Genomic DNA, 228,371 nt, shown 5'->3' with positions numbered 1-228,371 from the left:
GAGCGCATCCGCCCGCAGATCGAGGTGCAGCCGATCCCGGAGCCGGAAGGGCGGATCGCGCTGCAATACCGGGATGCGCAGGTACAGCGCTATGCCTATGCGCATCAGTCCGACTTCATCCGCCTGCGCGTGCTCGACGAGCAGGGCGGCATCTATGCCGATATGGACACGCTGTTCCTCGCCCCGCCGCCGCCGGAACTGTTCGACCATTCGTGCGTCATGGGGCACGAGCGGGTGGACCGCGCCGCCGCCTCCGCCCCGGAGGGGTCTTTGTGCAACGCGCTGATCATGGCCGAGCCCGGCGCGCCCTTCATCCGCCACTGGATCGCGCGCATGCCGGGCGCCTTTGACGGAAGCTGGAGCAACCACTCCACCTTCCTGCCCTATCGGCTGGCCCGCGAATTTCCTCACCTCATCCATGTCGAGCCGGAATCCCGCTTCTTCGCCCTCGACTGGAGCCGCGACGGCCTCGCCGGCCTGTTCGAGGAGAACCGCACCCTGCCGCCCGGCGCCACCAGCCTGCATCTGTGGGCGCATCTGTGGTGGGAGGTGGAGCGGCGCGACATGTCCGGCTTTCATCACCGGCGGCTGACGCCGGATTATGTCGCGCATGCGAATACGACCTATGCCCGGCTGGCCCGCCCGTATCTGCCACCCGGCCTCGCCTCTTCGGCGGTCAGTTACCGGCTGCGCCGGCTTTTTCGGGCGAGCAGCGCGTGAGCGATTCACCCCCTCCCCGCAGCCGGGCCGTGCTGCTGACGCATATTCTGCCCTCGCCCGATGGCGTCGGGCTGATGCGCCGGGGCTGGCGCTGGGCCTGCGAACTGGCGGCGGCGCATGATCTGGACATCGTGCTGGTGACGCAGGGCGCCGAGGTGCCGGTGCCACGCACGCCGCTGCCCGGCGCGCTGCACGTGGTGCGCAGCACCGGCCCGGCGCTGAAGCGCCGCCGCCTGACCGACTGGTTCGAGCCGGACGCGGCCGCCGCCGCGGCGTTGCAGGCGCTTCCCGGCCCGGTGCCGGCGCGGCTGGTGGTCTTCCGCTTCTATCTGCACGATGCCGCCGCGCATCTGCCGCCGGCCTGGCGGGCGGTGGCGGAGATGGACTGCGACGACTGGGAATCGGCCACGCGGCTCAGCCTCGCCGGGCTGGCGCTGCGCCGCGGGCGCTGGCGCCGGGCGGCGGCGGGGCTGGCGCAGGCGTGGCGCTATGCCCGCCTGGAGCGGCGTTTGCTGCCGGCCTACCGCGTGGTTCACCTCGCCGCCTTCGAAGACGCCGCCCGCCTTGCCCGGCTGCCGGGCATGGGCGAGGTGCGCGCCACGCCGAACCGCCTCGTCGCCGGCCCGCGCGCCGCCCCCGCCCCGCCCCCGCCGGAGGGGCGCACGCTGCTTTTCGTTGGCGCGCTGTTCTATCCCCCCAATGAGGACGCGGTACTCTGGTTCGCCCGTGGCGTGCTGCCGCGCCTGCGCCGGCTCGTGCCGGAGGTGCAGGTCGTCGTCGCCGGCCGGGCAAGGGGGTCGCTGCGCCGTTTCATGGCCCGGAAGGGCCTGATCTATGCCCACGAGCCCGCTGATCTGGAGCCGCTCTATGCCGAGGCGACGGCGGTGATCGCCCCGCTGCGCGGCGGCGGCGGCACCAAGCTTAAAGTGCTGGAAGCCTGGCACTATGCCCGGCCCGTGGTCGCCACCTCGCACGCCCTGCGCGGGTTGCGGGCCGAGACCGGGCGGCATGCGCTGGTGGCCGACGATGCCGCGCTGTTCGCCCGCCACTGCGCCACGCTGCTGACCGACCCCGCGCGCGCCGCCCTCATGGCGCGCGAGGGCGAACGCCTGCTGCGCGAGGACTACAGCCTCGGCCCGTCCGCCGACGCGCCCGCGCCGCCCCACCCGCTCGGATGAGGCAGGACCGCGCCATGCACGAGACCGCCCCGCCCGCGGGCCGCCCGCCATTGCTGATCCTCTCGGTCGCGTCAGGCTATGGCGGCGCCGAGCGCACCATCGAGACGCTGCTGCCCGGCCTGCTCGCCGGGCGGCGCGTCACCGTCTTCGCCGGCAACCGGCTGCATCTGGAACGGCTGCGGCAGATCGCCCATCCCCGGCTGGAGATCGAGGAGGTGGATGCCGCGCGGCACGATGCCGTCGACGTCGCCGCGCGGCGGCTGGTCCGGCGGGTGCTGACGCTGCAGCCCTCCTCCATCCTGACCAACACGCTCGATTCCCTACGTATCCTGGTGCGGGCGATGCGCCGCCTCCCCGGGCTGGACGCCATGGCCTGCGTCGCCGCGCATGACTTCCTGTGGTTCGACCATGCGCGCCTGCTGCCGCTGGTGCCCCGGGCGACGCTGCTGGTGCCCGACCGCTCGGTGCTGGAACAGCCGGACTATCTCGCCGCCCATGTCTGGCCGCACGGGCCGATGCGGGCGCTGGTGATGCCCAATCCGGTCGACATTCCCCCCACCCCGGCCGCTCCCCTGCCCGCGGATGCCCCCTTCCTGCATCTCGCGACCGTCAATGCCTTCAAGGGCCATGCGGCGCTGATCGAGGCCGCCGCCCTGCTCGCATCCCGCTCCCCCGGCCTGCGCATCGCTTCCGTCGGCCACCGCCCGATCCCCGAACTCTATGAACAACTGCAGCAGCAGATGGCAGGCACCGTCGCCGCCGGCACGCTGAGCCTGCATGACCATGTGGCCGATCCCACCGGCCTGCTGCGGCAGGCGCGGGCGGTGCTCGTCACCTCGATTTCCGACAAGGGCGGGCCGGAAAGCTTCGGCCGTTCCCTCATCGAGGCCTGGGCGCAGGGGCGTCCGGTCATCGCCTTCGCCTGCGGCGCGCCGGCGCAGCTCATCCGTCACGAGGTCGACGGCCTGCTCGTCGACGAGGGCGATGTCGAGGGGCTCGCGGGGGCGATGGAGCGGCTGCACCGCGACCCCGCCTTCGCCGATCGGCTCGGCCGCAACGGGCGCGAGAGGGCGGAACGGGACTTCGCCACAACTGAGGTGCTGGCGCAACTGACGGCGGTGCTGGACGGCGGCTGGTGCCGCCGCCCGCATGCCCTGCCGCCCGGCGCGGGGCGGCAGGGCCCGGCGGTCCTGTTCGATGTGTCGCTGACGCTGGAAAAGGGCTGGCAGCCGCCGGTGGGCCTGTCGCGGGTGGAACAGCACACCGCCGATCTCCTCGCGGCGCAGCCCGTGCCGGTGCATCTGGTCCGGCGCAGCGCCGAGGCGGGCGGCTATCGCCGGCTCACCGGGCAGGAGCTGGAGTTTCTGGCCAATCATGCCGATGGCATGGGCCGGCTCGCCAACGGCGAACTGGCGAATGTCGACCTGCCGCCGCCGCGCGCCCCGGCGCCCGCGAGCAGGATCGCGCGCGCGCTCCGCGCCTTCCGGCTCGCCGAGCCCCGCCTGCGCCGCCTGCTGCCGCGCGGGCTGGTCCGCCGGGCAGAGCGCCGGGTGGCGGCGAGGCGGCACCGGCAGTCGCTCGGCGCCCGGCCCTTCGCGCCGCGCCCGGGCGACGCGCTGCTGAGCGTCTCGAACCCGTGGGACTATCTGGCGCCGCCGGTTTTCCACGCCCTGCGCGCCGCCGGCGTGCGCCTCGTGCTCGCCGTGCATGACGTGATGGTGTGGGAAACGCCGCAATGGACCGCCGGCCGCGACCCGCGCCGCTATGGCGCCGACATGCTCGGCGTGCTCGCCGCGGCGGACCGGCTGGTCGCGGTCTCGCGGCACACGGCGCAGCAGGTGCAGCGGGCGCTGGCCGAACACGGCCATGGCGTGCCCCTGCCGCCCGTCGCCGCGCCGGCGGGCCTCGCCACCGCCCCCGCCCGGCCCGGCGGCCCGCCCCCGGGCCTGACGCCCGGCCGCCCCTTCGTGCTCTATTGCTCGACCATCGAGATACGCAAGAACCACATATTGCTGCTCAATCTCTGGGAGCGGCTGCGGCAGGAACTGCCGGCCGAGCGCCTGCCGGTGCTGGTGCTGGCCGGGCGCTGGGGCTGGGGTGTCGACGCGGTGCGGCTGGCGGTGGAGCGCAACTGGCGCCTCGCCCCGCATGTGAACGTCGCGCCCGCCCTGCGCGACGAACAATTGCACTGGCTGTACCGCCATGCCCGCTTCTCGGTGTTCCCTTCCTTCAATGAGGGTTTCGGCCTGCCGGTGGCGGAGAGCCTCGCGGCGGGAACGCCGGTGGTGCTGTCCGACCACCCCGCTCTGGTCGAGGCCTCCGCCGGGCTGATGCCGGCGCTCGATCCCGGCGACCTGCCGGCCTGGCACGCCGAAATCCGCCGCCTGTGCCTTGACAACGCCTATCTCGCCGCCTTGCGCGCGAGGACTCTGGACTACCGGCCCGCCGCGGCGGACGCTCTGCCGCGGGCGCTGCTCGACGCCACCGGGGTGCTGCGATGACCGCCACGCCGCCGCCCGCTCCCCCGCCCGACCGGAACGATGCCGAGATGGCGGCCCGCGCGCTGCGCGCCGCCCTGCGCCATTTCGAGGACCGGCTGCAGTCGCAGGAGGCGCAGGTCGCCCGGACGCAACGCCAGCTCCAGAAGCTGGCGCGGCGCGAGCCGGCCGCGGCCACCGCCCTCCCCGGCGGCACGGCGGCGCCCGGGCGGCTGCCACCCGGGCGGCGGACGCTGCTCGTCCTCGCCCGCCGGCTCCGCCGCCTGCTGCCGCGCGTCTGGCGCGGCGCGCTGGTCGAGCGGCTGGCGCAGCCGGCCGGCGGGCCGGATTATCGGAACCGCCTGCGCGCGCTCAGCGCCTCCGGCCGGCTGGCGGGCGTGCGCCGCGTGGGTCTGATCGCCCCGGCGCGGCTGAAGGGCGTAGCGCAGGCGGTGGCGGATCTTCTCGACGGCATGTCGCTGCACGGCAGCGTGCACAGCCGCATGCCGGCAAGCTTCACCGACGATCTCTACCTTGTGCTCAGCCCCGGCGCCTTCCCGCACCTGCCCCCCGCCGAACGGCGCATTCTCTGGCTGGTCGAGGCCGGCGAGCCGGGGGCGGAAGCGGCGGATTGGCAACGTCTCTTCGCCTCGCTCGCCGTGTTCGAGGCGCGGGCGCCGCGCATCGCCACGCTGCTCGCCGGCGGGCTGGTGCAGCATCAGATCTTCCACGTGCCGCTGCCGTCCGCCACGGCGTCCTCCCCCGCGCCCGCTGACCGTTCGCCCTTCGGCCTGCCGCACATGCTGGCCCGCGCGCTGCATGGCTGCGGCGTGCTGGACGATGCCGGCTTCGAGGCCGCGACGGCGGAGACCGATCTCGACGCGCCGGCATTTGTTCTGTGTCTGCCTGAGGCGCCGGAACGTTTCGCCCATGCCGGCGAGAGCCGGCAGCATGGCGCCCGGCTGTTTCCCGGCCTGCGCCATATCGACGGCTGGAAAGGCACCGCTCTGAGCTACCGCTATCTCGCGCGCCGCGCTTTGCAGGCCGGGCGCCCGCATCTGGTCGTCTGGGAGGACGATGCGCGGCTTCCCGCCGATTTCGCCGACCGCCTTCCCGCGCTGCTGGCGTTTCTGCAGGAGCACGCCGGCGCGTGGGATCTGTTCTCGGGGCTGATCAGCGACCTGTCTGCGCAGGCACATATCACCGCCCTGCGGCCCTATGGCGAGGATCTGCTCATCGAGCTGGACACGGTCATCGGCATGGTCTTCGGCATTTATGGGCCGGAGGCGCTGCAGGCGCTGGCGGCCTACCGGGTGGAGGGGGAGGACGTGATGCGGGACACGATCGACCGCCATCTCGAACGGCTCGGCCTGCGCTGCTGGACCCTGTTCCCGCCGCTGGTCGGCCATGCCGACCACCTGTCCTCCACCCTGTGGGATGTGCCGGGGCAACGCTTTCTGGGCAATGACCGGTTCAATCCGATGATCGACCGCAGCCAGTTGCGCCTGCTGGCCAAGATCGCGGACCGGCTGGCGGCGGGCAACGACGACGGGCCGCCCGCCTGAGAGTTCCGCGCTGGAGATTGATCGACAACCGGTCGGAAGCTGGGAGTCAGGCGATACCCACCGCCCGCAGCGTCGGCTCCTCGTCCTCCACCTCGTCCAGCGGGGCGATGGAGACCTGCATGCCGGTCATGACCGCATTGCCGAACATCGTGGCGAAGGCGGCATCCGCCGCGTCGCGCCCCACGCCAATGCGCACCAGTCCCTGCAGCGCCGCCTTGCGCGTGGGGTCGAACAGGTACCAGGCGCCGTCGAGATAGCATTCGAACACGGCGTGGAAGTCGGGCGGTTCGAGCTGCCAGGCATAGGAGGAGGCGAAGCGCGCGGGGATGGACAGCGCGCGGCAGAACGCGATGCCGAGATGGGCGAAATCCCGGCACACGCCGGCCCGCTGCACCAGCGTGTCATAGGCCGAGGTTTCGGAATTGGAGCTGCCGCTGAGATAGTCGACATTGTCGTGGATCCAGTTGCAGATCGCCGTCACCCGCTGATGGCCCGGCGGCAGCGCGCCGAATTCGCGAAAGGCAAAGCGGGCCAGCCGGTCGGACTGGCAGTAGCGGCTGGGGTTGAGAAAGGGCACCACCTCCAGTGGCAGGTCCGCCACCGGCGTCTCGCCAAGGCTGGCGGGATCGGCGTCATAGGGCGAGAGCGCGACGCGGGCGCGATACTCCACCTCGAAGGCACCCGGCTCGGCCACGGCGCGCACCAGCCGGGTGCCGCCGTCCAGCTCATGCCGGTCGATCGCCAGCGCCGGGGTGAGGTCGAGCCGCTCGGAAAGGATCGTCTGGTAGCGCAGCGCCGCCGCCTCCACATTGAGGATGAAGACGGTGGTTTCGCGCACCTCATAGGCGAGCCGGGAGGCGACGGTGAATTTCATCGGGGCGGGTTCCGGTGGGAGTTGCCCCTAAGACGCCCGCCGCGCGGTTTGGTTCCCCGGGATACCGCAGGATTCGCGCGCGCTCGGCTTGGGGCCTGCGTCATCCCCGAAGGACCGCACGCCCTGTCCGTGATCGTGGCCTGCACCCGTGCGACGATCCCGGCCTTCCGCTTGCGGTCCTAATGGCCGCCCGGCCAGCGGGCTCTGAGTTCGCGCTGCACCCTTAGAAGCGCGTCGATGCCCTCAGGCACGTAGTAGGCGAGTTCGTCATCCATGTTGTGGGGATAGCCGGTCAGGTTGTTCAGCGTGCCGAATACCGCAAGCCTGAAGTCCAGCAGGTCGACCTTTGGCTCAGGCCAGCCCCTATAGACCCGCCGCAACATCGCTCGATCGATACCGAATATCGTAAAGAACTCGACTTCGGGGAAAAAGTCGCCCTCCGCTGCGGCGTTGAGCGCACGGAAGACCAAGTCGGCATCCTCGGGCGACAGCATATCCCTGATCTTCGGCATGGCACCTCTCTACAACTTACCCAACTTTCCATTGCCTCGCGCAGCCTCAAGGAGAGGAGACCGTACCGTGGAAAACGCCAACCTGAATAAGATATGCCGACTTCTCTACGATGCCTTCATTGAAATCCGCATGGCGTCCTATGACGGCGAAAGCAAGGTGAGCTTCTGGCTGGCAGACCTGCTGCACACGGTCCCCCTCGACCTTGCGAGGGAAGCCGCGGCCGGCAGCGATTTCAGCGACACGCTTCGCACGATCCTGGAGCGCGCCGACGAGCGCGGAATACGTTCGTGGGTGGACACGCGCCTGACGAAGGCCGCTGCGGACGAACGCCCAGGCTGACCCCAACCCTCGCCCTTGGGCGATCTCGTGGCCGGGCTGACCTCAGACCGGCATCTGCGCCGAGCGCAACAGGATCGGCGTCATCTGAGCGCCCGGCACACATCAATAAGTTGCCAATATAAAAAGATCACATATTATAAGTTGCAATACGGCTTCACCCCACCCGCGAGCCAGACGATCCATATCGCCGATAGAATCAAATTCCTCTCTAGGTGTCGTCATCATGTCCACGCTCCTGACGATCAACGTAACCAACCGCACATCAGCGACCCAGGACTTCTACTTCTTCCAGCAACCGTCTATCTACACAGGCGGCTCCATGGCTTACAGCAACGCACTCTACTGTCGGACCCTCGGGGTTTACGATTACACCGGCAGCGTGCTGACGTTCCAGGTCAACATACAGCCCTACGCCTGCATTCAGCAGACGAACACTCAGCCGCAGGTCGGCCAGCCCTCGGGCTTCGCCCCTGCCTTCCGCGCGATTGATCTCGCGCCAGCGTCTGGCACCGCCAATGACTGCACCACCGCGTCGGTGGACCCCCTCGGCCTGTCGCCCCCCACGGTGGGCCAGAATGTGCCGGCGGGTGCGTTCCGTATCATCACGCCGACCTACCAGCCATCCGCCATGTACAATATCGGCTCGGCGGTGCAGGTGAACGGGAGCCCCGTGCTCTCGAACTTCGTCGTCGCCAGCCCGGCCAACACCACCGATTGCCAGCCGATCCTCCGCTACTACGTGCAGACGGGCAGTTCCATGCCCGGCACTGTGATCAGCTTCACCCACTCGAGCGTCTTCGCGGCGATGTGCGACTTCACGGGCGGCCACTCCGTCATGAATGTCACGCTGAATCGGGATGGCACGTGGACCGTCGAGATGATCCGGTAAACGATCTCAGCCCGACGGCTGCTGTCCGGGATCGCGATCCGATCCGGGCGGGCGAACCCGGCTCTCCGCCTTCGGCTGCGGCCGGGATGACGGCGCACCCGCGCGAGGCGGCGGAAAGGGCCTCACGCCTTGCCGATCCGCACCCTGTTGTCATGCAGCGCCGCGCCGCCGGCCGGGGCGACGGGGTCGGCGCCGGTGAGGCTGTTGATGCCGCGCCCGCCCTCATGCGCGCGGTTGGGCCAGATCGATTCCGCCACCACAACGCGGCGCCGCAGCCCGTCGAACAGGCGCGCATGCAGACGCACCGCGCCGCGCGCGCTGGCGACATCGAGCAGGTCGCCCTCGCTTATGCCGAGCCCGGCGGCGTCCTCGGGGTGGATCAACAGTTCCGGCCGCTTCTCGCGGGCAATCGAGCCCTCGGTCTCGGTGAAGCTGGAGTTGAGGAAGGAACGCGCCGGCGCGGTGACGAGGCGGAACGGATAGTCCTCCGTCGCCTCCTCGATCACCGCCCAATGGTCGGGCCATTCCGGCATGTCCTCATAGGGCCCGAACTTGCCCGGCGCGGGATAGCGCGAGCGGGCCCAGTCCGGCCTCAGCCGGAATTTGCCGTCCGGCCAGTTGAAGCCCTTCACATAATGCGCGGTGTCGAAATCCGGCTGAATGTCGAGGAAGCGTTTTTCCTCCAGTTCCTCCACCGTGCCGCGCCCCTTGGCCTGCAAGAGCCAGTCGACATGTTCGCGCGGGCTCATCTCGAAACCGGGATGCGACGCGCCGAGCCGCTCGGCCAGCGCGACGATCACCGCGTGGTTGGTGCGGCACTCGCCCGGCGGCTCCACCAGCTTGGGGCCGAGAATGACATATTGATTGCCGCCGCCCTGATAGAGGTCGTCATGCTCGGTGAACATGGTGGCCGGCAGCACGATGTCGGCCATGGCGGCCGTCTCGGTCATGAACTGCTCATGCACGGCGACGAACAGGTCGTCGCGGGCGAAACCCCGCCGCACCGCCGCCTGGTCGGGCGCGACCGAGACCGGGTTGGTGTTCTGGATCAGCATGGCGGTCACCGGCGGCCCGCCGAGCAAGGCCTCGGCATCGCCGGTGAGGATGGCGCCGATGCGCGACTGGTCGAGTTCGCGCGCCTCGGTCGCGATGTCGAGCCCCTCCACCATGGTCTTGTTCCAGCCATAGATCGCGCTGTTGGAATGGAAGGCGCCACCGCCCTCATGCTGCCAGGCCCCCGTAACCGTGGGAATGCAGCTCACCGCATGCATCGCCACCGCGCCATTGCGCGAGCGGGTGAAGCCATAGCCGGCGCGGATGAAGGTCTTCCTGGTGCGGCCGATGGCGTGGGCGAAAGCGACGATCTCCGCCGCCGGCAGGCCGGTGATGGCCTCGGCCCATTCCGGCGTGCGCGTTTGGAGATGCGCCTCCAGCCCGGCCGGGTCGTCGGCGAAGTCGGCGAGATAGGCGCGGTCGGCCAGCCCGTCGCGGAACAGCACATGCATCACCGCGCAGGCCAGCGCGCCATCGGTGCCGGGGCGGATCAGGATCGGGATATCCGCCTGCTCCATGGTGGGCGAGCGATAGACATCGACCACCGCGATCTTGGCCCCGCGTTCCTTGCGGGCGCGGATGGCGTGGGTCATCACATTGATCTGGGTGGAGACCGGGTTGGTGCCCCAGATCACCACGAAATCGCTCTTGGCCATTTCGCGCGGGTCCGGCCCGGCGAGCCTGCCGGTGCCGGCGAGGAAGCCGCTCCAGGCCGGGTTGACGCAGATGGAGGAGAAGAAGCGCGAATAGCCCTTGGCGCGGGTCAGCCGGTTGATGCCGTCGCGCATCACCAGCCCCATCGTGCCGGCATAGTAATAGGGCCATACCGTCTCCGGCCCGTGGCGCCCCTCGGCCTCGGCGAAGCGGTGGGCGATCTCGTCCAGCGCCTCGTCCCAGGGAATCGGGGCGAAGCGCCCCTCCCCCTTGGCCCCGATGCGGCGCAGCGGACGGGTCAGCCGGTCGGGATGGTTCGCCCGCTCGGCATAGCGCGCGACCTTGGCGCAGATGACGCCAGCGGTATAGCTGTTGCCGCGCGCGCCGCGCACGCGGCCGATGCGGCCGTCCTCGACCTCGATCTCCAGCGCGCAGGTGGAAGGGCAGTCATGCGGGCAGGCGGAAAAGCCGGTACGGGTCGGCGAGATGTGCTGATTCATGAAAAAGGCGCTCCGCCATTATTCTAGCGGAGCGCCTTCGGTTTTTACACCTGTTCGGTTTTACCCCTGCAGGATCAGGCTCAGTGCGCGGTCACCTCGCGGCGGCGGCTCTTGACGATCCAGCCGAACGAGACGACGAACACCGCGCCGACCACGGCCGCGAGATAATGCGGCACGGCGGAAGCCTTCAGCCCGACCGGGTCTTCCGGATCGGCGATGGTCTCGACCAGCCACGGCGCCCAGCCCTGCATCGCCTCCAGCACCACCTTGTCGCCCACCAGCATCTCGCCGGCGATCCAGCCGAGCAGCGCCGCGCCGAACCAAATGAGGATCGGGAAGCGCGAGATCAGCTTGAGGATGAGCTGCGAGCCGAAAATGATCAGCGGGATGGTGAGCAGCAGGCCGAAGATGAACAGTTCGGCGTGGCCGCGCGCAGCGGCGGCGATCGCCACCACATTGTCGAGGCTCATCACCGCGTCGGCGATGGCGATGGTGCGCACCGCCTTCCACAGGCTGTCGGCGCCCTCCACATGGTGGCCCTCGCCGCCCTCGTCGAGCACCAGCTTGATGGCGATCCAGAACAGCAGCAGGCCGCCCACCACCTTCAGGAAGGGCACGCCGAGCATATAGGAGACCACCAGCGCGAAGATGATGCGCAGGCCCACCGCCGCGCCGGCGCCGAGCAGGATGCCCCATTTGCGCTGCTTTTCCGGCAGCGAGCGGCAGGCGAGCGCGATCACCACCGCGTTGTCGCCGGAGAGCAGCAGGTCGATCCAGATGATCTGGAGCAAGGCCACCCAGAAGATCGGGCTTGAGAAATCCATCATGTCCTCTCTGATCGTCGGGTCTTGTTCAGATGTCGGAAGGAATACCCGCCCCATCTCTGGCATACATTATTAGTTACGCCAGAAATCGCTTCTGAAACGGCCGACGCCCGCGCTCTTGTCGAGTCGCGGGCGCCAGGGGGAGGGAAGCCCCGTTCAGGTCACGAGCCGTGCGGGCCCGCGGCGTGGGCGCCGCCCTTGAAGCGGGAGATCGCCCAGCCGGTGGCCAGCACGATCACCGCGCCGGCGGCGGCGGCGGCATATTCATAGTGGTGGACAACGGCCTCGCCGAAATAGTCCAGCACCTTCACGTCGGAGACGAACATCTCGCCGGCCACCCAGCCCAGCAGCGCCGCGCCGGCCCACACCAGGAAGGGGAAACGCGCCAGCAGGCCCATGATCAGCGCCGCGCCGGCAATGATCATCGGGATGGAGATGACGAGACCGATGATGATCAGCGTCCAGTTGCCATCCGCCACGGCGGCGATGGCGACGACATTGTCGAGGCTCATCACCAGGTCGGCGACGGCGATGGTGCCGACGGCGCGCCACAGATTGTCATGCGCGGCGACGCCGCCCTCTTCGCCCTCTTCCGGCAGCACGAGATCAACGGCGATGTACATCAGCGCCAGCGAACCGACGATGCGCAGCCAGGGCAGGCCGAGCAGCACGGCGATGATGGCGGTGAACACGATGCGCATGCCGACGGCAACGCCGGCGCCCAGGATCATGCCGGTGCGGCGCATCTTGTCGGGAAGCGAGCGGCAGGCCATGGCGATGACCACCGCGTTGTCGCCCGAGAGCAGGACGTTGATCCAGATGATTTTGAGAAGTGCCAGCCAGAAAAGCGGCTCAAGATAGCTCATTGCGGTCGTTCCCTCACCTTCCCGTCCGGATGCGGACGGGACTCCAAGTCAGTTGTGTCGGCGTTGGCGCGCCATGATTTGAGGTGAGGCAAGAGGAGGTGGCTCCGGCGGGCCCACTCCCGGGCGCTCTTGGCGCGCCATTAACGGCATCCCCGCTGCGGGCCACTTCTCCATGGCCGGACCCCCGCAGCGCCCATTTGGGGAACATACATAATAATCCATGCGGTGGCCAACCCCGAATACCGCATTTTCTTCAGCAAATGATGCTGCGAGAGCTTAGTCTACGCTGCTTCGCACAAACAAACACCCCGCCCGGCGGACCGGACGGGGTGCGATGTCAACGCCGTCGCGCCCGCGCGGGCACGCCGTCAGCCGCGATTCAGCCGACGATTTCGTTGCCGGAGAAGAACTGCGCGATCTCGATCTGCGCGTTCTCCAGGCTGTCGGAGCCATGGGCCGAGTTCTCGCCGACGGAGAGGGCGAATTCCTTGCGGATGGTGCCCTCGGCCGCGTTGGCCGGGTTGGTGGCGCCCATCACTTCACGGTACTTGGCGACGGCGTTCTCGCCTTCGAGCACCTGCACGACGATCGGCTCGGAGATCATGAAGTCCACCAGCTCGCCGAAGAAGGGGCGCTCCTTGTGGACGCCGTAGAAGGTCTCGGCCTGGGCGCGGGTGAGCAGGATGCGCTTCTGCGCGACGATGCGCAGGCCCGCCTTCTCGATCAGCGCATTGACCGCGCCGGTGAGATTGCGACGGGTGGCGTCGGGCTTGATGATGGAAAAAGTGCGCTCGAGCGCCATGGTCGGTTTCCCTGGAAATGTGGGGGGCGAAAGGCTCGCAGCGGCTTATAGCGGCGGCTCCGCCCGCGGACAAGAGAAGCGCGGCGGGCGTTTTGGATCGTCCCAAGGTCACTTCAGCGCGAAGGCGGGCCCCTTGCGGGGCGGAATCGTTCGTACACGAAATAGTCGCCTTGCGGCGGAACCCGGCACGGCTCATCTGTTTAGCACCGGAGCGGCCGCAGTGCCGCGGTTCAGGGATGCGCGTCATGAAGAAACTGGTTCTTGCCGGCGTGGGGCTGGCGGCTGTGCTTGTCGGCTTTCTCGCCGTGCCGCTGCTGCCCGTCGCCGACGCCACCACCGATCCGGCGCGTCAGCCGGCGGGCTACAAGACCTGCTATCTCGAACGCCGCGCCGTGTTCACCGAGGGCGCGCCGCGCTGGGTGAAAGAACCGCGCTGCGTATTCGCGGAATAATGCCGATCACGACTTCCTGATTACCTCTTGGAACTCTTCCGGGAGTACGCACGTTAAGTAGGCGTTAACGGATCGAATGAGGCAGACACGCATGAACGGACGTTTAACGCTTCGTTCGGCTGCAGCCGCCGGGAAAAGGCGGGGCGCGGCAGGTGGGTTGTCGTGCCGTGTATTTGGTTCGCGTGTGATGAGCGTGTTCAGGACGCATTGAACGCCGGTGGCGCCCCCTCCACCGGCTGGTGGATGAGGTGCCGCGATGTACAAGGCCATAGCCATCAGTGCCGTTGCTGCCGTCATGGGTTTCACCGCGCTTTTCGTCGGCGCGGCCGACGCCACTGGCTATTTCAAGCGCCAGCTTCCGGTCGCCACGGTGGAGATTCCGGTCGAGCCCATCGCCGGCGACTGCGTGATGCAGTCGCGCTGGGTGACGGACGCCGGCCGTCTGGTCGAGGTCGAGCGGCCCGTCTGTTACTGAGGCCGGTCTGATCGGCCTCATCGGCCTGACACTCCACCTCACTGCACTCACACTCCACGGCTTTCACAAGGTTAGGCTCGCGGTATCCCCACTCCCCCAAGCCCCAACGCGAGCCCATCAGCCCCGGCTTCTCCCCCAAGGAGCCGGGGCACTTTTTTGCCGGCGCCACGCGATGAACAGTGGGCAACAGCGTGTTCAGCCTGCGTTGCGCCGTGGCGGCGCAGGATGCGTGCATTCCGGCAACGGAATCAGCCGAAGGCCGCCGCCGTTCCCGCCGACCCGGCGAAAGCCCGACGCCCGACGCCCCGGCCCCGCTGCGCGCGGCCGGGGCGTTTTGCGTTTTCCGTCCGCACCTTAGTCGGCATGGCCATCGCCGCCCCCCAACGCTCGCATCGCGCTGATGGCTTCCATCAGCACATGGAATTGGCCACGCCCGGCGCCGGGTTGCACAGTAGCCGGCACGATATGGCAGTACCGGAGACACCCGCGATGTCGACTTTTCCCGCCCCCGGGCTCGGCCTGGAAACGCTTGTCACCGAGCGCTATCGCGGCTTCGCCGCCTATAATGAATGGGCCAATGCCCGCCTCTACGCAGCCGCCGGCCGGCTGAGCGAGGCGCAGTACCGGGCCGATGGCGGCGCGTTTTTCGGCTCGGTGCATGGCACGCTCAACCACCTGCTCGTCGCCGACCGCCTCTGGCTCCGCCGCCTCACCGGCAATGGTCCGGAGCCGGCGGCGCTGGACGCTATCCTGTTCGAAACATTAGACGAATTGGCGCAGGCCCGCATCGCCGAGGATGCCCGGCTCACCGCCTATATCGCCGGACTCGACGCCGCGACACTGGCTGCCGACCACAGCTACGCCAATGTCGCCGGCACCCGCTTCACCCAGACGCTGGCGACGATTCTCGACCATGTGTTCAACCACCAGACCCATCACCGCGGCCAGGTTCACTGCCTCGTCAGCGGCCTGCTGGGCAAGGACGCCGCGCCCTCGCTCGACCTCATCGCCTTCCAGCGCGAAAGCGGCGTGTCCCGGCAGGGCTGAACGCCCGCGCTGGCGCCGTTTCTGCGACGCCTTCTCTTGCCGGCCGGCCGATCGCGCGGCACAAGACGGGCATGATCATTCTCGACGATATCTCGCTGCGCATTGCCGGCCGGCTTCTCATCGACCACGCCTCCGTCGCGCTGCCGGAAGGCGCCCGGATTGGCCTTGTCGGCCGCAACGGCACCGGAAAAACCACGCTTTTCCGTGCGATTACCGGCGATCTCGAACTTGAGAGCGGCGAGATCCGCATCCCCGCCGCCGCCCGCATCGGCCAGGTGGCGCAGGAAGCCCCCGCCGGTCCGGAGAAACTGATCGACGTGGTGCTCGCCGCCGACACCGAGCGCGCCCGACTGCTCGGCGAGCGCGAACAGGCGACCGATCCCGCGCGCATCGCCGAGATCGAATTGCGCCTTGTCGACATCGACGCTCATGCCGCACCGGCGCGCGCCGCCCGCATTCTCGCCGGCCTCGGCTTTGACGACGCCGCGCAGCAGCGCGCCTGTTCCGAATTTTCCGGCGGCTGGCGCATGCGCGTGGCGCTCGCGGCCCTGCTCTTCGCCGAGCCGGACCTGCTGTTGCTGGACGAGCCGACCAACTATCTCGACCTCGAAGGAACCTTGTGGCTGCAGGACTTTCTCGCCCGCTATCCACGCACCGTGCTGATCGTCAGCCATGACCGCGAATTGCTGAACCAGTCGGTCGGCTTCATCCTGCATCTCGACCAGGGCAAGCTGACGCTTTGGCGCGGCGGGTATGATTCCTTCGAGCGCCAGCGCGCCGAGAAGCAGGTTGTCGACCAGAAGGCGCGGGCCAAGCAGGAAGCCAAGCGCAAGCATATGCAAGCCTTTGTCGAGCGCTTCCGCGCCAAGGCGACCAAGGCCAAGCAGGCGCAGTCGCGGCTGAAGGCGCTGGCCCGCATGGCGCCGATCGCGGAAGCCGCGAGCGAACAGGCGGCGGCAATCTCCATCCGCCATCCCGAGCGCATTCCCTCACCGCCGATCCTTACTTTGGACGGTGTCTCGGCCGGCTATGCGCCGGGCAAGCCGGTGCTGCGCAACCTTACCCTGCGCGTCGACCATGACGACCGCATTGCCCTGCTCGGACCGAACGGAAACGGTAAGTCCACATTCGCCAAGCTGATTTCCGGCCGGTTGGCACCGCTTGGCGGCAGCATCGTGCGCGCGGCCGGGCTCGACATCGCCTATCTCGCCCAGCACCAGCTCGACGAGCTGGTCGCGAATGAGACGGTCTACGACCATGTGCGCCGGCTGATGCCGGAGGCGCCGGAGGCCAAGGTGCGCTCGCGCGCGGCGGAAATGGGCTTTTCCGGCGCGACGGCCAATACGATCATCGCGGCGCTGTCGGGCGGCGAGAAGGCGCGGCTGCTGCTCGGCCTCGCCGCCTTTCATGGCCCGCATCTGCTGATCTTGGACGAGCCGACCAACCATCTCGACATCGCGGCGCGGCAGGCGCTGATCGAGGCGATCAACGATTTTCCCGGCGCCGTCATCCTCATCAGCCACGACCGCACCCTCCTCGACGCCTCCGCCGAGCGATTGTGGCTGGTGGCGGAGGGGACGGTGCGCCCCTATGACGGCGATCTCGACGAATATCAGCGGCTCGTCGTCGGCCGCACCGCCTCCGCGTCGCGCAAGGAGGCGGCGGGCAGCCGCGCCGACGAACGGCGGCAGGCGGCGGATCGGTGCAGCGAGACGGCGCCGCTGCGCAAGCGGATCAAGGATCTCGAGGCGGCGATGGCGAAGCTGGAACGCAGCCTCAGCGCGCTCGACGCCAAGCTGGCCGACGACACGCTGTATACGCGCGCGCCGCTGGAGGCGCAGCGTTTGGCACGTGAGCGCAGCGCGGCGGCGGAAGCGCTGGCGAGGGCGGAAGAAGACTGGCTCGAAGCCTCGGCCGCGCTTGACGAGGCCATGGCCCCCTAATGGGCCGGCCGGCTGCACCAAGACGGCATTCGGACTGAGGTCCACTTTTGTTTGCAGGGATATGAGTTGAGGTCGGGCCGGGCACCGCGCCCGGCGCGATGCCGTATGCGCAGTGAGCATTGTCGCCAGATTCACTGTCTGTGAGCCACCGCACCGCGTGAAGCCCAAAAGCAAAAAGCCCCGGCACAAGGCCGGGGCTTTCCGTAGAGCCGATCCTGGAAGGGATCAGAAAGAACGCTTCGCCGAGAAGGTGACGCGGTTCTGCTCGGTGGTGTCGGTCACAGAGGTGCCGAAGTAGGAATTGCCACCGCTGTATTCGGCCGACAGGTAGTCGTACTGCAGGACGAGGGTCAAGCCCTTGACCGGCTTCCAACCGATGTTCACGCCGACGTTGTAGCCGGTGAAGTCGATGCTATTGATGTTGTCAACCGCGTAATCGTCGGAAGCGGTGTAGCTACCCACCAGGGTGGTGAAGACGGCGGGCGTCCAGTAGTGGGTCAGCGAACCACCGACGTACCAGCCGGCGACGCCGTCACCGTAGTAGTCGACAACCGGGAGAGCGCCGGCGAGGCCGAGATAGCCCGGAGCGCCCTTGGAGTAAGCGCCTTCGACGTACAGGGTGGTGGTCTCAGCGAAGTCGAAGCGCACACCAGCGAGAGCGGCCCAGCCGGAGTCGTCGGCGCTCGAGATGAAGCCCGTGCCACCGAGGCCTACATAGTAAACATCGCCGATGTTGTGGTAAGCACCGGAGATCTTGAACGCACCCCAGGTGCCTTCATAGGCAATGTTCGCGACGATGTCCGGAACCTGCTGGCCCTGGGTCGTGAACGAACCACCGAACGGCGTGAAATCGCCGAAGCCGTAGTCGTCTTCGCGAGCCTGACCGTCTTCGAGGGCGATGGTCGCCGAGAAGCCATTGCCGAAGTCAGCGGTGTACTGGATCACGTTGAGCGACTGATCCGAGTAGAAGTTACCCGGACGGATGCCGTACCAGCCGTCACCAGCCCAGAAGTCGAAGGCCGAAGTGGCCTGACCGAAGGTGAAGCCCGCGAACTGGATATAGCCGTACTTCAGGACAGCGCGGTTACGCGTGGTGTCCGAGAAGACCGCCGAGGTGGTGCCGTCGTCGGTCAGACCGTAGCCGTAGTTCTGGCCCTGCTCGATGCGAGCTTCGATGTAGGAACGCAGGGTGCCGTATTCGGTCTGGGTGCGAGCGTCGAGCTGAACAGCGGCGCGGCTGTAGAAGTCGAACTGACCATCCGGCTTGCCGGTGTAACGGAAGAAGCCTTCGCCAACTTCGTAGGCGCTAACAGTGCGCTCGACCTTGGTGTAGTAGGTGTCGGCCGTCACATAGCCACCGACCTTCAGGCAGGTATCGGTGCCGGGGATGTAGTAGAAGCCCGCGCCGTAGGTGGAGCAGATCTTCACATATTCCGCAGCCTTCACCTTCACAGGCAGATCGGCCGCCGCAGCAGTCCCGACCATCGCAAGCCCGGCAACCGAGCCGAGCAGCACATTCTTAATGACCGTCTTCAATTTCATTCTCCCCCAAATTGGACCAATGTTGGGTTTTCGATTGTCAGGACCCGCCGCACGGCGCGGCACCCACAGCGATACTGTTCGAAACCACCGGGCGGTGCAAAGCCAAAGTGGTACCAAAGGGCCCTCGGCGCCCATTCCGCCACGATGTGTTGCTGTCGAGACACAATTCTCACGCCGCACTTGCCGACCGTGAGACTGCCGGAAACCCCGTCAAAAGCCTTGGTAAATCAGGGGTTAACGGGCACGCGCCCGAATTCTTCGCCGCAGGGCGCCGCGGAATGTGGCGGCGGGCGCCACCCGTGGGCCGCAATCAGCGGCGCTGCCAGCGCCCGTTCTCGTCCTGCTGCCAGTAGGTCACGTCGTGACCTTCGGCCTTCGCCGCGCGCCACGCCTGGCGAACAGGTTCGACGGCTTCGGAATCGTTGCCGTCAAAGAGATGGATCACCCGCTGATAGCGGCCCGTGTCGGGAATCAGCGCGCCATCAATGAGAAAGCGCACCACAGCGCCGTTGAGATTCGATTCGTCTGTGGTGAGCAGAATGGGCTGCCGGGCCGGCTCGCCCTGGCGGTCGGTGCCGTGCGGCAGGAAGGCCGCGTCGTCATAGGTCCACAGCAGCGCGTCCAGCGCCTCGATGCGCTCCGTGGACGTCGCTTGCACCGCGCAGCGCCAGCCCCGCTCCAGGCACTTCTCCAGAAGCTGGGGCAAGGCGGCGTCGAGCGGCCGGTTCTGCAGGTGATAGAAGAGCACGTCGCTCAATGTCCCCTCCCCCGCAGGCCCGGCCGCGCGCTACCCGTGTCGGTCACGATTCGTAGTGACGGGCCACCAGATCGTCGAGCAGGCGCACGCCCCAACCCGAGCCCCAGCTGCGGTTGAAGTCGGTCGCCGGCGAGGACATGGCCGTGCCGGCGATGTCGAGATGCGCCCAGGGCACGTCGCCGACAAAACGCTGGATGAACTGCGCGGCGGTGATCGAGCCGCCGAAGCGCCCGCCCGTGTTCTTCATATCGGCGAACTTCGAATCGATCAGCTTGTCGTACTCGGCGGAAAGCGGCAGGCGCCACACCTTCTCGCCCGTCGTCAGCCCCGAATCCGTGAGGCGTTCGGCCAGAGTGTCGTTGTTGGAGAACAGGCCCGCATGCTCGGTGCCGAGCGCGACGATGATGGCGCCGGTGAGCGTGGCGAGGTCCACCATGAATTGCGGCTTGAACCGCTCCTTGGCGTACCAGAGCACGTCGCCGAGCACGAGCCGGCCTTCGGCATCGGTGTTGATGATCTCGATGGTCTGGCCGGACATGGAGGTGACGATGTCGCCCGGCCGCTGCGCCTTGCCATCCGGCATGTTCTCGACGAGGCCGATGAGACCGACCACATTGGCCTTGGCCTTGCGGCTGGCCAGCGCATGCATCAGCCCGACGACGCAGGCGGCACCGGCCATGTCGCCCTTCATGTCCTCCATGCCGGCGGCCTGCTTGATGGAAATGCCGCCGGTGTCGAAGACCACGCCCTTGCCGACGAAGGCCACCGGCGCCTCATCCGCCTTGCCGCCGTTCCACCGCATCACCACGACGCGGCTCTCCTCGCCCGACCCCTGGCCGACGCCGAGCAGCGCGCCCATGCCGAGCTTCTTCAGGTCCTTCTCGCCCAGCACCTCGACATCCACGCCCACCTTGGCGAGGTCGCCCGCCCGCTTGGCGAATTCGGTCGGGGTGAGCACATTGGCAGGCTCGTTCACGAGATCGCGGGCGATCACCACACCCTCGCCGATGCCCTCGCGCTTCTTCCAGGCGCGCTTCGCGGCGGAATCGTCCGCTATATAAAGCGTCACCTTCGGCTTCGCGGTCGCCTCATCGGGCTTCTTCTTCGTCTTGTAGCGGTCGAAGGCATAGGCGCGCAGGCGCAGGCCAAGCGCCAGTTCGGCCGCGGCCTCGCCCGGCACCTCGCCACCCGGCAGCGCCAGGATGACGCTCACATCCTTTGCCGCAGCCGGCAGGCGGCCCATGATGGCCCCGCCCAGCTTCAGCCAGTCGAACGCCTTGAGGTCGGCGGGCTTGCCAACGCCCATGACGAGAAGGCGCGAAGCGTCGAGACCCGCCGGCGCCAGAAGATCGATCCCCTTGCCGGATTTACCGGTGAAGCGCTCGGCCTGCATCGCGTTCGCCAGCTGGGCGGAAGCGGGAGCAAGCAGCGCTTCGACCGACGGCGCAAAGGCTGGGGCGTCCCCTTCCACTGGCTCGGCGGCGAGAACGACGACGTGTCCCTCCAGGCGGGCCGGGAGCTTGGCAAAACTGATCTTCACATGGTCGGGCATCGGGGCACCTTGAGTTGTCGCGGCTCGGTTCGTTTCTCTTTAGCCGAATGAGCGACAGGGCACGAGCCTCAAACGGGCCGTGTGGGGGACGCGGCTCCGCCCGATTTGCGCCGAAACGCACGGGCAATTATGCATCATGCACAAGCATGGCCACGCCGGGGCAGCGGGCAGTCGTCGACAGGGATCAGGATAGCCGCTGGATGAACCGCCTGGATCGCTATGTGTTCCGATCGGCCGTGACCGCGTTTCTCGGGACGCTGCTCGTGCTGACCGCCATGATCTGGGTGACGCAGGCCCTGCGTGAACTCGACATCATGACGACGCAGGGCCAGACGATCCTCGCCTTCATCCTCATCACGGCCCTCGCTCTCCCCGCTCTTATTCTCGGCCTCGCGCCGGCGGCTCTGTTCATGGCGGTGGCGCAGACGCTCTTCCGCATGAACAGCGATTCCGAGATCGTGGTGGCGAGCGCGGCCGGCATCTCGACCTGGCGTTTCCTGCGTCCGCTGGTGATTCTGGCGCTGCTGGTGGCGGCGGGCTGCGCCGCGCTGTCGATGGAGTTGGTCCCGGCGGCGATGCGCCAGTTTCGCTACGAAATCACCCGCGTGCGCGCCGATGTCGTCGCGTTCATCGCCCAGCCCGGCCGTTTCACCACTTTGGCGCAGGGCATGGTGTTTCATGTGCGCGAGCGTAACGCCAACGGCGTGCTCGGCGGCATTTTCATCAATGATGCGCGCGATCCCAAACAAGTGAACACCTATCTCGCCGAGCGCGGCCAGGTGATCGATTCCGCCGAAGGCACTTTCCTCGTGCTCGAAGACGGCGCCATTCATCGGCGCACACCGGGCAAGGCCGACAGCAATGTCGTCGAGTTCCAGCGCTACGCCTTCGATCTCTCCCCCTTCACCAATAGCGGCGAGCCCACCGTCTACCGCGCGCCTGAGCGGCCCTTCGCCGACCTCTGGAACCCGGACCCGAACGACATTGTGATCCGGCTGGAGGGCAAGGGCCGCTTCACCGAAGAGCTGCACCGAAGGCTCTCGCTGCCGCTCTATGTGCTCGCCTTCTTCGCCATCGCCTGCGCCGCACTGGCGGAACCGCGCACCACGCGCGAGGGGCGCGGCCTGGCGCTGGCCGGCACCGCGCCGTTCATCATCTTTCTGCAGGTGGCGAGCTTCGGGCTGGTCAACCAGGTACGGGCCGAGCCCGCCCTGATCCCGGTGGTCTATCTCGTGCCGACGCTGTTCATCCTCGGGGCGATGGTCTCGCTGAGCGGGCGCTTCAAGCCGCGCATGCCGGAAGCGATGCGCATACGGATCGACCGCCTCGCCCAGCGCGTCGTGCGCGCGACCGTGAATTGAGGCCCTGATGCGCAATCGCGACGACATTACCGGCAACGGAGCGGCGGCATGATCGGGCCGACGCTGGGCTTTTATTTCGGGCGGCGGTTCATCACCTCGGTGATGGGCATTTTTGTCGGCTGCGCCAGCCTGATCATGCTCATCGACCTGCTCGAACTCTCCCGCCGCGTCGGCGAGCGCGATGTCGATTTCACCACGCTGCTGCTGCTCGTGTTCTACCGCATGCCGTTCTTCACCGAGCAGCTCCTGCCGTTCGCCGTTCTGTTCGGGGCGATCGGCACCTTCCTCACCCTCTCGCGGCGGCTGGAGCTGGTGGTGGCGCGCGCGGCGGGCATTTCCGCGTGGCAGTTCATCGCCCCCGCCGCACTGATCGCCCTGGCGCTCGGCACGTTTTCCACAACCGTCTACAATCCGGTCTCGGCCGCTTTCAAGGATCGGGCCAGCCGGCTCGAGGCGGAGATCTTCAACCGTCAAACCGGGCTGTTCTCCGCCGGACGCAGCGGCTTCTGGCTGCGCCAGCAGAGCGTCGACGGACAGGCCATCATCCAGGCGGCGGCCACCTCCAATGGCGGGCGCGAACTGACCGGCGTCAACGTGTTCCTGTTCGACGACAACGACAAGCTGCTGGAGCGGATCGAGGCGCGCCGCGCCACTCTGGATCCCGGAGCCTGGCGGCTGGAAAATGCGCGCGTATTAACTCCCGCAATAGGTTTGCAGGAGTACGACGTGTACATGCTGGCCACCAATCTCACCCCCAATCAGGTACAGGATTCGCTTCAGAGCGAGACCGTGCCGTTCTGGGATCTGCCGGCCGCCATCGAGGCGGCCACGCGGGTGGGATTTGGCGCCGAGCGCTATCGGCTGCAGTATCAGAGCCTCCTCGCCCGACCCGCGCTATTGCTGGCGATGGTGCTCATCGCGGCATCGGTGAGCCTGCGCGTGTTCCGCTTCGGCGGCATCGGCCAGACGATTCTCGGTGGCGTCGCGGCCGGCTTTCTGCTTTATGTTTTCACCAAGCTCGCCGAGGACCTCGGTGAGGCCGGGATTGTGCATCCCGTTATAGCAGCGTGGTTTCCAGCGGTCGTAGGAGCATTGATGGGCGTTCTCATCCTGCTTCACCGGGAGGACGGATGAAGGTCGGCAGCGTCATAGCCGGCCAGGCAGATTCGGCGATCCCGCGACTGAAACGTCGCCTGCGCCGGTCGGCCTGTGCGTTTGTTTTCGGAGCAGGCTCCGTCGCGTTGGTTGCCTTCGGCCCGGCGACGCCGGCGCGTGCCCAGACGACGGCGGCCCAGCCGACCGCGGCTCAGACATCGGCCCAGCCCTCCGCTGCCCAGCCGGCCGGCCTCGCCGGCGGCCTGATCACGCGCCAGACCGATCCGAACGCCAAGATGCTGGTGACGGCGGACCAGCTCGTCTACGACAACAACCGCAACGAGGTGATCGCCGAAGGCAATGTGCAGATCTATTACGACGGTGCCGTGCTGGAAGCGCGCCGCGTCGTCTATGATCGCACCGCCAACCGGCTGCGGGCGGAAGGCGGCGTGCGCCTGAAGGATAAGGACGGCACCGTCATCGCCGCCGACAATCTCGACCTGTCGCAGGACTTCAGCAACGGCTTCGTCAATTCGCTGCGCATCGATTCGGCGCAGGACATGCATTTTGTTGCCGCCCGCGCCGATCGCGAGAACGGCGACACCACCGTGCTGACGAGCGGCGCCTACACGCCTTGCGAACCCTGCAAGGACAACCCGCAGAAGCCGCCGATGTGGCAGGTGAGAGCGGCGAAGATCATCCATAAAGAAAAGGAGCAGATGATCTATTTCGAGGACGCCAGGCTCGAATTCCTGGGCGTTCCGATCGCGTGGGTGCCCTATCTTGAAGCTCCCGATCCGACGGTGAAGCGCAAGTCCGGCTTCCTCATTCCGCAGTTCATGAGCACGTCCGAGATCGGTTACGGGGTCAGCATCCCGTATTTCTGGAACATCGCGCCCAATATGGACGTGACGTTCTCGCCGCTCTTCGTCTCCAAGCAGGGCGTGATGCTCGACGCCGAGTTCCGGCACCGGCTGGAAACGGGCACCTACAGCATCCGCGCCGCCGGCATCGACCAGCTCGACAAGGACGAGTTCCAGGGCCAGCCCGGCTATCGCGAGCAGCGCGGCATGATCGAGACGCACGGCCGGTTCAACATCAACGAGAACTGGTACTGGGGTTGGGACGGCTGGCTGATGTCGGACGAGACCTTCCTCCAGGACTACAACCTGATCAATGCGACCACCCGCGAGGTGACCTCCCAGATCTATCTCGTCGGCCAGGGCGACCGCTCCTATTTCGATCTCCGGGCGATGTATTTCACCGGCCTGACCTCCTATGACGTGGAGGCGCAGCAGCCGGTCATCCATCCGGTGCTGGACTACAGCAAGACGCTCGGGGAATCGGTCTTTGGCGGCCAGTTCAGCTACGACATCAATTTCACCAGCCTGACCCGCGACGAGATCGACCTGCGGGCCACCTCGGCGGCCTACGCGCCGCTCGTGCCGGAGCTTTATGACGGCCCGACCAACCAGTGCGATCTCACCCGTGTCGCCAACGCCGGCGCGAACCTGCGCGACGCCTGCCTGATGCGCGGCATGGTCGGCAGCTATTCCCGCCTGTCCGGCGTGGTCGACTGGCGCCGCACCTTCATCGACCAGGCCGGCCAGACCTGGACGCCGTTCTTCAACATGCAACTCGACGTGGCCTCGGTGCAGGCCCAGACGGAAGACGAGCCCTGGCTCGGCACCGGCGGCGACACGCAGCTCGTGCGCGCCATGCCGGCCGTCGGCCTGGAGTACCGCTACCCCTTCATCGCGGTGCAGAACTGGGGCACTCAGACCATCGAGCCGATCGCCCAGGTCATCATCCGCCCGGACGAGACCCATATCGGCCAACTGCCCAACGAAGACGCGCAGAGCCTGATCTTCGACGACACGAACCTGTTCGAGATCAACAAATATTCGGGCTATGACCGCGTGGAAGGCGGCGGGCGCGCCAATGTGGGCATCCAGTACACCGCCAATTTCAATGATGGCGGGCAGATCAACGCCCTGTTCGGCCAGTCCTACCAGCTCTTCGGCACCAACTCCTACGCCAATTACGACATGGCGAATACGGGTGCCGAATCCGGTCTGGAGGACGACGTGTCCGACTATGTGGCCCGGCTTTACTACCAGCCGACGGCGAATTTCTCGCTCATCAACCGCTTCCGTTTCGACAATGACGACTGGTCGGTCGAGCGCTACGAGGTGGAAGGGCGGGCCGTCATCAACAAGCACCTCACGGTTTCGGCTCTCTACGGGCTCTACACCGCCCAGCCTCTGCTCGGTTATTATGAGGAACGCGAGGGCATTCTCGGCACAGGCACGCTCAAGCTGAACGAGAACTGGAACCTGCAGGCGGCAGCGCGCTACAACCTGAACCTCGACGAGATCGACTTCACCCTGTTCGGCATTTCCTATGTCGACGAATGCTTCGGCATCGCGCTCAGCTACCGCTCGGACTACACGGAAAGCGGCAATCGCCAGCGCGTCGACACGGTGCTGGTGACGTTCACGCTGAAGACGCTGGGCGAGGCGGGCTTCTCTTCCGAGGTCGGGTCGAGCGGCGGCAGCAGCAGCAACAGCAACGATTGACGACGGCGTCGCATTGACGCCACATCCACCGACAAGAACAGCGCGCAGGGGCGCCAAGCGAGACACGCCGAACGCCGGTTCGCGAGCCAGAGTGGAGAGAAAATGCGTGGTCGGTCTTTGATACGGGATGGCTGGCATGCCGGCCATCGTCGGGTCTTCGGGCCGTACGTTCGCGCGCTCCTGCTTGGCTGCGCCCTCGGCGCGGCGTCTCCCCTCCTGCCCGCTCCGGCACAGGCGCAGCAGATTCTCGTGCTGGTCCAGGGGCAGCCGATCACCAGCTTCGATGTCGCCCAGCGCATCAAGCTCGCCCAGCTCACCGAGCGGAAGAACCTGTCCCAGAAGCAGGCGCTTGAGGAACTGATCGACCAGCGCCTGAAGATCGTGACGGCGGAGCGCTTCGGCGTCACCGCCGACAAGGATGAAGTCGACAAGATGTTCGCCCGCATGGGCAGCCGCACCGGCCGCACGCCCGAGCAGCTAACGCAGGCCCTGGCGCAGTCCGGGCTCGATGCCGGCATGCTCAAGGCCAAGATGCGGGCCGACTTCGTGTGGAACAACTATGTGCGCGGCCGCTTCTCATCGGTCGCGACCATCCGCGATTCGGATGTCTTCGCGGCGCTTCAGTCCAAGGGCGAGGACCTGACCCGCGCCCAGCGCACCACGGAATACACCATTCGCCAGATCGTGCTTGTGGTCGGGCGCACGGCCAATCCTGGCGAGCGCTCGCAGCGCATGGCGGAAGCCAATAATCTGCGCAAGCAGTTCCGTGACTGTGAGGCGGGCGTCGATATCGCGCGGGGGATGCGCGAAACAGTGGTCCGTGACCCGGTCATCCGAACCTCGGCCGATATGAGCGAGCCGGTGCGCAAGATCATGGACGACACGCCGGTGGGCCAGTTGACGGCACCGGAGGTCTCCCGCGCCGGCATCGAGATGATTGCCATCTGCGACCGCCGCGAAGTGGTCGGCGAAAGCGCGCAGAAGCGTGAAGTCCGCGCCGAGCTGGAGAACAAGCAGTTCGAGGCGGTGTCGAGAAAGCTGCTCGACGAGGCGCGCAAATCCGCCATGATCCAGTACCGCTGAGCCGCCCATGGCACGCCCGTCGCGCGCTCTGGCGCTCTCTCTGGGTGAGCCGGCCGGCATTGGGCCCGACATCACGCTCACCGCCTGGCTGCGACGCGACGAGCGTAACCTGCCGGCCTTCTTCGCCATTGGCGATGCCGCGCTGCTGCGCCGCCGGGCCCAGGCGCTCGGTCTCGCTGTGCCGGTGCAGGAATGCGCTCCGGAAGAAGCCGGTACCGTGTTCGCCCGTTCGCTGCCGCTGGTCAGTGCCGGCCCCGCGGTCACCGCCCTGCCGGGTCGCCCCGACCCCACGAGCGGCCCTGCCGCCCGCGCGGCGATCGACCTGGCCGTTGCATTGGTGAAGGCCGGGCGCGCCAGCGCGGTCGTCACCAATCCGATCGCCAAGGCCGTGCTCTATGCCGACGGCTTCGCCTTTCCCGGCCACACCGAATATCTCGCCTATCTCGCGGGCAGCCCGGCCCCTCGCCCGGTGATGATGATCTGGTCGCCCGAACTCGCCGTCATTCCCGCCACCATTCATATACCGCTCGCTGACGTGCCGCGCCATTTCACCCGCGAATTGCTGATCGACACCGCCCGTATTGCCGCTCACGATCTGCGGCACCGCTTCGGCATCGCCGCGCCCCGCCTCGCCGTCTGCGGGCTGAACCCGCATGCGGGCGAGGAGGGCACGCTCGGGCGCGAGGATGAAGAGATCACCCGCCCCGCTGTCGAAACGCTGCGGCAGGAAGGGCTCGACGTGCGAGGCCCCCTGCCAGCCGATACCCTGTTTCACGCCGCCGCCCGCTCCACCTATGACGCTGCCATCGGCGCCTATCACGATCAGGTGCTGGCGCCGGCCAAGGCTCTTGCGTTCGACCGGGCAGTGAATGTGACGCTGGGTCTGCCTTTTGTCCGTACGTCCCCCGATCACGGCACCGCCTTCACTCTCGCCGGTACCGGCCGTGCGGACCCGTCCAGCCTGATCGAGGCGCTGCGTCTGGCGGATCGGCTCCGCGCGCGTGACGCGGCGGCGGAAGGCTGAGGTCGGCATGACCATCGACACCCTGCCACCGCTGCGCGAGGTCATCCGCGCGCATGGTCTTTCCGCGCTGAAGTCGCTGGGGCAGAATTTTCTGCTGGATCTCAACCTCACCTCGAAGATTGCCCGCACCGCCGGGCGGCTCGACGAGCGGACGGTGATTGAAGTCGGCCCCGGCCCGGGCGGACTCACCCGGGCGATCCTGGCGCTTGGCGCGCGCCGTGTGGTCGCCATCGAACGCGATCCGCGCTGCGTTGCGGCGCTGGCCGAGGTGGCCGCGCATTATCCCGGCCGGCTTGAGATCATTGAAGGCGATGCGCTGGAGATCGACTATCGGGCGCTGCTGGCGCCGGAGGAACGCGCCGTCGTCATCGCCAACCTGCCCTACAATATCGGCACGCCGCTTCTCATCGGCTGGCTCTCCGCCGATCCCTGGCCCCCTTGGTATGAGAGCCTGACGCTGATGTTCCAGCGCGAGGTCGCCGAGCGCATTGTCGCGGCGCCGGGCGACGCTCACTATGGCCGCCTCGCCGTGCTGACCGGCTGGCGCGCGCAGGCGCATATCGCCTTCGACGTGCCGCCCTCCGCCTTTGTGCCGCCGCCGAAGGTCACGTCCTCCGTGGTCCATCTCGTCCCGCGCCGCGAGCCCCTTCCCTGCTCGCTGAAGGTGCTGGAGCGCGTCACCGAGGCCGGGTTCGGCCAGCGCCGCAAAATGCTGCGGCAAAGCCTCAAAAGCCTCGGTGTCGACAGCGGCGCGCTGCTGGAAGCCGCCGGCATCGCCCCGACCGAACGCGCCGAGCGGGTGACGGTGGACGGCTTCGTCGCCCTCGCCAATGCGTGGATGACCCTGCGCGAGGCGGGCGCGCCGGGCAGAGCGTAAGCGCCGATAGCACGCCGAGCGGAAGGCCCGTTTACGCCACCAGTTCCGCCAGCTCGCTGTCGAGCCGCTCGATCACTGGCTCGAGGCCCGGCTGGCGCTCGCGGCGCAGCCGCTCGGCGAGCAGGATGTTGCGCAGATTGGCGAAGGTCGAGTTCAGGTCGGCATTGACCAGCACGTAATTATAGTCACGCCAATGGGCGATCTCGGTGCGGGCGTTGCGCAGGCGCTTCTCGATGACGCCCGAGGCATCCTCGGCGCGCCGTTCCAGCCGCGTCTTCAGCTCGGCGGCCGAGGGCGGCAGAATGAACACGCCGACAATGTCGGGGCGCATCTTCTCATAGAGCTGCTCGGCGCCCTGATAGTCGATGTCGAACAGCACGTCCCGTCCCGCCGACAACGCGGCCTCCACCGGCTCGCGCGGCGTGCCGTAGAAATTGCCGTGAACCTCCGCCCATTCCAGCAGATCGCCGGCGTCGCGCAGACGCTCGAAGCGCTCGCGGGTGAGGAAGTGATAATGCACACCCTCGACTTCGCTCGGCCGCCGGCCCCGCGTCGTCACCGACACAGAGAGGTAGATGTCGGGATTCTGTTCCAGCAGCAGCCGGGCGAGCGTTGATTTTCCCGCGCCAGAGGGGGAGGAAAGGATCAGCATCAGCCCGCGACGGCCGCCAATAGCGGCACCGGGGCTCGCGGCATTCTCGTTGGTGTCGGTCACCCTGTCCCTCACTCGATATTCTGAACCTGCTCGCGGAACTGCTCGACGACGCTCTTCAACTCCAGCCCGATGGCGGTCAGCGACACGTCATTGGCCTTGGAACAGAGCGTGTTGGTTTCGCGGTTGAACTCCTGCGCCAGGAAGTCGAGCCGCCGCCCGATGGCCCCGCCCTCGCCCAGCATAGTGCGGGCCGCCGCGACATGGGTGACCAGGCGGTCCAGTTCCTCGCGGACATCGACCTTGGCGGCGATCACCAGCGCCTCCTGGTGCAGCCGGTCGGCATCAAAGCTCGCGCCCGTGTCCATCAAACCGCGAATCTGATCGGCGAGCTTGGCACGGATCGCCTCCGGCCGCCGGGAGGGATTGGCTTCGGCGGCGGCGGTGAGCCGGGCAATGGCATCGAGCCGCTCGCCCAGCACGAGGGCGAGCGCCGCCCCTTCCTGCACCCGCATGGCGGCGAGGTCGGCCAGCGCTTCCTCGAAGCCGGCGATGATCGCCGCCTCCAGCGCCGCGCGGCCGGCATCCGTCTCCTGCGCCTCGCTGATCTCCAGCACGCCCTTCAGGCCGATGAGACTTTCCAACTGCACCGGCGGAGCGCCCAGTTCCTCCGCCACCCGGCGTACCGACTGGGCGATGGTGCGCAGCACATGCTCATTGACACGCACGCTCACCTCGGGGTCGGCGCGCGTGAGCGAAAGGGCGGCGTTGACATTGCCCCGGGCGAGCACGCGGGCCGCGCTCTGGCGTAGGCCGTTCTCCAGCCCCTCCCAGCCGCCGGGCAGCCGCAGGCGCAGATCCAGCCCCTTGCCATTGACCGATTTGAGCTCCCAAGCCCAGCTCCAGGCACCGCTGGTGCCCTGCGTGCGTGCGAAACCCGTCATGCTGGCCAGCGTCATACGTCCCCCCTGCCCCGTCCCCGGACGGCGGGCGGACCATAACGGCGGGCGCCGCCGGCCTCAAGCCGGCACAACGCGCTCGCCTTCAGTCGACGGGCGTGGCGCCTGTCGTGCCGGAGGTGCCGGCCGGCTGCGCCGCAGGGTCGACCTTGCGCTCGCGCTCGATCTGGCGCCAGCGCGCAACATTCTTGTTGTGCTGGTCGAGCGAGGGGGCGAAGGCGTGGCCGCCGGTGCCGTCGGCGACGAAATAGAGATTGTCGCTCTTGGCCGGGCGGGCGGTCGCCTCAAGGGAGGCGCGGCCGGGATTGCCGATGGGACCGGGCGGCAGCGCCGGGATGGTGTAGGTGTTGAATGGCGTCGGCGTGGTGATGTCGGTGCGGGTCAGCGGCCGCTCCAGCCGCCCCTTGCCGCGCACCAGTCCGTAGATGATGGTCGGGTCCGACTGCAGCCGCATCTTCTTGTTCAGCCGGTTGACGAACACGGCGGCGACTTCCGCCCGCTCCTCGGGAACGCCCGTCTCCTTTTCGACAATGGAGGCGAGAATGACGAGTTCCTGCGGTGATTTCAGCGGCAGGTCGGGGTCGCGCTGGTCCCAGATTTCCTTCAGCGCCGCGTCCTGCGTGCGCGCCATGCGGCGCAGCAAATCCTCGCGCGACGTACCACGGGTGATCTTGTAGGTGTCGGGCATGAGGCTGCCCTCACGCGGCACCTGCCGCACGTTCCCCGAAAGCTCCTCGACATCGAGGATTCGCTCGACGATCTGGTCGCTGGTCAGCCCTTCGGGAATGGTGACGACATATTCGATCACCTTGCCCGAGACGATCGTGCCCAGCACCTGCTGGATCGAGGAGCCGGCGGCAAAGGCATATTCGCCGGCCTTCAGCTTGCTGGAGGCGCGCGTGCCCACGGCCGCGCCGACAAAGACCCATTTGTCGTCAATGACGCCCTGCCTTTCCAGCAGGTCGGCGATGTCCATCACGCCGTAATCGTTCGGCACGATCACCGCCTTGTCCGCGGTCAGGGGGCCGGGCGCGTAGTAGCGGGTCTTGCCGATCCACAGTGCGCCGCCCCCAAGCACGATGGCGACGATCAGCAGGGTGAACACCATGCTGCCGGCGACGATGAGTGGGTGATTGGCGCGGCGCGACGCCCGGTGGGGGTCACTCGCCTTGCCGGCGGGTGTCGGAGCGCCGGGCGGGGTCGGGGAAGTCGGATCGGTCATCGGATGCCTCGCCTCGCGTTCGCGGGCAGCGCAACGCACTGGCAGACTACCCGGAAAAATGGCGAAAGCGGGAAAGCGACCACCTTAAGGCGCCGCTCGCCCGCCGTTTGCCGGTCTTGCTCAGTTAGCGTAGCGCTTGAACACGACGGACGCGTTGGTGCCGCCGAAGCCGAAAGAGTTCGACAGCGCATACTCGATCTCACGCTTGCGCGGCGTGTGCGGCACAAGGTCGATCGGCGTGTCGACCGACGGATTGTCGAGATTGATCGTCGCGGGGGCGATCTGGTCACGGATGGCGAGCAGCGAGAAAATCGCTTCCACCGCGCCGGCAGCGCCGAGCAGATGGCCGATCGCCGACTTGGTGGACGACATCGACACCTTGGCCGCATTGTTGCCGAGCAGCCGCTGCACGGCGCTGAGTTCGATCTCGTCGGCCATGGTCGAGGTGCCATGGGCATTGATGTAGTCGATCTGCGCCGGGGTGATGCCCGCACGCTTTAGCGCCGCGGTCATGCAGCGGAAGGCTCCGTCGCCGTCCTCGGACGGGGCGGTGATGTGATAGGCGTCACCCGAGAGACCATAACCGACGATCTCGCCATAGATCTTGGCGCCGCGCGCCAGCGCGTGGTCGAGCGCCTCGACCACGACGACGCCGGCCCCCTCGCCCATGACGAAGCCGTCGCGGTCTTTGTCATAAGGCCGCGACGCCTTCTCCGGTGTGTCGTTATAACTGGTCGACAGCGCACGGCAGGCAGCGAACCCCGCAAGCCCGATGCGACTGATCGACGATTCGGTACCACCCGCCACCATCACATCGGCATCGCCGAAGGCCACCAGGCGCGAGGCGTCGCCAATGGCGTGCGCGCCGGTTGAACAGGCCGTGACCACGGCGTGGTTCGGGCCCTTGAGGCCATGCTCGATCGAGACATAGCCGCCAGCGAGATTGATGAGGCGGCCGGGAATGAAGAAGGGCGACACGCGGCGCGGCCCCCGCTCCTGCATCAGCAGCGCGGTTTCGGCGATGCCCTGAAGGCCGCCAATGCCGGAGCCGATCATCACGCCGGTGGCACACTGGTCATCATAAGAGGACGGATGCCAGTCGGCATCGTCGAGAGCCTGACGCGCCGCTGCCATGGCATAGATGATGAAATCGTCGACCTTGCGCTGCTCCTTCGGCTCCATCCACTGGTCGGGATTGAAGGTGCCGTTGGTGCCGTCGCCGCGCGGAATCTGGCAGGCAATCTTGGCCGGAAGGTCAGAAACGTCGAAACCCTCGACGCGACCGGCTCCACTTTGTCCAGCCAGCAGACGCTGCCAGGTGATGTCGACGCCGCATCCGAGCGGCGTCACCATGCCGAGGCCGGTAACGACGACGCGCCTCATCCGATATCTCCGGAGAACTTCACACCAAGGGCGCCGCGACGGGCGAACCGCCGCAGCGCGCGCGAACGGCCCTCAGGCCGCGTTCTTTTCCAGGAAGTTGATCGCGTCGCCGACGGTCAGGATCGTTTCGGCCGCGTCGTCGGGAATTTCGCAATTGAAGGCTTCTTCAAAGGCCATGACCAGCTCGACCGTATCGAGGCTGTCCGCGCCGAGGTCGTCGATGAAGCTGGCATTCTCGGTAACCTTCTCGGGCTCGACGCCCAGATGCTCGGCTACAATCTTCTTCACGCGCTCGGCAATATCGCTCATCGGTTCACCCTCGTCCGTATCCGGAGGTTGCTACGTTGTACCATTTGGCCCCCGCGCGAACGCGGCTTTGGCGGCCTGCTTTTTTGCCCCGATTACAGGATGTCTCGAACGATTCCGCAATGGAACTGCGGTGTTCAACCCTGTGAGCCGAGGCGGCTGTTAGCACACTTCAAACGCCAAAACCAGCACAGTTAAGGGCCGGTTAAAGGCGCTCGGGCGGGCCTCGTCAGATCATTGCCATTCCGCCATTCACATGCAGCGTCTGGCCGGTCATGTAACCGGCTTCGGCGGATGCGAGATAGACGGCGGCGGCGGCGATGTCCTCCGGCGAGCCCAGCCGCGCGGCCGGGACGGCGGAGAGAATCGCCTGCTTCTGCTTGTCGTTCAGCACGTCGGTCATCGGCGTGGCGATGAAGCCCGGCGCGATGCAGTTCACCGTCACGCCGCGCGCCGCCACTTCCTTGGCCAGCGCCTTGGACATGCCGATCATGCCGGCCTTGGCGGCGGCATAATTGCCCTGACCCGCATTGCCGGTGACGCCCACCACCGAGGTGATGCCGATGATGCGGCCGGTGCGCCGGCGCATCATGGAACGGGCGGCGGCGCGGGTGAGGCGGAAGCCGGCGGTGAGGTTCACCGCGATCACCGTGTCCCACATTTCATCGGTCAGCCGGACGAACAGGCCGTCCCGGGTGATGCCGGCATTGTTCACCAGAATGTCGAGCTCGCCCATGGCCTCCTCGGCCTGCGGCACCAGTTGCTCGACCTGTTCGATATTGGAGAGGTCACACGGCAGCACATGGGTGCGCTCGCCCATCTCGGCGGCCAACGCCTCCAGCACTTCGCGGCGGGTGCCCGACAAGGCCACCGTCGCGCCTTGCGCGTGCAGCGCCTTGGCGATGGCGCCGCCGATCCCGCCCGTGGCGCCGGTGACGAGCGCCGTCTTCCCGGTCAGATCGAACATGGGAAACTCCTGAATTGCTGTCTCAAGCCTGGGCTGCGGAAGCGGCGTAGGCGGCAACATCCTCGGGCGCGCCAACGCTTGTCGCTGCCACCTGGCGGGCGATACGCTTGGTGAGTCCGGAAAGCACCTTGCCAGTCCCCACCTCGACCAGCCGGCTCACGCCCTGCTCCGCCATGAACGCGACGGATTCGCGCCAGCGCACCGTGCTCGTCACCTGCTGGACCAGCAGAGCGCGAATCTCATCCGGCGCGTTGACCGGCGCGGCAGTGACATTGGCGATCAGAGGCACCTTCGGCGCCCGCACCTCGACGCCTGCCAGCGCGTCGCGCATGGCGTCGGCGGCGGAAGCAATGAGACGGCAGTGGAAGGGGGCGGAAACCGTGAGGGGAATCGCGCGTGAGGCGCCCTCGCGCTTGGCGATCTCGCAGGCGCGCGCGACGGCGGCCGCATTGCCGGAGACCACAACCTGACCGGGCGCATTGTCATTGGCGATGTCACAGACCTCGCCTTGCGCCGCTTCCGCCGCCACGGCGGCGACCTGATCGAAGTCGAGGCCGAGAATCGCCGCCATGGCGCCGGTGCCGACGGGCGTCGCCGCCTGCATGGCGGTGCCGCGCAGGCGCAGCAGCCGGGCCGTATCGGCAATGGAGAGCGAACCGGCGGCCGCGAGGGCGGAATACTCTCCGAGCGAGTGGCCGGCGACAAAAGCGGCATCGCGGGCGAGATCGAGCCCGGCTTCCGTTTCCAGCACCCGCAGCGCGGCGAGCGACGACGCCATCAGGGCGGGCTGGGTGTTCGCGGTCAGCGTCAGCGTCTCGATCGGTCCGTCCCACATGATGGCGGACAGCTTCTCGCCGAGCGCCGCGTCGACTTCCTCGAATACGGCGCGGGCGGCCGGGAACTGCTCGGCGAGGGCCTTGCCCATGCCGACGGCCTGGCTGCCCTGACCGGGAAAAACGAACGCGAGGCTCATGACGCTGGAGTGACCTATACGCTGAGAATTGGCGGGCGCAGGAACAACGCCCTGCGTCCCATGTCAAGTTGCAGTGCCGAAGGCCTGTGGGCAGGGCGGCCGGTTTCAGCGGACCGGCGCAGCGACGCGCGTGGCAGGGCCGCGGGCCAACATCCTTGCATCAGCCGCTGGCCGGGCAGCCATGAGTGTATAGAGTGTCAGAGGCGGCATCGCCGCCCGGCGGGCGAACACGCGTCCATGGCCGCCGCGCACCTTGATTTCGCGCGGTTTTAGCGTATAAGCCCGCCCACTGTCAGTCCCGGCCGGGGGCTGAACGGACGGTCGCGCATGGCTTTTCGCCGGATGCGGCAGCGAATCCGAGGATTCGCGTCGTCCCGTGTCCCCGCCTTCGAGAATATTCGAGCCTTTCCGGGCTCGAAGGGCTCGGCGTCGGGAGGATGGCCGCAATAGTGCGGAACATTGGGAAAGGCATGAACATGGCTCTTTACGAGCACGTGTTCCTCGCGCGCCAGGATGTGACGGCGCAGCAGGTCGAGGAACTCACGACACGCTTCAAGGGCGTGATCGAAGCGAATGGCGGTACGGTTTCCAAGACCGAGTACTGGGGCGTGAAGACGCTTACCTACCGCGTGCGCAAGAACCGCAAGGCGCATTTCTCGCTGATGAACATCGACGCCCCCCCGGCCGCCGTGGCCGAGATGGAGCGCCAGATGCGCATCGACGAGGACATCCTGCGCTACCTCACCATCCGGGTCGAGGAACTCGAAGAAGGCCAGTCGGTCATGCTGCAGAAGCGCGACCGCGACGACCGCGGCGATCGCGGCTTCGGTGATCGCGGCTTCGGCGGCGATCGCGGCTTTGGTGGCGGCGGGCGCGGCTTCGGCGGCGATCGTGGCGACCGCGGCCCGCGCCGTGACCGTGAAGAAGCTCCGGCCAACGTGGAGACTGAGTGATGGCTTTCGGTGGCACCGGCGGCGCGGCCGCGAACTCCTCGGGCGCCCGTCGCCCCTTCTTCCGCCGTCGCAAGACCTGCCCGTTCTCCGGCGCCAACGCGCCGAAGATCGACTACAAGGACGTGCGGCTGCTGCAGCGCTACATCTCCGAGCGCGGCAAGATCGTTCCCTCGCGCATCACGGCCGTCTCGGCCAAGAAACAGCGCGAACTCGCCCAGGCGATCAAGCGCGCGCGCTTCCTCGGCCTTCTGCCCTTCGTGATCCGCTGATCGCGTGACGCTTGCGTCCCCGGCTGCGGCCGGGGACGCCTCCTGAACCACATTTCCGACAGGTCGCCAGCCTTCCGGCGGCCTTGGCTGGGACGGACGATGATCCGCCCCTAACCGCTAAAGGGCGGGACAGCGCGTCGATGATACAGAACTGGCTCATAGCGCTTGGCGCCGGCGCGGCGTCCGCTCTTCTGGTGGCGACCGTCTCCACCGGCAGCCCGCTCGCGCTCCCGCTGTTCTACCTCGCCCCTCTGCCCGTCCTCATTGTCGGCCTCGGCTGGACGCATCTGTCGGCACTGGTCGCGGCTTCCGCCGCAGCCGTGGCGATCGGCGCGTTCTTCGGCCTCGAACTGCTCGTCGCCTATGTCGCGGGCGTCGGCCTGCCGGCCTATGTGCTGGCCTATCTCGCCCTGATGGCGCGGGAACCGCAGCCCGGCGCACCGCTGGAATGGTTTCCCGTCGGCCGGATCGTGCTCGCCTCCGGCATTCTTGGCTGCCTTGCGGTCGCGGCACTGATCCCGCTGGTGGCCGGCAGTGTCGAAGGCTACCAGGCGGCGCTGCGCGCGCTGTTCCAGGCGATGTTCGAGGAAAATCCGGGCGCCGGCGGGCCGGATGTCGAGCGCATGATCGACCTTCTGGTCCTCATCATGCCGCCCGCCGCCGCGGTGGTGACCATGGTGACGCAGATCGGCAATCTGTGGCTCGCCGCTCATGCCGCCCGGCTGTCCGGCCGGCTGATGCGTCCCTGGCCCGATCTCGCGGCGATCACGGTGCCGCGCCCGACAGCCGTCGTGCTCGTCGGCGCTTTCATCGCGGCGAACCTGGCCGGCGGCTTCGTCGGGCTGCTGGCGCAACTGCTGGCCTCGACGCTGGTGATGGTGTTCGCCTTTGTCGGGCTGGCCGTCATCCATTGGGTGACGCGCGGCGCGGCCGGGCGGGCGCTGGTCATCGCCACCGTGTGGATCGCGGCGCTGGCGCTCGGCTGGCCCTTCGCCATTCTCGCCCTGCTTGGCCTTGCCGAAACACTGTTCGGCGTGCGTGCCCGGTTCCGCAAGGGCGGACCGCCGGGCCGACCGCCCGCTGCCAATGACCTCTGAATTCCCCGACCTTTCCACATTGACGCATTGAATGGAGAACTGAAATGGAAGTCATCCTGCTTGAGCGGGTCGCCAAGCTCGGCCAGATGGGCGAAGTCGTCCGCGTGCGCGACGGCTATGCCCGCAATTTCCTGCTGCCCTCGGGCAAGGCGCTGCGCGCCACCAAGGACAACAAGAGCCGCTTCGATTCGATGAAGGCGCAGCTCGAAGCCCGCAACCTCGAACTCAAGTCCGAGGCGGCGAAGGTCGGCGAGAGCATGAAGGGTACCGAAGTGGTGCTGGTCCGTCAGGCCGGCGAGACCGGTCATCTCTATGGCTCGGTGTCGACCCGCGACATCGCCGAGGCGCTCACCGCCGCCGGCTTCTCCGTCGAGCGCCGCCAGATCGTCCTCAATCACCCGATCAAGACCATCGGCCTACATGACGTGCCGGTCACGCTGCACCCCGAAGTCGAGGTGACGGTGCGCGCCAATGTCGCCCGCAGCCCCGAGGAAGCCGAGCGCCAGTCGCGCGGCGAGGATCTCAGCATCGTGCGCGATGACGAGGACGAGGACGAGTACGCGGAAGAGGCCGCTGCCGAGTCCGGCGACGAGGCCGAGGCCGAGGCTGAAGAGGCCTGATCGCCTTACCTTGCGTTATCAGCGTAAAGTTGAAGCCCGGCCAGCAACGGCCGGGCTTTTTTGCATTCAAATGCCCGCCCGGGAGGTTGCGAGGGCGGAAAGGTTGTGCTGCAATGATTTGCAGATAAACGACATGCCCAGAGCATGGGCAGGCAGTCTTCATGCGGAGACCGGCCTTCTCGCATTGTCTTCGCCGGCTGCCAGTACTTTGGGATGAGCCGATGGAACGATTGCTCACCAAGGTCCTCGCGCGCATCGTGCGCCGTGGCTCCCTCGCCGTCATCTTCGCCTCCGGCGCCCGCGCCATGTTCGGCGATGGCAGCGGCCCTCCCCTCACCGTCCGCTTCACATCCAATGCCTGGCAGCGCCAGATCGTCCTCGATCCCGAGCTCAGCTTCGGCGAGGCCTATATGGACGGTGGCATGGTGGTGGAACAAGGCGACATCGCCGAGGTGCTCGCCCTGCTGATGGCACAGGTCGGCCTCGAAGTGCCGAGCGCCAGCGCGCAGTTCTTCCTGCGGCTGCGCTTCCTGTTCCGGCGCCTCGCCCAGTTCAACCCGCCGGACCGCTCGCAGAAGAACGTCGCCCATCATTACGATCTCGACGGGCGGCTCTACGCGCTCTTCCTCGATGCCGACCGGCAATATTCCTGCGCCTATTTCGAGGCTCCCGACCAGACACTGGACGACGCGCAACTGGCGAAGAAGCGGCATATCGCGGCGAAGCTGCTGTTCAACCGGCCGGGGCTGTCCACGCTCGACATTGGCTGCGGCTGGGGCGGCATGGGTCTCTACCTCGCGGACCATGCCGGGGCGCAGGTCACCGGCGTGACGCTGTCGCAGGAGCAGCACGGCGTCGCCCGCTGCCGGGCGGAGGAGCGCGGCCTTGCCGGGCGCGCCGATTTCCGCCTGCAGGATTATCGCGACGTGGCCGGGCCGTTCGACCGGATCGTCTCGGTCGGCATGTTCGAGCATGTCGGCGTCGGTCATTATGACGAGTATTTCGGCAAGGTGGCGGAACTGCTGAAGGAGGATGGCGTCGCCCTCATCCACTCCATCGGCCGCTCCGAGGGGCCGGGAATCACCAATCCCTGGATCGCCAAATACATCTTCCCGGGCGGCTACATTCCGGCCCTGTCGGAGGTGCTGCCGGCGATCGAGAAGGCCGGGCTGCTGGTCACCGACATCGAAATCCTGCGCCTGCACTATGCCGAAACGCTGAAGGCGTGGCGCCAGCGCTTCCTCGCCCATCGCGAGGAGGTGGAACGCCTCTATGATGCGCGCTTCGTGCGGATGTTCGAATTTTATCTCGCCTCGTCGGAAATGGCCTTCCGGCACCAGGGCATGATGGTGTTCCAGATCCAGCTCGCCCGCCGGGAAGGGGTAGTGCCGATGACGCGCGGCTATATCGCCCAGGGCGAAGCCGCGCTGCGGGGCATGGAGAAGCAGACCCGCCCGGGCCTGAGACTCGCCGGTGAGTAGCGCGGGGTGCGGCCGCCCGACCGGGAGGGGCGGCCGCGCGTCAAGCCAGATTCGGCTTTCCACAGGCGCTCCACAGGACAAAATAGGCAGGCCACGATTCGTCCCGGACTCTGCCCGGCCGCAGCGCTAGCTGTTGGGTCGGCCCACCGACACCCGGAACTGCTATGCTCGATTCTCCGAACCGCCCCCCGGCGGAGACCGACGCGACCTATCGCACCGCGCCCCACAACATCGAGGCGGAACAGGCGCTGCTGGGCGCCATCCTCGTCAATAACGAGGCGTTCTACCGGGTCTCGGATTTTCTGGAGCCGCGCCACTTCTTCGAGCCGATCCATGTCGCGATCTTCGAGACGGCGGCGGCGCTGATCCGCGCCGGCAAGGTGGCGACGCCGGTCACGCTGAAAACCTTCCTGCCGGCGGATTTCGATGCCGGCGGCCTCACCGCTCCGCAATATCTCGCCCGCCTCGCGGCGGAGGCGACGACCATCATCAACGCCGAGGATTACGGACGTACCATCTACGACCTCTCGGTGCGGCGCGACCTGATCCAGATCGGCGAGGAAATCGTCAACGAGGCCTATGAGGCCCCGATCGACGCCACGCCGCAGGAGCAGATCGAGGACGCGGAAAAGCGGCTCTACGAACTCGCCGAGACCGGCCGCTACGATGGCGGCTTCATGCGCTTCAACGACGCGCTGAAGGAAGCCGTCGACATGGCGAGCCGCGCCTTCCAGCGCGACGGCCATCTTTCCGGCACCGCCTCCGGCCTCGACGATCTCGACCAGATGATGGGCGGGCTGCAGCCTTCGGACCTCATCATCCTCGCCGGCCGTCCGGCGATGGGTAAGACCTCGCTCGCCACCAACATCGCCTTCAACGTCGCGGCGGCGTACACATCGGAGACATTGCCCGACGGCTCCATCCGCTCGGTGGATGGTGGCGTGGTCGGCTTCTTCTCGCTGGAAATGTCGGCCGAGCAGCTCGCCACCCGTATTCTCGCCGAACAGGCCGAGATCGCCTCCTACAAGATCCGCCGCGGCGACATTTCCGAGCCCGAATTCGACAAGCTCGCAAGTTGCGCCCAGATGATGCAGACGATCCCGCTCTATATCGACGATACCGGCGGCATCTCCATCGCCCAGTTGCGCGCCCGCGCCCGGCGGCTGAAGCGCCAGCGCGGCCTCGATTTCATGGTGGTGGACTATCTGCAGCTCCTCACTGGCTCGTCCAAGAGTTCGTCGCAGGGGCGCGTGCAGGAAATCACCGAGATCACCACCGGCCTGAAGGCGCTGGCGAAGGAGCTCGGCGTGCCGATCATGGCACTGTCCCAGCTCTCGCGTCAGGTGGAAGCGCGCGACGACAAGCGTCCGCAATTGTCCGACCTTCGCGAATCCGGCTCGATCGAGCAGGATGCCGACGTGGTGATGTTCGTGTTCCGCGAGGAATATTACCTCAAGGGGCGCGAGCCTAAGGAAGGCACCGAGGAATGGTTCAAGTGGGACCAGGACATGAAGGCGGCGCAGGGCATCGCCGAAATCATCATCGGCAAGCAGCGCCATGGCCCGACCGGCACGGTGAAGGTCTCGTTCGAGCCACAATTCACCCGCTTCTCCAATCTGGTCCATTCCGACCGACTGCCCGAGCCGTGAGCACAGCATCTTGAGCGCGTCAGACATTCCGCTTGCCGAAGCCGGCGGGCTCCTCACCCTCGATCTCTCGGCACTGGCGGCGAACTATCAGGAGTTGGCGCGCCGCGTCGCGCCGGCCGCCTGCGCCGCGGTGGTGAAGGGCGATGGCTACGGCATAGGGCTGGCGGCCGCCGCCAGCACGCTCTGGCAGGCGGGGGCGCGCACCTTCTTCGTCGCGCTGCTGAGCGAGGCGCGGGACCTGCGGGCGCTGCTGCCCGAGGCGGAAATCTTCGTGCTGAACGGTCTCTTCCCCGGCAGTGAGGCCGCCTATCAGGAACAGGCATTGCGCCCGGTCCTTGGCAGCACCGAGGAAATCCAGCGCTGGCAGGATTTCTGCGCCCGCACCGGCGAGGCGCTGCCCGCCGCCATCCATGTCGACACCGGCATGAACCGGCTGGGCCTGACCCCGGCGGAAGCGGTGAACGTGGCGGAAGGGCGCGACGAGCTGGGTTTCCCGCTTGCGCTGCTGATGAGCCACCTCGCCTGCGCCGACGAGCCGGACCACCCGCTCAACGCCCGCCAGTTGGAAGATTTTCGCGCCATTGCCGCACTGTTTCCGGGCGTGCGGGCGTCGCTGTCGAATTCCGCCGGCGCGCTCGGCGATCCCGCCTATCATTTCGATCTCGTCCGCCCCGGCATTGCCGTCTATGGCGGGCGCCCGCGCGCGGATGTGGCGCCGCTGCGGCCGGTGGTGCGGCTGGAACTGCGCATCGCCCGCATCCGTCATGTGCATGAGGGTGAGACGGTCGGCTATGGCGGCGCCCATACCGCGATCCGTCCCTCGCGCGTCGCCATTCTCTCCGCCGGCTATGCCGACGGCATTCCCCGCCTCGCGGGCGCCTCGGACCTGCGCCCCGGCGCCGAGGCCGTGGTGGCGGGCCATCGCTGCCCGCTGATCGGGCGTATTTCGATGGACCTGCTCGCGGTCGACATCACCGAACTGCCGGAGGACGCCGTCCGGCTCGGCGACTTCGCCACCCTGCTTGGCGACGGCTTGACGCTCGACAATCTCGCGCGGCATTCACACACCATCGACTACGAGATCCTCACCTCGCTCGGCCGCCGCTACCGCCGCCGCACTGTTTAGGTCGCGCGGGTATTTGATCCCTTTTTGTTCTCGCGCTAGAACCGGGGAGCCTCTCCCCGCCGGATGTCGTTCGCCATGGCCAAGCGCAGCACGAGTTTCCTCTGTCAGATTTGCGGCGCCGTTCATGCGCGCTGGCAGGGCCGCTGCGATTCCTGCGGCGCATGGAACTCGATCGCCGAGGAAACCACGGCGGCCGACACCATGCCGGCCACGCTGCGCGGTGGACGGCGGGGGCGGTTGATCGCGCTGGAAAGCCTCACCGGCACCTCGGAGGACGCCCCCCGGGTGCAGGTCGGCATTTCCGAACTCGACCGGGTGGCCGGCGGCGGCATCGTGCCCGGCTCGGTGCTGCTGATCGGCGGCGACCCCGGCATAGGCAAGTCGACGCTGCTGATCCAGGCCTCGGCGAAGCTGGCAGGCGCCGGGCACCGCATCATCTATGTTTCGGGCGAAGAAGCCGTGGCGCAGGTGCGCCTGCGCGCGGAACGGCTCGGCCTCTCCGGCGCGCCGGTGGAACTTGCGGCCGAGACTAATGTGGAGGACATCGTCGCCACCCTCTCCGAAGGGCGCCGCCCGGCACTGGTGGTGATCGACTCGATCCAGACCATGTGGACCGACACGGTGGAATCCGCGCCCGGCACGGTGACGCAGGTGCGCTCCTCGGCGCAGATCCTCATTCGCTACGCCAAGCGCGCCGGCGCCGCCGTCATTCTGGTCGGCCACGTGACCAAGGACGGCCAGATCGCCGGCCCCCGCGTGGTCGAGCACATGGTCGACGCTGTGCTCTCCTTTGAGGGCGACGGCGCCCATCACTTTCGTATCCTGCGGGCCCAGAAGAACCGCTTCGGCCCCACCGACGAGATCGGCGTGTTCGAGATGACCGGCCTCGGCCTCGCCGAGGTGGCCAACCCCTCCGCCCTGTTCCTGTCCAACCGCGACAGCGGCGCCCCAGGCACGGCGGTCTATGCCGGCATGGAAGGCACCCGGCCGGTGCTGGTGGAAATCCAGGCGCTTGTCGTGCCGACCAGCCTCGGCACGCCGCGCCGGGCGGTGGTAGGCTGGGACCCCAGCCGCCTGTCCATGGTGCTCGCCGTGCTGGAAGCACGCTGCGGCATCAAGCTCGGCGCGCATGACGTGCATCTCAACGTCGCCGGCGGCTTCCGCATCAGCGAGCCGGCGGCGGATGTCGCCGTGGCGGCGGCGCTCATTTCCTCGCTGTCCGGCGCGGTGCTGCCGCCCGACAGCGTCTATTTCGGTGAGGTCAGCCTCACCGGCGCGGTGCGCGCGGTGCCGCATGCGGTTGCGCGGCTGAAGGAGGCGGCGAAGCTCGGCTTCACCCGCGCCGTGGCGCCGGCGGCGAAAGGCGCGGCAGCCAAGAGCGGAGGGGCAAGTGGGCGCGAGGCGGGCGAGCCGCCGCTGGCGGTCGACGCCATCGCCTCACTTGGGGATATCGTCGCCACCATCGCCGCCAAGGGGGCGCGCCGGGGCGGCGGGAAGCCGCAAGAGGGATGACGCGCAGGCCTCCCCGCGCTATACCTCGCGCGGCCCATTGCGAGGCCGGATCAGTCTTGATTCGCTGCGCTTTCGCTCGAAGGCCAGCCCCACCACGGTGATATCGTCTTGACGCTCCTCGACATCATCCTGATCGCCGTGATGGTTGTATCCGGCCTCCTCGCCATGGTCCGGGGCTTCGTACGCGAGGTCTTCGCCATCGTCTCCTGGGTCGCGGCGGCCCTGGTAACGCTCTACGCCTATCCGCACGCCCTGCCCTTCGCCAAGCAGTACATCAGCAACGAAACCTTCGCGATGGCGGCGACCGTTGGCTCGCTGTTCATCGTCACCCTGCTGATCGTCTCCATCATCACGGTGCGGATTTCCGACCTCGTGCTCGACAGCCGCATCGGCGCGCTGGACCGCACCCTCGGTTTCCTCTTCGGCCTCGCGCGTGGCTTCCTCATCATGATTGTGGCCTTCCTGTTCTTCAACTGGCTGGTCCAGAACGAGCAGGGCCAGCCGGAGTGGATTCGCGACGCGCGCACCAAGGTGGTCTTGCAAAGTGCGGGTGACTGGCTCATCTCCATCCTGCCGGAAGATCCTGAGAGCCTCATCCGCGAGATGCGCAGCTCGAAGGATGCTGAGCCGACCGAGCCGCCGCCTGAGCCCGTCGCACCGGGCAGCGCGCCGGCCACGCCGAGCCCGGTGACGCCGTCGGCGCCTTAATTCGACCGCGCCCGTGCGCCAAGCGTCCCGGGCACAGTTGCTTTTGAGCAGAGTGGAGCGGGCGCAGCCTTGACCTGCGCCGAGGAGCGAAGATCCTATGGCCGATCTGATGGGTGATCACGTGGCGTCGAAATCGGCGCAGCCCGGCGATTTCTACGACGACTACGGGGACACGCTGCGCGAGGAGTGCGGCGTTTTCGGCATTTACGGCCACCCCGACGCAGCGGCGATCACCGCCCTCGGTCTGCATGCGCTGCAGCATCGCGGCCAGGAAGCGGCCGGCATAACCACCTATGACGGCAGGCGTTTTCACTCCGAACGCCGTCTTGGCCTGGTCAGCGACGCCTTCTCCGATGGCGAGGCGATCAAGCGCCTGCCCGGCCATATCGCCGTCGGCCATGTGCGCTATTCGACCACGGGCGAAACCATTCTGCGCAACGTCCAGCCGCTCTTCGCCGAGCTCGATGGCGGCGGCTTCGCCATCGCCCATAATGGCAATCTGACCAACGGCCTGACGCTGCGCCGCCAGCTCATCCGCGACGGCGCCATCTGCCAGTCGACCTCCGACACCGAGGTGATGCTCCACCTCGTCGCCCGCTCCAAGCGCGCCCGTTTCACCGAGCGCTTCATCGACGCGCTGCGCTCGCTGGAAGGCGCCTATGCCTTTGTCGGCCTCACCAACAAGAAGCTGGTCGGCGCCCGCGATCCGCTCGGCATCCGCCCGCTGGTGCTCGGCGAGCTCGACGGCCACCCGATCCTGACCTCCGAGACCTGCGCGCTCGACATAATTGGTGCGCGTCACGTGCGGGACATCGAGCCCGGCGAGGTGATCGTCTTCTCTTCCGACAAGGTGGAGACGCTGCGCCCCTTCGGCAGCGTGCCGCCGCGCCCCTGCATCTTCGAGTACATCTATTTCGCCCGGCCGGACTCGGTGGTCGGCGGCCGCTCGGTCTATCAGGTGCGCAAGACCATGGGCATGCAGCTCGCCAGTGAAGCGCCGGCGGATGCCGACCTCGTCGTGCCGGTGCCGGATTCCGGCGTGCCGGCAGCCATCGGCTATTCCCAGGCGTCGGGCCTTCCCTATGAGCTCGGCATCATCCGCAACCATTATGTCGGGCGCACCTTCATCCAGCCGACCCAGTCGGTACGCGACCAGGGCGTGCGGATGAAGCACTCCGCCAATCGCGCGGTGGTCGAAGGCAAGCGCATCGTGCTGATCGACGACAGCCTGGTGCGCGGCACGACCTCGGTGAAGATCGTGCGGATGATGCGGGAAGCCGGCGCGCGTGAGGTGCATTTCCGCATCTCCTCGCCGCCCATCACCCATCCCGACTATTACGGCATCGACACGCCCGACCGCGACAAGCTGCTGGCGGCGACGCACGACCTCGAAGGCATGCGCCGCTATATCGGTGCCGACAGCCTCGCTTTCCTCTCCATTGACGGCATCTACAAGTCGATGGGCTATGAAGGTCGCGACCCGCTGCGCCCGCAATTCACCGACCATTGTTTCACCGGCGAATACCCCACCCCGTTGTCGGATCGCGACGGTGAAGTATCTCCGCGCCAGCTCTCCCTGCTGGCCGAGGCAAGCTGACCGGCATGGTCGAGCTGCGCGAATGGCATCGCGGCCGGCTGATCGACCATATCTCGCTGGTCGTCACCGATTATGAGGCCTGCCGCCGCTTCTATGCGGCGGTGCTTGCGGTTCTCGACGTGCCGCTGACCGAAGGCGACGGCTATTTCTTCGCCGACGAGCTGTTCGTTTCGCCTGGGGTGCCGACCACCGGGCGCGCGCATATCGCCTTCCAGGCGAATGACGAAGAAACCGTGCGCCGCTTCCACGCCGCTGCCCTTGCCCATGGCGGGCGGGACAACGGGTCGCCGGGCCTGCGCGCCTATCACCCCGGCTACTACGCCGCCTTCGTGCTTGATCCCGAGGGCAACAATATCGAAGCGGTCTTCCACGGCCCAGCGCGGCGTTCCGCGCCCTCCGTGGTGATGACCGACGACACCTGAACCTTCGAGGAACCGCCATGTCCGACCTTTCCGCGGCCGAAGCTGCTGCGCGTCCGCTCGACGGCCGCATCGCCCTCGTTACCGGCGCCACCCGCGGCATCGGCCGCGCGACCGCGCTAGCTCTTTCCGCCGCCGGGGCGCATGTCGTCGCGGTCGGCCGCACCAGCGGTGCGCTGGAAGAACTCGATGATGCGATCCTCGCCGCCGGCGGCGCGACGGCCACGCTGGTGCCGCTCGACATCAAGGATGGCGAGGGCATCGACCGTCTCGGCGGCGCGCTGTTCGAGCGCTTCGGCCGGCTCGATGTCTTCGTCGGCAATGCCGGCGTGCTCGGCCCGCTGACGCCGCTGGCGCAGGTCGAGCCGAAGGAGTGGAACGACACGCTTGCGGTCAACCTCACCGCCAATTGGCGGCTCATCCGCTCGCTTGATCCGCTGTTGCGGCTCTCAACAGCCGGACGCGCCGTGCTGGTATCCTCAGGCGCCGCCCATAAGGCGCGGCCATTCTGGGGCGCCTATGCCGTCACCAAGGCGGCGGTGGAAGTGCTGGCGCGCACCTGGGCAGCGGAGGTGGAGAACATTTCCAGCCTCAAGGTGAACCTGATCAATCCCGGCCCCGTCCGCACCCGCATGCGTGCCAAGGCGTTTCCCGGCGAGGACCCGGAGACGCTGCCGAGCCCGGACGACGTGGCGCAGGCCATCCTCGCGCTATGTCTGCCGGGCGTACAGGAAACGGGTCAACTCTATGATTTCCCCACACGCCGCCTTCGCGGTTTCATGATGCCCTCCTAGGCGCGCGTCTGCGCGGGAGAGTGGCGCTTTGGACATTCTGATCGGCACCAACCATCTCGTCGAGATGGCAGGGTCAGAGTTGATATGCTTGGAGATGGCCGAGTACTTCGCCCGCCGGGGGCATCGGCTGACGCTGTTCGCCAATGTCGCGGGCAAGCCGATGGCGGAACTTTTCCGCTCCCGTCTCGGTCTGCGCATCATCACCGAACCGCGCGTCATAGCGCCGTTCTCCTATGATCTGGTCTACTTCCAGCATCAGGTCGCCGGGTTGTTCGACTATCGCGTCGACGCCGCGTCGCGCGAACGCTCTGCTTTTGTCTTCGGCAGATTGGGGCGGCGCAGTTTCATGGAAAGCGGCGGCTGGACGCATGACCGGCTGCTCGCCAATGCCTGTTTTGCCAATTCGGACGCCACCGCCGAGGCGCTGAACGGGCTGGGGCTCTCAACGCCCATAACCACCTTCTACAATTCCGCCCCTTCGGCCTTCTTTCGGCCTGCGCCCCCGGCAACCCGGCGCCTGCGCAAGATCACCGTCATCACCAACCATCTCGATCCGACGCTGAAAGTCGCGCTCGACCGGCTCGCTCTCGACCTCAAGGTGGAACATATCGGCCGTCAGAGCGTGCAGCGACGGGTGACGCCGGAACTGATCGGCGGCTGCGACCTCGTGGTCAGCATCGGGAAGACGGTCCCCTATGCGCTCGTCGCCCGCGTGCCCGTCTATGTCTATGACCATTTCGGCGGACCGGGCTATCTCACCGACAGCACTTTTGCCCGGGCCGCATGGTTCAACTTTTCCGGCCGCTGCTGCGAACGACGGTTGGAGCCGGCCGAGCTGGCCCGGGAACTCGTGGAAGGCTACCCCGCCGCCGATGGCTTCGCCCGCCGCCTGGAGAATGCGGCGCTGGAGCGCTACCGGCTGGAACCCTATCTCGACGCGATGCTGGCCACGCCGCCGACCTCGAACGCTGCGCGGGTCCAGAGGCTCGCGGCGGATCCCATGGTCCGGCAGGAGCGGCTGCTGGCGGTGTATGTGCGCGAGCAGACATTCGGTGCAATTCACTATCGCGCGCACAAACCGTTTCGCGTGGCGATGGCACTAATCAAGGCGCTCAAGGCCAGCCGGCGTTGGCGCCGCAGCATGGTGCGCAAAGCCCGCTATCGGGTGGCGAGGCTGCGTCAGTCCTTCTCGGCGTAAGGATTGTCCTTCTCGCGCAGCGTCAGGCGGATCGGCACGCCCGGCAGATCGAAAGCGGTGCGCAGATTGTTGACGAGATAGCGCACATAGCTCTCCGGCAGCGCGTCGGCCCGGGAGCAGAACAGCACGAAGCTCGGTGGTCGCGCCTTTGGCTGGGTGATGTAGCGCAGCTTGATGCGCCGGCCGGAAACTGCCGGCGGCGGATGCTGGTCCGTCGTCTCGGTCAGCCAGCGGTTGAGCGGGTTGGTGGAGACGCGGCGGTTCCACACCTGATGCGCCTGCTGCACCGCGCGGACGAGACGGTCCAACCCTTCGCCGGTCAGACCGGACACCAGCACGACAGGCGCGCCCTTCACCTGTGGCAACCGGTCATCCGCCTCCTGCCGCATGCGGGTGACGAAGCCCTGCTGGTCCTTCACCAGGTCGGATTTGGAGATCGCAAGCACCACCGCCCGCCCCTCGCGCTCGACGAGGTCGGCGATACGCACATCCTGCTCTTCGAAGGGATGCGTCGCGTCCATCAGCACGATGACGACCTCGGCGAAGCGGGCCGCGCGCAGGCCGTCGGCCACGGAGAGCTTTTCCAGCTTGTCGTCGATCCGGGCGCGCTTGCGCATGCCGGCGGTATCGAACACCCGCAATTCCACCCCGTGACGCTCGACATCGACGGCGATGGAATCGCGGGTGATACCGGCCTCCGGGCCAGTCAGCAGCCGGTCCTCGCCGAGAAGCGCGTTGATCAGCGTCGACTTGCCGGCATTGGGGCGCCCAAGCACGGCGACACGGATGCGGCGCCCGGCTTCTGCGTCAGCCTCCTCGTCCTCATCGTCATCATCCGGCAGGCAGGCGGCGAGCGCGCGGACGAGATCGGCCATGCCGTCGCCATGCTCCGCCGACAGTTCCACCGGCTCGCCGAGACCCAGCGAATAAGCATCGAGCGTCCCGCCCTGCGAACCCTTGGCCTCGGCCTTGTTGGCAACCAGAATGGTGTGCTTGCCCGAGCGCCGCGCCAGTTCGCCAAAGGCGCGGTCGCTCGGCGTGACGCCGGCCTTGGCGTCGATCAGGAACAGCAGCACATCGGCGTCGGCGATGGCAGCTTCCGTCTGCGCGCGCATGCGGCCTTCGAGCGTTTCTGCCTTGGCTTCCTCAAGTCCCGCCGTGTCGATGACGCGGAAGGAGAGATGTCCCAGCCGAGCGTCACCCTCGCGCCGGTCGCGGGTGACGCCGGGGCGGTCGTCGACCAGCGCCAGGCGCTTGCCGACCAGGCGATTGAACAGCGTCGACTTGCCGACATTCGGCCGGCCGACGATGGCGACGGTCATCGTCATGGGAAAGCTGGGCCTCCGCGCCCGTCCGCCTATCGCGCCGGCGCGGTGTCAGCCGCAGCACCGGCGGCCGGCGGCTCGGTCTGATAGGGATTGTAAGCCGAATTCGCCGGCTGCGGCGGCGGCTGGTTGTAGTCGATGCCGGGCACGCCTTCGGGGAACACCGGCTGGCGGGCGCCGGGAAGCGGCTTTTCGCGCTCGGCGAACGGGTTCAGCGAATCGAGGGTCTCGCAGCCGGCGACGCCCAGCGTGAGGCCGAGCACCGGCACCAGAAGCAGCACGCGGCGCAGACGGGAACGGGAAGCGGACCTCTCAGGGCGCATCAGCACCTCCTCACGGCGCAGGGGAAGTGGAAGCCGGCGGTGCCGCCGGGGCCGGCTCGGCCGGCGCGGGCGCCGCCTGCGGCGCGGCATCGCTGGCGGCAGGTGCCGGGGCGGTGGCCGGGGCGGTGGCCGGGGCAGGCGCCGGAGCGCTGGCGGGCACCGCTGCGGCGGGGGCTGGCATGGACGAGGCCGAGAGCGTCCGCATCAAATCGGCGCGCCGGCGCAGACCGGGCGGAGTCTGTCCGTCATTGAGAATGGTCGTGAAGGTCTCGGTCGCCGCCGCATAGTCGCCCGCCTTATACTGCGCGAGGCCGATGATCTCGCGGGCGGAGTGGCGAAACGCCCCCTCGGGCGTGTCGAGCGGCTTCATCCGGCTCTCGATCTGGGACGGCGGCGCGCTATCCACCAGCAGCAGCGCGGCACGCACCTGCGCGACATTCTGCATCAGCGGGCTGATGCCGGGATCCTTGGCCAGGCCATCATAATCCGCGACGGCCGCGGCGGCATCGGTCTTGGCCAGTTCATCCGCCGCGCGGAAGCGGGCGAGAAGGCGATAGCCGCTGGTGCCGTCCTTCTCCAGCGCAACAAAAGCGGCCTGCGCCTCGGCGGTCTTGCCCTCGGCGGCGAGCTTCTGTGCCGCCTCGAACTGCGCCCCGGCGGCCTGGTCCTGCTGCAGCTTCCACCACTCATAGCCGCGCCAGCCGGCGACGGCGACGACGATGAGCACGGCCAAGCCGATGACAAAGCCGCCATACCGGGTCCACAGGCGGCCGAAACGCTCGCGGCGCAGGTCCTCGTCGATCTCGTTGAAGATGTCAGCCATGAAACGTCCGTGAGCAACTCGTCGCGAGCCGCCGCAACAAGGCGGGGCCGGTACTGGAAAGGGCCGCGTAAACTACCGATGCGGCTTGAACAAGGCAAATCGCGCGGCGGACCGGGCGGCGCCGCGCTTTGCCCCGGAAAGACGCCGCCTATCCCTTCTTGGGGGCGTAGACATGCTCCGGGCCGGGGAAGCTGCGCGCGCGCACCTCGCTGGCATAGGCTTCCACGGCGGCGCCGATGGCGGGCCCGATTTCGGCGAACTTCTTGACGAAACGGGGGACCCGGTCGGACAGGCCGAGCATGTCTTCCAGCACGAGAATCTGCCCGTCACAGGCGGGGGAGCCACCAATGCCGATGGTGGGCGGCGCCACCTCCTGCGTGATCTGCCGGGCGAGCGGCTCGGAGATCGCCTCCAGCACGATGGAGAAGGCGCCCGCATCGGCGATGGAGCGGGCGTCGTCGAGAATCAGCGCCGCGCTGGCCTCATCGCGTCCCAGCGCCTTGAAAGAGCCGAGCGTGTTGATCGCCTGCGGGGTCAGACCGACATGGCCCATCACCGGCACGCCGCGATCGGCGAGAAAGCGCACCGTCTCGGCCATGCGGCGCCCGCCTTCCAGCTTCACGGCGCCAGCGCCGCTCTCCTTCAGCACCCGTGCGGCGGTGGCGAAAGCCTGCTGCGGCGACCCCTCATAGGAACCGAAGGGCAGGTCCACCACCACCAGCGCCCGCGCCGAGCCGCGCATCACCGCCTGCCCCTGCAGGATCATCATGTCGACCGTCACCGGCACGGTGGTCTCCATGCCGTGCATCACCATGCCGAGCGAATCGCCCACCAGCATGAAGTCGACATGCGGGTCGATAAGACGGGCCGTATGGGCATGGTAGGCGGTCAGCGACACGATCGGCTCGCCGCCCTTCCTCGCACGGATATCCGGAGCGGTAAGGCGGCGGGCGGCGGACTGGACGGACATTTCAGGCGATTTCCTCGTTTTCCGGCAACAGCTTGACCTCTTGGATGGTCAGCCCATCACCGGCACCCCGACGATGTAGGGGTGGAACCAGAAGGAGAGGAAGGCATAAAGCACGACACCCAAGCCGACCGCAACGAGATCGCCCCACCAGTGGCGCGGGGCCACCGGCAGCGGCGCCGCCCGTCGCTTGGCCATGATCCGCAGCACCACCGCCCATGCGAGAATCACCACCGCCAACGTCACCGTCGCAGCGTCGCCATTGGCGAGAAGATGCGCCAGCGCCCACGTCTTGATGGCGACCAGGAAGGGAAATTTCAGCCACGCCTTGATATGGCTCGGCACCAGTGCCGCCACGGCGAAGATGGACGAGAACAGCATGAGCAGCAGCGCAAGGTGGCGCAGGCCGACAGGCGGATCATAAAGCTGGGCCGGCCCCGCCGCCCGCCATTGGCCGAATCCATAAGCGATCATCAGCACACCAATGATCGCCAGGACGCCGTGAACGAGCCGGTAGGTGGTGGTGCCGAGTTGCGCCGTCAGGGCGCCGGCCATCTTGCGCCGTGCGGCGACAATGTGGATGGCGACGAACAGGGCAAGCCCCGCCAGCATCAGGATCATGATCATCCTCCCCGTGTGACGGCGCGCACGCTAGAGCGTTTCCAGGCGCGGCGCCATCCGGGCGGGGGTCGACTTTTTGTCCCGGCCCGCCCGCTTGGCGCGGCCACGCTGCGGCTCGCACCAGGATATGTCAACCATAAGCCGTCTCCGCACTCCCGCTTGCGGGAGCCGCGTGTCACACTGCTGACACCATCGGTGCGGGGGAAGCCGGAATGAACGCCATTCTGGGAATTGTGGCGCTGGGCGTGTTGCTGCTGCTGCCGGGCTCGGCCGGGGCCGCCACCGGAGCGGCTGAGACGACAGTTCCGGCAATGCAAGCCCCGACAACGCAGGCGACGGTCGCGGCACCGCCGGAGATGAGCCCGGCTTCGAGCGCGACGCCGGGGGCCCTGTCCGCTCCCGCTGTCTCGACCACGCCACCGGCCGCCACCGCTCCCGCCGCGCCGCCGACACAGGCTGCCTCGATAGGGCCGCTGCCCGCGCCGCTGGAAGCGGCGCCCCCGCCCGATGTTCAGGTGGAAATCAGCCTTGCGCGCCAGCGCATGGTGGTGCGGGTGGCCGGCGTGGAGCGCCATAGCTGGGCGGTGTCCACCGCCCGGAAGGGCTACCGCACCCCGCTCGGCACCTACCGGCCCGAGCGTATGCACAAGCGCTATTTCTCGCGCAAATACGACAACGCGCCGATGCCCTATGCCATCTTCTTCCACAAGGGCTGGGCGATCCATGGCACGGATGCCGTTTCGCGGCTCGGCCGCCCGGCCTCGCATGGCTGCGTACGACTGCACCCGAACAATGCCCGGGCGCTGTTCGCGCTGGTGAGCGAATATGGCCGCGCCAATACCCGCATCGTGGTCACGCGCTGAACCCGCGGCGTGAAATGCGCGCGGCTCACGCCGCCTTCTTCACGTCCTTCACATCGGTGAACACGATGCCCGGCCAGCGATCGCCGGTGTAGCCGATCATGAAGGCCGAAGGGCTGAGGAAGACGAGGTCGCCATCGAGGTCTTCCGCCGTCGACAGCCGGTTTCCGGCGGCGAAATCATCGAGCTTCTTCGGGTCTTCCGACGACACCCAGCGGGCGAGTTGGAACTCCGACATGTCGAATCCGACTTCCAGGCCGTATTCGGCCTCCAGCCGGTTCTTCAGCACATCGAGCTGCAGCGGGCCGACGACGCCGACCAGCGCGGGCGAGCCATCGGTCGGGCGGAACACCTGCACAACCCCTTCTTCCGCCATTTCCTGCAGCGCCTGCTTCAGCTTCTTCGCCTTCATCGCGTCCGGCAGTTTCACCCGGCGCAGGATTTCCGGCGCGAAGGACGGCACGCCGACGAAATTGATGTCCTCGCCCTCGGTCAGCGTGTCGCCGATACGCAGATTGCCATGATTGGGAATGCCGACGACATCGCCGGCATAGGCTTCCTCCGCCAGTTGGCGGTCCTGCGCGAAGAAGAATTGCGGGGTGGCGAGGCTCATCGGCTTGCCGGTGCGCACCAGCTTGGCCTTCATCCCGCGCTGCAGTTTGCCCGAGCACAGCCGGGCAAAGGCGATACGGTCGCGGTGGTTCGGGTCCATGTTCGCCTGGATCTTGAACACGAACGCCGTCATGCGCGCTTCCTCGGCCTCCACCTTGCGCTTGTCCGCCTGCTGTGCGCGCGGCGGCGGGGCGTAGCGGCCGAGCCCTTCCAACAGGTCGCCGACGCCGAAATTGCGCAGCGCCGAACCGAAATAGACCGGCGTCAGATGGCCTTCGAGGAAAGCCTGAATGTCGAAGCTGTTGCAGACCTCACGCACCAGTCCGAGTTCCTCGGCCAGATTCTCCTCGTCCAGCGTGACATTCAGCGCGGCGATCTGCGCCATGCTCATCTGGCGCAGCGGCCCGGTCTTGCCCTCGTCGCCATCGAGCAGCCGCATGCCGCCGGTGGCGATGTCCATGGTGCCGACGAAGTCGCGCCCCTGCCCCACCGGCCAGGTCATCGGCGTGGTGTCGAGCGCCAGCGTCTTCTCGATCTCGTCGAGAATCTCGAACGGATCGCGGCTCTCGCGGTCCATCTTGTTGATGAAGGTGATGATCGGGATGTCGCGCAGGCGGCACACTTCCAGCAGCTTGCGCGTGCGCGCCTCGATGCCCTTGGCGGCGTCGATCACCATCACCGCCGCGTCAACCGCCGTCAGCGTGCGGTAGGTGTCTTCCGAGAAATCTTCATGGCCCGGCGTGTCCAGCAGGTTGAAAACATGGCCGCCGAACTCGAAGGTCATCACCGAGGTGGCGACCGAGATGCCGCGCTCGCGCTCGATCGCCATCCAGTCCGAGCGGGTGGAGCGCCGGTCCTTCTTCGCCCGCACCTGGCCGGCGAGCTGGATCGCGCCGCCGAACAGCAGCAGCTTTTCGGTCAGCGTGGTCTTGCCCGCATCGGGATGCGAGATGATCGCGAAGGTGCGCCGGCGCGCGACCTCGGTGGCGATCGGCGAGGCAGCGGAATTGGAGAATGCGTTCATGACCGCCGATGTGGCAGGGAAGCCGCGCGGGATCAAGGGGTGGACGCGCGGCAGACGGCGCGGCGTCGCCATCGCCCGACCGACAACCGCGCGAAGCTCGGTTCAGCCGAACTGTGCTTCGTAGGCTTCCGGCCTGAAGCCGACCAGCAGCGCGCCGTCGGCCTCCAGCACCGGCCGCTTGATCAGCGAGGGCTGCGCCTGCATCAGGGCCAGCGCCCTCCCCTCGTCAAGATCGGCCTTCTCCGCCTCGGAGAGCCTGCGGAAGGTGGTCCCGGCGCGGTTGAGCAGAACCTCCCAGCCGACCTTGCCCGCCCATGCGTTCAGCCGAGCGGCGTCGATGCCGGCGGTCTTGTAGTCGTGAAAGACATAGGCCACGCCCCGCCCGTCCAGCCAGACGCGCGCCTTCTTCATCGTGTCGCAGTTCTTGATGCCGTAGATGGTGACCGTCACACTCATCTCCTTCGCGGCGCCGCCCCTTACGCAAGGGACGGCGCCGCGCCTCGGGAGCGCGTTCCCGAACGCCTAGTTTGCGGTCGCCGCGCCGATGGCGCCGCCGGCCACCGCGCCGATGCCGGCGCCCCAGGCCGCGCCGGTGCCACCGCCAGCGATGCCGCCGATCACCGCGCCGGTGCCGGCGCCGATCAGCGCACCGGTTCCGGTCCGGCGCTCGGTCGTGGTGCAGCCCGCCGCGATGAGCGCAACGAAGGCGACGACAGTGAGCCTGGCGGCAACGGATCTGGTCATGGACTCATCCCCCAAAGAAACAATGCGCACAAACTACCTCCGCCGCCCCGCCCTCACAATCGCGCATCTTGAGACATCCTCGCTGAGGACAACCGGGCCGCGCAGGCGCGCCGGCCATGCGGGACCGGGCGCGAAAACGGGGTGGCCAGCCACGGCTCGCGACTTCGTGCCCTGCAATTCAACGGCGCAAAGGTGTATGATGAACCCAACGGCCGGGCGGCCAACGCTCCGGCACATCCGGGAGGTCGCCATGCATCGCCTACGTCGCCCATTGCGGCTGTTTTTCGCCGTCACCGTCTTTTCCGCCCTCGCCGCCACTGCCGCAGCGGCGCAGGAGCCGGGAGCCGATGCCACCTGGAAGTCGCTGCGGCCGGACGTGTTCGGCGAGCGCCCGATCGAAGAGGCAAGCCCCCTGGTGCGGCTCACCGCACCCAAGCGGGCGGAAGACGCCGCCATGGTGCCGATTGATGTCGAGATCGTGCTGCCCGAAGGCGATCCGCGCACCATCTCCAAGCTGACGCTGATCGTGGACGAGAACCCGGCACCGCTGGCCGCGACGTTCACCTTTGGCGGCGAGCGGCGCGACGTGGCACTCGGCACAAGGCTGCGGGTCAATTCCTATTCTTATGTCCGCGCCATCGCAGAGACCAGCGATGGCGGGCTGCACATGGCCGAGCGCTATGTGAAAGCCTCGGGCGGCTGCTCGGCCCCGGCGATGAAGGATGAGGAAGCCCAGCTCAAAAATCTCGGCCAGCTCAAGCTCAAATCGGTGAAGGCGGACGGCCTCGGCGATTCAAGTCAGGCGAGCCGCGTGTCGCAGCTCCAACTGATGATCCGCCACCCCAATTATTCCGGCCTGCAGATGGACCCGCTGACGCGGGCCTATATCCCCGCCAAGTTCGTCGACAATATCCGCGTGACCCAGGGCGACGAGCTGATCTTCTCCATGGTGGGCGGCATCTCGCTCAGCGAGGACCCGGCGATCCGCGTTTCCTACGATCCCGAAGGCAAGGAGATCCATGTCGATGCCGGCGACACGGACGGGCGCAAATTCGAGGGCGCGCTGAAGCCGGCGAGCTGAGGCGCGAATCGCGAAAGGCAAGCCGCGAAAGACGCATCTCAGGGGCGGGAGGCGTGCCGGGTACCGCCTCCCGGCACGTTTCAATAGAAGCAGGTGACTTCGGCTTCCGCCTGCGCGCGGTGCAGGTCGGCCACGATGTCGCGGAAGAGGCCGGTATTGCGGAACAGTTCCGCCTGCTGACCCGCCACCTGGCCGACGCTCATGATGGTCTCGGCCTCCTCATAGCGCTCATAGGGCAGGATGGTCGCGATGGTGTCGATCGAGCAGGAGCACTTCTCGAGCGCCTGCCGGGTCTGGCCATTGACGATCATGCAGGCGAACACATAGTCCGCGCGCGCCGCGGTGGGGTAGTCGTTGATCAGGCCGGAAGTCGGGGCCTGCGGCACAGGCTTGCGCGCGCCGGCGGTGAGGCCGGGCGAGAGCATCTCCTGCGCCACAACGCCTCCGGTGCCAAGCACCGTCAGCACCAGGGCTGCGGCGGTCAGGCGCGCCGCCATTCTCCGGGCGGGCCGTGAGTTCACCATGGTCATTCCTCTCCCTCGGGCGGCCGCCTATTTCACCGCCGGCGCATGGGTCACGCCGGTCAGTGTCAGGCTGGTCTCGATCATGTTTGCGCTGCCATCCGCCGTGGGCGTAACGACATCAATGGAATAGAGCCCGCCGGGCACGGCATCGGCGAACAGGAATTCATAGCGCCGCCCGACCAGTTCCAGCAGCTTGTCCTTGTTCGGGTCCTCGGCGAAGGGGCGCATGGTCAGCTTCCAGCCGTCGATCTCCCGCCCGTCATAAGCAAAGCGCGCCGGGCTCACCGTGCCGGTGGCAAGATGCTCGCGCACCCGGTTGCGCAGATAGAACGGGCTGCCCTTGGAAAGCTGCGCGATCTCCTTTACGTCGCGCTCCAGCAGGATCAGCGCGATCGGATTGCCGTTCATGGTCGGAAATGGCCCGGCCTCGCCTTCCTGGCTGCCGCGATGGATGATGACATCCGCCACCCGCTTGGCCGGATCGTCGGCGGGCGCTTCCACCTTCATATCCAGCGTTTCCTCGAAACCGTCGCCGAGCTTGGCCTCCGAGGTCACATGCTTATAGGCATAGGTCAGCGTCGTGCCTGGCTGAAGCTGGGTGAGATAGGGGCGTTCGAAAAACAGCTCGGTCGCCGTCGGCGCGGCGAGCGCGACCGTTGCGAAGAGGGTCGCCATCGAGCCGGCAGCAAGAATACGCGCGAAACGCAACATGAAGGGCACTCCGTCAGCCGGCGCGGTCGGGCTGGAAATAGCGCCGGTAATCATAGATGTCGGCGCCTTCAGCATCGGCCTCGGCCAGCGCCAGCAGGTCGCCATGCAGCGGCGACAAATGGCAGGCCGGATCGGTGGCGGCGGCGTCGCCGGCAATCGCCATCGCCTGGCAGCGGCACCCACCCCAGTCGATTTCCTTGCGCGCGCAGCTCTGGCAAGGCTCCGGCATCCAGTCGGTGCCACGGAACGCATTGAAGGCCGGCGAATTCACCCAGACATCGCTGAGCCCATGCTCGCGCACATTCCAGAAATCGAGATTCGGAATGGTCTCCGCCGCATGGCACGGCAGCACCTTGCCGGACGGAGTGACGTTCAGCGACTGCCGGCCCCAGCCATTCATGCACGGCTTGGGGTATTTGGCGTAGTAGTCCGGCACCACCGCGTCGATGGTCAGCGTGCCTTTCAGCCGGGCGCGTGCCTCTTCGACCACATCGAGCGCCCAGAACACCTGGTCGCGGGTCGGCATCAGCGCCCCGCGATTGCGCAGCGCCCAGCCATAATACTGCGAATGGGCGATCTCGATGCGCTTGGCGCCCAGCGAAACCGCGAGGTCGATGAAGTCCGGGATCTGGTGAATATTGGCGCGGTGAACGACCGAATTGATGGTGAGCGGCAGGCCCAGCCGCCGCACCTCATGGGCGACCGCGAGCTTCCTCTCATGTGCACCACGGAAATTGGAGACCTTGTCGGTCATGTCCGCCGTGGCGCCCTGGAAGGAGAGCTGCACATGGTCGATGCCGGCATCGGAAATGGACTGCAGACGCTCCGCCGTCACGCCAACCCCGGCGGTGATGAGGTTGGTGTAAAGCCCGACCTCGACGCAATGGCGGATCATCTGTTCGAGATCGCGCCGCGCCGTCGGTTCGCCGCCGGAAAGATGAACCTGCAGAACACCGAGCTTCGCCGCCTCGGAGAACACCCGCAGCCAGGTCTCGGTGTCGAGCTCGACATTGCGCCGGTCGAGTTCGACGGGATTAGAGCAATAAGGGCACTGCAGCGGACAACGATGGGTGAGTTCCGCCAGCATGCCATAGGGAATGGGAGGCGCCGGACGGACCGGCGCCTCCACACGGCTGCGGGGTTCTTCGATGAGGCTCATGACGCGGCATCCCCGATCAGCGGCGAGGCGATCTCGATCAGCCCCTTCTCCGCGAGGCCGGCGATGAACGCATCGACATCCCTGGCCACGGTCTGACGTTCCACGGTGAAGGCGGAGGCGAGTTCATCGACGATGAGTTCGAGGGAACGCGCCCCATCCACCTTCTTCAGGATCTCGACGGCGACGGGATCGGGATTGAGCACCCGCTCGGGCGCCAGCAGCACCCACTGGCCGCGCGCCTCGTCGTGCCTCAGGCGCACGCCGCGCGCGAGCCTGGGTACGCTGTTCGCCGCGAGAGTCGCTGTCATCACCCCTCCTTCGGGACGAAGGCCCCCGGATAGGCCATTTTCGGGTCGATATAGGCGAAGTAGAGCGCGTCGAGCTGCACCCACAGCACGTCGCATTTGAATTCCAGCGCCCGGATCGCCTGCTCCTGCTGCTCCGGCGTACGGGCATGCTGCTTGACATAGTCGAGCGCGAAATCGGCGTCGCGCGGGGCCTGCGTCAGCCGCTTGTCGAAATAGGCCAGCGTCTCCTTGGAGACGAAATCATAGTTCTTCAGCATGCCGGCGACACGCTCGCCGATGATGCCGGGCGAGAACATCTCCGTGAGCGAGGAGGCGATCGCTTCCAGCAGCGTCTTCTCGCGCACGAAATGCACATAGGCGTCGACCGCGAACTTCGTCGCCGGCAGCAGGCCGCGCAGCGAGGTGACCATCGAGCGGTCGAGGCCCAGGCTGTCGGTCAGCACCAGCCAGCGGGCGATGCCGCCTTCCCCCTCATGATCGCCGTCATGGTCGACGATGCGCTGGCGCCAGACGCGGCGCAGTTCCGGCTCCTCCATGCGGGCGAGGATGGCGGAATCCTTCACCGGGATCATCGCCTGATAGTAATAGCGGTTCAGCGCCCAAGCCTGCACCTGGCCAAAGGTTAGCTGGCCATTATGCAGCAGTTTGTGAAACGGATGCAGGCTGTGATAGCGGCGCGTGCCGACATCGCGCAGGCGCGCTTCCAGTTCTTCCGGTGAAAGAAGCGTGGTCATAGGGCAATCTCCATCCCGTCGTGAGCGATTTCCCATCCGGCTTTATTCGCCGTTACACGCTCTTCTGAGCCATCAACCAGCACCGGATTGGTGTTATTGATGTGAACATAGATTTTCCGACCGACCTTGACCTCGCGCAAAGCCTCGATCGAACCGAGCGGGCCGGACATGGACATGTGGCCCATCCGCGCCCCGGTCTTGCTGCCGACACCCGCGCGGACCATCTCGTCGTCCCGCCACAGCGTGCCGTCGAACAGCACCGCATCGGCGCCATCCAGCCGCTCGCGCAGGGTCTCGGTCATCGCCGCGCAGCCGGGAATGTAGAGCACGCGCCGCCCCCCGGCCGCGAGCTCGACGCCGATGGTCTGCTCGCCTTCCAGGTCGGTGGTGAGCGAGCCCTTTTCCGCCTGCTCGCGCGCTTCGAGATAGAGGGCGATCTTGCCGGGAACGGGAAAAATCGTCGCCGTCACCCCGTCCACCAGTTCGAAAGAGGCGCCCAGCCCCACCGCGCGGCGCTCGACCACCTCGGGCGCCAGCACGTCGAAGGCACTGCTGCCGGCAAGCACGCCATGCACGCCGGGCGTCGCCAGCAAGGTGAAGGGCTGGCCTTCGCGCAGGCTCAACAGCCCCGCGACATGGTCGATATCGGCATTGGTCAGCAGCACGGACTTGAGCGGCGAATGGCGCAACCCCTCCCGGGGATGCAGCGCCGGCGTCGCCTGAAGCTGCGCCAGAATCTCCGGGGCGCAATTGACCAGCGCCCAGTCGGACCCATTCGCGGTCACCGCGATCGAGGCTTGGGTGCGGCGCCGTACGCGCGGGTCATTGGCCCACGCAAGCGAACAGACCGCGCAGCGGCAGTTCCACTGAGGGAAACCACCGCCCGCGGCTGATCCGAGGATCACGAGCTTGAAGTGGGACGGGGGCGTTGTCATCGGCGAAGCGATTTCCTGCCATCCCGTCCCCAGAAGGCTCAGAAGTCAGCCGGATAGTAGGCGTTGACTTCCATGCCGACGCAGACTTCAACAATGCGAGGAGCAGTCCAGGCCATATCGTCCTCCTGATGTTTTCCAATCCCTCTTTACTTCATAAGAAGATTATAAGAGATTGAGTTGCTTTGCGGATATTACACCGCGTCAATAATGTGATGATCCTTTGGCCATTCGTCAAGAAGACCTGGCCATCTTTCCGTCAGGCGCACATTATACCACGCTGCTCATCACCCGCTGCGTCAACCGCCTTCCGCTTCCAGCATGAAGCCGCGGCCGCGCACGGTCACGATCAGGTGCGCCCCCTCGGGCAGCGCCTCCGCCAGCTTGTGGCGGAGATAGCCGACATAGACATCCACCACATTGAGCGAGGCGCCGCCATGCCCGGCCCACAGCGCCGCGAAAATATCCGCGCGCGACAGGGGCTCGCCGGGATGACGCATGAGCAGCGCCAGGAGTTCCACCTCGCGCTCGGTCAGCCGCACCCGTACGCCGCCCAGCAGCGCCTGCCGCGTATCGAGATCGAGCGACAGCGCGCCGACTTCCAGCGTGCGCGGTTCGCTGCCCGCATTGCTGCGGCGCAGTGCCTGCACCTTCACCCGCGCCAGCAATTCCTCGAAGGCGAAGGGCTTGACGATATAGTCATCCGCCCCCGCCATCAGCCCCTCGGTGCGCTCATTCACGCTGGAGCGCGCCGAGAGCATGAGGATCGGCGCCGTCTGCCCCCCGGCACGCAGCGCCTTGCACACCTCGATGCCGGAGCGGCCGGGCAGCATCACATCGAGAATGATGGCCCCCCAGGGCTTGCCATTGGCCACCCGCAGCGCCGCCTCGCCATCCCCGACCAGTTCGACATCATAGCTCTCGGAGGAAAAGCCACGCCGCAGCAGCGAGCCGATATCGGGATCGTCCTCCACGACCAGAATGTTCATTGGGCGGCCTCCAGTGTGATGTCGGGCACGGGCAGCGGCAGGCGAACAGTGACGCAGGTGCCGCGCTGCCGCCCATCCTCTCCCGTGCTGCTTTCAACAGCGATTCGACCGCCATGGCGGTCGACGATCCATTTGGCGAGGGCGAGGCCGATTCCGAAACCCGTCCCTTCCCGCGTGCCGGCCGAACCACGCCAGAACCGCTCGAACACATGGGGAAGCTCCTCGGCGGGGATGCCGGTGCCGTGGTCGCGCACCTCGATCACCACCTCGTCGCCGTCGCTGCGGGCGGCAAGCCGCACGGCCTCGCCCGGCGGGGAATGGCGCACCGCATTGGCCACCAGCCCGTCCAGGGTCTGGCGCAGCCATTCGCGGTCGGCGTCGATGGCAAGACCCTCGGCGCCCTCGGCCGCCTCCAGGGTAAGCCCGCCCGCCCGCGCCAGCGGGCCCATGCCCTCGCACACTTCGGCGAAAAGGTCCGACACCAGGAACAGCGACCGGTCGAGCTCGATCTGCCCGCTCTCGGAGCGCGCGATGCGCAGCAGGTCTTCCACCCGGCGGTGCAGGCGCCGGGCACGCGACTGGATGACCAGCAGGGCCGCGCGCAGATCCTCCTCGCGCGGCTTTTGCGGACGCAGCGTGATCTCCACTTCGCCGAGAATCACCGTCAGCGGCGTGCGCAATTCGTGGCTGACATCGGTGAAGAAGCGCCGCCGCGCCATGTCGACATTCTCAAGCCGCGTGTTGGCGGCGCGCAGTTCCGCCGTCCGCGCCTCGACGATCTGCTGCAATTGCTTCTGATCCGCCACCAGCCGCGCCTCGCGGCGGGCGAGATGCGCCGCCATGCGGTTGAACCGCGCCATGGCGAGGCTCAGTTCGTCATGGCCGGTGACGGTGATGCGGGTATCGGAGCGCCCGCGTGCGATGGCCGCCGCCGCCGCCGCGACATCCGCCACGCGGTTCACCAGCGTGCGTCCGAGAAGATGGTAGAGCGCGACCGCCAGCAGGAAGGCGAGCGCGACGCCGGCCAGCCCCCAGCGTATCGTCCGCTCGCGAAGCTCTCTCACCTGATTATAGGCGTCAAGCGCGGTGGTGCGCTCCTCTTCCATCGCCTGGCTGAGCGGCGCGCCGAAGCCGGCGGCGAACACATCCAGCGCCACCCGCGCGGCCGTCGCCGGCTCTTCCGCCCTCAGCGCAAGGTCGACCTGCCGGTCCAGAACGTCGAACTGCGCCCGTAGCCGGGCAATGGTGCGGCTGCGCGCCGCCATCAGCGTCCGTTGCTCCTCGCCGACCAGCCGGCCGACATAGGCCGAAAGGGCCTCCTCCAGACGCGCGAAGGCCTCGCGTGTCCGTCCGGCGGCAAGCACCCGACCGGTGCGGGCAGGCGTGCGCTCGGCATCCGGCGCCTCGTGGCCCGCCTGCAGCGCCAGCAGCGCATAGTCGCCGATCCGCCCGGAAATGGTGGAGAGCAGTTCCAGCCGTGTCTGCGCCGATACGAGACGGTCGAGCTGGTTGCTGACCGCCCCGAGCGCGAGCACGAGCGCCACGGTCGACGCCGCCGTCACGAAGACGGCGACCGACAACAGAAGCGCCATGCGCGCCCTTAAAGACGAGAACAAGCCGCGCCCCATGCAGCCTCACCGGATCGTGCCACTCTACAGCGATGGCGTTCCGATGATTTCATGGACGCGGCACCAGCGCACGCTGCGCTGCAGCAGATCTTCCAACAGCCTTGAAAGCTCAGATGTCGCGCCCGCCGGCGCCGGGAGCGGTGCAGCGCCATTTGAGCACTTTCCACTTCGGGTGCGTTTCCGTCCATTCGGCGATGACCGGCATCGCGCCGATCATGCACTGCATCGGGGCGGGCGGCGCTTCGAGGCCGACAGAAACGGCCTCCTCGCGGCAGGTGCCGGGGCTGGCAACGAGACAGATCGAAAGAATCAGCTCCATAATTGTTCCTCGTGGCGTGAGTGCAACGCCGTCCGAACGTTTCCCCAAGGGCCGGACCTGATCTCTACGCCGCACGCGGCAGATGGATCACTTGATGATGCTGCTACGCAGCAAAAAGCTTGCCAGTTACGCCGCGGCCGCCGAGGGCAGCGACCACAGCGTCGCCGCTGCACATCGCCGATCCACAGCCGGCGAATTATGCTGCATTTTTGATCGTGCCGCCAGCTTCCTCACTGGCCGCCCATTATCCATGCCCCACAACAAACCATGGGGCAAGGGCGCGCAACGGCGTCACACGGATGAAGAATCCCTTGCAGATAAAGGCGAAGCGGGCCTAGTCTCTCGCCGTAACGTGTCTGGTCGCGCTATCGGGCCAACCGGTTTGGTGTTCCAAACGCTGCAACAAAGATAGCCGGGACATCGGGGGACAATTCCCGTCCCTTGTCATGCAACCCCGTTCTGGGAGGAATAGATGGCCAAGATCAACAAGGTACTCATCGGCGAGTCGCTGGTGGGCGACGGCAACGAGGTCGCTCACATCGACCTCATCATCGGACCGCGCGGCTCCGCGGCCGAAAGCGCCTTCCTGAATGCGCTGACCAACAACAAGGACGGCTTCACCTCGCTGCTCGCGGTCGTGACCCCGAACCTGCTCGCCAAGCCGAACACCATCCTGTTCAACAAGGTGACGATCAAGGACGCCCGCCAGGCGGTCCAGATGTTCGGCCCGGCCCAGTATGCGGTCGCCAAGGCCGTCGTCGACAGCGTCGCCGAAGGCGTGATCCCGGAAGATGAAGCCGACGACCTGTTCATCTCGGTCGGCGTGTTCATCCACTGGGAAGCGGCGGACGACGCCAAGATCCAGCAGTTCAACTATGAGGCGACCAAGGAAGCGCTGAAGCGCGCCGTGGAAGGCGAGCCGAAGGTGAAGGACGTTCTGGCGCAGGCCGCTTCGGCCAAGCACCCCTTCGCCGCTTAGATCGGAAGCAACCCTGGGCAGACAACAGCTCCGCCCGCGGCCCACTATCCGAAGGGCCTGCTCCAGCGGTTGGCGGCGATCTTCCTGAACAAGTGAGGGCGGAAAACGCCCTCGCTTGCGCCACGGAGGCGGCGGTTTCCGCCCTCTCACGCCGACGCAGATGCTTTTGGCCCGGGGCGTCACCGCTCCGGGCCTTTTTCATGGGCGACTCCACGGGCGAGTTCATGGGCGATCGCGCGGGCAAGCAGGGGGCGGGCTTGCTTGCGTAAGAACGTCGCAAACCGGCCCACCCCTGGCCGTGGTCTCAGCCCACCGTCGGGTTTTCCAGCGCTTGGCGCACCTCGTCGATGCGGGAAGGCGTCGCCCGCTCCTGGGCGGTCAGCTCCAGCGCCATGTCGCGAAGGATGCGCACCGGCGCGCCTTCCAGCACCACGATACGGCTCGCCAGTTCCACCGCCTCGCGCCGGTCATGAGTGACGAACAGCACGGTGGCGGGACGGCGGACGAGCAGCCGGCGCAAAAGGTTGCGCAGCCGCGCCGCGCCTGCCTCGTCAAGCGAGACGAACGGTTCGTCCATCAGCAACACGTCGGGACCGATGACGAAGGCGCGCGCCAGCGCCACCCGACGCTGCTGGCCGAGCGAAAGCCGCTCGGGATAGGCATCCGCCAGTTCGGCCAGCCCGACCTCGTCCAGCATGGCCCGCGCCTGGTCGCGCCCTTCCTCGCCCGAGGGTAGCGGCAGCGCCACATTTTGCAGCACGGTGCGCCAGGGCAGAAGCCGCGGGTTCTGGAAGGCATAAGCCAGCCGCGGCGAATCTGCGCCGAACCGGATATCGCCGCGAAAGTCGCGGTCGAGCCCGGCGACGATGTTGAGCAAGGTAGTCTTGCCGATGCCGGATTCGCCCAGCAGCGCGACGAAGGCGCCGGCGTCGACATCGAGGCGGAAGTCGCGGAAAATCTCCCGCCCCGGACCGGTGCCGGCGGCGCGATAGCGTTTCTCGGTAATGGCGATGCGGATCGCGCTCATCGCCGCCACCTGTTGGCACGGCGCTCCCAGGGCTGGAGCAGGCCGAGTTCGATCAGTTGCACCACGGCGGTGAAGGCCAGCGCATAGGCGAGGATGCCGGCGACATCGAAGAGCTGGAAGGCGGTCTGCAGCTCGAATCCGACACCATTGGAGCGGCCGAGCAGTTCCACCACCAGCACGATCTTCCAGGTGAGCGCCAGGCCGGAGCGTGCGCTCGCGGCGAAGAACGGCACGAGCTGCGGCAAGGTCACCTCACGCAGGGCGCGCAGGCGCGGCACCCGGTAGACCTCGACCATCTCGTCGAGATCGCGCGACAGCGCCGCCGCCCCCTCGCGCATGGTCACCGCGACATTGGGAATCTTGTTGATCGCCACTGCGGTGATCGCCGCCGCCTCGGTCAGGCCGAACCAGACATAGCACAGGATGATGACCACCAGCGCCGGCAGGTTCAGCAGCACCACGACCCAGGGCCCGAACAGCTCGTTCAGCGCCACCGAGCGCCCCAGCAGAATGCCGATGGCCGAACCGAGCGTCATGGCGATGAGGAAACTCGCCGCCACCCGCGCGAGGGTGATGGCGATGGCCTCGGGCAGCACGCCGGTATGGGTGGCGCGCATCATCGCCGAGAGCACCTCCGGGGGGCCGGGCAGCAGCCGCGACTGCGCCCACAGCGCGGCGAGCTGCCAGAACAGCAGCAACGCCAGCAGCGAAGCGGCGGTCAGCAGCAGGCGCTTGGGCGTCGACACGGTCTCACTCGCCGACGGGGCCGAACAGCGTGCGGTCGAAGCGCGCCTCGGGGCCGACCAGTTCGGCGCCGCCAATCTCCGCCAGCACGTCGAACAGCCGGGCGCAGGAGGCCCGCTCCGGCTCGCCGAAGGCACCAGGAATGCCGGCCCGGTAGTAGTCCCGCAGCCGGGCGAACTCCGCCTCATCCGCCGCCTGCATCAAGGGGCGAAGCCGCTCCCATGCCGAATCACTCGTCGCCAGCAAACGGTTCGCCGCCGCCGCCGCGCGCAGAAAGGCGGCGATCGCCGCGCCACGCTCCGCCATCACCGCATTGCGCCAGACAAAGCCGACCAGCGGAGGCACCGGGTCGATGCCGAGCCCGCGCACCATCTCGCTCACATCCAGCAGCCGGGCGAAGCCGCGCGCATCGAGCCGGGCGGCGTAGGGCCAGAAGGTGAGCACCGCATCGACGCGGCCGAGCGGCAATTGCTCGCTCACCAGTGGCGGGGCGCCATAGACAGGCTCGGCGTCGCTGGCGAGATCGACGCCGAGCTTTGCCTTGCCATAGGCCCGCAGCAGCAGCCAGCTCTTGTCGAGCGCGCCGCCGGCGACGCCGATGCGGCGGCCGCGCAGATCCGCCAGCGCCTTCACCGGACCGTTCGCCGCCACCATCACCGCGCCCAGCGCGTTGGAGAATGGCGCGAAGCGCATGGGCTCGCCATCCGTGGTGCGCCGCATCGCCCACAGCCAGTCGGTGACGATCAGGTCGACATCGCCGGCCTGCAGCGCCACCGTGGTGGCCTGCCCGCTGGCGAAGTCGACGCTGTCCAGCGCCAGCCCCTCCCGCCGGTCGAAGCCCTCGGTGCGGATCGTCTCCACCAGCCAGTTGAGCGTGCCGAATTTCAGCGTCCCGACGCGCAGAGTCAGAGCCTGCGCCTCCTGCGCGCGCAGCCGCCCCGCTGCGGCGAGCAGACCGGCCAGCGCGGCGAGCACCGCCCGGCGCGATGGCGGCGCGGAGGATACGACGGACATCATGGCGCGGCCTTCCCGGTGAGCGGCGGATCGAGCAGACGGTTGCGGACCAGATAGGAGATACCGCGCAGCCAGGATTCATCGGTGTTGTTGCGGATATCGGCGCTGCCGGCCCGCAGCACCTGCCCGGTCGCTACATCACGAAGCTGAAAGTTGATGTTGAGAATGAGGTTCGAGACCTTCTGCACCAGCCCGATCACCTCGATCTCGGCGCCCAGCGCGCGGGCGATCGGCAATTCGCAATTGTTGCAGTTGCGGAACGGCGCCGCTTCCGCGATCTGCGCCTGTTGCGGCGTGAGGTCCAGCACGTCGTAGCCCGCCTGCGTCAGCCGGTGCCGCACCTCGTCGGTGATGAGGTCGAGCCGGTGCACTTCCTCCGGTTTGGGGCCGCGCAGGTCGAACTCGCCGCTGGTATCGAGAAGCTCGAAGTCGAACACCGCGACCCGCGTCGCGGCGTGGGCGGCGGCACCGGGACCGAGCGCGACCAGGAGCGCCGCGAGGAAGAAGCCGGACACCGGCAGGCGAAAGGCGGGAACAGGAATTCTCATGCGGCACCCTCTCCCACTGCGCTTTCTTCCCGGGCAGTGCAATCATATCGACAAGAAGTCCTCCTGCAAACCACCGGGAAAAAGTTCCCGGTTGAAATATTTGTGCTATTCTTGATGCATTGGCATTGCTACATTTTCTTATTAGTTTCTTATGTACGCAATTCTATTGAATGCCTGATTTTGATTGCGTAGAGTTTTCCCAAGGCACACGAGAAAAGTTCCGAGGACATGGTCCTTGAGAACCCAAGCCGCGGGATGGAAAGCCGATGATCAGGATGGCAAGCGCCGTCGGCGCGACGCTTATGGCGATGTGGTGCCTGACGCCCGCCGCGGCGCAGGAGGGCACGCCGCCGCTCTCCCCCACGCCACCCGTCTCGCCCGCGCCGCTGGCGGCCAAGCCCGCCGCGACCATCGGGCCGGAGCAGACCTTCCTTATAGGCGTGGTGCGCCAGCTCCCCGAGCCGCCGCCCTGGATCGCCCCGCTGCAAATGCCGCCGGACGATCTCGGCATTGCCGGCGCTGAGCTTGGCATTCGCGACAACATGACCAGCGGCCGCTTCCTCAAGCTCGACTACAAGCTGTCGAGTGAAATCGTCCCGACCGATGGCGACCCGCTGCCGGCCGTGGCGAAGCTGGTCGAGGCCGGCAACCGTTTCATCCTGCTGGACGTGCCGCCGGATGCGCTGCTGAAGATCGCCGACACCTACAAGGATCGCGACATCATCTTCATCAATGTCGGCGCCACCGACGACCGGCTGCGGCAGAAGGACTGCCGGGCCAATGTGTTCCACATCGCCCCCAGCCGCTCCATGCTGACCGACGCGCTGGCGCAGTTCCTCGTCACCAAGCGCTGGCAGAACTGGTTCCTCATGGTCGGGCGTACCGACAATGACAAGCTCTATGCTGAGGCGGTGAAGCGTTCGGCGAAGAAATTCGGTGGCAAGATCGTCGCCGAAAAGACCTGGGACTACGGGCCGGATGCGCGCGCCACCGCCCAGTCGGAAGTGCCGCGCGGCACGCAGGTCGGCGATTACGACCTGCTGATCGTCGCCGATGAACTCGGCGAGTTCGGCGATATCCTGCCCTACAACACCTGGCTTCCTCGCCCGATCGCCGGCACGCAGGGGCTGATGGCGCTGTCCTGGCACCCGACGATGGAAAACTGGGGCGCCTCGCAGTTGCAGAGCCGCTTCTTCAAGCAGTCCAAGCGGATGATGCAGCCACTGGACTTCCAGATGTGGCAGGGTGTCTTCGCCGTCGGCTCGGCAAGCCTCAAGACCCGCAACAGCGACCCGGCCAAGGTCGAAGCGCAGATGCTGTCGCCGGATTACGACCTGCCGGTGTTCAAGGGCGTTGCCGCGAGCTTCCGCCCCTGGGATCACCAGTTGCGCCAGCCCATCCTGCTCACCCATGCGACCAATACGGTGACGCTCTCCCCGCAGGCTGGCTTCCTGCACCAGATCACACCGCTCGACACGCTGGGCTTCGACCGACCCGAAACGCTCTGCAAATTCCAATAAAATCAAACCATTGCCTGGAGGAAACGATGAACCGACAGAGTCTGCTGTCCACCAGCCTCGCCGCGCTCGCCGGGCTGATGCTGGTCGATGCCATCCCGGCCGAGGCAAGCCCGCGCGCTTTCGTCACCAATGAGCGCGACCACACGATGAGCGTTGTCGACATGGCGACGCTCAAGGTCACCGACACCATCAAGACTGGCCGCCGCCCGCGCGGCATCATCGCCAGTCCGGACGGCAAGCTGATCTATGTCTGCGCCTCTGACGACAACCGCGTCGAGGTCTATGACGCGGCGACGCTGAAGCTGGTGAAGACGCTGCGCTCCGGCCCGGACCCCGAGCTTTTTGTGCTCCATCCCTCGGGCAACCCGCTCTACATCGCCAATGAAGACGACAACATGGTCACGGTGGTGAATGTCGAGAACAATGACCTGATCGCCGAAATCCCGGTCGGCGTCGAGCCGGAAGGCATGGGCATCAGCCCCGACGGCAAATATATGGTCAACACCTCCGAGACGACCAACATGGCGCATGTGGTCGATACCTCGAACAATGAGATCATCGAGAACATTCTGGTCGATTCCCGCCCGCGCATCGCCGAGTTCAGCAAGGACGGCAAGCAGCTCTGGGTGTCGGCGGAAGTCGGCGGCACGGTGGCGGTGATCGACCCCGCGACCTGGAAGATCATCAAGAAGATTTCCTTCAAGATCCCGGGCGTGGCGGACGATGCCATCCAGCCGGTCGGCGTGCGCATCACCAAGGATGGGTCCAAGGCGTTCATCGCGCTCGGACCGGCCAATCGGGTCGCGGTGGTGAATGCGAAGACGCTGGAGGTCGAGAAGTACCTGCTGGTCGGTCAGCGCGTGTGGCAGCTCGGCTTCACGCCGGACGAGAAGTTCCTGCTGTCGACCAATGGCAATTCCAACGACATCTCGGTGATCGACGTCGCCGATGAGAAGGTCACCAAGTCCATCACCGTCGGACGCCTTCCCTGGGGCGTGGTCGTGGTGCCGTGACCGACGCCGTTCAACCAGAAACCAATCAATTTCGGGAGGAAAGCCTTATGACCCTTCGTTTGAACACAGCCCTCGCCGGCACCCTTGCCGCCCTGCTCGTCACCTCCGGCGCCGCCTTCGCTGCCGGCGACCTCACGCTGAAGCCGACCGAACTGAAACCGCTTGAGCTTGGCCTCGGCAATGCCGGCTATGGCGTCTCGGAAACGAAATACAATCTGGAGACCGGCAAGGCCTACAGCCTTGAGCTGAGCTCCACCGGCAAGAAGGAATGCGCCTGGCAGGCTCCCGACTTCTTCAAGAGCATCTTTCTGCGTAAGGTCGAGGTCGAAGAGGTGGAGATAAAGGCCATCGGTCTGACGGAGATCGAATTCGAGAAGGATGGCGAGGCCGAACTGTTCTTCGTGCCGATCAAGCCGGGCACCTATTCCTGGTACTGCAAGGGCATGGAAGAGCGCGGCATGAAGGGCGAGTTCATCGTCAAGTGACGCGCTGATCGGCCTTATTTCGTCCTCGTGAACACTGTCCCCGGCCCCGCCGGGGACTTTTGTTCGCGCGATGCGGGAGATGCCATGACGGAACAGACCGCTCCCCTGTCCCCAGCCCGCCCGGCAGCCGAGGTACCGGCGCTCGAGGTGCGCGCGGTCAGCCATGCTTTTGGCGCGCGCAAGGCGCTGGACGATGTCACGCTGACGGTTCCCGCGGGAAGCTTCACCGCCCTGCTCGGTCCGAACGGCGCGGGAAAAACCACTCTGTTCTCACTGGTCACCCGACTATACGACAATCGCAGTGGCGCGATCCATGTGCTCGGGGCCGATGTGCGGCGCCGGCCCGCCGAAGCGCTCAGCCGGCTCGGCGTGGTGTTCCAGGCGCGCACGCTCGACCTTGAACTCTCCGTCCTCGACAATCTGCTCTACCACGCCACCCTCCACGGAATCAGCTTCGGCGCCGGGCGCCGCCGGGCGCTGGAACTTCTGGCCCAGGACGGCCTCGCCGAGCGGGCCCGCGACAAGGTGCGCAACCTCTCGGGCGGCCAGATGCGCCGGGTGGAGATCGTGCGCGCCCTCATGCACCGCCCGCGCCTGCTGCTGCTCGACGAGCCGACCGTCGGCCTCGACATCGCCTCGCGCGCCGCCGTGGTCGCGCTGGTCCGCGCGCTGGTAGCAAATGAGGGCATAGGCGTCCTGTGGGCGACGCATATCATCGAGGAAATCGTCCCCGGCGACCGCGTGGTGGTGCTCCATCGCGGCCGTGTCCGCGCCAGCGGCTGCTATGAGGAGATGCTGGCGCATGCTGGCGGCGAAGACCTTTCCGCCGCCTTCCTCGCACTCGTCGGCGATGCGGGAGAGACGGCGCCATGAAGCACGACCCATTCCGCCTGCCGCTGACCGGCTATTTCATCGTCCTCAGCGGCATTTGCTGGCGCGAGGCGCTGCGCTTCCTCAATCAGCGCGGGCGTTTCCTGTCCGCTCTGGTGCGACCGCTGGTGTGGCTGTTCATCTTCGCTGCCGGCTTTCGTTCGGTGCTCGGCGTCTCGATCATACCGCCTTATGAGACCTATGTGCTCTACGAGGTTTATGTGACTCCCGGGCTGGTGGCGATGATCCAGCTTTTCAACGGCCTGCAATCCTCGCTTTCCATGGTCCATGACCGCGAGGTCGGGGCGATGCGTATCCTGCTGGTGAGCCCCTATCCGCGCTGGTACCTGCTGGTGTGCAAGCTCGTCGCCGGCATCGGCGTGTCGCTGCTGCAGGTCTATGCCTTCCTCGCCGTCGCCTGGTTCTGGGAAGTGGAACTGCCGCCCACCGGCTATGTCACCGTTATTCCCGCGCTCCTCCTCTCCGGCCTGATGCTCGGCGCCATGGGACTGCTCATGTCCTCGCTGTTCCGGCAGATGGAGAACTTCGCCAGCGTGATGAACTTCGTCATCTTCCCCATGTTCTTCGCCTCCTCGGCGCTGTACCCGCTCTGGCGGGTGCAGGAGAGCAGCCTGCCGCTATGGTGGATCTGCACGCTCAACCCGTTCACCTATGCCGTGGAGTTGATCCGCTTCGCGCTTTACGGCCAGTTCGCGCCGCTGGCGGCGCTGGTGGTCGCGGCATGCGCGGCGGTGTTCCTCGCCGCGTCGATCCTGGCGTATGATCCTTCCGCCGGCATCATGGCTCGCCGCGGCGGGCCGGAGACGGCCAAATGAGCCGGCCAGATGCGCGGCACTGTCCAAACGGAAGCCGGAGAGCTTCCGGACAATATCTCGAGGAAAAGCCCATGCCCACATTCCGACCCGCCTTGCGCCGCCTGCGCCTCGCCCTGCCTCTCCTGCTTGCAGGTGCTGCCCCCGCCCTTGCTGCCGCGCCTACGGGAGGGCTCTGGCCCTGTATCCAGCGCAAAGTGCCCGAACTGGCGGTGGGGCAGATGTGGTCAGGCCCCCCCATCGACAATCTGCAATGGCAGGATGATCGTCAGGTCGCTGATCTCGTGCCGGTGCTGGCCGCCCAGCGCACACCCATTGACGAGGCGACGAAGCAGATCGACAGCTTCGCCGCCACGCTAGGTCCGGACGACAAGCAGCGACTCACCCTGCTATTCGCCGGCGTGTTCGAGCAGATCAACGCCCGCCGCAGCCGGATCATGAGCGGCATCGAGCGTTATGCCGAGCACCAGATCGAGCTGTCGAAGCGCATCAAGGATGAAAGCCTCGCCCTCGCCAGCGCCAAGAAGGCGGCCACCACGGACGAGGACAAGCGCAAGGCGCAGGAACTGGAGAAGCAGCTTCTGTGGGACACCCGCGTCTATGATGCGCGCCAGCAATCCATGACGGCGGTGTGCGAGAGCCCGGTACTGCTGGAACAGCGCATCTTCGCCCTCGCCCGCGCCATTCAGGAAAAGCTGCCCTGAGCCGAGGCATCCGGCCGGCGGCCGGATGCGTTCCGCGCAGGCCGCGCGGCGCCGCGCCGGCGCCGCGTTCAAGGCATGGGCTGGCCCTGTTCGAGCGGCAGGCCCGCCTTCGCCCAGCCGTCGCTGCCGGCGGGATACCAAGCGATGTTCGAATAGCCGTACTCGTCAATGGCGCGCTTGGCCGCGTTCCAGCTCATCCAGCAAGCGGTCTGGCAATAGAAGACCAGCGGGGCGGCGCGATTGCCCTGGGTCACTGCCTCCAGCCGGCTACGGAAATAGGCATCGCTCGCGGCAGAAAGGGCGCCATAGCCGACATTGGGAAGCCAGACGCTCCCGGGCAGATGATCGCGCCTCTTGTCGCGCCACAATGTGCCGGGTGGTAGATTAGCCGGCTTCACGTCACGGGGCATCACGTCGATGAAGAGGGCTGCCTTGGTCTGCCACAGCCGTTCGGCCTCGGCAGTGTCGATGACCGCGGCGCCTTTCAGCGTGGCCGGCGTGGGCGCCCGGTACTCGTCCATGCGGTAGCCCGCAGGTTCGGGAACCGCCTCCTCACCGCGCCCGGTCATCGGCGCGAACACATAGAGGACGGCGGCGAGCCCAGCCATTCCCAGCCAGGCCAGTCGGCGGAGCGTGGGGTCTGGCCGATAGCGTTTCACCGCCCCCTCCCGCGCGTTTTACGGCGCCGCCTGGATCGGGCGATCCTGATTGTCGAGCAGGGGCACGCCATAATCGAGCAGGATGCGGTTGATCGCCCCCTGTTCGTCCTTGATGAAGCCGTTGAGCTGGTGCTTCCAGTTCAGTTCGCCGGGCCGAATGCCGAAAGTGATGCGGTAGATGAGCGAGGGATCACCTTTCTCCTTCACAAGCGGCACGACCGAGAGCGGCACCTTCGACGCCTTGGCGTAGTAGCCGCCAATGGGGCCCCAGAGAATGCCGGCGTCGATCTCGCCGTCCTCGAGGTCGGCGATCATCGCCTCGGCGGGGCTGTCGAAGCGGCGATCTACCATCAGCGCATAGGGGCGCGCCAGCGGCATCAAGCCGTTCCGCACCAGAAGGTCGCCGGGTGGCGTGCCGGCGATGATGCCGATGCGCTTGCCCTTGAGGCGCGGGTCTTCCAGCGTGTCGACGCTGGCGAGTTCGCTGTCCTTCTTGGTGACCAGCACCCAGGCCGAGCGATAGTAGGCATTGGTATTGAGGACAGGATCGCCCGCCGCGACGTAGCCCATCACCACATCGCAGCGCTTGGAGCCGAGCGTCATGCGGTAGAAGCCGGTGGCCTGCGGAAACCAGGTGTAATCGAGAGCGAGGCCGAGCTTCTCGGCCATCAGCTCGGCGATCTTGTTCTCGAAGCCCTGCCCTTCCTCATTGGTGAAGGGCATGTTCGCCGGATCGGCGCAGACACGCAGAGTGGAGCGGTCGACCAGATCGGCCACCTGGGCCGTCGCTGCGACGGGGAAGGCAGCGAGGCCGGCGAGCGCCAGAAGCGCCGCAACGCTCCTCCCCGTCCGGCGCGTCGCCGTGCGGCGCGCCGAGCGATCTTGGTATCCCGGCTGCGCCATGCTGCTCATGGCGTCAGCTCGGCCGTCCGAAGCATTGATTTTCATTCGCGGTATAGGCCTTGGTCTTGTCCTCGCGCTTGCTGGGACGCTCGCGGCCGAGCGCGCCATCGGCGCGAGCCTTGAGATAGACATAGATGTCGTCGAGATAGCACATGACGTTCTTGTTCTCGCCGAAGGCCGGCATCACCTGATCGGCCGTGCCGACGCCGACATTCTGCTTGCCGTTGACGACGATCTCCATGAACTGCGGATAGCTCATGGTCTTGAGCGAGTTGGCAAGGGCGGGTGCGTAGCTGGAGCCCATGCCGTCCGGGCCGTGGCAGACATGGCACTCGGCATGATAGCGGCGATAGCCGGAATAGGTGTACCAATCCATCGTGCCGTCGGGCTGGATGTTATAGGTCGGGTCGCCATCCGGCAGCGTGTACTTGCCGAGTTCGTCCTTCTCCTTCTCGACCGGCGCCGGCGTCGCGGCGGCCGGAGCCTGCTCCTGGGCGTGCACCGGAGCGGGAAGGGACAGGGCGGCCGCCAGAACCAGCGCCGCAGCGCCGGCGGATGCCGGCAGCATGCCGGAAACAAACCATCCGCGAACAGGATTCGTCATGAAGCAGTCTCCTCAAGGCGCCGCAGGGGCCGTTTGGCGTCGGGGCCGGCGCCACAAGGACGCCGTTCCGCGGCTTTGAATTTTTCTAAGAGTCTCATAAAGGCCAGGCTTGCGAGACGTGAGGGCCCGGCGCACCGGGTGAACCGGCGGCCAGGCCCCTTTTCGTCTCGGACAGGCGGGCTCTCCGGGGAGTGCCCGCCGTCCCGTGGCTCAGTTCGGCAGAGCGAACACGGTGAGCTGACCGCCGAGGTTGGTGTAGTTGGACAGGGCGGCGTAACCACCCACCGCACCGAGACCGGCGTTCGGGTCGGTCAGGCCGGCCGCCAGGCCGATGCCCGCCCAGCCACCGACACCCGACAGGATGGCGATGTACTGCTTGCCCTTGTGCTCATAGGTGGTGACGTTGCCGATGATGCCGGACGGGGTCTTGAACTTGTAGAGTTCCTTGCCCGTCTTGGCGTCGACCGCCTTCAGATAGCCTTCGAGCGTGCCGTAGAAGACCACGTCGCCAGCAGTGGCCAGAGCGCCCGACCACACCGAGAAGGGCTCGGGCAGCGACCAGACGATCTTACCCTTGGTGTTATCCCAAGCGATGAAGTTGCCCATGCCGCCATGGCTGTTCGGCGCGGGATACATCGACAGGGTCGCACCGACATAGGGCTGGCCCGCCGTGTAGCTGACGCGGAACGGCTCGTAGTCCATGCAGACGTGGTTGGTGGGAACGTAGAACAGGTTGGTCTTGGGCGAGAACGCGGCCGGCTGCTGGTCCTTGGTACCGAGCGCCGCCGGGCAGATGCCCTTGGTGTTCACGTCTTCGCCGTTCTGCGCGGTCGAATACTTGGCCACGACCAGCGGACGACCATAGGTCGGGCTGTTCTTGTCCATGTCCACCTTGGTGGCCCAGTTCACCACCGGGTCGAACTTCTCAGCGACGAGCAGTTCGCCGTTCACGCGGTCGAGGGTATAGCCGAAGCCGTTACGGTCGAAATGGGTCAGCAGCTTGCGCGGCTTGCCGTCGAACTGCTGATCCGTGAGGATCATTTCGTTGACGCCGTCGAAGTCCCATTCGTCGTGCGGGGTCATCTGGTAGACCCACTTGGCCATGCCCGTGTCGGCATCACGCGCCCAAATGGTCATCGACCACTTGTTGTCGCCCGGGCGCTGCGACGGGTTCCAGGTCGACGGGTTGCCCGAGCCGTAATAAACGAGGTTGGTTTCGGGGTCATAGGAATACCAGCCCCAGGTGCAACCGCCGCCGATCTTCCACTGATCGCCTTCCCAGCTCTTGAGCGAGGAATCCTTGCCGATCGGCTTGCCGAGAGCCGTGGTCTTTTCCGGGTCGACGAGCATCTCGTCGTCGGGGCCCATCGAATAGCCGCGCCAAACCTGCTTGCCGGTCTTGCTGTCATAGGCGGTCACATGGCAGCGCACGCCGAACTCGCCGCCGGAGATGCCGACGATGACCTTGTCCTTCACCGGCAGAACGGTGGCGGTGTTGGTCTCACCCTTCTTGGGATCGCCGTTGACGACCGACCACTTCTTCTCGCCCGTCTTGGCGTCGAGCGCGACGAGGGTGGTGTCGGCCTGGTGCAGGAAGATCATGCCGTCAGAGAAGGCGAGACCGCGGTTGACGGTGTCGCAGCACATGACCGGGATGACGTTCGGGTCCTGCTTGGGCTCGTATTTCCAGATGATGCGCCCGTTATCGTTGAGGTCGAGAGCGTAAACGATGTTGGGGAACGGCGTGTGGACGTACATCACGTCGCCGATGATGAGCGGACCGCCCTCATGGCCACGGAGGACGCCCGTCGAGAAGGTCCAGGCCACCTGGATCTTGCCGACATTGCCGGCATTGATCTGGTCGAGCTTGGAATAGCGGGTATTGGCATAGTCACCCGTCTGAATACCCCATTGCTTGGGGTCTTTCATGATGCTGACCAGTCCGTCATTGGCCGACGCGGGCCAAGCATAGACCGCCGCAGCACCCAGAAGTGCTGTCGCAAGAACCTTGCGCATGCTTATTCTCCTCGTGAACGATCCTCCGGGACCGACCGAATGCACGGACGACCCGCCGCGGCTTGTTTGCCGTCTGACCTTTTTGTCTTCGACAGCGTGTCACGACCGGCTGGGGAGAAGCAGCCGGATTTCACGGGGGCGCCCCGCCCCAAGCTGGCCTACGAACCGGACCCGGGAACTTCTTCCCGATTGCCGTTGAAGCCGAAGACGAGGTTACGCTAATCCGAATCCCTCGGGCTGGCAATAAGAACTCTTATGAGAAATGGCTCTTATTATATTTTTGCTGCAAGAGCGAAAAGATATACAAAATACCACAAACGAACACCTGAAAGCGGGCAGTTTTACCTCTCGCTGCGCTGCGGTGCAGCAAGCTACTCCCACTCCAGCTCGTGATAGGCGGCGATCGCATTACGGGCGCTGAACTCGTCGAAAAGGGCCCATTCGGCACGTTCCGACAGAGCGCCATGTAGCGGCGCCTCGCTCATCGGCCGTCCCTCTTGCAGCAGCCGGCCGATATCGCGGCGCAGCGTTGAGAGGTAGCGCCGCTCGGCTGCGGCTCCCTGCGGCCAGGCGACACTCGCGGGACCGTGACCGGGTACCGCGCGCGCCACCGCCTGTTCCGACAGCCGGTCGAGCAGCGACAGCCAGCCGGTCAGGCTGCCGTCGAGCGTCGGAACATGCCCGACAAACAGCAGGTCACCCATCACCCAGGTGCCGGTGGCGGCGTCGAAGACGGTGAGATCATTGTCGGTGTGCGCGGTCGGATGGGCGCGCAGTTCAAGCGGCCGCCCGCCGAGGTCGAGGGTCAGCCTGTCCTCGACCAGCAGTTCCGGCAGCAAGATTCGCGTCCCCTCCCCTGCGGCTCCCAGCAGGCGCTCGACCTGGGCGAGATAGGTGTCCGCCCGCAGCGCGAGGGCGCGCGGCATTTTGTGATGGGCGACGAAACGCACGCGGTCCTCGGCGAAAGCCGCGTTGCCCAGCGTGTGGTCGGGGTGCATGTGGGTGTTGATGACATAGCGCAGCGGCCTGTCGGTCACCGCGCGTACCGCCGCGCGCATCAGGGCGCCGGCGCGGTAGCTGTTGCCGGTGTCGATCACCGCGGCGGCGGCGTCTCCGACAATCAGGGTCATATTGGCGATCGCCCCGTCATTGTCGGGGGCGATCAGTTCGTAGGGCGCGCGGAATACATGGACTCCGGGCGCGACCGCTTCCAGCGGCAGGCCGTCGCCCGGCCGGGAGGCCGGCGTCCCCGCCTTCGCTGAGCCCCGGCCGCCGAAGGCCAGAGCCGCAGCGAGGGCGAGCAGACGTCGTCTATGCAGTCGTGGCACGTCCGCCATCGCCGCACCTCACGCGAGGCCCCCTGCGGGAGAAACGCGACGGCTACTTCTTGGTGCCGTCGGCGTTGAACTGGCCGAGATACGCCTCAAGATTGAGACGGTCGCTTTCCTTCGGCAGGCCGGCGAACACCATCTTCACCCCAGGCATATAGCCCTTCGGGTTTTCCAGATAGGCGCTCAGCACTTCCGCCGTCCACACATCACCCTTGGCGTTGTGCTCCTTCAGCGTGTCGGAATAGTTGAAACCTTCGACGGAGCCCATCTTCCGGCCGATGATCCCGTTCAGTTCCGGGCCGACCTTGTTCTTGGCGCCTTCACCCACGGCATGGCAGGCCATGCACTTCTTGAAGACGTTGGCGCCCTTTTCGGGATCGCCGGCCGGGCTCTGGGCCAGCGCGGCAGTGGTACCGAGCACGAAGAGGGCGGCGGCAGTGACGAAGCGGTTCATGGCGTCCTTCCAGGCGATGATCATTTGAATGGCGCCCTTATGCGAGGCGCTTGCGATGGGGCGCGGATGATAGCGCTACCTTTAGAATGATCCTAGGGGACGAAAGGTCCAGTGTGTGGACCGGGAAAACGCCCGCGCATTTCGTCGCGGGCGAGACAATCCCATCCGTCAGCGGGTCAGGTCGGTGGGATAGAGCCCCTTCCAGAACGCGCAATTGTGGGCAACCGCGGCATTGAACAGACCGAGCTTGCCGGGCTCCAGATTCATCACCTGATCATCCGCCCGGAAAACGGGCCATGCTGGGCCGCCCGGGGCAACAGGGGTTCCGGTACGGGCGAAGCTCGCCCAATACCCGATCATCACCTTCGCCAGTTCGGCCGAGGCGGGCGCCAGTTCGGGCCCCGCGCGCCGCATCGTGTTGTCGAAATGCGGGAACAGATAGGGCAACTCCGAGGAGTGCACCGCCCCCATCTCGAATCCCGGATCGGCCGGCGTCACGGGCGGCGCGTCCGAATCGGCGAAGACGAATTCATGGACGGGGACGAAGGCGCCCATCAGCTTGGCCGCTTCGAGATAGGCGCAGTTGTTGATGCCGACATCCCGCCGGAAATCCGACCACACCGAGCCGAGCGTCGCCGGCGGCGAAGAGGCGTAGGTCGGCGGGTACTTTTCCAGAACCGCCGTCGCTTTGTCGCCATAGACCTTGCGGATCGCGTCTGGATAGGTCTCGGCCGTCACCACATCGCCATCCAGCGCGGCATAGCCGACATAAAGCCGCTGCTCGTCGCGCGTTCCGCCATTCATCACTGGCACCTGCACGAATCTGCCAGCAGGAAACGCCTCGGCACCGGGCAGGGGCACGGTCTTCGCCCCGATCAGCGGCGTGAAGGTGAGGATGTTGCTGCCGGCAATCGCGGCGCCCGCCTCCAGCAGGTCCCCGACCGGCTTGGACCGCAGGCAGGCGAGCGCGGTCGCGGGATCGCTGCACCCCACCTTGCGAGCGATATCGAGCCCGATCTTCTCGCCCTCGGCGACGCTGGGCAGCCAACTCGCGCAGCCGGCGCTGACCACGATCGCGCGCTCGAACAGGCCCGTCGTCTGCTCCGGCGCCAGCAGATGCATGCAGACGGAGCCCGCGCCCGCCGACTCTCCCGCCACCGTGACCTTGCCGGGATCGCCGCCAAAGGCCGCGATGTTGCGCTTGACCCAGGCCAGCGCAGCGCGCTGGTCCATCAGGCCATAACCACCATTGTACTCCGCCGCGAAAGCGGGATGGGCGGTGAAGCCGAGCACGCCGAGCCGGTAGTTCAGCGACACGACGACGAGATCGCCCTGCCGGGCGAGAGCTTCCAGCGGATAAAGGCCGCTGGACCCGCCGACAAACGCCCCGCCATGGATCCACACCAGCACCGGCCGGGGCGTGGCTGCCGTGTCGCCGGGGCGATAGGGGGCGGTGACGTTTACGAACAGGCAATTCTCGTCGCGGCTGGATTCGGGAATACCGTAACGCTCGAGTTGCGGGCAGGCGCTGCCATAGCCGGTGGCGTCGCGCACGCCGCTCCAAGGCTGCGCCGGTTCCGGCAGGGCGAAGCGACGTTCGCCGGTTGGCGGCAGCGCATAGGGTATGCCTTTGAAAGACCGCACGCCGTCGGCGACGACGCCGCGCACCGCCCCCTCCCGCGTCATCACCACCGCAGGATCGTCCCCGTTCGAGGTCTGAGCCCGCGCGAGATCGCCCAGCGTCAGGCTGGCGACCAGCAGCAGCGCACCCCATCGAGCCCACGAAATCTCCGTCATAACGCCACCTCGCTGAATCGCGGCTGCGGGGCCTGGCCCCGCCCGGCCATGATGATACCACCAGCGCGGCGCCTCATGATACCTTAAGTTGTACAACGTTCACTGTCGTTCTCCACCCGGAGCCGCTCGACATGAGCCATCTGCCATGTCGCCCAGTGCTCGAACTCGGCGAGGAATTCCGCGTCCAGAGCGGCGAGCTGCCCGCCGGCCACCACTTTGAACCAGCCTCTCGCCTCAGCCTCGGCGAACAGACTGCCGATATGGGCGACCGACACCTGAAGCCGATCGGAGAGGTCGCGACGCCGCAGCGACGGAGCCGGCGCCGCGCCTTGGAGAGATTGCGCGTAATGGTTGCCGATCACCGCCGTCAATAGCGGGTAGCCGCAATCACGCTGGGCAAAAAACAGGACGCGCGGGAAGGGGTGCAGCAAAGTGCCATGGGCCAGGACATAGGCGGCGGAGCGGGCGATGAGGTCGCCGAGGGTGTCAGGGTCGTCCAGCCTGGCGGCGCGGGGAATGCCTTCGGACGGGATGTCGAGCCGGTCCAGCGCCTCGACGAACAAGCGCAGTGACCGGCCGATTTCGGCGATCATGACCGCCGAGGGCCGCAACAGGGTGGCGCGGCGGTCGGTGGGATCAGCCTCGACCGTCACCAGCCGACCGGCCCGCAATGACGCCACGAAGCCGGCGGTTTGGCGCGGGCTGGCCCCCGCCACTTTCTGCAGCGCGGATAGCGTTGGCGGCGGCGCACCGCGATGGCGCCACTGGTAATAGTTGTGCACCAGCATGTAGCTGACGAGATAGCGGCCTAGCTGATCGAACAGCTTGCTGTAGGGCCAGCTCGCGGCCGGACCGGCGGCCATGCCAGAACAATAATGAGCCATGGCGTGGCGTAGCTCGGGATGATGCCGCAGACGGTCGGTATGTTGGGCGAAATCCTCAGGAAAGTCCGCCGCCGGCCGGCCCGTCGGTCCGCGTGATCCCTGTTCCAGCGCGCGTCTCGGCACTCGGCATACCTGCAAAGTTTGGGCTGGCTTGCCCGGCTACTCCAGAAATACTGGGAACAATGCTTGAGGCGGAGGTACCCACGGCAGGGGCATCTCTGTTGGAGCGTGCGCGCCCATCCTCACTTCTCAAAGCTGCCGGGAGCGCGCCCATGTGCAACAATCACACCTTCGCCCTGTCCCGTCGTAGGGCCCTTACTGCCGGCCTCGGGCTCGCCTCGGCCGCTTTTCTCGGCAGCGTGGCGCTACCCGCAAGTGCTTGGGCACAGGAAGCAGCCCCCAACGCCATCAGCCCCGACGAGGCACTCAAGCGGCTGATGGATGGAAATGGGCGCTACGCCTCGAACAACATGAACAACAAGGACTTCTCGGCTGGTCGCGCCGCCCGCACGATGGCCCAGCACCCCTTCGCGGGACTGGTAAGCTGCGCCGATTCGCGCGTCGCACCGGAACTCGCCTTTGACCAGGGGCCAGGCGAGCTTTTTGTCGTCCGTGTCGCCGGCAATTTCGTCAATGTCGACGGTCTCGCCAGCCTCGAATATGGCGTCAAATTCCTCGGCATGCCCCTGATCATGGTGCTTGGCCACAGCAATTGCGGCGCAGTCGACGCCGCGATCAAGGTCGTGAAAGACGATGTCAGCCTGCCAGGCCATCTCGACGAACTGGTCGACAACATCAAGCCGGCTGTCGAGATCGCGCTGAAGGATAATCCAAAGGACCCGCTCACCGCCGCGATCACCGAAAACGTGCGATATAATGTCAAGCAACTCGCTGGCGCGACGCCGATCATCAGCGAATACGTCGCCAATGGGAAGCTGAAGATCGTCGGTGGCGTTTACGATCTCGCCAGCGGCAAGGTCAGCCTCGTCTGACGGCTTGCCTGACCCGGCACGAATCAGGCCGCGTTCGCCTTGCCCAGGCGACCGCGGCCTGAAAAACGCCCCGCGACCTCAGATGGACGGGCCGAGATCGACGATGCGCTCATGCGTCACCGATGGCGGCGCCTCGAAGGTTGCGCCGACAAGCCCGCGCCAGCGCTGGAAGTCTTCGGAGTTGCGGAAATCCACCATGTGGTTGTCCAGCGTTTGCCAGCGCACGACGAGCCGGTAGACGCTGGGCGTCTCGATCACCTGGTGCAGAGCGACCCCCAGGCAGCCCTTGGCGCGCAGGAACAGCGGCACCGCCTCGACCACCCCGGCTTCGAAGGCGGCTTCCTCGCCCGACTTGATCCGCAATTCGGCGATTTCGATGATCATGCGCTCCCCCAACTCTGTTGACTGCGGCGCTGCCCGAGCGCCCGCGAGGATCACAAGCACGAACGCGCCGCCGCAACAAGGCGGCGCGCATGCTCAGTTCATAAGCCCCGCCGCCCGAAGCGCCTGCTCGATGACTCCCTTGATCCGGCCGACGCCGCCGGCCGTTTCCGGCGAGGACACGCCGGCTCCTCCTTCCTCGCTGGCCTCGCGCGGACGCGACGGCCGGGAGAAGGCGGGGGGAGACGCAGAAGCACGGCGCGTCCCCGCGGCGGGACGAGACGAGGCGGCCACCGCTTCGCCGGCGGCGATGCCCCAGAAGCGGGCAATCTCCCGCGTCGAGGAGATGCCGACATCGAGCATGAAGGGGCCAGGGGTTCCGAGATCACCGCCGAGCGGCGTGCCGTGCCCCATCGCGGCAACCGTGTTCAGCTCGATCACCGCTTCGCCGGCAGCGTCCCGCCAGATGCGCCTGACGCGACCGCCGGAGATGTCCTCCTGCGGGGTCGCCGCGTCCAGATGATGTACGCTGCGCCACTGCGCGGCGATGTCCTCGGCATTGGACGGCGCCACCGTGTGGTCGGCCATGCCCTGCCAGATCGCCACACGCGGCCATGGGCCGGTATGGCTGGAAGCCTGCCGCAGCAGCGCCCAGAGATCCTCGTCCGACGCGGCCGCATGCCCGCGCATGCAGTCGAACGCCTCCGGCACGGTGGAGGCGCAGCCATAGGCGAGACCGGCAATGATGGCCCCGCCGGCGAAGACTTCCGGGTAAGTCGCCAGCATCACATTGGCCATCGCCCCACCGGCGGAAAGCCCGGTGACAAAGACCCGGTCGCGATCAAGCCCATCGGCCTCGATCATCGTTGCGATCATCTGACGGATCGACAGCGCCTCGCCGCGGTCGCGCCGCGCATCGCCGGGGCGGAACCAGTTGAAGCACAGATTGGGGTTATTGCCGGGATTCTGCTCGGGATAGAGCAGCGCGAAGCCAGCCTGGTCGGCCAGTTGCGACCAGCCCGAGCGCAGATCATAATCCCCGGCGTTCTGCTTGCAGCCATGCAGAACGACGACGAGCGGCGCCTTGTCCGGCAGGTCCGGGGGACGGTAGCAAAGCGCCCGCAGCTGGCCCGGATTGGAGCCGAAGTCGTCAATGCTCTCAAGCCGGCCCGGCGATGTGCCGAGGCCGTACGGGTTGCCCTGACGCGCGCCAAGGGCGGCGAATTGGGCCATGGTGTCCGACATTGTCCGCAAGGGAACTCTCCTGGCTGCGGCGCCCAGTAGCTGGACGGCACGAAGCTAACGCCCCTTGCACCAGATTGTTGCTGCACTGCACAAAAACAAGGGGCCTCGCGCGGGCGTGAGGTTCGTCAAAGGCTCAGCCAATTTCGCTGCGCCGATGCTGCGCAAAAAGCCGTTTACTCAGAATGGCATGGACGCCCCAGTTTCCGTCGACTACCTGGGTGATGCCAAAATCCACCGCCGCCGACATCAGCGCCACCGCCTCATCCTCGCTCAAAGCCTGGGTAGTCATCAGGAAGCGGCGCATCTTGCGGAAAGCGTCGCGCATGGCGAGGTCCAGCGACGACTTTGCATAGACTTCGCTCTGGCCGCTGGCGCCGAACTCGGCGAGATAGTTTGGATGGCTGAAGCCGGTCAGTACCCAGTCGTCCGGCGTCTCGATCAGCGGATAGGTCAGGTCGGCGAGCACGGTGCCGCTGGTTTCCGCCTTCTTGTGAAGCGTGACACGAAACGTGCCTGTCATCGAGCATTCGATCGCGGTGCCCGACAGTTCGCCATCTCCCTGCGCGGCATGGGGATCGCCCACCGAGAGCAGCGCGCCGGGAACCGAGACCGGCAGGTAGACCGTCGCCCCCTTGCCCAGCCGCCAATTGTCGAGATTGCCGCCGAAATAGGCTGGCGGCACGGAATCGACGAGTTCCGCCTCGCGCGGCGCCACCGCGATGACCCCGAAATGCGGCCGAAGTGGAATGCGCACCCCGTCCAGCACCTTTGTCTGCAGTGTCACGCTGCCGGGCCGCACCAGCACGCCGGGATAATCATAGAGGCTGTGCCGGATGCCGGACGGGTCGGTCTGCAGCTCCCAGCGGTAGGAATGCAACGCCCTCGCATGGGGCTCGTCGGCATCGGTGACGATCTCGTAAATGGTGACGCATTCGCGCGGATGCGGTTCGCTGAGCAGTTCGGAATAGTGATAGCCCCACCAGGCCGCGACACTGCTGCCGAACACGCGGCCGGCGTAGGCCGGATGGCGGGAGCGGCGCGGCTCGATGTCGACGATATGGACCTCCAGCACGTCACCCGGCTGCGCTCCCTGCACGGCGATCGGTCCTGTGCAGATATGCACGCCGAACCCCTCCCCGGCGCCGCGCCCGAACACCGAGGCATCGAGCGGTCCGGCCCCGCGCCGGTTCACGGCCTTGGCGGCGGCCGTCCAGTGAAAGACGCTTTCTGCCCCCGGATCACCCTCGATCATGCGCTCGGGATCATCGGAGGCGTGCTGGGTCAGCGTCTCGATAGTGACGATGTCGCCCGAGGCGATCTCGATCAGTGGATCGAGCGAGCGGCTGAAATAGCCCCAGTGCACATGCTGGGCATGGGCTGGCAGATAATGCCGCGCGGGCGCCTTCGGTTCGGGACGCGCCTCGTCCTCGCCCAGGCGGGCGACGGCGCGGCGGGCCGGGCTGCCGGCGGCCTGCCGCGCCCGTAACTGCACCAGCGCCTCCTGCGGCCAGCCGCGCTGGCCGCTTGCCACCACATTATGGACGCGCCGATCGGTTTCCCGCCGGCGCAGTTCGCGCGGCGGCAGGCCGAAGCGCTCGCGAAACAGGCGGCTGAAATGGGCGGCGTCGGCAAAGCCGCAGCGATAGGCGATCTCGGCGATCGGCACGGCCGCCTCGGCGGGGTTGGCAAGGTCGTGCCAGGCGCGCTGCAGCCGGCGCTCACGAACATAGTGGCTGAAGCTCTCCCCGGTGCTCTCGAACAGCTTCTGTACATAACGTTCCGAAATGCCCTCGGCCTGGGCGACCTCGGCGATAGAGATGTCTTCACCGCCAATGCTGCGCTCGATCGTGGCGTAAAGCCGCTGGAGCAGCGCCGCCCGGCTGGCCGAGGGATCATTGGTCGCGGCTACCAATTCGCCGGAAAGTGCGAGCAGCAATTCGGCCACGCTCTGCGCCGCCACCTCCCACGCCGCCTCGGTGAGCCGGTCGAGCGCGTCGACGGTGGCGCGCGCTGTGCGGGACAGGATGTCTGGCAGGCCCTCGGCCCCGAAGACGCGCGGTTGGGCCGTCACCAGCGGCGGCGCCTTGCGCCCGCGAAACGCTTCCGCCGGCACGGCGAGAACCACCGCCCTCAGACCACGCTGGAACTGAAGCTGCCAATCAACACCGCGCGGCGCCAGAATGATCTGGCACGGGGCGACGATCTGGGAGTCGCTGTCGACCTGCAGAACCGCACTGGTGTCGAGCGGCAGCAGCAGCAACGGCAGGCCAGTGCGGGAGGCCCTTGCGCTCAGGCTCTGCGCATCGGCGGAGAACCGGCCGAGCCGCACGCCGGTGGAGGATTGGCGCCACAGCGCGCTCGCATGGACCGGCGACGCCTGCTGCGCCCGTGACGACTGCAAGCCAAAGCCGCGCAGCACGTCTTGCCACGCGGCTTCGCCCGCGTCGCCCGAATAGGATTCGCTGGTGAAGGGCTGGGCATTCATGATCGGCGCCTCGGCATGGCCTGCGGCCGGCGGCAATCGCCGTCAGCAGCAGTCCACGCCAGCAAGAAGCATGCCCGGGTGTCGTCAGCGCGCCGGGAAGAGGCCCTTGCGGATCGAGCCGGTAACACCCCAATTGGCGTCCACCACCTGGGTGACGGCGAAATCGGCCGCCACCGACATGAGCGAAATCGCTTCGTCCTCCGAAAGTTTCTGCGTGGTCATGAGGAAACGGCGCAGCTTGCGGAAAGCATCGCGCATGGCGCCATCGAGGCTGGAGCGTTTGAGAATCTCAGTCTGATGGTCGGGGCCCAGCTCGGCGAGATAATTGGCGACGCTGAAGCCATAGACCGACCAGACCTCCTCATTTTCGAGCAGAGGGTGGGTCAGGCCCTCGAGGATCGTGCCGTCGAGGTCATGCTTCTTGTGCAGGATGAATTCGAACTCGCCGGTGAGCGAAATCTCGATCGCCGTGCCGGACAATTCGCTGTCGCCCTGCGAGGCGTGGGCATCGCCGCAGGAGAACAGCGCTCCGGGCACCGCGACGGGATAGTACATCCGGGCTCCCTTGGCGATGCGCCAGTCATCCATGTTGCCGCCGGTGTAATTGGGCGGGATGGTGGAGACAAAATCGGCCTCGGCCGGGGCAAGGCCCATCGTGCCGAAATGCAGCCGCGCCGGCACCTTGATGCCCGGCAGGATACCCTCTTTCTTCACGATGGTGTCGTGATCCACCCGCACCCCCGGATAGTCGATGGTCGGGTGGGCTATGCCGTCCGGATCGGTCTGCGGCGTCCAGACATAGGAATAAAGCGCCTGCACCACCGCCTCGCCCATGTCGAGCTCATAGATGGTGACGACCTCGCGGGGCTTGGGCTCCTCGATCAGATCCCGGTACTGAAACCCCCAATTGGCGGCCGGATTGGAGCCGAAGAAGCGCCCGGCAAAGGCGGGGTTAGCGCTCGGTCGTGGCCAGGTGTCGATCACCCGGACCTCCAGAATGTCGCCGGGCTCAGCACCCTCCACCGCCACCGGGCCGGTGAGCAGATGCACGCCAAGACCCTCGCCGGCCCCATAGGTGAACGGCCCCTCGGTTGCGCCCGCCCCGCGCCGGCTCAGGGTCTTCCGGTCCTTGGTCCAGTGGAAGATCTCCTCTGCCGCCCGGTCACCTTCGATCATGCGGGCATAGTCGTCATTGGCGTGGTGGGTGATGGATTCGATCACCGCCCGTTCGCCCGATTTCAGCGTGAGTACCGGCGCAAGGGTCTTGCTGAAATAGCCCCAATGGACGGTGGCGGGCGTGGCGGGCAGATGGTGCTTTTTCATGTCGAACCTCGGAAGCGGAAACACGCGGCGCGGCGGCGCGCCTAGTCGGCAGTCATTGAACTGAGGAAGCGCGCGGTGAGCGGATGGGACGGGGCCGTGAGAATCTGCGCCGCCGGCCCCTCCTCGATGATCACACCCCCGGAGAGAAAGACGATGCGATCAGCGACATCGCCGGCAAAGCGCAATTGATGGGTGGAGATGATCATGGCGAGCCCCTCCTCCACCGCCAGCCGCCGGATCACTTCCAGCACCTCGCCCACCAGTTCGGGATCGAGCGCGGAAGTCGGCTCGTCGAGCAGCAGCACGGTCGGCGCCGGCGCCACGGCGCGGGCGATGGCGACACGCTGCTGCTGCCCGCCGGAGAGATGGCGCGGCAGCGCATCCGCTCGATGGGCGAGACCGATGCGCTCCAGCAGTTCGCGGGCACGCCGGTCGGCGTCGAAGCGCGAAAGACCCTGCACCCAGCGCAGCGGGCCGGCGATGTTCTCGCGGGCGGTGAGATGGGCGAACAGGTTGAATTGCTGGAACACCATGCCGACACCGACGCTGGCGCGCATCTGGGCGATAAGGCGCGGCGACAGCGGGCGGCCGCTGGCATCGGTCCCCAGCGCCCGGCCACCCACACGGATGATGCCGTCCTCCCAGCCTTCCAGCCGATTGATGCAGCGCAGCAGGGTGGACTTGCCGGAGCCGGACGGCCCGAGCAGCGCCACCACTTCGCCCGCGCGCACCGTCAGGTCCACGCCGTCCAGCACGATCTGCGTGCCGTAGCGCTTGCGCAACCCGCGCACCTCCACCGCGACGCTGTTGCCGGCAAGGCGGGCGGCGCGGGCGGCAGCGTCGCGCCGGGCGGGCTTGGCAGCCGCCGGCGGTAGCGGATCGGCGGCGACCTCCTGCACGATCTCCCGCGCGACATCCGGCGGGGTGATAGCGGGGGGCGGCGCTTCGACAGCGGCATCGGGCCGGCCGGGCACAAGCGCGCGCAGGAAACGGCGCAGTTGCTCCCGCGGCGGCGGGCGGTCGAGGTCGAGCAGCATCTCGACCACGATCTGGATCACCGCGATCGCGCCGGTCAGCACTAGGTACATAAGCCCGGAAGCGAAGAAGATGGAGAAGAAATCGAAGGTCGCCGACGCCAGTTGCGTCGAGCGCAGGGTCAGTTCCTGCACCGCCACCACGGAAGCGAGCGACGAATTCTTCAGGGCGCTCACCGCCTCATTGCCGAGCGCCGGCACCATGGAGCGGATCGCCTGCGGGGCGATGATGCGGCGCATGATGGCGGCCGGAGTCATGCCCAGCGCCTGCCCCGCGCTCACCTGCCCGCGCTCCACGCCGAGCACGTTGGCGCGCAGGATTTCCGCGATAAATGGCGCCTCGTTGAGGGCCAGCGCGAGACTGGCGGCGGAGATGGCGGAAAGCTTGATCCCGATCAACGGCAAGGCATTGTAGCAAAAGACCATCTGCAGGATCAGCGGGGTGCCGCGGAACACGATCGCATAGGCCCGCGCCATGATCGCCAGCGTGCTGAAGCGCGAGAGCTGCATGGCGGCGAGGACGACGCCCATGGCCAGCCCACCGAGCAGGCCGAGCACGGTGATGAGGAGCGTGTAGCCCACCCCGTCGAGGAGATAGGGCATGCCCAGATAATGCAGAAAGAGATCCATCGGCCTTGTTCGCAACGGAGGAAAGCGGCGGCCGCCAGGGGAGCGCGGCCGCCGGTGTCAGCGCGTCAGGAGGATCAGTCGGCGAGGACCAGCTTGGGGGTCTCTAGCTGGTCGGCGGGCAGGTTCCATTTCTTCATCAGTTCCGCCTGCACGCCGGCCTGCTGCAGCGCGCTCAACGCCGCCATGACGGCATCGCGGAAGGCAAGATTGTTGCGCGGCACGGCGATACCGACGGAATAGGGCAGCGTCACCGCCGTCGCCTTGTCGAGCTTGTCGGGATAGGCCTTCACTGCCCCGTCGACCGTATTGACATCGTTGATGTAGGTATCGGCCCGCCCGGCAAGGATGGCCTGGATACAGTTCGCATTATTGTCGAACAGCAGGATTTCGGGAGCCGGCTTGCCGGCCTTCTTGCACTCGGCCTCAAGCGCCTGGATCAGCGGCACCTCGACATAGCCGGTGTTCTCGGCGGCTACCGCGCCGCACAGGGAAAGGTCGATGCCGGTGATCTTCTTCGGATTGCCCTTCGCCACCAGGACGCCGTCATAGACCTTGAGATAGGTGATGAAATCCGCCGCCTTGGCGCGCTCCTTGGTGGCGTAGATGTCGGAGATGACGATGTCAGCCTGCCCGGCCTGCAGCGTGGTCAGCAGCGAGGCGAACGTCACCGCCTTGTAGGTCAGCTTGAAGCCCAGACAGTCGCCGATCGCTTCGCCGAGGTCGATATCGAAGCCGATATATTTGGTGGGATCGCTGGGGTCGATCGTCTCATAGCCGGGCGTGTGCGGGTTGATGGCATTGACGAGCGTCTTGCCCTTGAGGTCGGGATATTTCGCCTGAAGCGCCGCGCAGGCCTCCGGCGCTGCGGCATGCGCCGCCTCCGGCAGGCCAGCGGTCACGCCTCCCATGGCGAGGCCGAGCCCAAGAGTGCTGAAGAGGGCTGCGCGAAGATGCGAGACGGCGGACAGGCGGCGCCTGCCGGTGCGGGTGTCGAGAGCGTGTGCCACGTAACTTCTCCTCTGCTAGCGGACCCGAAGGGCGGCCAGACGGATCGTGAGGAGCGAAGTGTCGCGCAGGAGTGCCCGAGGAGACTTGTCTGCGGACGCACCGATTATTGGAGGAGCAGATGCCAAGGCGCAGGCATGACTGCGCATTTTCTAGGCAGCCCACTTCCCGCGCAGCTACTTTTCGATGATCTCGCGGATGCGGGTTGCCAGCACGTCCATGGCGAAAGGCTTGGTAATCATCGCCATGCCCGGCTCCAGAAAGCCGGAGGCCAGGGCGGCATTCTCGGCATAGCCCGTCATGAACAGCACTTTGAGCCCCGGCCTGGACACGCGCCCGCCATCGGCCACCTGCCGCCCGTTGAGGCCAGGCAGGCCGACATCGGTGATCAGGAGGTCGATACGCTGGCGGGACTGGAGGATTTCAAGCCCCTTCGGCCCGTCGCCGGCCTCAATGGCGCGGTAGCCGAGTTCGTTCAGCACCTCGACGATCAGCCCGCGCACCACCGGCTCATCCTCGACCACGAGCACCACCTCGCCCTCTTCCGAGAGCGGCGCCTCGCCGAGCCCGGGCGGGCTTTCCTCCACCTCCTCCTGGCCGCGATAGCGCGGCAGGTAGAGCTTGATGGTGGTGCCCTGCCCGAGTTCCGAATAGATGCGGGCATAGCCCTCCGACTGCCGGGTAAAGCCATAAACCATGGACAGGCCGAGCCCGGTCCCCTGCCCGATCGGCTTGGTGGTGAAGAAGGGCTCGAAGGCGCGGGCGATGGTCTCGCGGCTCATGCCGGTTCCGGTGTCGGTCACGCAGATGCAGACATACTGCCCGGGCTTCACCTCGCGCTGGCGGGCGGCAAAGTGGCTGTCGAGATGGGCGTTGCAGGTTTCGATCGTCAGCTTGCCGCCTTCCGGCATGGCGTCCCGCGCATTGATAGCCAGGTTGAGAATGGCGCTTTCGAGCTGGTTGGGGTCGCACCGCGTCAGCCAGAGCCCGCCGCCGAGCACCAGTTCCAGCTCGACCCGCTCCCCGAGCGTCCGCCGCAGCATGTCCTCCAGCGAGGCGATGAGCGGATTGGCGCGGACCGGGCGGGGGTCGAGCGGCTGGCGACGCGAAAAGGCGAGCAGCCGGTGGGTGAGCGAAGCCGCGCGGTCGGCGCATGTCTTCGCCCCGCCGACCCAGCGGGCGAGATCGTCCGTGCGTCCCTGGGAAATGCGGTTGCCGAGAATGTCGAGGCTGCCGGTGATGCCCTGCAGCAGATTATTGAAGTCATGGGCGATGCCGCCGGTAAGCTGGCCGACCGCTTCCATCTTCTGGCTCTGGCGCAGCGCCTCCTCCACGGCCCGCTGCTCGGTGATGTCGCGTCCCACCGCATGGATGCGGCCATTGCCGGGTACCGCGCTCCAGGCCAGCAGGCGATACTCACCTGCCTTGCTGCGATAGCGATTCTCGAAAGCGACCGTGGTGGCCTCCTCGGACGATTTCACGAGTTCCCGCGCGCTGGCGTCTACATCCTCCGGGTGCAGGAATTCGGCGACCTTGCGGCCGACCATCTCGGCCTCTTCCCAGCCCAGCAGCCTTTCAGCCGAAGGGTTGACGGCGGTGATCACGCCCTCGAAATCGCACACCAGCATCAGGTCCTGGCTGATCCGCCAGAGCCGGTCGCGATCCAACGCATAGGCCTCCTCCGCCCGCTTCTGCGCCTCGATATCGGTGTTGGTCCCGACCCAGGCCGTGATGACGCCGCGGGCGTCGATCAGGGGTACGGCGCGCACCAGATGCCAGCGATAGGAACCGTCGGCAGCGCGCAGGCGGAACTCCGCCTCATAGGTGGCACCGGATTCCAGCGCCTCCGCCCAGCGCTCACGGGCGCCGGGCAGGTCGTCAGGATGCACCAGACGGGTCCACCCGTCACCATCGAGGCTGCCGCGGGCGCTGCCGGAATAGGCGTAGATCTGATCATTGAACCAGTCGAACCCACCATCGGCGCGCGCGGTCCACACCTGATTGGGCATGTTCTGCGCCAGCGCGCTGAACTGCGCCTCGCTTTTCTCCAGCGCCATCTGGGTGCGGCGCCGCTCGGTCACATCCAGCACGGCACCCACAAGACGCACAGGCCGCCCCGCCTCGTCGCGGTCATAGGCGGCCTTGCGGGCCATGATCCGCTCCTCGCCGGTGTCGTGGCGGCGTATGCGGTACTCGACATCGAGCAGAGCCACGCCGCCGGCGCGGCTCGCCGCATTTGAAATGATCCCTGCATCCTCAGGAACCACCAGCCGCTCCACCATCTCCGCAGGCATCTCCGGCACGGGGGAGAAGCCGAACAGGCGGCAGAATTCGGGTGTGGCGCTGATGAGATTGCTGCGCAGGTCGATGGAAAACAGGCCGACCCCGCCCGCCGCCTGGGCACGGCGCAGCCGCTCCTCGCTCTGGCGCAGCGCTTCCTGCGCCTCATACTCGGCCGTCCGGTCGCGAATGAGCTTGACGAGGCCGATCGGCGCGCCGCTCCCGTCGCGCAGCGGCATCATCTCGCTGAGACCCCAGAAGCGTTCGCCATTCTTGCGCAGATGCCAGCGCGCATCATGCGCCCGCCCCAATTCCAGCGCCTCGCGGCGTTTAGCGGCCGGTCGCCCCGCCGCCCGGTCTTCCGGGGTGAAGAAAATGTCCATGGGCTGGCCGAGCATCTCGGCCTCGCTCCAGCCGAGCATTTCCGCCGCGCCCCGGTTCCAGAGCGTGCAGATGCCGTTGAGATCGGTCGAGACGATGCCGTAGTCGATGGCGCTATCGAGGATTTGCCGGTGATGGGCTTCGCGCTCGCGCAGTGCCCCCTCTGCGCTGGCGCGCTGAATATGCGCCCAGGATCGCTCCGTGACCTCCCGGATCACGGCGAGTTCATAGTCGGACCAATGACGCGGCGCGCGGTCATGCATCGCCATAAGAGCGGTCAGCCGCCCCTCGCGGAGCAACGGCATGCAAACCAGCGCCGCGATCCCCACATCGCGCAGCGTTGCCGCAACAGGCGCGGGCAATTCCGCCGCCGTGTCGTTGACGATGAACGGCCGGCCCGCGCGCAACTCATGCGCGGCGCGCTCGCCGAAATCGCCAAGACGGTAGCGCCCGACAAGGGAGGGGGTGCCGGGCAGATGCCAGTCGCCCCGAACAGTCAACCCGTCCTCGTCCTGGTCCATATCGGCATAGGAGCAACTGGACAGGCTGAGATGCTGGGCCGCCATCTGGGTGATGGCCGCGAGAATGTCGGCCGCGTTCCGGCTGCCCACCACCGCTCTGCCAAGCTCGTCGAGAAAGCGCAGTCGTGTCTCGCTTTCCTCCAGCGCGACGCGCGTATGATGCGCCTCCGTCACCTCCACCACGACGGCAATGACACCTCCCGGCGCGCCATCGTCACCGGCGACCGGGGAATAGTCGAGATTGAGCCATACCTGCTCCGGATGGCCGTCGCGGTGAAGCGTCAGCGGCAGATCGCGATAGCTGAGGGTGCCGCCGGCCAGACCGACGCGCATGACATTGTCGTTGAAATCGGCGACTTCCGGCCAGCCTTCCCGCACATTGGAGCCAAGCAGCCGGCTGTCGCGCCCGCCGGCGAAGACCGAATACGCATCATTATAGATCATCACGCCATGCTCGCCCCACAGGAGCACGAGCGGCACCGGGCTGGCGAGCATCAGGCTGACCGTGTGGCACAGGCTCGAGGGCCAGACCTCCCGCGGGCCTATGGGGGTCGAGCCCCAGTCAAATGCCGCAATACGCCGCGCGAGCCCCCCGCCGCCAGCATACGCGCGATCGGAGTTCACGACGCCCTCACCCAGCCGCACGTCAGTCATACCCTATGGCTCGAAAGCGAGCCCGCCTCCCGCCCGACGGGACCTCAACGCCCCTAAACGCACGAGCGGCAGCGGGGTTCCGCGAAAAGCGGCCCGGAATTTCAGCAAATGGACAATGGGTCAAAATTCGCCATGCCGTTGGCTGGCTTTCTCAAGGTATGACCACTGCGGACCAACATAATACCAACAGTTCAATGACTCGCCCGCGGCGACTGCACCTCCAGCGACACCCATGCCGATAGCCCGATTTCACCCCTGCCATGGACCAGATCGAGGCGACGACCAGGACGCGGCCGTAGCGCGACTGTGAAGTGACCGTGAGAGAAGGGGCCTCTCACGCGGCCGCGGGAAGCGATCAGTAAGGTAGTTGGGAGCCTGGATGACGGCCGAAAACACGAAGCAGCAATGGTACACCGTATTCGCCGGCAGCGGCGGCCTGGGCATGATCATGATCGACGCCACGGGCACCGCAGTGGCGCTTCCCGCCATCCAGCGCGACCTGCTGCTCAGCCACGGCGCGCAGCAATGGGTCATCACCATCTATGCGCTGACCGTGGCTGCCGCGATCGCGACCGGGGGGCGGCTCGCGGATGTGTTCGGCCGGGATCGCACCTTCCGCGTTGGCGTTGTGATATTCGCCACCGGTTCGCTGCTGAGCGGCCTGTCGCTGAATCTGCCCATGCTGCTGGCCAGCCGCGCTCTGGAGGGGCTGGGCAATATTCTGATTGTGCCCGCCGCTGCGCTGCTGGCCACGGAGGCGTTCGGTCCCGCGCAGCGGGGCAAGGCCATGGGCATCTATAGCGGCCTCGGCGGCCTTGCCATGGTGTTCGGCCCCATCATTTGCGGGGCGCTGGTCCAGTTAGGAGGCTGGCGCTGGGCCTTCTTCGTCAATCTGCCCCTGGCAGCCATGACCCTGCTGATGCTCCGCGCGGCGGGACCGGCCACCTCAGCCCCCCGCAGCGGCACCTATCGGCCAGCGCACAGCCTTCTGCTCGCGGCGGCGCTGGCGCCGCTGGTGCTCGGCCTCCAGCAAAGCCATGCCTGGGGATGGACATCGCCGCTGACCCTCGCCCTCATCGGGACGGGCGGCTGCGTTCTTGCTGTCTTCATTCAGGTGCAACGGCGCGCGGCCGAGCCGCTGGTCGACCTGCGCCTGTTTGCCGACCGGCAGTTTGCCGCCGACGGCATCGTGCTGTTCTGCGCCCAATGCGCGCTCATCGGACAATCCGCCTTCAGCGCGCTTTATCTCCAGCGCGTCCTGCACTTCACGCCGCTGCAGTCGGGCCTCGCCATGCTGCTTTTCCTGATGCCCCTCATGGCCTGCGCACCACTGTCCGGCCTCCTCTATGACCGTCATGGCGCCAAGCTGCCGGTGGTCGGTGGGCTGACCCTGGCGACGCTGGGCCTGCTGTGGGAAACGCAGGTCCTGCGATACGCGGACTTCATGTTGATGGTCCCAGCGCTCATCGCCACCGGGGCGGGCACGGGCCTGCTGATGTCGCAAACCTATACGGACGGCACCGCCCGAATTGCCGAGGATACGCGCGGCCGCGCCTTCGGGGCGCTCGATACGGTGCGCCAGTTGGGGGGCGCCATCGGCATGGCGGCTATCGGCACTGTGGTGGCCGGCACGGAGCGCAGCCGGTTTCTGGAGATCGCGGCCGATGCGGCCTCCCCGGGGCCCGTGCGCGAGCATCTGCAGGCGCTCATGGAGCAAGCCCTCTATGGCGGGCCGGAATCCATCAATACCCTGCTGGAGCAATGGCCCGCGGTCGCGTCCGCGCTGCGCCTCAGCGCTGCTCGCAGCATTGGTGACGGCTATTATGTGGGAGCCGGAATGATGGCTCTGGGCCTGCTGGCGGCGGTGGTGCTGATGCGCCGCCATCCTTCCGCGCCGGATCTTGTCAAAGGAGTGCGATAATGCGCGTTGTTCTCGCCTCGCTGGGGTCGTTCGGCGACGTCTATCCCATGCTCGCCATCGGACAGGCGCTGCGCGACAAGGGGCATTCGGCCGTGATTGCGGCGCCGCCGATCTATGGTTCGCGTGTGGCGGCACTCGGACTGGAATTCCATCCGCTGCGGCCGGATTTCCCGCCGGATGTGCTGATGGAGATCTTCAGCGATCCCGTGAATGGCGGCCGGCGCATGCTGCTCGACCTCGTCTTTCCCCATGCGCGCGAGACCTATGAGGACCTGCTCAATGCCACCGAGGGCGCCGATGCGCTGGTGGCGGGCGAACTCGTCCATGTGGCCCGGCTGGTCGCCGCGCGGCGCGGAATTCCCTGGGCAAATTCCATGCTGGCCCCCACCACCATGATGTCGGCGCTCGATCCCAGCATCTACAGTTGGTTTCCGGCGGGCTACCATCTGCGCCATCTCGGCACATGGCCGCAGCGGCTAATGTTCCGGATCATACGCCGGCAGACCACACGCTGGGCGGAACCACTCATCGCGCTTCAGCGCGAGTTGGGGGTGGGCACGGGGGACATCATGTTCACCGACAAGTTCTCCCCTCATCTGGTGCTCGTCATGTTCCCGCAGGTATTCGGGGCGCCCCAGCGCGACTGGCCTGCCGCCTCGGTACAGACCGGCTTTCCTTATTTCGCTCAGCAGGCAGATCCAGCGACACAAGCCCGGATCGACGCTTTTCTCGCGGCCGGTACCCCGCCCGTGGTTTTCACCCTCGGCACCACGGCGGTGCATCTGGCGCACGACTTCTACAAGCTCGCGGCGGAAACGGCGCTGGCGCTTGGCCGGCGGGCGATCCTGCTCATGGGCAAGAACCCGCCGCCAGACGCGCCGGCCGATCAGGTACTCGCGCTCGATTACGCCCCCCATGCCTACGTGTTTCCGCATGCCGCTGCCGTGGTCCAGCATGGCGGCGTAGGCGGATGCGCGGAAGCCATCCGGGCGGGCGTGCCGGCGCTGACCATCCCCTTCGCGTTCGACCAGCCGGATAATGCGATGCGCATGCAGCGCATGGGGGTGGGGGCCGTGCTGCCGTTGAAGAAAGTCACCCGCGCCACGCTCGAACGCAGCCTCAAGGCCGTGCTGGACGACAAGGCGATGGCGGCACGCGCCAAGGCGGTGGCCCGCGAGATAGATCCCGCGCGCGACATGGCCCGAACGGTGGCAGCTATTGAGAGTCTTCAGGCCGGCGCCGCGCCGCGCACATAAGCCAAATCGCCCCCAATCCCTGATCTTTTCCGGGCAGGAGCCGCCATGTCCACCAGCACGACCAGCCTTGACGAAACGGCCGCCAAGAGCGGTGCCCCCGCCCTTAAGAGCATCGAACTCCACGCGCCTGCGGGGACGATCCAGGTCGGCTGGTTTCCCGGCGCCAGCCGCGAGGCCGTGCTCGAGGCGATCCGTGTCGCCGCCCATCTTCCGGCCGATGCGGTCTTCCATCTGGAAACGCCGGAGGGAATGGTGGTGGCACTGGATGAGAGCGTGCCCGCCGGGGCGCGGCTGAAGCTGGTGACCGCCGGCAGCGCGGGCGCAGCGGTGCATGAGACCGTGCCCGGCCCGAAACCCTACCCGATCGTCGGAAACCTGCCGGAGCTCAACCGGGCGGAAGGTATCGTGGGGGCCATGTCCGACCTCCACGCCAAATACGGGGACTTCTTCGCCTTTTCAGCACCCGCTGGCAGAGCCTATTTCTGCGCCGATGCGGATATCTTGTCTGAAGTCATTGCAGCACCGGACGTGTTCGCGAAGGTGGTGGAAGGCCGGGGTGGGCTCGGCAATCTCAAGGACCGGAACCTTGACCGGGCACTGATCACGGCGAACGACGATGATCCGCTGTGGCACATGGCCCACCGCATTCTCGCCCCCGCCTTCGGCACCGGCGCGCTGAAGAACTACTATGGCCGGATTGTCGAGGTGGCCGACCAGATGCTGGCGCATCTGGACAGGATGGGACCGGAGGACACCTTTCTCGCCACCGAGCTGATGACCCGGATGACCTTTGAGGCCATCTCCTATGCCGCCTTCAGCAAGCGATATGGCTCCATTGACTCGCCTCACCTGCCACCATTCGTGGAGGCGATGAACGAGGTTCTGGCGGATGCCATGGAGGAGCCGAAGCGCCTCCTGCCGGAAATCTTCTATCATGAGGCCCGCCGTAGGCGGGCGGCCGCCGACCAGGTCCTCAGGGACCATGTGGATGACATCATCCGCGAGCGTCGCGCCCTCATGGCCAGCGGCGAACCGGTGCCGGCCGATCTGCTTCAGGTGATGCTCACCACGCCGGACCGGGTGACCGGCCAGAAGCTGCCGGACGACAATATCCGCGTTCAACTCATCGCCATGCTCATCGCGGGCCATGAGACTACGAGCGGGCTGCTTTCCTACACGCTCTATCTTCTCTGGAAGCATCCGGAGGTGGTGGAAAAGCTCATCGCCGAAGTGGATCAGGTGCTCGGCCGGGATTTCTCCTACGTGCCCACCTATGAGGATTGCGGCCGGCTGCAATACACGCAGCGCGTTCTCAAGGAAGCGCTGCGGCTCTGCCCGCCGGTGGCGGTCTTCCCTCGTCACATCTCTCGCGACACCACCGTGGGCAACGGGCGCTACGAGGTGAAGGCCGGGGAGCGGATCTTCATCGCACTCACGGTACTGCACACCAATCCCCGCTTCTGGGGACCGGACGCGCACACATTCAACCCGGACCGCTTCCTCCCCGCGGAGGAGGCCAAGCACCATCCCGATGCGTATCACCCTTTCGGAACGGGCGCGCGATCCTGCATCGGCTTCCAGTTCGCCCTGCTGGAGGCGCGCATGGTGCTGGCGCGCTTCATCCAGCGCTTCACGGCGCGCCCCAAAAATCCCCATTACGTTCTGCACCATCGGCAGGCGCTGACGGTGAAGCCGGAAAATCTGGAAATGCTGCTGGAGCGGCGGCCTGAGGTGAAGGGCCGCTTTCCGGTAAAGACGGAGACGCCCAAGGAGCAGTCGGCGCCAACCCCCGTGGCGGGCGGCCGGGCCATGAGCGTGCTCTACGGCTCCAATATGGGAGGCTGCCGCGAGATCGCCCTTTCGCTCGCCCGGGAGGCCGGAAGCCGGGGCTTCGCCGCGCGCGTGGCGGAACTTGACGAGCAGGTAGGGCAGCCCTGGCTGACCGAGGGGCCGGTGGTCATCGTCACCTCTACCTATAATGGTGCGCCGCCGGACAATGCCAGCCGGTTCGCGAAATGGCTGGAGACGGCTGGGAAGGGCGCCTGCAATGGCGTGAGGTTCGCGGTGCTCGGCTGTGGAAATGCGCAGTGGCGCCAAACCTTCCAGAAATTCCCGCAAACGGTCGCCGCCCGGCTCGCCGACTGTGGGGGCACCGCCCTTCTGGAGACGGGAGCGGCCGATGCGGACGGTGATTTTGAATCGGCGGTAGAAAGCTGGACCACACGCTTGTGGCCCGCGCTCGGTGGCTTCACGGGCACCGCGCCGGAATCAGAGGCTGCGGACAGGCCGGCCATCAAGGTGGAAGTGGTGAATTTCGCCGGCGCGGCGGCCGGCGCCTTGCCAAGCACGGCTACGCTGCTCGACAAGGACGCAGTGCTGAGCAAGGTGCGGCTTAATCGGGAGCTGCAGGCGCCCGACTCTCCCGGCTCGACCCGCCATATCGAACTGCCCCTGCCGCCCGGCACCCGCTATTCCGCCGGCGATCATCTTGGCGTTTTCCCCCGCAACCCGGCGGCGCTGGTGGAGGCGGCAGCGGCCCATTGCGGCCTGGCACCGGACGCGACGGTGCTTTTGACAGCCCTGACTCCGCATGCGGAGACGGAAAGCCGTCTGCCCTTCGGCATGCCGGTGAAAGTAGCCGACCTGCTCGCCGACCATGTCGACCTCGCCGGCCCGGTGACGCGCCGCGAGCTGCGGGCCTGGGCCGAGGCGGCCCGTTGCCCGCCGGATCAGCAACGCATCGCCCAATGGCTGGCCGACTTCCCCGCGCTCGCCGCCGGCAAGCCGCGCCTGATGGATCTCCTGGCGCAGGTGCCCTCCGTGCGGCTGGACCTGGCGACTCTGCTCAGCCTGCGGCCAGCGCTGAAGCCCCGCTATTATTCCATCTCATCCTCGCCGCTGCTGTCGCCGGACAGTTGCAGCCTCACCGTTGGGGCGCACCGCTTCGCCGGTGTCGACGGCCAGATGCAGGAGGGCCTGTGCAGTGCCTATCTCGGCGGCTGCGCCGAAGGCGGGGTGGTGCGCGTGGTGGTGAAGGACACCGGCAGTTCCTTCCATTTGCCCGACGCCCCCTCGGTGCCGCTTATCCTGGTGGGCCCCGGCACCGGCATCGCCCCTTTGCGTGGCTTCATCCAGCAGCGCCACGCGCTGCGCACGAGCGGGATCGACTGCGGCCCGGTTCTGCTGTTCTTCGGTTGTCGCAATGACGGCGACTTCCTCTATCGGGAAGAACTGGAAGCCTATCGCGACGAAGGCACGCTGGAGCTTCTGGCGGTGGCCTTCTCCCGCCGGCAGGGCACGCCCAAGACCTATGTGCAGGATCTGTTGCGGACCCATGCCGCACGGGTACGGGAACTGGTGCAACAAGGGGCGGCCATCCTGATCTGCGGGAATGCGCGCACCATGGCGCCCGACGTGCATGCGGCTTTCAGCGACATTCTCGGCGTCCCCCGTCTCGCCGAACTGGAGGCCTCCGGCAGCTATCTGCAGGACGTGTGGGCTTCCAACTGACAGAGCATGCGCCGGAAGGACTGGATGAGCGCGACAAGAAGGGTCGGCCGCGCGAGGCCCCGCCTTCCCCGTCTCGCTTCAGTACCCCAGCGACGGAGCCAGCCTCCGCTGGACAGACGGAAGCGCCAGCTTCCGGCTGTCCAGGAAACGGCCTGAAACGATGTGAGGCGGATGCACCAACCGCTCGGGCGTCAGAAGTTCACCGAGAACCGAAGCGTGCCCTTCTTGGTGGAGCTGTGCGCCGAGAAGCCGCCCACATACCCAGCCCTCAGATTCACTCCCACTCGATGGTCAATAGGCTCGAATGAGCATTGTATTTATTCAGTTTTTCGCCAGCGTCCGAAATTGATACCAACAGTAATACCAACATAGTTTAGACTAAAAATTCGCAGATTATAAATCGCTATACTTGCAATCATGCGCGCATTCGCATCATAAACGAACATCCGCAGAATGCGAACTAAAAGGCCCAAGATGGAAGGAAGGCGGCTTCCGCTTCATCACCGATCTCAGCCGAGAGAACTTCCGCAGCAATATCTCCACGCTACCGTTGAGATCGGCCCCTCTCACGTCGAAAGTCGGGATTCGATTCCCCCTCTTGATGAGCGCGGCGATTCGAACTTTCGTGCGGCAGCATTCCGCTATAGCCACCGTCATAGCATTATGCTATATTTTGCCCCATGAAAGAGGTCGCTTACAGCAAAGACGCCTTGCGTGTCCTGCGAAAGATGCCGCGGAACGTCGCTGAAACGATCATGGGCAAGATCGGCCAATATGCTGCCGATCCGGCGAGCCTAGCGAACAACGTCAAGGCCTTGAAGGGTGAGCCGGGCACCTATCGCCTGCGGATCGGCGACTGGCGCGTCGTCTTCGCTGAAGATGGGCGTGTGATCTCGATCATCCGGGTTGCCCCGCGCGGAAATGTCTACGACTGAGGCCAAGGAGAGCCGCCATGAACACCCAGATCATCACCACCCCGGCCGGCGACCGTCTGGTTGTCCTGCCGGAGGCCGATTATGAAGCGCTCGTCGCCGCCGCTGAGGATGCCGCCGACATCGCGACCGTGCGCCGTTTCAAGGAGCGCCTCGCCAGCGGTGAAGAAGAACTCGTGCCCGCTGCCATTGTTGATCGCCTCGTGGCCGGCGAGAATGCCATCCGCGTTTGGCGGGAACACCGTGGCCTGTCCGCTAGCTCGCTGGCCGAGAAAGCCGGCATCGCGCAGGCCTTCCTATCGCAGATCGAAACAGGCAAGCGCGACGGCACCGTGACAACGCTCAAGAAGATCGCCGATGCCCTGTCGGTGAAGATCGACGACTTGATTTGAGGGACTTGCCTGGCCGCGACCTGCGAGAGCGAAGGGAACTCGCGATTAGCAGGGTGTGGTCCAGCTTATCCGCCAAAGACCCGGGCCCCTCAAGGAGGCGCCATAGATCGGGCGTCAATCAGATGTCGCGGGTTTACTTTGAGCAGACGATCGACATTCGCGCTATCCATGGACGCGTTCGGGATCAATCGAGAGAATAAGCCTCTCCACTCGCCCACCTCCAACGATGTGAGTGTGAAAAATTTCGGCAATATCAGTCTCGTTTTCAAATCTGTACCAGATGGATTCCGGGTAAATGACCATAACTGGACCGTGGTCGCAGACATTCATGCAACCAGCGTGGTTAATACGGACGCGCCGCACGCCATGTGCCATCACAAGGCGGCACATGTAGTCACAAAGTTGCCGGCCGCGCTTGCCGCCGCAGGAGCCCCGCCAGTGGGTCGGCGGTCGCTCGTTGGTGCAACAGAAAACGTGGATACGATACACCGGCTCGTGGCTTGAGCGCCCATCTCGTCCGGTCTCCGCCGTGAAATGATCTCCGCTCATATGCCGAGACCTAGCTGGCGATACATTGCTTGAACCCATGTTCAAACTCGTCGCGGTCGAGGTTTTTGCCAATGACGACAAACTGCGATGCACGAGGCTCATCGTCTGTCCACGGCCGATCCTGACGCATGGTAGTCAGCATCCTCACGCTCTGGAATACGATGCGTTGAGGGAACCCGCGTGCATGAAAGATGCCCTTCGTGCGATAGAGATCCTGTCCCCGTTCCTGCGCGATGGTGTTCAGCCAGATGGAAAAGCGGTTGAGATCAATCGGCCGGCTTTCTTCCAGAACGAACGATCCAACGTCATCGTCGTGTTCATGCTCGTGATCATCAAGGAATGCCGGATCCACTTCCAGCTTCTGGACGAGGTCAAATGCCCCGACACCGATGACTTTGCCGATATCGATCTCGCTGTTTTTGGTAAAGTGGATCCGCGCCAGCGGATTGAGCGCCCGGATACGGGCCTCGACCGTCTTCAATTGTTTGGCATCGACTAGATCGATCTTGTTGACCAGAATGATGTCGCTGAAGGCAACCTGCTCGACAGCTTCGGTGCTTTGGTCAAGATTTGCATTGATGTTGACTGCATCGACCAGCGTGACGAATGCATCGAGCTGGATATGGTTTTTCACCTCGTCGGCGACGAAAAACGTCGAAGCGACTGGCGCAGGATCGGCAAGGCCTGTGGTTTCGATTAGGATGCCGGCGAGATCGCCTGTCCGCTCCTGCAGTCGTTGCAGCGTCTCGATCAGATCACCTCGAACGGTGCAGCAAAGGCAACCGTTATTGAACTCGACCAACTCGGCTTGGTCCTCCTTCACGATAAGCTGCCCGTCGATGCTGATCTCGCCGAATTCGTTGACGATCACGGCGATCTTCTTGCCATGCTCCTTGTGAAGGATATGATTTATCAGTGTTGTCTTGCCGGAACCGAGAAAGCCGGTGACGACAGTGGCTGGGATGCGGGTGGTCGCAGTGTTGGCGGGGGGCATCGCACTATCCTTATGTCGGAATTGAGGTCGGTGTCGATTGTTGCGAGAGCGGCCTGTCAAAGGCACGCTCCCAATTCGGGCGGTCGCACTCTCCTCGTCGCCAACGGCGCTGTCGAAGCGCGATCCGTATGCAGGCTATTTCCGCACGTGTCGGAGAACGCTTGTGGCCGAGCAGGGTGTCCAAGGCGTCGGGCGGCAAGGACAGATCAAGCATGCCCTCGACCTCGCGTTTGAAGCGAGCGAGAGACCTGTCGCCGTAGCGGTCGATCAACTGCTGAAATGATCGATGGTGGGCCATTGCGTTAGTGGTGCCGACAGAACGTGACGTGGGCGGGAAGACATAGGCAACAGGGATGAAGCCGGCTGGGATTGGTATGGCATTGGAGTGCGTTGCACTGCCGGAAAGCAGGCTCGGAATGACGTGCCACCGTTCCGAGTAGCGGGTTTCGATGCGCCCGAGGGCCGTCTTGAAGATCCAGGTGTCGTGACGAAATTGTTGCATGAAGTCGGCTAGTTCGCCTGCCATGCCCGGTCGCGGGGAAACGCATTCGCCCGAGCCTGCCAAGGTGCGGACACAGACGTCTGCATAGCGCGTTCCAAATCCGAAATCATAGCATTGCAGATTTCGCTGGGATGCCTCGAAGGCATCCACATCCGGCCCGATCGCTGTGAATATCGTGCGCCCGGACATTCGGGCAGATACTTCCGGGAGGCAAAGCGCGATGCCTTGGTTCCAGCCTTGTGGATCCGAGCTGATCGTTTCAAAGGCAAGCGGTCGCATCGTTTTGCTTAAAATCAGATCAATGGCCGCGGTCGCTGTTTCTGCCTTGATCCGGTCATCACTGACATCAACGAAGATGCGAGGTTCACACGGGAACTGTCCGATGGCGCCGAACGCCCCGAGACTGAGGGTGCAGTCGGGATCGGCAACGACCTCTGCGAGCCAGGCAAAGACGGCGTCCGGCGTGCAGGATGTCTCCGTCCCATCCATTGTCTGGCTCCGTCCGCGTTTCAGGGACGCATCCTGCTCGACGCTTTGGTAACGGCAGCGCGCCCGAAAGCGGCAGTCAAGCCACCAGCCACAGCAAAACAGAAAAGCCAGCCAGCGACCGCGACTGGCCGAAGTGGCACGATGAATTCGCCAGTATGAAAAATCTCCACGCTGCTCTCGCAGAGTACAAAAGTTGGAGACATCGCCCGATCTCTTTCAACTGCCGCGACGATTTCGTTTGCCTCCTCGCGGGCCATTGCCTTGGTCGCCAAGTCTTGAAGGAGCGCCCAAGCCCCGGCCAGATAAGCGTGGGAGCAAAGGTTGAAGCTGCTTGCCTCATTCTCGATCGCTCTTGGGATAAGGCCCCAAAGGCAATACATTCGCTGAATTTTCGTATAGTTCAGCAGTCGGCGGAACCGATCGTCCGTGCGTGTCTGCCTGTCGGCCAGGGCGATGATGGAGCCGAAGTAGGCAGACACAAACGCCATATCGGAGTGAGTGATTGCCGGGATCTCAAGTCCACGTGGCAAGTCATTTTCGGTATTTGTTCGAGGCTGATGTGCCTCGGCCGCAGCCTGCAGTGCCAGGAGCAGTGCCCCGACAAGGAAAAACCGAAGAGCGTAGGCTGTCGAGGAAGCCGCCGCGGGCCGCTCGATCATTGCTGCGAGGAAGATTGCCATCCTTTTGCGCTCCTTGCCGCACGTCATGGGGTCGGGGTGAGCGGCGGCCCTTGCAGCGACGTGCGGATTGCACGTTCCGCCCTTTGTGAGGGGTCGGGTTCAGCCGTGCCGTGTGAGGGTCATTGCACGGCCTGGCTGTGGGGCGCGGCGGGCTTTTGTTTGGTGTGGATTGCCGCGAAGGCGGCAGCGAGAACGGTCCAGAAGATGACGTGGGCGGCCAGGGATGCGAGGCGGAAGTTGTGGAGCGTGTCGATAGGGAAGGCCTCGGGGATCTCGTTGATCGAAGGCAGGGCGGCCATTGCCAGAGCGATGGCGACAACATAGGCGCCTGCCGCGAGGAGGCTGGCGCGCCAGCCGCCGAGGGAAGCCCAGAGTCTGCGTGCTGTGATAAGTGAGGCCACGGCGGTGATCAGCGAGAAGGCCATCATCACGAAGTAGAGCTGTGTGCGGGCGTTGATGGTGTCCCCGCTGCCGACGGCGGGCGGATTGGGCGGATATTTGAGCGCGGGGACGAGGATCGCCGCGATCAGGCCGACGCAGGCCAGGAGGATCGCCGTGCTTCGTGGGCTGAGAGGGCCGAGGCGTCCATTGGCGAAGGCAAAGGCGATGGCGAAGAGGCCGCCGACGCCCGCGCCATAGACGAGGACGCCAGTGAGCAGGCCGATGCCGGCCTGGATCTGCCGGCTGACGAGTTCAGGCTCGGTCGCCATGGCGTGCCCGCCCTGCGGGAGCGCCTGGGCGGCCTCCATGCGTTCCTCGAAGGCGATGGCGTGCTCGATCTGGGATTCGCCGAAGGCGTGGAGGAAGACGAAGATGACAAGGCCGGCGACCAGACCGGCCAACATCCCCTTGAACAAGAGTTTTCCGGCCATTTTCTCACTCCTCAGTGGCAGGGGAAGCCGAGCAGGTGGCGGGCGTCGTGCACGTATTCGTGGACGTAGGACCCCGAGAAGAGTGAGAGGGCGCCTTCTTCGACACCGACGAAATAGATGGCCAGAACCATCATGAGGCCACCGAAGACGGCCCAGGGCAGGACGTCGCGCAGGGGAATGGCGACGGGCGCGGCCCTCGAACCGGTAAGCTGGGCATTTTGCGGCATGACAGTCGACATGATTATCCTCCAGGTTTTCGGGCTAACAACGCAAAACGCCCCACGCGGCCCGTCCCATTGAGGGGGCGAGAGCAGTGGGGCGTTGATGCCGATATTTTCGGATAGCTGTGTTGCTGGCAAAAAACTTGCATAGGCTCTACCGCCTGTCAAGCGCAGCTGTGGGGTTGTGGCCGGGCGCATCGGCCAGAGTCCGTATGGGGAGTGGTGCATCGGCGGCGCGGTGCTTCCGGGCCTTAAGCCGGTGATCGGCCCGTCGCTGCATCTGGTGCTTGGAATAAAATGATCGGGTTCTGTCTATGTGAGATGCAGAGTGGACGTTTGAATACGCCGTTGACACTGCTGTCCCGGCTCTTCTACGTGTTGTGACGCTGGCCGCGTCAGCTTTGGTCCCGACGTATTCCGCTCGCCAGACCTCATCCATTATTCCTATTTTTTGAATCCGTGAAGATGACCCGAAGTATATCGTATGATCATCTCGGTACAGAGCAAATTACGGCATCCAAATGTAGGGATCACGCTATGCTCAGCAGCAGAAATGGATCTTCCCACGGCCGTGAAAGGACTTCCGAGCCCTGGCGCGTCGGTGTTCTCTTTTCGAGAACTGGCTTTATGTCCGTAATCGAAGAAACCCAGCTTCGAGGCACGCTAATCGCCATCGAAGAGATTAATGACGCTGGTGGCATCAACGGTAGGCCCGTTATTCCGAGCATCTACGATCCTGGTTCAGACGTGAGATCTTATGGGCAATATGCGAAACGTCTCATGGTTGACGACGGTGTCAGCACAATATTCGGATGCTACTGACGTTGCCCCCAACTTCTATCCAACTGTGAGTTCGTTCTGGCGGTTGGATTTGCCCTCTCGGGCGTGGGGAGCGGCGGGGGCAGACGCGGAGCCGTTCATGATGCGGAGCGTCTGATCCCGCCGCGGATGGAATGTTGAGGCGAAGGCCGTTGGCGTCTGCCATCCGAGCTTCGAGTGCGGCCGGGCGGTGTTATAGTCGAGCTGCCACCGGGCGAGAGCGGCTCTGGCGTGAGACAGGCTGGAGAACAGCGTCTCGTTCAACAGCTCGTCCCGAAGGCGCCCGTTGAAGCTCTCGATGAAGCCGTTCTGCATCGGCTTACCCGGCGCGATGTAGTGCCACTCGACCCGAGCTGTGTCGGCCCAGCCCAGAATGGCATTGGAGGTGAACTCGCTGCCATTGTCACTGACGATCATCTTCGGCCGGCCGCGCTCTGCCAGCAGCCGATCGAGTTCGCGAGCGACCCGGACCCCGGACAGCGACGTGTCCGCCACCAGTGCCAGGCATTCGCGGGTACAGTCGTCCACGATGGCCAGCATCCGGAAGCGCCGGCCATCGGTCATCTGGTCGGCAACGAAGTCGAGCGACCAGCGCTCGTTCGGTCGCATCGGGATCATCATCGGCGCCCGTGTCCCGATCGCCCGCTTGCGACCGCCTCGCCGGCGGACCATCAGCCGTTCCTCACGGTAGAGCCGGAACAGCCGCTTGTGGTTGACCCGGAAGCCCTCCCGCCTGAGCAGGACGTGGAGACGCCGGTACCCGAACCGCCGTCGCTCCTGGGCGATGGCCTTCATGCGCTCACGCAGCGAGGCGTCATTCCCGCGCGTGGCTCTGTATCTCATGGTCATGCGGCAGAAGCCGGTGGCTTTACACGCCCGCCGTTCGCTCATCCCATGGGCTTCCATGAGGTGGGAGACAGCTCTGCGCCTGGCAGCGGACGTCACCACTTCTTTCCCAGGAGATCCTTCAGCGCGACGTTATCCAGCATGGCGTCGGCGAGCATGCGCTTCAGCTTGGCGTTCTCGTCCTCGAGCGCTCGCAGCCGTTTGGCCTCCGACACGTCCATCCCGCCGAAACGGGCCTTCCATTTGTAGATGCTGGCGTCGCTGACCCCGTGCTTGCGACACAGGTCCGAGACCGGCACCCCGGCCTCGTGCTCCTTCAGGATGCCGATGATCTGCTCTTCCGTGAAGCGGCTGCGCCTCATGTCCTGGTCCTCTCAATGGGCCAGAACGAACTTCAAACTGGATTAGAGATGAGGGGCAACGTCACTACACCTCGGCGAGCCGGAAGGCGGTTCTTCCCGTTGTCGAGCGCCTGAATGGACTGCTTTGGTATCCAACTTTGTATGAGGGTTTCGAATTTTCGCCAAATGTCTTGTACACCGGAGCGACGCCAAACCAAAACTCAGTGCAGCTTTGCAAATTACTTATGGAGAATTTTGGAAGGCGTTTTTATTTTGTTGGATCGGATTATATTTATCCGCGCGAATCAAATAGAGTTATGCGTGAACTGGTTCACAGTAATGGTGGTACGGTTGTCGGTGAGATGTATCTTAAGTTGGAATCCAAGCGCAGCGAGTTCATGCCGGTCCTGCGAGACATCGCAGATGCGCAGCCTGACGTCATTTTTTCGACGGTGGTCGGGGAGTCGACAACATTTCTCTACCAGACCTATCACGATTTCGGGCTCAATCCGAAATGCGTCCCGATCGCGAGCTTGACGACGACAGAAGCTGAAATACGCGCCATGGGGTTCGACGTCGGGGAGGGGCATTACACGGCGGCTTCATACTTTCAAGGTGTTCAGACCGAGAGGAACAGTAGGTTCGTCAGTCGATATCGTGAACGGTACGGTGACGATGAGCCGACCAACATGTGTTTGGAGGCTTCCTATTTCCAGGTTAACCTTTTTGCCCGTGCGCTTGAGCGGACTAACTCGCTGGAAACGTCACTTCTGCGCAATTCAGTCATGGGCGCGGAGTTCAACGCGCCGCAGGGAGCTGTATCGATCAATCCTTTGTGGGGGCATGCCGACGTCTGGGCCCGGATCGGGAGGGCCAACCGTCAGGGGCAATTTGACATCGTTTATCAGTCTCCGACCAACGTTAAGGCTGACCCTTACCTGGTCAGTCACGGTTTCGGCCACGATCGATGAGAGGATTACAAGCAATTGTGCAGTGCGGGGAGCATGAAATGAGTCGCTTGGGGGGCCGATTTGAAGGATGAGCAGAGGGGCGCCGCCGCGTATCACGATCAAAACTTGGAGTCTGGATCAGGCGCCCATCGTTCATCTGGTCGGGTGGGCGCAGGCGAACCGCGTCGGCAGGGCGGTCGCTCTACCGAACTCAATGTCGCCGTGTTTGTTGACCGCGATGACAATGGCGAATTTCTTATTCGTGAACTCCAAAGATTGCGGGCTGTCGTGCGGCATATCTGGCCGCTGCCGGCGCAGCTGCCGCTTCAGTATGATGTTATTTTTTGCTTGGTGTCGGAAGATTTGCCGCAGCGCATACCTTGGGTCCCGGGTGAACCCTCGTCGGCACTTGTGCTCGTGGACGATGGCAAGCTTCCGCTGAACCTGGAGCTAATTCATAACTGCGCGGGCCATGGTATGTTGTACTTTCCCGCGACGTCGAGGATGATCCAGACCGTACTGATGCTTGCCCGCGAAAGCTTCCAATACGAACGCCGCCTTCGGGGGCGCATCGACAAGCTGGACGATAGCCTCCGTACAACACGCCTCGTCGAGCGGGCGAAATCACTCTTAGTGCGCACGAAAAACATAAGCGATGAAGAAGCTTACAGCTTTCTGCGCACGCGGGCCATGGAGAAGCGCGTGACAATCGGGGCCGTGGCGTCGACCGTGATTGACAGCTTCGAACTTCTAAGTTAGCAATTTAAGTATAACGTACGGCAACAGGGCCGTTCTGACATTTCCGGTATAACCCTTGTTTTCGCGAGCGCGAAGGCGGGGGTTTATCTATCGGCCGCATCATGGCGGCATCTCTCGGCTGAGCAAGCCGCTCCCACAATCTCATGAGGCAAAACGGCCTCCACATGATCTGCCATCCGGCGGACTGCGGCCGTTTTTTGTCGATGGATCAAACAAGTGGCGAAAAGCACCTCTAAGTCGAAATATCCAGAAAGTTACAAGCGCACTCTTGCGCGGATATCTCCTGAAGAGCGTGGAACACATCCCCGAGGTCGTCTTTGGCTTGCGGCATGGCGCGCTTTACATCTGCGCCTCGCCTTGCCCATTGGCATGGGCGCCACTGCAGCAAATGCGGTCACGACGGTGTGCGTCGTTTCTCAAAAACGTTTCCGACACTGTGGAGCTTGTCTCTCAACGTCCTTCGACGGTGTTGCCTTTTTCCTTCCTATCGTTCCGCAAGTGTAAGACCAAAAGGAGAACTGTCATGTTTCATGGAGACATTACTAGCAGCAATGACACCGTCGGCGTCGCTGTCGTCAATTACAAGATGCCCCGGCTGCATACCAAAGAAGAAGTTCTTGAGAACGCCCGAGCCATCGTCTCCATGATTGAGGGGATGAAGGTCGGTCTGCCCGGTATGGATCTCGTCATATTCCCGGAGTACTCAACCCATGGAATTATGTATGATTCCAAGGAGATGTACGAGACCGCCTCACAGGTCCCGGGTGAGGAGACGGCGATCTTCGCCGAAGCCTGCAAGAAGGCCAATGTCTGGGGCGTCTTTTCGCTGACGGGCGAGCGGCATGAGGAACATCCCAACAAGGCACCCTACAACACGCTCATCCTCATGAACAACAAGGGTGAGATCGTTCAGAAGTATCGTAAGATCATGCCGTGGGTTCCCATCGAGGGCTGGTATCCGGGCGACTGCACCTACGTGTCCGACGGGCCGAAGGGCATGAAGATCAGCCTGATCATCTGTGACGACGGCAACTATCCGGAGATCTGGCGCGATTGCGCCATGCGCGGGGCCGAGCTCATCGTCCGCTGCCAAGGGTATATGTACCCCGCCAAGGAGCAGCAGGTGCAGATTTCCAAGTCCATGGCCTGGGCCAACAACGTCTATGTGGCGGTGGCAAATGCCGCCGGCTTTGACGGCGTCTATTCCTACTTCGGCCATTCGGCGATCGTCGGCTTCGACGGCCGCACGCTCGGGGAATGCGGCACCGAGGAATACGGCATCCAGTACGCCCAGCTCTCCGTGTCGGCCATTCGCGATGCCCGCAAGAACGGGCAATCCCAGAACCATCTCTTTAAGCTGCTCCACCGCGGCTACACGGGGATGATCAACTCCGGCGACGGCGACAAGGGCGCTGCCGCATGCCCGTATAGTTTCTATGCCAAGTGGGTGAACGACCCTGACGCAGCCCGCGAGATGGTCGAGGCCTTCACGCGATCGACAGTCGGTACGGACGAGTGCCCGATCGAAGGGCTTCCGAACGGCTCAACGCATCGCTGAAGTGCGGATGAGGAGCTTCCAGCGCTCCGGCGCCGGAAGCTCCAGGGATCAGCCGCCGTTCGAAGGGCGGTGGCTCGATGCCCGCAGCCGATTGAAGCTTGCCATGAGACAACGGGGATGCTTGAGCCGATGATGGACGCGTACCGCATCGCGGATGAGCCATACTATCGAAGCGTGGCGCATGAGATCGAGCTGTTTGAGGCAGCTTACGACAGCCGAACGCCCGTCATGCTGAAGGGTCCGACGGGATGCGGCAAGACGCGGTTCGTCGAACACATGGCTTGGCGCCTCGGTCGCCCGCTGATCACTGTCTCCTGCCACGAGGACATGACGGCCTCCGATCTGGTCGGCCGCTATCTTCTCGATGCGGACGGCACTGTCTGGCATGACGGACCGCTGACGCTGGCCGTAAGGCACGGCGCGATCTGTTATCTCGACGAGATCGTCGAGGCTCGCCAGGACACGACCGTCGTCATCCACTCGCTGACCGACGACCGCCGCATTCTGCCTCTCGAGAAGAAGAACGAGGTGGTCGTCGCCCACCCCGACTTCCAGGTGGTTATCTCTTACAATCCTGGATACCAGAGCGTCCTGAAGGATCTGAAGGAATCGACGAAGCAGCGCTTCGGCGCCATCGCCTTTTCGTATCCCGATTTGACGATTGAGGCGGAGATTGTCGGCCGCGAGGCCGGGATCGACCTGGAAATGGCCGCCAAACTGGTGCGCATTGCCGAACGATCGAGGAATCTGCGCGGAAAGGGTCTGGATGAGGGCACCTCGACGCGGATGTTGATCAACGCAGGCCGGTTGATCGCCAAAGGCGTTCCGCCTGCCCGGGCCTGCCAGTTCGCCATGGTGGTTCCGATTACAGACGATGCAGACATACGCGATGCTCTGACCGGGGCGATCGATGCTTGCCTCTGACGAGATGCGCAATGACCTGGAAAGCAAAAAAGCCCGAAGTCACGGCCGAGCTGGACTGGCAGCAGCGCTGGCAGGCTGCCCTGAGACGCATCGAGCAGGCCGGCTATGGCCAGGACGTCCATAACGCCTACAAGGTGGCGGGCCCCGTTCTCTGGCGTCGTGTCGGCCCGGCGGCGGCCGTCGATCTGGCCGGATCGATATCCCATGTCGCCATCAGAAGCGGGCGGAGGGCCGCAGCTCTCTTGTCGGCGTCTGCGGCTGAGGCGGCGGAGCTGCTGACGAAGCCCAAGGAGTTCGTCAGTTGGCTGGAGATGGTGGAGTTCGCCGCGAAGAAGTCTCCTGCTTGCGTGCCGCTGCTTTTGGAGCGCACGTCCCGGTTGCTCCGCGTCCTGGATTGTGCGGCCTTTATCGCTTATGTCCGCATGGGCCTCAGCATCGCCCATGCGGATTTGCAACGAGGCCGGGCGTTCTTTGCTCTTGCCAGTCGGGAGGGGCTGACGTGGCTCGACCGGGGCGACGCCGTCAGCCTTGCCGACCGTCGCCCCGGTCTCAATGCTTATCTTGCTGCGCTTTGGGGGCTCAATCCGCCTCTGGTTGAAGTCCCGGCTGACGCGCCAGAGCATCTGCGTCGACGGGCCGGTTTTGGAGGGGGCGGTATCCGCCTGCCAGCGTCGTTCGCCGGTTTCAGTGCTGATGACCAGAAGGACCTCTACCGGGCGACGCTGGCTCACATCGGTGCGCACTATTGCTTCACCCGGGCCGCCTTTCCGGCCTCCGGGTTGCAGCCCCTGCAGATTGCCCTGACCTCTCTGATCGAGGATGCCCGTGTCGAACGCCAGGCGTTCGCCGTGATGCCGGGACTCCGCCGTCTTCTGGGACGATTTCATGTCGCCCGGGCGGACGGGATGCCGACCGCCATCGCCTTGATGGCGCGTCTGTCGCGCGCCCTCATCGACGAGCACTACGCCGACCCGCATGGCTGGGTGGACAAGGGCCGTCGACTGTTCGAGGAGGCCGTGGCACACGACATCGCCGACCAGCAATTGAGCCGCCGGATCGGAGGGATCCTTGGAAACGATATCGGCCAGATGCGCCTTCAGTTCGATGCGAGATCCTATGTCGTCCAGCCCGCTTACCGGGACGACAATCTCGGCCTCTGGGACTTCGGCGACGAGGCTGATCAACCGCCCTTCGAAATGGATGCGGTGGTCGGCGGGGCGGTGATGAATCGGCAGGAAGGCGAAGATGGCCGGAGCGAACAAGATTCCCAGACCCGCCAGTCGGCGGGACGGATCCGGCAGTCTTCCGGCGACGAAGGGCTCGTGTCGGCCCGCTATCCGGAATACGATCATATGAGTGGGCATTTCCGCCCCGCTTGGTGCACGGTGCGGGAGATCTGTACCGGAATCGGGTCCCCCGCCGCCATCGCTGTGCTCAGGGACACGCGCTCCGACCTCGTGGAGCGGCTCTCGGCGCTGATGAGATCGGTGAGCATCAGCCGCCAGGAGCGGGTGAAGCGGCAGCCGGACGGCGAATATCTCGACGTCGACGCTGCCATCGCCGCCATGGTCTCCCGGCGGGCCGGTGAGATCCCGGACACGAGGGTATACGGCCGCTATGAACGTCGCTCCCGCGACATTTCCGTCCTGCTCATGATCGACGTGTCGCGCTCGACCAATGATCCGATCCGCGGAACCGCGACGAGTGTGCTCGAAGTCGAACGACTTGCCGCCTCCTTTATGGCCCGCGCGATGGAAAGCCTGGGCGACCCGTTTGCGGTCGCGGCCTTCTGCTCGAATACGCGCGAAGACATTCGCTATAATCGAATAAAGGATTTCGATCAGCCGTTCGACGAAGATTGCATCGGCCGGCTTGCGGGACTGAAGGGCGATTTCTCGACACGCCTCGGGCCGGTGATCCGGCACGGCGGTCAGGAACTGCGCAGACGGAGTTCCTATCGGCGCCTCCTTCTCATCGTGACCGATGGCGAACCGTCCGACATTGACGTCGATGATAAGGCCTATCTTGTGGAAGATGCGCGGACTGCGGTGCAGGAGCTGAAGCGGGACGGCATGGATGTCTTTTGCGTGACACTGGAGTCCGTCGCGGCCTCCGCCGCAGAACGGATATTCGGACGGAAGTGGTCGATGGCGATCTCCTCGCCGGACGAGCTTCCTCAGAGGTTACCGCAGGTCTATCTCAGACTGCGATCATGATCATGAAATGAGAGCCAAACAGGCAGGAAGGTAAATGCCGCTACTTACCAAGTATGATCTGATTTAAATTTGTTCCACCGCATCTATCGGGTGGGTGAGCGTGAGGCCGAGGTCAGGTACCGCAAAAGGTAGCGCAGATGCGCTCGTGTGCGGCGGGGGCATTGCCATAGGCCGTAAAGGTCGGCCGATCCTCGTAGGGCATTGATAGCGCCCGGCATAACGTATCAAAGAGACCGTAGTCGTTCTGTTCAACCGCAGCCTTGATGGCAGCTTCCACGTGGTGATTGCGCGGTATGAAGGCCGGGTTCACCTGCCGCATGGACTCCTGGATCACATTTAGCGGTCGGGCCTCGGCGCTAAGCCGTCGTCGCCAGATGGCGGCCCAGCCATCGAAGGCCAGCGGATCGTTGAAGAGGGTGCGAACCGGCTCGTCAGCGTCCGGGCCGAAGACACTGCCAGCAAGGCCGCTGAAAACAAGACTGAAATCCGCTTGGCTATCGGCCATGAGGGAAAGAAGGGATTGAACGAGGTTCGCATCTCCGTCCAGCGCCTCACCGAGGCCAAGCTTGGCATGGAAGGCGGCGCGGAACTCTGCATCGAAGCGGGAGCTGTAGCGGCAGATTTCCTCTCGCGCGATCACTTCTTGATCCCGCTCCCGGGCAGCGAGAAGTGGGAGCAATGTTTCGGCAAAGCGGGCCATGTTCCAAAGGCCGATGGACGGCTGATTGCAATAAGCATAGCGTCCGCTCCGATCGATCGAATTGAAGACGGCGGTGGGATCGAAGGTGTCGAGAAAGGCGCAAGGGCCGTAGTCTAGCGTTTCTCCGCCGACCGAGATGTTATCGGTGTTCATGACGCCATGAATGAAGCCGACCGCGAGCCAGCGCGCGATGAGTGTGGCCTGGCATTCCGCCACCGCACCAATGAGCGCCCTATAGGGCCCAGGTTCATGGCGAATGTCCGGATAGTGCCTGTCGATCACATGATCGGCGAGCAGTTGGACTGCCTCCGTATCGCCGCGGTCGGCGAAATACTGGAAGGTACCGACACGGATGTGGCTGGTGGCAACGCGCGTCAGAATTGCTCCGGGCAACACGGATTCACGAAGGACGTTTTCCCCCGTGGTGACGATGGCGAGCGCGCGCGTCGTGGGAATACCGAGCGCGGTCATGGCCTCCGCAACGAGATATTCTCTGAGTACAGGACCAAGGGCCGCGCGACCGTCACCCCCTCGTGAGAAGGGCGTGCGGCCGGATCCCTTCAATTGAAGATCACGGCGCGCTCCGCGTCGGTCGACCACCTCGCCGAGAAGCATGGCTCTGCCATCACCAAGCTGGGGCACGAACCGGCCAAACTGGTGACCGGCATAAACCTGGGCTAGAGGCTCAGCTCCCGGCGGCATGGCGCAGCCGGAAAGCATGTTCAAGCCGGCCGGGCTTCTCAAAAAATCAACGTCGATACCGAGCTCTTCGGCGAGTTTGTCGTTGATGCAGATAAGTGTGGGCGCAGCGACGGGTTTTACTTCCAGACGCGCATAGAAGCGCGCCGGCAGCCTGGTGTAGCTGTTGTCGAAGCGTGGTCCGATCATCATTATAATTCGTTACTGGGAAATATTGTTTGCCATTTTAGAGGGTGGCCGGAGGCATGCGCCAATAAAGCCTCCCCCTTACACATTGAACCGAAAGGCAAGAGAGGCCTTTCGGTTCAATGCTCATTCCACTGCCTGCAGCATGGGAGCTTGCCCGAATTGTCAGGCCTGTTCCAGCGCCTTTGCTTTAGCATCCGCAGTTCCCGATGCCACGGCATTGCCGTAAGCGGTCAGATCATCCTTTTTGACAGAAGGAAGAATGATGTTCGCATAGGACGTCAGTTCATCGAAGAATTCCGAACTGAACGAATGATAATTTTCGCGGTTCTCGCCTAGGTAGATCGTCTTCAGTAGGTCGCCGAGTTCGTCGATCATGACGTCGTGCTGCATATCGCGCGATGTATAGACATGAGCCTCGACATAGTCCGTCTTGTAGCTGTCGCTGAGCCCTGCATAATTCGGCACGAAGCTGATCCATTGATGCAGCACGGCGTCCCAGATCGATCTGGGTTGACCCGGTAGAACCTGAACGCCGGGGTGACTGAATTTCGCGACGTTAAACATAATGGTCTTGCCGCCGGCCTTTTCCAGGACACGCGTCAGATGGTCGGCCTTGTCGGAAACGGCCCAGCGCATGAATGAGTCGGCGACGAAGCGGTTCGTAACGAGCTGTTTGAAATGCTGGCGGACCTCCCTGAGCCCGGTCGTTGTGTAGGCCGTCAGGCGCTGCCAGCTATGCTCCGTGGAAACGATGAAGCATCCACCAGGGAAGACGTTCTTGTCCGCCGAGCCGAACGCCGCCCGATCGATGTCCTCGATCGCCATCGTCTGCGCGAGATTGTTTTGATACGCGCCGTCACCGCTGTGGCTCAGTTGACCGAGGCCCACCAGCTGAACGGCATCGCCGAGACCGAGCTTGGCGAGTTCCCGAGCGATGTCGAATGCCATCCCGCTGCCGGTTCCCCCCGCGAGACCGAAGGCTATGAGCACGGTTGACGAATGGGTGCAGCGCTTGACCTGGTCGGCGAAGCGCTGCAAGGCGCCGGCGACAGGCTTGTCATCGAGGTAAAGGCCGAAGGCGGCGATTGCTTTGGCCACGGCGCGTGGAGTGTGTTCACCAGCCTTTGGCGGCTCGAAGGCCTTCGGCAACGGCGAAAGGAGACCCTCGCCACCTGCGTCGGTAAAAAGGGGAAGCACGGCCTCGATCTTTTTCTCAAACGTCGCCTTGTCGGGGGCATCGAGCACCAGCGCCTCGTGGTGGTATTTGTCGGCCGCAATCCCCCGTGAGGTGAGGCGTGCGCCAAATGAACGGGCATAGTCATTCGCGATCTCGATATCGTCGTCGCCGATGTCGATCACGAGGCTCGCCAGGGCCGTTCCTTCCCGAGTGAGATTGTCCTCGGCCTCTCCGGTACGGAACAGGGCCTCGACGTAGACAGCGCCGGTGCGCCCGATGCCGATAACGTGGACACAATGCGGCTCGGAACTCTGCTTGTTGTCTGCTGTGGACATCATTGATTCCCCTAGCTATTTGTCGTTCGGTCAAAACTTGCGAGATGTTTCAAGGCGATCTAACGCGTCAGCAGCCGCATGAGCGTATTGTTCGTGTTGGCCGTGAACGCCGACGCCCGTTCAACGATCAGGAAGTTGCGGGCACCGAAGATCCGTCGCACGTAACGGTCGGCACGGCGGTCAAGCGTCAGGCAAAAGGTGCGCACGCGACGTGCCGCGGCACGAGCAACCGCTTCGCGCGCGTCTTCCACGAGATAATTCTCTTCCACGACATCGATGTCCGAGGGTTCGCCGTCGGTCAGGAGGAGGATCACCTTGGTATCGGTGGTCTCTTTAGCCAGAGCTGTCGTTGCATGCCGCAGCGCTGCACCCATCCGGGTGGACAAGCCGCTGGTCAGAGCAGCCAGCTCAGCTCGCTGTCCGGGGCCAAACGGCTCGTCGAAATTCTTGATCCTCCGATAATTGACCTCGTGGCGGCCATTGGAGGAGAAGCCGTGCACCGCAACCCGGTCGCGACCGGCATCCAGCATTTCCGCGACCATGACAGCCGCCTGCTTTTCCAGATCGATCACTTTGGTGAAGCTGCCCGGCACGAAACGATTGGTCGATGTCGAGAGATCCATCAGAAGCACGACAGCCGTCGAGCGACGCCGCCGCGAGTGGTGGCAGAAGATGCGTCCATCAGGTGACAGGCCGGATCGTTGCTGTACGACGTTCTCGACCATCGCATTCATGTCGATCTCATCGCCTTCCGCTTGGCGCGTCAGGCGGATGGAACGGTCGGGGGTGCGTCGTGCTCCATGATGGCTGGTGCGGGTCGGAGGCGTGAAGCTTGCCGTAGCCTCGATGCCGCGATTTTGTCGCGGCTGTTCGAAAACGGTTGTCCAGTCTTCTCGCAATGCCTCAAGCCGATGGTCCCATTCCTGGTAAACGTAGCGAGGCCGCAGATCGAGGTCGGAAAGATCCTGAGCGAGGAGCGGGTCGTCGCGCGCAGCCGACGGAATCAACTCGATGTCGCCATCGGCGGCTTCATCGACCGGCAAAGCGAGATCCGGACTCCACAGAAGAGCGTTGTCGTCGCGATAGGCCACGGTGGGCCTCGACCGAATGGGCAATGACAGGTGCATCCTGCCGATATCGATGGAAAGCTGCCGTGCGGCGTAATCGAAGGCGTCAACATCGCGGAGATCGCGCGCTGCTGCCTCTTCGAAAAGTTCGCGCCCCTTGCGCACCCAGGTATTGGTGTCGGAGTAGGTCGGATCGTGAAGTGCTCGCGCCAGTCGGGCCATCAATCCGGCGAGATCATGACCGGACGCTTCTTTGCTGGCCGTAAAAAAAGAAGACCACACAGCATGTAATCCCGGATATTCCTGCGCCATGAGACGTTCGACGCGCGCATCCTCGATCAGGGCAATCATGGCCAGCAGCATCGGGCGCCGGTTGCCCGCCATTCGCGCCAGTGGTGAATGGCGCAGATGCGCGGCGATATGTGCGAGCATGGCGCGGGCTAGGAGATCGCGTTGCCCCGTCTCTGTCACGTCGAGGCGCCGCGGGAGACGGATCATCTCCTTGTCGGCCGTCGGGGCTTGCGCGGGTTCGCGCTCATCTTGCGGTTCGTGGAGATCGACGCTCTGTTGTGCGATGCCGAATCCCGCGAGGTAGTGGATCAATCCACCGCGATGTTCCATGAGATAGTCAGAGTCATTTCTGGCTCTTTGATCGAAGAAAGGGCGAGGGTCATTGCGGCGGAAATAATCGATCCGGTGCGCGGCGTCGTTGCGATGGCGTTGCAGGCCATGCAAGGTCCATCTGCGAACACCGGCGGCATCGGCCATCATTTCCGGCTGGCCATAAAGCCGTTCAGCAAAAACCCGCGCGGCATCGGGTGCCTCGGTCGCGATCTGTGCAGTCAAGTCGACGGCCTCGGCCAACGCCGCTTCATGCCCGCAATAGGCTGTCAGCCTTGGCAGCGCTGTCAGCACGACCTCGTGGGCCGCGGCATCGACCGCACGCAATGCCGCCATGCGTCGCGACAGCAAGGGACCTTGAAGGGCTCCGGCCTGCGGTGTCGATATCATGGCCAGAGACCGAACTGGGACTCCACGAAGCCCCGCAGGGCCGCCTGAAGGTCGATGTCGTCCGAAAGAGGAACGGTCATTGCGAGCGCGCAGGCATCGTGTGTCGATATCCCCTCGGCAATGAGCGCGCCGGCATGGATGAGCATGCGCGTGCTCATGCCTTCGTCGAGACCCCTGCCGCGCAGCATGCGTGATTGCGTAGCCACCGCCACAAGCCGCTCGGCGATGTCAGGGGAGACCCCGCTCTCATATGCGACGATGTCGGCCTCGATTGCCGGTGGAGGGAAATCGAAAGCAATCGCCCCGAAACGCTGGGATGTCGAAGGTTTGAGGTCCTTGGCGACACTCTGATAACCGGGGTTGTAGGAAACTACGAGCCGGAAATCCGGATGCGCCTTGACCACTTCTCCGCGTTTGTCCAGATGCAGGATCCGGCGGTTGTCAGTTAGGGGATGAATGACGACGGTCGTATCCTGGCGTGCTTCGACGACCTCATCAAGGTAGCAAATGGCTCCGTGACGCACGGCTGTTGTCAGAGGACCGTCGTGCCACACGGTGCCTTGGGCATCGAGAAGCCAGCGGCCCAGCAGATCGGAAGCGGTCATGTCCTCATTGCAGGCCATGGTGACGAGGGGCCGCTTCAGTCGCCAGGCCATATGTTCGACGAATCTCGTCTTGCCGCAACCGGTCGGGCCTTTCAGCATCATCGGCAGGGCACGCGTCATCGCGGCGCTAAACAGCTCCACTTCGTTGCCCGTGCTTCGATAATAGGGCTCGTCCTCGATCAGCAGGGGGAGAATGTCGTCGTTCATGTTGCCTCTCGCGGATGCTCGGAGCCGCTTTCGGCGGCTCCGATCTTGTTGACGCTACGCTGTTACGCGTGCTGCCGTGCGAGGGGCTTGGCATCGCCGCCCGGTGTCTTGACGACAGTCTTGGTCATCGCTGCGATGCCTTCCTCCCGAATGACCTTGCGGTTCGGGGGCGGAAGCTTGTCACCGCGCACCTGGTCGTAGGGCACGACCACCCAGCAGGCGCAACCCCAGATGCATTCGCCCGCCATGCCCTCGAAGCGGATCGCCGGTTCGGAGAGCATGGGGCCGATATCCACCAGCCAGGCATGCTCGAGCAGCTTGGATTCCCAGTCGAGCTTGTCGTAGGTCTTCTGGCTCTCCCAGAATGCGATGAGATCCGTCTTCGCCACGCCCGGAAGGATGACGTTGGCGTAGGACGTCAAGGCATCGAAGAATTCGTGATTATAGGTCTGATACGTCGAATCCCCCTCAAGAAGGTAGGACTTCGAAATCATCTCCTTCACGCCTTTTTCGATGTTCTCGAAGCCCATGTCCCGCGATGCATGAATATGAACTTCGGCGTAGTCCGTCTTGAAGCCGTCTTTCAGGCCGCTGTACTGCGGAGTGAAGTCGATCCACTGCGCGATGACCGACTGCCACTTCGATCCGGCTTCGCCCGGAAGAACCTGCACGCCGGGGTGGGTCAGCTTGGCGACGTCGAAAAGCGTCCAGTTACGGGCTTTGGAGGAAAGGGTCTCGTGCGGCGCGCCTGTGAAGCCTGCCGGGCGGAGGGCGCGAAACAGCACGCGTCCATAGTCCATGACGGCAAAGCGCATGAAGGAGTCGGCGACGAAGCGGTTTGTGACCATCTCCTTGAAGCCGTGACGCACTTCCTTTTCGCCGGTCGTCGTATAGGCCGTAAGACGCTGCCAGCTGTGCTCTGGGTTGACCACAAAGAAGCCGCCGGTGAACGGGCTGCGGTAGAGATCGCCCCAGACCGTCGTGACGCCGGCATTCTTGTCGTCATCAAGCATGCAATCCAGCTCATTGAGTGCGGTATACTGCCCCGGGCAGTTGTAGACGTCGTCGCCGTCGCCGCTATGGGCGAGCTGTCCGACGCCGATCACAGGAATTCTCCGGCCAAGCTTGACGTTTGACAGATGGCGGGCGAGGTCCACGACCATTCCGCTTCCCGTGCCGCCAGCGATACTGAACGAAACCAGCACCATCGAAGGCAATGCCGATGCTTCGATCGTGTCCACGAAGCTGCGAAGCGCAACGTCCATCGGGCGCTCGCCGGCATAGTACGCGTTGGCATAAATGCCTTTGGCCACAAGGCGCGGGAAGTGACTGCCGGCCTCTGGCATCTGATACTTATGCGACACATAGGATTCGAAGTTCGGGTTCCAGTAGTAGCGGGGATATTCCAGCTTCAGGAACTCGCGGGTCCGGTTAAGGCCCTCGAAGAATTCAGCCTTACCCGGCACGGGAAGAGCGACGGCCTGGAAGTTGAAGCGATCGGACGAAACGCCACGCGACTCCAACCGCTGCTTGAAGGAGTTCGCGTAGTCGACGGCGATAGCCATGTCCTGATCGCCGATGTCCACGACCATCATCGCGCAGGTCGCACGCGGGTCTTCGGCCAGCAGATCCTCGATCTCACCGGTGCGCAGCAGCGCCTCAATGTAGCATGCGCCGGTGCGGCCAATTCCGATCGCATGAATGCAATGCGGTGACTGGGTTCCGGTGGCGCTGTTGTATATGGACGACGATGCCATGCGTTTAGCTCCTCTGGTTGAAGTTCATGCAATTTGCGATGTGTCTGACGAGCGTAGTCTCGGCGGCTAAGACGAGCTGCCGTCGATTTCCGATGTAGTTAGGCGCCACCATCAACAACGGATGTTGAAGGTCTCCGTTTGATCCAGAATGCCGAGATGACGGAGTATGTGCGCGACCGAACTGGCGCGTTCGTGGGCGACGTAGAGCATGTAGTCTTCCACGAAGAGTCCCGGATCTCTGGAGATCACTCCGGATTCGATCAGCTCGACGCCCGTCTCCAGATTCTTGCGATGCAGTTTCGCGCTCCAGATCGGGGTTTCGATGTAAATCGCCTCGTCGTCGACGCGAACGATGTTGACGAACTTTCCACCCCGGATGGTCGGAACCTGATAGCCGGCGCCGTATTTAGCTTTGACCTCATTCCAATCGAGTGGCATGGGGATCTCCTTACGAGTCTTCGCCGCGCAGTTCACGCAGCGGAACAGCGATCCACTGTTTGCCCTCACCAATGCTCGCGCCGGCCATGCCCTCGATCACCTTGGAGGACTCGCAAAGAATGAGGCCTTGCTCGAGCAGAAGTGCATGATGCAGGTGCCGTTGTTCGAGCGGCTCTGCGTCATACGCCGCCAACGCGCCCTGGAAAGCGGAAAGATCTTTCAGGGCGATCCGCGGCAGCAGGTATTGAATGGTACCGGGCGCGCCGCCATCGACCTTGTGAGGGGGCACTTCCGGCCCGAACGCGGAGTTCAGAGCGCCCAACCAAGTTTCCGCCACTTGATCACTTGCGGTTTCGGACGTTCTAAGCTCCAGGAATTCGGGCTGATACTCCGGAAGGAGGCCCAGAGCGCTGCGAAAATCCGTGTCGGGAGGGCCGGTATTGTCGGATCCGAACCCGAACATGTGGATCCAGCGCGAGCCCCAGGGAGTGCGCGCGGCCGAATGCTGCGTCGATGGCGCGGCGACCCAGTTCAGCAAACGCAGCGCTTCCCAGAAATTGGCGCCTCTGCGCTCGGTAAAAAGCGAAGACAACTGTCGTTCTACCGTCGCCCGCGCGTCCTCTTGCGCCATGTCGGCCGGCTGCGGTGCGATAATGAAACCTGCGGTGAACGGGTTCTTGAAGAGATCGCCGCAAGAGAGCGTGATCCCTTTGTTCTTGGTTTCGTCGCAAAGAACGTCAAGCTCGGAGAAGACCGCATGCAAGCGCGCTCTGCGTGTTGCGTCGCAATCGCCTTGATGGGGTGCGATGCCAACGCCCGTTACCAAGATGCGGCGACCGAAAGTCCCTGAAGACAGATGACGTGCCAGATCCAGGGCAATCCCACTGCCGACGCTGTCCCCGAGTCCAAAGACGATAGCCACGACGGAATCGCCGCCAGTCGCTTCGACACTGCTGGCAAAGCGTCTGAGGGAACGGTGCATTGGCCTATCGCCATCATAATAGGCGCGTCCATATGCGGCCTTCGCTACAGAACGCGGCACCGAGCCGTCGGCGTCCCGCAGCGGCGCGTCAGCAGGCAGCCATGCCGTTGAATCCTGGTTCGGGTGATACAAGGGATATTCGAGCTTGAGAAAGTCGATGTATTTGGAAATGGACGCTTGCAGTTCATCCATCGCCGGCAGATCGAGGGACACTGTTTCGATCTGAGATCGCTCGCCCGGAAACTTGAAGGCCATGTCCCTTACGGTCTTCAGTTGCTCATCGCCGATATCGACGCCCAAGACCGTAAGTCGGGAGCCCGGCGGGTCCAGCAGGTCGGTGGGAGCGCTGTTCAGGAACGATTGGGCTACGCTCGCTCCCATTTCTCCAACGGCAATCAGGTGAATGCCAAACGGATGCTCGGAAGAGTTCGGGATTCTGTGGATACCACGCTTCAAAGCGTCGAGCTTACGCTGCTGCAGCTTGGCTTCAGTGGAACCTATGGCAGGGAGAGGTCTCCCACGGCGAAGATCCAGACCTGCATTTGTGGACATTCTTCTGTTCCTCGGATCTTTTCTTTTGCAGCGACGTGCGGATTGCACGTTCCGCCCTTTGTGAGGGGTCGGGTTCAGCCGTGCCGTGTGAGGGTCATTGCACGGCCTGGCTGTGGGGCGCGGCGGGCTTTTGTTTGGTGTGGATTGCCGCGAAGGCGGCAGCGAGAACGGTCCAGAAGATGACGTGGGCGGCCAGGGATGCGAGGCGGAAGTTGTGGAGCGTGTCGATAGGGAAGGCCTCGGGGATCTCGTTGATCGAAGGCAGGGCGGCCATTGCCAGAGCGATGGCGACAACATAGGCGCCTGCCGCGAGGAGGCTGGCGCGCCAGCCGCCGAGGGAAGCCCAGAGTCTGCGTGCTGTGATAAGTGAGGCCACGGCGGTGATCAGCGAGAAGGCCATCATCACGAAGTAGAGCTGTGTGCGGGCGTTGATGGTGTCCCCGCTGCCGACGGCGGGCGGATTGGGCGGATATTTGAGCGCGGGGACGAGGATCGCCGCGATCAGGCCGACGCAGGCCAGGAGGATCGCCGTGCTTCGTGGGCTGAGAGGGCCGAGGCGTCCATTGGCGAAGGCAAAGGCGATGGCGAAGAGGCCGCCGACGCCCGCGCCATAGACGAGGACGCCAGTGAGCAGGCCGATGCCGGCCTGGATCTGCCGGCTGACGAGTTCAGGCTCGGTCGCCATGGCGTGCCCGCCCTGCGGGAGCGCCTGGGCGGCCTCCATGCGTTCCTCGAAGGCGATGGCGTGCTCGATCTGGGATTCGCCGAAGGCGTGGAGGAAGACGAAGATGACAAGGCCGGCGACCAGACCGGCCAACATCCCCTTGAACAAGAGTTTTCCGGCCATTTTCTCACTCCTCAGTGGCAGGGGAAGCCGAGCAGGTGGCGGGCGTCGTGCACGTATTCGTGGACGTAGGACCCCGAGAAGAGTGAGAGGGCGCCTTCTTCGACACCGACGAAATAGATGGCCAGAACCATCATGAGGCCACCGAAGACGGCCCAGGGCAGGACGTCGCGCAGGGGAATGGCGACGGGCGCGGCCCTCGAACCGGTAAGCTGGGCATTTTGCGGCATGACAGTCGACATGATTATCCTCCAGGTTTTCGGGCTAACAACGCAAAACGCCCCACGCGGCCCGTCCCATTGAGGGGGCGAGAGCAGTGGGGCGTTGATGCCGATATTTTCGGATAGCTGTGTTGCTGGCAAAAAACTTGCATAGGCTCTACCGCCTGTCAAGCGCAGCTGTGGGTCAAATTTTGAGCAGACACATTTTTATGCAATTTTTGCCGGGGCTCTCCATTTAGATTTCCAGGGAAATATACCTCGGCAAATGAGAATATTTAAGGCGCGAGATATTTTGTCGATCAAGAGCTAGGTCGGGTTGTTACTTAAAAATTTGTTCAAAAAGATTTTTCTGATGAGTTTAATCGCTCAAGGTTCTCCGATATATTTTTCAACTTATCGATTTAAACGCTGCCTATTCGCCAGTTATTTTCCAGGAGTTGCAAGAAATACATCGTTGAGCCGTCCCTAGCACTACTTTGGCAGATTTTTAGGAACGAGCCATCGGTTGCAATGAGGACATCGCGTCGGAGGCGACCGTTCGATCCTGAAGATGATGGCTGCCCGGATCGCTGGAAGGGTTGGCTGTGGTGGCGGACCCTGGCTTCTTTTTTTCCCGCTTCGCCTGTTTGGGGCGGCGGGACTGGAGGAAGGCGTAGGCAATCATGGTCATGAGCGCGTGGCGGTGCAGCCCGGCCCATGATCGTCCCTCAAAGTGGTCGAGACCGAGTTCCTCCTTCAACTGCTGATGCGCCTGCTCACAGATCCAGCGCGCCTTGATCGCGCCGGCCAAGTGCGTGAGCGAGGTGTCGGCCGGCAGGTTCGAGAGATAGTATTTGCGGTCTCCATTTGAGCGGTGTTCTCCGATCAGCCAGACCTCCTCGCCCGGCAGATGCTGGGCGCCCATGGCGCCGATCCGCTGTGGCGGACCGTCGGCGACACGCACGCGCCTCGCAGCAAAGCGGGCCTTCAGGCGCCCCTTCGTCCCGCGCCGCCAGCTCAGCATCCGCCAAGGCGCCTCTTCCAGCATCGCCTGTGCGCTGACCGACGCCGTGTCCGGGACATGGCGCTTTCGCGGGCGGCCGCGCCCGGCGACGGGGAAAATCATCGCCACGTCGACGGGATAGACCTTCTGCTTGAAGGCAATGCCGACCGCCCAGACAAGCCCCCGCTCGCTCAGGCCCTGCCGGAACGAGGCGGAGAGGCCATAGCCGGCATCGGACAGCACGCAGCCGAAGCGCAGGCCCGCCGCGCGTGCCCGATCGATCTCGGCGAGCGCGATCTCCGGCTTGGTCCGATAGACGAAGCGTCGGCTGGCTGCGTGATCTGCCACAAATAGAAAAGTCGCAATTCGCCCTGGCCTTGGTCGAACCTCGCCCGAAGCGGATCAGGCCAAGAGCAACTACGGGTCAGGCCACAGTTTTCACTCATGGCGGTCTTCTTCGAACGCCTGCTTTGCTTTCGCCATCCAAAGGCTGCGCGCCTGTTCTCCCTGCTCACCTTGGAGCTTGTCCGCCATCCAGAGCAGCGCCCCATAGATCACGGCGCGATCGTCGCCGGTTAGGTCGACGCCCGATTTGACGACGAGCCCGCCGAGCTCGATCAGGCGCCGCGTGCGCTTGCGACGCTCGACCTGCCAGTCGCGCATATCATGCCGCGCCCGTGCTGTCTGATGACGGTTGCGCGCTGCCCGGTTGCGCCGGAGCGCTGACTGCGTTGTCGTCAGGCGCTGATGCAGATCGGCGTGCCCGTCCCTGAAAGAACGCGGCGCCCCGTCGCGCCCACGCCTCCTTCCGTCCGGGGTCCTTGGTCTCGGCCAGCACGAGCAGGGCGCCGGCCAATTCCTCTACCGTGAGCGTGTCGGCGCCAGTGGCGATCACCAGATCGCCGAGTTGCTGTACTTTGCGGGTTCTGAGATCTCGTGCCTTGTCTTCCAGTGCCTTCAGTTCCGCGTCGAAGTCCCGTGGCTTGCGCATGGTCCTCTCCATCAGCAGTCGATTGACGAATGATAGTTGAGTGCGATCTGGAGGGCTGTACTATTGCCGGGACAGACTGGGATGGGCTCGTCGCTCCCGAGATTTTTTCGAGGGAGGGCGCGCTTATACGTCGTTCCGACGTTCGCTTCGCCGTGCTGATGTTCGGATCGCGATGGCGATCTATCATCTTCACGTCAAGGTCATCGGCCGCAAGGCCGGCTCCAGTGCGGTAGCGTCCGCCGCCTACCGCTCTGCTGGACGGTTGCGCGATGCGCGCATCGATCGTGTCCAGGACTTCTCCAGCAAGCGCGGCGTCGTGCATTCCGAGGTACTGCTGCCCGACGGGGCGCCTGAGGTTTGGGGCGACCGCGAGCGGCTCTGGAACGATGTCGAAGCCTTCGAGCTGCGGAAGGACGCGCAGCTCGCCCGCGAGGTCGAGTTCGCCCTGCCGCGAGAGATGAACCACGCGCAGGGGATCGCGCTCGCCCGCGACTTCGTCCAATCCGAGTTCGTCGATCTCGGTATGGTCGCCGATCTCAATGTGCATTGGGATCGTGGCGAGGATGGCATGGCCAAGCCCCATGCCCATGTCATGCTCACCATGCGCTCGGTGGACGAGGATGGCTTCGGCCCGAAGGTGCGCGAGTGGAATGCGACCCAGATAGTGGAGCGCTGGCGCGAGCGCTGGGCCGTGCTCGCTAATGAGCGGCTGGCCGAACTCGACATCGACGCGCGCATCGATCATCGCAGTTTTGAGGCGCAGGGCATCGCGCTGGAGCCGCAGAGCCAGATCGGCGCACCCGCCCAGCGCATCGAAGGGGAAGGGATTGAGGCTGCTGATCGGGCGGAGCTGCATCGCGAGATCGCGCGCGGCAATGGTGCACGGATCATCGCCGATCCGGCCCTGGCACTGGATGCCATCAGCCATCAGCAGTCGACCTTCACCCGGCGCGACATGGCGCGCTTCGCGCATCGCCACAGTGACGGGATCGAGCAGTTCAACGAGGTGATGGGCGCGATGGGCCGTGCGCCCGATCTCGTCGAGCTCGGCAAGGACGGACGGGGCGAAAATCGCTTCACCACGCGGCAAATGATCGAGGCCGAGCAGCGCCTGCATAGGGCCGCCGGGATGATGGCCGAGCGCGAGCGCCATGCGGTGAGGGATGGCGACAGGAACGCGGCGCTGGCGCGTGCCGAGCAGCGCGGGCTTGTTCTCTCCGGCGAGCAGTCCGACGCACTGGCGCAGATCACGGGCACGCGCGATCTCGGCATCGTCGTCGGCTATGCCGGGACGGGGAAGAGCGCGATGCTGGGTGTCGCCCGCGAGGCCTGGGAGGCGGCCGGCCTGGAGGTTCGCGGCGTGGCCCTGTCCGGCATTGCGGCGGAGAATCTGGAGAGCGGATCGGGCATCACGTCGCGCACCATCGCCAGTCTTGAACATGGCTGGAGCCAGGGTCGGGATATGCTCACCTCACGCGATGTTCTGGTGATCGACGAGGCCGGCATGGTCGGCACGCGCCAGCTGGGGCGCGTGCTCTCCCATGCCGCTGACGTTGGCGCCAAGGTGGTGCTGGTTGGCGATCCGCAGCAGCTGCAATCCATTGAGGCCGGCGCCGCCTTCCGCTCCCTCGTCGAGCGCTACAGTGGTGCTGAGATCAGCGAAGTGCGCCGCCAGCGCGCGGAGTGGCAGCGCGACGCCACGCGCGACCTGGCGACTGGCAAGATCGACGAGGCCATCCAGGCCTATGAGAGGAATGGCATGGTCCATGCCGCTCAAACGCGGGAGCAGGCACGTGGCGAGCTGATCGACCGCTGGGACCGAGACCGCCAGGCCGCGCCGGACCGCAGCCGCATCATCCTCACCCACACCAATGACGAGGTGCGCGCGCTCAACCAGGCCGCCCGCGCACGCATGCGGGAGGCCGGCGATCTCGGCGAGGAGGTGCGTGTCATCGTGGAGCGCGGGGCGCGCTCCTTCGCCCGCGGCGACCGTGTCATGTTCCTGCAGAACGAGCGTGGGCTGGGCGTGAAGAACGGCACGCTCGGCACCATCGAGCAGGTCAGCGCGCAAAGCATGTCGGTGCGCACGGATGATGGACGATCCATCTCCTTCGAAGTGAAGGATTATAACCGCATCGACCACGGCTATGCCGCCACCATCCACAAGGCGCAGGGCATGACGGTAGACCGCACCCATGTGCTGGCGACGCCCGGCATGGATGCCCATTCCAGCTATGTCGCGCTGTCGCGCCACCGCGACGGGATGGAGCTGCACTATGGCCGCGACGACTTCGCGGATGGGGACCGGCTGGTACGCACCCTGTCGCGTGACCGGGCCAAGGACATGGCGTCGGACTACGCGCGCTCCGACCCGGCGCAGGCCTATGCCGAGCGGCGCGGCATCACCTTCCGCCAGCGGGTAATGGAGATGGTGCGGAAGGTCCCGGAGAAGCTACGCGACCTCGTTGATACGCTAAAGCCGTCCGTGGACGCGGGACGGGAAGCGCCAGCCCTGCGCGAAGAGCTCGCGAGCAAAGTCGCGCCGCTCGCCCAAGAGCCTCCGGAGGATCCAGAGGCGGTGCTGCGGCGGGCGCGAACCCGCGCGCTCATCCGTCATGCCCGCGCGTGGGACGCGATCCTCACCACGGCGGAGGCGACCGGCCAGGGAACGCCCGAGCAGCTGCGCGAGCTCACCGACGCCCGCAAGGCGTTTGAGGAGGTACGGCCCCATGGCTGGCGAGATGCAGAAGCGGCCTATGAGAAGGACCCGGAGCTGGTGCACGAAGCCGGCGGCGGCAAGCTCAATCGCGCCGTCCGCGCCCTCCAGCTTGAAACCGAAATCCGCACCGATCCGGAGCGCCGCGCCGATCGCTTCGTGGAACGCTGGCAGAAGCTCGACCGGAACCGCGAACGCCAGTACGCGCAAGGCGACACCGCCGGCTACAAGGCGACCCGCGTCCAGATGGGCGACATGGCGCGTAGCCTGGAGCGCGATCCGCAGCTCGAATCCCTGCTCGCCACTCGCAGGAAGGAACTCGGCATCAGCTTTGAAACCGGCCGCAGCCTGGGCCGAGAACTCGCCCACAGCCAGGGCATCGACTTCGACCGGAGCCGGAGCCTCGGTCTCTAAATCCGTCCGATGTGCCGCCGCCGGTTCGCCACGCCCCACCGGCCCCGTTCATCCTCTTGCCGGTCGGTGATCCCATGCCTTGTCTGGAGCAGGCGCCATCAGGCGCGTCCAGTAGGAGGCAGCACCGCCATGCAGACACCAGAGCGTATCATCCGCCTGAAGACCGTCCTCGCCCGCACCGGCCTGTCCCGTTCCACCATCTACCGCAAAATCGCGGAAGGGACCTTCCCCGCTCAGCTGAAGATCAGCACCAACGGCGCTGGCTGGCGGGAATCCGACATCAACCGATGGGTTGCCGATCCGCCCCGATGGCGGGCCACCAATGACTGACAGAATGGACGAGGAAGCATCACTCAGAGATCATCATCCAACTCTTCATCGTGAACCTCGGCGGCGCGCTGTTTTGCGGCGGCGATCAGATCCCTCGCGGATCGCCCGTCTACCCAAGCGTCGAGCATGTCAGCCCAGCACTGAAGCATGATCTTTCGCTCGGCGAGGTAGCGGTTCACGTTGTAGACGGCGGCGATCCGGTTCCGGGGCGCATGGGCCAGGCTCATCTCGATCCAACGATCATCAAACTTGGCGCGGTTCAGGCCGGTCGAGAATGTGCGACGGAGATCGTGAACGCCGAAGCTCTGAAAATCAGGATCAGTCTCGCGGATGCGCTCCACAACGGTGTCGATCACGCGGTTGAGGGTGGCATTGCTGATCGGCGTATCGCTGTCGTATCGGCCGGGGTGCAGGTATCGGCTGGCGCCGAACATGGTGCGGAACACCGTCAGAATGTCGAGAGCCTGATCGCTCAGCGGGACCACATGCGCCTTGCCGGCCTTCATGCGCTCGGCCGGGATCGTCCAGCGGGCGGCGGCGAAGTCGATTTCCTTCCAGGTGGCGTCGATGAACTCGGACTTCCGGACGCCGGTCAGCAGGACAAACTTCACCGCCAAGCGTAGCGCGGGCGCCGCCGACACATGATCCAAGGCCGCCAGGACCGCGCGGACCTCGGAGGGTGAAAGGGCGCGCTCGCGGGGCTCAAAGGTGGCGATGGCGCTGGTGCGGATCGACTCGGCCGGATTGCTCACGTCCAGCCCGCTTCCCTGAGCATGACGGAACACCAGCAACACGACCTCGCGGACATGCACGGCGACGGCCGGCCCGCGCTTCTCTTTAACCTCGTCGCACAGATGTTTGAGGCGTTGCGGCGTCACTTCCCCGAGCTTGAGCTTCGACAACTCTCCCGCGATGGCGCGATCATAGACGGATCGGCGCATCGACAGGGTGCTGTCAGCCAGTTTCTCGGCCCCTGACTTGGGATCGGCCTTATGCTTGAAATAGGCTTCCGCCCACCCGCCGAACGTCAACGCCTCGGCTGACGCGGTGCGCTTCTCTACCTTGGCTTTCGACGGCGACTCGCCCCGCTCGACCTGACGACGGGCGCGCGCCAGCAGCGTTCTCGCCTCCGCAAGCGACACCTCCATGCCGTACTCCAGGGCGTCGGGCGCCCGTGTCAGCTTGCGCGTCGCCTCGGCCTTATATCGGCCGATGGTCAAGACCTCCTGCCGCCCGTTCACCCGGTACTGATACCGGAACGAGACGACGCCGGTGGGGGTGACGGCCGCGTACATCCCATCGCGGTCCGTCACCTTGTAGAGCTTGGCCCTCGGCTTGAGATTTTTCAGTTCTTTATCAGTGAGTTCGCTCATAAATCCGCATCCGATCGAGGGGCGAACGGATACCATCAACAGGCGCTGCTGGTATCGAAAGCCCGTTTCTCGACCATCCTGCGCCATACCAACATCGGTACCAACAAAGTGGTCCGGCTGGGGTGACATGCAGTGATACGGGGTAGGAAGAAAAATCGTTTCTAGCCAATGGGTTGGTGCGATTTCCAGCACGGCGCTGGATGGTCTGAAACCACCCTAGTTCACTCCCACTCGATGGTCCCGGGCGGCTTGGAGGTCACATCGTAGACCACGCGGTTGACGCCCTTCACCTCGTTGACGATGCGGGTGGCGACGCGGCCGAGGAAGGCCATGTCGAACGGGTAGAAATCCGCCGTCATGCCGTCCACCGAGGTGACGGCGCGCAGGCCGACCACATAGTCATAGGTGCGGAAGTCGCCCATCACGCCCACGGTCTTCACCGGCAGGATCACGGCGAAGGCCTGCCAGATTTCCTCGTAAAGCCCGTGGCGGCGGATCTCTTCGAGGTAGATCTCATCGGCAAGGCGCAGGATGTCGAGCTTCTCGCGGGTGATCTCGCCGGGGCAGCGTATGGCGAGGCCTGGTCCCGGGAAGGGGTGGCGACCGACAAACACCTCCGGGAGGCCGAGTTCGCGGCCGAGCGCGCGCACCTCGTCCTTGAACAGTTCGCGCAGCGGCTCCACCAGCTTCATGTTCATACGGTCGGGCAGACCACCCACATTGTGGTGGCTCTTGATCGTCACCGAGGGGCCGCCGGTGAACGAAACCGACTCGATCACGTCGGGGTAGAGCGTGCCCTGGGCGAGGAAGGCGGCACCGCCGATCTTCTTCGCCTCGGCCTCGAACACGTCGATGAACAGCTTGCCGATGGTCTTGCGCTTCACCTCGGGGTCAGTCACGCCCGCCAGCGCACCCAAGAACATCTCGGACGCATCCACATGCACCAGCGGGATGTTGTAGGCGTCGCGGAACAGGGTGACGACCTTCTCCGCCTCGCCGAGCCGCAGCAGGCCGTGGTCGACGAACACGCAGGTGAGCTGGTCGCCGATCGCCTCGTGGATCAGCACCGCCGCCACGGAGGAATCGACGCCGCCCGACAGGCCGCAGATCACCTTTTCCGCCCCCACCTGCTCGCGGATGCGGCGAATGGACTCCTCGCGATACGCCCGCATGCCCCAGTCGCCGCGCGCGCCGGCGATCTTGCGGACGAAATTGCGGATCAGCGCCGCGCCATGCGGCGTGTGCACCACTTCCGGGTGGAACATGGTGGTGTAGATGCGGCGCTGCTCGTTCACCGCGACAGCGAAGGGCGCGTTCTCGGAGGTCGCCACCACCTCGAATCCCTCCGGCAGGCGGGTCACGCGGTCGCCATGGCTCATCCACACGGGATAGCGCTCGCCCACCTCCCACACGCCCTCATAGAGCGCGCTCGGCTTGTGCACCGTCACCTCGGCGCGGCCGAATTCCGCGGCGTGGCCACCCTCCACCTCGCCGCCGAGTTGCAGCGCGCAGGTCTGCTGGCCGTAGCAGATGGCGAAGATCGGCACGCCGAGATCGAACGCTTCCTGCGGCGCGCGCGGGCTGTCCGCATCCGTGACGGAGGCGGGGCCGCCGGAGAAGATGATGCCAACCGGCTTCAGCCGCCGCACCGCTTCCGCCGCGCTCTGGAACGGCACGATCTCGGAATAGACCCCCTCCTCGCGCACGCGGCGGGCGATGAGCTGCGTGACCTGCGAGCCGAAGTCGATGATGAGGATGGTGTCGTGCTCGGCGGTGGCGGCGGTCGGTTCAAACTGGGTCATGGCGGGCTCTGTCTCGTGGCTCTCGGCGGCGCGGGCGGTCTCTGTTGCGTTCATTTATCCGGCTTGCTCACCGCGCACCATCAGGCTGATGAAGAAGCCGTCCGTGCCGGTGCGGCGCGGGGTCAGCAGCAGCCCCTCGGGCCGCTCCAGCGCTGCGGCGCGCAGTGCCATGCCGCGCTCGCCGAGCGCCAGCGCGGCTTCCGCCGGCGGCACGAGGCGGAAGGCGGGGTGACGGTCGAGAAAGGCCCGCACCTGCTCGGTATTCTCCTCGTCGAGCAGGGAGCAGGTGACATAGGCGAGGCGTCCGCCCGGCTTCACATAGGCGGCGGCGGTATCGAGGATCGCGGCCTGTTCCTTCACCCGCTCGGCGAGCGCGCCGGGACGCATGCGCCATTTCGCATCCGGGTTGCGGCGCCAGGTGCCGGTGCCGGTGCAGGGCGCGTCCACCAGCACGAGGTCCATGCGGCCGGCGAGGTCTTCCAGCACGTCCGCCTTGCCGCGCGGCGAGCGCACCTGGACATTGTGAGCGCCGGCGCGCTGCACCCGCTCGTGAATCGGCGCGAGGCGGCGCAGATCGTCGTCATAGGCGTAGAGCTGGCCGGCACCATCCATCAGCGCGGCGAGTTCCAACGTCTTGCCGCCACCGCCGGCGCACAGATCCAGCACCTGCCCGCCGCGCGGCGGAGCGGCGAGAATGGCGGCGATCTGCGAGCCTTCGTCCTGTATCTCCACCAGCCCCTTGAGATAGGCCGGCTCGGAGGTGAGCGGGGGCGCTTTGCCGTCGGCTTCCAGCGCGATGCGCAAAGCGAGCGGCGACCAGGCCCCGGGGGCCGGCTCGAGATGGCCGACCAGCTCGCGCGCCTTCTCGACATCGCCCTTGAGCGAATTGACGCGCAGATCCAGCGGAGCCCGTTCGGCCAGCGCCGCGCCCTCCTCGGCACGCGTGTCACCGAACACGGCAGCGAGCGGGGCTTCGAGCCACTCCGGGTAATCGCCGCGCACCGGCGCAGGCGCGTCGTCGAGGCTGACCTCAGACAGACGCTGACGCTCCTCGTCGCTCAGCGGCGCGGGGGCGAAGCGGGAGCCGTCGCAGAGCGCAGCGATGGCGTCGACATCGAGACCCCGCGCCAGCTTCAGCATGCCGAGAACAAGCCCGCGCGGGGTCTCCTCGCCGACACGTTCGCCCATGATCCAGGCTGATGAGGCGCGGCGGCGTAGCGTGTCATAGACTATCGAGGCCACGGCAGCCCGATCGCCCGAGCCGGCGAAGCGGTGGCTGCGGCCCCATTCCTTCAGCACGTCGGCGGCCGGACGGCGTTCGGCGAGGATCGTGCCGATCACCTCGATAGCGGCGGAAAGCCTGGCAGCCGGCGTCATTTCAACTCCAATAACAAAGGTTTACGGCAGAGCCGGCGCCAGCAGGATCGCGAGTGCGAACAGCACCCACATCGCGAGCAACACCAGCGCGCCGAAGGCGAAGGCGCCGAAACGCCAGCGCACATCATTGTGGGTCGTGTGGACGATGGCGTGGACGATGCGGCTTAAAACGAACAGCCACGCCAGCACAAGAAACAGGTCGCTCGTCTGCCGCGTCACCAGCGCCAGCACCACCAGCACATAGAACAGCACCGGCAGTTCGAACTGGTTGCGGAAGCAGTTGCTGGCCTGCCGCACGATCGGCGGCCAGCCCGCATCCCCCAGCACCACCTCCTCGCGCACCAGCCCGCCGGCGCGGATGGCTTTGAGACGCACCGCCCCCAGCCGGAACAGCACGGCGAAGGTGAGGGCGACCTGCACGAACACGGGCAACAGCGTGGCGGTGACGTACATGGTCAGCCCTCCTTCATCGGTGCGGCGCCAGCGGAAAGCCGGCGCTCAGACGGCTCCCGGATAGTTTGGGCTCTCGCGGGTGATGGTCACGTCATGCACATGACTTTCCCGCAGCGAGGCACCGGAAATGCGCACGAACCGCGCCTTCTCGCGGAAGTCCTGCAGCGTCGCGCCGCCGACATAGCCCATGGCGGCACGCAGGCCGCCGGCGAGCTGGTGCAGCACGCCACCGACCGGCCCCTTATAGGCCACCTGACCCTCAATGCCCTCCGGCACCAGCTTCAGCGTGTCCTTCACCTCGGCCTGGAAATAGCGGTCGGCCGAGCCGCGGGCCATGGCACCCACCGACCCCATGCCGCGATACGACTTATAGGACCGGCCCTGGTAGAGATAGACCTCGCCCGGGCTCTCATCCGTGCCGGCCAGCAGCGAGCCGACCATGGCGCAGTCCGCGCCGGCGGCGAGCGCCTTGGCGAGATCGCCGGAGAACTTGATCCCGCCATCGGCGATGACAGGCACATCGCTCTTCTTCGCGGCTTCCACCGCATCGAGAATGGCGGTGAGCTGCGGCACGCCGACACCGGCGACGATGCGGGTGGTGCAGATCGAGCCCGGCCCGATGCCGACCTTGATCGCGTCGGCGCCGGCGTCGATCAGCGCCTGCGTCGCCTCGGCGGTGGCCACATTGCCGGCGAGGATCTGCACGCTGTTGGACAGCGTCTTGATGCGGCTCACCTGATCGAGCACCTTGCGGGAATGGCCATGCGCGGTGTCGACCACGACGAGATCGACGCCGGCCTCGACCAGCAGCTCGGCCCGGCGATAGCCATCCTCGCCCACCGTGGTCGCCGCGCCGACGCGCAGGCGGCCCTGCTCGTCCTTGGCGGCGTTGGGGTTGGTGACGGCCTTCTCCATGTCCTTGACGGTGATGAGGCCGACGCAGCGGCCTTCATCATCCACCACCAGCAGCTTCTCGATGCGGTGCGCGTGCAGCAGGCGCTTGGCCTCGGCCTGGTCGACGCCTTCGCGGACCGTGATCAGCCGCTCCTTCGTCATCAGTTCGGAGATGGGCTGCGCCGGATTGGTAGCGAAGCGAACATCGCGGTTGGTGAGGATGCCGACCAGCTTGCCGCCGCGCCCGTTCGGGCCGCGCTCGACCACCGGGATGCCGGAAATGCGGTGGTTCTTCATCAGCGCCAGAGCGTCGGCCAGAGGCTGGTCGGGATGGATGGTGACGGGGTTCACCACCATGCCGCTTTCGAACTTCTTCACGAGGCGCACATGCTCGGCCTGCACCTCGGGATCGAGGTTGCGGTGGATGACGCCGAGGCCGCCGGCCTGCGCCATGGCGATGGCAAGCCGCCATTCGGTGACGGTGTCCATGGCCGAGGACAGGATCGGGATGTTGAGCGCGATGTTCCGCGTGACGCGCGAGCGTATGTCGACTTCGCCCGGCATGACATCGGAAAGGCCGGGCTTCAGCAGCACGTCGTCGAAGGTGAGCGCTTCCCGCGCGAGGCCGTCATAGACCGACATCGCCAACTCCCGATTAGGGGCAAGGGGAACACGGCTCCCGACCCGCCCGATGGATGGATGAAACGAAACGAACCGGGCCTTTGTGACAGCGCCCGCGCGCTTCGAGTTGGCGAGGGCTCATACCATGGCCTTGTACGCTTTCCTAGGCGTCTATCTCTGTGCAGAACGCAATGCCGATACGCGCCAGGAAGCCCCTGCGTAACCGGCGTGGATGACAGATTTGTGCGTGCATTTGTGGTCGCGGGGGCGCGATTGCGGCGTTATAGCCGGAAAGCTGCTCGTCTCCCCCGCCCGCCATCCCGGAACGGCCCGTGCGCTCCGAACGTCTCGTCCCGCTCATCGTCGCCTGCGCACTGTTCATGGAGCAGCTCGATTCGACCGTGATCGCCACCTCGCTGCCGGCCATCGCCGCCGATCTGCGCGAAGATCCGATCTCGCTGAAGCTGGCGCTGACCTCCTATCTGCTGAGCCTTGCCGTGTTCATCCCCGCGAGCGGCTGGTTCGCCGACCGATTCGGTTCGCGCACCGTGTTTCGCGCCGCCATCGCCCTGTTCACCGCCGGCTCGCTGCTGTGCGGAATGGCGCATTCGCTGCCGGATTTCGTCGCCTACCGCATCCTGCAAGGCATGGGCGGGGCGATGATGGTGCCGGTCGGCCGGCTGGTCATCCTGCGCACTGTACCGAAGGAAGAGCTCGTCTCGGCGCTCGCCTGGCTCACCATTCCCGCCCTGCTGGGGCCGGTGATCGGCCCGCCGCTCGGTGGCTTCATCACCACCTATTTCGACTGGCGCTACATCTTCTTCCTCAACCTGCCGATCGGCATTCTCGGTTTCGCGCTGGTCAGCCGCTTCATTCCGGACATTCGCGAGCCCGATGTGCCGCCCTTCGATCTCAAGGGCATGTTGCTGTCGGGGCTCGGGCTGGCCGGCCTCGTCTTCGGCTTCGCGCTGCTGGGCCAGCACGCCGTTTCGCCTTCCCTTGCGGTCGCGGTCATCGCGGTGGGCGCGGTGGCGATGGCGTTCTACATCCGCCACGCCCGGCGCACGGTGAAGCCGATCCTCGACCTCGCCCTCCTGAAGATCCCCACCTTCTTCGCCGGCGTGGTCGGCGCCTCGCTGTTCCGGGTCGGCATCGGCGCCCTGCCCTTCCTGCTGCCGCTGTTGCTGCAGCTCGGCTTCGGCCTCACCCCCTTCGCCTCCGGCATGATCACCTTCGCCTCGGCGGCGGGGGCGATGACGATGAAATTCACCGCCGCCCCCATCATCCGCGCCTTCGGCTTCCGCCGCGTGCTGGTGGTGAACTGCGTCATCGCGGCGGCGTTCATCGCGGTGGGAGCGCTGTTCCGGCCCGGCATGCCCTATCTCGCGCTGGTGGGCGCGCTGCTGCTGGGCGGCTTTTTCCGCTCGCTGCAATTCACCAGCACCAATGCGCTCTCTTATGCCGACATCCCCGCCGAGGCGATGAGCCGGGCCACCAGCTTCGCCAGCGTGGCGCAGCAGGTGGCGATTTCCACCGGGGTGGCGGTGGCGGCGCTGGTACTGGACGCGCTGCGCGGCTGGCGCGGCGACGGCACCATCGCGCTCAGCGATTTCAGCGTCGCTTTCCTCGTCGTGGCGGGGATCGCAGTGTGCTCGGTGTTCTTCTTCCTCCGCCTGCCGCCCAATGCCGGCGCGGAACTGGCGCAGAGGCGGGTGAAGCCGGCGCAGATGGCCGGACCGCCGGGGGAGATGGGGAGTGCGGGCTGAGGAGAGGGGAGCCTTGATAATATGCTACAAGCCAAGCCGCGCACTATGTGCGATAAAGGCTGCACGGAACGGCGGCGAGGCTCGCATGAGGCGAACTGATTTACAAGGATATGCCCAAGCCAAAATTGATGACGCATGCCTGTTGCTGCAGCACCAGCGCTGGTCAAATGCATATTACTTGGCGGGATACGGTGTCGAACTCGCCCTAAAGGCCTGCATCGCCAAACAGATAGCTGCAGAGACAATTCCTGATAAATCGATTCTCCGAGACGTATTATCCCACCAATATATGAATCTTATCGGCCTTGCTGGATTAAGGGATGAGCTAAAACGTAAGCAAGATTCCAACTCTCATTTCGCTGCAAATTGGGGAATAGCGAATGAGTGGTCACCAGATTCAAGGTATCGCAGCTGCTCTGCTATCGAATCTCAATTACTGATTGAATCCATAACCGACATAGACAACGGAATTATGCAATGGATCAAGCAGTTCTGGTAAAACAGGCCCACGAACTCACACACCTTCTTGATAACACTAGCATCAAGCCCCGCGCAGTGATGTGGGTACACCAACCTGACAGCAACACATGGAAGCTATGGATAACTCCAAATCGGTCAATCAATGATAAACGCGAGTTTTACCGTATAATCGCTGAAACAATATCATCCCATTCATCACAGTTATCGGGACTTGATATAGGAACAACAGAATACATACAAGACAATCATCCTGCAATAAAAGGGATGTCCCAATTTATAAGAATTCCAGATATCGGCAACGCTTACTTCAGCGGCAACAAGTTCAATGAATTCTTCTTGCCAGATGGGATCGTGATTAGGATGAACGTGTAGGGTCTAGTACCCCTCGCCGTCGGAAGCCCGTCGCCACCACATAGAGTTCCGCCGAATCCGCCCGGCTCGCCTGCGGCTTGATGTGACGCACGGCGGTGAAGTCGCGCTTCAGGTCCGCCAGCAACGTGCCTTCCGTGCCGCCCTGAAACACCTTGGCGATGAAGCAGCCGCCAGGCGCCAGCACCTGGCGGGCGAAGTCGATGGCGAGTTCCACCAGCCCGACGATGCGCAAATGGTCGGTCGCCCTGTGCCCGGTTGTGTTGGCGGCCATGTCGGACATGACGAGGTCGGCCTCGCCGCCGAGCATCGCCTTGAGCTGCTCGGGCGCCTCGTCCTTGAGGAAGTCCATCTGGGCGAAGTCGACGCCGGCGATCGGGTCGATCTCCAAAAGGTCGATGGCGACGATCTTGCCGCGCCCCTCCTCCAGCTTCAGCTTCTTCGCCGCGACCTGGCTCCACCCGCCGGGGGCGGCGCCGAGATCGACCACGCGCATGCCGGGCTTCAGGATCTTCAGCTTGTCGTCGATCTCGATCAGCTTGAAGGCGGCACGCGAGCGCCAGCCCTCGCGCTTGGCGCGCGCGACATAGGGATCGTTGAGCTGGCGCTGCAGCCATTTCTGCGAGGAGGAGCTGAGCGAGCGGGCTTTCTTCAGCCGCACCTTGAGCGGCCGTGCCTCACCGCCCTTGCCGGCCTGGGGCTTGTCAATCACGTCGAGGCTCCGGCCCTCGACCGCCACACACCATCGGCACGCATCAGTTCCACCAATATTCCTTCCCGCAGGCCGCGATCGGCGACACGCAGACGGTCGCAGGGAAAGGCCCGGCGCACCGATTCCAAAATCGCGCAGCCTGCCAGTACCAGATCGGCACGTTCAGCGCCGATGCAGGGATTGGCGGCGCGCTCGGCGAAGGGCATGGCCAGCAGCCGGTCGACCACGACCCGCACCTGCTCGGCGCCGAGCCAGGTGCCATCCACCTGCGAGCGGTCATAGCGCGGCAGGTCGAGATGCACACCGGCAATCGTCGTCACCGTGCCGGATGTACCCAAAAGATGCAGCCGGCCGCAATTATGCGGTCCCACCGCCTTCACAAAGCCGGTGAGGTGCGGCGTGAACTCATTGACCATGGCTTCGAAATCGTCGCGTGTCACCTTCACGCCGCCATGGCGCTCGGCCACCGTGACGACGCCGAGCGGCACCGACACCCAGGCGCGGATCACCGCGGCCGGCGGGCCGCCATCGCGGGTTTCCACCCGGTCCAGCCACACCACCTCGGTCGAGCCGCCGCCAATGTCGAAAAGCACCGCCCCATCGGAGGTGGGGTCGACCAGCGGCGTGCAGCCGGAAGCGGCGAGGCGCGCTTCGGTCTCTCGGTCGACGATTTCAAGCTCGAGCCCGGTCTCGCGCCGGACCCGGCTGATGAAGTCCGCGCCATTCACCGCCGAGCGGCAGGCTTCTGTGGCGATCAGCCGGCGGTCGACAATGTGCCGCGCCTCGATCTTCGACGCGCAGACTTTCAGCGCCTCCACCGCACGATCCATCGCCGCCTCGCCGAGGCGGCCGGAGCCGATCAGCCCCTCACCCAACCGGACAATGCGCGAGAAGGCATCCACGACGCGAAACCCGCTGCCGGTGGGGCGGGCGACCAGAAGCCGGCAATTATTGGTGCCGAGGTCCAGCGCGGCATAACAGGGATCCGTGTTGCGCGGACGCGCCGCCGATCGCGCGTCACGGCTGGCCGTACCGGCGGGGGCACCATGGGCCGACCCGGCCTGGCGCGGACGCGCAGAAGGCCTCTCATCGACGGCCGACGTTTCCGCTACCCGCTCTCCGGCCCAAATCTGGGTCTCGTCGACCATTTCAACTTCCCCGGCCGAAGCCGTCGCGCCGGCCCTGCGACACGCAGGGCCAAGCTCGCTTTGTCCATCATCTCGCCTGAAATGTAACATTCACGAGCGCTGGCGCAATCGACTTCATGGCAGCCCGGCGCGGGAGGCGGGGCTCTCCGGGGCGCAGCGACGCGCAGGACAGGCGCCGCAGCTTGCGACGACGGGCGGGACGGAAACGTCGGCCGCCGCGCCCGCATGCTCCGCCGGCCCATCGCCGCCACGCGCCCGGCGGCCGCGTCGAGGCGCGCCGCGGGGCGAGGTGGCGACGCGGGGGAATCACTCAGCCCTTCAGCGCCGGCAGCGCCTGGGCGATGCCGGCCATGGGCAGGTTCACATTGACCGTCTGACCATTGGCGAGGACGAAACTCGCAATGACTTCCTTGGCAGTGAGAAGCTCCTTGCCGAAGGCGTCCTCAAACGGACCGATCGCCTCGCAGCCGCCACGGCCGCAGGAGGCATAGTCGATCTTGCGCGGCTTGCCCTTGCCGATGGTGATCTGCACGCCATCCTTCAGCCGCACGCCGAGCGGGGTGCGCACGAGATAGGTCGGAGCGCCGGCCTTGTCCTGGCCGATCTGCCAGAGCAGCACGGTCTTCTTCGACTTCGATTCCGTCACCTTGAGCGAGGCGACGCAGGTCTTTTTCGAGCCCTTCTCGATGCTGGCGCGGCAGGTCACCACCCAATTGTCGAAGGTGGTGGTTTCCGTGCGCACCGGCGCCTTGGGCCCGGCCGGCGCGGTCTGCGCATGGGCGGCGGACGCGCCGGCGAGAAGGCAGGGAGCCAGCAACAGGGCGGCGGCACGACGAACGAAATGATGCATGGGGTCCTCCGGAACGATCCCGGGCGTGTGGCGAGGATCTCGACACCGTCATGGCACGCCACGGGCTGAAAATCACGGGTCAGTCTTTGCCATTGATCGCGCCGCAAAGCGAGACGCGGCGGAGCGGCGGTGGCGACCGTCGATAAAGCAGGCCGAAAAGCAATGGGCCGACCACGAGGGCCGGCCCAGGCTTGTCGTCCGGCCTGCGGCCGCAGCCGCAGGCCATGTGCCGGTGCTTACCAGCGAACCTTCAGGCCGCCGGTGCCAGCCCAGCCCTGCACGTCGCCGAAATTGTATTCGCCATTGGCGAACAGGGCGACGGTACCATTGAGGTCGGCGGTAAAGCCGAGGCCGGCATTGTACCAGGTGCCGTTGATGTCGCTGGTAAGGACGGTGCCCGCGACATTGGTCTTGTTGTCGCCCAGGAACTCCGACAGCACGTTGAAGGTGGCGTAGGGAGTGATCGTCTGACCGGTGGTCATGACGAAGGTTGACTGCACCTGCAGGCCGAGGCGACCGATCAGCGAGTCCGCATCACCCGGCGTCACATAAGTGCCGATCGAGTCGACATAGGCATCCTGATTGGCGCTGGCATAGGCGAGCTGGGCCTGCGGCTGGATCACCCAGCCGCTCGCGACCTCGAAGCCATAGCCCATCTCGATCGACCCGCCCCACACCGTGGCGTCGGTATTCGCCGTCACATTGCTGGTGGAGGCGATGTCGAGATCGAGCACATCCACCTTGCCGACCACGTCGGTGTAGAAGCCCGCGCCCGGCACCAGGCCGACCTGGCGGAACGAGGCGTAGATACCCGCGTTCCAGCCATTGATGTCCATGGTGGAGCTGCCGCCCCAGGACGTCCAGTCGCCATCCACGTCGACATCCGACCAGCCATAGCCGCCGAACGCGCCGAGGGTGACCCGCCAGTCATTGTAGTCGAAGGTGTAGTCGCCGCCGGCCTGCAGGCCCCAGGTCTGCTGCGAGAAGCCCCAGCCGCCGCTGACATCGTAGCTGAGGTCGGCGCCGCCACCGCGGCCCCACATCTGGAACTTCGGCGCCGGCACCGGCTGATAGGCCGGAGCCTTGGTCACCGGATCAGCCAGATCGGCATTGCGGCCTTCGAGCTGCTCCTGCTGACGCATCTCGCCGAGGCGCTTATAGATCGTGTCCATGCCGGCATAGAAGTGGCGCTGCATGGCCGAGGGCGCGGTCGCGTAGCCGGTCGACTGCGCGCTGTAGCCCGCACGCAGGTACCAGTCGCCGGCGCCCGTGTCCTCAGCGGCCCGGCTGAGCGGCATCTCATTATCCGGGTCCTGGAACAGGCGGTAGGAGAAGGCGCCGGCCATCACTTCCCGCTCGCCGCTGACGGTGTTGCGCGCAAGCTGGAAGGCGTCGTCCGGAGAGGCGCCGCTTTCCGACACATCCACCACCTTGATGCCCTGGCCGAAGCTCGTGCCGGTGTAGATGCCCTGACCCGGATTGGTGTTGTTGACGTAGATGGTCGTCGTGTTGCCGGCGGCGACATTGCCGTTGATGACCAGAATGTCGGTCGGGCTGGCCGCATCGTAGAGATAGGTGTCGATCAGCAGGTTGCCGCCGCCGACATAGTCGCCATTGATGGTCAGGCGGTCGCCGGCCACGTCATCAATGCCATTATGCAGCGCAATGGTGCCCTGGTTGATGAAGGTGGCGGCCGGGAGATCCTCCAGCACCATATTGTCCGTGTCGTGGTAGAGCTCGACCCGGGTGTCATGGACGCTGACCGAGTCACCCGCCACGTCGAGCACGCCGCCGGTCACGGCGAGGTCACCCGCGGCGACGCCGGTGTTGATGGTGCGGTAGCCGAGTTCGCCGTCTTGTGCCCCCTCGAGAACGAAGGTGCCGGTGTCGAGGTCGGCATTGGCGTCCGAGAGGCGCAGATAGGAGGTCGAGTCGACCGCCACCAGCCCGTCGGTACCGCTATTGCCGTTGAAGTTCACCCAGCGCTGGGTGAGCTCGAGATAGGAGCCCTCGGACACGCCGAGCTGCTGGAAGCGCTCGACATCATCCAGCGACAACGTGCTGGCATCGGTGACGATGAGAGTGTCAAAGCCGCGGCCACCGTCAATTTCGCCGTCGATGGAGAAATTGGCGTTGTCGAGACCCGACAGCACGACCAGGTCATCGCCGCTGTCGCCGCGGATGTTGTCGACGGAGATAAAGGTGCCTTCGACATCCGAAGCGGTGATGATGATCTCGTCATCGCCACGGCCGCCGTCGATATCGTCAGCGACGATGCTACCGCCATCGGCGCGGAGAAGGATGAAATCATCACCCGAACCGCCGGAGATATCCTCGACCGCGATCTCGCCGCCGTCACGCGCCCGCAGCAGGATGGCGTCGTCGCCGGCATCGCCGTCAATGTCGTTACCGGAGATTTCGCCACCTTCCGACGCCGACAGGATGATCTTGTCGTCGCCCGACGCGAACCAGCCGCCATCGCCATTGATGTCGTCGAAGCGAACTTCGCCGCCTTCGCTCGCGAACAGGCCGATGAAATCGTCGCCGGAACCGCCGGCGATGTCGTCGGCATTCACGTCACTCCGCCGGTCGCTCGCCGACAGGATGATCCGGTCCTCGCCAGCGCCGCCCGAGATGTCTTCCACCTCGATGTCGCCGCCTTCGCTCGCCCGCAGCACGATGGTGTCGTCGCCGAAGCCGCCGTCAATGTCGTTGCCGCGGATGTCGCCACCTTCCGACGCCGACAGCTTGATCTTGTCGTCGCCGGACGAGAACCAGCCGCCATCGCCCCAGATGTCGTCGAAGCGGATCTCGCCGCCCTTGGTCGCCGTGAGGCCGATCTCGTCGTCACCGGCGCCGCCGGAGATGTCGTCGACGCGGATCTCGCCGCCCTTGGTGGCGATCAGGCCGATCGTGTCGTCGCCGGCATCGCCGTCAATGTCTTCGCCGGAGATCTCGCCGCCCTTGGTGGCCGCGAGCAGGATCGTGTCGTCGCCCGACGCGAACCAGCCGCCATCGCCATTGATGTCGTCGAAGCGAACTTCGCCGCCTTCGCTGGCGAACAGGCCGATGAAATCGTCGCCGCTGCCGCCGGCGATGTCGTCGGCATTCACGTCGCTCCGCCGGTCGCTCGCCGACAGGATGATCCGGTCCTCGCCAGCGCCGCCCGAGATGTCTTCCACCTCGATGTCGCCGCCTTCGCTCGCCCGCAACACGATGGTGTCGTCGCCGAAGCCGCCGTCAATGTCGTTGCCGCGGATGTCGCCACCTTCCGACGCCGACAGCTTGATCTTGTCGTCGCCGAAGGCGAACCAGCCGCCATCGCCATTGACGTCGTCGAAGCGGATCTCGCCGCCCTTGGTCGCCGTGAGGCCGATCTCGTCGTCACCGGCGCCGCCGGAGATGTCGCCGACCCGGATCTCGCCGCCCTTGCTGGCGATCAGGCCGATCGTGTCGTCGCCGGCATCGCCGTCAATGTCCTCGCCGGAGATCTCGCCGCCCTTGGTGGCCGCGAGCAGGATCGTGTCGTTGCCCGACGCGAACCAGCCGCCATCGCCATTGATGTCGTCGAAGCGAACTTCGCCGCCTTCGCTCGCGAACAGGCCGATGAAATCATCGCCGGAACCGCCGGCGATGTCGTCGGCATTCACGTCGCTCCGCCGGTCGCTCGCCGACAGGATGATCCGGTCCTCGCCAGCGCCGCCCGAGATGTCTTCCACCTCGATGTCGCCGCCTTCGCTCGCCCGCAGCACGATGGTGTCGTCGCCGAAGCCGCCGTCAATGTCGTTGCCGGAAATCTCGCCGCCTTCCGACGCCGACAGCTTGATCTTGTCGTCGCCGAAGGCGAACCAGCCGCCATCGCCATTGATGTCGTCGAAGCGGATCTCGCCGCCCTTGGTCGCCGTGAGGCCGATCTCGTCGTCACCGGCGCCGCCGGAGATGTCGTCGACGCGGATCTCGCCGCCCTTGGTGGCCAGCAGCCCGATCGTGTCGTCGCCGTCGCCGCCGGAAATGTCCTCGACGCGCATCTCGGCGCCTTCGCTCGCGAACAGGCCGATGAAGTCATCGCCATCGCCGCCGGAGATGTCCTCGGCCTCGATGTCGCTGCGACGGCCGACCGCCGCCAGCACCAGCACGTCATCGCCGTCGCCGCCGGAAATGTCCTCGACCCGGATATCGCCGCCGTCGGAGGCGAACAGGCCGATGAAGTCATCGCCGCGATTGCCGTCAATGTCGTTGCCGGAAATCTCGCCGCCTTCCGACGCCGAGAGCACGATCACATCGTCATTGCTCGGCCGATAGCGCCGGTCGTCACCGCCACGGCGATCCTCGCTGTCGCCGGAAATGTCGTCGAAGCGGATCTCGCCGCCCTCCGACGCGCTCAGCACGATCAGGTCGTCGCCGTCGCCACCGGAAATGTCGTCGACGCGAATGTCGCCGCCCTTGCTGGCGATCAGGCCGATGGCGTCGTCACCATCGCCGCCGGAAATGTCGTCGACGCGGATGTCGCCGCCCTTGGTGGCCAGCAGCCCGATAGCGTCGTCGCCGTCGCCGCCGGAAATGTCGTCGACGCGCATCTCCGCGCCTTCGCTCGCGAACAGGCCGATGAAGTCATCGCCGTCGCCGCCGGAGATATCCTCGGCCTCGATGTCGCTGCGACGGCCGACCGCCGCCAGCACCAGCACGTCATCGCCGTCGCCGCCGGAGATGTCCTCGACCCGGATATCGCCGCCGTCGGAGGCGAACAGGCCGATGAAGTCATCGCCGCGATTGCCGTCAATGTCGTTGCCGGAAATCTCGCCGCCTTCCGACGCCGAGAGCACGATCACATCGTCATTGCTCGGCCGATAGCGCCGGTCGTCGCCGCCCCGGCGATCCTCGCTGTCGCCGGAAATGTCGTCGAAGCGGATCTCGCCGCCCTCCGACGCGCTCAGCACGATCAGGTCGTCGCCGTCGCCACCGGAAATGTCGTCGACGCGAATGTCCCCGCCCTTGCTGGCGATCAGGCCGATGGCGTCGTCACCATCGCCGCCGGAAATGTCGTCGACGCGGATCTCGCCGCCCTTGGTGGCCAGCAGCCCGATAGCGTCGTCGCCGTCGCCGCCCGAGATGTCGTCGACGCGCATCTCGGCGCCTTCGCTCGCGAACAGGCCGATGAAGTCATCGCCATCGCCGCCGGAGATGTCCTCGGCGTTCACGTCGCTCCAGCGGTCGCTCGCCGACAGGATGATCCGGTCCTCGCCAGAGCCGCCCGAGACGTCTTCCACCTCGATGTCGCCGCCTTCGCTCGCCCGCAGCACGATGGTGTCGTCGCCGAAGCCGCCATCAATGTCGTTGCCGGAAATCTCGCCGCCTTCCGACGCCGCCAGCACGATCAGATCGTCACCCCAGGAGAACCAGCCGCCGTCGCCGGAGATGTTGTCGAAGCTGATCTCGCCGCCCTTGGTGGCAATGAGCCCGATGGCGTCGTCGCCGAAACCGCCGGAAATGTCGTCGACGCTGATTTCGCCGCCCTTGGTGGCAATGAGCCCGATGGCGTCATTGCCGAAGCCGCCGTCAATGTCGTTGCCGGAGATTTCGCCGCCCTTGGTGGCCGCCAGAACGATCAGGTCGTTGCCCGACGAGAACCAGCCGCCATCGCCCGAAATGTCATCGAAGCGAACTTCGCCGCCCTCGCTCGCCAGCAGGCCGATGAAATCGTTGCCCGAACCGCCGGAGATGTCGTCGGCGCTCACATCGCTCCACCGGCCCGTCGCGGCGAGCAGGATCGCGTCGTTGCCCGAGCCGCCGGAAATGTCGTCAACACGGACATCGCCGCCGAGCGCAGCGCCGAGGACGATCAGGTCATTGCCGTCATCGCCGCTGATGTCATCCACGCGCACCTCGCCGCCGAGCGCGGCACCCAGGGCGATCAGGTCGTTGCCGTCATTGCCGCTGATGTCGTCCGCGCGCACCTCGCCGCCCAGCGCCGCGCCGAGCAGAATGATGTCGTTGCCATCACCGCCATCGACATCGTCCACGCGGACTTCGCCGCCGAGCGCAGCGCCGAGGGCGATCAGGTCGTTGCCATCGCCGCCGCGAATGTCGTCGAGGCGAACCTCACCGCCGCGCAGCGCACCGACGGCGATGACGTCATTGCCCGTCATGCCGTAGATATCGTCGCCGCGAACCTCGCCACCCTTGTCCGCATAGACGAACAGGTAATCGTTATCACCGTTCTCGCCGAAGAAGTCGTCACCGCGAATATCGTCGAAACGAACTTCGCCACCTTCGGTGGCACCCACGACGATCAGGTCGCTGCCGCCATTGCCCTCGATGTCGTCGGCGAACACGTCGCTGCGCCGGCCGGAGGCGGTGATGAAGATCTTGTCGTCGCCATGCGCGTCGGCGACACCGTCGCCCTTGACATCGCCGACAAAAACATCGCCGCCATCTTCGGCCAGGATGCTGATCGTGTCATGGCCGTTCTCGCCCATGACGTCGCCCTTGACCCAGACGTCGGCCTTTGAGCCCGAGGCAATCAGGCTGAGGGAGTCGCCGCTGCGACCGCCGAGAACATCGCCACCGATCTCGACATCGCCGCCGTCAAAGGCCGCAATGTTGATGGTGTCGTCGCCATTGTCGCCGCGCACGCTGCCGTCGATCTTGACAAGGCCGCCGCCGGAAACCTCGGTGTTGCCGGCGACAATGTCGATGGTGTCGTCATTGTCGGTCTCGTTGTCGCCCGAGCCGCCATAGACATTGCCCTTGATGTAGATCTCGGCGCCGGCGGTGGCGGCGATATTGATGTCGTCCTTGCCGGTCTCGCCCATCACCGATCCGTCGATGGTGATGTCCTGCAGCGAGGCATTGGTGATGTTGATCGTGTCGGAGCCGGCGCCGCCAAGGATGTTGGCCGTTCCGTCGATACCGCCCGTCTCGATGGTGGTCGCGACCTGGTCCGAGGCGGTCACATTGATGATGTCGTCGCCATCGCCGCCGTCGATATTGCCCTGAAACAGCGAGACGGTGCCCGTCCCCGAGATGAGGGTGCCGCCACCGAAGGTGATGACGTCGTCATCGCTGTCGCCGTCGATCGTACCCTTGATGTAGATCGAGCTGCTGTAGGGTTCCGTGGCGTCCGGCGCGATTGTGATGGTGTCGTTACCGGCCTTGCCATTCACATTGCTGTAGCCGGTAGCCTTGTCATACCAGGAGTAATTGCCACCGACGATCTCGATGGTGTTGTCCTTGCCGTTGCCCTCGATGTTGCCATCCGTGGGAACGGGGTTGTTGTCGCAGAACCAGCTTCCTGCGCTCGGCGTCTCGGTGCAGCTGGCCGGGGACGAGGAGTCGGCGTCAGCGCGGGAGGGGGACAGCATGACAGCCGCCGCCAGCATCGCCGCCACGGCGACGCCGGACACCGAGCCGAACAGCACGCCCTTGCGATGATCGACAATGACGGACGCGGATGCACGAACTTCGTTGCGACGCACGAAGCCGTTCGCGGCGCGCGCAGCACCACGCACCCTGGCAATTTTTCTCGCCATGAATTCCCCCGATTCCCCAATTTGCAGGCGGTGATCCCGCCCGATCCGCGACGGCGCCGGTACCCGCATGGCCGGCACGCCACGATTCGGAGGCAAACTAGTTCAAGAATCGGAGGGACTGCAACCGACCCTTATTTCATAAAGGTTTGCGTAATTTGAGGTAAGAAATCTCCATTCCGGATGATGCCGCTCTTTTTCCTTTCCAAAATGGATGGAATTTCAACCATTTCGTAACCACACCAGGGTGGGGTCCGCCGCTCTCAAAAATCACGCTAAATGATTGCATTCGCTGACAACCACACGTCGGCATAGCGGTTCTTGGCGACCGTGCTATTTTTGCTACGCATCAGGGGAGGCCAGCGGCTCGATCGGAGTGGTTCCGAGCGAGGGTTCTCGTGTTTGAGAACGCCCGGCCTGCGGGGAATTATGCTTGTCGGTTATTGTCTCGTAGAATCCGAAGGCGGGGGAAACACCCGCCCGGCACCCGACTCCATGTTCCATTCCGGCCGCGACGCGCTGCCCGCCGGCAGCGGGGATCCGGACGCGCCGGAGGCCGTCGCGCTAAGGGCGCTCGGCTGCGAACAGGTCTTCAGCGATATTGATGATGATCGCCGCATCGACCGGCCCGGGCTGCGGGCGGCGCTGGATTTTGTCCGCATTGGCGATGTGCTCGCGGTTCCGGCGCTCAATCATCTCGGCGCGGATGTCGAATCGGTGGTGCGCATCGTCGCGTCCCTCAGCAAAAGGGGTGTAACGATCCAGTTGGGCCAGATGCCGATGGACATGATGATCCCGTCCGGGGAAGCGCTCGCCTTCGCCTGCCGCGCGCTCGCCCAACTCAGCGAGCCGCCTTCAATGCCGACGACGGCGAATGGCGGGCCGCGGCGGCGGGGACGCCCGCAATCGCTGTCGAACAAGGACATCGCCAAGGCGCATCGCCTGCTGGCGAGCGGCAGCCCGGTGCCGGATGTCGCGCGCGCGCTCGGCGTCTCCCCGGCGACGGTCTACCGCATCTTTCCGCGCCGCCCGCCCAAATCGGAGCATCCCGACGACAGCGACGGCACCGGCGGCTGAGCCGGGCGACGCCAAGGGGTGGCGCGAGGGGCCGCCGGGGGCGGGCGTGCCGGCAGCCGATCGGCCGGACAGGCGCCGCGGCTGGCGCGCGGCACGGGCGCGCCCGGCGGGAGCCGGCGCCCATGCCCATCAGGGCGGCGGATGTCATGGGAGAAGTGGTGGCTGGGGGACCAGGATTCGAACCTGGACTAACGGAGTCAGAGTCCGCAGTTCTACCGTTAAACTATCCCCCACCGGGTCGCCGCAGGCGGCGCTTTCCGGGGCCTTCCGCGGCGACAGCGTGTGTCGGGGCGCGGGGGCAGCGGCAGTGGCGCGCTCTATAGACGCTCCCGCCGGCGCGGTCTACCCCCTCCCGCGGAAGTTTCCACCGCGCCCGTCGCGCCGGGACGCCGCCGGCGCGACGCGACGGGACGCCCTGCCAGGCGCGCCAGGCCTGCGCAGGGCGGGCGCTGGCTGGTGCAGGCCCGATGCGGCGGCAGCGGTGACGGCGGTTCGCCGCCGCAACGCCCGCGAAAATCCGTGCTCGGAGCGGACGCTGCCCGCTATCGCCAGGCAGGCGCCCGGAGCCGCAGCGATTCGCGCCGCCGCTGCGGCGCGCCGGGCCCGCACCGCCGCGCCGGTTCGAGGAGTGCCGACGGGAACGCGCCGTGCCATCGGTGTGTGTGAGGCGGCGGCACCGCCGCCCCCTTCGCGCATGGCTCGCCCAGCAAAAAAGAGGACCGGACGGCAATCAGCGGCTGGCTTTCCTCGGCCTCTCGGCCATTTTGGTTGAAACCTTAGCCAGACCTCCACGCAGGGCCCGTTCCACCGCCCCGACCAGGCATGCGCGCCCCTCAGTGCTGCCATGCAGCATTTCGTCTTTTGCGTTGCGGTAGAGCGTCTATATTCCTGGCATACAGAATACAGGAGCCAGAGATGACCACCACCACCCTGAACCACACCTCGTCCGATTTCTTCTCGCGCTTCGTCGAAGGCGTCACCAGCTTCTTCGAAGCTCTCGGCGAAGGTCGCCGCATCGCCCAGCGCTATGAGGCCCTGTCGCGCCTGTCCGACGCCGCTCTCGCCAAGCGTGGCCTGACCCGCCAGGACATCGCCCGCGCCGCCGTCAACGGCCGTTGAGACGTCCCTTCTGAGCGGCCCCTTCCTCATCGGCCGCTCCGCGAATACGCAAGGTGACGCTGTCGGATGATCCCGCAGCGTCCATGACGGTCAGACGCACGAAGCCCGCGCCCGCCGGCCGCCAGAACCATGTGGCGGCCCCGGCGGGCTGGCCGCCGGGCACGCCGTCGACGAAAACCGTCAGCTTTCCGGTCCCGCCGCTCACCTTCAGAACCAGCGGCTCGTCGCCCTCCCTCTCCAGGCTGGCGCCATCGGGCGGAAACGCGATTCTAGGCCCTCCCTCCGAGCCCCCCTGCCCCGACGCCCGCCCGAAAAACCGGAGCGGCGGCGGCAATTGCGCGTTCTTCGCCTCAATCGCCTCGCGCGGCGCCGGTGCGAAGGGCGCCGGCCGCGTCACCAGCCGGGCGAAGGCCTCGAACAGGATCGGCGCCGCCGCCTCGCGCCCGATCATGCCCGGCACCGGCTGGCCGTCCGGCCGCCCCACCCACACGGCGATGGTCCGCCGCCCGTCGAACCCCACCGCCCAGGCGTCGCGATAACCGAAGGACGTGCCGGTCTTGAAAGCGATGCGCCCCGCGCGCTCATTGCGCGGCGCCGGCGTGCCGGCGAGCGACTGCGCGAGATAGGCCGCCGCCACCGGGCTCATCAGTTCGCGCGTCCCGTCGGGACCGGAGGCGGCGCCGTCCAGCCGCTCGCGCAGCGCCTGCGCCCGCCCGCCATTGGCGATGCCGGCATAAAGGCCGGCCAGCGCGTCGAGGCTCATGCCGACACCCCCCAGCCCCACCGCCAGCCCCGGCACTTCGCCGGGTGGCAGCTTCAGCGCGAAACCGGACTGGCCGAGCCGGCTGGCGAGGCGCTGCGGCCCCACCGCCTGCAGCAGCACCACCGCCGGCACATTGAGCGACAATTGCAGCGCCTGCCGCACCGAGACCGTGCCCTGATAGTCGCGGTCGAAATTGCGCGGGCGATAGGCGCCGAAGCGCGCCGGCCGGTCCTCGATCAGCGTCTCGGGATGGGCGATGCCGTCCTCGAAGGCGAGGCCGTAGATAAACGGCTTCAGCGTCGAGCCGGGCGAACGTATGGCGCGCGTCAGGTCCACCGCCCCGGCGCGGGTGGCGTCCAGCGGGTCGGCGCCGCTCACCCGGGCCAGCACCTCGCCGCTGGCATTGTCGACCATGACCAGCGCTAGCGACACGCCGGTGCCGAGCTCGCGCACCCGCTCCGCGGCCAGTTCCTCCAGCCGCGCCTGCGCGGAGCCGTCGATGGCGAGATCGTGCCGCTGCAAGGCCGGCTGCTGGCGCCGCGCCTCCTCCGCCGCGTGCGGAGCGAGCTTGGGCAGATCGAGCCGGCCGCCCGGAGCGGCGGCGCGCAGGGCGTACTCCACTTCCGCCGGGCCGAACAGCCCCGCTTCGCCCAGTCGGGTCAGCACCTTTTCCCGCGCCCGCGCCGCCCGCTCCGGGAAACGGTCGGGTCGGCGCGATTCCGGCGCCTGCGGCAGCGCCACCAGCAGCGCCGCCTCGGCGAGAGAGAGCCGGCGCGGCTCCTTGCCGAACCAGGCGAGGCTCGCCGCCCGCACGCCCTCGATATTGCCGCCATAAGGCGCGAGGGTGAGGTAGAGCGCGAGGATCTCGTCCTTGCTCAGCCGCGCTTCAAGCTGGATGGCGCGGCGCATCTCGGCGAGCTTGGCGCCGAGCTTGGCTTTGAGCCCGCGGCCCTCGCGCGGTTCCAGCAAGCGCGCCACCTGCATGGTGAGGGTGGAGCCGCCGGAGACGATACGCCCATGCCGCAGCATCTGCCCGGCCGCCCGCAGCAAAGCGAGCGGATCGACCCCGCCATGCTCGAAGAAGCGCTTGTCCTCATAGGCGATCAGCATGTCGCGGAAGCGCCGGTCGATGTCGCGCGTCTGCGCCGGCAGCCGCCAGCGCCCGTCCGGCAAGGCGAAGGGACGCAGCAGACGGCCCTCGCGGTCGCGCACCTCCACCGAGAGCGCGAGAAGGGGCGGCGGCGGCGCGCTCGCCCGCACGCCGGCAAGCCAGGCATACGAGCCCCCGCCCAGCAGCATTGCGCCGAGCAGCGCGAGGGCGCCGGCGCGTTGCAGAACCGGTCTCATCGGGCTGGCCTCACCGCGCGCGACTCCCCCGTCCTCTCATCGCGCCGGCCCCGTCACCTCGGTCTGGCCGGCGCTGGTGCGGGCGAAGCGGCCGGGGCGGTACATGTCCTCGACGATGGCCGGGGGATGGGCGTAGCGGCCAGGCGAGACCGCGCGCACGATATAGGCCACGCGCAGTAGGCCCGGTTCCTCCCCGCCCTGGGTGCGGTCGAAGGCGGCGGCGAAGAAGGCGTCGCGGAACTCCGCATGGTCGGGCTGCGAGGTATCGCCCAGCCAGGCCAGTGCCCCGGTGTCGGCGCCCACCGCCAGCGCCGGATTGTCGATCTCGAAGCCGGCGGGCAGATGGTCGACGAGGAGCACATGGCTGGGCCCGGCCTCCTCTTCCGTCGCCTCCAGCACCACGACGAGGCGCTGGTTCTGCGCCACCTTGGCGGGATCGGCGGGGACGCCGGCCAGCGTGTAATAGCTGCGCGTCAGGGTGAAGCCATCCGCCGCCGCCGGCTCCGGCGCCACCGGCGGGCCGTCGATGGACACCGCGACATCCAGCGGGGCGATGCCGCGATTGGTGAGGATGATCGGCTTGGCGAGTTCCTGCGGCGTCAGGCTGCGCTCATAGAGGCCGGTATGCGCCCGGCCGTCGATGTCGAGCGCGATGCCCTTGCCCTCGCGCAGCGCGCGGGCGGCGAGCAGCAGCCATGCGTCTTCCTGGGTCGAGGTGGGACCCGCCTCGACAAAGGCAGTGGCGACGCGCTGGCGCGCGGTGCGGGCGGTGGCGGTGAAGCCGGCTTCCGAGGCGAGCGTCGCCACGCCGGCGGCGTCGCGCAGGATGGAGCCGAAATCCGGCCGGCCGGTGGTCAGGGTCTCCGAGGCGTCGGGGAGAATCTCCAGCGCCGCGTTGAACACCTTCTCCGCCCGCCCCTTGTCGCCGAGCATGGCGAGCGCCGCGGCGAGCTGGCCGCGTGCCATGGCGCTGGTCACCGCGTCGAGCTTGGCGTCGGCGACATAGCGCAGGTCGCCCAGCGGCGCCCGCCCGTTGCGCGCCAGCACATAGATGGCATAGGCGGCGCCGTCATCGGTGGCGCCATCGCCGGCATAGGCCAGCGAATTGCGCAGCCGGTCGAGAGCGAGGGTGAAGGGCTGTTCCGGCACGGCGTGGCCGCGCTCGCGCGCCCGGGTGAGGAAGTCACTCACATAGGCGTCGAGCCACAGATCGTTGCCGCCCGCATCCCACAGGCCGAAGGAGCCGTCCGAACCCTGCCGGGCAATGAGCCGGGCGATGGCGTTGCGGATCGTCTCCGCCGGGTCCTTGGTCAGGCGGAAGCGCTGCGGCGGGCCGAAATCGCTGAGATAGAGCAGCGGCAGCGCCCGGCTTGTGAGCTGTTCGGAACAGGCGAAGGGGTAGCGGTCAAGTGCGCCGATCAGCGCCGGCACATCGAAGGCCGGGTCGAGCCCGGCGGAAACGCTGACCCCACCCCGTCCCGGCACGAGGTCCGCCACGAGATCGGCGCTGAGCGTCAGCGCCGCCCCCGGCGCCAGCGTTTCCACACTGCGGCGGGAGATGGCGGGATAGGCCGGGCGGACATTGAGCGCATAGTCGCGCGTGATCGCCAGACCGCCCGGACCCGACAGCCGCACCGAGACCCTCGCCTCGCCAATGCCGGCGCCGTCCATCTGCACGGCGAAGGACTGGCGCGCCCCCTTGGCGAGCGGCACCGTCTTCGGCGCGCTGGCCACCGTCAGCGGACCGTCGGTGACGATCTCCAGCGCATAATCGCCCGCCTCGCCGTCGACATTGTCGAGGGCGAGATTGAGCGTCGAGCGGTCGCCAGCGGCGAGGAAGCGCGGCAGGGTGGCGGTGATGACCACGGGGTCGCGGATCACCACATCGCCCTGCGCATGGCCGACCGCCGCGCCGGACCATGCCACCGCCATCAGCCGGCCGGTGCCGTCGAAGGGCGGCAGGGTGAAGTCGATGGTGCCCCGGCCCTGTGCGTCGAGCTTCACCAGCCCGGAGAACAGGGCGAGCGGCGGCTGCGTCGGCGGCTCGGCCTGCAGGCCCATATCCATGGCATCGCCGCCGGCGCGCAGCCGCCCGCGGCTGCCGAGCATGCCGTCGATGAGCTGGCCGTAGAAGTCGCGCACCTGCGTGCCCAGCGCCCGCTGGCCGAGATAGAAGCCATCCGGGTCCGGCGCCTTGAAGCCGGTGAGGTTGAGAATGCCGACATCGACCAGAGCGAGCGTCACATAGGCTTCGCCCTGGCCATTGCCCGCCACCTCGACCGGCACGGACAGCGTCGTCTCCGGCCGGGCGAGCGCGGGCGCGCCCAGCTTCACCGCCAGCACCCGCTCGGCGCGGTCGACGCCGAACCAGGCGAGACCGATGGCGCGGCCGGGATTGCGGCCAGCCGCCACGTCGAGCGGACGGTGCAGGAAGGCGAGCGCATAGGCGCCCGGCCCCCAGCCGGCGGCGACCTTGAAGTCGACCGCGTTGTCGCCGGCCTTCACGTCAAGCGTCTTCGCCGCCAGCACGCCGTCGCCGACGATCAGCACGGTGGCCGAGCCGGCATAGCGGCTGGTGAGGTTCACCTTCAGCGTGTCGCCGGCGGCGTATTGCGCCTTGTCGAGGCCCACTTCCAGCCGGTCCGGTGCGTCGGCGGTGGCGCCGCCGCCCCAGCCGGCATCGAAGGAGATGGCGGTAGCGAGCGTGCCATCGGTCACTTCCAGCCGATAGCGGCCCCAGGCGACGGGCACGCTGAGACGCGCCGGCGCGCCGGCGGTCAGCTCGACCGCGCCGTCCGCGACCTTGGCCACCGATTCGACCGGCTCGAAGTCCCAGTTGCCGCCGAGGCGGTACCATTGATAGCGGGTTTCGATGCGGTAGAGCGCCCAGTGCGCGCCCTTCAGCGCCACGGGCTGGCCGGCGGCGTCGAAGCCCTGCACCTCGAAGCCGGCCGTGCCATTTTCGCCCGGCCCCGCCTTGTCGAACAGCGGCTTGACGCCGATGCCGGTGCCGGCGGGCTGCACCGGCAGCACCAGCGAGCGGCGCACCGCCCGCCCGGCGCCCTCGTTCAGCCCGACGAAGATTTCCGCCTCCAGCGGCCGCGCCGTGGCCGGCAGGGTCGGCAGCAGCACGGAAAGGCTCGCCTTGCCCTGCGCATCCGTCACCGGCGCGTCGGCCAGCGGCTGGCGCACGGGCGTGAAGCCGTCGTCAGTGCGGCCGAAGCGCCAGCCCGGCAGGCCCGGGCGAGACTCGGCGACGCGCACCTCGATCTCCGCGTCGATATCGAGCCCGGCCGCCGGCGGGCCGAACAGCCAGCGCCCATCCGCCGCCACCGTCACCGGCGCGTTCGGCGCGATCGCGGTCGCGGTGGTGGAGAGGTCGAGCGCCAGCCGCTCGGGCACATAGTCCTCAAGCAGGAAGGTGGTGGACCCCACCGGCGCGCCGCGCGGATCGACATAGGCCTCGACCCGCCAGGTGCCGGTCATGGCGTCGCCCATCAGCGCATAGGTGACGGTGCGCCCGCCCGCGCCCTGGTCGGCGACCAGTTCGCGGCGTTCCTCCACGCCGTCCGGCCGCTTGAAGATCACGGTGAGCGGCACGCCCGTCGCCGCCGCCACCTGCGGGCTGCGCAGCAGCGCGGTGACGTGGACCTGCTCGCCGGAACGGTAGACGCCGCGCTCCGTGGTCACGAAGGCATCGAAGCGCTCCGGCGCCGCGCGCCCGCCGACGCCGCGATCGGTGAGGTCGAAAGCCTGGTCGGCGAGAGAGAGGAAAGCATAGTCGCCCTCCTTGGCCTGGGCGACGATCACCGCCGGGGCGAAGCCCTCCTTGCCGCGCATCAGCCCGGCATCGAAGGCGGCGCTGCCGCTGGCATCGGTCCGGGCGGTGGCGAGCACGTCGTTGGATTTGGCGAGCAGGCGCAGTTCCACCCCTTCCAACGGCTGCGCGGTGCCGAGCGCGCGCACCAGCACGGTTAGCCCATTGCTGCCGGACAGGGCGGTGAGGCCGAGATCGGAGACAACGAACCACTGCGTCGCGCGCGACTGCCACTCGTCATTCGGGTCGGCGGCATCGCCACCCGGACGGGCGGCGAGCACATAGACGCCGGGCGCCAGCGTCTTCACCGCCTCGTCGACGGGGAAGGAGGTGGTCACATCCTCATTGAGCGGGGAAGCGGTCTCCAGCTCGCCCTTGAAGATGAGTTCCGCCTTGCCGTCCTTCAGTTGCTGCAGGTCATAGCCGCCGAGGTCGCGGCGGAACTCGCCGTCAATGGCGGTGGGGATCAGGCTGCGGTCGCCGATGCGGTAGAGATCGACCGCCACGCGCGAGGTATTGACCGAGACGACCGGAATGCCACGCGGGCCGGTGCGCGGCAGCACATAATTGCGGCCGGTGAAGCGCACGCCCGGCTTGCGGTCGCGCACATAGATGGTGAGTTCGGAAGCGGCGGCGAGCGGCTCGGCGGCAATGGAGGACGGCAGCCCGGCGCGCAGCGTCACGTCATAGCTCTCGCCATGCTTCAGCCCCTCGACGCAGAGCTGGCTCTCCTCCGCCGTCACCGCCGGCTTGTCCACCGGGCCCTGCGGCCCGCGCAGCGTCACATAGGCGGAATAGTCCTTGCCGCCCTTTACCAGCGGTTCGGAGAACTGCACGCAGATGCGCGGGTTGGAGGCATCCGAATCGACGCTGTAGTCGAGAATGCGGAAGCCGCGCTCCTCGCGCAGCTTGTCGTAGAAGGCGCGCTGCTCGGGCACGTCGACATAGGTGAGGCCGGTGGCGAGCGTGTCGAGCGCCGGGCGCCAGAGCGAGCGCTGGTCATAGAGATGGCCGATGGCGAATAGCGCGTCCGCCTGCTGCGCCTTGGTCGTCGCGGCGCGATAGGCGAGGAAGGCGGCGGCCTGCGCCCGCTCCAGGAAGGTGTCGGCGCTCTCGTCGTCGTTCGGCTTGATGCGCGAGAGGCGCTGCCACAGCGCGGCGTCGCCGGGGTTCGCCTGCGCCAACTTGCCATAGAGATCGGCGGCGGTGCGCGCATCCCCGGCGGCGAGCGCGGCGTCGGCATCCTTGCGCAACTGGGCCGCGGGCTTGGGCAGCGGGCCGCGCTCGCGCTGCAGCAGCGCCTGCAGCCGGCGCGCGGCCTCGACGAGTTCCTGCGGCGCATAGGTCTTCGGCAGCGCATCGGGGGCCGGCTTGGCCGGGGCAGCAGCCGTCGGCGTGGCGGCAGCCGGCTTCGACGCCGCGGGCTTCGGCGCCTGCGCCACGGCCGGCCCGGTCAAAGACAGCGCGAGGAGCGAAAGCGCCGCCCCCTTTCCGAGCCATGAAAAGGCCGAAGTAAACGGGTTCATGACGCCTGCTCCGCAACTTTACTATCCACCGACGCGGGCGACGATAGGACGAATCCGGTCACGTCGCCATGACGGCGCGCCGCCCCCGTGCGCATCGCGCTGGACAGGCCGCGGCGGCAGGGATGTCACACTGCCGAGGATTGCCGTGCCGGCGCCATTGAATCGCCCCTCGCGCTTAGGTATACGGGCCGACATCCATTCGGGGGCCTGCGACGCGGGAGCGCCGGGCGAACCCATTCAACTGTGGCCGGACGCGGCTGCCGAGATCAGAGGCCTTTCATGTCGACCACGTTCGAGACCGTTGCCAACATCATTGCCGAAACGTGCGACATCCCGCGCGAGAACATCACGCCGGAGAGCCACGCGATCGACGATCTCGGCATTGACAGCCTTGACTTCCTCGACATCGCCTTCGCCATCGACAAGGCGTTCGGCATCAAGCTGCCGCTGGAAAGCTGGACGCAGGAAGTGAACGAGGGCAAGGCGACGACCGAGCAGTACTTCGTTCTGAAGAATCTGTGCGCGCGTATCGACGAGCTGATCGCCGCCAAGTCCGCCTGACCGGCGGAAGGACGACGTACAAGCGGGACGGGTAATGCGCCTCGAATATTTCCAGATGATCGACAAGGTGGTTGAGCTCGACCTCGAGGCACGCACCTTGCGAACCGCCAACACCGTCCCGTGCGAGAGCCCGATCTTTGAAGGCCATTTCCCCGGGCACCCGTTGCTGCCGGGCGTTCTGCTGTTCGAGATCATGGCGCAGAGCTGCGGCATGCTGCTGCTGCGGCTTCACAATTACGACCGCATGGCGTTCCTCGCCTCGGTCGACAAGGGCAAGCTGCGCACCTTCGTGACGCCCGGGCAGGTGATCGAGGTGTTCGCCCGCCTCGATCATGACGGCTCGGGCTTCGCCCGTCTCAAGGCCGAGGGGCGCGTCGAGGGCAAGCTCGTCTGCAATGCCGACGTGACGCTCAAGACCATGCCGTTCCCCGCCCCGGAACTGCGCGGCTATCTGCTCTCCACCGCGGAGCGCATCGGCATGCCGATGGGCGAGACCGCGACCGACACGGCGGAAGCCGCAGGAAATCTCACGCATGTCTAATCGTCGCGACGTCTGGATCACCGGCATCGGGCTCGTTTCCTCGCTCGGTGAAGGACCGGAAGCGCATCGGCAGGCGCTGGCCTCCGGCGCCCGCCCGGTGATCGACGAATCGGGCTTCGCGCCCTATGTCGTGCACCCGCTGGCCCCGGTCAGCTTCGACGCGCAGATCCCCAAGAAGGGCGACCAGCGGCAGATGGAGCCGTGGCAGCGCATCGGCACCTATGCCGCCGGCCTCGCGCTGGATTCGGCCGGGATCAAGGGCGACAAGGACATTCTCGCCACGACCGACATGGTGGTGGCGGCGGGCGGCGGCGAGCGCGACCAGGCGGTCGATGGCGCCATTCTCAGCGAGATCGAGAAGCAGCCGAACCCCGAGGTCTTCCTCAACGAGCAGCTCCAGTCGAATCTGCGCCCGACCCTGTTCCTGGCGCAGCTCTCGAACCTTCTCGCCGGCAACATCTCCATTGTCCATGGCGTCACCGGCTCGTCCCGCACCTTCATGGGCGAGGAAAGCTCGGGCACGGACGCGGTGCGCATCGGCTGGTCACGCATCGCCGCCGGCACCAGCGAGATCGCGCTGGTAGGCGGCGCCTATAATGCCGAGCGGCGCGACATGCTGCTGCTCTTCGCCCTCAAGCGCCTCGCCATGCACGCCCCCTGGGCGCCGGTGCTGGCGGAGCCGAAGGGCGTGCCGACCGGCTCGGCCGGCGCCTTCCTGGTGCTGGAATCGCCCGAGCACGCCACGGCGCGCGGCGCCAAGCCCATCGCCAAGCTCTCCGGCGTATGGTCCGAGCGAGCCCGACGCAACGATCCCGGCGCCGTCGAGGCGGTGCTGGAACAGCTTTTGAAGACAGCCGGCGCCGGCGACGGAACCGCCGTGTTCTCCGCCGCGTCCGGCGCGCCCGAGCCGACGCAGGCGGAAGCCGCCGTGCTCGCCCGTTCCGGCCTGCCGGTGCGCTCCGTCACCGACCGCGTCGGCCATGGGCTGGAAGCGCAGATGCCGGTGGCGCTGGCGCTGGCGGCGCTCAGCGTCGCCGAGGGCAAGCTGTTCGCGCCGCTTGAGGGCGAAACGCTGGAAAAGCCTTTCGATGGCCCGCTTTCCCGTGCCATCGTGACCGCAGTGGGGCATTGGCGTGGGGAAGGCGTCGCGCTGGTCGAGCGCGCCGACTGACCCACCAGCCGGGAGCATATCGCTTCCGAGGAGCAGATCATGGCTTCCTATACCGACAAGGCCGGCCGGCCGATTGTCGTCGTCACCGGCATGGGGCTCGTCACCTCGCTCGGCCAGGGCAAGCAAGATAACTGGGCGAAGCTGACCTCCGGCGCGTCCGGCATTCACCGCATCACCCGCTTCCCCATCGACGCGATGCGCACCACCATCGCCGGCACGGTGGACTATCTGCCCCAGAGCCGGAGCACCGCGCCCGACCTCTCCGAGGAGCTGGCGACGCTGGCGGCGGAAGAGGCGATCGCCGAATCCGGCATTGGCGGCAAGGGCGCCTTCCCCGGCCCGCTGTTCTGCGCCGTGCCGCCGATCGAGCTGGAATGGCCGCAGCGCCGCATCCTCGCCCAGGAAGCCGCCCCCAATGCGCAGGTCTCCTATGACGACCTGCTGCGCGCCGCCGAGGCCCATGGCCACGACGCCTGGCACGAGCGCTTCCTCTATGGCTCGATCGCCGACCACCTCGCCGACCGCTTCGGCACCAAGGGCCAGCCGATCTCGCTGTCCACCGCCTGCGCTTCCGGCAACACCTCGATCCAGCTCGGCGTCGAGGCGATCCGGCGCGGCGACTGCGAGGCGGCGCTGTCCATCGCCACCGACGGCTCGGTGACGGCGGAAGCACTGATCCGCTTCTCTCTGCTCTCGGCGCTGTCGACCAATAACGACGTGCCGGAAGCCGCCTCCCGCCCCTTCGCCAAGAATCGCGATGGCTTCATCATCGCCGAGGGCGCCGGCGCGCTGGTGCTGGAGAGCCTGGAGCACGCGCTGGCGCGCGGCGCGAAGATCCTCGGCGTGGTCGAGGGCGTCGGCGAAATGGCCGACAGCTTCCACCGCACCCGCTCCTCGCCGGACGCCAAGCCGGTGATCGGCTGCATGCGCAACGCTCTTGCCGATGCCCATGCCGCGCCCGAGGCCATCGACTACATCAACGCCCATGGCACCTCGACGCCCGAGAACGACCGCATGGAGTTCACCGGCATGAGCGCCGTGTTCGGCGAGCGGCTGGCGGGCATCCCGATCTCGTCCAACAAGTCGATGATCGGCCATACGCTCACCGCTGCCGGTGCCATCGAGGCCGTGGTCTCGCTGATGACCATCGCCAATGGCCGCATTCCGCCGACCATCAATTACGAGCTGCCCGACCCGGCCATCCCGCTCGACGTGGTGCCGAACGTCGCCCGCGACGCCAAGGTCACGCGCGTGATGTCGAACTCCTTCGGCTTCGGCGGCCAGAATGTGTGCCTGATCCTCACGGGCGAACCCGCGTGAGCCAGCGCGTCCTCGTCACCGGCGGCGGGCGCGGCGTCGGCGCCGCCATCGTGCGCGCCCTCGCGCTCGCGGGGTTCGAGGTCGTCTTCACCGTGCGCACGGCCGAGGCCGAAGCGCAGGCGCTGATCGCCGCGATCACGGCCGAAAAGCCGGACGCCCGCCTTGAGGCCCGCGCGCTCGACCTCGCCGACAAAAGCGCGGTGGACGCCTTCGCCGCCGTCCTCGCGGAGGAGCCGACCTATTTCGGCTTCGTCCACAATGCCGGCATGAGCTACGACACGCTCGCGGCGCTGGTCGACCAGCACCGCGCCGAGCAGCTCATGCAGGTGAATTACTGGTCCTTCGTCAAGCTGGTCGGGGCGCTGGTGCGGCCGATGACGCGGGCGCGGGCCGGGCGCATCGTCGCCATCGGCTCCATCGCGGCGGATGTCGCCAATGCCGGCAATGCCATCTATGCCGGCTCCAAGGCGGCGCTGGCCGGCTATTGCCGCACGCTCGCCATCGAGAGCGCGCGGCGCGGGGTGACGGTGAACGTCGTCGCCCCCGGCTTCGTCGACACGGCGATGCTGGCGCCCTATGCCGCCTACCGCGCCAATGTCGAGAAGCAGATCCCCGCCGGCCGCTTCGCCGCGCCGGAGGATGTGGCGGGCGTGGTGTCGTTCCTGCTCTCGCCCGGCGCCGCCTATGTCACCGGCGCAACCCTGCCGGTGGATGGCGGCCTCACCGCCGCACTAGCCATACAGCGCTGATTTCGTTATCCACCCTCGTCCTTTCGCGGACGGCATCCATGCGCGCCCCTCCCCCGTGCTGACGGGACGCGGGGCGGGCCCTGCCGCCGCCGTCTGTCCGGAGTTGTTCATGCGCGCGCTTCAGCTGGTCTCCGACCGCGAACTCATCCTTACCGACCTGCCAGCCCCCGGCGCGCCGGAACCGGGCGAGGTGCAGGTCAGCGTCAAGGCGCTGGCGCTGAACCATATCGACGTGTGGGGCTGGCGCGGCATGGCCTTCGCCAAGCGCAAGATGCCGCTGGTGGTCGGGGCCGAGGCCGTGGGCGAAGTCACCGCCATTGGCGAGGGCGTCACCCGCTTCAAGCCGGGCTCCAAGGTCGCCATGTATGGCGCGCTCACCTGCGGCCAGTGCAAGATGTGCCGGCAGGGCCGTGACAATCTCTGCGAGGAAGTCGCCGGCGTGATGGGCTTCCATGTCGACGGCTTCGCCCGCGACCAGCTCAACATCAAGGAACGCCTGTGCGTGCCGATCCCGGACGGTATTTCCTGGACCGACGCCGCCACCGCGCCCGTCACCTTCTCCACTGTCGAGCACATGCTGTTCGACAACGCCAAGCTTGAGCCGGGCGAGACGATTCTGGTTCACGCCGCCGGCTCCGGCATCGGCACGGTGGCGATCCGCATGGCCAAGGAAATCGGCTGCACCGTCATCACCACGGCCGGCGACGACGAGAAATGCGCCAAGGCGAAGGCTCTCGGCGCCGATCACGTCATCAACTACAAGACCGACCGCTTCGAGCACGAGGTGCGCAAGATCACCAAGAAGAAGGGCGTCGACGTGGTGTTCGAGCATGTCGGCGCCGAGACCTGGAACGGCTCGCTGCTCTCCATGAAGCCGGGCGCGCGCCTCGTCACCTGCGGCTCGACCTCGGGCGTGTCGGTGAACATGAACCTCATGCAGCTGTTCCAGCGCCAGTACCGCATCATCGGCTCGTTCGGCGCGCCGATCCGCGCCATCGCCGACGGGCTGAAGCGGATGGAGCGCGGGGTGAAGCCGGTGATCGATTCCGAATTCCCGCTGGAGCAGTTCGGCGCCGGGCTGGAGCGACTGGAAACCCGCCGCGTGTTCGGCAAGGTCGTGATCACCTTCTGACGGGCGCGCGCCCCATGGCCAGCCACCGCCCCTGGACCACGCGCCTGCGCGATGCCGCGCTGTCGGCGGGCGTGTGGACGCTGATGCGCGTCATGCGGCTGCAGCCGCCGCGCTTCGCCTCGTGGAATGGCGGCTTCTGGGCCCGTCTGATCGGGCCCTACACCTCGATCCACCGGGTGACGCTGAAAAACCTGCGCCTCGCCTACCCCGAGAAGACCGAGGCCGAGCGCGAGGCGATCGCGCGGGGCATGTGGGACAATCTCGGCCGCATGGCCGGCGAGTTCGTCCATCTCGACCGCATCTGGCAGTACAATATGTGGGAGCCGGCCAAGAGCCGGATCGAGACCACGGGCGTGTCGAACTTCGTCGCCATGCGGGTGGACGGCAGGCCGGCGCTGGTGTTCACCGCCCATCTCGCCAATTGGGAACTGCCGGCCATCGCCGCCGCCGCGCAGGGGCTGGACAGCGCGGTGCTGTTCCGCGCGCCGGACAATTCCTTTTTCGCCGACCTCCTGTTCGAGGCGCGCAGCCGGGTGATGGGCAATCTGGTCGCCGCCTCGCATGTGGCGGTGTTCGAGCTCGCCGCCGTGCTCGACCAGGGCAAGCATCTCGGCATTCTCGTGGATCAGGCGCGCCGTGGCGGGCCCACCGTGCAGTTCTTCGGCCAGCCCTGCTCGGCCAACCCCACCATCGCCCGCCTCGCCCGGCTGTATGAGTGCCCGGTGCACGGCGTGCGCGTCATCCGCCTGCCGGAAGGCCGCTTCCGCATCCAGTGCACACCGGCGCTCAACCTGCCGCGCGACGCCAGCGGCCGCATCGACGTGGACGGGGCGATGCAGATGATCACCTCGGTGGTCGAAGGCTGGGTGCGCGAATATCCCGAGCAGTGGACCTGGTTCTACAAGCGCTGGCGGATGTGACCTTCGCCCCGCCGACAAAAAAGGCGCCCCTTGGGGCGCCTTTCATATGTTGAGCTGGATTATCGCCGCTCACTTGCCGCGCTTGAAGTCGTTCCAGGTGCGGGTGACGACGCGCTGGACCTTCTGCGGGTAGGTGGTGACGGTGAACAGCTTCTCCTGCGTCTCCTTGTCCGGGTAGATCGCGGGATTGTCGATGATCGCCTTGTCGATGTACTGCTGCGCGCCGAGGCTGCCGCTGGCATAGGAGATGAAGTTGGCGTTCTTCGCCGCCACTTCCGGCTTCATCATGTAGTTGATGAAGGCCAGCGCCTCTTCGGGGTGCGGGGCGTCCTTGGGGATGGCGAAATTGTCGAACCACATCAGCGCGCCTTCCTTGGGAATGACGTATTCGATGTTGATCGCCGGCTTGCCGGTCTTCTCCGCCGCTTCCTCGGCACGGGCCTTGGCCTGGAACACGTCGCCCGACCAGCCCAGCGCGATGCAGATGTCGCCGCCGGCCAGCGCGTTGATATAGCCAGAGGAATCGAACTTCTTGATGTATTTGCGGATCGGCGCCAGCAGCTTGCCGGCGGCCTCGATATCGGCCGGATCCTTGGAATTAGGATCCTTGCCGAGATAGCGCAGCGCGGTCGGGATCACCTCTTCCGGCCCGTCGAGGATGTAGACGCCGCAATCCTTCAGCTTGGCGAGCAGTTCCGGCTTGAAGATGATGTCCCAGCTATTGAGCGGAGTGTCGCCGAGGCGCTCCTTCACCTTGTCGACATTCATGCCGATGCCGGTCGTGCCCCACATATAGTTCACGGCATATTCGTTGCCGGGATCGTAGACGGCGAGGCGATCGGAGATCAGCGGCCACTGATACTGCAGGTTGGGCAGCTTGGCCTTGTCCAGCTTCAGGAACACGCCGGCCTGGATCTGCCGCTGCAGGAACGAGCCGGTGGGCACCACCACGTCATAGCCGGTCTTGCCGCCGAGGAGCTTGGTCTCCAGCACCTCGTTGGAATCGAAGACGTCGTAGCGGACCTTGATGCCGGTTTCCTTGGTGAACTCCTCCAGCACCGACTCGTCGATATAGTCGGACCAGTTGTAGACGTTCACGACCTTGTCCTGCGCCGCGGCCGGCGCGATGGCCAGCGCGGTCAGCAGACCGGCCGCAAGGGTCTTCAGGAGGCGGGACATCCTATTCTCCTCGGGAAAGCGTTGTTCGGGTGAAGTTTGGAACCTCATCGTACCAAGGCTAGAGCCTCAGCCGCGTTTGCTCAACCCGGTGTCTGCTCACCCCTTGCCCGTGCTCACAAATAGGTCTCGTACTCCAGCGGATTGATCCGCCGCTCGAAGGCGAAAAGCTCCGCCTCCTTCATGATGGCGAACACGCGCTGATATTCCGGCCCGAAGGCCCGGCCGACGAAATCGGAGCGGCCGAACAGGCGGATCGCCTCGCCCATGTCGTAGGACAGGCGCGGGGCTTCCTGCTCATAGGCATTGCCGGTCAGCGGCGGCGGCGGCTCCTCGCCGCGCTCGATGCCTTCCAGCATGCCGGCGAGGATCGCCGCTAGCACGAGGTGGGGATGGGCGTCGGCGCCGGCGATGCGGTGCTCCAGCCGGCGCGCCTTGGGCGGGCCGTTCGGCACCCGCACCGCCACGGCGCGGTTGTCATAGCCCCAGGAGACGCTGGTGGGCGCGTAGCTGCCGGGCACGAGGCGGCGGAAGCCATTATAGCTCGGCACATAGAGCACGGCGGTGTCGGCCATGGTGGTGAGCAGCCCCGCCGCGCAATGGCGCAGCAGCCGGTCACCCGCCTCGCCCGCGCCGAAGGCGTTGTGGCCGTCCGCGTCGGTCAGGCTGACATGCACATGCATACCCGAGCCGGCGAAGTCGAGGAAGGGCTTGGCCATGAAGCTCGCCCGCACCCCATGCTTTCGGGCGACGCCGTCGATCAGCCGGCGCAGCAATATGGCGTCGTCCGCCGCCGCCATCGGGTCGCGGCGGTGATAGAGGTTGACCTCATACTGGCCGGGCGCGGCTTCCGAGATTACCGTATCGGCCGGCAGCCCCTGGATGCGCGCGGCCTCGCGAATGTCGTGCAGCAGCGGCGCATAGGCGTCGAGGTCGGACATGGAATACATGTTCTGCCGCGCCGGGCCGCTGGAAGAAGCGGGAAACACCGGCTCGGGCAGGCCGTTCGGCCCCGGCGCCGGCTTCAGCAGGTAGAATTCCAGCTCGAACGCCACGCAGGGAGTCAGCCCCAGCGCGGCGAGGCGCGCGACCTGCGCCGCCAGCTTGTGGCGCGGGTCGAGGTCCCATGGCCGCTCGCCGCCGCGCCCGTCCGGCTCATACATGGACAGCATCACTTGCGCCGCCGGGCGCGGCGACCACGGCACCGGCTTCAGCGTGCCCGGCACCGGCCGGCAGATGCCGTCGCGGTCTCCGGTCTCGATATGGATGCCGGTTTCCTCGACCTCGCGGCCCCAGATGTCGAGCCCGAAGATGGAGAGCGGAATGGCGACGCCGTCGCCCCAGATCTTGCCCCCTGCCCCGCCGGGAATCCATTTGCCGCGCAGCACCCCATGGGTGTCGGGCAACAGCACCTCGACGATCTCCGGCGCACCATGGGCGGCGACATAGGTGCCGAATTCGTCGATTTGCGGAACGGTTTCGCGGGCAGCCGCCGTGGCGTCTCCCACGGCTTCGGGCAATGGCATGATCCACCTGGTAAAAGTCGACACGTCAATTCTGGTCACGGTGCGGGGGCCTCGGTCAAGCCGCCTCTGCGCGGCCGCATCGGCGACGGCCCCCACGCCGAACGGACGCCCTTGTGCCATGCGCCAAGGCTTGACGCACGCAAAATGTGATCACATTGTGCGAGGCAGTTCCCGTCTCTCACGCGAGTGCGCGTCATGACCCTGCCGAAAACCACCGCCGAACTGCGTGCGCTCGATGCCGCCCATCACCTCCACCCGTTCAGCGACATGAAGTCACTGAATGCTGAGGGCTCGCGCATCGTGGTGAAGGCGGAAGGCGTCTGGCTGACCGATTCCGACGGCAACCGCATCCTCGACGGCATGTCGGGCCTGTGGTGCGTCAATGTCGGCTACGGCCGCGAGGAGATCGTCGAGGCGGTGGCGGCGCAGCTGCGCGAGCTGCCCTATTACAACACCTTCTTCAAGACCACCCACCGCCCGGCCATCGAGCTGTCGGCCAAGCTGGCCGAGCTGACGCCGCCGCAGTTCAACAAGGTGTTCTTCACCGGCTCGGGTTCGGAATCCAACGACACGGTGATCAAGCTCGTCCGGCGCTATTTCCAGATCAAGGAAAAGCCGGAGAAGAAGATCATCATCTCCCGCCGCAACGCCTATCACGGCTCCACCGTCGCCGCCGGCAGCTTAGGGGGCATGGCGCCGATGCATGGGCAGAGCGCGGTCATTCCCGACATTGTCCATATCGCCCAGCCCTATTTCTGGGGCGAGGCGCGGCAGGGCGAGACGCCGGACGAGTTCGGCCTGCGCACCGCCCGCGCGCTGGAAGCCACCATCGACGCCATGGGCGAGGATCGCATCGCCGCCTTCATCGCCGAGCCGATCCAGGGCGCCGGCGGCGTGATCATCCCTCCCGCCAGCTACTGGCCGGAAATCGCCCGCATCTGCCGCGAGCGCGACATCCTGTTCATCTCCGACGAGGTGATCTGCGGCTTCGGGCGCACCGGCAACTGGTTCGGCTGCGAGACCTTCGGCACCGAGCCGGACATTCTGGTCATGGCCAAGGGCATCACCTCGGGCTACATGCCGCTCGGCGGGGTCATGGTCGCGGACCGCGTGGCGGAGGTGCTGCATGAGGGCGGCGACTTCAACCATGGCTACACCTATTCCGGCCACCCCGCCGCCTGCGCCGCCGCGCTGGCGAACCTCGCCATCATGCAGCGCGAGGATCTCGTCGGCCGCGTCGCCAATGATGTCGGCCCCTATCTCAAGGCGCGCTGGAGCGCGCTCGCCGAGCACCCGCTGGTCGGCGAGGCGCCGATGGTCGGGCTCGTCGGCGCGCTTGAACTGACACCGGACAAGCTTGGGCGCACCAAATTCCCCGATGTCGGCAAGGTCGGCACGCTGGCGCGCGACTTCTCGTTCAAGAACAACCTCGTCATGCGCGCCGTGCGTGATCGGCTGATCATCGCCCCGCCGCTCGTCATCTCGCATGAGGAATGCGACGAACTGGTCGCCCGCGCCCGCAAGACGCTCGACGAGACCTTCGCCGAGCTGAAGCGCTGGGGCTGGGTGCGCTGATCGCGCCGCCCGCGCCGAAACGTGCTTAAATGCGCCCCTCGGGGCGCACTGGCGCCAACACAACGCACGAGTCCGGACATGAACGCCGTGACCTCCTTCTCCGAAGGACCGGGCGTCCCCCGCTCCCGCACCGCCGCACTGCGGTCCGAAGCGGAAGCGCTTTACCTCGGCACCCGGCCGCGGACCCGTGCCGCGGCGGAAGCTGCCGCGCATCTGCTCGACGGCGTGCCCATGCACTGGATGGTCGACTGGTCGACGCCGGTGCCGCTGGTCATCGCCGAAGCCAGCGGCGCGCGGCTGGTCGATGTCGACGGCCATGGCTATGACGATTTCTGCCTCGGCGACACCGCCTCGCTGTTCGGCCACGGGCCGGCGCCGGTCGCGGCGGCGCTGGCGCGGCAGGGACAGCGCGGCCTCGCCACCATGTTGCCCAGCCCGGATGCGGCGGTCGTCGGCGATCTCTTGAGCGCGCGTTTCGGCCTCCCCTACTGGCAGATCGCCACCACCGCCACCGATGCCAACCGCTTCGCCCTGCGCGCCGCCCGCGCCGCCACCGGACGCCCGCGCATTCTCGTGTTCGATGGCGCCTATCACGGCGCGGTGGACGAGACCTTCGTCGAGATCGGCCCGGACGGACGCGCCGCCAACCGCCCCGCGCTGATGGGCGAACCGCGCGACCTCGCCCAGCTCACCCGCGTCGTGCCGTTCAACGACCTCGACGCGCTGGAAGCAGCGCTCGCCGACCGCACCGTCGCCTGCGTCATCACCGAGCCGGTCATGACCAATTGCGCCATGGTGCTGCCCCGCCCCGGCTTCCATGAGGGGCTGCGCGAGATCACCCGCCGCCACGGCACGCTGCTGCTGATCGACGAGACGCACACCCTCTCCACCGGGCCGGGCGGCTATACTCGCGCGCACGGGCTGGAGCCGGACATGTTCGTCGCCGGCAAAGCGGTGGCCGGCGGCATTCCCGCCGCCGTGTGGGGCCTGACGGCCGAGATGGCGGAACGTTTCCGCACCGCCCGCATCAACCGGCCCGACGGCCATTCCGGCATGGGTACGACGCTGTCCGGAAGCCCGCTGCAGCTCGCGGCCCTGCGCGCCAATCTCGAAGAAGTCGCCACCGACGCGGCCTATGAACATATGAACCACCTCGCCGACCGTATGGAGGCGGGGCTGGCGCGGGTGCTGGCCGATGCCCGGCTACCCTGGCATGTCGCGCGCTGCGGCGCGCGGGTGGAAGTGGTGCGCGCGCCCGCCCCGCTCACCGATGGGCGGCAGGCCAAGAGCGCGCATTACCCGGCGCTGGAAGCAACGATCCACCTCGCCCTGCTGGTGCGCGGGGTGCTCATCTCGCCCTTCCACGACATGATGCTCGCCTCGCCCGCCACCAGCGCCGAGCAGGTGGACCGGCTCGTCGCCGCCACCGCCAATGTGGTGGAACGGCTGGTCGGCTAAAGCCTCAGCCGCCAGCGCCGCCAGGGCGCGGCCTTGGCCGTCCGTGTCTCCAGCGCGGAGAGGCGCTGGCCCAGGGAATGAACGGCGCGCAGAAGCAGCGCGTTCTCGGCGCGGAGCTTGTCGATATCCGAGCACTCCGCCACCTGCTCCGGTCGCACCGGCGGAAACAGCGGCGCCGATCCGAGCTGCGGCACGTAGCGCGCCTTGAGCGCTTCGTCCTCCGCCTCCACCTGCTCCAGCAGCGCGCGTCGCTGGTCGAGACTGAGGAAATAGGAGCCGGAGCCGGACTTGTAGGCCGCCGGCCCGATGAGCTCCGACAGCGTACCAAGCACCGCATTGTCGTCCTGATCGGTGAACAGATCGCGCGCGCGGTTCATCAGATCGGAGAGATGCTCGCTGGTGCTGGGATTGACCGGCGTCGGGCGCACCATGCCGGGAAAGGACAGGCCGGTGACCTCAAGGAAGTGCGCCGTCACGTCGCCCTCGGGAAAGATGTCCCGGCGGAACGGAAACACGGCCATCGCCGCAAGCCCGGCCTGGTCTTCCCACGCCCGCAAGGCCGCAAGCCAGCCGGGGAAACCGTGATCCTTCCAGTAGGCCTCAGGCGAGGCATGGCTCTTGATGCCCCATTGCTGCCAGGCCGCGATCAGGAAGTCGTCCCACCGGCGGACATAGGCCACGATCTCCGGCACGAAACCGGCGGCCCGCGCCGCGGGGATCAGCATGCCGGCGACGGCGGGGCGCAGCAGCAGGTTTTCCGCGCTGATCACCAGCGTAGCGGCGGATCGCTCATCCATGGCGACGGCGAGGTCTCTGAAACGGCGCGCGAGTTCCTCGGCGCCGTCCGGCCGGCCGCTCAGCGCGTCGAAATAGCCGACCTGGCCATAGATCATGTCCTCCTCGGCATCCATCCGGTCGGATGCCAGCAGCACGCCGCGGGCGGCCAGGGACGCGCTATTGGCGGTGAGCGCCACCTGTATCGCCGAACTCCCGCATTTCGGCCCGCCGACATGCAGCAGCAGCCGCCGGGCGCGCGGCTGCGGCTCGCGCGCGGCTCGCGCCTTCGCGCGCCGCGCGGCCAGCGCCTCGCGCCAGCGTCGGGGAAGGCGGAAACCGCCCCTGCCGCCCATCAGCCCTGCGTCGTCTCGAAGCCGGCTTCCTTCCACGCGAGAATGCCGCCCGCCATGTGACGGTGGAAATCGCGGCCGGCCGCCTGCGCAGCGGCGGCGGCCTTCTGCGAACGCTGGCCGGACCGGCAGGAGAACACCAGCATCTTGTCGCCGGGATCCGGCAGGGCGGCGGCGTCGAAGGTGGACAGCGGAAACTCGACCGCGCCGGGAATGCGCTCGGCGGCGGTCTCGTTCGGCTCGCGCACGTCCACGAGAAGGATGGTGCCGTCCTCAAGGCCGGCCTTCACCTGCTCGACCGTCAGATTCTCGATCACGCCACCGAACGGATTGGGCTGCATCGTCGTGCTCCTTGGCTGCGGACACGAGGTAGTCCCCCCGGCCGCTCCGCGCAAGCCCGGCGCGCCCGGCCGCGCGCGAGACGACCGTTCAGTTCGGCCGCGCGGTGGTGACGCCGGCAACGACCAGCAGCCCGCCCGCCAGAACCACCAGCGAGGGAACCTCGCCGAACAGCAGCGCCGCGAGGCTGGTGCCGACGACGATCTGCAGCAGCAGCACGACGGAGATCACCCCCGCCGGCAGCCGGCCGAGCGCGAAGGTGGCGAGACCCTGCCCGGTGGCATGGGCGATCAGCCCGAGGCCAATCACCGCCAACAACCCCTGCAGCGACTGGGGGACCAGCACTTCGCCGTTCACCACCGCCCAGCCGAGGCAGACGACGGCGCCGGTGGCGCTGGCGACCAGAGAGACCATGCCGCCGCCGAGCGGCACCGCATCGCCGCGCCCGGCCCGCCGCACCGCGCGCGTCACCAGCATGTAGCCGGCATAGGCGAGCGCGGCGCCGACGCAGAGCAGGTCGCCGATCACGCTGACCGGGCGGCTGCCCGCGTGCGGCGCGCCGACGGCGCTTGAGCCGATGATGATGAACGTGCCGGCCAGCGCAAGCACCAGCGCGATCAGCAGCCCGCGTGTCGGCCGTTCGCGCAGGATCAGCCAGCCGAAGACGAACACGAACACTACGGCGAGGTTGCCGAGCAGCAGCGCATTGGCGGTGCTGGTCAGCGCCAGCCCCTTGTGGAACACGATCAGATCGGCGCCGAAGAACACGCCGGCCAGCATCGCCAGCAGCACCTGCCGCAGCGAGGGGCGCAGCGCCGTCGCACCGGCGAGACGGGCCTGGCGCAGGCGCGAGCGGTGCTCGGCATAGGCCCAGACCACGGCCGGCCCGAGGGCGAAGAACAGCCGCCAGAAGCCGATGGAAGCCGGCCCGGCATCGGCCAGCCGCACCAGCGGCGCCGAGAAGCCGATGCACATCGCCGCCAGCACCACCGCGGCAAAGGCCTGCCGGCGCAACTGGGTCTCATGGAGGGCCGAAGGGGAAGCGGTGGCAGCAGACGACAGGCCGGGCGACGCGCTGGCAAGGGGAAGACCCCCGAGCGACGGCTCGATGGCGGCGGCAGGAGGCGGAGACATTGCCGAACTCGACAGGTGCAAGGAATAATGAGCGCTGCACTCGATCCGGATCGCCCCCGGCGCCGGCGCCGGTGCGGGCCGGTGTCGGCAGGCCCAGGGCAGCTTGTCTACCGCATCGGCTGAAATCGCGAAAGCGAGTTTATTTTGTCATTCCATCATGCTTTCTGATATAACGCCGTGGCGCTCGTCAGGGCGCGTCCCTACTCATCCGGCGGACCGGAGGGCGCGATGCGACATCTCGACACCGAATCGCTGGGCATGCTGATCGCCATTGTCGACACGGGCGGGTTCACCGCGGCGGCCGAGCGCGTCGGTCGCACCCAGTCGGCGGTATCGGCCCGCATCGCCCAGCTTGAGGACAATCTCGGCGTGCGTCTGCTGGAGCGCTCGCGGCGCGGCATCTCGCTCACCGAGACAGGGGAGCGCCTCGTCGCCCATGCCCGCCGGCTGCTGGCCTATGAGAGCGAGGCGCTGGCCGATCTCAAGGGCGGTACGCCGGAAGGCAGCGTGCGCGTCGGCATGCCGGACGATTATGTCGACGCCTATTTCACCCCCACCATCGCCCGCTTCGCCGCCGCCTATCCGCGCGTGGAGATTTCCATCCGCGCCGATCTCTCCAAACATATCGAGCCGGAAGTCGAGCGCGGCCACATCGACGTGGCGCTGCTGACCCGCGACAGCACCCGACCGACCGGCGAACTGATCAAGCGCGAGAAGCTGCTCTGGCTGGCGGCGCGCGGCTATCGGCCGGAGCGCAGCTCGCCGCTGCCGCTGGCGCTGTTTCCCACCGGCTGCCGCGCCCGCCCGCACATCGCCTCCAGCCTCGACAAGGCGGGCTTGAGCTGGCGGGTGGCCTGCACCTCTTCCTCGCAGGGCGGAATCCATGCGGCGATCGAGACAGGTCTGTGCATCACCGCCCTGCCGGAGTGCGCCGCGCCGGCGGACTGGCGCCGGCTCGGCCCGGCCGATGGCCTGCCGCCGCTGCCGGACATCGAGGTCGCGCTGTTCCTCGCCCCCGCCGCCTCCTCCGCCGCCCGCCGCCTCGCCGACATGCTGCGCGCGGCGCTGGCGATGCCGGTGGTGGAAGCGGCCTGAAGCCGGGCGGCGGCGCAGCCGGCCGCCACCGCCGGGACGACACCGCACCATCGCCGGCACCAGAGACGGCGACATATACCTGTAGTTGCTGGTGTCCATTTACAGCAATTTAAGATTGATCTACCGTTCCCAGGACTTTGCGTCGGGCCCTGGGGAGATGACGACAATGCCGCCCGCTGACGGACCTGTGCAGGCTTTCCGGCAGATCGTCGCTGGAACACTGCTCCTCGCCTACTGCCTGCCGGTCATTGTTGTAACCATCTACGCCGCCCTGATGGTCAGCCCCATCACATGGGAGCTCGAAGATCCCGGCCTTCTCGGCAAAATCTCCTCATTCGCGGAGAACTCGGCCGGGATGCTGAACCTCCTGCGCCAGGTCCTGCTACCGCTGATTGCTGCCCTGACGGCCAATCTGCTCGTCCACAACGGCCATACCCGCTTCCTCTTCGGCGTGCTGGTACTGGTTTCCACGCTGGCCCTGCTGTCCAGCCTGATCGGCACCTTCCTCTTCGCGCCCGACAACTGGGACAAGGCAGCAACCAACCGGGCGTTCTTTTCCGATATCGCTTCCTCGCTGGCCGTCTACGTCATGCTGCTTGTGGGTCTGAAACTATGACGGTGCGCCGCTTCCCACGCCTTCTGCGGGCCGCCTTGACGACCATGCCGGGCCTCCTGGCCGCCATGGTGGCCACGCCTCTCCACGCGCAGGAGGCCCCGCCCGTGGGGCCGCAACTGACCTTGAAGCTCACCGCCGATCCCGAGAATGCACTTCGCCGGGTCTCGATCTGGCGCAACGGCAACCAGATCGTGCTGACCGAGGCCCCGGCGGGGCCGGCCCGCATCGAGCTTTCACCGCCCTTGCCGGAAACGCTCTGGCTGGTGGCGGACTGGAAGGGCGGGCACGAGTTTTCGGCCTACCCCATCGTGCTGGTGCACAGCCTTGCCGGCCAGCAGGCCGAGGTGATGTTCGTGAAGGACCCGCCGACGCCGCCATCGAACACCGCCATTCAGAAGCAGTGCGGTCAGTCATCCGTCACCAGCGTTCCCCACGCATTTCAAATGTACTTCACCTGCAAGGCCGCCGCCGTGGCCGATCCGAGCGATTTCGGCATCACCCGGCGCGCGGCGCTCCAGGGGTGGCTGAAGGCCAATCTGTATCTCGCCAAGGTGATGAAGCCGATCTCGCCTTTTGCCTATGACGACGACCTCGCCGCCGCCCTGCGCGACGTTCTCGACAGAGGCGGAAGCGAACGTGGCTGGCAGCCGCTGCGTCTTGCCGATGCGCGCGACTTCATCAACGCCTATGACGCGCGCGACATGCGCCTCTACCCGCTCATTGCCGAGCTGAAGGACAGCGGCAATCTGGAGGCGGCGATGGCGGTGCTGAATTATGTCACGGCCGCCTATGACAGGATTGTGGGCAAGGACGGGACGCAGCCGGTGGACCGCATCGACCGCACCGTGCTGAACAATACCAGAGCCTATCTCGAAACGCTGATGGGCGCGGGCGTCCCCGGACGCGGTTAGTCTGCGGCCCGGCGCCCCGCATCCGCCCCTGCACCCGGCCCGTCATCCAAAATTCACATGCAGCGCGCGCCCGGGCGGGCTAACGCTGCGCCATGAGCGATGCATCGGCTTCCGCACGTCCCGCCCGCGAGGGCACGCCCGGCGAGGTGTTCCTCGCCTTTCTGCGCCTCGGCCTGACCTCCTTCGGCGGGCCAGTGGCGCATCTCGGCTTCTTTCGCGAGGATCTGGTGAAGCGACGAGGCTGGCTGAGCGAGGAGAGCTATGCCAGCCTCGTCGCGCTTTGCCAGTTCCTGCCCGGCCCGGCCTCCAGCCAGGTCGGCATGGCGATCGGGCTGATGCGCGCCGGCCCGGTCGGCATGGCCGCGGCCTGGGCGGCGTTCACCCTGCCGTCGGCGCTGCTCATGCTCGCCTTCGCCTATGGGGTGACGCATGCCGATGCCGCCGGCCTCGGCGGCGGCTGGCTCGCCGGGCTGAAGGTCGCGGCCGTGGCCATCGTCGCCGACGCCGTGCTCGGCATGGCGAGGAACCTCTGCCCGGACCGGGCCCGCCGCACCGTCGCCCTCCTCGCCGCCGCCGTCGCGGCGCTGGTGCCCGGCGCCCTCGGCCAGATCGGCATCATCGCCGGCGGCGCTCTTGTCGGCCTTGCCCTGCTGCGGCTCGACGGCGTGCCGATGGCCGAGCCCGCCCGGCACCATCTGCCGGGGCGAACCGCCTCGCTCGCCGCCTTCGCCCTGTTCGCGCTGCTGCTCATGGGCCTGCCGCTGCTGGCGCAGGCGACCGGCAATCCCGGTGTCTCCCTGTTCGACACGCTGTATCGCGCCGGCGCGCTGGTGTTCGGCGGCGGCCATGTGGTGCTGCCGCTGATCGAGGCCGAACTGGTGCATCCTGGCGGGCTGACGCGGGAGGTGTTTCTCGCCGGCTATGGCGCGGTGCAGGCGGTGCCGGGCCCGCTGTTCTCCTTCGCCGCCTATCTCGGCGCGATGATGCCGGTGCCGCCCAATGGCGCGGCCGGCGCTGCCCTGGCGCTGGTGGCGATGTTCCTGCCCTCGGCGCTGCTGGTCTATGGCGCGCTGCGCTTCTGGACCCGGCTGTCCACGGATCGCCGGGTACGCGACGCGCTCGCCGGCATCAATGCCGCCGTGGTCGGCCTGCTCGGCGCGGCGCTGTGGGACCCGGTGGTGAGCACGGGCATCACCTCCAGCCGCGCCTTCGCGCTGGCGCTGCTGGCTTATCTCGCGCTCGTGCTGTGGAAGGTGCCGGCCTGGGCGGTGGTCGCCGGCGCCGCCTTGGGCGGCGCCGTCCTTCTCTAAAGGGCTTAACCGCGCGCGACCTTGAACGGGGCGAAGCTCTGGCAGGTGGCGAAGGCCTGGATGCGGTTGATGTTGACCCGGCGCGGCAGTGTCGCGGCGAAGAACACCTGTTCCGCGATATCCTCGGCCGTCATTGCCTCGGTGCCGGCATAGACATTCTCCGACTTCGCGGCATCGCCATGGAAGCGCACCAGCGAGAACTCGGTCTCCACCATGCCCGGCTCGATATTGGTGACGCGCACGCCGGTACCGGCGACATCGGAAATCAGGTTGAGCGCGAACTGCTTCACGAAGGCCTTGCTGGCGCCATAGGCATTGCCGCCGGGATAGGGGTAGTCGCCGGCCACCGAGCCGGTGAACAGCACATGCCCCTCCTTCGCCTCCACCATGGCGGGCAGGGTGGCGCGGACGGTGTAAAGCAGGCCCTTGATGTTGGTTTCCACCATGTCGTCCCAGTCCTTCAGGCTGGCGGCATGGGCCGGCTCCAGTCCCAAGGCGAGCCCGGCATTGGCGAACACGACATTGAACCGGGCAAAGGCCTCCGGCACCGCCGCCAGCGCGTCGACGAGGGCTTCATTGTCACGCACATCCACCTCCAGCGGGTGGAAATGGCTGCCGAGTTCGTCGCGCAGGGCGATCAGCCGGTCGGCGCGGCGGCCGGTACCGACGACATGGGCGCCCGCCAGCGCGAAGCGCCGGGCGGTGGCGGCGCCGATGCCGGAGGTGGCTCCGGTGACAAGGACACGCAGGGTGGCGGGATCCAGCATCTGATACATGGCGCAGCTCCTTTTCGCTGCAACGCACTTAAACCAGTTCGCGGCAAAACTGAACGCTGCCGAGGCGCGGCCGGCCGCTGCCATGGGAGGACCCGCGGCGGCGTTAAGCCTTCCTTGAGCATAACCGCGCCAAATGTCGGCCTGCGGTGCCCCTGCCCCTGCTGCACGGCGTTAGGGTCACGCTGATGCCATCTTCCCCACCGAAACAGGGCCACCCTGTTTCCGCGCGGAGGCGGGGTCGGCCGCAGGGAAAATGCGCATGTCGCGCATGGCCCTGCCCGGTGTAGGTTTGCAGGAAACGCCCGGCGCGCTCGGCCGGGTGGGGAGTACGACTTGATGAAGTGCACCGCCCTCGTCCTCACGTCCGCAACCGCCCTGCTTCTCGGCGGCTGCAGCACCGTGCTCGACGGGTTCGGCGACAAGGCGTCCAGTCCCGTCGAAACCAGCCAGATCACCCCGGCGCCGTCAGGCTCGGTTGAAAGCTCCCCGGTGGCGGCCCCCGTCTCCGCCACCTATGGCGCCTCCGCCGCCACCGCAGCCGCCGCCGTCACCCCGACGAACCAGGGCTCGGCCACGCCCGTCGCCCTCGCCGCGCCGCCGGCGGCCACCGCGCCGGGCGGCGTCGCCTATGCCGAGCCGGGCGCCGCCCGCACCCAGCTCGCGGGCACCTGGAACTATGGCTGGGACAACGGCCAGAAGAGCTGCAAGGTTACCCTCTCCACCGATCGCGGCATGTCCGGCTTCGCCGCCACCGCCGATGTCGACTGCCCCAACGACATCTTCATGACCAAGGGCTGGGACGTCTGGGGCAACGAGATCGTGCTGCAGAACCATGTCGGCAAGGTCACCGCCCGGCTGCAGCCTGCCGGCGCGGGCCAGTATGACGGCGTCGCCACCGGCGACGGCGCCAAGGTCACGCTCTCGCGCAGTTGACCGCCCGCGCCCCGAAACGGCGCCTCCGCTCACCGTCTTCCATCGACGTTCACTCCGGAAAGCCCGGTCGCAAGGCGGGGATAAGCTGGCGCGCGTCTTCGTACTGTCTCGTATGGCGGGCAGGCTCACGCTGTGAGAGCGTGAGCGCACTCCCGCTCACATCACCGGGAACGCGGATTTAGTTCGTGCGTTTGGCGTTCGGCGCGCTCATCTTAAGCATGAGCAAAGCCGATTGATTCGTGACGGCGATCGGAGGAAGTTGTGATGCTGCAGTCAGCGCGCGTGACAGTGACGGCTCCGGCCCCCGCCCCGCTCCGCGCGGCCGAGCCCCGCATCGCCTTTGGTCGCCCCGATGCCGCAAGCGCGGCCCAGATGATGGCCCAGCATCTCGACCTCGCCCGCCCCGACTCGGACGCCGAAGCGCTGCGCCTGCTGCGGCAGGCCTTTCCCGCCGTGCCGCTGTCGGCCCGGGTTGAGGCGATGAAGGCCCGCGCCCGCTGAGCGGCGGGCGCTCAATCATCTAGTTCAGCGGACCCGGCCGGTCCTCATGCGCCCCGCCCGCCAGTGGGGCAGAATGGAGCGCGCCGGCGTTTTCATGGGCCCGGTGCTGCTCATGCTCGCGCGCCAGCTTGTTGTAGCGCATGACCGAGAAGGGCAGCGCCGCGAGATAGGCGACGCAGATCACCGAGAGCACCGCCCAGGGCCAGGTCACCAGCACCGCGACGAACAGCACCACGCAGACGAACAGCGGCAGCACCTTGTCGCGGGGAATGCGCGCGCCCAGCCGCTTGCCGGAATAGGCCGGCAGCTTGGAGACCATGAGCAGCGCCATCGCCAGACAGTAGAACGCCGCCACCGCCGGCGAGGCGACAAGGCGCGGCAGGCCGATGAGTTCCAGATAGACCGGCAGCAGCACGCAGATCGCCCCGGCCGGCGCGGGTATGCCGGTGAAGAAATCGCTGGCGAAGGCCGGCTTGTTCGGGTCTTCCAGCATCACGTTGAAGCGGGCGAGGCGCAGCGCGGCGCAGATGGCGAAGGCCAGCGCGGCGATCCAGCCGACCGAGCCCAGCGTTTCCAGCCCCCACATATAAAGCACCAGCCCCGGCGCCACGCCGAAGCAGACGAAATCGGACAGACTGTCCAGTTCCGCCCCGAAGCGCGACGTGCCCTGCAGCATGCGCGCCAGCCTTCCGTCGAGGCCGTCGAGTACCGCCGCGAGCACGATGGCCCCGAGCGCCAGTTCCAGCCGCCCCTCGATCGCCATGCGGATGCCGGTGAGGCCGGCGCACAGCGCCAGCAGCGTCACCAGATTGGGCAGCAGCACGCGCAGCGGCACCGCCTGGAAGCGGCGGCGCGGCGGCTCGGGGGCATTCGGCTCAAAAGGCGCAAAAGGATCGGCCATCGCACGCTCGCTTCTTGAGGGAACTCAGTCGACGCGGAAGGTCGGCTCGGCGCCCAGCGCCGCGCGATCCGCCAGCACGGTTTCGCCGGCGATGGCGCGCTGGCCTTCGGCGACCAGCGGGCGGGTGCCGAGCGGGAGATAGACATCGACGCGCGAACCGAACCGGATCAGCCCGAAGCGCTCGCCAGGCGCCAGCAGGTCGCCCTCGCGCACGAAGCTGACGATGCGGCGCGCCACCAGCCCGGCGATCTGAACGACGCCCACCGGCCCGATGGCGGTGTCGAGCACCATGCCGCTGCGCTCATTATCCTCGCTCGCCTTGTCGAGATCGGCGTTGAGGAACTTGCCCGGCCGATAGGCGATGCGGGTGATGCGCCCCGCCAGCGGCGCGCGGTTCACATGCACATCGAACACATTCATGAAAATGCACACGCGCGGCAGCGGCAGGTCGCCGAGGCCGAGTTCGGCCGGCGGCACGGCGGGGCCGACCAGGCAGACGCGGCCATCGGCGGGGGAGACGACCAGCCCCTCGCGCACCGGCGTCACCCGCTCGGGATCGCGGAAGAAATAGCAGATCCAGGCCGTGATCAGCACGCAGATCCAGCCCAGCGGCGGAAACAGCCACAGGAACAGCAACGCCACGGCGGCGCCGATCAGGATGAAGGGATAGCCCTCGCGGTGGACGGGGGCGAGACCGCTGCGGATCGAATCGAGGACGGACATCAATTGGCCTTTCTGCCCGGCGCCCCTGGGGCCTGCGCCGGGTTCTGCGGCGAGAGGTAGGGCCAGCCGGCCCAGCCGTCAAATGCCGGATGCGCGACATGGTTCCGCATCGGCACCCGCCCGCCCGCGCCCAGGCTCAGACCAGCGCCGCGTCCGGCTCGTTCTCGTCCTCCCCCTCGGCCTCTTTCAGCGTCTCGCGGGCGCGCTCGGCCTCGCGCTGGCGCTCCCACATGGAATGGTAGAGCCCGCCGCGGTCCATCAGTTCGCCATGGGTGCCGCGCTCGGCGATGCGGCCATGCTCCAGCACGATGATCTCGTCCGCTCCGACCACGGTGGAGAGCCGGTGCGCGATGACGAGCGTGGTGCGCCCGCGCGAGACGCGCTCCAGCGCGTCCTGGATCTCGCGCTCGGTGTGACTGTCGAGCGCCGAGGTCGCCTCGTCGAGAATGAGAATCGGCGGGTCCTTGAGGATGGTGCGGGCGATGGCGACGCGCTGCTTCTCGCCGCCGGAGAGCTTGAGCCCGCGCTCCCCGACTTCCGTCGCATAGCCCTTGGGCGTGCGGCGGACGAAACCGTCGATCTGCGCCAGTTCCGCCGCCCGCACCACCTCCTCGTCGGAAGCGCCGGCGCGGCCGTAGCGGATATTGTAGCCGAGCGTGTCGTTGAACAGCACCGTGTCCTGCGGCACCATGCCGATGGCGGCGCGCAGGCTCGCCTGCGACACTTCGCGAATGTCCTGCCCGTCGATCAGGATGCGCCCGGCATTCACGTCGTAGAAGCGGTACAGAAGCCGCGAAATGGTCGACTTGCCCGCGCCCGAAGGCCCGACGATCGCCACGGTGCGCCCCGCCGGCACCTCGAAGCTGACCCCTTTCAGGATTTCGCGGTCGGGATCGTAGGAGAAGCGCACCTCCTCGAACCGCACTGCCCCGCCCGCCAACGCCAGCTTCGGCGCGCCGGCACGGTCGCGGATTTCCGGCGAGCGGGCGAGAATGGCGAACATCGCCTCGATGTCGATCAGCGACTGCTTGATCTCGCGATAGATCATGCCGAGGAAGTTCAGCGGCTGATAGAGCTGGATCATCATGGCATTGACCATGACGAAGGAGCCGACCGACTGCCGCCCGGCGCGGATGTCCATCACGCACAGCACCATCACGGCGGTAAGGCCGAGGGTGAAGATCGCCGCCTGCCCGGCATTCAGCCAGGCCAGCGAGGTGTGGGTGGTGACGGTGGCGCGCTCATAGCGGGCCATGGAGCGGTCATAGCGCTCGGATTCCCACTTCTCGGCGCCGAAATACTTCACCGTCTCGTAATTGAGCAGGCTGTCGACCGCCTTGGCGTTCGCCTCAGTGTCGCTCTCGTTCATCGCCGCGCGGATGCCCATGCGGTACTCCGTCATCACGAAGGTGAAGACGGTATAGCCGACGATCATGCCAAGCGTGGCGGCGACATAGCGCCAGTCGAACTGCCAGAACAGCACGCCGATCACCATGGCGAATTCGAGGATGGTGGGGCCGAGATGCAGCACCAGCATGCGCACAATGGTCTCGATGCCCTCGCGCGAACGCTCCAGCACCCGCGTCAGCCCGCCGGTCTTGCGCTCGAGATGAAAGCGCAGGGACAGCGCGTGCATGTGCTGGAAGGTCTCCAGCGCGAGGCGCCGCACGGCATGGATCGCCACCTTGGCGAACAGCCCGTCGCGCCACTGGGTCAGCCCCGCCATGACGATGCGCGAGAGGCCATAGGCGAGCGTGAGCATCAGCGGGCCGGCGACCAGCCAGGCGATGGTGTCGGTGGAGATGCGCGCACCCTCGCCCTCCGCCACCGCGTCCGTCGCCCATTTGAAGAAGAAGGGCGTGGACAGGGTGGCGATCTTGGCCAGCACCAGCAGCAAGAGGCCCCAGACGACGCGGGCGCGCAGATCGGCCCGGTCGGCGGGCCAGAGATAGGGCCACAGCCCCTTTAGCGCGATCAGCAGGCTGCCGCGCGGGTTGATCTCGGACGCTTTGGACGGGCGGGCGGCAGCGGGAGCGCCCTGAACTGCGGACATGCGGATTTCCGTTCTTCTCAAGCGCGGGCGGCGGCGGCCCGGTGCGGGTCAGTCGTCGTCCAGATGGTGACGAAGCGCGCTCAGGCCAGGGCGCCCTCGCGCGGATCAGGGTTGCCGGCCTCGCCCGGCTCGGGCGGAGTCGCCGCCAGCAGGGCCAGCAGCGGCACCACCTCGCCCGCCAGCGCCGTCACCGTCACGCGGTCGAGGCAGTAGCAGGAGCGCGGCCCGTCAATAGTGCCGGTGATCAGCCCCGCCTCCTTCAGCACCTTGAGATGCTGGGAGACGGTGGACTGCGCCAGGGTGAGGCCGCGCACGATTTCGCCGCACTGGCAGCGCCCGGTCTGCGCCAGCGCGCGGAGAATCGCCAGCCGCGCCGGATGCGCCAGCGCCCGCAGGCGCAGCGCCAGCATCTCGTCGGCATCGGAAAGCGCGGCGGCGTCGGTCATCGCCATCGTTTATCGTCGATTGACGATGATTTCAAGACGGCGAAGCGGCAACCGATGGTCGCGACAGGTACGCCATTGCCGCCCATACTGGTGGGCGCCCCGTCAAAAGGAATGATTCGTGTCTCGCCAGCATGCCACCCCTCTCCTTTTAGGCAGTGACAGCAGCATCGCCCCGCTGAAACTCTCGCCGCTGGCGATGCAGGCCGGCGACGGCGCCGTTGCCGAGGCCGACATTCAGCGGCTGGTGCATGAGCACCCCACCGTCCTGCCGATCGAGGAGATCGACCCCACTTTCGCCGGCGCCGTTTCCATCTGCCGCGAGCTGCGCACGCCTGCCGGACCGATCGACAATTTCCTGGTCACGCCGGGCGGCCTGCCGGTGCTGGTGGAATGCAAGCTGTGGCGCAATCCCGAAGGGCGGCGCGAGGTCGTCGGCCAGATACTCGACTACGCCAAGGAGCTCAGCCGCTGGACCCAGTCCGACCTTCAGCGCGAAACGAATGTAAGGCTGCGGACAACCGGCAACATCCTTCTGCAGAAGGTGCGCGAGGTCGCCCCTGAGGTGGACGAAATCGCCTTCAACGACGCCTTGAGTTCCAATCTGCGGCGGGGGCGGTTCCTCTTGCTCATCGTCGGCGACGGCATTCGCGAAGGGGTCGAAGCCATCTCCGAGTATCTTCAGCGGCACGCCGGCCTTCACTTCTCCTTCGGTCTGGTCGAACTCCCCATCTTCGTTCTTCCCGATGGAAGCCGTCTGGTCACGCCGCGCGTGCTGGCGCGGACGGTCAATATCGTCCGTCAGGTCGTCGCCGTGCCGGAAGGTATGGCCGTGGCTGACCTCGCCTCCGAGGACGAAAACACCGAGGTGCTGGACCCCGACCAGGCGGAACTGGCGGCAAAGCGCCAGCAGTTCTGGAAAGAGTTCCTCGCCGTGCTGAAGCTCGACGACCCCGACCAACCGATTCCCCGTCCCGCGCGGCAGGGCTATCTCAGTTTCATGTTCCCGGCGCCGAATGGCAGCAGCTGGCTGACCGTCTATCGCGACATGAAGAAGAACGAGCTGGGCGTGTTCCTGTCCGCCTCGCGCAACAGCGCGGGAGAATACGCGGCGGCGACGATCGCCGAAGAGTGGCACGCCGTTCAGCCCCAACTGGGGGGCACGGCGGCGCTCTGGACGGACAGCTATGGCCGCCCGAAGGTCAGCGACCATCGCAGCTTCCCGGACCTTGAAAAGCCCGGCCAGCGCGCCCTCGCCTTCGCATGGCTCGCCGAACGGGTGAACACCTTCGTCAATGTCCTGCGCCCGCTTGTCCGCTCCGCCGTAGACGATTATCGAGCGCGGGAGGGGGTGTGAGCGACCCTTGCGGAACCTCGACACCCCGCCGCAACTTCATCTCGCGCGCCCGCCGGGCGGACTTGACGGGCCTTTTGCGCAGTGCACCATGGTGGCCATGACAAAGATCAAGAGCATTTGCGTCTATTGCGGCGCGGCCACGGGGGCCGATGCCGTCTATCTCGAAACCGCCATCGCCCTCGGGCGCCTGCTGGCCGCCGAGGGCATACGCCTCGTCTATGGCGGTGGCGGCGTCGGGCTGATGGGGGCCACCGCCCGCGCCTGCGCCGAAGCGGGCGGCAAGGTCACCGGTATCATCCCGGATTTCCTGATGGGCAAGGAACAGGCCTTCGACCACGCCCATGAGCTGATCGTCACCAAGGACATGCATGAGCGCAAGCGGCTGATGTTCGAGCGGGCGGATGCCTTCATCGCCCTGCCCGGCGGCATCGGCACGCTGGAGGAGCTGATCGAACAGCTCACCTGGGTGCAGCTCAACCGCCACTCCAAGCCGGTGATGGTGCTCAACATCGCCAATTTCTGGGACCCGCTGCTGACCCTGCTCGATCACATGCAGGCGACCGGCTTCGTCAATGTCGCCCGTCCGGTGAAGCTGCTGGTGGCGCATAATGTGCGCGCCGTCCTGCCTAAGCTGCACGGCGCCGTCGCCCATCTCGGCGAGGGGGAGTTGCACGGCGCGGCCGAGGAGCGCGTGCTCGACCGGATGTGAGGACGCCGTCGTCGCAGGCGCCCTCCTCCGTGACGTTCCAACGTCCAGCGCCAACACGTGGATGGCCGGGACAAGCCCGGCCATGACGCTCATCGACGATGACGGTGAGGCGCGCCGCCCCCAGAGCACCGTCATCCCCGGGCTTGGCCCGGCGATCCATGACTTCTCCAACACCCGGCACCAAGGCGAGGAGGACCGGGACACGCCCGACCATGACGACATTCAAGCAGGGCTGGCAAAGCCCACCGCCCGCCCCCTTCAATGCGTGGTGTCGGGCGCCCCGAGCGGCTTTTCCATCGTCGTATTGGCCAGCCACACCCCGCCGAGGGAGAGCGTGTTGCGCTGCTTGGGGGTGAAGCCGCGCTTGCCGAAGAAGTCGAGCGCGGTGTCGCTGGCCTCGACGGTGAGGCTTTTCGCCCCGCGGGCGCCGGCCAGCCGCTCGATGGCATCATAGAGCAGCGCCCCAACGCCCTCCCCCGCCACATCCGGCCGGACATAGAGCATGTCGATCAGCTTGTTGTCGGCCAGCGCGATGAAGCCCACCGGCTCACCATCGCGGGTGGCGATCAGCGTCAGTTGATCCTTCAGCCGCGCCGCCAGTGCCTCCACGTCGGAAGCCGCCGCCGCCCAGGCTTCCTGTTGGTCGCTGTCGTAATCCTCGCCCGTGAGTTCGAGGATCGCCGCCTCGGCGATGGCGGCGAGCACCGGCAGGTCGCCCGGCAGGGCCGGGCGCAGCGCGGCGGCGGGTGGGCGTGCGGCCGCGCTCACCGCTTCGGCTCCCAGCTCGTGGTGCCGTCCTTATTGTCCTTCAGCGCCACGCCGAGCGCGAGAAGCTCGTCGCGGATGCGGTCGGAGGCCGCCCAGTCGCGATTCTGCCGGGCAAGGATGCGCTCGGCGATGCGCGCCTCAATCTCTTCGGCCGGAATGGAAAGCTCCGGCACGCGCGCCGCCGCCCAGGCTTCCAGCGGCCCGGGCTCGAAGCCGAGAAAGGCCAGCGTGCCGGCCAGCGCCTTCTTGCCGGCATGGTCGCGCAGCGCGTGCATCTCGGCGATGGCCTTGGGCGTGTTGAGATCGTCGGCCAGCGCCTCCAGCACCGCCGGCGCCGGGCGCGGATAGGCGTCGGGCGCGGCGGCGTCGAACCACTGCTCCAGCGTCTTCGCGCTCTCCTCCAGCCCCTTCACCGTCCAGTCGATCGGCTGGCGGTAATGGGTCTTCAGCATGTTGAGCCGCAGCACCGGGCCGGGCCAGTCGGCGAGCAACTGGCGGATGGTGATGAAGTTGCCGAGCGATTTCGACATCTTCTCACCTTCCACCTGCAGGAAGCCGTTATGCATCCACACCTTGGCCATCAGCCCGGAATGGAAGGCGCAGCGCGACTGCGCCACCTCGTTCTCATGGTGCGGGAAGACGAGGTCGATGCCGCCGCCGTGAATGTCGAAGGTTTCGCCCAGATGCTTCCAGCTCATGGCCGAGCACTCGATGTGCCAGCCCGGCCGGCCGAGAACCGTGATGCCCGCCGGCGAGGCCCAGCCCGGCTCGCCCGGCTTGGAGGGCTTCCACAGCACGAAATCCATCGCGTCCTGCTTGTAGGGCGCGACATCCACCCGCGCGCCGGCCAGCATGTCGTCGAGCGGCCGGTTGGAGAGCTTGCCGTAATCCGGCATGGAGGGCACCGAGAACAGCACATGGTCCTCGGCGACATAGGCATGGCCGGAGGCGACCAGCATCTCGATGAGCTGGCGCATTTCGGCGATGTGCTCGGTCGCGCGCGGCTCCACATCCGGGTGCAGCACGCCGAGCGCTTCGAGGTCGTCATGGAACTGCGCCTCGGTGGTGAAGGTCACCTTGGCGATCGCCTCGTTGAGGTCGAGGCCCGGGTGCTCGGCCGCCGCGCGCGCGTTGATCTTGTCGTCCACGTCGGTGATGTTGCGCACATATTTGACGTGGTCGGCGCCATAGAGGTGGCGCAGCAGCCGGTAGAGCAGATCGAACACGATCACCGGGCGCGCATTGCCGATATGGGCGAAGTCGTAGACGGTCGGGCCACAGACATACATGCGCACCCTGGCGGGATCGAGGGGTGTGAACACCTCCTTGGTCCGCGAGAGCGTGTTGTAGAGCTTCAGCTCGGGAAGCGCCTGTGCGTTGGTGCCCGACATTAACTGTGCCTTCTCGATCCTGCCGCGCCCGAGGGGGCGCAGCGTGGCGTCTGTCGTCCGTTTGGCCGGCCGCGTCAAGCCGGGCGCGCCGCGACGGAGCGGACGGGCGAATTTTCATCGCATCCGGCCCACCCGATCACCTCAGTTGACCCAGCGAGAAAGGAGAGCTATTGGGCCGGCACGACGATGGCGGCGCGAAATCTTAAGGGTCGGTTCAAACCTTTTCGCCACATTGACGTTGTCCTGCCGCCACCTTGTCGCCACCAGTGAACGCACCCCCATGAACGCGATGCCGCGCCTGCGCCTGTCTCTGCTCGCCCTCGCCGTGACGCTGTCCGCCGGCCTCGCGCGGGCGGATGAGGATACCGGGATTTTCAGCGTCGACCTGTCGGACGGCTACGGCATCGATACCTGCATCGCCACCGGAGCAAGCTGCGGCCAGGCGATGGCGGATGCGTGGTGCCGCGTCCACGGCTTCACCCGCGCCACCGGCTTCGGCATGGCCCGCACCGATGTGCAGGCCGGGCTCGGCGAGGTTGCCACGCCGGTTCGCACCGCCGCCTGCGAGGGCAGCGCCTGCCAGGGCGCCGTCGCCATCACCTGCGCGCGCTGAGCGCGGCGCGGGCAGCCGGCGCCCCCTGACGGCGGCGCCTCACGCGGTCATTTGAGGAAATCCGCGCATTTGGGCGCCTCATTGGTCGCACCCCACGGCATGATGGGGACGGTCGAGGTCGAGTTCTTCGGGCTGCCCTCGATCAGCTTGTCGGAATAGACGAGATAGACCAGCACATTGCGCTTGGTGTCGCAGCCGCGCACGATCTGCATCTTCTTGAAGATGAGCGAGCGGCTCTCGCGATACACCACGTCGCCCTGCTCGAATTTGCGCTTGAAGCTGATCGGCCCGATCTGCCGGCAGGCGATGGAAATGTCCGACACCTCCTCCGCCACACCCAGCATGCCCTTCACCCCGCCGCGCTCAGGCACAGTGTAGTGGCAGGCGACGCCGTCGACCACGGGATCGTCAATGCCATAGGTCGCGAGCTTGTCGTCCGGAGTGAGGAATTTCCACACCGTTGACTTGCGGAAGATGAGATCCGGCTCCTGCGCCTGCGAGGGCGTAGCGGCGAAGCCGGCGCCGAGCGCCAGGGCGGCGAGCGCCAGGCAAAGCGTTTTCAGGCGGGGCGATTTCAGGCGGGGGGCGCGGATCATGCGGCGGTGAACTCCGGTCGGGATGCCCCGCATATGGGGGCCGCAGGCGGGCGCGCAATGCCGCCGCGCGGCGGCGGGTGCGCGCGGACAAAGCCGGTTCAAACTTTCGACATGCTTGCCATGCTCATTGCACCCGGCGCCCGTTTCCGGCACACCCTCACAGTCCGCCATCGCGATTGCAGTCCCTTTGATGACATTCCGCCGTTCCCGCCTTGCCGCCCGCCTCCTCCTCGCCGCGGCGCTTCTCGCCCCGGCCGGTTTCGCGGCGGCGCAGGACTACCCGCCCGGCAGCGTCGGCGGCGGCTATGACAGCGGCTATGATGGCGGCGACCGCTCCACCTGCATCCGGCTGGAAGGCCAGCTTGCCGGGCTCGACCGGCGCGGCGGCGGCGGCCAGCCGGATTACGGCGCCGCCATCGCCCAGCAGCAGCAGGACATCGCCAATCTGACCGCGCAGGTGCGCCAGCTCGGCTGCGACAAGCGCGGCTTCCTCATCTTCCAGCCGCAACTGCCGCCTCAGTGCGAATCGCTCAACCGGCGCCTCACCCAGGCCCGCTCGACGCTCGACCGCACCATGATGCAGGCGCGCGGCCAGCAGAGCGGCAATGACGAGCAGCGCCGCCAGCTCATCTACGCCCTCGCGCAGAACAATTGCGGCCCGCAATATCAGGCGGCGCTCGGCCAGGGCGGCGGCGGCAATTACGGCAACCAGAACCGCCGGCCGCGCAATTTCATCGAACAGCTGTTCGGCGTGCCGATGGAGGAATCCGGCCCGCTGGACGTGCAGCCGCTGGACATGCCGAAGGTCTCGACCTACCGCACCGTCTGCGTGCGCACCTGCGACGGCTTCTTCTTCCCGATCTCCTACGCCGCCACCCCGGCGAAGTTCGGCTCCGACGAGGCCCAGTGCCAGCGCCAGTGCCCGGGCACCGAGGCGCGGCTGTTCGCCTATCGCAACCCGGGCGAGGACATCAACCAGGCGGTCGGCATCAATGGCCAGCCCTATATGTCGCTGCCCACCGCGCTGCTGTTCAAGAAGGAATATGTCGCCGCCTGTTCCTGCCGCCCGGCCGGCATGAGCTGGGCGCAGGCGCTCTCCGGCGCGGAAGACCCTACGCTGCGCAAGGGCGACATCGTCGTCACCGAGGACGCCTCGCGCGAAATGTCCCAGCCGCGCCCGGCCGCCCCGCCCGCGACCAAGAAGCCCTGATTCTCCCAATAGCCGACATCCCGGACGGGCGAAGGCCGATCCGGGACCGTCTCCCCGATCGGCACGCGATCCCGGCTCTCCGCGACGCGGCGGCGGGGATGACGGCCGGAGCCCGGCCTGCCCGACCTAGGCGCTCTCGCCCCGCAGCCGCGCCGCCGCCTTGTCGCGGCCGATCAGCGGCAGCAGCGCCTTCATTTCCGGCCCGCTCTCGCGCCCGGTGAGGGCAAGGCGCAGCGGGTGGAACAGTCCCCGCCCGGCGCGTCCGCTCGCCGGCTTCAACGCCGCGATCCAGCGCGGATAGACATCCTCGCCCCACGCCTCCGGCAGCAGCGCCGCCGCCTGCGCGAGGAAATCGGCATCCTCCGGCGCGGAGACCGGCGTCAGCGGCCCCTCGACCACGCGCCACCAGTCGGCCGCCTCGGAAAGGTGGGCGAGATTGCCGCGCACTGCCAGCCAGAACGCCTCAAAGCCGCCGACGCCGAGCCCCTCCAGCCGCGCGGCCACCGCCTCATACGGCAGGTGATGCAGCGTCGCGGCGGTGAGCGCGGAAAGCTCCGCCGGGTCGAAGCGCGCCGGGGCGCGGGAGATCGCGCCGAAGTCGATCCTGGCCGCCAGCGCGTCGAGCGAGGCGACCGGTTCCACCGCCCGCGAGGTGCCGGTGAGCACGGCGAGGCTCGCCACCGCCAGCGCCTCTTCGCCTTCCGCCCGCAGCGCCCTTAGCGAGAGATGGCCGAGCCGCTTGGACAGCCCCTCCCCGCTCGGCAGCACCAGAAGATTGTGGTGTCCGAAGCGCGGCACCGGGCCCCCCAGCGCCTCGATGATCTCGATCTGCACGCCGGTATTGGTCACATGGTCCTCGCCGCGCACCACATGGGTCACGCCCATGTCGATGTCGTCGACGACGGATGTCAGCGTGTAGAGATAGGAGCCGTCCTCGCGCACCAGCACGGGATCGGAAAGGGTTGCGGTGTCGACGCCCTGCCGCCCGCGCACGAGGTCGTCCCACGCCACCTGCCGGCCATCGAGGCGGAAGCGCCAATGCGGCCGGCGCCCGTCCACCTCCAGCGCCGCGCGCTCGGCCGCGGAGAGTTTCAGCGCCGCGCGGTCATAAAGCGGCGGCAGGCCGCGCCGGCGCCGCGACTGGCGCCTGGCCTCCAATTCGTCCTCGGTTTCATAGGCGGGGTAGAGGCGCCCCAGTTCCTTCAGCCGCGCCACCGCCGCGTCATAACGCGCCAGCCGCCGCGACTGGTGCTCCACCCGGTCCGGTACGAGGCCGAGCCAGCCCATATCCTGCGCGATGGCATCGGCGAACGCCTCAGTGGAGCGTGCGGTATCCGTATCATCATAGCGCAGGATGAAAGTACCACCCCATTGCCGGGCGAACAGGGCATTGTACAGCGCGGTTCGCGCGTTGCCGACATGCAGGAGGCCGGTGGGCGACGGTGCGAAGCGCAGGACGGGCGGGGTGTCGGGGGCTGTCTCGGGCATGCCGTCTTATCGCCGAGGACAGGCCGGCGGAGCAAGCGCCGGCGCGGCAAAGCCGTGACATGAGAGCCCGCTATGCGCCGCTCTGTGCTTGGCTTTGGTCGACCTTATGCCAATGGCGCTACGGCGCCGATGAGTGGAGTATTCTTGTGACGCCGATTATTCAGGATATTTTTTCCATCTTTTTCGTCCTCGCCCTCGGCTATGTCGCGGGAAAACGCTCCAGCTTCGATCAGGCGCAGGCCTCGGGATTCAATCATCTGGTCCTCACCTATTGCCTGCCCGCGCTGCTCTTTGTCTCCATCGCCAATTCCTCGCGCGAGGCGCTGTTTTCCGACACGCGGCTGCTCAGCATTTCCGTCGCCGTGCTGCTGTTCTGGTATTTCATCGCCTTTTTCGGCGCACTCCTCGTCTTCGGCCATGACCGGCGGGAAGCCGGCATCGCCGGGCTCAGCGCCGGCGCGCCGACCGTGGGCTTTCTCGGCATGGCGGTGCTCTCGCCGCTGTTCGGCGGCACGGCTGCTCTGAGTGTCGCCATCGTCGCGCTGGTGGTGAACGTCATCCTCGTCCCGCTCGGCATGTTCTTCGTCGCGCCGAAGGGCACCAGCCCCGGCGCCGCGCTGGTCAAGGCGGCGAAGGAGCCGGTGGTGCTGGCGCCGATGATCGCGGTCGTGCTGGTGCTGGCCGGCGTCCGCATGCCCGAGTTTTTCCAGGCGCCGCTGGCGCTGATCGGCCACGCCACCTCGGGCGTCGCGGTGTTCGCCGCCGGGCTGGTGCTCTCCGCGCACAAATTCCAGCTCAATGCGGAAGTGCTGTGGAATTCGCTGGTCAAGGTCGGGCTGATGCCGGCCTCGATGCTGGCGCTGGCGCTGCTGACGGGGGTCAGCCCCACCCATCTCGAACAGGTGGTGCTGCTCGCCGCGCTGCCGCCGGCCTTCTCGGGCATCGTCATCGCCGGCCGCGAACAGACCTATGTCGATCTCGCCTCCTCGACGCTGATCGTCAGCGTGGTCGCCTTTGCCGGGGCGGCGCCGCTATGGACCGCGCTCGCCCGCCATCTCGCGGGGTAAGCCGGCGCTGTCGGCGGATGGCACTCGGTCAGCCCGGCAGCGCGGCGAGGAGGGCGTCGGGAACCACCGGCCCGTCCGGGCCGAGCGCCCCAGCCGGCTTCCAGCGGTTGCGCAGCCGGGAGAGACGGATCCACTGCGTGTCGTCGAGCCCGGCCAGAGGATCAAAAGCGCCCGGCACGTCCTCGCCGGGCGCCAGCAGCAGCGCGCAGCGCCGGTCGGCCAGCGTCTGCAGCAGCGCGGCGCGCAGATGGGCTGGAAGCGTGTCCCGGCCGTCTTGCGGGGCGGCGGCCAGCGGCGCCACAACACCGGCCACCGCCTGCAGCAGCTCGGCCATCGGCGCTGTATCGGTGCGCACGCCCAGTACCTGCATCAGCGCCGCTGCGTCGGCAGAGCCCTCCGGCGCGGGCGCGGCGAAAGCCACCGCCTGCACCCGCTCCGCCCCCAGCGCATCCACCGCGAGCACGCCGGCGAGCACGCCGGCGAGCGCGGCGGCATCGCCGGCGAGCGGCAGCACCGTGCCGGAATGCCCATTCTTCTCGACCGTGTCGCGCAGGCCGAGCATGGCGGCGGCATAGTCCGCCTCGTCGCCCTCCAGCAGTGGCGCCCGTGCGCCCTCCTCGCAGCGCCAGCCGTCGGCCCAGCGCTCCCAGCGGGTGATCCGCACCCGCTCCTGGAAATTCGGCAGTTGCACCGCCAGCGTGCGGTCGGCATTGAGCACGAAAGAGCCGCCGTCGAACCCCAGCGCCCCCTGCCCGCCCACCGGGTTGAGCCAGGCAAGCGGCAGCCCGCTCTCCATCACCCGGGCGACGGCGAGGCTCAGCCGCTCGTCCTGCGCCTGACGTTGATGGGGCGAGGCGCCCGGGGCGATGAGGATTTCCGCACCGGTCTCGGCAAGGCACTCGATCACATCGGCCGAGGCGAGATCCGCCCCCACCGGCACGCCGAGCCGCACGCCGCGAAAAGCCAGCGGGCCCGGCAGCGGGCCGGGAGTGAAGACGCGGCGCTCCTCCCACCGGCCAGAGCCGGCCAGCTCCACCTTGAAACGGCTCGCCGCCACTTTGCCGCCCTCAAGCAGCAGCGCGGCATTGAACAGCCGGCCGCCTTCGCTCCATGGCGCTCCGAGCAGCAGCGCCGGGCCGCCATCGGCGGTCTCGCGGGCGAGCGCCTCCACCTCCTCGCGGCACGCGGCCTGAAAGTCCGGGGCGAGCATCCGCTCCTCTGGCGGCCGGCCGGAAAGGAAAAGCTCGGGAAACGCCACCAGCTCCGCCCCCTGCCCGCCCGCCAGCGCCCGCGCCGCGCGCACGCGCCCCGCATTGCCGGCGGGGTCGCCGGCCACCGGGTTGAGCTGGGCAAGGGCGATCAGCACCTGATCGGCGGGGGCGAAGCTGGACGCGCTGGACGGGAAAGCATCGGACATGGCCGTGATGTAGCCTTCCCCTGCGGCGGCGGCAATCGCCGCCGCCCCGGCCGCTCAGTCCCAGTCGGTGCCCGGCACCCGCGCGGCGGCTGTGGTGAAGCCGGCCCCGCGCACCGCCATCGGCAGCAGCCGCTCCAGCCCGTGCATCAGCGTGCCGTCGTCGGGTATAGGCTCGGCGGGATAGTCCGCCCAGCCGAGATCGAGCCGGAGATAGGGGGCAAGCGCCTCCGGCCGGATGGCGAACATGTTGCCGACGGGAAAATCGACATAGGTGCCCGGCGGCTCGGTCAGGCCGAGATCCTCCCGCAACTCCGCACAGATGCGGCCATTGCGGGCCCAGTCCAGCAGATGCGTGTCCTCGGGATAGATCAGCCCCAGCTTCGGCTGCGCCTCCATATAAGCGAGCACGGCATCGAGCATGGGGTGGGCGCCGCCGATCAGATTCTCCCACAGGAAATGCCGCCAGGGATCGCCAATGGCGCGGCGCCGGCCTTTCGTCTTCTTGCCGTGAACATGAAAGAACACGTCATGGCCGCCGCCCGTCAGCACGTCGCGCAGGCCGGTGAGGAACGGCCCGACATCGCGCCCGCTATTGGGCACGAGGTCGATCCGCACCGGCGCCGGATAATCCGCCGTCATCACCTTCAGCTCGGCCGCCTTGGCCGGCGTGTCGGTGGTGAGGAAGAGATCGGGGCGGCTGGCATTGACCGCGACGCGCTCCAGCAGTTCCGGCAGCAGGTCGGGATAGAAGAAATGCCCGTGCAGCGCGCTCTTCAGCCCGCTCGCCCGCTTCTCCCGCAGCGGCCCGAACACCGGGATCGCCCACGGCCCCGGCGGGCAGCCGCGCTCGATCCAGTGCGCGAGCGGGTAGCGCCTTTGGTCGAAGCAGGCGACGGGATGGTGCTCGGCATAGATCAGCGGGTGAAAGCCGGAATAGGGCCGGCGCAGCGGCGGCCGGTTGGGGTGGCGCTTCAACAGCGCCTTGCGCCGCCAGTCGGCGATCCGCGCTTCCAGCTTTTCCACCACGGTGAAATCGCCCGGCGGGTCATTTTCGCGCGGAATGTCGAGCACTTCCAGCCGCTCCGGCTCATGGCCGAGCACCAGCGACACTTCCCGGTCCAGTTCCTCGCCGATCTCGTGGCCGACGGCCAGCACCTCGGCCGCGCCGGCGCCCAGCGGGTCGTCGGCCGCCACCAGCCGCCGCCGCGCGGCAAAGCGCGGCAGGGCGGATAGCGCCGCCGCGCGCGCCGCGGATGAGGGGAAGACGAGCGCGCTCGCCCGGTCCAGCGCCAGTTCCAGCGCCGGACCCAGCACCGGGTCCAAAGCCGGCTCGACGGCGGGGACCGGCGAAGCTCGCCCGGTAAGGCCGGCATCGGGAGCGCCGATCACCGCGACGACGGGAATGCCGCGCTGCTCCAGAGCATCGGCGGCGTCGATGGTCCCCAGTCCTGCGGTGACGGCGAAAAGCGGCCGGTCGGCGCCGGCGCGCAGCGCCAGCGCGTCGAGCAGCACCGCGCGGGGCGCTCGTGCGCCGGCGACCGGCACCGGCACCAGCGTCACCCCTTCGCCGGCGGGAGCCCGCTCGCCATCCGCCGTCGCCCCGTCCAGCACCAGCACCACGACATGGTGATCGCGGGCGAGCTGGCGCAGCAGCCCCTCCGCCGGCGCGGCGCTGGTCTCGATCACCACGAACACGGTCCGCCGCCCCGGCATGGGCGGGGGAAAACGCAGCGTGGCGACCAGCGGCGCCAGCGTCGCGTCGGAACGGGTCAGCCAGTTGGCGAAGGGACGCCGGGGCCGGCCGGGTTCCTTGAAGATCACGCCCTCCAGCCCGGGGCGCGGGCGCTGATAGGCGTCGAACAGCAGCGCGCGCAGAAAGGCGCGCGGATGCCCCTCGGCGTCGAACAGCAGCCGCCCCAGCCGGCGCCCGGCCTTCTGCGTGTTGGCGGTGATCCAGCGCCGCAGCGGGCTTCGCTGCTTCGGCATGTGATAGCGCGCGCGCTTGGCGGGGCGGTCCTCGCCGGCACGATCCGGCGGCGCGCCGGCGGGCGCGGACGATGCCTGTTCCGGCAGGGAAGACTCGGAAGGGGTCATGACACTCCGGCGGGCCGATGCGAAGGGCGGACCGAGCGGCGACGGCGTCGCTCCCGGCGGAACCGGGAGGCGCTCGGTACTCCCGGCGTTCTAATGAGCGCGGCCGTCGAAGGCCAGAGCCTTGCGCGCAAACTCACTCCGCCGCCACTTCGCTCTGCCGCCACCTCACTCTGCCGCCACCTCACTCTGCCGCCACGTCAAAGGCGCCGCGCGGGCGGCGTCCCCAGCGGTGCAGGGCGAGGATGGCCGGACGCAGGCCCTCGCCCGCCGCGGTCAGCCGATAGCCGACCTGAGGGGGAATGGTGGGGTAGACGGTGCGGGCGATCACCCCGTCCGCCTCCAGTTCGCGCAGCGCCTTGGCGAGGATGCGCGCGGTGACATTGGGCATGCGCCGGCCGAGTTCGCTGAACCGCACCTCGCCCGAGAGCAGATGATAGACGATGCCGCCCTTCCATTTGGCGCCGATGATTTCCAGCGCCGCCTCCACCGGGCAGCCCTCGCCGCACGCATAGTCCTGATGCCGCCTCGCCATTGCCTGCCTCCGCTCCGGGCGCGCCAAATCTAGGGCGCGCGGCACGTGCGGAAAAGAGCGTTACATTTTCGATAGCTGCCGACAATTTCGTGCGTTCTTGCGCGCCGCGCGGCCATGGCGACATCTGGGGACAGAACGTCAACACAGGCGCGGCGCCTTGGCGGCGCGGCGCGGGAGAACTGTCATGAAGGCCATAGGCTACACGCAATCGCTGCCCATCACCGAGGAGCGCGCGCTCTTTGAGTTTGAGGCCGCCGCCCCGCTCCCCGGTCCGCGCGACCTGCTGGTGCGGGTCAAGGCCATCTCGGTCAATCCGGTCGACACCAAGGTGCGGATGCGCCGCGCCGGGAGCCCCGAGGCGCCGGTCATCCTCGGCTGGGATGCCGCCGGCGTGGTCGAGGCGGTGGGGGCCGAGGTGACGCTGTTCAAGGCGGGCGACGCGGTGTTCTATGCCGGCGATCTCAACCGGCCGGGTACCAATGCCGAGCTGCACCTCGTCGATGAGCGCCTTGTCGGCCCGAAGCCGGCGACGCTCGATTTCGCCGAGGCCGCCGCGCTGCCGCTCACGTCGCTTACCGCCTGGGAAGGGCTGTTCGACCGGCTGCAGGTGCCGAGGGACGGAGGCGAAGGGGCAAACCTGCTCATCGTCGGCGCGGCGGGCGGGGTCGGCTCGATGGCGGTGCAGCTCGCCCGCCAGCTCACCCGGCTCACCGTCATCGGCACCGCCTCGCGGCCGGAAAGCCGCGCCTGGGTGGAGCGGCTCGGCGCCCATGCCGTGATCGACCATTCCCGCCCGCTCAGCGAGGAGATCGCCGCCGCCGGGCTGGGCGAGATCGACTACACCTTCTCGCTGACGCAGACCGACCGGCACTGGCCGGAAATCATCAAGGCCGCCCGTCCGCAGGGCCGCCTCGCCCTCATTGACGACCCCGCGAGCCTCGATCCGCTGCCGCTGAAGGCCAAGAGCCTGTCGCTGCACTGGGAACTGATGTTCACCCGCTCGCTGTTCGCCACCCCGGACATGGTCCGCCAGCACGAGATTCTCGCCGAGGTGTCGCGCCTCGTCGATGCCGGCACGCTCATCGCCACGGCGGGCACACGCCTCGGCGCCATCAACGCGCAAAACCTCAAGCGCGCCCATGCCGCGCTTGAGAGTGGCGCCACCATCGGCAAGATCGTGCTGGAAGGCTGGGACTGAGGGCGGGACTCACTCCGCCCGCGCGGCCGCCCCTGGCGACAGGGGCGGCAGGGGGCGATGGCGCGCCACCCAGCCATAGCGCAGTTCGAGCCAGCGCTCGATGAGGCCGTAGCGCAGGCGCCGCACCAGCCCCCGGCATTTGCGCGCGCGCAGGGTGCGGTAATAGGAGATGGCCGCGCGTCGCCGCCACAGCTCCGCCTGCCAGGCGCCGGCATCGAACTCGCCCTGCGCCACGCCCAGGATCAGCGGTTCCAGCAGCCCGCTCTCCAGCACATATTCGGTGACATGGTGGTCGCTGAAATGGCTGTGCAGCGGCACCAGCGCCACCTCGCGGCGCAGCAGCGCCACATGCCGGCGGTCCATGTTGAAGGGATCATAGACCACATAGACCCCGGCCTGCCGGCGGGGGGGCAGCCGGTCCCAGATCAGCGCCGTCGTCTCCGGCGCCCAACGCTTTTCCCAGGACGCGCGGCGCGGATCGACGCTCGCCTGCGGGGACAGGGCGATCACGCTGTCGGCGCCGAGCCAGCCGGAAAAGCGCAAGGCCGCATAGCCGCCCATGCTGGAGCCATAGAGCACGAGGCGGGCCGCCAGCGGAATGTCGGCGCGGATGGCGGCGAGCGCCGCCTCCATGTCCGGGTACTGGTACCAGTCATTGCCGCGGCACATCACATGATAGGCGGTATAGCCGCGCTTGGCGAAGAACGCCTCGCCGAAGCCGCGCCGATCCGGCGGGCGCACCGGCAGCATAGGCTCGAAGGTGACGAAGACCGGGCCGTCGGACCGGCCCGGCACCTTCACCACCTGCAGCGTGTCGGAGGCGAAAACGACCTGTCGCACCGCCGCGCCTCAGAGCGCCCGGTCCGGGGTCAGCCCGGCCGCATCAGAGGCGCCGCCTGTGCCGAGCCGGCGTTCGAGCAGGTGCTCGATGAGGATGTAGCGCAGCCGGCGAAACAGCCCGGTGCGCTTGCGCCGGCGGATTCGGGCATAGGTTTCGGACACCTGCCGGCGCTGCCAGATGCGCCGCTCAAAGCCAGGCGCGTCGAAGCGGCCTTCGGCGATGTCGAGCACCGCGCTCTCCAGCAGGCCGCATTCATTGACATAGGTGATGGAGGCATGGCCGCTGAAATAGATGCGCACCAGATCGAGCGCCCCCTCGCGCCGCAGGGCGCGGATATGGCGGCGGTCCTGGTTCAGCGGGTCGTAGAACACATATTTCACCGCCCCGGCGCGCGGGGGCTGCCGGTCCCAGGTCACGGCGCGGCTCTGCGAGCGCCAGCGCCGTTCCCACCACACCCGCCAGCGGTCGATGCTGTATTGCGGCGAGAAGGCGATCACCACCTCCGCGCCCAACGGCTCGGAGAAGCGGTAAGCGGCATAGCCGCCCATGCTCATGCCATAGGTGATGACGCGGGCGCCGGGCGGCAGGTCGGCGCGCACGCGGGCCAGCGCCTCGGGCATTTCCGGGTACTGGTACCAGTGATTGCCGGAGGGCAGGAAGTGATAGGCCGGGCGCCCGCGCTTGGCGAAGAAATCCTCGCCGAAGCCCCTGCGGCCGGTCGGCCAGTCGGCCCGCATCGATTCGAAGGTGACGAACACCGTGTCGTCGTTCGCGCCGGGAACCTTGACGACCGTGAGGTTCTCGCTCTGGAAGATGACCTGACGCACACCACGCCTCGCTGGCCGCGAGCGGCCTGTTCGTGCGACGGCAAACTAGCCAGAGCCGTCCGCCGCCGACAATCACAATTTCGCAACGCCGCCCTCACAGGCCGAAGCGGTCGATCGCCTCGGCGATAAGGCGGCGCAGCAGCCGCCGGCGCTTGAGCGCGCGCTTCTCGCGGTGCAGCGGCGACCGGTCGAGACGGCCGGCGAGTTCGCGCTGGAAGGCGGCGGGGTCGAAACGGTTCTCGCCGACATCCAGCACCAGCTTGCCCAGCAGCCCGGTCTGCATCATCACGGTGATCGAGCCATGCCCGGCATAGGGCACGCGCACCGGCACCACATCGGCCTCGCGCGCATAGAGCCGCATATGCCGCCGGTCGCGGTTGTGCGGATCGTAGCAGAGATAGACCGGCACGCCGCGCGGGGCCATCAGATGCTCCCACAGCACCTGGCGCGGGCGGTCGAACAGCCGGTCCCAGCGCCGGTCCCACGGCACCTTCTTCGGGTCGATGCTGTATTGCGGCGAGAAGGCGAGGATGCGCGTCACCCCGAGCCGGCCGGCGAAGCGGATGGCGGCATAGGCGCCCATGCTGACGGCATAGGCGACCACCTCGGTACCTGGCGCGATATCGGCCCGCACCCGCGCCAGCACCTCCTCCATTTCCGGGTACTGGAACCAGAAATTGTCGGCGGCGAAGAAGTGGTAGGCGGGAAAGCCGTTGTCGCGCAGGAACTTCTCGGCGAAGGCCTGGCGCTCGGGGTTCTTGTCGAGGACATGCGGCTCGAAGGTGACGAAGACCACATCGGTGCGGGTGCCGGCGGTGCGGACGACGCGCACATTGGCGGTCTCCACCAGCACATGCCGGGCGGGTTCAGGCTGCGACACGCATCCTCCTCACGAAAACACCGCGGCTTTGGGGCCGCGGTGCTCTGCGTTTCCTTCGCGCATAAACGGGCGCGGAACCTATTCCGCCGCCTCTGTCACCGGGCGCACCCGGCCCGCGCGCTCCTGCTTCAGCAGTTCGGCGACGAGGAAGGCCATCTCGATCGCCTGCTCGGCATTGAGGCGCGGATCGCAATAGGTGTGGTAGCGGTCCTTGAGGTCCGCATCCGAGATCGCGCGCGCGCCGCCGGTGCATTCGGTAACGTTCTTGCCGGTCATTTCCAGATGCACGCCGCCGGCATAGGTGCCCTCGGCCGCATGGACGGCGAAGAAGTCCTTCACCTCCTTGAGGATCTGGTCGAACGGCCGGGTCTTGTAGCCGGACGCCGCCTTGATGGTGTTGCCGTGCATGGGATCGCACGACCACACCACGGTGCGGCCCTCGCGCTTCACCGCGCGCACCAGGGCGGGGAGGTGGTCGCCCACCTTGTCCGCGCCGAAGCGTGCGATCAGCGTGAGGCGGCCGGCCTCGTTCTGCGGGTTCAGCGTGTCGATGAGCCGGATGAGATCGTCCGGCTTCAGCGACGGGCCGCACTTCAGCCCGAGCGGGTTCTTCACGCCACGGCAATATTCCATGTGCGCATGGTCCGCCTGGCGGGTGCGGTCGCCGATCCAGATCATGTGGCCGGAGGTCGCGTACCAGTCGCCCGTGGTCGAATCCACCCGGGTCAGCGCTTCCTCGAAGCCGAGCAGCAGCGCCTCATGCGAGGTGAAGAACTCGGTCGAGCGCATCTCCGGATGATGCTCCGGGTCGATGCCGATGGCGCGCATGAAGTCGAGCGCCTCGGTGATGCGGTCGGCCAGCGCCTGGTAGCGGCCGGACTGGGGGCTGTCCTTGATGAAGCCGAGCATCCACTGATGCGCGTTGCCGAGGCTGGCATAGCCGCCATTGGCGAAGGCGCGCAGCAGGTTCAGCGTCGCCGCAGACTGGCGGTAGGCTTCAAGCTGCCGGCGCGGATCGGGAATGCGCGCGGCGGGGGTGAACTCGATGTCGTTGACGATGTCGCCGCGATAGGACGGCAGTTCGACATCGCCCACCTTTTCCATCGGCGCCGAGCGCGGCTTGGCGAACTGGCCGGCGATGCGGCCCACCTTCACCACGGGGGAGGCGCCGGCATAGGTCAGCACCACCGCCATCTGCAGGAAGACGCGGAAGAAATCGCGGATATTGTCGGCCGAATGCTCGGCGAAGCTCTCGGCGCAGTCGCCGCCCTGCAGCAGGAAGGCCTCGCCATTGGCGACCTTGGCCAGCTCGCGCTTCAGGCGGCGCGCCTCGCCGGCGAAAACCAGCGGCGGAAACGAGGCAAGCTGACGCTCCACCGCTGCCAGAGCAGCGGCGTCCGGATAGTCCGGCACCTGCTGAACGGGCAAGGCCCTCCAGCTATCCGGCGTCCAGCGATCAGACATGACGGCCTCCAAAAGCTCCACACGCGCCGGGCTCTTCCCGGCGGAAAGGCGGGCCTTATACACCCAAGCCTTGCCGCCGCGCCAGTGCACCGCCGCAAGGGCAGACATGCCCCCGCGCGCCCTTGCGCACGCCCCTCGCCGTACCTCGCTTCGCGGCCACCGCCCCCTTCCCTCATGGCCGGGCTTGACCCGGCCACCCAGGCGTCGCGCCACCCGGCATCGTGGCTGGATCCCCGGGTCAAGCCCGGGGATGAGGGGCCGTGAGGAACGCGATTACCGGCCTAAAGCGCCGGCGTTGCCTCGGTGGAGGCTTCGGGCAGCGGGTCGCTGCTCACATGCCGGGAGCGCAGCGTCACCAGTTCCTCGGCGCTGGACGGGTGCAGCGCCATGGTGCGGTCGAAATCGGCCTTGGTGGCGCCGACATTCATCGCGATCGCCGCCATCTGCACCATCTCGCCCGAGCCTTCGCCGATGAGATGCAGGCCAAGCACCCGGTCGTCGGCCTGGTCGACCAGTATCTTCATGAAGGTGCGCGAGGTCCGCCCCGACAGCGTCGCCTTCAGCGGGCGGAAATCGGTCTTGTAGATGTCGAGCCGCCGTCCCTGCGCCCGCGCCTCCTCCTCGGTGAGCCCCACCGTGCCGATTTCCGGCTCGGTGAACACGGCGGTGGGAATGTTGTCATAGCTCACCTGCCAGGGCCGCTTGCCGAACACCGTGTCGGCGAAGGCATGGCCCTCGCGGATGGCGACCGGGGTGAGGTTCACCCGGTTGGTCACGTCGCCCACCGCGTAGATGGAGGCAATGTTGGTGCGGGAGTGCGCGTCCACCGCAATGGCACCGGCCTCGTCGAGACGCACCTCCACCGCGTCAAGGCCGAGCCCCACCGTGTTCGGCACCCGGCCGATGGCCAGCATCACCTCGTCGGCATAGAGGTCGCGCCCGTCATTCAGCCGCACGCGCTTTTCGCTGGCTTCCTGAAAGATGCCCTCAATGGTGACGTTGAAGGCGAACTCCACCCCGTTCTGCGCCATCTCGTCGACGATGCGGTCGCGTATGTCGCCGTCGAAGCCGCGCAGCAGCTTGTCGCCGCGATGCACGACCGTGACCTTGGCGCCGAGCCCGGCGAGCAGGCTGGCGAATTCCAGCGCGATATAGCCGGCGCCCTGAATGACGATGCGTTCGGGAAAGCGTTCGAGATGGAAGATCTCGTTGGAAGAGATGCCGAGCTCGCAGCCGGGAAAGTCCAGCCCGCGATTGGGCCGCCCGCCCGTGGCGATAAGGATGGTGCGCGCGCTCACCTCGCGTCCGTCGGCGAGGCGCACCGCATGCGGGCCGGCAAGGCTGGCGCGCTGGCGCAAAATCTCCACGCCGGAGCGGGTGAGATTGGCGGTATAGGCGCCTTCCAGCCGGGCGATCTCCTTGTCCTTGTTGGCGATCAGCGTCGGCCAGTCGAAGCGCGCGCCCTCCACGCTCCAGCCAAAGCCGGCGGCATCCTCGAATTCATGGGCGAAGCGGGCGGCGTAGACGAACAGCTTCTTGGGCACGCAGCCGCGAATGACGCAGGTGCCGCCGAGCCGGTATTCCTCGGCCAGCATCACCCTGGCGCCATAGCCGGCCGCGATGCGGGCGGCGCGCACGCCCCCCGAGCCGCCGCCGATGACAAAGAGGTCGACGTCGAACTGGTCCATGAAAGGCTCTCCCGCGCTGGCTGGTTACCCGCATGTCGCCCCGCTGGCCGGCCTCGTCAAGCACGCGCATGGCTCCTGCGCGAATCCGTGGGGGCGATGGCAACTCATACTTGCGGGGAACTCGACAGCGGGGCCCCGCCGGCCTTAGCTTCTTTTACCGCGTCTCAAGCGGCGGCCAGCGTCCAATGTGCCGCCGCCCTGTCCTGGGAGGAAATCATGAACCATCTGTTTCGCGGGGCGCTGCTCGCCGCCGCCGTCATCGCCGCGCCGTTCACGGCGGCGCATGCCGAAATCGACGAACTCAAGATCATCGCCCCTGCCGCCCCGGGCGGCGGCTGGGACCAGACCGCGCGCTCGATCCAGCATGTGCTGCAGACCGACGATCTGGTGGAAAACGTGCAGGTGCTCAACGTGCCCGGCGCCGGCGGCACCATCGGCCTCGCCCAGTTCGTCAATGGCAGCAAGGGCGATCCCAATGTGATGATCGTCGGCGGCTATGTCATGGTCGGCGCCATCATCACCAACAAGTCGCCGGTGAACCTGTCGATGGTCACCCCGATCGCCCGCCTCACCGGCGAGTATGAGGCCATCGCAGTGCCGGCGAATTCGCCGCTGAAGTCGCTGGCCGATCTCGTCGCGGCGCTGAAGGCGGACCCGCAGAAAGTGTCCTGGGCCGGCGGCTCGGCCGGCGGCACCGACCACATCACCGCCGGCCTGTTCACCAAGGCCATCGGCGTCGATCCGCGCAAGGTCAACTACATCGCCTTCTCCGGCGGCGGCGAATCGCTCGCCTCCATTCTCGGCGGCAAGGTAACGGTCGGCATTTCCAGCCTGTCGGAATTCGACGCGCAGGCCAAGGCCGGCAAGCTGCGCATCCTCGGCGTGTCGAGCCCCGAGCGCCTTCCCGACGCCCCCGACGTGCCGACCTTCAAGGAATCCGGCGTCGACGTGGAAATCCAGAACTGGCGCATGATCGCCGCCGCCCCCGGCATCACGGCGGAACAGAAGCAGGAACTGACCCAGACCATCGACAAGATGGTGAAGTCCAAGGCGTGGACCGAGATGCTGGCGCAGAAGGGCTGGGCTAACACCTATCTCTCGGGCGAAGCCTTCGACGCGCAGCTCGCCAAGGACATCGCCGCCACACAGACCATCCTGAAGGATATCGGCCTCGCCCAGTAAGGCGCGCCGCTCCGACTTTCCTCCACTCCCCCGCGGCGCGCTGCGGGGGAGTCTTTCGTTTCGCCCCACCCCGGAGCCCCGCCGATGAGCGATCCCCGCCCCGCCCCTGCCGCCGGGCCCGACAAGGCCCGCTTCGTCATCGCTTTCGCCCTCGCCCTCCTGTCCCTCGTGGTCGGCTGGGATGCCTGGCGGCTTTCCGGGATCAACACCTATTCGGCCGTGGGGCCGGAAGTGTTCCCCGCCCTCATCGCAGCCGGCCTCGCTGTGCTGGCGCTGGCCAATGCGGTCGAAGCCGTGCGCGAGGGCGCGCAGGACCGCCCACGCGACGAGATCGGGCCGATGGCCTGGGTGCTGGCCGGGCTGATCGGTCAGATCGTGCTGCTCGCCTTCGGCGCCGGCTTCGCCATCGCCACCGGCTGGCTGTTCGCCGCCACCGCGCGGGGCTTCGGCAAGGGTCCGGTGTGGGCGCACTTCCTCGCCGGGGCGGCGATGTGCTTCCTCATCTATGTGGTGTTTGCCAAGGGGCTGGAACTGGCCCTGCCGGCCGGCCCGCTCGAACGGCTGATCTGAGGGCCCTGCGATGGACACGTTTGCCGCCCTCAGCCAGGGCCTGATGGTTGCCCTGCAGCCGATGAACCTCGTCTTCGCCTTTGTCGGCGTCATGCTCGGCACGGCGGTCGGGGTGCTGCCGGGCATCGGCCCGGCGCTCACCGTCGCGCTGCTGCTGCCGATCACCTTCAAGCTCGACCCGGCCGGCTCGCTCATCATGTTTGCCGGCATCTATTATGGCGGCATGTATGGCGGCTCCACCGCCTCCATCCTGCTGAACACGCCGGGCGAAAGCTCCTCCATCGTCACCGCGCTGGAAGGCAACAAGATGGCCCGCGCCGGGCGCGGCGGGCCGGCGCTCGCCACCGCCGCCATCGGCTCCTTCGTCGCCGGCACCATCGCCACCATCGGGCTGGCGCTGGTGGCGCCGACCGTGGTCGATCTCGCCATCTCCTTCGGCCCGGAAGATTATCTCGCGCTGATGGTGCTGGCCTTCACCACCGTCTCGGCGGCGTTCGGCTCCTCGGTGACGCGCGGCCTCACCAGCCTGTTCATCGGCCTCGCCCTCGGCCTCATCGGCATCGACCTGCAGAGCGGGCAGGCGCGGCTGTCCTTCAGCGTGCCGGACCTGCTCGACGGCGTCGAGGTGACGACGCTGGCCGTCGCCCTGTTCGCCATTGGCGAAACGCTGTCCGTGGTGGCGGCGGGCGCGCGGGCGGACGAGATCATCGAGCCGGTCAAGGGCTCGGTGTTCATGAACAAGGAGGACTGGAAGCGCTCCTGGAAGCCCTGGCTGCGCGGCACGTTTCTGGGCTTCCCCATCGGCGCCATGCCGGCGGGCGGAGCGGAAATCCCCACCTTCCTGTCCTATGCGCTGGAAAAGCGGCTGTGCCGCAAGCCGGACGAGTTCGGCAATGGCGCCATCGAGGGCGTCGCCGGCCCGGAAGCCGCCAATAATGCGGCGGCGGCCGGCGTGCTGGTACCCCTCCTCACCCTCGGCCTGCCGACTTCGGCCACCGCCGCCATCATGCTCGCCGGCTTCCAGCAATATGGCATGAACCCCGGCCCGCTGCTGTTCGCCACCAATCCGGACCTCGTCTGGGGCCTCATCGCCAGCCTGTTCATCGCCAATGGCATGCTGCTGGTGCTGAACCTGCCGCTGGTCGGGCTGTGGGTGCGCCTGCTGGCGATTCCCCGTCCCTGGCTCTATGGCGGCATTCTGGTGTTCGCCACGCTCGGCACGCTCGGCGCCAATCCCTCGCTGGTTGAACTCGGCATGCTGCTGATCTTCGGCCTGCTCGGCTATGTGCTGCGGCGCTACGACTACCCGATCGCGCCGGTCGTCGTCGGCCTCATCCTCGGCCCGCTGGCGGAGCAGCAGCTTCGCCGGGCGCTCGCCATCAGCGTCGGCGACCCCGTGGTGCTGTTCCAGAGCCCGGTGGCGCTGGCGCTCTATGCGCTCTCCGCCCTCGCCCTGTTCGGCCCGCTGCTGTTCTATGTCATCACCGGCCGCAAGGCCCCGGTGGGCGGCGACGAGGATTGACGCCTCCGACCTCCCGACACAAAAATGCCCGGCGCGAGCCGGGCATTTTCATTTGGGGTAAGCCGCCGGGCGTCAGATGGTGAAGCCGCGCTTCTTCATTTCCTCGCGCACGCGGACTTCCATCTCGCGGGCGAACTGGGCGCTCCAGGCCTGAATGGCGCTGAAGCCGGCCTTGAGCAGTTCCTCGCGCTTGGCGACCAGCTTCTTGCCGGCCTCGGAGCGGTAGAAGGCGAGCAGGTCGCGCAGTTCCTCGGTGGTGAACTCGGTGGCGTAGATGGTGGCGAGAATCTGCACGATCTCGCTGCGGCGGCTCTCATATTGCGCCGAGAGCTGCTTGGCGACCTCGCGCAGGTCGCGAATCAGGTCCGGATTGGCCTGCACGAAGCCGGCCGCCGTCTGCTCCACCACATTGGGGATGACCGCGTCGAAGCTGCTGGCCTCGCCATTGGCGACAAGCAGTTCATTGGCGAGCTTCATCTGCTCGGCGCTGGGCTGCGGCGGCTTGGGCGCGGCTGCCTGGGCGAGCTGGAACGGCGCGGTATCCTGCGCCAGCGCCGGCGCGGCGCCGGCCAGCAGGGCGAGGCCCATCGCGGCGGCGGCCAGCGGCGCGGCCCGCCGGGCGGCGCGCGGAGCGGCAATATCAAGCTGCATGAAACTCTCCTGACGAACTGCTCACGCGCGGTCGATGACCGTCACGCCGCCGGCGCCCGCGAGAATGACGCGGCTCGCCAGATTGATAAAGAGGCCGTGCTCGACCACGCCCGGCACGTTGGACAGTTCGGCGGCGAGCGCGGTCGGGTTGGTGATGCTGCCATAGGCGGCATCGAGGATCAGGTGTCCCTGATCGGTGACGAAAACATGACCGTCCGCCCGCCGGCGCAGCGTCAGCAGGCCGTGGCAGCCGGCGGCGCGGGCGGCGCGGTCAATGCCGCGGCGTATGGCGGCGACGCCGAAATCCACCACCTCGATCGGCAGCGGAAAGGTGCCGAGCACCTCCACCTTCTTCGAGCCGTCGGCGATGACGATCATCTGCTTGGCCGCCGAGGCGACGATCTTCTCGCGCAGCAGCGCGCCGCCGCCGCCCTTGATCAGGGTGAGGTCAGGGCCGACCTCGTCGGCGCCGTCAATGCACAGATCGAGCACGGGGTGCTCGTCCAGCGTGCCGAGCGGAATGCCGAGCCCTTCCGCCTGGGCGCGGGTCGCCTCGGAGGTCGGCACGCCGACCACCTCCAGCCCTTGCTTCACCCGCACGGCGAGCAGGTCGACGAGATGCTTGGCGGTGGAGCCGGTGCCGAGGCCGAGCTTCATGCCCGAGCGGACATATTCCAGCGCCTGCGCGGCCGCCTGTCTCTTGAGGTTGTCAGCGTCGGACATGATCGCCCCGGGGCCTCTCGATTTTAGCGCTTCTCAAGTCTCGTCTCGTGCGTAGCGCCGTTGGCGCGCGCCGACAAGCCCGCCGCCCCCGCCGCCCCCGTCGATCATTGGGCTGAAGGCGGGGTGCACACCACCGCAGGCTCGACCCCGCCCCCGTCCTTCGGCATGTCGCGGACATAGCAGACGCTCATCTGGCCGGTGACGGCATTCACCCGGAAGATGCCGGTCTCGCCGGAATAGCGGGTGGACATGATGTCGTAGCGCCCGGGCGCCGCCGCCTGCGCGCTGGCATCGCGGCGGAAGCAGCGGGTGACGCCGATCAGGCTGCCCTCCGGGCGCTCGAACTGGCAGGCATTCACCTCACCCGTGCGGCTATTGACGGAATAGAGCCGGTTCGCCTGCGCCGCCGGGGGCGAGCCGAACACATAGGTGGCGCCGTCGGCCGGACCCTGCGCCGGCGCGGCCGGAGCGTCCGCCGGAGCGGCAGGGGCTGGCGCCGACGCGGCGCCGGGGGCGCCGTCGCCCGCGCCGTCCTTTGTGCCGTCCTGCGCCAGCGCGCCGCCGCCCAGCAGCACGATCAGGCTGAAAGCCGCCGCCGTCATGACCCCACGCCCGTTCTGCATCGTCGTCCTCATTGCCGGAACATCCTGCGTCTGTCTCGTCCACCCCTGCCGCCGGCCGCGCCCGCATGCGCCCGATGGACGCGGAAGGCTGGACAGCAAAAGCGGCAGGATTGTAGGCCTAGTGGGACGCGCCCGTCTCGCGGCGGCGGGCATGTCGCTTTTCCCCGTCCTCATCCACGGAAATTGCCATGCCCTCCACGCCTCCCGCCGTGATCGCCTTCGACCTCGACGGCACGCTCGTCGACACCGCCCCGGACCTGCTGGACACGCTCGACATCGTGCTCGACGAGGCCGGCGCCGCCCGCCTGCCGCGCGAGGACACCCGCAAGATGATCGGCGCCGGCGCCAAGGCGCTGGTCAATCGCGGCCTCACCGCCGCCGGCATCAGTGTCTCGCCGCCGGAATTCGACGCGCTCTATCAGCGCTTTCTCGACCATTACGCCGCCCATATCGCCGATTCATCCGTGCCCTTCCCGGGGCTGATCGCGGCGCTGGACGAGCTTTCCGCCCGCGGCCATGTGCTCGCCGTGTGCACCAACAAGCTGGAATATCTCTCGCGCCTGCTGCTCGACCGGCTGGCACTCTCCGACCGCTTTGCCGTCATCGCCGGCTCGGACACCTTCCCGGTATACAAGCCCGATGCCGGCCATCTCCTCGGCACCATCGAGCGGGCGGGCGGCGTTCACAGCCGCGCCATCATGGTCGGCGACAGCATGACCGACGTGCTCACCGCGAAAAATGCCGGGGTGCCCTCCATCGTCGTGCCCTTCGGCTATACCGAGATTCCGGCGCAGGAACTGGGCGGCGACGTGTTCATCGACCATTACGACCGGCTGGTCGACACGGTCGAGCAGCTACTCTCCCGTGGGTAGCCGCGCGCGGCGCTTGACACCCGGGGCGTGGACACACTAAACCCCGCCGCGATGGCGCTGGCCCCGGGCACTTTCCGGGGCTGACGGGCGATTAGCTCAGCGGGAGAGCACTCCCTTCACACGGGAGGGGTCGCAGGTTCAATCCCTGCATCGCCCACCATCGTCGCTTCCCTCCTCTCGCCGCCTCCCCTCGGGACAGCGGCAGGCCGGGAGCCGGCCAGCGGGGCCGCCATGTGCAACCTCTACAGCCATCACTCCAATCTCCACGCCATCGCCGATCTCGTCGGCACGCTGCGCAATCTCGCCGGCAATCTGCCGCCGCAGCCGGGCATCTTTCCCGATTACCCCGCCCCCATCGTCCGCAGCGGCGAAGACGGCGTGCGTGAACTGGCGCTGGCGCGCTGGGGCATGCCCTCGCCGCCCACCATAGGCGGGCCGCCGGTGACGAATATCCGCAACCTCGCCTCGCCGCACTGGCGGGCGTGGAGCGGGCCGGCGCATCGCTGCCTCGTGCCCTTCACCAGCTTTTCCGAATATGCACCGGTGCCGAACCCGGCCACCGGCCGCAAGGATGTGGTGTGGTTCGCGCTCGATGAGAGCCGGCCGCTCGCCTTCTTCGCCGGGCTGTGGACCCGCTGGAGCGGCACGCGCGGCACCAAGGCCGCGCCGGTGGAAGGGCAGCACGAATTGTTCGGCTTTCTCACCTGCGCCCCCAATGGCGTGGTCGAGCCGATCCACCCCAAGGCGATGCCGGTGATTCTCACCACCGCCGAGGAGCGGGAGACCTGGCTGCGCGCGCCGTGGAGCGAGGCCAAGGCGCTGCAGCGCCCGCTCCCTGACACTAAGCTCGTCATCGTCGCCCGGGGCGCAGCGAAGGAGGACCCGCCGGCGGCGCAAGGCGCGGCCGGGGCGGCGCAGCTTTCGCTTCTGTGAGCGCTCAGCCCGCCATCAGCAGCGCGTGGCGGGCGATGGCGGCGGCATAGGCGGCCTCCCGCACCGCCTCGATCCGCTCCGCCGGCAGATGAAGGCGCGCCACATGGCGCCAGAGAACATCGTCGAGACGCGAACGCTGCGCCAGCGCTGCCATCGCCTCGGGCGTGAGCATCTGCGCCAGCGGCACGCTCAATTCCGCCGGCACCGGGAGACTCTCGTTCAGCCGCTCCAGCCGCAACCCGCCGCCCACCCAGCCCGCCAGCCGCGATTCGAAGCGCGGATTTTCGATCACATCGACGAAATCGAAGGAATCGAGCACCCCCTTGGCCAGCGCCAGCAGCGGCGCGTCGTCCTTTTCCGCGATGAAGCCGCTGTCGGGGATCAGCGGATGCGGCCAGAGCAGCAGGCGCAGCCCGACATTGTCGGTCTGCGCGGCAACCTCCCGATCGCTCAAAAAGTCCGCGAGCGGGGCGGTGGCCCTGGCGACATAGCGCCCCCACCCGCCCCAGCCGGCGAGAGCGGCCGGCGGCACGCTGCGCCAGTAGATCCAGAGCGAGAGCGCCCGCGCGCGCGCCTCGCGCAGCACGGTCATATGCGGCGCCTGGGGATAGCGCGCGCGGGTGGTGCTCGCGGCATAATGGCCGATGACGATGTCGGGCGCCGCCGGCAGTTCCTCCAAGCTCAGGGCCGTCGTCGCCCGCGCCTCCGGCCCGAACGCATGAAAGCCGCTGAAACCGCCATAGAGCGAGCGGTCGAACCCGTCCGCCACCCGCTCGGCCTGGAGCGCCGCGCGCAGCGCGTGGCGCAGCGAGGTGCCGGCGGATTTCGGAATGTGGGTGAAGACGAGCTTGGGGCCCTGCGTCGGCCAATGCATGCCTGTCCTCCTCCCGCGGTCTCTTTCTGCCGCAAAAGCCTATGGCGCGGTACGTGAAGACCGTTTGACCGCAGGTTAGGTGGCCTCCGCCGGCCGTGTCCAGCCACAAACCATATGGCCAGCCGGCGCCCGCTTGGCGTAAACGGTCCGCTCCGGCGACGAAACGTCGCCTCCTGTTCGAAGGCCTGCCGCTTCCGTGCACCACCCTCTGCGCTACCGCGCCCATATTGACGGACTGCGCGCCATCGCCGTGCTCGGCGTGGTGCTGTTCCATTTCGGCGCGCACTGGCTGCCGGGCGGCTTCATCGGCGTCGATGTGTTCTTCGTCATTTCCGGCTTCCTCATCGCCAAGTCGCTTTATGCCGATGTGGATGCCGGCAGTTTCTCCATCCTCGGCTTCTATGAGCGGCGGATGCGGCGCATCGCGCCGGCCTTCTTCGCGGTGACGGCGGCCACCAGCCTGTGCGCCTTCCTGATCTTCTTCCCCAACCAGTTGATGACCTATGGCCGCTCGCTGATCTGGGCGGTGCTGGCCTTCGGCAATGTCTATTTCTATCTGCGCACCGACTATTTCGGCCCCTCGGCGGAAGAGACGCCGCTGCTGCACTACTGGTCGCTGGGGGTGGAGGAACAGTTCTATTTCCTGTTCCCGGGCCTGCTCCTGCTCATTGCCCGCCTCGCGCCGCAGGCGCGGGGAAAGCTGGTGCTCGGCCTGCTCGTGCTCTCGCTCCTCGCCTGCGAGATCATACGCCCGTTCAACCCGGCGGCGGCGTTCTACCTGCTGCCGTTCCGCGCCTTCGAACTGCTGATCGGTGCCGCGCTTGCCCTGCCGGGGATGCGCTTTCCCGAAAGCCCGAAGGCCGGCGGCGCGGCGATGGCGGCGGGGCTCGCACTCATCCTCGCCGGCATGGCATTCATCACCGAGCACATGCCCTTTCCCGGCCTGCTGGCGCTTGTGCCCTGCTTGGGGACGGCGCTGGCGATCTGGGGCGGGGAGCGGGTGACGAGCCTGCCGGCGCGGCTCATGGGGGTGGGGCCGCTGGTCTTCTTCGGCGCCATCTCCTATTCGCTCTATCTCGTCCACTGGCCGATCGTGGTCTTTGCCCGTTCGCTGCTGCCGAACCTGCCGGCCCCGGCCTTTCTGATCGGCGGCGTTGCGTTGTCGACCCTGCTCGGCTGGCTCTGCTGGCGCTTCGTGGAACAGCCGGTGCGGCAGCAGCGGGCGCTGTTCACCCGCCGGTGGATTTTCGCCGGCACGGCCGCCGGCGGCGCGCTGCTCATCGCCTTCGGCACGGCGGCGTCCGACACGCGCGGCTTTCCCGGCCGGCTGTCGCCGGAAATCCAGCGCGTGCTCGCCTATACGCGCTACCCCTTCCGCGAGGTGGTGCGCGACGGCACCTGCTTCATCAACGGCAACCGCCCGCGCGAGGCGCCGGCGCCGGAATGCCTGCCGCAGACGCATCCGAGCCTCGTCCTGTGGGGCAGCAGCCATGTCGCCCAGTTCATCGGCGCGCTGGAACCGATCGGCAAGGCGCATGGCTATGCGGTGGGGCAGATGACCGCCGCCGCCTGCCTGCCGCTGGTGCAGTCCTCCTTCGCGCCGATGTGCGACCGGCTGAACCGCTTCGCCTTCGACTGGCTGCTGGAGCACCGGCCGAACATTCTCGTGCTCGGCGGCGACACGCTGGTCTCGCCCGAGCATTTCCGCCAGCTCGACGCCGATCTCGCAAAGCTGCACGCGGCCGGCATCCGCGTCATCCTGCTCGGGCCGGTGCCGCAGTTCCGCCGCCCGGTGCCGGAAATCCTGGCCGAGCGCCTGTACCGCGACCAGCCGAGCCGCCTCGCCGATGACGACCTCACCGACGGCACGCGCCGCGCCGATCGGCTGATGCGTGAGCATTTCGCCGGCAATCCGAATGTCGAGTTCATCTCGGTGCTCGCCACCATGTGCCCGGACAGCAATTGCCCGATCATGCTCGACGGCGTGCCGCTGCAGTTCGACGCCAACCATTTCACCCGCGAGGGCGTCGCCTATTATGGCGAGCGGCTCGGGGCACTGATCTTCGGCGACAGCCCCAGCGTGGCCCCGCCACAATGAGCCGCGCCACAATGAGCCCCGCCCGCCATCAGTTCCGCCCCCTGGGCCGCGCCTATGGCGGCCGCGCCACACCCGCGCCCAGATCGCCGGCCAGCGAGAGCGCGCCGGTGCCGGCCGGTCCGGCAATGTTCATACTCGCAAGGTTGGCCCGGCCAGCCCGCTCCCTCCCGCCTTCCTAACCAGCCGATGGTCTTCCGTGCACCACTCCCTGCGTTACCGCGCCCATATTGACGGCCTGCGCGCCATCGCCGTGCTCGGCGTGGTGCTCTATCATTTCGGCGCGAAGTGGCTGCCCGGCGGCTTTGTCGGCGTCGACGTGTTCTTCGTCATATCCGGCTATCTCATCTCCAAGTCGCTCTATAGCGATGTGGCCGATGGGAGCTTCTCGCTGCTCGGCTTCTATGAGCGGCGCATCCGCCGCATCGCGCCGGCCTTCCTGGCGGTCACCGCCGTCACCGCTGTCGCCGCCGCGCTGATCCTGCTGCCCTATCAGATGCTGATCTTCGGCCGCTCGGTGCTGTGGTCGGTGTTCGCCGTCGGCAATATCTTCTTCTACCAGCGCACCGACTATTTCGCCCCTGCGGCGCAGGAAATGCCGCTGCTGCATTATTGGTCGCTGGCGGTGGAAGAGCAGTTCTATCTCATCTTTCCCGCGCTGGTGCTTGTGCTGCACCGTTTCGGCCGCCGGGCGCTGGTGTGGACGGTGCCGGCGCTGATCCTCGTCTCGCTGACCGCCAGCCAGTTCATGCTGATGCGCGATCCCGCCGCCGCCTATTTCCTGCTGCCCTTCCGCGCCTTCGAGATGCTGATCGGCGCGGCGCTGGCGCTGCCCGGCATGCGCTTCTCGCAGAAGCCGGGCGAGTGCCTGGCGGCGGTGCTGGGCGGCTGCGCGATGATTCTCGGCACGATGCTGATCCTCAAATCGAGCACGCCCTTCCCGGGCCTGCGCGCGCTCACCCCCTGCATCGGCGCGGCGCTGGTGATCTGGGGCGGGGAAGGCGCGCAGACACTGGCGACGCGGCTGGTCGGCAGCCGGCCGATGGTCTTCGTCGGCAAGATCTCCTATTCGCTCTATCTGGTTCACTGGCCCATCGTCGCACTCGGCAAGGAGTGGCTGGGGCCGGTGGCGCCGCTGCCCTTCCTCATTGGCGGGGTGACGCTGGCGCTGCTGCTGGGCTATCTGTCCTGGCGCTTCGTCGAGCAGCCGGTGCGGCTCAACCGCCGCCTGTTCAGCCGCAAGGTGCTGGTCGGCGGCACGGTCGCCGGCACGCTGGCGCTGGCGGCCTTCGCCCAGACGACCATCGCCACGCGCGGCCTGCCGCAGCGCCTGCCGCCCGAGGCGCAGCGCCTCGCCGCCTATTCCTTCTACAATGGCGACCCGGTGTTCCGGCAGGGCGTGTGCTTCATCCCCTTCTTCCAGGCCGGTTTCGCGGTGAAGCCGGAATGCCTGCCGACCACGCATCCCTCGGTCATGGTCTGGGGCAGCAGCCATATCGCCCATTTCATCACCGCCATCATCGAGGCGGGCGAGGCGCGCGGCTATGCGGTCGGGCAGATCACCGGCGCCGCCTGCGCCCCGCTCAGCGAGCGCTATTCCCGTTTCGTGCCCTATTGCAGCGAGATGAACCTGTTCGCCCGCACATGGATCGAGCAGCACAAGCCCGACATACTCGTGCTCGGCGGTCTCAACGCGACGGGACCGGAGATCGACGCCGCGATCGCGCAATTCGTGCGCGAGGGCATCAGGGTGGTGGTGGTGGGGCCGGTGCCGCTCTATCGCGACGCGGTGCCCAAGCTGCTGGCCCGCCGCGTCTTGGCCGGCAACCCGTCGACACTGGCGGGCGGCGACGCCCTGCCGGGCGCGCGGGTGGCGGACAAAAACCTCGGCGCGCATTTCGCCGCCCTGCCGGGCGTCACCTATATCTCGGTGTTCGATGCCGCCTGCGGCACCGATGACTGCCCGCTGATGGTGAAGGGCGAGCCGCTGCAGCATGACAGCTCGCATTTCACCATGGCCGGCGCCCGCTTCTTCGGCCGGCCGGTCAGCCGGCTGATCTTCGGCGACGCCCCGCGCTGAGCCGGCTGTGGCTTTCCTGCCATAGGGCCGGGGCAAAGTGCGGCGACGCCCGCTTGGACAAGGCGATCACCGCTTTTTCGCCGCATACTGCCGGCGCCGCCCCGCGCGCTTCGTGCCGCCGGGCGGCGCGATGAACATCTGATGGGGCCTGACATGCGATTGAAGACACTGGCCGCGCTGGCGCTGGGCGCCGTGATCGCGGCCGCCAGCGTACCGGCGATGGCGCAGAGCGCGAGCACGCCCTCCTTCTTCAGCTTCTTCCCGCGGCCGTCGAATTTCGGCAACGGGCCGGTCAAGGGCTACTCGTCGATCCGCCGGCAGGTGGTGCCCTATAGCGGCAAGTACAAGCCCGGCACCATCGTGGTGAACACCGCCGAGCGCCGGCTCTATCTGGTGCAGCCCAATGGCACGGCGCTGAAATACGGCATCGGCGTCGGCCGCGACGGCTTCCGCTGGGGCGGGGTGAAGACCATAACCCGCAAGGCCGAATGGCCGGGCTGGACCCCGCCGCCGCAGATGCTGCAGCGCCGCCCCGACCTGCCGCGCTACATGCCCGGCGGCATCGACAACCCGCTCGGCGCCCGCGCGCTCTATCTCGGCTCGTCGCTGTACCGCATCCATGGCTCCAATGAGCCGGAGACGATCGGCCAGGCGGTGTCCTCCGGCTGCTTCCGCATGACCAATGACGACGTGACCGATCTCTATGAGCGCGTCAGCGTCGGCACCATGGTGGTCGTGCTGAACTGACCCCGCACCGGACGGTCATCAACGGCCGTTCGGCATGCCCGTTCATCCTCATCCCGGCCGACCCGAAGGCGGCGAGCCGGGATGAGCCCAGCGGGAGCGCGATGGCTCAGTGCCGGCGCACCGTGCCGGGGGCGTCGCGCGAGAGATTCTTCGCCGCCAGTTCCTGCAGATAGCGCTTGTACCGCGCCTCCTGGTCGCGGCCGAGTTCATACAGCCAGTCCCAGGTGTAGATACCGGTGGAATGGCCGTCATCGAAGATCAGCCGCACGGCGTAATTGCCCACCGGGATCGCCTCGGTGATGCGGACCTCGCGCTTGCCCGCGACCAACTGGCGGTCCGCCGGCGAATGGCCCTGCACCTCGGCGGAGGGGCTTTCCACCCGCAGCAATTCGGCCGGCAGCGCGTAGCTCGCCCCGCCCTCGAAGGCGATGGTGAGCACACGGCGGTCCTTGTGCACCTTGATCTCGGTCGGCCAATGGACGGCGTCGGTCACGGGCGTCTTCCTCTCCTGGCGTTTCTCCCCACATAGACAGAGCGCGGGGCTTCGCCAATCCCCTCCCCGTCCGGGGCGGGCACTTGCGCAATGACCGTGTCACGAATGGGTTAGGCTATCGCCCGATAGGGTGGCGCGGCTTGGCAGGCCCGGCACCGGCCTTTAGAAATAGACGCAAGAAACAGCGCCCTTCGGCGCGGGAGCGACTGCGTGAGCACCAGCGAAGCCGTCATCGACCGTTTTCAGCGCGAGACCCCGCGTGCGCCGCTCGTCGACACTTTCGGCCGCGCCGTCACCTATCTGCGCGTCTCGGTCACCGACCGCTGCGACTTCCGCTGCGTGTACTGCATGGCCGAGCACATGACCTTCCTGCCCAAGCCGGAATTGCTGACGCTGGAGGAGCTGGACCGCCTGTGCTCCGCCTTCGTCGCGCGCGGCGTGAAGAAGCTTCGCCTCACCGGCGGCGAACCGCTGGTGCGCCGCGATGTGATGACCCTGTTCCGCTCGCTGGGCCGGCATCTCGATTCCGGCGCGCTGGAAGAACTCACCCTGACCACCAATGGCTCGCAGCTTGCCCGCTTCGCGCGCGAGCTCGCCGATTGCGGGGTCAAGCGCATCAATGTCTCGCTCGACACGCTGGACCCCGACCGTTTCCGCGCGCTCACCCGCTGGGGCGACCTGTCCAAGGTGCTCGCCGGCATCGACGCGGCGCAGCAGGCCGGGCTGCATGTGAAGCTCAATGCCGTGGCGCTGGCCGGCGAGAATGAGGACGAGATTCCCGGCCTGATCGAATGGGCGCATGGGCGCGGCATGGACCTCTCGCTCATCGAGGTGATGCCGCTGGGCGAAACCGGCGCCGAGCGGATCGACCAGTATCTGCCCCTTTCCACCGTGCGCGCCCGCCTCGCCGAGCGCTGGACGCTGGAAGACATTCCGTTCCGCACCGGCGGCCCGGCGCGCTATGTCTCGATAAAGGAAACCGGCGGACGGCTCGGCTTCATCACCCCGCTGACGCATAATTTCTGCGAGGGCTGCAACCGCGTCCGCGTCACCTGCACCGGCACGCTCTATATGTGCCTCGGCCAGGACGACGCCGCCGATCTGCGCGCGCCCCTGCGCGCCTCCGAGAGCGACGAGACGCTACACGCCGCGCTAGACGACGCCATTTTCCGCAAGCCCAAGGGCCACGATTTCGTGATCGACCGCCCCGGCCAGGCCCCGGCGGTGCGCCGGCATATGAGCCTCACCGGCGGCTGATCCCGGCCCTTCCAGCCCTGCGCATGGCTGCCGCGCGCGCCGCGATGTTGCTGCGCTGCAATACAACGTGCATAGGATTGGCGGAATCGCGCTGCTAAACAGCAGCCAACACACCCTTTTTCGACATAGAGCGTTTCGCGATGCAGCTTCCGCTGTTGGCCCTCGCCATGGCCTCTTTCGGCATTGGCACGACCGAATTCGTCATCATGGGTCTCCTGCCGGAGGTCGCCGCCGATCTCTCGGTCAGCATCCCCGCCGCCGGCCTGCTGGTCACGGGCTATGCGCTCGGCGTGGTGGTGGGCGCGCCCATCGTCGCCATCATCACCAATTCCCTGCCGCGCAAGGCGACTCTGATCGGCCTCGCCAGCATGTTCGTGCTGGGCAATTTCCTCTGCGCCATCGCGCCGGACTACTGGTTCCTCATGGGCGCGCGCGTCGTCACCGCCTTCTGCCACGGCGCCTTTTTCGGCATCGGCGCGGTGGTGGCGGCGAACCTCGTGCCGGCGAACCAGCGCGCCAGCGCCATCGCGCTGATGTTTGCCGGGCTGACGCTGGCCAATGTGCTGGGCGTGCCGCTCGGCACCGCGCTCGGCCAGGCCGCCGGCTGGCGCTCCACCTTCTGGGCGGTGGTGCTCATCGGCATTCTCGCGGTCAGCGCGATCGCTTTGTGGGTGCCGCGCGACATTCCCCATTCGGCCGGTAACATCCTGCGCGAATTCGCGGTGCTGAAGCGCCCGCAGGTGATCCTCACCATGCTGATGAGCGTGCTCGCCTCCGCCAGCCTGTTCTCGGTGTTCACCTATATCGCCCCGCTGCTGCGCGACGTGACCGGCTTCACCCCGCACGCCGTCACCTATGTGCTGCTGCTGTTCGGGGTGGGCATCACCATCGGCAATCTGCTCGGCGGCAGGCTGGCCGACTGGCGGCTGATGCCCTCGCTGATGGCGAGCTTCATCGGGCTGGCCGCCGTGCTGGTGGCGTTCGTCTTCCTCAGCGGCTTCGCCGCCGCCACGGTCGCCACCGTCTTCGTCTGGGGCATTCTGGTGTTCGCCGTGGTGCCGCCGATCCAGATGCGGGTCGTCGACGCGGCGGAAGGCGCGCCCAACCTCGCCTCGACGCTCAATCAGGGCGCGTTCAATCTCGGCAATGCCGCCGGCGCGTGGATCGGCGGCGCGGCGATCACGCTGGGCGTCAGCTATGCGGACCTGCCCTGGGTCGGGGCGGCGCTGGCGGTCGGTGCGCTCGGCCTGTGCGTCGCCTCGCAGGCGCTGGAACGGCGCGCGGGCGGGCTGGTCGAGGCGGACGACCTCGCGGGCGACGCCGCCTGCGAGGAATGCTGACCGCGAGGAATGCTGACCGCGCATTTCATTTGCGTACCACTATTTCGGCCAAGGCCGCAGTCCTGCCGTGATTGCGGCCTTTAACCCGGCTTCTCTTCTTCGGACCCTCCCCATGCACGCCCCCAGCGCCAAGCGCGGCATCCTGCTGATGATCGCCGGCTCGTCGATCTTCTCCACCAATGATGCCTTCTCCAAGCTCGCGCTGGAGCACATCCCGCCCTCGCAGATCCTCGCCGTGCGCGGGCTGATGGCGGCGCTGTGCCTGATCGCGGTGCTGGGCTGGAAGGGGCAGTTGCCGGCGCTGCGCTTCGCCGCCGACTGGCGAGTGCTGGCGCGCGCGGTGGCGGAAGCCTGCGTGGCGATGCTGTTCATCACCGCCATCACCCGCATGTCCATCGCCGATGCCACCGCGATCCTGCAGATCACCCCGCTCGCCACCATGGCGGTGGCGGTGCTGTTCTTCGGCGCGCATATTGGCTGGCGCCAGTGGCTGGCGGTGGCGGTCGGCTTCGCCGGGGTGATGCTGATCGTGAAGCCCGCCAGTTCCGCCTTCGACCCGATGGCGCTGCTGCCGCTCGCCGCCGCGCTGCTGATGGCGTTCCGCGATTTCATCACCGGCCGCATCGGCGCCCATGTGCCGACCCTCGTCGTCACCTTCGGCACCACGGTGGTCGGCATGAGCTTCGGCATCGCCGGCAGCTCGGTGGAGACCTGGCACGCGCTGGACGGGGCGACGCTGGCCTATCTCGTCGGCGGCAGCCTGTCGCTGGTGGTCGGCCACATGCTCACCATCTCCGCCTTCCGCGCGGCGGAGACGGCGGTGGTCTCGCCCTTCCGCTACGCCTCCGTGGTGGTCGCCGTCGGCCTCTCCGCCGCGCTGTTTCACCAGATGCCCGATCTCGTCTCCATCGGTGGCATGGCGCTGATCATGGCGGCGGGGCTTTACACCATGCACCACCATCTGGCGGCGCGGCCGGTCGTGGTCGCCCGCAAGGAGCCGCGCGGCGCCGCCTGAGCCGCCGCGCGGAGGCGCCCGCAGGGTCGGCTCACCCCTTCTGGCGGGCGCGGATCATGTAGCCGTCATAGGGGTATTCGCCGACCTGCCACCACAGATACTCCTCGTTGCGGAAGGCGAGCATCGAGTCGTAGATCTTCTTGAAATCGGCGTTCTTGGCCGAAATCTCCGCCATCAGCGCGGTGTTTTCCTTGTAGCAGGCATCCATGATCTCCGACGGGAACGGGCGGAGCTGCGCCCCGCCGGCCACCAGACGGCGCAGCGCCGCCGGGTTGCGGGCGTCATATTTCGCCAGCATGTCGGCATTGGCGTAGGCGGAGGCCGCCTCGAACGCCGCCTGGTAGGCCTTGGGCAGTTCCTCCCACGCCTTCGAATTGGCGATGAAGTGGATGGTCGGCCCGCCTTCCCACCAGCCGGGATAATAGTAATAGGGCGCCACCCGCACGAAGCCGAGCTTCTCGTCATCCACCGGCCCGACGAATTCGGCGGCGTCGATCGTCCCCTTCTCCAGCGCGGGATAGATGTCGCCGCCGGCGAAATTCTGCGGCACGAGGCCGAGCCGCGCCAGCACCTGCCCGGCAATGCCGGGAATCCGCATCTTCAGCCCCTTGAGATCGGCGACGGTCTTGATTTCCTTGCGGAACCAGCCGCCCATCTGCGCCCCGGTATTGCCGCCGGCAAAGCCCACCACGCCATATTTCGCCAGGAACGCTGCCTGCAGCTCATTGCCGCCGCCATGGTAGAGCCACGCCGTCTGCATGCGCGCGTTCAGCCCGAAGGGCAGCGTGGTGAAGGGGGCGAAGGACGGGTCCTTGCCGATGTAATAATACAGCGCCGTCTGGCACACCTCGACCGTGCGGTTCTGCACGGCGTCGAACGCCTGCAGGCCGGGCACGATCTCGCCGGGGGCGAACACGTCGATGGTGAAGCGCCCGTCCGTGGCCTCGCCGACATATTTCGACAGCAGGGTGGCGGCGCCATAGATGGTGTCGAGCGATTTCGGGTAGCTGGAGGTGAGCCGCCAGCGCAGCGTCGGCAGGCTCTGGGCGAGCGCGGGCGCCGCCAGCGTCGAGGCAGCGGCGGCGGTGGCGAGGCCGGCACCCCGGATCAGGCCCCGGCGGGAAGGCACATGCGGCATCGGCGTTTCCTCTGTTTTTTCATAGACCTCACCCCCGTGTGCGGGCGCGGATCATGTAGCCGTCATAGGGGTACTCGCCAACCTGCCACCACAGATATTCCTCGTTGCGGAAGGCGGTCTGCGCGTCCATGATTTTCTTGAAGCCGGGGTTCTTGGCGCCGATCTCGGCGATCAGCTCATTCGAGGCCTGCCAGGAGGCGTCGAGGAAGCTCTGCGGAAAGGTGCGCAACTGCGCCCCCGCCGCCACCAGCCGGCGCAGCGCCGCCGGGTTGAAGGCGTCGTATTTCGCCAGCATGTCGCTATTGGCATAGGCCACCGCCGCTTCGAACGCGGCCTGATAGCTCTTGGGCAGGGCGTTCCACTTGTCGCGGTTGACGACGACATTCATCGTCGGCCCGCCATCCCACCAGCCGGGATAGTAGTAATAGGGCGCCACCCGGACAAAGCCGAGCTTCTCGTCGTCATAGGGGCCGACCCATTCGCAGGCGTCGATCGTGCCCTTTTCCAGCGCGGCATAGATGTCGCCGGGGGCGATCTGCTGCGGCACCACGCCGAGCTTGGCCACCACCTGCCCGGCAATGCCGCCGATGCGGAATTTCAGCCCGCGGAAGTCGGCGAGGTCCTTCACCTCCTTGCGGAACCAGCCACCCATCTGGGTGCCGGTATTGCCGCCGAGGAAGCCCACGAGGTTGTATTTGGCGAGGAACTCGTCCTGAAGCTCGCGTCCGCCGCCGTGATAGAACCACGCATTCTGCATGCGCGCGTTCAGCCCGAAGGGCATGGTGGTGAAGCAGGCGAAGGACGGGTCCTTGCCGGTGTAGTAATAGAGCGGCGTCTGCGCCACCTCGACCGTGCCATTCTGCACCGCGTCGAGCGCCTGAAGCCCCGGCACGATCTCGCCGGCGGCGAAGTTCTGGATGACGAAGCGGCCTTCCGTCACCTCGCTCACATATTTCGACACCAGCTCATTGGCGCCGAAAATGGCGTCCAGCACCTTGGGCACGGAGGAGGTGAGCCGCCAGCGCACCTGCGGCGCGCCCTGCGCCAAGGCGGGCGCGGCGAGCGCACTCGCGGGAGCGGCGAGTGCGGCGGAGCGGAGAAAGTCGCGGCGCTTCATGGGCAGGCATCCCTCGCAGACGGGCGAGGATGTTTGCAACAGCCGGCGGCGAAGGGCAACCGGCTTGGCCCCAGCGCCGGCCCACGCGGAAATGTTCTTGATATGTTCACATGACGGCATTAGCGTCCGGTGGTCATCGGAGTGCTCGCCATGAACGACAAGGCCGCCCGCTTCCGCGCCCTGCATGAGGGGCCCGGCGCCTTCATCCTGCCCAACCCGTGGGATGCCGGCACGGCGCGCATCTTCGCCGCGCTGGGCTATCCCGCCCTCGCCACCACCAGCGCCGGGATGGATTTTTCCCGCGGCGTCGCCGAGGGCACCACCTCGCGCGAGGACCTTCTCGCCCACTGCGCCAGCATCGTTGCCGCAACGCCGCTGCCCGTGTCGGCCGATCTGGAAATGGGCCTCGGCGACAGTCCCGAAAGCGCGGGCGAAACCATCCGCAGGGCGGCCGCCCTCGGGCTGGCCGGCGGGTCGCTGGAGGACCACACCGGCCGGCGGGACGCGCCGATCTACGATTTCACCCTCGCGGTGGAGCGCATCGCGGCGGCGGCCGAGGCCCGCAATGGCCTGCCCGGCGATTTCGTGCTCACCGCGCGGGCGGAGAACTTTCTCTGGGGCCGGCCCGATCTCGACGACACCATCCGCCGGCTGCAGGCCTTCGAGGCGGCGGGCGCGGATGTGCTCTACGCCCCCGGCCTGCCGGACATCGACGCGGTGCGGACGGTGTGCGCGGCCGTCTCCCGGCCGGTCAATGTCGTCATCGGCATCGGCAAGACACGCTTCACCCGCGAGGAACTGAGCGCGGCCGGCGTGCGGCGCATCAGCATCGGCTCCAGCCTCGCCCGCCTCGCCTATGGCGCGGTGATCCGCGCCGCCCGGGCGATGCAAAGCGAGGGGCGTTTCGACTTCCTCGACGAGGCCATGGGCTTTGCCGAGATCGAAGCCCTCTTCACCGCCTTCGCGGCGCAGCCGCGCTGAGCGCGGCGAGGGAAGGCAGCCCCCCTCGCCGGTTCGCGTCAGCCTTCCATCACGATGCGCGGCGCCGGGCGCGCCGCACCGCGCCGGCCGGCCAGCGCCTCGCGCACCGAACTGGCGATGGCGCGGTAGATGCCGGCCTCCGCGCTGTCCGGCCGGGTCGCCACCACCGGCAGGCCGGCATCGGAGGTCTCGCGGATCGACATTTGCAGCGGCACCTCGCCGAGGAAGGGCACGCCGAGCCGCTGCGCCTCGTGCCGCGCCCCGCCATGGCCGAACACGTCGGAGCGGGTGCCGCAATGCGGGCACATGAAGTAGCTCATATTCTCGACCACGCCGAGCACCGGCACGTTCACCTTCTGGAACATGGCGACGCCGCGCCGCGCGTCGATCAGCGCAAGGTCCTGCGGGGTGGAAACGATCACCGCGCCGGCCAGCGGCACCTGCTGCGCCATGGTGAGCTGCGCGTCGCCGGTGCCGGGCGGCATGTCGACGACGAGAATGTCGAGCGGCGCCCAGTTCACTTCCTTCAGCATCTGGCTGATCGCCGACATCACCATCGGCCCGCGCCAGATCATCGGCGTCTCTTCCTCGACGAGGAAGCCGATCGACATCACCTTGAGGCCGAAAGCCTGCATCGGGGTGATCATCCGCCCGTTCACCTCCGGCCGGCCCTTCAGCCCCATCAGACGCGGCACGGAGGGGCCGTAAATATCGGCGTCGAGCAGGCCGACCTTGAGCCCCGAGGCGGCGAGGCCAAGCGCGAGATTGGCCGCGAGCGTCGACTTGCCGACGCCCCCCTTGCCGGAAGCCACCGCGATGATGGCGCCGACGCCCGGCAGGCCCGGCGTCTCCTTCTGCGGATCGGCCGGCGGCTGCGCGTGCGAATGGCCGGCATGCGAATGACCGCCGGCGGCCGGCGCGCGCGCGGCGGCGGGCGTGTGCGAGGCGATCGGCGGCAGGCCGGCCTTGCGTTCGGCGGTCAGCGCCACCAGCGCCGAGGTCACGCCCGGCGTGCCGCGCACGGTGCGCTCCACGGCGGCGCGCACCGGCTCCCAGGCACGGGCTTCAGTCGCATCGACGGTGAGCGAGAGATAGACCTTGCCGTCCGAGACCAGCACCTCCGAGAGCACGCC

At 66.7% G+C, this 228,371-nt stretch carries 200 protein-coding genes, 2 tRNA genes and 2 pseudogenes (2 of these 204 running past the window's edge); 91 read left to right on the top strand and 113 right to left on the bottom strand.

The genetic code is table 11. From position 1 onward, the window contains the following. The 4 genes in view from AAC979_RS04640 to AAC979_RS04625 are tightly spaced (at most 14 nt apart) and all read left to right on the top strand, a layout consistent with a single transcriptional unit that may run on beyond the window. Positions 1-720 carry the 3' portion of a glycosyltransferase gene (locus AAC979_RS04640; RefSeq protein WP_371345669.1) on the top strand. It extends 207 nt beyond the left edge of the window, so only the last 720 of its 927 coding nucleotides appear in the window; the start codon falls outside the window, past its left edge; its stop codon occupies positions 718-720. After that, positions 717-1,898 carry a glycosyltransferase family 4 protein gene (locus AAC979_RS04635; protein WP_371345667.1) on the top strand — a complete coding sequence of 394 codons (1,182 nt, stop codon included), beginning with the start codon at positions 717-719 and terminating at the stop codon, positions 1,896-1,898. Before AAC979_RS04640 ends, AAC979_RS04635 begins: the two co-directional genes overlap by 4 nt. 14 nt (positions 1,899-1,912) lie before the next feature. Beyond that, on the top strand, positions 1,913-4,399 hold the full coding sequence (locus AAC979_RS04630; protein WP_371345666.1) for a glycosyltransferase family 4 protein: 2,487 nt from the start codon (positions 1,913-1,915) through the stop codon (positions 4,397-4,399). Next, positions 4,396-5,940 (top strand): hypothetical protein, encoded by a 1,545-nt coding sequence (locus tag AAC979_RS04625; protein ID WP_371345664.1) that lies wholly within the window; start codon positions 4,396-4,398, stop codon positions 5,938-5,940. Before AAC979_RS04630 ends, AAC979_RS04625 begins: the two co-directional genes overlap by 4 nt. Positions 5,941-5,986: 46 nt before the next feature. Here the strand turns inward: AAC979_RS04625 and AAC979_RS04620 are convergent, their stop codons facing one another. Both AAC979_RS04620 and AAC979_RS04615 read right to left on the bottom strand, forming a co-directional pair. Beyond that, positions 5,987-6,814 carry a transglutaminase family protein gene (locus AAC979_RS04620; RefSeq protein ID WP_371345663.1) on the bottom strand — a complete coding sequence of 276 codons (828 nt, stop codon included), beginning with the start codon at positions 6,812-6,814 and terminating at the stop codon, positions 5,987-5,989. 179 nt (positions 6,815-6,993) lie between these two features. Continuing rightward, on the bottom strand, positions 6,994-7,326 hold the full coding sequence (locus AAC979_RS04615; RefSeq protein WP_371345662.1) for a hypothetical protein: 333 nt from the start codon (positions 7,324-7,326) through the stop codon (positions 6,994-6,996). A 67-nt stretch (positions 7,327-7,393) separates the two neighbouring features. Here AAC979_RS04615 and AAC979_RS04610 point away from each other — a divergent pair, with 67 nt between their 5' ends. Continuing rightward, positions 7,394-7,666 carry a hypothetical protein gene (locus AAC979_RS04610; RefSeq protein WP_371345660.1) on the top strand — a complete coding sequence of 91 codons (273 nt, stop codon included), beginning with the start codon at positions 7,394-7,396 and terminating at the stop codon, positions 7,664-7,666. A 102-nt stretch (positions 7,667-7,768) separates the two neighbouring features. On the opposite strand, the gene AAC979_RS04605 is transcribed toward AAC979_RS04610, so the two are convergent. Then, positions 7,769-7,891 (bottom strand): hypothetical protein, encoded by a 123-nt coding sequence (locus tag AAC979_RS04605; protein ID WP_371345658.1) that lies wholly within the window; start codon positions 7,889-7,891, stop codon positions 7,769-7,771. On the opposite strand from AAC979_RS04605, the gene AAC979_RS04600 reads away from it, so the two are divergent. Further along, entirely contained in the window at positions 7,890-8,555 is a 666-nt protein-coding gene (locus AAC979_RS04600; RefSeq protein ID WP_371345657.1) for a hypothetical protein, read from the top strand. The two genes, AAC979_RS04605 and AAC979_RS04600, sit on opposite strands and share 2 nt — an antisense overlap. 122 nt (positions 8,556-8,677) lie before the next feature. Here the strand turns inward: AAC979_RS04600 and AAC979_RS04595 are convergent, their stop codons facing one another. The 4 genes from AAC979_RS04595 to ndk all read right to left on the bottom strand — a co-directional run bounded on the left by AAC979_RS04595 (position 8,678) and on the right by ndk (position 13,254). After that, on the bottom strand, positions 8,678-10,762 hold the full coding sequence (locus AAC979_RS04595; RefSeq protein ID WP_371345656.1) for a molybdopterin-dependent oxidoreductase: 2,085 nt from the start codon (positions 10,760-10,762) through the stop codon (positions 8,678-8,680). A gap of 80 nt (positions 10,763-10,842) precedes the next feature. Next, positions 10,843-11,586, bottom strand: a complete 744-nt coding sequence (locus AAC979_RS04590) for a TerC family protein (protein WP_371348997.1) — start codon at positions 11,584-11,586, stop codon at positions 10,843-10,845. Positions 11,587-11,747: 161 nt separating this feature from the next. Next, positions 11,748-12,452, bottom strand: a complete 705-nt coding sequence (locus AAC979_RS04585) for a TerC family protein (protein ID WP_244377260.1) — start codon at positions 12,450-12,452, stop codon at positions 11,748-11,750. Positions 12,453-12,831: 379 nt separating this feature from the next. Further along, positions 12,832-13,254, bottom strand: a complete 423-nt coding sequence (gene ndk, locus AAC979_RS04580; protein WP_371345655.1) for a nucleoside-diphosphate kinase — start codon at positions 13,252-13,254, stop codon at positions 12,832-12,834. A gap of 245 nt (positions 13,255-13,499) precedes the next feature. On the opposite strand from ndk, the gene AAC979_RS04575 reads away from it, so the two are divergent. The 4 genes from AAC979_RS04575 to AAC979_RS04560 all read left to right on the top strand — a co-directional run bounded on the left by AAC979_RS04575 (position 13,500) and on the right by AAC979_RS04560 (position 17,171). Beyond that, on the top strand, positions 13,500-13,706 hold the full coding sequence (locus AAC979_RS04575; RefSeq protein WP_371345654.1) for a hypothetical protein: 207 nt from the start codon (positions 13,500-13,502) through the stop codon (positions 13,704-13,706). A 256-nt stretch (positions 13,707-13,962) separates the two neighbouring features. Beyond that, the gene (locus AAC979_RS04570; RefSeq protein ID WP_371345652.1) at positions 13,963-14,181 is read left to right on the top strand and encodes a hypothetical protein; all 219 of its coding nucleotides are present in this window, start codon (positions 13,963-13,965) and stop codon (positions 14,179-14,181) included. Positions 14,182-14,670: 489 nt separating this feature from the next. Beyond that, positions 14,671-15,228, top strand: a complete 558-nt coding sequence (locus tag AAC979_RS04565) for a DinB family protein (RefSeq protein ID WP_371345651.1) — start codon at positions 14,671-14,673, stop codon at positions 15,226-15,228. Between the two features lie 71 nt (positions 15,229-15,299). Next, positions 15,300-17,171: an ABC-F family ATP-binding cassette domain-containing protein gene (locus tag AAC979_RS04560; protein ID WP_371345649.1), complete on the top strand. Its 1,872-nt coding sequence runs from the start codon at positions 15,300-15,302 to the stop codon at positions 17,169-17,171. Positions 17,172-17,396: 225 nt separating this feature from the next. Here the strand turns inward: AAC979_RS04560 and AAC979_RS04555 are convergent, their stop codons facing one another. From AAC979_RS04555 to AAC979_RS04545, 3 genes are all read right to left on the bottom strand, one after another. Then, positions 17,397-18,713: a porin gene (locus tag AAC979_RS04555; protein ID WP_307020150.1), complete on the bottom strand. Its 1,317-nt coding sequence runs from the start codon at positions 18,711-18,713 to the stop codon at positions 17,397-17,399. A 310-nt stretch (positions 18,714-19,023) separates the two neighbouring features. Continuing rightward, entirely contained in the window at positions 19,024-19,470 is a 447-nt protein-coding gene (locus tag AAC979_RS04550) for a DNA polymerase III subunit chi (RefSeq protein ID WP_371345648.1), read from the bottom strand. Positions 19,471-19,513: 43 nt separating this feature from the next. Then, a complete protein-coding gene (locus AAC979_RS04545) occupies positions 19,514-21,022 on the bottom strand; it encodes a leucyl aminopeptidase (RefSeq protein WP_371345647.1) in 1,509 nt (502 codons plus the stop codon). A 200-nt stretch (positions 21,023-21,222) separates the two neighbouring features. Between AAC979_RS04545 and lptF the strand changes: the two genes are divergently transcribed. The 6 genes from lptF (at position 21,223) to rsmA (ending at position 29,041) form a co-directional block, all read left to right on the top strand. Then, positions 21,223-22,383, top strand: a complete 1,161-nt coding sequence (gene lptF / locus AAC979_RS04540) for an LPS export ABC transporter permease LptF (protein WP_371345645.1) — start codon at positions 21,223-21,225, stop codon at positions 22,381-22,383. Between the two features lie 48 nt (positions 22,384-22,431). Continuing rightward, positions 22,432-23,517 carry an LPS export ABC transporter permease LptG gene (lptG, locus tag AAC979_RS04535; RefSeq protein WP_371345644.1) on the top strand — a complete coding sequence of 362 codons (1,086 nt, stop codon included), beginning with the start codon at positions 22,432-22,434 and terminating at the stop codon, positions 23,515-23,517. Positions 23,518-23,624: 107 nt separating this feature from the next. Continuing rightward, positions 23,625-26,057, top strand: coding sequence for an LPS-assembly protein LptD (locus AAC979_RS04530; protein WP_371345642.1), 2,433 nt, complete (start codon positions 23,625-23,627; stop codon positions 26,055-26,057). Positions 26,058-26,159: 102 nt separating this feature from the next. Then, positions 26,160-27,140, top strand: a complete 981-nt coding sequence (locus AAC979_RS04525) for a peptidylprolyl isomerase (RefSeq protein ID WP_371345641.1) — start codon at positions 26,160-26,162, stop codon at positions 27,138-27,140. Positions 27,141-27,147: 7 nt separating this feature from the next. Beyond that, a complete protein-coding gene (gene pdxA, locus AAC979_RS04520; RefSeq protein WP_371345640.1) occupies positions 27,148-28,164 on the top strand; it encodes a 4-hydroxythreonine-4-phosphate dehydrogenase PdxA in 1,017 nt (338 codons plus the stop codon). 7 nt (positions 28,165-28,171) lie between these two features. Continuing rightward, on the top strand, positions 28,172-29,041 hold the full coding sequence (rsmA, locus tag AAC979_RS04515) for a 16S rRNA (adenine(1518)-N(6)/adenine(1519)-N(6))-dimethyltransferase RsmA (RefSeq protein ID WP_371345638.1): 870 nt from the start codon (positions 28,172-28,174) through the stop codon (positions 29,039-29,041). A 31-nt stretch (positions 29,042-29,072) separates the two neighbouring features. Here the strand turns inward: rsmA and gmk are convergent, their stop codons facing one another. The 7 genes from gmk to fabD form a co-directional block, all read right to left on the bottom strand. After that, positions 29,073-29,693, bottom strand: coding sequence for a guanylate kinase (gene gmk / locus AAC979_RS04510; RefSeq protein WP_371348996.1), 621 nt, complete (start codon positions 29,691-29,693; stop codon positions 29,073-29,075). Between the two features lie 71 nt (positions 29,694-29,764). Then, positions 29,765-30,652 carry a YicC/YloC family endoribonuclease gene (locus AAC979_RS04505; RefSeq protein ID WP_371345637.1) on the bottom strand — a complete coding sequence of 296 codons (888 nt, stop codon included), beginning with the start codon at positions 30,650-30,652 and terminating at the stop codon, positions 29,765-29,767. An 85-nt stretch (positions 30,653-30,737) separates the two neighbouring features. Further along, positions 30,738-31,874: an endolytic transglycosylase MltG gene (gene mltG, locus AAC979_RS04500; RefSeq protein ID WP_371345635.1), complete on the bottom strand. Its 1,137-nt coding sequence runs from the start codon at positions 31,872-31,874 to the stop codon at positions 30,738-30,740. 120 nt (positions 31,875-31,994) lie between these two features. Further along, positions 31,995-33,257, bottom strand: a complete 1,263-nt coding sequence (fabF, locus tag AAC979_RS04495) for a beta-ketoacyl-ACP synthase II (protein WP_371345634.1) — start codon at positions 33,255-33,257, stop codon at positions 31,995-31,997. Positions 33,258-33,329: 72 nt separating this feature from the next. Beyond that, a complete protein-coding gene (locus AAC979_RS04490) occupies positions 33,330-33,566 on the bottom strand; it encodes an acyl carrier protein (RefSeq protein WP_131834805.1) in 237 nt (78 codons plus the stop codon). A 226-nt stretch (positions 33,567-33,792) separates the two neighbouring features. Then, entirely contained in the window at positions 33,793-34,530 is a 738-nt protein-coding gene (fabG, locus tag AAC979_RS04485; RefSeq protein ID WP_371345633.1) for a 3-oxoacyl-[acyl-carrier-protein] reductase, read from the bottom strand. A gap of 22 nt (positions 34,531-34,552) precedes the next feature. Beyond that, on the bottom strand, positions 34,553-35,503 hold the full coding sequence (gene fabD / locus AAC979_RS04480; protein WP_371345631.1) for an ACP S-malonyltransferase: 951 nt from the start codon (positions 35,501-35,503) through the stop codon (positions 34,553-34,555). A 476-nt stretch (positions 35,504-35,979) separates the two neighbouring features. Between fabD and rpsF the strand changes: the two genes are divergently transcribed. The 13 genes from rpsF (at position 35,980) to AAC979_RS04415 (ending at position 48,926) form a co-directional block, all read left to right on the top strand. Next, positions 35,980-36,456, top strand: a complete 477-nt coding sequence (gene rpsF / locus AAC979_RS04475) for a 30S ribosomal protein S6 (RefSeq protein WP_371348995.1) — start codon at positions 35,980-35,982, stop codon at positions 36,454-36,456. Further along, positions 36,456-36,725, top strand: coding sequence for a 30S ribosomal protein S18 (rpsR, locus tag AAC979_RS04470; RefSeq protein WP_244377301.1), 270 nt, complete (start codon positions 36,456-36,458; stop codon positions 36,723-36,725). Before rpsF ends, rpsR begins: the two co-directional genes overlap by 1 nt. 140 nt (positions 36,726-36,865) lie before the next feature. Then, complete coding sequence (locus tag AAC979_RS04465) at positions 36,866-37,822, top strand: DUF2232 domain-containing protein (protein WP_371345630.1); 957 nt, start codon at positions 36,866-36,868, stop codon at positions 37,820-37,822. A 44-nt stretch (positions 37,823-37,866) separates the two neighbouring features. Beyond that, positions 37,867-38,442, top strand: coding sequence for a 50S ribosomal protein L9 (gene rplI / locus AAC979_RS04460; RefSeq protein WP_371345629.1), 576 nt, complete (start codon positions 37,867-37,869; stop codon positions 38,440-38,442). A 221-nt stretch (positions 38,443-38,663) separates the two neighbouring features. Then, positions 38,664-39,923 carry a class I SAM-dependent methyltransferase gene (locus AAC979_RS04455; protein WP_371345627.1) on the top strand — a complete coding sequence of 420 codons (1,260 nt, stop codon included), beginning with the start codon at positions 38,664-38,666 and terminating at the stop codon, positions 39,921-39,923. Between the two features lie 164 nt (positions 39,924-40,087). After that, on the top strand, positions 40,088-41,572 hold the full coding sequence (locus AAC979_RS04450; protein WP_371345626.1) for a replicative DNA helicase: 1,485 nt from the start codon (positions 40,088-40,090) through the stop codon (positions 41,570-41,572). A gap of 10 nt (positions 41,573-41,582) precedes the next feature. After that, the gene (alr, locus tag AAC979_RS04445) at positions 41,583-42,698 is read left to right on the top strand and encodes an alanine racemase (RefSeq protein WP_371345625.1); all 1,116 of its coding nucleotides are present in this window, start codon (positions 41,583-41,585) and stop codon (positions 42,696-42,698) included. A gap of 75 nt (positions 42,699-42,773) precedes the next feature. Next, positions 42,774-44,210, top strand: coding sequence for a DNA repair protein RadA (gene radA, locus AAC979_RS04440; RefSeq protein WP_371345624.1), 1,437 nt, complete (start codon positions 42,774-42,776; stop codon positions 44,208-44,210). Between the two features lie 108 nt (positions 44,211-44,318). Then, positions 44,319-44,918, top strand: a complete 600-nt coding sequence (locus AAC979_RS04435; RefSeq protein ID WP_371345623.1) for a CvpA family protein — start codon at positions 44,319-44,321, stop codon at positions 44,916-44,918. Positions 44,919-45,015: 97 nt separating this feature from the next. Continuing rightward, the gene (gene purF / locus AAC979_RS04430) at positions 45,016-46,515 is read left to right on the top strand and encodes an amidophosphoribosyltransferase (RefSeq protein WP_371345622.1); all 1,500 of its coding nucleotides are present in this window, start codon (positions 45,016-45,018) and stop codon (positions 46,513-46,515) included. 5 nt (positions 46,516-46,520) lie between these two features. After that, complete coding sequence (locus AAC979_RS04425) at positions 46,521-46,937, top strand: VOC family protein (RefSeq protein ID WP_371345620.1); 417 nt, start codon at positions 46,521-46,523, stop codon at positions 46,935-46,937. Positions 46,938-46,954: 17 nt separating this feature from the next. Beyond that, entirely contained in the window at positions 46,955-47,728 is a 774-nt protein-coding gene (locus tag AAC979_RS04420; RefSeq protein ID WP_371345618.1) for an SDR family NAD(P)-dependent oxidoreductase, read from the top strand. Positions 47,729-47,756: 28 nt separating this feature from the next. Beyond that, complete coding sequence (locus AAC979_RS04415) at positions 47,757-48,926, top strand: hypothetical protein (RefSeq protein WP_371345616.1); 1,170 nt, start codon at positions 47,757-47,759, stop codon at positions 48,924-48,926. Here the strand turns inward: AAC979_RS04415 and der are convergent. From der to AAC979_RS04390, 5 genes are all read right to left on the bottom strand, one after another. Next, complete coding sequence (gene der / locus AAC979_RS04410) at positions 48,908-50,254, bottom strand: ribosome biogenesis GTPase Der (protein ID WP_371345614.1); 1,347 nt, start codon at positions 50,252-50,254, stop codon at positions 48,908-48,910. The genes AAC979_RS04415 and der overlap by 19 nt on opposite strands. 29 nt (positions 50,255-50,283) lie before the next feature. Next, on the bottom strand, positions 50,284-50,574 hold the full coding sequence (locus AAC979_RS04405; RefSeq protein ID WP_371345613.1) for a hypothetical protein: 291 nt from the start codon (positions 50,572-50,574) through the stop codon (positions 50,284-50,286). 10 nt (positions 50,575-50,584) lie between these two features. Beyond that, positions 50,585-51,397, bottom strand: coding sequence for a tetratricopeptide repeat protein (locus AAC979_RS04400; protein ID WP_371345612.1), 813 nt, complete (start codon positions 51,395-51,397; stop codon positions 50,585-50,587). A gap of 148 nt (positions 51,398-51,545) precedes the next feature. Beyond that, positions 51,546-52,367 carry a 3-methyl-2-oxobutanoate hydroxymethyltransferase gene (panB, locus tag AAC979_RS04395; RefSeq protein ID WP_371345611.1) on the bottom strand — a complete coding sequence of 274 codons (822 nt, stop codon included), beginning with the start codon at positions 52,365-52,367 and terminating at the stop codon, positions 51,546-51,548. A gap of 48 nt (positions 52,368-52,415) precedes the next feature. Then, positions 52,416-52,985, bottom strand: coding sequence for an NnrU family protein (locus AAC979_RS04390; RefSeq protein WP_371345609.1), 570 nt, complete (start codon positions 52,983-52,985; stop codon positions 52,416-52,418). Positions 52,986-53,197: 212 nt separating this feature from the next. Here AAC979_RS04390 and AAC979_RS04385 point away from each other — a divergent pair, with 212 nt between their 5' ends. Then, positions 53,198-53,848: a L,D-transpeptidase gene (locus tag AAC979_RS04385; protein WP_371345607.1), complete on the top strand. Its 651-nt coding sequence runs from the start codon at positions 53,198-53,200 to the stop codon at positions 53,846-53,848. A 25-nt stretch (positions 53,849-53,873) separates the two neighbouring features. Here the strand turns inward: AAC979_RS04385 and AAC979_RS04380 are convergent, their stop codons facing one another. The 3 genes from AAC979_RS04380 to AAC979_RS04370 form a co-directional block, all read right to left on the bottom strand. Beyond that, a complete protein-coding gene (locus AAC979_RS04380; protein WP_371345606.1) occupies positions 53,874-55,481 on the bottom strand; it encodes a peptide chain release factor 3 in 1,608 nt (535 codons plus the stop codon). 102 nt (positions 55,482-55,583) lie between these two features. After that, positions 55,584-55,931, bottom strand: a complete 348-nt coding sequence (locus AAC979_RS04375) for an ArsC family reductase (RefSeq protein ID WP_371345605.1) — start codon at positions 55,929-55,931, stop codon at positions 55,584-55,586. Between the two features lie 72 nt (positions 55,932-56,003). Then, positions 56,004-56,225, bottom strand: coding sequence for a YMGG-like glycine zipper-containing protein (locus AAC979_RS04370; protein ID WP_371345604.1), 222 nt, complete (start codon positions 56,223-56,225; stop codon positions 56,004-56,006). Positions 56,226-56,475: 250 nt separating this feature from the next. On the opposite strand from AAC979_RS04370, the gene AAC979_RS04365 reads away from it, so the two are divergent. Then, positions 56,476-57,306, top strand: a complete 831-nt coding sequence (locus AAC979_RS04365; protein WP_371345603.1) for a quinoprotein dehydrogenase-associated SoxYZ-like carrier — start codon at positions 56,476-56,478, stop codon at positions 57,304-57,306. A gap of 80 nt (positions 57,307-57,386) precedes the next feature. On the opposite strand, the gene AAC979_RS04360 is transcribed toward AAC979_RS04365, so the two are convergent. The 9 genes and pseudogenes from AAC979_RS04360 to AAC979_RS04320 all read right to left on the bottom strand — a co-directional run bounded on the left by AAC979_RS04360 (position 57,387) and on the right by AAC979_RS04320 (position 64,610). Further along, positions 57,387-57,803 (bottom strand): hypothetical protein, encoded by a 417-nt coding sequence (locus AAC979_RS04360; RefSeq protein WP_371345601.1) that lies wholly within the window; start codon positions 57,801-57,803, stop codon positions 57,387-57,389. Between the two features lie 54 nt (positions 57,804-57,857). Then, positions 57,858-58,541: a hypothetical protein gene (locus AAC979_RS04355; protein WP_371345600.1), complete on the bottom strand. Its 684-nt coding sequence runs from the start codon at positions 58,539-58,541 to the stop codon at positions 57,858-57,860. Positions 58,542-58,554: 13 nt separating this feature from the next. Then, positions 58,555-59,700 carry a pyrroloquinoline quinone biosynthesis protein PqqE gene (gene pqqE, locus AAC979_RS04350; RefSeq protein ID WP_371345598.1) on the bottom strand — a complete coding sequence of 382 codons (1,146 nt, stop codon included), beginning with the start codon at positions 59,698-59,700 and terminating at the stop codon, positions 58,555-58,557. Next, positions 59,697-60,778, bottom strand: a pseudogene (pqqC, locus tag AAC979_RS04345) (pyrroloquinoline-quinone synthase PqqC). The gene pqqE and the pseudogene pqqC overlap by 4 nt, the downstream one beginning before the upstream one ends. Next, complete coding sequence (gene pqqB, locus AAC979_RS04340; RefSeq protein WP_371345597.1) at positions 60,739-61,677, bottom strand: pyrroloquinoline quinone biosynthesis protein PqqB; 939 nt, start codon at positions 61,675-61,677, stop codon at positions 60,739-60,741. The pseudogene pqqC and the gene pqqB overlap by 40 nt, the downstream one beginning before the upstream one ends. Positions 61,678-61,715: 38 nt before the next feature. Next, entirely contained in the window at positions 61,716-61,793 is a 78-nt protein-coding gene (gene pqqA / locus AAC979_RS04335; RefSeq protein ID WP_081620376.1) for a pyrroloquinoline quinone precursor peptide PqqA, read from the bottom strand. 180 nt (positions 61,794-61,973) lie between these two features. Continuing rightward, positions 61,974-62,663, bottom strand: a complete 690-nt coding sequence (locus tag AAC979_RS04330) for a response regulator transcription factor (protein ID WP_371345596.1) — start codon at positions 62,661-62,663, stop codon at positions 61,974-61,976. Continuing rightward, positions 62,660-64,255: a sensor histidine kinase gene (locus AAC979_RS04325; protein ID WP_371345595.1), complete on the bottom strand. Its 1,596-nt coding sequence runs from the start codon at positions 64,253-64,255 to the stop codon at positions 62,660-62,662. The genes AAC979_RS04330 and AAC979_RS04325 overlap by 4 nt, the downstream gene beginning before the upstream one ends. Before the next feature lie 145 nt (positions 64,256-64,400). Next, positions 64,401-64,610: a hypothetical protein gene (locus tag AAC979_RS04320; RefSeq protein ID WP_371345594.1), complete on the bottom strand. Its 210-nt coding sequence runs from the start codon at positions 64,608-64,610 to the stop codon at positions 64,401-64,403. A 94-nt stretch (positions 64,611-64,704) separates the two neighbouring features. Here AAC979_RS04320 and AAC979_RS04315 point away from each other — a divergent pair, with 94 nt between their 5' ends. Beyond that, positions 64,705-65,022 (top strand): hypothetical protein, encoded by a 318-nt coding sequence (locus AAC979_RS04315; RefSeq protein WP_371345593.1) that lies wholly within the window; start codon positions 64,705-64,707, stop codon positions 65,020-65,022. A 60-nt stretch (positions 65,023-65,082) separates the two neighbouring features. Continuing rightward, positions 65,083-65,589, top strand: a complete 507-nt coding sequence (gene fae, locus AAC979_RS04310; RefSeq protein ID WP_371345592.1) for a formaldehyde-activating enzyme — start codon at positions 65,083-65,085, stop codon at positions 65,587-65,589. A gap of 304 nt (positions 65,590-65,893) precedes the next feature. Here the strand turns inward: fae and AAC979_RS04305 are convergent, their stop codons facing one another. Genes AAC979_RS04305 through AAC979_RS04290 form a run of 4 tightly spaced genes read right to left on the bottom strand, consistent with a single transcriptional unit; the run spans position 65,894 to position 68,922 of the window. Further along, positions 65,894-66,616, bottom strand: coding sequence for an ABC transporter ATP-binding protein (locus tag AAC979_RS04305; protein ID WP_371345591.1), 723 nt, complete (start codon positions 66,614-66,616; stop codon positions 65,894-65,896). Continuing rightward, complete coding sequence (locus AAC979_RS04300) at positions 66,613-67,362, bottom strand: ABC transporter permease (protein WP_371345589.1); 750 nt, start codon at positions 67,360-67,362, stop codon at positions 66,613-66,615. Before AAC979_RS04300 ends, AAC979_RS04305 begins: the two co-directional genes overlap by 4 nt. A gap of 4 nt (positions 67,363-67,366) precedes the next feature. Further along, positions 67,367-68,377, bottom strand: coding sequence for an ABC transporter substrate-binding protein (locus tag AAC979_RS04295; RefSeq protein WP_371345587.1), 1,011 nt, complete (start codon positions 68,375-68,377; stop codon positions 67,367-67,369). Next, a complete protein-coding gene (locus AAC979_RS04290) occupies positions 68,374-68,922 on the bottom strand; it encodes a DUF3280 domain-containing protein (protein ID WP_371345586.1) in 549 nt (182 codons plus the stop codon). Before AAC979_RS04290 ends, AAC979_RS04295 begins: the two co-directional genes overlap by 4 nt. Before the next feature lie 266 nt (positions 68,923-69,188). Between AAC979_RS04290 and AAC979_RS04285 the strand changes: the two genes are divergently transcribed. The 6 genes from AAC979_RS04285 to AAC979_RS04260 all read left to right on the top strand — a co-directional run bounded on the left by AAC979_RS04285 (position 69,189) and on the right by AAC979_RS04260 (position 74,347). After that, complete coding sequence (locus AAC979_RS04285) at positions 69,189-70,442, top strand: ABC transporter substrate-binding protein (RefSeq protein WP_371345584.1); 1,254 nt, start codon at positions 69,189-69,191, stop codon at positions 70,440-70,442. A 26-nt stretch (positions 70,443-70,468) separates the two neighbouring features. Further along, positions 70,469-71,455 carry a PQQ-dependent catabolism-associated beta-propeller protein gene (locus AAC979_RS04280; RefSeq protein ID WP_371345582.1) on the top strand — a complete coding sequence of 329 codons (987 nt, stop codon included), beginning with the start codon at positions 70,469-70,471 and terminating at the stop codon, positions 71,453-71,455. Positions 71,456-71,502: 47 nt separating this feature from the next. Continuing rightward, positions 71,503-71,940 carry a copper-binding protein gene (locus AAC979_RS04275; protein WP_371345581.1) on the top strand — a complete coding sequence of 146 codons (438 nt, stop codon included), beginning with the start codon at positions 71,503-71,505 and terminating at the stop codon, positions 71,938-71,940. 84 nt (positions 71,941-72,024) lie between these two features. Further along, complete coding sequence (locus AAC979_RS04270; RefSeq protein WP_371345580.1) at positions 72,025-72,813, top strand: ABC transporter ATP-binding protein; 789 nt, start codon at positions 72,025-72,027, stop codon at positions 72,811-72,813. Further along, positions 72,810-73,646 carry an ABC transporter permease gene (locus AAC979_RS04265; protein WP_371345579.1) on the top strand — a complete coding sequence of 279 codons (837 nt, stop codon included), beginning with the start codon at positions 72,810-72,812 and terminating at the stop codon, positions 73,644-73,646. The genes AAC979_RS04270 and AAC979_RS04265 overlap by 4 nt, the downstream gene beginning before the upstream one ends. A gap of 71 nt (positions 73,647-73,717) precedes the next feature. After that, on the top strand, positions 73,718-74,347 hold the full coding sequence (locus AAC979_RS04260) for a hypothetical protein (RefSeq protein WP_371345578.1): 630 nt from the start codon (positions 73,718-73,720) through the stop codon (positions 74,345-74,347). A 68-nt stretch (positions 74,348-74,415) separates the two neighbouring features. Here AAC979_RS04260 and AAC979_RS04255 read toward each other — a convergent pair whose 3' ends face one another. The 8 genes from AAC979_RS04255 to AAC979_RS04220 form a co-directional block, all read right to left on the bottom strand. After that, a complete protein-coding gene (locus tag AAC979_RS04255) occupies positions 74,416-75,006 on the bottom strand; it encodes a PQQ-dependent catabolism-associated CXXCW motif protein (protein WP_371345577.1) in 591 nt (196 codons plus the stop codon). Between the two features lie 18 nt (positions 75,007-75,024). After that, positions 75,025-75,918 (bottom strand): substrate-binding domain-containing protein, encoded by an 894-nt coding sequence (locus AAC979_RS04250; protein ID WP_371345575.1) that lies wholly within the window; start codon positions 75,916-75,918, stop codon positions 75,025-75,027. Positions 75,919-75,922: 4 nt separating this feature from the next. Beyond that, complete coding sequence (locus tag AAC979_RS04245) at positions 75,923-76,513, bottom strand: c-type cytochrome, methanol metabolism-related (protein ID WP_371345574.1); 591 nt, start codon at positions 76,511-76,513, stop codon at positions 75,923-75,925. 210 nt (positions 76,514-76,723) lie between these two features. After that, positions 76,724-78,529, bottom strand: a complete 1,806-nt coding sequence (xoxF5, locus tag AAC979_RS04240; protein ID WP_371345573.1) for a lanthanide-dependent methanol dehydrogenase XoxF5 — start codon at positions 78,527-78,529, stop codon at positions 76,724-76,726. 371 nt (positions 78,530-78,900) lie between these two features. Continuing rightward, a complete protein-coding gene (locus tag AAC979_RS04235; RefSeq protein ID WP_371345571.1) occupies positions 78,901-79,866 on the bottom strand; it encodes a quinoprotein relay system zinc metallohydrolase 2 in 966 nt (321 codons plus the stop codon). 43 nt (positions 79,867-79,909) lie between these two features. Further along, positions 79,910-80,338, bottom strand: a complete 429-nt coding sequence (locus AAC979_RS04230) for a c-type cytochrome (RefSeq protein WP_371345570.1) — start codon at positions 80,336-80,338, stop codon at positions 79,910-79,912. A gap of 144 nt (positions 80,339-80,482) precedes the next feature. Continuing rightward, positions 80,483-82,111, bottom strand: coding sequence for a carboxylesterase/lipase family protein (locus AAC979_RS04225; protein WP_371345568.1), 1,629 nt, complete (start codon positions 82,109-82,111; stop codon positions 80,483-80,485). Positions 82,112-82,194: 83 nt separating this feature from the next. Beyond that, positions 82,195-82,974, bottom strand: a complete 780-nt coding sequence (locus tag AAC979_RS04220; RefSeq protein WP_371345567.1) for a hypothetical protein — start codon at positions 82,972-82,974, stop codon at positions 82,195-82,197. 293 nt (positions 82,975-83,267) lie between these two features. Between AAC979_RS04220 and AAC979_RS04215 the strand changes: the two genes are divergently transcribed. Beyond that, complete coding sequence (locus AAC979_RS04215) at positions 83,268-83,987, top strand: carbonic anhydrase (protein WP_371345566.1); 720 nt, start codon at positions 83,268-83,270, stop codon at positions 83,985-83,987. 78 nt (positions 83,988-84,065) lie between these two features. Here the strand turns inward: AAC979_RS04215 and AAC979_RS04210 are convergent, their stop codons facing one another. The 7 genes from AAC979_RS04210 to AAC979_RS04180 all read right to left on the bottom strand — a co-directional run bounded on the left by AAC979_RS04210 (position 84,066) and on the right by AAC979_RS04180 (position 95,926). Then, positions 84,066-84,371, bottom strand: coding sequence for an antibiotic biosynthesis monooxygenase (locus AAC979_RS04210; RefSeq protein ID WP_371345564.1), 306 nt, complete (start codon positions 84,369-84,371; stop codon positions 84,066-84,068). A 93-nt stretch (positions 84,372-84,464) separates the two neighbouring features. Further along, complete coding sequence (locus tag AAC979_RS04205; RefSeq protein WP_371345563.1) at positions 84,465-85,622, bottom strand: PHB depolymerase family esterase; 1,158 nt, start codon at positions 85,620-85,622, stop codon at positions 84,465-84,467. 124 nt (positions 85,623-85,746) lie between these two features. Further along, positions 85,747-88,098: an acetamidase/formamidase family protein gene (locus AAC979_RS04200; RefSeq protein WP_371345561.1), complete on the bottom strand. Its 2,352-nt coding sequence runs from the start codon at positions 88,096-88,098 to the stop codon at positions 85,747-85,749. An 84-nt stretch (positions 88,099-88,182) separates the two neighbouring features. Continuing rightward, positions 88,183-89,421 carry an acetamidase/formamidase family protein gene (locus tag AAC979_RS04195; protein WP_371345560.1) on the bottom strand — a complete coding sequence of 413 codons (1,239 nt, stop codon included), beginning with the start codon at positions 89,419-89,421 and terminating at the stop codon, positions 88,183-88,185. 41 nt (positions 89,422-89,462) lie between these two features. After that, positions 89,463-91,085 carry an amino acid ABC transporter permease/ATP-binding protein gene (locus AAC979_RS04190; protein ID WP_371345559.1) on the bottom strand — a complete coding sequence of 541 codons (1,623 nt, stop codon included), beginning with the start codon at positions 91,083-91,085 and terminating at the stop codon, positions 89,463-89,465. Between the two features lie 74 nt (positions 91,086-91,159). Beyond that, positions 91,160-92,092, bottom strand: coding sequence for an ABC transporter substrate-binding protein (locus tag AAC979_RS04185; protein ID WP_371345558.1), 933 nt, complete (start codon positions 92,090-92,092; stop codon positions 91,160-91,162). Positions 92,093-92,266: 174 nt separating this feature from the next. After that, positions 92,267-95,926 (bottom strand): PAS domain S-box protein, encoded by a 3,660-nt coding sequence (locus tag AAC979_RS04180; RefSeq protein ID WP_371345557.1) that lies wholly within the window; start codon positions 95,924-95,926, stop codon positions 92,267-92,269. 379 nt (positions 95,927-96,305) lie between these two features. On the opposite strand from AAC979_RS04180, the gene AAC979_RS04175 reads away from it, so the two are divergent. From AAC979_RS04175 to AAC979_RS04155, 5 genes are all read left to right on the top strand, one after another. Then, positions 96,306-97,847 (top strand): MFS transporter, encoded by a 1,542-nt coding sequence (locus tag AAC979_RS04175; RefSeq protein WP_371345556.1) that lies wholly within the window; start codon positions 96,306-96,308, stop codon positions 97,845-97,847. Then, on the top strand, positions 97,847-99,103 hold the full coding sequence (locus AAC979_RS04170; RefSeq protein WP_371345555.1) for a glycosyltransferase: 1,257 nt from the start codon (positions 97,847-97,849) through the stop codon (positions 99,101-99,103). The genes AAC979_RS04175 and AAC979_RS04170 overlap by 1 nt, the downstream gene beginning before the upstream one ends. 45 nt (positions 99,104-99,148) lie before the next feature. After that, complete coding sequence (locus AAC979_RS04165; RefSeq protein ID WP_371345554.1) at positions 99,149-102,613, top strand: cytochrome P450; 3,465 nt, start codon at positions 99,149-99,151, stop codon at positions 102,611-102,613. 680 nt (positions 102,614-103,293) lie between these two features. After that, positions 103,294-103,548, top strand: a complete 255-nt coding sequence (locus AAC979_RS04160; protein WP_371345553.1) for a type II toxin-antitoxin system RelE/ParE family toxin — start codon at positions 103,294-103,296, stop codon at positions 103,546-103,548. A gap of 17 nt (positions 103,549-103,565) precedes the next feature. Next, on the top strand, positions 103,566-103,937 hold the full coding sequence (locus AAC979_RS04155; RefSeq protein ID WP_371345552.1) for a helix-turn-helix domain-containing protein: 372 nt from the start codon (positions 103,566-103,568) through the stop codon (positions 103,935-103,937). A gap of 559 nt (positions 103,938-104,496) precedes the next feature. Here the strand turns inward: AAC979_RS04155 and AAC979_RS04150 are convergent. The 5 genes from AAC979_RS04150 to AAC979_RS04130 form a co-directional block, all read right to left on the bottom strand. After that, positions 104,497-105,480: a GTP-binding protein gene (locus tag AAC979_RS04150; protein WP_371345551.1), complete on the bottom strand. Its 984-nt coding sequence runs from the start codon at positions 105,478-105,480 to the stop codon at positions 104,497-104,499. 10 nt (positions 105,481-105,490) lie between these two features. Continuing rightward, the gene (locus AAC979_RS04145) at positions 105,491-106,471 is read right to left on the bottom strand and encodes a hypothetical protein (RefSeq protein WP_371345550.1); all 981 of its coding nucleotides are present in this window, start codon (positions 106,469-106,471) and stop codon (positions 105,491-105,493) included. A gap of 20 nt (positions 106,472-106,491) precedes the next feature. Further along, entirely contained in the window at positions 106,492-107,151 is a 660-nt protein-coding gene (locus tag AAC979_RS04140; RefSeq protein ID WP_371345548.1) for a hypothetical protein, read from the bottom strand. 119 nt (positions 107,152-107,270) lie between these two features. Further along, complete coding sequence (locus AAC979_RS04135) at positions 107,271-108,023, bottom strand: CbtA family protein (RefSeq protein WP_371345532.1); 753 nt, start codon at positions 108,021-108,023, stop codon at positions 107,271-107,273. Positions 108,024-108,034: 11 nt separating this feature from the next. Further along, complete coding sequence (locus AAC979_RS04130; RefSeq protein ID WP_371345531.1) at positions 108,035-108,262, bottom strand: CbtB-domain containing protein; 228 nt, start codon at positions 108,260-108,262, stop codon at positions 108,035-108,037. A 447-nt stretch (positions 108,263-108,709) separates the two neighbouring features. Between AAC979_RS04130 and AAC979_RS04125 the strand changes: the two genes are divergently transcribed. Further along, positions 108,710-109,066: a transporter substrate-binding protein gene (locus AAC979_RS04125; RefSeq protein WP_371345547.1), complete on the top strand. Its 357-nt coding sequence runs from the start codon at positions 108,710-108,712 to the stop codon at positions 109,064-109,066. 15 nt (positions 109,067-109,081) lie between these two features. On the opposite strand, the gene AAC979_RS04120 is transcribed toward AAC979_RS04125, so the two are convergent. Continuing rightward, positions 109,082-110,271 (bottom strand): IS3 family transposase gene (locus AAC979_RS04120; protein ID WP_371344771.1). Its coding sequence is split into 2 segments (ribosomal slippage): positions 109,082-110,022 and positions 110,022-110,271, totalling 1,191 coding nucleotides; the frame shifts between segments, so codons are not numbered across the junction. Positions 110,272-110,312: 41 nt separating this feature from the next. Here AAC979_RS04120 and AAC979_RS04115 point away from each other — a divergent pair. From AAC979_RS04115 to AAC979_RS04095, 5 genes are all read left to right on the top strand, one after another. Beyond that, positions 110,313-111,221 carry a transporter substrate-binding domain-containing protein gene (locus AAC979_RS04115; RefSeq protein ID WP_371348994.1) on the top strand — a complete coding sequence of 303 codons (909 nt, stop codon included), beginning with the start codon at positions 110,313-110,315 and terminating at the stop codon, positions 111,219-111,221. 60 nt (positions 111,222-111,281) lie between these two features. After that, entirely contained in the window at positions 111,282-111,959 is a 678-nt protein-coding gene (locus AAC979_RS04110; protein ID WP_371345546.1) for an ANTAR domain-containing response regulator, read from the top strand. Between the two features lie 523 nt (positions 111,960-112,482). After that, positions 112,483-113,517: an aliphatic amidase gene (locus AAC979_RS04105; protein WP_371345545.1), complete on the top strand. Its 1,035-nt coding sequence runs from the start codon at positions 112,483-112,485 to the stop codon at positions 113,515-113,517. A gap of 117 nt (positions 113,518-113,634) precedes the next feature. Further along, positions 113,635-114,441 carry a CbbQ/NirQ/NorQ/GpvN family protein gene (locus AAC979_RS04100; RefSeq protein ID WP_371345543.1) on the top strand — a complete coding sequence of 269 codons (807 nt, stop codon included), beginning with the start codon at positions 113,635-113,637 and terminating at the stop codon, positions 114,439-114,441. An 11-nt stretch (positions 114,442-114,452) separates the two neighbouring features. Continuing rightward, positions 114,453-116,657 carry a nitric oxide reductase activation protein NorD gene (locus tag AAC979_RS04095; RefSeq protein ID WP_371345541.1) on the top strand — a complete coding sequence of 735 codons (2,205 nt, stop codon included), beginning with the start codon at positions 114,453-114,455 and terminating at the stop codon, positions 116,655-116,657. A 112-nt stretch (positions 116,658-116,769) separates the two neighbouring features. Here AAC979_RS04095 and AAC979_RS04090 read toward each other — a convergent pair whose 3' ends face one another. The 12 genes and pseudogenes from AAC979_RS04090 to AAC979_RS04035 form a co-directional block, all read right to left on the bottom strand. Continuing rightward, positions 116,770-118,248 (bottom strand): YdiU family protein, encoded by a 1,479-nt coding sequence (locus AAC979_RS04090; RefSeq protein WP_371345540.1) that lies wholly within the window; start codon positions 118,246-118,248, stop codon positions 116,770-116,772. Between the two features lie 159 nt (positions 118,249-118,407). After that, entirely contained in the window at positions 118,408-119,760 is a 1,353-nt protein-coding gene (locus AAC979_RS04085) for a hypothetical protein (RefSeq protein ID WP_371345539.1), read from the bottom strand. 56 nt (positions 119,761-119,816) lie between these two features. After that, a complete protein-coding gene (locus AAC979_RS04080; RefSeq protein ID WP_371345538.1) occupies positions 119,817-121,835 on the bottom strand; it encodes a nitric oxide reductase activation protein NorD in 2,019 nt (672 codons plus the stop codon). Next, entirely contained in the window at positions 121,832-122,647 is an 816-nt protein-coding gene (locus tag AAC979_RS04075) for a CbbQ/NirQ/NorQ/GpvN family protein (RefSeq protein WP_371345536.1), read from the bottom strand. The genes AAC979_RS04080 and AAC979_RS04075 overlap by 4 nt, the downstream gene beginning before the upstream one ends. Positions 122,648-122,709: 62 nt before the next feature. Further along, positions 122,710-124,404, bottom strand: a complete 1,695-nt coding sequence (locus tag AAC979_RS04070; RefSeq protein WP_371345535.1) for a hypothetical protein — start codon at positions 124,402-124,404, stop codon at positions 122,710-122,712. A gap of 111 nt (positions 124,405-124,515) precedes the next feature. Further along, positions 124,516-124,842, bottom strand: coding sequence for a hypothetical protein (locus tag AAC979_RS04065; protein ID WP_371345534.1), 327 nt, complete (start codon positions 124,840-124,842; stop codon positions 124,516-124,518). Between the two features lie 10 nt (positions 124,843-124,852). Then, on the bottom strand, positions 124,853-126,376 hold the full coding sequence (locus AAC979_RS04060; RefSeq protein ID WP_371345533.1) for a hypothetical protein: 1,524 nt from the start codon (positions 126,374-126,376) through the stop codon (positions 124,853-124,855). 94 nt (positions 126,377-126,470) lie between these two features. Continuing rightward, positions 126,471-127,223: a CbtA family protein gene (locus AAC979_RS04055; protein ID WP_371345532.1), complete on the bottom strand. Its 753-nt coding sequence runs from the start codon at positions 127,221-127,223 to the stop codon at positions 126,471-126,473. Between the two features lie 11 nt (positions 127,224-127,234). Beyond that, positions 127,235-127,462, bottom strand: coding sequence for a CbtB-domain containing protein (locus tag AAC979_RS04050; RefSeq protein WP_371345531.1), 228 nt, complete (start codon positions 127,460-127,462; stop codon positions 127,235-127,237). A 466-nt stretch (positions 127,463-127,928) separates the two neighbouring features. Beyond that, positions 127,929-128,735, bottom strand: a pseudogene (locus AAC979_RS04045) (IS701 family transposase); the annotation flags it as partial. Between the two features lie 126 nt (positions 128,736-128,861). Further along, positions 128,862-129,086, bottom strand: coding sequence for a conjugal transfer protein TraD (locus AAC979_RS04040; protein WP_371345530.1), 225 nt, complete (start codon positions 129,084-129,086; stop codon positions 128,862-128,864). 1 nt (position 129,087) lies between these two features. Next, on the bottom strand, positions 129,088-129,414 hold the full coding sequence (locus AAC979_RS04035) for a conjugal transfer protein TraD (protein ID WP_371345529.1): 327 nt from the start codon (positions 129,412-129,414) through the stop codon (positions 129,088-129,090). Positions 129,415-129,586: 172 nt separating this feature from the next. Between AAC979_RS04035 and traA the strand changes: the two genes are divergently transcribed. Continuing rightward, positions 129,587-132,544 carry a Ti-type conjugative transfer relaxase TraA gene (traA, locus tag AAC979_RS04030; RefSeq protein WP_371345528.1) on the top strand — a complete coding sequence of 986 codons (2,958 nt, stop codon included), beginning with the start codon at positions 129,587-129,589 and terminating at the stop codon, positions 132,542-132,544. Between the two features lie 129 nt (positions 132,545-132,673). Beyond that, the gene (locus AAC979_RS04025; RefSeq protein ID WP_011996101.1) at positions 132,674-132,874 is read left to right on the top strand and encodes an AlpA family transcriptional regulator; all 201 of its coding nucleotides are present in this window, start codon (positions 132,674-132,676) and stop codon (positions 132,872-132,874) included. Positions 132,875-132,897: 23 nt separating this feature from the next. Here AAC979_RS04025 and AAC979_RS04020 read toward each other — a convergent pair whose 3' ends face one another. The 5 genes from AAC979_RS04020 to guaB all read right to left on the bottom strand — a co-directional run bounded on the left by AAC979_RS04020 (position 132,898) and on the right by guaB (position 139,415). Next, complete coding sequence (locus AAC979_RS04020; RefSeq protein ID WP_371345527.1) at positions 132,898-134,247, bottom strand: tyrosine-type recombinase/integrase; 1,350 nt, start codon at positions 134,245-134,247, stop codon at positions 132,898-132,900. A gap of 221 nt (positions 134,248-134,468) precedes the next feature. Continuing rightward, entirely contained in the window at positions 134,469-136,049 is a 1,581-nt protein-coding gene (gene guaA / locus AAC979_RS04015) for a glutamine-hydrolyzing GMP synthase (protein WP_371348993.1), read from the bottom strand. A 54-nt stretch (positions 136,050-136,103) separates the two neighbouring features. Next, positions 136,104-137,426, bottom strand: a complete 1,323-nt coding sequence (locus AAC979_RS04010; RefSeq protein WP_371345526.1) for an RsmB/NOP family class I SAM-dependent RNA methyltransferase — start codon at positions 137,424-137,426, stop codon at positions 136,104-136,106. Positions 137,427-137,447: 21 nt separating this feature from the next. After that, complete coding sequence (locus AAC979_RS04005) at positions 137,448-137,879, bottom strand: MAPEG family protein (protein ID WP_371345525.1); 432 nt, start codon at positions 137,877-137,879, stop codon at positions 137,448-137,450. Between the two features lie 45 nt (positions 137,880-137,924). Then, positions 137,925-139,415, bottom strand: coding sequence for an IMP dehydrogenase (gene guaB, locus AAC979_RS04000; RefSeq protein WP_371345524.1), 1,491 nt, complete (start codon positions 139,413-139,415; stop codon positions 137,925-137,927). A 311-nt stretch (positions 139,416-139,726) separates the two neighbouring features. Here guaB and AAC979_RS03995 point away from each other — a divergent pair, with 311 nt between their 5' ends. Both AAC979_RS03995 and AAC979_RS03990 read left to right on the top strand, forming a co-directional pair. After that, entirely contained in the window at positions 139,727-141,160 is a 1,434-nt protein-coding gene (locus tag AAC979_RS03995; protein ID WP_371345523.1) for an MFS transporter, read from the top strand. A gap of 85 nt (positions 141,161-141,245) precedes the next feature. After that, a complete protein-coding gene (locus AAC979_RS03990; protein ID WP_371345522.1) occupies positions 141,246-141,659 on the top strand; it encodes a hypothetical protein in 414 nt (137 codons plus the stop codon). Positions 141,660-141,995: 336 nt separating this feature from the next. On the opposite strand, the gene AAC979_RS03985 is transcribed toward AAC979_RS03990, so the two are convergent. From AAC979_RS03985 to AAC979_RS03970, 4 genes are all read right to left on the bottom strand, one after another. Further along, a complete protein-coding gene (locus AAC979_RS03985) occupies positions 141,996-142,721 on the bottom strand; it encodes an RlmE family RNA methyltransferase (RefSeq protein ID WP_371345521.1) in 726 nt (241 codons plus the stop codon). Continuing rightward, positions 142,718-143,869, bottom strand: coding sequence for a Ppx/GppA phosphatase family protein (locus AAC979_RS03980; protein ID WP_371345520.1), 1,152 nt, complete (start codon positions 143,867-143,869; stop codon positions 142,718-142,720). The genes AAC979_RS03985 and AAC979_RS03980 overlap by 4 nt, the downstream gene beginning before the upstream one ends. Before the next feature lie 310 nt (positions 143,870-144,179). Continuing rightward, a complete protein-coding gene (locus AAC979_RS03975; protein WP_371345519.1) occupies positions 144,180-144,719 on the bottom strand; it encodes an invasion associated locus B family protein in 540 nt (179 codons plus the stop codon). 236 nt (positions 144,720-144,955) lie between these two features. Beyond that, positions 144,956-152,248: an autotransporter outer membrane beta-barrel domain-containing protein gene (locus tag AAC979_RS03970; protein WP_371345518.1), complete on the bottom strand. Its 7,293-nt coding sequence runs from the start codon at positions 152,246-152,248 to the stop codon at positions 144,956-144,958. Positions 152,249-152,575: 327 nt separating this feature from the next. Here AAC979_RS03970 and AAC979_RS03965 point away from each other — a divergent pair, with 327 nt between their 5' ends. Continuing rightward, positions 152,576-153,322, top strand: coding sequence for a recombinase family protein (locus tag AAC979_RS03965; protein ID WP_371348992.1), 747 nt, complete (start codon positions 152,576-152,578; stop codon positions 153,320-153,322). Positions 153,323-153,481: 159 nt separating this feature from the next. Here the strand turns inward: AAC979_RS03965 and AAC979_RS03960 are convergent. Beyond that, a tRNA-Gln gene (locus AAC979_RS03960) sits at positions 153,482-153,555 on the bottom strand. Between the two features lie 682 nt (positions 153,556-154,237). On the opposite strand from AAC979_RS03960, the gene AAC979_RS03955 reads away from it, so the two are divergent. Then, positions 154,238-154,441, top strand: coding sequence for a DUF1127 domain-containing protein (locus AAC979_RS03955; RefSeq protein ID WP_371345517.1), 204 nt, complete (start codon positions 154,238-154,240; stop codon positions 154,439-154,441). On the opposite strand, the gene pbpC is transcribed toward AAC979_RS03955, so the two are convergent. After that, a complete protein-coding gene (pbpC, locus tag AAC979_RS03950) occupies positions 154,428-156,551 on the bottom strand; it encodes a penicillin-binding protein 1C (protein WP_371345516.1) in 2,124 nt (707 codons plus the stop codon). The two genes, AAC979_RS03955 and pbpC, sit on opposite strands and share 14 nt — an antisense overlap. Positions 156,552-156,587: 36 nt before the next feature. Further along, positions 156,588-161,894, bottom strand: a complete 5,307-nt coding sequence (locus tag AAC979_RS03945; RefSeq protein WP_371345515.1) for an alpha-2-macroglobulin — start codon at positions 161,892-161,894, stop codon at positions 156,588-156,590. 279 nt (positions 161,895-162,173) lie between these two features. Here AAC979_RS03945 and AAC979_RS03940 point away from each other — a divergent pair, with 279 nt between their 5' ends. From AAC979_RS03940 to AAC979_RS03910, 7 genes are all read left to right on the top strand, one after another. Next, a complete protein-coding gene (locus tag AAC979_RS03940; RefSeq protein WP_018390121.1) occupies positions 162,174-162,455 on the top strand; it encodes an acyl carrier protein in 282 nt (93 codons plus the stop codon). Positions 162,456-162,489: 34 nt separating this feature from the next. Continuing rightward, positions 162,490-162,996, top strand: coding sequence for a 3-hydroxyacyl-ACP dehydratase FabZ family protein (locus AAC979_RS03935; RefSeq protein ID WP_371345514.1), 507 nt, complete (start codon positions 162,490-162,492; stop codon positions 162,994-162,996). Continuing rightward, entirely contained in the window at positions 162,989-164,167 is a 1,179-nt protein-coding gene (locus AAC979_RS03930; protein WP_371345513.1) for a beta-ketoacyl-ACP synthase, read from the top strand. The genes AAC979_RS03935 and AAC979_RS03930 overlap by 8 nt, the downstream gene beginning before the upstream one ends. A gap of 39 nt (positions 164,168-164,206) precedes the next feature. Continuing rightward, a complete protein-coding gene (locus AAC979_RS03925) occupies positions 164,207-165,487 on the top strand; it encodes a beta-ketoacyl-ACP synthase (protein WP_371345512.1) in 1,281 nt (426 codons plus the stop codon). Continuing rightward, the gene (locus tag AAC979_RS03920; protein ID WP_371345511.1) at positions 165,457-166,236 is read left to right on the top strand and encodes an SDR family oxidoreductase; all 780 of its coding nucleotides are present in this window, start codon (positions 165,457-165,459) and stop codon (positions 166,234-166,236) included. The genes AAC979_RS03925 and AAC979_RS03920 overlap by 31 nt, the downstream gene beginning before the upstream one ends. A gap of 109 nt (positions 166,237-166,345) precedes the next feature. Then, a complete protein-coding gene (locus AAC979_RS03915; protein ID WP_371345510.1) occupies positions 166,346-167,368 on the top strand; it encodes a zinc-binding dehydrogenase in 1,023 nt (340 codons plus the stop codon). A 14-nt stretch (positions 167,369-167,382) separates the two neighbouring features. After that, on the top strand, positions 167,383-168,288 hold the full coding sequence (locus AAC979_RS03910) for a lipid A biosynthesis lauroyl acyltransferase (protein ID WP_371345509.1): 906 nt from the start codon (positions 167,383-167,385) through the stop codon (positions 168,286-168,288). A 69-nt stretch (positions 168,289-168,357) separates the two neighbouring features. Here AAC979_RS03910 and AAC979_RS03905 read toward each other — a convergent pair whose 3' ends face one another. Both AAC979_RS03905 and AAC979_RS03900 read right to left on the bottom strand, forming a co-directional pair. Further along, a complete protein-coding gene (locus AAC979_RS03905; RefSeq protein WP_371345508.1) occupies positions 168,358-169,467 on the bottom strand; it encodes a polyamine ABC transporter substrate-binding protein in 1,110 nt (369 codons plus the stop codon). Between the two features lie 113 nt (positions 169,468-169,580). Then, the gene (locus AAC979_RS03900; RefSeq protein WP_371345507.1) at positions 169,581-170,990 is read right to left on the bottom strand and encodes a glutamine synthetase family protein; all 1,410 of its coding nucleotides are present in this window, start codon (positions 170,988-170,990) and stop codon (positions 169,581-169,583) included. A gap of 195 nt (positions 170,991-171,185) precedes the next feature. Between AAC979_RS03900 and AAC979_RS03895 the strand changes: the two genes are divergently transcribed. Both AAC979_RS03895 and AAC979_RS03890 read left to right on the top strand, forming a co-directional pair. Then, the gene (locus tag AAC979_RS03895) at positions 171,186-172,565 is read left to right on the top strand and encodes an aspartate aminotransferase family protein (RefSeq protein WP_371345506.1); all 1,380 of its coding nucleotides are present in this window, start codon (positions 171,186-171,188) and stop codon (positions 172,563-172,565) included. Positions 172,566-172,643: 78 nt separating this feature from the next. Next, a complete protein-coding gene (locus tag AAC979_RS03890; protein WP_371345505.1) occupies positions 172,644-174,023 on the top strand; it encodes an aspartate aminotransferase family protein in 1,380 nt (459 codons plus the stop codon). On the opposite strand, the gene AAC979_RS03885 is transcribed toward AAC979_RS03890, so the two are convergent. The 3 genes from AAC979_RS03885 to AAC979_RS03875 form a co-directional block, all read right to left on the bottom strand. Further along, a complete protein-coding gene (locus AAC979_RS03885; RefSeq protein ID WP_371345504.1) occupies positions 174,020-175,153 on the bottom strand; it encodes a hypothetical protein in 1,134 nt (377 codons plus the stop codon). The two genes, AAC979_RS03890 and AAC979_RS03885, sit on opposite strands and share 4 nt — an antisense overlap. Beyond that, positions 175,153-175,491, bottom strand: a complete 339-nt coding sequence (locus tag AAC979_RS03880) for a rhodanese-like domain-containing protein (protein WP_371345503.1) — start codon at positions 175,489-175,491, stop codon at positions 175,153-175,155. Before AAC979_RS03880 ends, AAC979_RS03885 begins: the two co-directional genes overlap by 1 nt. Positions 175,492-175,579: 88 nt before the next feature. Next, on the bottom strand, positions 175,580-176,623 hold the full coding sequence (locus AAC979_RS03875) for a DMT family transporter (RefSeq protein ID WP_371345502.1): 1,044 nt from the start codon (positions 176,621-176,623) through the stop codon (positions 175,580-175,582). A gap of 228 nt (positions 176,624-176,851) precedes the next feature. Here AAC979_RS03875 and AAC979_RS03870 point away from each other — a divergent pair, with 228 nt between their 5' ends. The 4 genes from AAC979_RS03870 to chrA all read left to right on the top strand — a co-directional run bounded on the left by AAC979_RS03870 (position 176,852) and on the right by chrA (position 180,555). Further along, a complete protein-coding gene (locus AAC979_RS03870) occupies positions 176,852-177,718 on the top strand; it encodes a LysR substrate-binding domain-containing protein (protein WP_371345501.1) in 867 nt (288 codons plus the stop codon). Between the two features lie 166 nt (positions 177,719-177,884). Next, complete coding sequence (locus AAC979_RS03865) at positions 177,885-178,334, top strand: hypothetical protein (protein ID WP_371345500.1); 450 nt, start codon at positions 177,885-177,887, stop codon at positions 178,332-178,334. Between the two features lie 44 nt (positions 178,335-178,378). Then, complete coding sequence (locus AAC979_RS03860) at positions 178,379-179,245, top strand: hypothetical protein (protein ID WP_371345499.1); 867 nt, start codon at positions 178,379-178,381, stop codon at positions 179,243-179,245. A gap of 92 nt (positions 179,246-179,337) precedes the next feature. Continuing rightward, a complete protein-coding gene (gene chrA / locus AAC979_RS03855) occupies positions 179,338-180,555 on the top strand; it encodes a chromate efflux transporter (protein ID WP_371345498.1) in 1,218 nt (405 codons plus the stop codon). Positions 180,556-180,560: 5 nt separating this feature from the next. Here the strand turns inward: chrA and AAC979_RS03850 are convergent, their stop codons facing one another. Further along, positions 180,561-181,331 carry an SDR family NAD(P)-dependent oxidoreductase gene (locus AAC979_RS03850; protein WP_371345497.1) on the bottom strand — a complete coding sequence of 257 codons (771 nt, stop codon included), beginning with the start codon at positions 181,329-181,331 and terminating at the stop codon, positions 180,561-180,563. 336 nt (positions 181,332-181,667) lie between these two features. Here AAC979_RS03850 and AAC979_RS03845 point away from each other — a divergent pair, with 336 nt between their 5' ends. Beyond that, positions 181,668-182,264 (top strand): protease inhibitor Inh/omp19 family protein, encoded by a 597-nt coding sequence (locus AAC979_RS03845; protein WP_371345496.1) that lies wholly within the window; start codon positions 181,668-181,670, stop codon positions 182,262-182,264. Between the two features lie 264 nt (positions 182,265-182,528). After that, positions 182,529-182,765: a transferase gene (locus AAC979_RS03840; RefSeq protein WP_371345495.1), complete on the top strand. Its 237-nt coding sequence runs from the start codon at positions 182,529-182,531 to the stop codon at positions 182,763-182,765. 19 nt (positions 182,766-182,784) lie between these two features. Here AAC979_RS03840 and pssA read toward each other — a convergent pair whose 3' ends face one another. From pssA to AAC979_RS03820, 4 genes are all read right to left on the bottom strand, one after another. Continuing rightward, positions 182,785-183,666: a CDP-diacylglycerol--serine O-phosphatidyltransferase gene (pssA, locus tag AAC979_RS03835; RefSeq protein WP_371345494.1), complete on the bottom strand. Its 882-nt coding sequence runs from the start codon at positions 183,664-183,666 to the stop codon at positions 182,785-182,787. A 24-nt stretch (positions 183,667-183,690) separates the two neighbouring features. Beyond that, positions 183,691-184,389 carry a phosphatidylserine decarboxylase gene (locus AAC979_RS03830; protein ID WP_371345493.1) on the bottom strand — a complete coding sequence of 233 codons (699 nt, stop codon included), beginning with the start codon at positions 184,387-184,389 and terminating at the stop codon, positions 183,691-183,693. Between the two features lie 136 nt (positions 184,390-184,525). Beyond that, positions 184,526-186,442, bottom strand: a complete 1,917-nt coding sequence (locus AAC979_RS03825) for an ABC transporter ATP-binding protein/permease (RefSeq protein WP_371345492.1) — start codon at positions 186,440-186,442, stop codon at positions 184,526-184,528. An 80-nt stretch (positions 186,443-186,522) separates the two neighbouring features. Continuing rightward, positions 186,523-186,894, bottom strand: a complete 372-nt coding sequence (locus AAC979_RS03820) for an ArsR/SmtB family transcription factor (RefSeq protein WP_371345491.1) — start codon at positions 186,892-186,894, stop codon at positions 186,523-186,525. Positions 186,895-187,006: 112 nt separating this feature from the next. Between AAC979_RS03820 and AAC979_RS03815 the strand changes: the two genes are divergently transcribed. Both AAC979_RS03815 and AAC979_RS03810 read left to right on the top strand, forming a co-directional pair. After that, positions 187,007-188,242, top strand: coding sequence for a hypothetical protein (locus AAC979_RS03815; RefSeq protein ID WP_371345490.1), 1,236 nt, complete (start codon positions 187,007-187,009; stop codon positions 188,240-188,242). A gap of 88 nt (positions 188,243-188,330) precedes the next feature. Next, positions 188,331-188,951, top strand: a complete 621-nt coding sequence (locus tag AAC979_RS03810; RefSeq protein WP_371345489.1) for a TIGR00730 family Rossman fold protein — start codon at positions 188,331-188,333, stop codon at positions 188,949-188,951. A gap of 258 nt (positions 188,952-189,209) precedes the next feature. On the opposite strand, the gene AAC979_RS03805 is transcribed toward AAC979_RS03810, so the two are convergent. Together AAC979_RS03805 and cysS are read right to left on the bottom strand one after the other, a co-directional pair. Continuing rightward, positions 189,210-189,734: a GNAT family N-acetyltransferase gene (locus AAC979_RS03805; RefSeq protein WP_371348991.1), complete on the bottom strand. Its 525-nt coding sequence runs from the start codon at positions 189,732-189,734 to the stop codon at positions 189,210-189,212. Continuing rightward, positions 189,716-191,110 (bottom strand): cysteine--tRNA ligase, encoded by a 1,395-nt coding sequence (gene cysS, locus AAC979_RS03800; RefSeq protein WP_371345488.1) that lies wholly within the window; start codon positions 191,108-191,110, stop codon positions 189,716-189,718. The genes AAC979_RS03805 and cysS overlap by 19 nt, the downstream gene beginning before the upstream one ends. A gap of 280 nt (positions 191,111-191,390) precedes the next feature. Between cysS and AAC979_RS03795 the strand changes: the two genes are divergently transcribed. Further along, entirely contained in the window at positions 191,391-191,723 is a 333-nt protein-coding gene (locus tag AAC979_RS03795; RefSeq protein ID WP_371345487.1) for a hypothetical protein, read from the top strand. Between the two features lie 47 nt (positions 191,724-191,770). Here AAC979_RS03795 and AAC979_RS03790 read toward each other — a convergent pair whose 3' ends face one another. Continuing rightward, positions 191,771-192,319, bottom strand: a complete 549-nt coding sequence (locus tag AAC979_RS03790) for a CreA family protein (RefSeq protein WP_371345486.1) — start codon at positions 192,317-192,319, stop codon at positions 191,771-191,773. 190 nt (positions 192,320-192,509) lie between these two features. Here AAC979_RS03790 and AAC979_RS03785 point away from each other — a divergent pair, with 190 nt between their 5' ends. Further along, the gene (locus AAC979_RS03785; RefSeq protein ID WP_371345485.1) at positions 192,510-193,529 is read left to right on the top strand and encodes a DUF2865 domain-containing protein; all 1,020 of its coding nucleotides are present in this window, start codon (positions 192,510-192,512) and stop codon (positions 193,527-193,529) included. Positions 193,530-193,655: 126 nt separating this feature from the next. Here the strand turns inward: AAC979_RS03785 and AAC979_RS03780 are convergent, their stop codons facing one another. Next, on the bottom strand, positions 193,656-195,017 hold the full coding sequence (locus tag AAC979_RS03780; protein ID WP_371345484.1) for a glutamate--tRNA ligase: 1,362 nt from the start codon (positions 195,015-195,017) through the stop codon (positions 193,656-193,658). Between the two features lie 146 nt (positions 195,018-195,163). Between AAC979_RS03780 and AAC979_RS03775 the strand changes: the two genes are divergently transcribed. Then, positions 195,164-196,084 carry an AEC family transporter gene (locus tag AAC979_RS03775; protein WP_371345483.1) on the top strand — a complete coding sequence of 307 codons (921 nt, stop codon included), beginning with the start codon at positions 195,164-195,166 and terminating at the stop codon, positions 196,082-196,084. A 28-nt stretch (positions 196,085-196,112) separates the two neighbouring features. Here the strand turns inward: AAC979_RS03775 and AAC979_RS03770 are convergent, their stop codons facing one another. The 3 genes from AAC979_RS03770 to AAC979_RS03760 all read right to left on the bottom strand — a co-directional run bounded on the left by AAC979_RS03770 (position 196,113) and on the right by AAC979_RS03760 (position 200,127). Beyond that, positions 196,113-197,501 carry a nitrilase-related carbon-nitrogen hydrolase gene (locus tag AAC979_RS03770; RefSeq protein WP_371345482.1) on the bottom strand — a complete coding sequence of 463 codons (1,389 nt, stop codon included), beginning with the start codon at positions 197,499-197,501 and terminating at the stop codon, positions 196,113-196,115. A gap of 54 nt (positions 197,502-197,555) precedes the next feature. After that, positions 197,556-199,595 (bottom strand): rhamnan synthesis F family protein, encoded by a 2,040-nt coding sequence (locus tag AAC979_RS03765; protein WP_371345481.1) that lies wholly within the window; start codon positions 199,593-199,595, stop codon positions 197,556-197,558. A 181-nt stretch (positions 199,596-199,776) separates the two neighbouring features. Then, complete coding sequence (locus AAC979_RS03760) at positions 199,777-200,127, bottom strand: winged helix-turn-helix transcriptional regulator (protein ID WP_371345480.1); 351 nt, start codon at positions 200,125-200,127, stop codon at positions 199,777-199,779. Between the two features lie 184 nt (positions 200,128-200,311). On the opposite strand from AAC979_RS03760, the gene AAC979_RS03755 reads away from it, so the two are divergent. After that, on the top strand, positions 200,312-201,325 hold the full coding sequence (locus AAC979_RS03755) for a zinc-binding alcohol dehydrogenase family protein (RefSeq protein ID WP_371345479.1): 1,014 nt from the start codon (positions 200,312-200,314) through the stop codon (positions 201,323-201,325). 9 nt (positions 201,326-201,334) lie between these two features. Here AAC979_RS03755 and AAC979_RS03750 read toward each other — a convergent pair whose 3' ends face one another. From AAC979_RS03750 to gor, 5 genes are all read right to left on the bottom strand, one after another. Continuing rightward, complete coding sequence (locus tag AAC979_RS03750; RefSeq protein ID WP_371345478.1) at positions 201,335-202,165, bottom strand: alpha/beta hydrolase; 831 nt, start codon at positions 202,163-202,165, stop codon at positions 201,335-201,337. Between the two features lie 9 nt (positions 202,166-202,174). Next, the gene (locus tag AAC979_RS03745; RefSeq protein WP_371345477.1) at positions 202,175-202,993 is read right to left on the bottom strand and encodes an alpha/beta hydrolase; all 819 of its coding nucleotides are present in this window, start codon (positions 202,991-202,993) and stop codon (positions 202,175-202,177) included. 94 nt (positions 202,994-203,087) lie between these two features. Then, positions 203,088-203,873, bottom strand: coding sequence for an alpha/beta hydrolase (locus AAC979_RS03740; protein ID WP_371345476.1), 786 nt, complete (start codon positions 203,871-203,873; stop codon positions 203,088-203,090). A gap of 78 nt (positions 203,874-203,951) precedes the next feature. Beyond that, entirely contained in the window at positions 203,952-205,337 is a 1,386-nt protein-coding gene (locus AAC979_RS03735) for a class II 3-deoxy-7-phosphoheptulonate synthase (protein WP_371345475.1), read from the bottom strand. Positions 205,338-205,618: 281 nt separating this feature from the next. After that, entirely contained in the window at positions 205,619-207,025 is a 1,407-nt protein-coding gene (gene gor, locus AAC979_RS03730; protein ID WP_371345474.1) for a glutathione-disulfide reductase, read from the bottom strand. Positions 207,026-207,241: 216 nt separating this feature from the next. On the opposite strand from gor, the gene AAC979_RS03725 reads away from it, so the two are divergent. The 3 genes from AAC979_RS03725 to AAC979_RS03715 all read left to right on the top strand — a co-directional run bounded on the left by AAC979_RS03725 (position 207,242) and on the right by AAC979_RS03715 (position 210,299). Further along, positions 207,242-208,207 carry a Bug family tripartite tricarboxylate transporter substrate binding protein gene (locus AAC979_RS03725; protein WP_371345473.1) on the top strand — a complete coding sequence of 322 codons (966 nt, stop codon included), beginning with the start codon at positions 207,242-207,244 and terminating at the stop codon, positions 208,205-208,207. Between the two features lie 84 nt (positions 208,208-208,291). Beyond that, entirely contained in the window at positions 208,292-208,777 is a 486-nt protein-coding gene (locus AAC979_RS03720; RefSeq protein WP_371345472.1) for a tripartite tricarboxylate transporter TctB family protein, read from the top strand. Positions 208,778-208,787: 10 nt separating this feature from the next. After that, positions 208,788-210,299, top strand: a complete 1,512-nt coding sequence (locus AAC979_RS03715) for a tripartite tricarboxylate transporter permease (RefSeq protein WP_371345471.1) — start codon at positions 208,788-208,790, stop codon at positions 210,297-210,299. Positions 210,300-210,371: 72 nt separating this feature from the next. On the opposite strand, the gene AAC979_RS03710 is transcribed toward AAC979_RS03715, so the two are convergent. From AAC979_RS03710 to AAC979_RS03700, 3 genes are all read right to left on the bottom strand, one after another. Further along, entirely contained in the window at positions 210,372-210,950 is a 579-nt protein-coding gene (locus AAC979_RS03710; protein WP_371345470.1) for a DUF2059 domain-containing protein, read from the bottom strand. Positions 210,951-210,971: 21 nt separating this feature from the next. After that, complete coding sequence (rpiA, locus tag AAC979_RS03705) at positions 210,972-211,673, bottom strand: ribose-5-phosphate isomerase RpiA (RefSeq protein ID WP_371345469.1); 702 nt, start codon at positions 211,671-211,673, stop codon at positions 210,972-210,974. A gap of 104 nt (positions 211,674-211,777) precedes the next feature. Next, positions 211,778-212,308 (bottom strand): hypothetical protein, encoded by a 531-nt coding sequence (locus AAC979_RS03700; protein WP_371345468.1) that lies wholly within the window; start codon positions 212,306-212,308, stop codon positions 211,778-211,780. Positions 212,309-212,484: 176 nt separating this feature from the next. On the opposite strand from AAC979_RS03700, the gene AAC979_RS03695 reads away from it, so the two are divergent. From AAC979_RS03695 to AAC979_RS03685, 3 genes are all read left to right on the top strand, one after another. Then, positions 212,485-213,168, top strand: coding sequence for an HAD-IA family hydrolase (locus AAC979_RS03695; protein WP_371345467.1), 684 nt, complete (start codon positions 212,485-212,487; stop codon positions 213,166-213,168). A gap of 85 nt (positions 213,169-213,253) precedes the next feature. Continuing rightward, positions 213,254-213,328, top strand: a tRNA-Val gene (locus tag AAC979_RS03690). Positions 213,329-213,399: 71 nt separating this feature from the next. Continuing rightward, a complete protein-coding gene (locus tag AAC979_RS03685; RefSeq protein ID WP_371345466.1) occupies positions 213,400-214,101 on the top strand; it encodes an SOS response-associated peptidase in 702 nt (233 codons plus the stop codon). Between the two features lie 4 nt (positions 214,102-214,105). Here AAC979_RS03685 and AAC979_RS03680 read toward each other — a convergent pair whose 3' ends face one another. Next, a complete protein-coding gene (locus tag AAC979_RS03680) occupies positions 214,106-214,975 on the bottom strand; it encodes a hypothetical protein (protein WP_371345465.1) in 870 nt (289 codons plus the stop codon). Positions 214,976-215,171: 196 nt separating this feature from the next. Between AAC979_RS03680 and AAC979_RS03675 the strand changes: the two genes are divergently transcribed. The 3 genes from AAC979_RS03675 (at position 215,172) to AAC979_RS03665 (ending at position 219,897) form a co-directional block, all read left to right on the top strand. Beyond that, positions 215,172-217,073, top strand: coding sequence for an acyltransferase family protein (locus tag AAC979_RS03675; protein ID WP_371345464.1), 1,902 nt, complete (start codon positions 215,172-215,174; stop codon positions 217,071-217,073). Between the two features lie 196 nt (positions 217,074-217,269). Then, positions 217,270-219,150, top strand: coding sequence for an acyltransferase family protein (locus AAC979_RS03670; RefSeq protein WP_371345463.1), 1,881 nt, complete (start codon positions 217,270-217,272; stop codon positions 219,148-219,150). 153 nt (positions 219,151-219,303) lie between these two features. Further along, positions 219,304-219,897 carry a L,D-transpeptidase family protein gene (locus AAC979_RS03665; protein WP_371345462.1) on the top strand — a complete coding sequence of 198 codons (594 nt, stop codon included), beginning with the start codon at positions 219,304-219,306 and terminating at the stop codon, positions 219,895-219,897. A 106-nt stretch (positions 219,898-220,003) separates the two neighbouring features. Here the strand turns inward: AAC979_RS03665 and AAC979_RS03660 are convergent, their stop codons facing one another. Next, a complete protein-coding gene (locus AAC979_RS03660) occupies positions 220,004-220,390 on the bottom strand; it encodes a gamma-butyrobetaine hydroxylase-like domain-containing protein (protein ID WP_371345461.1) in 387 nt (128 codons plus the stop codon). Between the two features lie 210 nt (positions 220,391-220,600). On the opposite strand from AAC979_RS03660, the gene moaA reads away from it, so the two are divergent. From moaA to AAC979_RS03645, 3 genes are all read left to right on the top strand, one after another. Next, entirely contained in the window at positions 220,601-221,647 is a 1,047-nt protein-coding gene (moaA, locus tag AAC979_RS03655; protein WP_371345460.1) for a GTP 3',8-cyclase MoaA, read from the top strand. Between the two features lie 140 nt (positions 221,648-221,787). Further along, the gene (locus AAC979_RS03650) at positions 221,788-222,987 is read left to right on the top strand and encodes an MFS transporter (protein WP_371345459.1); all 1,200 of its coding nucleotides are present in this window, start codon (positions 221,788-221,790) and stop codon (positions 222,985-222,987) included. A 112-nt stretch (positions 222,988-223,099) separates the two neighbouring features. Beyond that, on the top strand, positions 223,100-224,002 hold the full coding sequence (locus tag AAC979_RS03645; protein WP_371345458.1) for a DMT family transporter: 903 nt from the start codon (positions 223,100-223,102) through the stop codon (positions 224,000-224,002). Between the two features lie 31 nt (positions 224,003-224,033). Here the strand turns inward: AAC979_RS03645 and AAC979_RS03640 are convergent, their stop codons facing one another. Both AAC979_RS03640 and AAC979_RS03635 read right to left on the bottom strand, forming a co-directional pair. After that, positions 224,034-225,140: a TRAP transporter substrate-binding protein gene (locus AAC979_RS03640; protein WP_371345457.1), complete on the bottom strand. Its 1,107-nt coding sequence runs from the start codon at positions 225,138-225,140 to the stop codon at positions 224,034-224,036. 28 nt (positions 225,141-225,168) lie between these two features. Continuing rightward, a complete protein-coding gene (locus AAC979_RS03635) occupies positions 225,169-226,257 on the bottom strand; it encodes a TRAP transporter substrate-binding protein (RefSeq protein ID WP_371345456.1) in 1,089 nt (362 codons plus the stop codon). 150 nt (positions 226,258-226,407) lie between these two features. Between AAC979_RS03635 and AAC979_RS03630 the strand changes: the two genes are divergently transcribed. Further along, positions 226,408-227,238 carry an isocitrate lyase/phosphoenolpyruvate mutase family protein gene (locus tag AAC979_RS03630; protein ID WP_371345455.1) on the top strand — a complete coding sequence of 277 codons (831 nt, stop codon included), beginning with the start codon at positions 226,408-226,410 and terminating at the stop codon, positions 227,236-227,238. A 38-nt stretch (positions 227,239-227,276) separates the two neighbouring features. On the opposite strand, the gene AAC979_RS03625 is transcribed toward AAC979_RS03630, so the two are convergent. Then, on the bottom strand, positions 227,277-228,371 hold the 3' portion of the coding sequence (locus tag AAC979_RS03625; RefSeq protein WP_371345454.1) for an Mrp/NBP35 family ATP-binding protein. It continues 75 nt past the right edge of the window; the window shows 1,095 of its 1,170 coding nt (coding positions 76-1,170); the start codon falls outside the window, past its right edge — the gene reads right to left on this strand; the stop codon is at positions 227,277-227,279.

The organism is Ancylobacter sp. IITR112, from assembly GCF_041415945.1.
In the GTDB taxonomy this organism is placed as follows: domain Bacteria; phylum Pseudomonadota; class Alphaproteobacteria; order Rhizobiales; family Xanthobacteraceae; genus Ancylobacter.
This window is presented reverse-complemented; position numbering and strand designations above follow the sequence as displayed.

Coding starts and splice junctions, on each gene's coding strand:
- AAC979_RS04630 (WP_371345666.1), top strand. CDS start 1,913: ATGCACGAGACCGCCCCGCCCGCGGGCCGCCCGCCATTGCTGATCCTC.
- AAC979_RS04625 (WP_371345664.1), top strand. CDS start 4,396: ATGACCGCCACGCCGCCGCCCGCTCCCCCGCCCGACCGGAACGATGCC.
- AAC979_RS04620 (WP_371345663.1), bottom strand. CDS start 6,814: ATGAAATTCACCGTCGCCTCCCGGCTCGCCTATGAGGTGCGCGAAACC.
- AAC979_RS04615 (WP_371345662.1), bottom strand. CDS start 7,326: ATGCCGAAGATCAGGGATATGCTGTCGCCCGAGGATGCCGACTTGGTC.
- AAC979_RS04600 (WP_371345657.1), top strand. CDS start 7,890: ATGTCCACGCTCCTGACGATCAACGTAACCAACCGCACATCAGCGACC.
- AAC979_RS04605 (WP_371345658.1), bottom strand. CDS start 7,891: ATGATGACGACACCTAGAGAGGAATTTGATTCTATCGGCGATATGGAT.
- AAC979_RS04595 (WP_371345656.1), bottom strand. CDS start 10,762: ATGAATCAGCACATCTCGCCGACCCGTACCGGCTTTTCCGCCTGCCCG.
- AAC979_RS04590 (WP_371348997.1), bottom strand. CDS start 11,586: ATGGATTTCTCAAGCCCGATCTTCTGGGTGGCCTTGCTCCAGATCATC.
- AAC979_RS04585 (WP_244377260.1), bottom strand. CDS start 12,452: ATGAGCTATCTTGAGCCGCTTTTCTGGCTGGCACTTCTCAAAATCATC.
- ndk (WP_371345655.1), bottom strand. CDS start 13,254: ATGGCGCTCGAGCGCACTTTTTCCATCATCAAGCCCGACGCCACCCGT.
- AAC979_RS04575 (WP_371345654.1), top strand. CDS start 13,500: ATGAAGAAACTGGTTCTTGCCGGCGTGGGGCTGGCGGCTGTGCTTGTC.
- AAC979_RS04570 (WP_371345652.1), top strand. CDS start 13,963: ATGTACAAGGCCATAGCCATCAGTGCCGTTGCTGCCGTCATGGGTTTC.
- AAC979_RS04565 (WP_371345651.1), top strand. CDS start 14,671: ATGTCGACTTTTCCCGCCCCCGGGCTCGGCCTGGAAACGCTTGTCACC.
- AAC979_RS04560 (WP_371345649.1), top strand. CDS start 15,300: ATGATCATTCTCGACGATATCTCGCTGCGCATTGCCGGCCGGCTTCTC.
- AAC979_RS04555 (WP_307020150.1), bottom strand. CDS start 18,713: ATGAAATTGAAGACGGTCATTAAGAATGTGCTGCTCGGCTCGGTTGCC.
- AAC979_RS04545 (WP_371345647.1), bottom strand. CDS start 21,022: ATGCCCGACCATGTGAAGATCAGTTTTGCCAAGCTCCCGGCCCGCCTG.
- lptF (WP_371345645.1), top strand. CDS start 21,223: ATGAACCGCCTGGATCGCTATGTGTTCCGATCGGCCGTGACCGCGTTT.
- lptG (WP_371345644.1), top strand. CDS start 22,432: ATGATCGGGCCGACGCTGGGCTTTTATTTCGGGCGGCGGTTCATCACC.
- AAC979_RS04525 (WP_371345641.1), top strand. CDS start 26,160: ATGCGTGGTCGGTCTTTGATACGGGATGGCTGGCATGCCGGCCATCGT.
- pdxA (WP_371345640.1), top strand. CDS start 27,148: ATGGCACGCCCGTCGCGCGCTCTGGCGCTCTCTCTGGGTGAGCCGGCC.
- rsmA (WP_371345638.1), top strand. CDS start 28,172: ATGACCATCGACACCCTGCCACCGCTGCGCGAGGTCATCCGCGCGCAT.
- gmk (WP_371348996.1), bottom strand. CDS start 29,693: ATGCTGATCCTTTCCTCCCCCTCTGGCGCGGGAAAATCAACGCTCGCC.
- AAC979_RS04505 (WP_371345637.1), bottom strand. CDS start 30,652: ATGACGCTGGCCAGCATGACGGGTTTCGCACGCACGCAGGGCACCAGC.
- mltG (WP_371345635.1), bottom strand. CDS start 31,874: ATGACCGATCCGACTTCCCCGACCCCGCCCGGCGCTCCGACACCCGCC.
- fabF (WP_371345634.1), bottom strand. CDS start 33,257: ATGAGGCGCGTCGTCGTTACCGGCCTCGGCATGGTGACGCCGCTCGGA.
- AAC979_RS04490 (WP_131834805.1), bottom strand. CDS start 33,566: ATGAGCGATATTGCCGAGCGCGTGAAGAAGATTGTAGCCGAGCATCTG.
- fabG (WP_371345633.1), bottom strand. CDS start 34,530: ATGTTCGATCTGACCGGGAAGACGGCGCTCGTCACCGGCGCCACGGGC.
- fabD (WP_371345631.1), bottom strand. CDS start 35,503: ATGAGCCTCGCGTTCGTTTTTCCCGGTCAGGGCAGCCAGGCCGTCGGC.
- rpsF (WP_371348995.1), top strand. CDS start 35,980: ATGGCTCTTTACGAGCACGTGTTCCTCGCGCGCCAGGATGTGACGGCG.
- rpsR (WP_244377301.1), top strand. CDS start 36,456: ATGGCTTTCGGTGGCACCGGCGGCGCGGCCGCGAACTCCTCGGGCGCC.
- AAC979_RS04465 (WP_371345630.1), top strand. CDS start 36,866: ATGATACAGAACTGGCTCATAGCGCTTGGCGCCGGCGCGGCGTCCGCT.
- rplI (WP_371345629.1), top strand. CDS start 37,867: ATGGAAGTCATCCTGCTTGAGCGGGTCGCCAAGCTCGGCCAGATGGGC.
- AAC979_RS04455 (WP_371345627.1), top strand. CDS start 38,664: ATGGAACGATTGCTCACCAAGGTCCTCGCGCGCATCGTGCGCCGTGGC.
- AAC979_RS04450 (WP_371345626.1), top strand. CDS start 40,088: ATGCTCGATTCTCCGAACCGCCCCCCGGCGGAGACCGACGCGACCTAT.
- radA (WP_371345624.1), top strand. CDS start 42,774: ATGGCCAAGCGCAGCACGAGTTTCCTCTGTCAGATTTGCGGCGCCGTT.
- purF (WP_371345622.1), top strand. CDS start 45,016: ATGGCCGATCTGATGGGTGATCACGTGGCGTCGAAATCGGCGCAGCCC.
- AAC979_RS04425 (WP_371345620.1), top strand. CDS start 46,521: ATGGTCGAGCTGCGCGAATGGCATCGCGGCCGGCTGATCGACCATATC.
- AAC979_RS04420 (WP_371345618.1), top strand. CDS start 46,955: ATGTCCGACCTTTCCGCGGCCGAAGCTGCTGCGCGTCCGCTCGACGGC.
- der (WP_371345614.1), bottom strand. CDS start 50,254: ATGACGATGACCGTCGCCATCGTCGGCCGGCCGAATGTCGGCAAGTCG.
- AAC979_RS04405 (WP_371345613.1), bottom strand. CDS start 50,574: ATGCGCCCTGAGAGGTCCGCTTCCCGTTCCCGTCTGCGCCGCGTGCTG.
- AAC979_RS04400 (WP_371345612.1), bottom strand. CDS start 51,397: ATGGCTGACATCTTCAACGAGATCGACGAGGACCTGCGCCGCGAGCGT.
- panB (WP_371345611.1), bottom strand. CDS start 52,367: ATGTCCGTCCAGTCCGCCGCCCGCCGCCTTACCGCTCCGGATATCCGT.
- AAC979_RS04390 (WP_371345609.1), bottom strand. CDS start 52,985: ATGATCCTGATGCTGGCGGGGCTTGCCCTGTTCGTCGCCATCCACATT.
- AAC979_RS04385 (WP_371345607.1), top strand. CDS start 53,198: ATGAACGCCATTCTGGGAATTGTGGCGCTGGGCGTGTTGCTGCTGCTG.
- AAC979_RS04380 (WP_371345606.1), bottom strand. CDS start 55,481: ATGAACGCATTCTCCAATTCCGCTGCCTCGCCGATCGCCACCGAGGTC.
- AAC979_RS04370 (WP_371345604.1), bottom strand. CDS start 56,225: ATGACCAGATCCGTTGCCGCCAGGCTCACTGTCGTCGCCTTCGTTGCG.
- AAC979_RS04365 (WP_371345603.1), top strand. CDS start 56,476: ATGCATCGCCTACGTCGCCCATTGCGGCTGTTTTTCGCCGTCACCGTC.
- AAC979_RS04360 (WP_371345601.1), bottom strand. CDS start 57,803: ATGGCGGCGCGCCTGACCGCCGCAGCCCTGGTGCTGACGGTGCTTGGC.
- AAC979_RS04355 (WP_371345600.1), bottom strand. CDS start 58,541: ATGTTGCGTTTCGCGCGTATTCTTGCTGCCGGCTCGATGGCGACCCTC.
- pqqE (WP_371345598.1), bottom strand. CDS start 59,700: ATGAGCCTCATCGAAGAACCCCGCAGCCGTGTGGAGGCGCCGGTCCGT.
- pqqB (WP_371345597.1), bottom strand. CDS start 61,677: ATGACAACGCCCCCGTCCCACTTCAAGCTCGTGATCCTCGGATCAGCC.
- pqqA (WP_081620376.1), bottom strand. CDS start 61,793: ATGGCCTGGACTGCTCCTCGCATTGTTGAAGTCTGCGTCGGCATGGAA.
- AAC979_RS04330 (WP_371345596.1), bottom strand. CDS start 62,663: ATGAACATTCTGGTCGTGGAGGACGATCCCGATATCGGCTCGCTGCTG.
- AAC979_RS04325 (WP_371345595.1), bottom strand. CDS start 64,255: ATGGCGCTTCTGTTGTCGGTCGCCGTCTTCGTGACGGCGGCGTCGACC.
- AAC979_RS04320 (WP_371345594.1), bottom strand. CDS start 64,610: ATGGAGCTGATTCTTTCGATCTGTCTCGTTGCCAGCCCCGGCACCTGC.
- AAC979_RS04315 (WP_371345593.1), top strand. CDS start 64,705: ATGATGCTGCTACGCAGCAAAAAGCTTGCCAGTTACGCCGCGGCCGCC.
- fae (WP_371345592.1), top strand. CDS start 65,083: ATGGCCAAGATCAACAAGGTACTCATCGGCGAGTCGCTGGTGGGCGAC.
- AAC979_RS04305 (WP_371345591.1), bottom strand. CDS start 66,616: ATGAGCGCGATCCGCATCGCCATTACCGAGAAACGCTATCGCGCCGCC.
- AAC979_RS04295 (WP_371345587.1), bottom strand. CDS start 68,377: ATGATGTCCGTCGTATCCTCCGCGCCGCCATCGCGCCGGGCGGTGCTC.
- AAC979_RS04290 (WP_371345586.1), bottom strand. CDS start 68,922: ATGAGAATTCCTGTTCCCGCCTTTCGCCTGCCGGTGTCCGGCTTCTTC.
- AAC979_RS04285 (WP_371345584.1), top strand. CDS start 69,189: ATGATCAGGATGGCAAGCGCCGTCGGCGCGACGCTTATGGCGATGTGG.
- AAC979_RS04280 (WP_371345582.1), top strand. CDS start 70,469: ATGAACCGACAGAGTCTGCTGTCCACCAGCCTCGCCGCGCTCGCCGGG.
- AAC979_RS04275 (WP_371345581.1), top strand. CDS start 71,503: ATGACCCTTCGTTTGAACACAGCCCTCGCCGGCACCCTTGCCGCCCTG.
- AAC979_RS04270 (WP_371345580.1), top strand. CDS start 72,025: ATGACGGAACAGACCGCTCCCCTGTCCCCAGCCCGCCCGGCAGCCGAG.
- AAC979_RS04265 (WP_371345579.1), top strand. CDS start 72,810: ATGAAGCACGACCCATTCCGCCTGCCGCTGACCGGCTATTTCATCGTC.
- AAC979_RS04260 (WP_371345578.1), top strand. CDS start 73,718: ATGCCCACATTCCGACCCGCCTTGCGCCGCCTGCGCCTCGCCCTGCCT.
- AAC979_RS04250 (WP_371345575.1), bottom strand. CDS start 75,918: ATGAGCAGCATGGCGCAGCCGGGATACCAAGATCGCTCGGCGCGCCGC.
- AAC979_RS04245 (WP_371345574.1), bottom strand. CDS start 76,513: ATGACGAATCCTGTTCGCGGATGGTTTGTTTCCGGCATGCTGCCGGCA.
- xoxF5 (WP_371345573.1), bottom strand. CDS start 78,529: ATGCGCAAGGTTCTTGCGACAGCACTTCTGGGTGCTGCGGCGGTCTAT.
- AAC979_RS04235 (WP_371345571.1), bottom strand. CDS start 79,866: ATGGCGGACGTGCCACGACTGCATAGACGACGTCTGCTCGCCCTCGCT.
- AAC979_RS04230 (WP_371345570.1), bottom strand. CDS start 80,338: ATGATCATCGCCTGGAAGGACGCCATGAACCGCTTCGTCACTGCCGCC.
- AAC979_RS04225 (WP_371345568.1), bottom strand. CDS start 82,111: ATGACGGAGATTTCGTGGGCTCGATGGGGTGCGCTGCTGCTGGTCGCC.
- AAC979_RS04220 (WP_371345567.1), bottom strand. CDS start 82,974: ATGGCCGCCGGTCCGGCCGCGAGCTGGCCCTACAGCAAGCTGTTCGAT.
- AAC979_RS04215 (WP_371345566.1), top strand. CDS start 83,268: ATGTGCAACAATCACACCTTCGCCCTGTCCCGTCGTAGGGCCCTTACT.
- AAC979_RS04210 (WP_371345564.1), bottom strand. CDS start 84,371: ATGATCATCGAAATCGCCGAATTGCGGATCAAGTCGGGCGAGGAAGCC.
- AAC979_RS04200 (WP_371345561.1), bottom strand. CDS start 88,098: ATGAATGCCCAGCCCTTCACCAGCGAATCCTATTCGGGCGACGCGGGC.
- AAC979_RS04195 (WP_371345560.1), bottom strand. CDS start 89,421: ATGAAAAAGCACCATCTGCCCGCCACGCCCGCCACCGTCCATTGGGGC.
- AAC979_RS04190 (WP_371345559.1), bottom strand. CDS start 91,085: ATGGATCTCTTTCTGCATTATCTGGGCATGCCCTATCTCCTCGACGGG.
- AAC979_RS04180 (WP_371345557.1), bottom strand. CDS start 95,926: ATGACTGACGTGCGGCTGGGTGAGGGCGTCGTGAACTCCGATCGCGCG.
- AAC979_RS04175 (WP_371345556.1), top strand. CDS start 96,306: ATGACGGCCGAAAACACGAAGCAGCAATGGTACACCGTATTCGCCGGC.
- AAC979_RS04170 (WP_371345555.1), top strand. CDS start 97,847: ATGCGCGTTGTTCTCGCCTCGCTGGGGTCGTTCGGCGACGTCTATCCC.
- AAC979_RS04165 (WP_371345554.1), top strand. CDS start 99,149: ATGTCCACCAGCACGACCAGCCTTGACGAAACGGCCGCCAAGAGCGGT.
- AAC979_RS04160 (WP_371345553.1), top strand. CDS start 103,294: ATGAAAGAGGTCGCTTACAGCAAAGACGCCTTGCGTGTCCTGCGAAAG.
- AAC979_RS04155 (WP_371345552.1), top strand. CDS start 103,566: ATGAACACCCAGATCATCACCACCCCGGCCGGCGACCGTCTGGTTGTC.
- AAC979_RS04150 (WP_371345551.1), bottom strand. CDS start 105,480: ATGCCCCCCGCCAACACTGCGACCACCCGCATCCCAGCCACTGTCGTC.
- AAC979_RS04145 (WP_371345550.1), bottom strand. CDS start 106,471: ATGGATGGGACGGAGACATCCTGCACGCCGGACGCCGTCTTTGCCTGG.
- AAC979_RS04140 (WP_371345548.1), bottom strand. CDS start 107,151: ATGGCAATCTTCCTCGCAGCAATGATCGAGCGGCCCGCGGCGGCTTCC.
- AAC979_RS04135 (WP_371345532.1), bottom strand. CDS start 108,023: ATGGCCGGAAAACTCTTGTTCAAGGGGATGTTGGCCGGTCTGGTCGCC.
- AAC979_RS04130 (WP_371345531.1), bottom strand. CDS start 108,262: ATGTCGACTGTCATGCCGCAAAATGCCCAGCTTACCGGTTCGAGGGCC.
- AAC979_RS04125 (WP_371345547.1), top strand. CDS start 108,710: ATGACCCGAAGTATATCGTATGATCATCTCGGTACAGAGCAAATTACG.
- AAC979_RS04105 (WP_371345545.1), top strand. CDS start 112,483: ATGTTTCATGGAGACATTACTAGCAGCAATGACACCGTCGGCGTCGCT.
- AAC979_RS04100 (WP_371345543.1), top strand. CDS start 113,635: ATGCTTGAGCCGATGATGGACGCGTACCGCATCGCGGATGAGCCATAC.
- AAC979_RS04095 (WP_371345541.1), top strand. CDS start 114,453: ATGACCTGGAAAGCAAAAAAGCCCGAAGTCACGGCCGAGCTGGACTGG.
- AAC979_RS04090 (WP_371345540.1), bottom strand. CDS start 118,248: ATGATGATCGGACCACGCTTCGACAACAGCTACACCAGGCTGCCGGCG.
- AAC979_RS04085 (WP_371345539.1), bottom strand. CDS start 119,760: ATGATGTCCACAGCAGACAACAAGCAGAGTTCCGAGCCGCATTGTGTC.
- AAC979_RS04080 (WP_371345538.1), bottom strand. CDS start 121,835: ATGATATCGACACCGCAGGCCGGAGCCCTTCAAGGTCCCTTGCTGTCG.
- AAC979_RS04075 (WP_371345536.1), bottom strand. CDS start 122,647: ATGAACGACGACATTCTCCCCCTGCTGATCGAGGACGAGCCCTATTAT.
- AAC979_RS04070 (WP_371345535.1), bottom strand. CDS start 124,404: ATGGCATCGTCGTCCATATACAACAGCGCCACCGGAACCCAGTCACCG.
- AAC979_RS04065 (WP_371345534.1), bottom strand. CDS start 124,842: ATGCCACTCGATTGGAATGAGGTCAAAGCTAAATACGGCGCCGGCTAT.
- AAC979_RS04060 (WP_371345533.1), bottom strand. CDS start 126,376: ATGTCCACAAATGCAGGTCTGGATCTTCGCCGTGGGAGACCTCTCCCT.
- AAC979_RS04055 (WP_371345532.1), bottom strand. CDS start 127,223: ATGGCCGGAAAACTCTTGTTCAAGGGGATGTTGGCCGGTCTGGTCGCC.
- AAC979_RS04050 (WP_371345531.1), bottom strand. CDS start 127,462: ATGTCGACTGTCATGCCGCAAAATGCCCAGCTTACCGGTTCGAGGGCC.
- AAC979_RS04040 (WP_371345530.1), bottom strand. CDS start 129,086: ATGCGCGACTGGCAGGTCGAGCGTCGCAAGCGCACGCGGCGCCTGATC.
- AAC979_RS04035 (WP_371345529.1), bottom strand. CDS start 129,414: ATGCGCAAGCCACGGGACTTCGACGCGGAACTGAAGGCACTGGAAGAC.
- traA (WP_371345528.1), top strand. CDS start 129,587: ATGGCGATCTATCATCTTCACGTCAAGGTCATCGGCCGCAAGGCCGGC.
- AAC979_RS04025 (WP_011996101.1), top strand. CDS start 132,674: ATGCAGACACCAGAGCGTATCATCCGCCTGAAGACCGTCCTCGCCCGC.
- AAC979_RS04020 (WP_371345527.1), bottom strand. CDS start 134,247: ATGAGCGAACTCACTGATAAAGAACTGAAAAATCTCAAGCCGAGGGCC.
- guaA (WP_371348993.1), bottom strand. CDS start 136,049: ATGACCCAGTTTGAACCGACCGCCGCCACCGCCGAGCACGACACCATC.
- AAC979_RS04010 (WP_371345526.1), bottom strand. CDS start 137,426: ATGACGCCGGCTGCCAGGCTTTCCGCCGCTATCGAGGTGATCGGCACG.
- AAC979_RS04005 (WP_371345525.1), bottom strand. CDS start 137,879: ATGTACGTCACCGCCACGCTGTTGCCCGTGTTCGTGCAGGTCGCCCTC.
- guaB (WP_371345524.1), bottom strand. CDS start 139,415: ATGTCGGTCTATGACGGCCTCGCGCGGGAAGCGCTCACCTTCGACGAC.
- AAC979_RS03990 (WP_371345522.1), top strand. CDS start 141,246: ATGAGGCGAACTGATTTACAAGGATATGCCCAAGCCAAAATTGATGAC.
- AAC979_RS03980 (WP_371345520.1), bottom strand. CDS start 143,869: ATGGTCGACGAGACCCAGATTTGGGCCGGAGAGCGGGTAGCGGAAACG.
- AAC979_RS03975 (WP_371345519.1), bottom strand. CDS start 144,719: ATGCATCATTTCGTTCGTCGTGCCGCCGCCCTGTTGCTGGCTCCCTGC.
- AAC979_RS03970 (WP_371345518.1), bottom strand. CDS start 152,248: ATGGCGAGAAAAATTGCCAGGGTGCGTGGTGCTGCGCGCGCCGCGAAC.
- AAC979_RS03955 (WP_371345517.1), top strand. CDS start 154,238: ATGACCACCACCACCCTGAACCACACCTCGTCCGATTTCTTCTCGCGC.
- pbpC (WP_371345516.1), bottom strand. CDS start 156,551: ATGAGACCGGTTCTGCAACGCGCCGGCGCCCTCGCGCTGCTCGGCGCA.
- AAC979_RS03945 (WP_371345515.1), bottom strand. CDS start 161,894: ATGAACCCGTTTACTTCGGCCTTTTCATGGCTCGGAAAGGGGGCGGCG.
- AAC979_RS03940 (WP_018390121.1), top strand. CDS start 162,174: ATGTCGACCACGTTCGAGACCGTTGCCAACATCATTGCCGAAACGTGC.
- AAC979_RS03935 (WP_371345514.1), top strand. CDS start 162,490: ATGCGCCTCGAATATTTCCAGATGATCGACAAGGTGGTTGAGCTCGAC.
- AAC979_RS03930 (WP_371345513.1), top strand. CDS start 162,989: ATGTCTAATCGTCGCGACGTCTGGATCACCGGCATCGGGCTCGTTTCC.
- AAC979_RS03925 (WP_371345512.1), top strand. CDS start 164,207: ATGGCTTCCTATACCGACAAGGCCGGCCGGCCGATTGTCGTCGTCACC.
- AAC979_RS03915 (WP_371345510.1), top strand. CDS start 166,346: ATGCGCGCGCTTCAGCTGGTCTCCGACCGCGAACTCATCCTTACCGAC.
- AAC979_RS03910 (WP_371345509.1), top strand. CDS start 167,383: ATGGCCAGCCACCGCCCCTGGACCACGCGCCTGCGCGATGCCGCGCTG.
- AAC979_RS03905 (WP_371345508.1), bottom strand. CDS start 169,467: ATGTCCCGCCTCCTGAAGACCCTTGCGGCCGGTCTGCTGACCGCGCTG.
- AAC979_RS03900 (WP_371345507.1), bottom strand. CDS start 170,990: ATGCCATTGCCCGAAGCCGTGGGAGACGCCACGGCGGCTGCCCGCGAA.
- AAC979_RS03895 (WP_371345506.1), top strand. CDS start 171,186: ATGACCCTGCCGAAAACCACCGCCGAACTGCGTGCGCTCGATGCCGCC.
- AAC979_RS03890 (WP_371345505.1), top strand. CDS start 172,644: ATGAACGCCGTGACCTCCTTCTCCGAAGGACCGGGCGTCCCCCGCTCC.
- AAC979_RS03885 (WP_371345504.1), bottom strand. CDS start 175,153: ATGGGCGGCAGGGGCGGTTTCCGCCTTCCCCGACGCTGGCGCGAGGCG.
- AAC979_RS03880 (WP_371345503.1), bottom strand. CDS start 175,491: ATGCAGCCCAATCCGTTCGGTGGCGTGATCGAGAATCTGACGGTCGAG.
- AAC979_RS03875 (WP_371345502.1), bottom strand. CDS start 176,623: ATGTCTCCGCCTCCTGCCGCCGCCATCGAGCCGTCGCTCGGGGGTCTT.
- AAC979_RS03870 (WP_371345501.1), top strand. CDS start 176,852: ATGCGACATCTCGACACCGAATCGCTGGGCATGCTGATCGCCATTGTC.
- AAC979_RS03865 (WP_371345500.1), top strand. CDS start 177,885: ATGCCGCCCGCTGACGGACCTGTGCAGGCTTTCCGGCAGATCGTCGCT.
- AAC979_RS03860 (WP_371345499.1), top strand. CDS start 178,379: ATGCCGGGCCTCCTGGCCGCCATGGTGGCCACGCCTCTCCACGCGCAG.
- chrA (WP_371345498.1), top strand. CDS start 179,338: ATGAGCGATGCATCGGCTTCCGCACGTCCCGCCCGCGAGGGCACGCCC.
- AAC979_RS03850 (WP_371345497.1), bottom strand. CDS start 181,331: ATGTATCAGATGCTGGATCCCGCCACCCTGCGTGTCCTTGTCACCGGA.
- AAC979_RS03845 (WP_371345496.1), top strand. CDS start 181,668: ATGAAGTGCACCGCCCTCGTCCTCACGTCCGCAACCGCCCTGCTTCTC.
- AAC979_RS03840 (WP_371345495.1), top strand. CDS start 182,529: ATGCTGCAGTCAGCGCGCGTGACAGTGACGGCTCCGGCCCCCGCCCCG.
- pssA (WP_371345494.1), bottom strand. CDS start 183,666: ATGGCCGATCCTTTTGCGCCTTTTGAGCCGAATGCCCCCGAGCCGCCG.
- AAC979_RS03830 (WP_371345493.1), bottom strand. CDS start 184,389: ATGTCCGTCCTCGATTCGATCCGCAGCGGTCTCGCCCCCGTCCACCGC.
- AAC979_RS03825 (WP_371345492.1), bottom strand. CDS start 186,442: ATGTCCGCAGTTCAGGGCGCTCCCGCTGCCGCCCGCCCGTCCAAAGCG.
- AAC979_RS03820 (WP_371345491.1), bottom strand. CDS start 186,894: ATGGCGATGACCGACGCCGCCGCGCTTTCCGATGCCGACGAGATGCTG.
- AAC979_RS03810 (WP_371345489.1), top strand. CDS start 188,331: ATGGTGGCCATGACAAAGATCAAGAGCATTTGCGTCTATTGCGGCGCG.
- cysS (WP_371345488.1), bottom strand. CDS start 191,110: ATGTCGGGCACCAACGCACAGGCGCTTCCCGAGCTGAAGCTCTACAAC.
- AAC979_RS03795 (WP_371345487.1), top strand. CDS start 191,391: ATGAACGCGATGCCGCGCCTGCGCCTGTCTCTGCTCGCCCTCGCCGTG.
- AAC979_RS03790 (WP_371345486.1), bottom strand. CDS start 192,319: ATGATCCGCGCCCCCCGCCTGAAATCGCCCCGCCTGAAAACGCTTTGC.
- AAC979_RS03785 (WP_371345485.1), top strand. CDS start 192,510: ATGACATTCCGCCGTTCCCGCCTTGCCGCCCGCCTCCTCCTCGCCGCG.
- AAC979_RS03780 (WP_371345484.1), bottom strand. CDS start 195,017: ATGCCCGAGACAGCCCCCGACACCCCGCCCGTCCTGCGCTTCGCACCG.
- AAC979_RS03770 (WP_371345482.1), bottom strand. CDS start 197,501: ATGTCCGATGCTTTCCCGTCCAGCGCGTCCAGCTTCGCCCCCGCCGAT.
- AAC979_RS03765 (WP_371345481.1), bottom strand. CDS start 199,595: ATGACCCCTTCCGAGTCTTCCCTGCCGGAACAGGCATCGTCCGCGCCC.
- AAC979_RS03760 (WP_371345480.1), bottom strand. CDS start 200,127: ATGGCGAGGCGGCATCAGGACTATGCGTGCGGCGAGGGCTGCCCGGTG.
- AAC979_RS03755 (WP_371345479.1), top strand. CDS start 200,312: ATGAAGGCCATAGGCTACACGCAATCGCTGCCCATCACCGAGGAGCGC.
- AAC979_RS03735 (WP_371345475.1), bottom strand. CDS start 205,337: ATGTCTGATCGCTGGACGCCGGATAGCTGGAGGGCCTTGCCCGTTCAG.
- gor (WP_371345474.1), bottom strand. CDS start 207,025: ATGGACCAGTTCGACGTCGACCTCTTTGTCATCGGCGGCGGCTCGGGG.
- AAC979_RS03725 (WP_371345473.1), top strand. CDS start 207,242: ATGAACCATCTGTTTCGCGGGGCGCTGCTCGCCGCCGCCGTCATCGCC.
- AAC979_RS03720 (WP_371345472.1), top strand. CDS start 208,292: ATGAGCGATCCCCGCCCCGCCCCTGCCGCCGGGCCCGACAAGGCCCGC.
- AAC979_RS03715 (WP_371345471.1), top strand. CDS start 208,788: ATGGACACGTTTGCCGCCCTCAGCCAGGGCCTGATGGTTGCCCTGCAG.
- AAC979_RS03710 (WP_371345470.1), bottom strand. CDS start 210,950: ATGCAGCTTGATATTGCCGCTCCGCGCGCCGCCCGGCGGGCCGCGCCG.
- rpiA (WP_371345469.1), bottom strand. CDS start 211,673: ATGTCCGACGCTGACAACCTCAAGAGACAGGCGGCCGCGCAGGCGCTG.
- AAC979_RS03700 (WP_371345468.1), bottom strand. CDS start 212,308: ATGAGGACGACGATGCAGAACGGGCGTGGGGTCATGACGGCGGCGGCT.
- AAC979_RS03695 (WP_371345467.1), top strand. CDS start 212,485: ATGCCCTCCACGCCTCCCGCCGTGATCGCCTTCGACCTCGACGGCACG.
- AAC979_RS03685 (WP_371345466.1), top strand. CDS start 213,400: ATGTGCAACCTCTACAGCCATCACTCCAATCTCCACGCCATCGCCGAT.
- AAC979_RS03680 (WP_371345465.1), bottom strand. CDS start 214,975: ATGCATTGGCCGACGCAGGGCCCCAAGCTCGTCTTCACCCACATTCCG.
- AAC979_RS03665 (WP_371345462.1), top strand. CDS start 219,304: ATGCGATTGAAGACACTGGCCGCGCTGGCGCTGGGCGCCGTGATCGCG.
- AAC979_RS03650 (WP_371345459.1), top strand. CDS start 221,788: ATGCAGCTTCCGCTGTTGGCCCTCGCCATGGCCTCTTTCGGCATTGGC.
- AAC979_RS03645 (WP_371345458.1), top strand. CDS start 223,100: ATGCACGCCCCCAGCGCCAAGCGCGGCATCCTGCTGATGATCGCCGGC.
- AAC979_RS03640 (WP_371345457.1), bottom strand. CDS start 225,140: ATGCCGCATGTGCCTTCCCGCCGGGGCCTGATCCGGGGTGCCGGCCTC.
- AAC979_RS03635 (WP_371345456.1), bottom strand. CDS start 226,257: ATGAAGCGCCGCGACTTTCTCCGCTCCGCCGCACTCGCCGCTCCCGCG.
- AAC979_RS03630 (WP_371345455.1), top strand. CDS start 226,408: ATGAACGACAAGGCCGCCCGCTTCCGCGCCCTGCATGAGGGGCCCGGC.